At 25.2% G+C, this 230,686-nt stretch carries 194 protein-coding genes, 3 pseudogenes and 1 CRISPR repeat array (1 of these 198 only partly in view); of the genes and pseudogenes, 51 read left to right on the top strand and 146 right to left on the bottom strand.

Annotation, left to right across the window (positions count from 1 at the left end; translation table 4 throughout):
* From AAHM97_RS03115 to AAHM97_RS03005, 23 genes are all read left to right on the top strand, one after another.
* A protein-coding gene (locus AAHM97_RS03115) for a MurR/RpiR family transcriptional regulator (RefSeq protein WP_342268483.1) crosses the window boundary here: on the top strand, positions 1–134 show its 3' end. The gene continues 676 nt to the left of window position 1, outside the view; only the last 134 of its 810 coding nucleotides appear in the window; its start codon lies off the left edge, out of view; it ends in the stop codon at positions 132–134.
* A gap of 313 nt (positions 135–447) precedes the next feature.
* Positions 448–744 carry a PTS sugar transporter subunit IIB gene (locus tag AAHM97_RS03110; RefSeq protein ID WP_342268482.1) on the top strand — a complete coding sequence of 99 codons (297 nt, stop codon included), beginning with the start codon at positions 448–450 and terminating at the stop codon, positions 742–744.
* The gene (locus AAHM97_RS03105; RefSeq protein ID WP_342268481.1) at positions 745–1,239 is read left to right on the top strand and encodes a DUF3284 domain-containing protein; all 495 of its coding nucleotides are present in this window, start codon (positions 745–747) and stop codon (positions 1,237–1,239) included.
* On the top strand, positions 1,217–2,569 hold the full coding sequence (locus AAHM97_RS03100; protein WP_342268480.1) for a hypothetical protein: 1,353 nt from the start codon (positions 1,217–1,219) through the stop codon (positions 2,567–2,569). Before AAHM97_RS03105 ends, AAHM97_RS03100 begins: the two co-directional genes overlap by 23 nt.
* On the top strand, positions 2,550–4,478 hold the full coding sequence (locus AAHM97_RS03095) for a PTS transporter subunit EIIC (RefSeq protein WP_342268479.1): 1,929 nt from the start codon (positions 2,550–2,552) through the stop codon (positions 4,476–4,478). Before AAHM97_RS03100 ends, AAHM97_RS03095 begins: the two co-directional genes overlap by 20 nt.
* A 1-nt stretch (position 4,479) precedes the next feature.
* Positions 4,480–5,439 carry a N(4)-(beta-N-acetylglucosaminyl)-L-asparaginase gene (locus AAHM97_RS03090; protein ID WP_342268478.1) on the top strand — a complete coding sequence of 320 codons (960 nt, stop codon included), beginning with the start codon at positions 4,480–4,482 and terminating at the stop codon, positions 5,437–5,439.
* Positions 5,439–5,786 carry a PTS lactose/cellobiose transporter subunit IIA gene (locus AAHM97_RS03085; RefSeq protein ID WP_342268477.1) on the top strand — a complete coding sequence of 116 codons (348 nt, stop codon included), beginning with the start codon at positions 5,439–5,441 and terminating at the stop codon, positions 5,784–5,786. The genes AAHM97_RS03090 and AAHM97_RS03085 overlap by 1 nt, the downstream gene beginning before the upstream one ends.
* A 302-nt stretch (positions 5,787–6,088) precedes the next feature.
* Positions 6,089–6,967: a hypothetical protein gene (locus AAHM97_RS03080; protein ID WP_342268476.1), complete on the top strand. Its 879-nt coding sequence runs from the start codon at positions 6,089–6,091 to the stop codon at positions 6,965–6,967.
* Positions 6,954–8,060 carry a DNA methyltransferase gene (locus AAHM97_RS03075; RefSeq protein WP_342268475.1) on the top strand — a complete coding sequence of 369 codons (1,107 nt, stop codon included), beginning with the start codon at positions 6,954–6,956 and terminating at the stop codon, positions 8,058–8,060. The genes AAHM97_RS03080 and AAHM97_RS03075 overlap by 14 nt, the downstream gene beginning before the upstream one ends.
* Positions 8,053–9,759: an ATP-binding protein gene (locus AAHM97_RS03070; RefSeq protein WP_342268474.1), complete on the top strand. Its 1,707-nt coding sequence runs from the start codon at positions 8,053–8,055 to the stop codon at positions 9,757–9,759. Before AAHM97_RS03075 ends, AAHM97_RS03070 begins: the two co-directional genes overlap by 8 nt.
* Positions 9,740–11,098, top strand: coding sequence for a Z1 domain-containing protein (locus tag AAHM97_RS03065; RefSeq protein ID WP_342268473.1), 1,359 nt, complete (start codon positions 9,740–9,742; stop codon positions 11,096–11,098). Before AAHM97_RS03070 ends, AAHM97_RS03065 begins: the two co-directional genes overlap by 20 nt.
* 4 nt (positions 11,099–11,102) lie before the next feature.
* Positions 11,103–11,870 carry a hypothetical protein gene (locus AAHM97_RS03060; protein WP_342268472.1) on the top strand — a complete coding sequence of 256 codons (768 nt, stop codon included), beginning with the start codon at positions 11,103–11,105 and terminating at the stop codon, positions 11,868–11,870.
* A gap of 455 nt (positions 11,871–12,325) precedes the next feature.
* Entirely contained in the window at positions 12,326–12,547 is a 222-nt protein-coding gene (locus tag AAHM97_RS03055) for a hypothetical protein (protein WP_342268471.1), read from the top strand.
* Positions 12,548–12,549: 2 nt separating this feature from the next.
* Positions 12,550–13,035, top strand: a complete 486-nt coding sequence (locus AAHM97_RS03050) for a hypothetical protein (protein WP_342268470.1) — start codon at positions 12,550–12,552, stop codon at positions 13,033–13,035.
* A gap of 125 nt (positions 13,036–13,160) precedes the next feature.
* Positions 13,161–16,409, top strand: coding sequence for a type II CRISPR RNA-guided endonuclease Cas9 (cas9, locus tag AAHM97_RS03045; protein WP_342268469.1), 3,249 nt, complete (start codon positions 13,161–13,163; stop codon positions 16,407–16,409).
* Positions 16,410–16,643: 234 nt separating this feature from the next.
* A complete protein-coding gene (cas1, locus tag AAHM97_RS03040) occupies positions 16,644–17,552 on the top strand; it encodes a type II CRISPR-associated endonuclease Cas1 (protein WP_342268468.1) in 909 nt (302 codons plus the stop codon).
* Positions 17,542–17,865: a CRISPR-associated endonuclease Cas2 gene (cas2, locus tag AAHM97_RS03035; RefSeq protein WP_342268467.1), complete on the top strand. Its 324-nt coding sequence runs from the start codon at positions 17,542–17,544 to the stop codon at positions 17,863–17,865. Before cas1 ends, cas2 begins: the two co-directional genes overlap by 11 nt.
* On the top strand, positions 17,865–18,818 hold the full coding sequence (locus tag AAHM97_RS03030) for a hypothetical protein (RefSeq protein ID WP_342268466.1): 954 nt from the start codon (positions 17,865–17,867) through the stop codon (positions 18,816–18,818). The genes cas2 and AAHM97_RS03030 overlap by 1 nt, the downstream gene beginning before the upstream one ends.
* Positions 18,819–18,849: 31 nt before the next feature.
* Positions 18,850–21,058: direct repeats of the CRISPR family, unit length 36 nt; unit sequence GTTATGGTACCTTGTAGAATTAAGTAGTAGTAGAAC.
* Positions 21,059–21,362: 304 nt separating this feature from the next.
* Positions 21,363–22,034, top strand: a complete 672-nt coding sequence (locus AAHM97_RS03025) for a hypothetical protein (RefSeq protein ID WP_342268465.1) — start codon at positions 21,363–21,365, stop codon at positions 22,032–22,034.
* A gap of 106 nt (positions 22,035–22,140) precedes the next feature.
* Positions 22,141–22,473, top strand: coding sequence for a hypothetical protein (locus tag AAHM97_RS03020; protein ID WP_342268464.1), 333 nt, complete (start codon positions 22,141–22,143; stop codon positions 22,471–22,473).
* Positions 22,474–23,240: 767 nt separating this feature from the next.
* Positions 23,241–26,279 carry an HsdR family type I site-specific deoxyribonuclease gene (locus tag AAHM97_RS03015; protein ID WP_342268463.1) on the top strand — a complete coding sequence of 1,013 codons (3,039 nt, stop codon included), beginning with the start codon at positions 23,241–23,243 and terminating at the stop codon, positions 26,277–26,279.
* A 1-nt stretch (position 26,280) separates the two neighbouring features.
* Positions 26,281–27,813 (top strand): class I SAM-dependent DNA methyltransferase, encoded by a 1,533-nt coding sequence (locus AAHM97_RS03010; protein WP_342268462.1) that lies wholly within the window; start codon positions 26,281–26,283, stop codon positions 27,811–27,813.
* Positions 27,813–28,817, top strand: a complete 1,005-nt coding sequence (locus AAHM97_RS03005) for a restriction endonuclease subunit S (RefSeq protein WP_342268461.1) — start codon at positions 27,813–27,815, stop codon at positions 28,815–28,817. Before AAHM97_RS03010 ends, AAHM97_RS03005 begins: the two co-directional genes overlap by 1 nt.
* Positions 28,818–29,118: 301 nt before the next feature.
* Here the strand turns inward: AAHM97_RS03005 and AAHM97_RS03000 are convergent, their stop codons facing one another.
* Positions 29,119–30,255, bottom strand: coding sequence for a restriction endonuclease subunit S (locus tag AAHM97_RS03000; protein WP_342268460.1), 1,137 nt, complete (start codon positions 30,253–30,255; stop codon positions 29,119–29,121).
* A gap of 65 nt (positions 30,256–30,320) precedes the next feature.
* Here AAHM97_RS03000 and AAHM97_RS02995 point away from each other — a divergent pair, with 65 nt between their 5' ends.
* The 11 genes from AAHM97_RS02995 (at position 30,321) to AAHM97_RS02945 (ending at position 45,789) form a co-directional block, all read left to right on the top strand.
* Positions 30,321–31,037 carry a site-specific integrase gene (locus AAHM97_RS02995; RefSeq protein WP_342268459.1) on the top strand — a complete coding sequence of 239 codons (717 nt, stop codon included), beginning with the start codon at positions 30,321–30,323 and terminating at the stop codon, positions 31,035–31,037.
* Between the two features lie 405 nt (positions 31,038–31,442).
* The gene (locus AAHM97_RS02990) at positions 31,443–33,146 is read left to right on the top strand and encodes a DpnII family type II restriction endonuclease (RefSeq protein ID WP_342268458.1); all 1,704 of its coding nucleotides are present in this window, start codon (positions 31,443–31,445) and stop codon (positions 33,144–33,146) included.
* A gap of 51 nt (positions 33,147–33,197) precedes the next feature.
* Complete coding sequence (locus AAHM97_RS02985; RefSeq protein WP_342268457.1) at positions 33,198–34,433, top strand: MAG4270 family putative restriction endonuclease; 1,236 nt, start codon at positions 33,198–33,200, stop codon at positions 34,431–34,433.
* Between the two features lie 276 nt (positions 34,434–34,709).
* Positions 34,710–37,367: a valine--tRNA ligase gene (locus tag AAHM97_RS02980; protein ID WP_425288826.1), complete on the top strand. Its 2,658-nt coding sequence runs from the start codon at positions 34,710–34,712 to the stop codon at positions 37,365–37,367.
* 140 nt (positions 37,368–37,507) lie between these two features.
* A complete protein-coding gene (locus AAHM97_RS02975; protein WP_342268455.1) occupies positions 37,508–38,725 on the top strand; it encodes a hypothetical protein in 1,218 nt (405 codons plus the stop codon).
* A 183-nt stretch (positions 38,726–38,908) separates the two neighbouring features.
* A complete protein-coding gene (locus AAHM97_RS02970; protein ID WP_342268454.1) occupies positions 38,909–39,592 on the top strand; it encodes a DnaJ domain-containing protein in 684 nt (227 codons plus the stop codon).
* 33 nt (positions 39,593–39,625) lie between these two features.
* Positions 39,626–41,425, top strand: coding sequence for a hypothetical protein (locus tag AAHM97_RS02965; RefSeq protein WP_342268453.1), 1,800 nt, complete (start codon positions 39,626–39,628; stop codon positions 41,423–41,425).
* Between the two features lie 7 nt (positions 41,426–41,432).
* Positions 41,433–41,651, top strand: a complete 219-nt coding sequence (locus AAHM97_RS02960) for a hypothetical protein (protein WP_342268452.1) — start codon at positions 41,433–41,435, stop codon at positions 41,649–41,651.
* Positions 41,652–41,658: 7 nt separating this feature from the next.
* Positions 41,659–43,662: a ferrous iron transport protein B gene (gene feoB, locus AAHM97_RS02955; RefSeq protein ID WP_342268451.1), complete on the top strand. Its 2,004-nt coding sequence runs from the start codon at positions 41,659–41,661 to the stop codon at positions 43,660–43,662.
* Positions 43,663–44,121: 459 nt separating this feature from the next.
* Positions 44,122–44,961, top strand: a complete 840-nt coding sequence (locus AAHM97_RS02950; RefSeq protein ID WP_342268450.1) for a DegV family protein — start codon at positions 44,122–44,124, stop codon at positions 44,959–44,961.
* A 12-nt stretch (positions 44,962–44,973) separates the two neighbouring features.
* Complete coding sequence (locus AAHM97_RS02945; protein WP_342268449.1) at positions 44,974–45,789, top strand: hypothetical protein; 816 nt, start codon at positions 44,974–44,976, stop codon at positions 45,787–45,789.
* A gap of 254 nt (positions 45,790–46,043) precedes the next feature.
* Here AAHM97_RS02945 and AAHM97_RS02940 read toward each other — a convergent pair whose 3' ends face one another.
* Genes AAHM97_RS02940 through AAHM97_RS02925 form a run of 4 tightly spaced genes read right to left on the bottom strand, consistent with a single transcriptional unit; the run spans position 46,044 to position 48,668 of the window.
* A complete protein-coding gene (locus AAHM97_RS02940; RefSeq protein ID WP_342268448.1) occupies positions 46,044–47,249 on the bottom strand; it encodes a serine hydrolase domain-containing protein in 1,206 nt (401 codons plus the stop codon).
* Positions 47,250–47,294: 45 nt separating this feature from the next.
* A complete protein-coding gene (locus tag AAHM97_RS02935; RefSeq protein WP_342268447.1) occupies positions 47,295–47,663 on the bottom strand; it encodes a PQ-loop domain-containing transporter in 369 nt (122 codons plus the stop codon).
* Positions 47,663–48,073 (bottom strand): PQ-loop domain-containing transporter, encoded by a 411-nt coding sequence (locus AAHM97_RS02930; RefSeq protein WP_342268446.1) that lies wholly within the window; start codon positions 48,071–48,073, stop codon positions 47,663–47,665. The genes AAHM97_RS02935 and AAHM97_RS02930 overlap by 1 nt, the downstream gene beginning before the upstream one ends.
* 22 nt (positions 48,074–48,095) lie before the next feature.
* The gene (locus tag AAHM97_RS02925) at positions 48,096–48,668 is read right to left on the bottom strand and encodes a DJ-1/PfpI family protein (RefSeq protein WP_342268445.1); all 573 of its coding nucleotides are present in this window, start codon (positions 48,666–48,668) and stop codon (positions 48,096–48,098) included.
* Between the two features lie 77 nt (positions 48,669–48,745).
* Here AAHM97_RS02925 and AAHM97_RS02920 point away from each other — a divergent pair, with 77 nt between their 5' ends.
* A complete protein-coding gene (locus AAHM97_RS02920; protein WP_342268444.1) occupies positions 48,746–49,174 on the top strand; it encodes a hypothetical protein in 429 nt (142 codons plus the stop codon).
* Here the strand turns inward: AAHM97_RS02920 and AAHM97_RS02915 are convergent.
* From AAHM97_RS02915 to AAHM97_RS02850, 15 genes are all read right to left on the bottom strand, one after another.
* Positions 49,167–49,652 carry a hypothetical protein gene (locus AAHM97_RS02915; protein WP_342268443.1) on the bottom strand — a complete coding sequence of 162 codons (486 nt, stop codon included), beginning with the start codon at positions 49,650–49,652 and terminating at the stop codon, positions 49,167–49,169. The two genes, AAHM97_RS02920 and AAHM97_RS02915, sit on opposite strands and share 8 nt — an antisense overlap.
* A 15-nt stretch (positions 49,653–49,667) precedes the next feature.
* Positions 49,668–50,471 carry a hypothetical protein gene (locus AAHM97_RS02910; protein ID WP_342268442.1) on the bottom strand — a complete coding sequence of 268 codons (804 nt, stop codon included), beginning with the start codon at positions 50,469–50,471 and terminating at the stop codon, positions 49,668–49,670.
* Positions 50,472–50,505: 34 nt separating this feature from the next.
* The gene (gene argS / locus AAHM97_RS02905) at positions 50,506–52,173 is read right to left on the bottom strand and encodes an arginine--tRNA ligase (RefSeq protein ID WP_342268441.1); all 1,668 of its coding nucleotides are present in this window, start codon (positions 52,171–52,173) and stop codon (positions 50,506–50,508) included.
* A 43-nt stretch (positions 52,174–52,216) separates the two neighbouring features.
* The gene (locus AAHM97_RS02900) at positions 52,217–53,179 is read right to left on the bottom strand and encodes an L-lactate dehydrogenase (RefSeq protein WP_425288833.1); all 963 of its coding nucleotides are present in this window, start codon (positions 53,177–53,179) and stop codon (positions 52,217–52,219) included.
* Positions 53,180–53,442: 263 nt separating this feature from the next.
* Complete coding sequence (locus tag AAHM97_RS02895; protein ID WP_342268439.1) at positions 53,443–54,399, bottom strand: Gfo/Idh/MocA family oxidoreductase; 957 nt, start codon at positions 54,397–54,399, stop codon at positions 53,443–53,445.
* A 2-nt stretch (positions 54,400–54,401) separates the two neighbouring features.
* Positions 54,402–54,950, bottom strand: a complete 549-nt coding sequence (locus AAHM97_RS02890; protein ID WP_342268438.1) for a hypothetical protein — start codon at positions 54,948–54,950, stop codon at positions 54,402–54,404.
* Positions 54,951–54,963: 13 nt separating this feature from the next.
* A complete protein-coding gene (gene scm1 / locus AAHM97_RS02885; protein ID WP_342268437.1) occupies positions 54,964–56,151 on the bottom strand; it encodes a motility-associated protein Scm1 in 1,188 nt (395 codons plus the stop codon).
* A gap of 189 nt (positions 56,152–56,340) precedes the next feature.
* The gene (locus AAHM97_RS02880) at positions 56,341–58,662 is read right to left on the bottom strand and encodes an ATP-dependent DNA helicase (protein WP_342268436.1); all 2,322 of its coding nucleotides are present in this window, start codon (positions 58,660–58,662) and stop codon (positions 56,341–56,343) included.
* Positions 58,652–60,172 (bottom strand): MATE family efflux transporter, encoded by a 1,521-nt coding sequence (locus AAHM97_RS02875; protein ID WP_342268435.1) that lies wholly within the window; start codon positions 60,170–60,172, stop codon positions 58,652–58,654. The genes AAHM97_RS02880 and AAHM97_RS02875 overlap by 11 nt, the downstream gene beginning before the upstream one ends.
* 344 nt (positions 60,173–60,516) lie before the next feature.
* Positions 60,517–60,843 carry a hypothetical protein gene (locus AAHM97_RS02870; protein WP_342268434.1) on the bottom strand — a complete coding sequence of 109 codons (327 nt, stop codon included), beginning with the start codon at positions 60,841–60,843 and terminating at the stop codon, positions 60,517–60,519.
* 204 nt (positions 60,844–61,047) lie between these two features.
* A complete protein-coding gene (locus tag AAHM97_RS02865) occupies positions 61,048–61,383 on the bottom strand; it encodes a hypothetical protein (RefSeq protein WP_342268433.1) in 336 nt (111 codons plus the stop codon).
* 12 nt (positions 61,384–61,395) lie between these two features.
* The gene (locus AAHM97_RS05355; RefSeq protein WP_425288832.1) at positions 61,396–61,479 is read right to left on the bottom strand and encodes a lipoprotein; all 84 of its coding nucleotides are present in this window, start codon (positions 61,477–61,479) and stop codon (positions 61,396–61,398) included.
* A 511-nt stretch (positions 61,480–61,990) separates the two neighbouring features.
* On the bottom strand, positions 61,991–64,453 hold the full coding sequence (gene parC / locus AAHM97_RS02860; protein WP_342268432.1) for a DNA topoisomerase IV subunit A: 2,463 nt from the start codon (positions 64,451–64,453) through the stop codon (positions 61,991–61,993).
* A 19-nt stretch (positions 64,454–64,472) separates the two neighbouring features.
* Complete coding sequence (gene parE / locus AAHM97_RS02855) at positions 64,473–66,461, bottom strand: DNA topoisomerase IV subunit B (RefSeq protein ID WP_342268431.1); 1,989 nt, start codon at positions 66,459–66,461, stop codon at positions 64,473–64,475.
* Positions 66,462–66,979: 518 nt separating this feature from the next.
* Complete coding sequence (locus AAHM97_RS02850) at positions 66,980–67,855, bottom strand: hypothetical protein (protein WP_342268430.1); 876 nt, start codon at positions 67,853–67,855, stop codon at positions 66,980–66,982.
* Positions 67,856–68,513: 658 nt separating this feature from the next.
* Between AAHM97_RS02850 and tyrS the strand changes: the two genes are divergently transcribed.
* Positions 68,514–69,758 carry a tyrosine--tRNA ligase gene (gene tyrS, locus AAHM97_RS02845; RefSeq protein ID WP_342268429.1) on the top strand — a complete coding sequence of 415 codons (1,245 nt, stop codon included), beginning with the start codon at positions 68,514–68,516 and terminating at the stop codon, positions 69,756–69,758.
* 72 nt (positions 69,759–69,830) lie between these two features.
* Here the strand turns inward: tyrS and lpdA are convergent, their stop codons facing one another.
* From lpdA to holA, 20 genes and pseudogenes are all read right to left on the bottom strand, one after another.
* Entirely contained in the window at positions 69,831–71,249 is a 1,419-nt protein-coding gene (lpdA, locus tag AAHM97_RS02840) for a dihydrolipoyl dehydrogenase (protein ID WP_425288831.1), read from the bottom strand.
* Between the two features lie 36 nt (positions 71,250–71,285).
* Positions 71,286–71,615, bottom strand: a pseudogene (locus AAHM97_RS05350) (biotin/lipoyl-containing protein); the annotation flags it as partial.
* Positions 71,616–71,624: 9 nt separating this feature from the next.
* On the bottom strand, positions 71,625–72,887 hold the full coding sequence (locus tag AAHM97_RS02835; RefSeq protein ID WP_342268427.1) for a dihydrolipoamide acetyltransferase family protein: 1,263 nt from the start codon (positions 72,885–72,887) through the stop codon (positions 71,625–71,627).
* 9 nt (positions 72,888–72,896) lie between these two features.
* Positions 72,897–73,886, bottom strand: a complete 990-nt coding sequence (locus AAHM97_RS02830) for an alpha-ketoacid dehydrogenase subunit beta (RefSeq protein ID WP_342268426.1) — start codon at positions 73,884–73,886, stop codon at positions 72,897–72,899.
* A 1-nt stretch (position 73,887) separates the two neighbouring features.
* The gene (locus AAHM97_RS02825; RefSeq protein ID WP_342268425.1) at positions 73,888–74,997 is read right to left on the bottom strand and encodes a thiamine pyrophosphate-dependent dehydrogenase E1 component subunit alpha; all 1,110 of its coding nucleotides are present in this window, start codon (positions 74,995–74,997) and stop codon (positions 73,888–73,890) included.
* Positions 74,998–75,006: 9 nt separating this feature from the next.
* A complete protein-coding gene (locus AAHM97_RS02820; protein ID WP_342268424.1) occupies positions 75,007–75,999 on the bottom strand; it encodes a lipoate--protein ligase in 993 nt (330 codons plus the stop codon).
* A 79-nt stretch (positions 76,000–76,078) separates the two neighbouring features.
* On the bottom strand, positions 76,079–77,368 hold the full coding sequence (locus AAHM97_RS02815; protein ID WP_342268423.1) for a DNA polymerase IV: 1,290 nt from the start codon (positions 77,366–77,368) through the stop codon (positions 76,079–76,081).
* Entirely contained in the window at positions 77,355–78,191 is an 837-nt protein-coding gene (locus AAHM97_RS02810; RefSeq protein ID WP_342268422.1) for a TlyA family RNA methyltransferase, read from the bottom strand. Before AAHM97_RS02810 ends, AAHM97_RS02815 begins: the two co-directional genes overlap by 14 nt.
* 23 nt (positions 78,192–78,214) lie before the next feature.
* Positions 78,215–79,258: a hypothetical protein gene (locus tag AAHM97_RS02805; protein WP_342268421.1), complete on the bottom strand. Its 1,044-nt coding sequence runs from the start codon at positions 79,256–79,258 to the stop codon at positions 78,215–78,217.
* 83 nt (positions 79,259–79,341) lie between these two features.
* Complete coding sequence (locus AAHM97_RS02800) at positions 79,342–79,617, bottom strand: hypothetical protein (protein ID WP_342268420.1); 276 nt, start codon at positions 79,615–79,617, stop codon at positions 79,342–79,344.
* A 184-nt stretch (positions 79,618–79,801) separates the two neighbouring features.
* Positions 79,802–80,014 carry an exodeoxyribonuclease VII small subunit gene (locus AAHM97_RS02795; protein ID WP_342268419.1) on the bottom strand — a complete coding sequence of 71 codons (213 nt, stop codon included), beginning with the start codon at positions 80,012–80,014 and terminating at the stop codon, positions 79,802–79,804.
* A 3-nt stretch (positions 80,015–80,017) separates the two neighbouring features.
* Entirely contained in the window at positions 80,018–81,229 is a 1,212-nt protein-coding gene (gene xseA, locus AAHM97_RS02790; RefSeq protein ID WP_342268418.1) for an exodeoxyribonuclease VII large subunit, read from the bottom strand.
* A 26-nt stretch (positions 81,230–81,255) separates the two neighbouring features.
* Positions 81,256–81,648, bottom strand: coding sequence for a transcription antitermination factor NusB (locus AAHM97_RS02785; RefSeq protein ID WP_342268417.1), 393 nt, complete (start codon positions 81,646–81,648; stop codon positions 81,256–81,258).
* A gap of 22 nt (positions 81,649–81,670) precedes the next feature.
* The gene (locus AAHM97_RS02780) at positions 81,671–82,534 is read right to left on the bottom strand and encodes a hypothetical protein (RefSeq protein ID WP_342268416.1); all 864 of its coding nucleotides are present in this window, start codon (positions 82,532–82,534) and stop codon (positions 81,671–81,673) included.
* A gap of 21 nt (positions 82,535–82,555) precedes the next feature.
* On the bottom strand, positions 82,556–83,356 hold the full coding sequence (locus AAHM97_RS02775) for an aldo/keto reductase (RefSeq protein ID WP_342268415.1): 801 nt from the start codon (positions 83,354–83,356) through the stop codon (positions 82,556–82,558).
* On the bottom strand, positions 83,356–83,988 hold the full coding sequence (locus AAHM97_RS02770; RefSeq protein WP_342268414.1) for a dephospho-CoA kinase: 633 nt from the start codon (positions 83,986–83,988) through the stop codon (positions 83,356–83,358). The genes AAHM97_RS02775 and AAHM97_RS02770 overlap by 1 nt, the downstream gene beginning before the upstream one ends.
* A gap of 27 nt (positions 83,989–84,015) precedes the next feature.
* Complete coding sequence (locus AAHM97_RS02765) at positions 84,016–100,974, bottom strand: hypothetical protein (RefSeq protein WP_342269434.1); 16,959 nt, start codon at positions 100,972–100,974, stop codon at positions 84,016–84,018.
* A 219-nt stretch (positions 100,975–101,193) separates the two neighbouring features.
* Positions 101,194–102,180, bottom strand: coding sequence for a hypothetical protein (locus AAHM97_RS02760; protein ID WP_342269433.1), 987 nt, complete (start codon positions 102,178–102,180; stop codon positions 101,194–101,196).
* Positions 102,181–102,323: 143 nt separating this feature from the next.
* A complete protein-coding gene (locus AAHM97_RS02755) occupies positions 102,324–102,596 on the bottom strand; it encodes a hypothetical protein (protein ID WP_342269432.1) in 273 nt (90 codons plus the stop codon).
* Positions 102,597–102,785: 189 nt separating this feature from the next.
* Complete coding sequence (gene holA, locus AAHM97_RS02750; RefSeq protein ID WP_342269431.1) at positions 102,786–103,748, bottom strand: DNA polymerase III subunit delta; 963 nt, start codon at positions 103,746–103,748, stop codon at positions 102,786–102,788.
* A gap of 149 nt (positions 103,749–103,897) precedes the next feature.
* Here holA and rpsT point away from each other — a divergent pair, with 149 nt between their 5' ends.
* Together rpsT and AAHM97_RS02740 are read left to right on the top strand one after the other, a co-directional pair.
* On the top strand, positions 103,898–104,140 hold the full coding sequence (rpsT, locus tag AAHM97_RS02745) for a 30S ribosomal protein S20 (RefSeq protein ID WP_342269430.1): 243 nt from the start codon (positions 103,898–103,900) through the stop codon (positions 104,138–104,140).
* Between the two features lie 78 nt (positions 104,141–104,218).
* Positions 104,219–104,464, top strand: coding sequence for a NifU family protein (locus AAHM97_RS02740; protein WP_342269429.1), 246 nt, complete (start codon positions 104,219–104,221; stop codon positions 104,462–104,464).
* A 47-nt stretch (positions 104,465–104,511) separates the two neighbouring features.
* Here AAHM97_RS02740 and pheT read toward each other — a convergent pair whose 3' ends face one another.
* Genes pheT through AAHM97_RS02715 form a run of 5 tightly spaced genes read right to left on the bottom strand, consistent with a single transcriptional unit; the run spans position 104,512 to position 109,983 of the window.
* Positions 104,512–106,917, bottom strand: a complete 2,406-nt coding sequence (gene pheT / locus AAHM97_RS02735; RefSeq protein ID WP_342269428.1) for a phenylalanine--tRNA ligase subunit beta — start codon at positions 106,915–106,917, stop codon at positions 104,512–104,514.
* A 1-nt stretch (position 106,918) separates the two neighbouring features.
* Complete coding sequence (gene pheS, locus AAHM97_RS02730; protein WP_342269427.1) at positions 106,919–107,962, bottom strand: phenylalanine--tRNA ligase subunit alpha; 1,044 nt, start codon at positions 107,960–107,962, stop codon at positions 106,919–106,921.
* A 9-nt stretch (positions 107,963–107,971) separates the two neighbouring features.
* Positions 107,972–108,844, bottom strand: coding sequence for a deoxyribonuclease IV (locus AAHM97_RS02725; protein ID WP_342269426.1), 873 nt, complete (start codon positions 108,842–108,844; stop codon positions 107,972–107,974).
* Positions 108,844–109,557 (bottom strand): riboflavin kinase, encoded by a 714-nt coding sequence (locus tag AAHM97_RS02720; protein WP_342269425.1) that lies wholly within the window; start codon positions 109,555–109,557, stop codon positions 108,844–108,846. Before AAHM97_RS02720 ends, AAHM97_RS02725 begins: the two co-directional genes overlap by 1 nt.
* Before the next feature lie 48 nt (positions 109,558–109,605).
* Positions 109,606–109,983 (bottom strand): hypothetical protein, encoded by a 378-nt coding sequence (locus AAHM97_RS02715; protein ID WP_342269424.1) that lies wholly within the window; start codon positions 109,981–109,983, stop codon positions 109,606–109,608.
* 122 nt (positions 109,984–110,105) lie between these two features.
* Between AAHM97_RS02715 and plsY the strand changes: the two genes are divergently transcribed.
* Positions 110,106–110,897 carry a glycerol-3-phosphate 1-O-acyltransferase PlsY gene (plsY, locus tag AAHM97_RS02710; protein ID WP_342269423.1) on the top strand — a complete coding sequence of 264 codons (792 nt, stop codon included), beginning with the start codon at positions 110,106–110,108 and terminating at the stop codon, positions 110,895–110,897.
* Between the two features lie 59 nt (positions 110,898–110,956).
* Here the strand turns inward: plsY and AAHM97_RS02705 are convergent, their stop codons facing one another.
* From AAHM97_RS02705 to AAHM97_RS02625, 17 genes are all read right to left on the bottom strand, one after another.
* Positions 110,957–111,640, bottom strand: a complete 684-nt coding sequence (locus AAHM97_RS02705; protein WP_342269422.1) for an MBL fold metallo-hydrolase — start codon at positions 111,638–111,640, stop codon at positions 110,957–110,959.
* A 199-nt stretch (positions 111,641–111,839) separates the two neighbouring features.
* Entirely contained in the window at positions 111,840–113,210 is a 1,371-nt protein-coding gene (locus AAHM97_RS02700) for a hypothetical protein (RefSeq protein WP_342269421.1), read from the bottom strand.
* A complete protein-coding gene (locus tag AAHM97_RS02695) occupies positions 113,203–113,565 on the bottom strand; it encodes an AAA family ATPase (RefSeq protein WP_342269439.1) in 363 nt (120 codons plus the stop codon). Before AAHM97_RS02695 ends, AAHM97_RS02700 begins: the two co-directional genes overlap by 8 nt.
* On the bottom strand, positions 113,562–113,921 hold the full coding sequence (locus tag AAHM97_RS02690; protein WP_342269420.1) for an ATP-binding cassette domain-containing protein: 360 nt from the start codon (positions 113,919–113,921) through the stop codon (positions 113,562–113,564). The genes AAHM97_RS02695 and AAHM97_RS02690 overlap by 4 nt, the downstream gene beginning before the upstream one ends.
* 12 nt (positions 113,922–113,933) lie before the next feature.
* Entirely contained in the window at positions 113,934–115,415 is a 1,482-nt protein-coding gene (locus AAHM97_RS02685; RefSeq protein ID WP_342269419.1) for a hypothetical protein, read from the bottom strand.
* Positions 115,416–115,757: 342 nt separating this feature from the next.
* Entirely contained in the window at positions 115,758–116,684 is a 927-nt protein-coding gene (locus AAHM97_RS02680; protein WP_342269418.1) for a hypothetical protein, read from the bottom strand.
* A 1-nt stretch (position 116,685) separates the two neighbouring features.
* Positions 116,686–117,390, bottom strand: a complete 705-nt coding sequence (locus AAHM97_RS02675) for an ATP-binding cassette domain-containing protein (protein ID WP_342269417.1) — start codon at positions 117,388–117,390, stop codon at positions 116,686–116,688.
* A gap of 154 nt (positions 117,391–117,544) precedes the next feature.
* Positions 117,545–117,763: a YneF family protein gene (locus AAHM97_RS02670; RefSeq protein ID WP_342269416.1), complete on the bottom strand. Its 219-nt coding sequence runs from the start codon at positions 117,761–117,763 to the stop codon at positions 117,545–117,547.
* Positions 117,764–117,819: 56 nt separating this feature from the next.
* On the bottom strand, positions 117,820–117,993 hold the full coding sequence (locus AAHM97_RS02665; protein ID WP_342269415.1) for a DUF896 domain-containing protein: 174 nt from the start codon (positions 117,991–117,993) through the stop codon (positions 117,820–117,822).
* A 27-nt stretch (positions 117,994–118,020) separates the two neighbouring features.
* Entirely contained in the window at positions 118,021–119,106 is a 1,086-nt protein-coding gene (gene rsgA / locus AAHM97_RS02660; RefSeq protein ID WP_342269414.1) for a GTPase RsgA, read from the bottom strand.
* On the bottom strand, positions 119,093–119,674 hold the full coding sequence (locus tag AAHM97_RS02655) for an HAD-IIIA family hydrolase (RefSeq protein WP_342269413.1): 582 nt from the start codon (positions 119,672–119,674) through the stop codon (positions 119,093–119,095). The genes rsgA and AAHM97_RS02655 overlap by 14 nt, the downstream gene beginning before the upstream one ends.
* 70 nt (positions 119,675–119,744) lie before the next feature.
* Positions 119,745–120,554, bottom strand: a complete 810-nt coding sequence (locus AAHM97_RS02650) for a hypothetical protein (RefSeq protein ID WP_342269412.1) — start codon at positions 120,552–120,554, stop codon at positions 119,745–119,747.
* Positions 120,555–120,556: 2 nt separating this feature from the next.
* Positions 120,557–121,870 (bottom strand): hypothetical protein, encoded by a 1,314-nt coding sequence (locus tag AAHM97_RS02645; RefSeq protein WP_342269411.1) that lies wholly within the window; start codon positions 121,868–121,870, stop codon positions 120,557–120,559.
* Positions 121,871–121,885: 15 nt separating this feature from the next.
* A complete protein-coding gene (locus AAHM97_RS02640) occupies positions 121,886–122,359 on the bottom strand; it encodes a hypothetical protein (RefSeq protein WP_342269410.1) in 474 nt (157 codons plus the stop codon).
* A gap of 67 nt (positions 122,360–122,426) precedes the next feature.
* Positions 122,427–123,356: a Holliday junction branch migration DNA helicase RuvB gene (gene ruvB, locus AAHM97_RS02635; RefSeq protein ID WP_342269409.1), complete on the bottom strand. Its 930-nt coding sequence runs from the start codon at positions 123,354–123,356 to the stop codon at positions 122,427–122,429.
* On the bottom strand, positions 123,350–123,898 hold the full coding sequence (locus tag AAHM97_RS02630; RefSeq protein WP_342269408.1) for a hypothetical protein: 549 nt from the start codon (positions 123,896–123,898) through the stop codon (positions 123,350–123,352). Before AAHM97_RS02630 ends, ruvB begins: the two co-directional genes overlap by 7 nt.
* 117 nt (positions 123,899–124,015) lie before the next feature.
* The gene (locus AAHM97_RS02625; RefSeq protein WP_342269407.1) at positions 124,016–124,351 is read right to left on the bottom strand and encodes a hypothetical protein; all 336 of its coding nucleotides are present in this window, start codon (positions 124,349–124,351) and stop codon (positions 124,016–124,018) included.
* Between the two features lie 217 nt (positions 124,352–124,568).
* Here AAHM97_RS02625 and AAHM97_RS02620 point away from each other — a divergent pair, with 217 nt between their 5' ends.
* Positions 124,569–125,951, top strand: coding sequence for a hypothetical protein (locus AAHM97_RS02620; RefSeq protein WP_342269406.1), 1,383 nt, complete (start codon positions 124,569–124,571; stop codon positions 125,949–125,951).
* Here AAHM97_RS02620 and AAHM97_RS02615 read toward each other — a convergent pair.
* The 22 genes from AAHM97_RS02615 to AAHM97_RS02510 all read right to left on the bottom strand — a co-directional run bounded on the left by AAHM97_RS02615 (position 125,925) and on the right by AAHM97_RS02510 (position 146,915).
* Positions 125,925–126,881, bottom strand: coding sequence for a hypothetical protein (locus tag AAHM97_RS02615; RefSeq protein WP_342269405.1), 957 nt, complete (start codon positions 126,879–126,881; stop codon positions 125,925–125,927). The two genes, AAHM97_RS02620 and AAHM97_RS02615, sit on opposite strands and share 27 nt — an antisense overlap.
* Before the next feature lie 2 nt (positions 126,882–126,883).
* Positions 126,884–127,039, bottom strand: coding sequence for a hypothetical protein (locus tag AAHM97_RS02610; protein WP_342269404.1), 156 nt, complete (start codon positions 127,037–127,039; stop codon positions 126,884–126,886).
* 47 nt (positions 127,040–127,086) lie between these two features.
* Positions 127,087–128,397, bottom strand: a complete 1,311-nt coding sequence (locus AAHM97_RS02605; RefSeq protein WP_342269403.1) for a hypothetical protein — start codon at positions 128,395–128,397, stop codon at positions 127,087–127,089.
* Positions 128,397–130,160 carry a hypothetical protein gene (locus tag AAHM97_RS02600; RefSeq protein ID WP_342269402.1) on the bottom strand — a complete coding sequence of 588 codons (1,764 nt, stop codon included), beginning with the start codon at positions 130,158–130,160 and terminating at the stop codon, positions 128,397–128,399. The genes AAHM97_RS02605 and AAHM97_RS02600 overlap by 1 nt, the downstream gene beginning before the upstream one ends.
* Positions 130,161–130,740: 580 nt before the next feature.
* Complete coding sequence (locus tag AAHM97_RS02595; RefSeq protein ID WP_342269401.1) at positions 130,741–131,250, bottom strand: ABC transporter ATP-binding protein; 510 nt, start codon at positions 131,248–131,250, stop codon at positions 130,741–130,743.
* Positions 131,251–131,261: 11 nt separating this feature from the next.
* The gene (locus AAHM97_RS02590) at positions 131,262–132,470 is read right to left on the bottom strand and encodes a hypothetical protein (RefSeq protein WP_342269400.1); all 1,209 of its coding nucleotides are present in this window, start codon (positions 132,468–132,470) and stop codon (positions 131,262–131,264) included.
* Positions 132,471–132,631: 161 nt separating this feature from the next.
* The gene (locus AAHM97_RS02585; protein WP_342269399.1) at positions 132,632–133,147 is read right to left on the bottom strand and encodes a hypothetical protein; all 516 of its coding nucleotides are present in this window, start codon (positions 133,145–133,147) and stop codon (positions 132,632–132,634) included.
* A 511-nt stretch (positions 133,148–133,658) separates the two neighbouring features.
* Complete coding sequence (locus AAHM97_RS02580) at positions 133,659–134,585, bottom strand: hypothetical protein (protein ID WP_342269398.1); 927 nt, start codon at positions 134,583–134,585, stop codon at positions 133,659–133,661.
* A gap of 904 nt (positions 134,586–135,489) precedes the next feature.
* Entirely contained in the window at positions 135,490–136,218 is a 729-nt protein-coding gene (locus tag AAHM97_RS02575; RefSeq protein ID WP_342269397.1) for an ABC transporter ATP-binding protein, read from the bottom strand.
* Between the two features lie 19 nt (positions 136,219–136,237).
* A complete protein-coding gene (locus AAHM97_RS02570; RefSeq protein ID WP_342269396.1) occupies positions 136,238–136,789 on the bottom strand; it encodes a hypothetical protein in 552 nt (183 codons plus the stop codon).
* A gap of 323 nt (positions 136,790–137,112) precedes the next feature.
* Complete coding sequence (locus AAHM97_RS02565; protein ID WP_342269395.1) at positions 137,113–137,832, bottom strand: hypothetical protein; 720 nt, start codon at positions 137,830–137,832, stop codon at positions 137,113–137,115.
* 79 nt (positions 137,833–137,911) lie between these two features.
* On the bottom strand, positions 137,912–138,241 hold the full coding sequence (locus AAHM97_RS02560) for a hypothetical protein (protein WP_342269394.1): 330 nt from the start codon (positions 138,239–138,241) through the stop codon (positions 137,912–137,914).
* 171 nt (positions 138,242–138,412) lie between these two features.
* A complete protein-coding gene (locus tag AAHM97_RS02555) occupies positions 138,413–139,321 on the bottom strand; it encodes a hypothetical protein (RefSeq protein ID WP_342269393.1) in 909 nt (302 codons plus the stop codon).
* Positions 139,314–140,048, bottom strand: coding sequence for an ABC transporter ATP-binding protein (locus AAHM97_RS02550; protein WP_342269392.1), 735 nt, complete (start codon positions 140,046–140,048; stop codon positions 139,314–139,316). Before AAHM97_RS02550 ends, AAHM97_RS02555 begins: the two co-directional genes overlap by 8 nt.
* Positions 140,049–140,062: 14 nt before the next feature.
* Entirely contained in the window at positions 140,063–140,626 is a 564-nt protein-coding gene (locus tag AAHM97_RS02545; RefSeq protein WP_342269391.1) for a hypothetical protein, read from the bottom strand.
* A gap of 202 nt (positions 140,627–140,828) precedes the next feature.
* Positions 140,829–141,674: a hypothetical protein gene (locus AAHM97_RS02540; protein WP_342269390.1), complete on the bottom strand. Its 846-nt coding sequence runs from the start codon at positions 141,672–141,674 to the stop codon at positions 140,829–140,831.
* Positions 141,675–141,743: 69 nt separating this feature from the next.
* Positions 141,744–142,283 carry a hypothetical protein gene (locus AAHM97_RS02535; protein ID WP_342269389.1) on the bottom strand — a complete coding sequence of 180 codons (540 nt, stop codon included), beginning with the start codon at positions 142,281–142,283 and terminating at the stop codon, positions 141,744–141,746.
* A gap of 297 nt (positions 142,284–142,580) precedes the next feature.
* Positions 142,581–142,985, bottom strand: a complete 405-nt coding sequence (locus AAHM97_RS02530; RefSeq protein ID WP_342269388.1) for a PQ-loop domain-containing transporter — start codon at positions 142,983–142,985, stop codon at positions 142,581–142,583.
* The gene (locus tag AAHM97_RS02525) at positions 142,978–143,400 is read right to left on the bottom strand and encodes a PQ-loop repeat-containing protein (protein ID WP_342269387.1); all 423 of its coding nucleotides are present in this window, start codon (positions 143,398–143,400) and stop codon (positions 142,978–142,980) included. Before AAHM97_RS02525 ends, AAHM97_RS02530 begins: the two co-directional genes overlap by 8 nt.
* Positions 143,401–143,455: 55 nt before the next feature.
* A complete protein-coding gene (locus tag AAHM97_RS02520) occupies positions 143,456–144,916 on the bottom strand; it encodes an AAA family ATPase (RefSeq protein WP_342269386.1) in 1,461 nt (486 codons plus the stop codon).
* Between the two features lie 94 nt (positions 144,917–145,010).
* Positions 145,011–146,378 carry a DEAD/DEAH box helicase gene (locus tag AAHM97_RS02515; protein ID WP_342269385.1) on the bottom strand — a complete coding sequence of 456 codons (1,368 nt, stop codon included), beginning with the start codon at positions 146,376–146,378 and terminating at the stop codon, positions 145,011–145,013.
* A gap of 21 nt (positions 146,379–146,399) precedes the next feature.
* Positions 146,400–146,915, bottom strand: coding sequence for a tRNA (cytidine(34)-2'-O)-methyltransferase (locus AAHM97_RS02510; RefSeq protein ID WP_342269384.1), 516 nt, complete (start codon positions 146,913–146,915; stop codon positions 146,400–146,402).
* Between the two features lie 184 nt (positions 146,916–147,099).
* Here AAHM97_RS02510 and AAHM97_RS02505 point away from each other — a divergent pair, with 184 nt between their 5' ends.
* Both AAHM97_RS02505 and AAHM97_RS02500 read left to right on the top strand, forming a co-directional pair.
* Positions 147,100–147,747, top strand: coding sequence for a hypothetical protein (locus tag AAHM97_RS02505; RefSeq protein ID WP_342269383.1), 648 nt, complete (start codon positions 147,100–147,102; stop codon positions 147,745–147,747).
* 3 nt (positions 147,748–147,750) lie between these two features.
* Positions 147,751–148,530: a phosphotransferase gene (locus AAHM97_RS02500; RefSeq protein ID WP_342269382.1), complete on the top strand. Its 780-nt coding sequence runs from the start codon at positions 147,751–147,753 to the stop codon at positions 148,528–148,530.
* 96 nt (positions 148,531–148,626) lie between these two features.
* Here AAHM97_RS02500 and AAHM97_RS02495 read toward each other — a convergent pair whose 3' ends face one another.
* From AAHM97_RS02495 to AAHM97_RS02475, 5 genes are all read right to left on the bottom strand, one after another.
* Positions 148,627–150,231, bottom strand: coding sequence for an amino acid permease (locus AAHM97_RS02495; protein WP_342269381.1), 1,605 nt, complete (start codon positions 150,229–150,231; stop codon positions 148,627–148,629).
* 18 nt (positions 150,232–150,249) lie between these two features.
* Entirely contained in the window at positions 150,250–151,227 is a 978-nt protein-coding gene (locus tag AAHM97_RS02490) for a hypothetical protein (RefSeq protein ID WP_342269380.1), read from the bottom strand.
* Between the two features lie 150 nt (positions 151,228–151,377).
* Positions 151,378–152,397, bottom strand: a complete 1,020-nt coding sequence (locus tag AAHM97_RS02485; RefSeq protein ID WP_342269379.1) for a hypothetical protein — start codon at positions 152,395–152,397, stop codon at positions 151,378–151,380.
* Between the two features lie 181 nt (positions 152,398–152,578).
* Positions 152,579–153,490 carry a hypothetical protein gene (locus AAHM97_RS02480; RefSeq protein WP_342269378.1) on the bottom strand — a complete coding sequence of 304 codons (912 nt, stop codon included), beginning with the start codon at positions 153,488–153,490 and terminating at the stop codon, positions 152,579–152,581.
* A gap of 38 nt (positions 153,491–153,528) precedes the next feature.
* Complete coding sequence (locus AAHM97_RS02475) at positions 153,529–153,975, bottom strand: hypothetical protein (protein ID WP_342269377.1); 447 nt, start codon at positions 153,973–153,975, stop codon at positions 153,529–153,531.
* Between the two features lie 67 nt (positions 153,976–154,042).
* On the opposite strand from AAHM97_RS02475, the gene AAHM97_RS02470 reads away from it, so the two are divergent.
* The gene (locus tag AAHM97_RS02470) at positions 154,043–154,423 is read left to right on the top strand and encodes a hypothetical protein (protein WP_342269376.1); all 381 of its coding nucleotides are present in this window, start codon (positions 154,043–154,045) and stop codon (positions 154,421–154,423) included.
* Positions 154,424–154,492: 69 nt separating this feature from the next.
* Here AAHM97_RS02470 and AAHM97_RS02465 read toward each other — a convergent pair whose 3' ends face one another.
* The 30 genes and pseudogenes from AAHM97_RS02465 to AAHM97_RS02325 form a co-directional block, all read right to left on the bottom strand.
* Positions 154,493–155,209 carry an ABC transporter ATP-binding protein gene (locus tag AAHM97_RS02465; RefSeq protein ID WP_342269375.1) on the bottom strand — a complete coding sequence of 239 codons (717 nt, stop codon included), beginning with the start codon at positions 155,207–155,209 and terminating at the stop codon, positions 154,493–154,495.
* A 345-nt stretch (positions 155,210–155,554) separates the two neighbouring features.
* Positions 155,555–156,286, bottom strand: a complete 732-nt coding sequence (locus AAHM97_RS02460) for an ABC transporter permease (RefSeq protein ID WP_342269374.1) — start codon at positions 156,284–156,286, stop codon at positions 155,555–155,557.
* Positions 156,279–156,485, bottom strand: coding sequence for a hypothetical protein (locus AAHM97_RS02455; protein WP_342269373.1), 207 nt, complete (start codon positions 156,483–156,485; stop codon positions 156,279–156,281). The genes AAHM97_RS02460 and AAHM97_RS02455 overlap by 8 nt, the downstream gene beginning before the upstream one ends.
* A gap of 36 nt (positions 156,486–156,521) precedes the next feature.
* Positions 156,522–156,626, bottom strand: a pseudogene (locus tag AAHM97_RS05345) (ABC transporter ATP-binding protein); the annotation flags it as partial.
* Positions 156,627–156,743: 117 nt separating this feature from the next.
* Positions 156,744–156,959, bottom strand: coding sequence for an ABC transporter ATP-binding protein (locus AAHM97_RS02450; protein WP_342269372.1), 216 nt, complete (start codon positions 156,957–156,959; stop codon positions 156,744–156,746).
* 1 nt (position 156,960) lies between these two features.
* Complete coding sequence (locus tag AAHM97_RS02445) at positions 156,961–157,281, bottom strand: hypothetical protein (RefSeq protein WP_342269371.1); 321 nt, start codon at positions 157,279–157,281, stop codon at positions 156,961–156,963.
* Positions 157,282–157,611: 330 nt separating this feature from the next.
* Positions 157,612–158,112: a hypothetical protein gene (locus AAHM97_RS02440; RefSeq protein WP_342269370.1), complete on the bottom strand. Its 501-nt coding sequence runs from the start codon at positions 158,110–158,112 to the stop codon at positions 157,612–157,614.
* A gap of 200 nt (positions 158,113–158,312) precedes the next feature.
* Positions 158,313–158,579, bottom strand: coding sequence for a 30S ribosomal protein S15 (rpsO, locus tag AAHM97_RS02435; protein ID WP_342269369.1), 267 nt, complete (start codon positions 158,577–158,579; stop codon positions 158,313–158,315).
* Between the two features lie 124 nt (positions 158,580–158,703).
* Entirely contained in the window at positions 158,704–159,432 is a 729-nt protein-coding gene (locus AAHM97_RS02430; protein ID WP_342269368.1) for a hypothetical protein, read from the bottom strand.
* A complete protein-coding gene (gene truB, locus AAHM97_RS02425) occupies positions 159,425–160,303 on the bottom strand; it encodes a tRNA pseudouridine(55) synthase TruB (RefSeq protein WP_342269367.1) in 879 nt (292 codons plus the stop codon). Before truB ends, AAHM97_RS02430 begins: the two co-directional genes overlap by 8 nt.
* An 82-nt stretch (positions 160,304–160,385) precedes the next feature.
* Complete coding sequence (gene miaA / locus AAHM97_RS02420) at positions 160,386–161,291, bottom strand: tRNA (adenosine(37)-N6)-dimethylallyltransferase MiaA (protein ID WP_342269366.1); 906 nt, start codon at positions 161,289–161,291, stop codon at positions 160,386–160,388.
* Between the two features lie 467 nt (positions 161,292–161,758).
* Positions 161,759–162,862, bottom strand: a complete 1,104-nt coding sequence (locus tag AAHM97_RS02415) for a hypothetical protein (RefSeq protein ID WP_342269365.1) — start codon at positions 162,860–162,862, stop codon at positions 161,759–161,761.
* A gap of 136 nt (positions 162,863–162,998) precedes the next feature.
* Positions 162,999–163,478, bottom strand: coding sequence for a nuclear transport factor 2 family protein (locus AAHM97_RS02410; RefSeq protein ID WP_342269364.1), 480 nt, complete (start codon positions 163,476–163,478; stop codon positions 162,999–163,001).
* A gap of 76 nt (positions 163,479–163,554) precedes the next feature.
* Positions 163,555–164,145 carry a hypothetical protein gene (locus tag AAHM97_RS02405; RefSeq protein ID WP_342269363.1) on the bottom strand — a complete coding sequence of 197 codons (591 nt, stop codon included), beginning with the start codon at positions 164,143–164,145 and terminating at the stop codon, positions 163,555–163,557.
* A gap of 158 nt (positions 164,146–164,303) precedes the next feature.
* On the bottom strand, positions 164,304–164,540 hold the full coding sequence (locus tag AAHM97_RS02400) for a hypothetical protein (RefSeq protein WP_342269362.1): 237 nt from the start codon (positions 164,538–164,540) through the stop codon (positions 164,304–164,306).
* Positions 164,541–164,665: 125 nt separating this feature from the next.
* On the bottom strand, positions 164,666–166,522 hold the full coding sequence (locus AAHM97_RS02395) for an AAA family ATPase (protein ID WP_342269361.1): 1,857 nt from the start codon (positions 166,520–166,522) through the stop codon (positions 164,666–164,668).
* 189 nt (positions 166,523–166,711) lie between these two features.
* Complete coding sequence (locus AAHM97_RS02390) at positions 166,712–167,059, bottom strand: hypothetical protein (protein WP_342269360.1); 348 nt, start codon at positions 167,057–167,059, stop codon at positions 166,712–166,714.
* Positions 167,060–168,408: 1,349 nt separating this feature from the next.
* Positions 168,409–169,419 carry a lipoprotein gene (locus AAHM97_RS02385; protein ID WP_342269359.1) on the bottom strand — a complete coding sequence of 337 codons (1,011 nt, stop codon included), beginning with the start codon at positions 169,417–169,419 and terminating at the stop codon, positions 168,409–168,411.
* Positions 169,420–170,021: 602 nt separating this feature from the next.
* Positions 170,022–172,820 (bottom strand): endo-beta-N-acetylglucosaminidase, encoded by a 2,799-nt coding sequence (locus tag AAHM97_RS02380; RefSeq protein ID WP_342269358.1) that lies wholly within the window; start codon positions 172,818–172,820, stop codon positions 170,022–170,024.
* Positions 172,821–172,831: 11 nt separating this feature from the next.
* On the bottom strand, positions 172,832–173,728 hold the full coding sequence (locus tag AAHM97_RS02375) for a hypothetical protein (RefSeq protein ID WP_342269357.1): 897 nt from the start codon (positions 173,726–173,728) through the stop codon (positions 172,832–172,834).
* Positions 173,729–174,625 carry a hypothetical protein gene (locus AAHM97_RS02370; RefSeq protein WP_342269356.1) on the bottom strand — a complete coding sequence of 299 codons (897 nt, stop codon included), beginning with the start codon at positions 174,623–174,625 and terminating at the stop codon, positions 173,729–173,731.
* Positions 174,615–175,430, bottom strand: coding sequence for an ABC transporter ATP-binding protein (locus tag AAHM97_RS02365; protein WP_342269355.1), 816 nt, complete (start codon positions 175,428–175,430; stop codon positions 174,615–174,617). Before AAHM97_RS02365 ends, AAHM97_RS02370 begins: the two co-directional genes overlap by 11 nt.
* Before the next feature lie 10 nt (positions 175,431–175,440).
* Positions 175,441–176,787 (bottom strand): hypothetical protein, encoded by a 1,347-nt coding sequence (locus AAHM97_RS02360; RefSeq protein WP_342269354.1) that lies wholly within the window; start codon positions 176,785–176,787, stop codon positions 175,441–175,443.
* Positions 176,788–177,053: 266 nt separating this feature from the next.
* Positions 177,054–177,647: a ribosome biogenesis GTP-binding protein YihA/YsxC gene (gene yihA / locus AAHM97_RS02355; protein WP_342269353.1), complete on the bottom strand. Its 594-nt coding sequence runs from the start codon at positions 177,645–177,647 to the stop codon at positions 177,054–177,056.
* Positions 177,637–178,032 (bottom strand): hypothetical protein, encoded by a 396-nt coding sequence (locus AAHM97_RS02350; RefSeq protein ID WP_342269352.1) that lies wholly within the window; start codon positions 178,030–178,032, stop codon positions 177,637–177,639. The genes yihA and AAHM97_RS02350 overlap by 11 nt, the downstream gene beginning before the upstream one ends.
* A gap of 44 nt (positions 178,033–178,076) precedes the next feature.
* Positions 178,077–178,529: a hypothetical protein gene (locus tag AAHM97_RS02345; protein ID WP_342269351.1), complete on the bottom strand. Its 453-nt coding sequence runs from the start codon at positions 178,527–178,529 to the stop codon at positions 178,077–178,079.
* Between the two features lie 98 nt (positions 178,530–178,627).
* Positions 178,628–180,370 (bottom strand): aspartate--tRNA ligase, encoded by a 1,743-nt coding sequence (gene aspS, locus AAHM97_RS02340; protein WP_342269350.1) that lies wholly within the window; start codon positions 180,368–180,370, stop codon positions 178,628–178,630.
* Between the two features lie 2 nt (positions 180,371–180,372).
* Positions 180,373–181,632, bottom strand: coding sequence for a histidine--tRNA ligase (gene hisS / locus AAHM97_RS02335; RefSeq protein ID WP_342269349.1), 1,260 nt, complete (start codon positions 181,630–181,632; stop codon positions 180,373–180,375).
* 21 nt (positions 181,633–181,653) lie between these two features.
* Entirely contained in the window at positions 181,654–182,844 is a 1,191-nt protein-coding gene (locus AAHM97_RS02330) for a hypothetical protein (protein ID WP_342269348.1), read from the bottom strand.
* 199 nt (positions 182,845–183,043) lie between these two features.
* Positions 183,044–184,918: an ABC transporter ATP-binding protein gene (locus AAHM97_RS02325; RefSeq protein ID WP_342269347.1), complete on the bottom strand. Its 1,875-nt coding sequence runs from the start codon at positions 184,916–184,918 to the stop codon at positions 183,044–183,046.
* Between the two features lie 134 nt (positions 184,919–185,052).
* On the opposite strand from AAHM97_RS02325, the gene AAHM97_RS02320 reads away from it, so the two are divergent.
* Positions 185,053–189,312: an ABC transporter permease gene (locus AAHM97_RS02320; RefSeq protein ID WP_342269346.1), complete on the top strand. Its 4,260-nt coding sequence runs from the start codon at positions 185,053–185,055 to the stop codon at positions 189,310–189,312.
* Between the two features lie 34 nt (positions 189,313–189,346).
* Here the strand turns inward: AAHM97_RS02320 and AAHM97_RS02315 are convergent, their stop codons facing one another.
* From AAHM97_RS02315 to AAHM97_RS02305, 3 genes are read right to left on the bottom strand one after another with little or no spacing between them, the layout of a single operon-like run.
* Entirely contained in the window at positions 189,347–191,899 is a 2,553-nt protein-coding gene (locus AAHM97_RS02315) for an endo-beta-N-acetylglucosaminidase (protein WP_342269345.1), read from the bottom strand.
* A complete protein-coding gene (locus tag AAHM97_RS02310; protein ID WP_342269344.1) occupies positions 191,900–193,009 on the bottom strand; it encodes a hypothetical protein in 1,110 nt (369 codons plus the stop codon).
* Positions 192,990–193,862 carry a hypothetical protein gene (locus tag AAHM97_RS02305; RefSeq protein WP_342269343.1) on the bottom strand — a complete coding sequence of 291 codons (873 nt, stop codon included), beginning with the start codon at positions 193,860–193,862 and terminating at the stop codon, positions 192,990–192,992. The genes AAHM97_RS02310 and AAHM97_RS02305 overlap by 20 nt, the downstream gene beginning before the upstream one ends.
* A gap of 521 nt (positions 193,863–194,383) precedes the next feature.
* Between AAHM97_RS02305 and AAHM97_RS02300 the strand changes: the two genes are divergently transcribed.
* On the top strand, positions 194,384–194,569 hold the full coding sequence (locus AAHM97_RS02300) for a hypothetical protein (RefSeq protein WP_342269342.1): 186 nt from the start codon (positions 194,384–194,386) through the stop codon (positions 194,567–194,569).
* A 147-nt stretch (positions 194,570–194,716) separates the two neighbouring features.
* Here the strand turns inward: AAHM97_RS02300 and AAHM97_RS02295 are convergent, their stop codons facing one another.
* From AAHM97_RS02295 to AAHM97_RS02275, 5 genes are all read right to left on the bottom strand, one after another.
* Positions 194,717–195,409 carry an ABC transporter ATP-binding protein gene (locus tag AAHM97_RS02295; RefSeq protein WP_342269341.1) on the bottom strand — a complete coding sequence of 231 codons (693 nt, stop codon included), beginning with the start codon at positions 195,407–195,409 and terminating at the stop codon, positions 194,717–194,719.
* A gap of 300 nt (positions 195,410–195,709) precedes the next feature.
* The gene (gene glpK, locus AAHM97_RS02290; RefSeq protein ID WP_342269340.1) at positions 195,710–197,218 is read right to left on the bottom strand and encodes a glycerol kinase GlpK; all 1,509 of its coding nucleotides are present in this window, start codon (positions 197,216–197,218) and stop codon (positions 195,710–195,712) included.
* A 13-nt stretch (positions 197,219–197,231) separates the two neighbouring features.
* Positions 197,232–198,389: a type 2 glycerol-3-phosphate oxidase gene (glpO, locus tag AAHM97_RS02285; RefSeq protein ID WP_342269339.1), complete on the bottom strand. Its 1,158-nt coding sequence runs from the start codon at positions 198,387–198,389 to the stop codon at positions 197,232–197,234.
* Between the two features lie 10 nt (positions 198,390–198,399).
* A complete protein-coding gene (locus tag AAHM97_RS02280; protein ID WP_342269338.1) occupies positions 198,400–199,155 on the bottom strand; it encodes an MIP/aquaporin family protein in 756 nt (251 codons plus the stop codon).
* 392 nt (positions 199,156–199,547) lie between these two features.
* Positions 199,548–200,282: a hypothetical protein gene (locus tag AAHM97_RS02275; protein WP_342269337.1), complete on the bottom strand. Its 735-nt coding sequence runs from the start codon at positions 200,280–200,282 to the stop codon at positions 199,548–199,550.
* Positions 200,283–200,371: 89 nt separating this feature from the next.
* Here AAHM97_RS02275 and AAHM97_RS02270 point away from each other — a divergent pair, with 89 nt between their 5' ends.
* The 5 genes from AAHM97_RS02270 to AAHM97_RS02250 all read left to right on the top strand — a co-directional run bounded on the left by AAHM97_RS02270 (position 200,372) and on the right by AAHM97_RS02250 (position 204,818).
* Positions 200,372–201,067, top strand: a complete 696-nt coding sequence (locus AAHM97_RS02270; protein ID WP_342269336.1) for a hypothetical protein — start codon at positions 200,372–200,374, stop codon at positions 201,065–201,067.
* 107 nt (positions 201,068–201,174) lie between these two features.
* Positions 201,175–202,089 carry a nicotinate (nicotinamide) nucleotide adenylyltransferase gene (gene nadD / locus AAHM97_RS02265; RefSeq protein WP_342269335.1) on the top strand — a complete coding sequence of 305 codons (915 nt, stop codon included), beginning with the start codon at positions 201,175–201,177 and terminating at the stop codon, positions 202,087–202,089.
* Between the two features lie 16 nt (positions 202,090–202,105).
* Complete coding sequence (gene nadE, locus AAHM97_RS02260) at positions 202,106–202,831, top strand: NAD(+) synthase (protein ID WP_342269334.1); 726 nt, start codon at positions 202,106–202,108, stop codon at positions 202,829–202,831.
* 1 nt (position 202,832) lies between these two features.
* Positions 202,833–203,861, top strand: coding sequence for a nicotinate phosphoribosyltransferase (locus tag AAHM97_RS02255; protein ID WP_342269333.1), 1,029 nt, complete (start codon positions 202,833–202,835; stop codon positions 203,859–203,861).
* 111 nt (positions 203,862–203,972) lie between these two features.
* Complete coding sequence (locus AAHM97_RS02250) at positions 203,973–204,818, top strand: hypothetical protein (protein ID WP_342269332.1); 846 nt, start codon at positions 203,973–203,975, stop codon at positions 204,816–204,818.
* A gap of 267 nt (positions 204,819–205,085) precedes the next feature.
* Here the strand turns inward: AAHM97_RS02250 and AAHM97_RS02245 are convergent, their stop codons facing one another.
* The 12 genes from AAHM97_RS02245 to AAHM97_RS02190 all read right to left on the bottom strand — a co-directional run bounded on the left by AAHM97_RS02245 (position 205,086) and on the right by AAHM97_RS02190 (position 223,486).
* The gene (locus AAHM97_RS02245) at positions 205,086–205,535 is read right to left on the bottom strand and encodes a hypothetical protein (protein ID WP_342269331.1); all 450 of its coding nucleotides are present in this window, start codon (positions 205,533–205,535) and stop codon (positions 205,086–205,088) included.
* Positions 205,536–205,550: 15 nt separating this feature from the next.
* Positions 205,551–208,286, bottom strand: coding sequence for a hypothetical protein (locus tag AAHM97_RS02240; RefSeq protein ID WP_342269330.1), 2,736 nt, complete (start codon positions 208,284–208,286; stop codon positions 205,551–205,553).
* A gap of 1 nt (position 208,287) precedes the next feature.
* Positions 208,288–210,153: an ATP-binding cassette domain-containing protein gene (locus tag AAHM97_RS02235; protein WP_342269329.1), complete on the bottom strand. Its 1,866-nt coding sequence runs from the start codon at positions 210,151–210,153 to the stop codon at positions 208,288–208,290.
* Between the two features lie 16 nt (positions 210,154–210,169).
* Positions 210,170–211,858: an oligopeptide/dipeptide ABC transporter ATP-binding protein gene (locus AAHM97_RS02230; RefSeq protein WP_342269328.1), complete on the bottom strand. Its 1,689-nt coding sequence runs from the start codon at positions 211,856–211,858 to the stop codon at positions 210,170–210,172.
* A 16-nt stretch (positions 211,859–211,874) separates the two neighbouring features.
* Positions 211,875–212,930 (bottom strand): oligopeptide ABC transporter permease OppC, encoded by a 1,056-nt coding sequence (oppC, locus tag AAHM97_RS02225; protein ID WP_342269327.1) that lies wholly within the window; start codon positions 212,928–212,930, stop codon positions 211,875–211,877.
* A 12-nt stretch (positions 212,931–212,942) separates the two neighbouring features.
* Positions 212,943–214,178, bottom strand: coding sequence for an oligopeptide ABC transporter permease OppB (oppB, locus tag AAHM97_RS02220; RefSeq protein ID WP_342269326.1), 1,236 nt, complete (start codon positions 214,176–214,178; stop codon positions 212,943–212,945).
* A 331-nt stretch (positions 214,179–214,509) separates the two neighbouring features.
* Complete coding sequence (locus AAHM97_RS02215) at positions 214,510–216,702, bottom strand: hypothetical protein (RefSeq protein ID WP_342269325.1); 2,193 nt, start codon at positions 216,700–216,702, stop codon at positions 214,510–214,512.
* 3 nt (positions 216,703–216,705) lie between these two features.
* Complete coding sequence (locus AAHM97_RS02210) at positions 216,706–219,174, bottom strand: hypothetical protein (RefSeq protein ID WP_342269324.1); 2,469 nt, start codon at positions 219,172–219,174, stop codon at positions 216,706–216,708.
* 125 nt (positions 219,175–219,299) lie between these two features.
* Entirely contained in the window at positions 219,300–220,223 is a 924-nt protein-coding gene (locus tag AAHM97_RS02205) for a hypothetical protein (RefSeq protein WP_342269323.1), read from the bottom strand.
* A gap of 28 nt (positions 220,224–220,251) precedes the next feature.
* Entirely contained in the window at positions 220,252–221,196 is a 945-nt protein-coding gene (locus AAHM97_RS02200) for a hypothetical protein (protein WP_342269322.1), read from the bottom strand.
* Complete coding sequence (locus AAHM97_RS02195) at positions 221,186–221,902, bottom strand: ABC transporter ATP-binding protein (protein ID WP_342269321.1); 717 nt, start codon at positions 221,900–221,902, stop codon at positions 221,186–221,188. Before AAHM97_RS02195 ends, AAHM97_RS02200 begins: the two co-directional genes overlap by 11 nt.
* Before the next feature lie 309 nt (positions 221,903–222,211).
* Positions 222,212–223,486, bottom strand: coding sequence for a hypothetical protein (locus tag AAHM97_RS02190; RefSeq protein WP_342269320.1), 1,275 nt, complete (start codon positions 223,484–223,486; stop codon positions 222,212–222,214).
* A gap of 218 nt (positions 223,487–223,704) precedes the next feature.
* On the opposite strand from AAHM97_RS02190, the gene AAHM97_RS02185 reads away from it, so the two are divergent.
* The gene (locus tag AAHM97_RS02185; protein ID WP_342269319.1) at positions 223,705–224,244 is read left to right on the top strand and encodes a hypothetical protein; all 540 of its coding nucleotides are present in this window, start codon (positions 223,705–223,707) and stop codon (positions 224,242–224,244) included.
* A 191-nt stretch (positions 224,245–224,435) separates the two neighbouring features.
* On the opposite strand, the gene rpmA is transcribed toward AAHM97_RS02185, so the two are convergent.
* From rpmA to AAHM97_RS02150, 7 genes and pseudogenes are all read right to left on the bottom strand, one after another.
* Complete coding sequence (rpmA, locus tag AAHM97_RS02180; protein WP_342269318.1) at positions 224,436–224,723, bottom strand: 50S ribosomal protein L27; 288 nt, start codon at positions 224,721–224,723, stop codon at positions 224,436–224,438.
* Between the two features lie 4 nt (positions 224,724–224,727).
* Positions 224,728–225,039, bottom strand: a complete 312-nt coding sequence (locus tag AAHM97_RS02175) for a ribosomal-processing cysteine protease Prp (RefSeq protein WP_342269317.1) — start codon at positions 225,037–225,039, stop codon at positions 224,728–224,730.
* Between the two features lie 253 nt (positions 225,040–225,292).
* Positions 225,293–225,583 (bottom strand): annotated as a pseudogene (rplU, locus tag AAHM97_RS05340) (50S ribosomal protein L21); the annotation flags it as partial.
* Between the two features lie 219 nt (positions 225,584–225,802).
* Positions 225,803–226,747 (bottom strand): 1-phosphofructokinase family hexose kinase, encoded by a 945-nt coding sequence (locus AAHM97_RS02165; protein WP_342269315.1) that lies wholly within the window; start codon positions 226,745–226,747, stop codon positions 225,803–225,805.
* Between the two features lie 27 nt (positions 226,748–226,774).
* Positions 226,775–228,898 carry a PTS transporter subunit EIIB gene (locus AAHM97_RS02160; protein WP_342269314.1) on the bottom strand — a complete coding sequence of 708 codons (2,124 nt, stop codon included), beginning with the start codon at positions 228,896–228,898 and terminating at the stop codon, positions 226,775–226,777.
* Between the two features lie 17 nt (positions 228,899–228,915).
* Complete coding sequence (locus AAHM97_RS02155; protein WP_342269313.1) at positions 228,916–229,659, bottom strand: DeoR/GlpR family DNA-binding transcription regulator; 744 nt, start codon at positions 229,657–229,659, stop codon at positions 228,916–228,918.
* 257 nt (positions 229,660–229,916) lie between these two features.
* Positions 229,917–230,459, bottom strand: coding sequence for a hypothetical protein (locus AAHM97_RS02150; protein WP_342269312.1), 543 nt, complete (start codon positions 230,457–230,459; stop codon positions 229,917–229,919).
* Positions 230,460–230,686: the final 227 nt, after the last annotated feature.

Here is a 230,686-nt window from a genome sequence, read left to right as displayed (position 1 = left end):
CATTAACAATTAATCTTTTAGACATTGAGAGTGAGTTTTGAAATTTATATTCAATTAGAGGAGGGGCACTTTTTAATCTTTATAATTTAGTTTTTTCTAACTATATTATTTTTCAAAAAAATGAAAAAAAATAATCTACAGCAATGTAGATTATTTTTATTTTTGCACTATAATATTAGTGTGTGTAATAGATATATTATCGCATTAAAATTATGACAATGATAATTAAAAAGACTAAGGCCAAGCAGTAACAAATTGCAAAAGAAAATATTAATACTTTTTTAAACCATATTTGGTAGCCTCTTGTTTTTCTAATCATTTTAATCCAACTTCATATTGCAAGTGGAACAATTAATAAGATTGATATAATAATTATTAATATACTTGTCATATTATTTACTCCTTAATATAAAAATTATACTATAAAAATAAGAAAGGAAATAAATTATGAAAAAAATTTTATTAGCGTGTGGAGCTGGATTGTCAACATCGATGATGGTTGAATCAATGAAGGTCGCTGCTAAGGAAATTAATTTAGAATTAGAAATATGGGCTGAGCCTGTTTCTACAGCAATATCAAAAGTCAATGATGTTGATTATATATTGCTTGGTCCTCAGGTAAGATATGAACTAAATCGTTTTTTACAATCATCAAATAATACACCAGTCGAGGTGATCGATATGAAAGACTATGGTATGATGGATGGTAAAAGTGTAATTATGAAATTGAAAGATAAACTTTAATTGCAAAAAATAAAAAATCATAAGGACCCTTTTTTTAAAAAAGATATTACAAAAAATAGTAACCTTAGTAAATCTGTAAAGTTTAAACTTCCATTTTCAATTGAGGAATGTTTTAATCAAATAATAAAAATTTCATTTCAAACTTTAAATGGAGTAAACTATCATAAATTAGATAAATATCGAGTTGGTGATATATTTAAAAGTAAAGACGGAAAGAAATATGAACTTACATCTTTCAACCCTCCAAATATTTATCAATTAACAACACGAATAGAAAATAAAGTATATAAAACAACATACTATCTTCAATATTTAAAACCTAAAAAAACACAAATAGAATTTAGTGAGGTAATAATGTTTGAAAAAAACCTAAAAGGATTTAGAGAAACAATTGGTCTTATTAATTTTAATAAAGAATTTGATAAAAGATCAAAACAAATAACACTACATATATATAAGGGGTTGGTAAGAGGTGCTAAAATTTCAAAAAATTAATTCAATTTTAAGTGAGATGTATATAATAAAGATTAAAGTATTAACAAGTGACGATACATATTTAACAGTTAATAAAAATCAAATTATTATAAATATAAATTTAGATTATAAATATAATGTTAGTCAATTAATAGAGCGACTAACAAAAATAAAATTGCCATCAATGGGAAATGTATGTATAGATTTAATTGATTATAAGGATAAATTTTTATTTCAAGTATTATTAGAAATATTATTTGCAAATTATGCAAAAAAATATAGTAAGAAAGGCAACAATAATAAACAAGATATAGTTATATATTTTCTGGGTGAAATTAATGAAGATAAAAATAGGCAAATTTCATTATTAAATAGTGTCTATTGAGCAAAATATATTGCAGATCTAGATTCTCTTGACGATGGTACCCCTGAAAGTATTTGTAAACTTGTCAAGAACCATTTTATTGTAGATAAAAAAGTTAAGGTAAATATTATTGATGAGATTAACTTAAAAAAAATGAATCTTAATTTATTATCTTCAGTTGGACAAGGATCTATAAATAAACCATATTTATTAGAATTATCATTTACTAATAATCCAAATTCAAATGAAACTATCGCTCTTATTGGTAAGGGTGTAACTTTTGATGCAGGTGGATATGCACTCAAGAATAGTGATTCGATTAGAACAATGAGACTTGATAAATGTGGTGGTGCTAGTGCAATTGCTATTTTTGATTATTTAGTTAAAAATAACTCAATCTTAAATATAGTTGTAGCTGTTCCATTATGTGAAAACACTATAACAGCTAACTCAATTTTACCATCACAAGTTATTAAATCATATTCGGGAAAAACAGTTCAGATTGACAATCCAGATGCAGAAGGAAGATTAATTTTAGCAGATACAATGAGTTATATTCAATCAAAATATAATATTCAAACATTAATCACATTAGCTACATTAACTGGTTCAATAACTATTACCCTTGGAAAGTACATGGCTGGTTTGTTCTCAAATGATAGAAAATTTGCTAAAAATTTTATGATACATAGCAATAAAGTTGGTGATGAAGTGTGAGAATTGCCAATTCATTGACAAAATACAAGATCAATATTATCATCAGAGTTGGGAGACATTACCAATGCCCCAATAAAAAAATATGGTGGTTCTTCACAAGCGGCTGCCTTTTTACAAGAATTTATTACAAATGAAACAAAATTTATTCACTTAGACATTGGAGGAACTGGTGTATCTGATAACCGAGCAACAGGGTCAATGGTTAAAGGAATTATTAATTTTTTAAATAATGGCAAAGAAGGGGGATATTATGATAAAAAAGGAAAGTAAGAAAAAAACAAAACTTACAGCAAAAGACTGAATTAATAATAAAATGATGCCAGCGATGACAAAATTTGCAAGTCAAAGACATCTAACCGCAATTAGAGATGCGTTTGGAATTTTAACACCAATTATCATTGGTGGTTCTATTTCTTTTTTATTGGGAATTATATTATTTGGCGCTGGAGATACCTTGGAAACTTCTCTACTAGGACTTTTAGCAAAAGCCACTGGTAAGGTAGATGACTCTAGTGGAACATGAGTTGTAACTGGTGGATGAAGTACAGCAAACAAGGTTGGAGAAAAAATATTTAGTACAATTTTTAATTTCACATTAGGAACATTTTCATTAATGATCGCTCTAATGTTGGCATATATTTATGCTGAAAAAATAAATCTTAAAAATCCAATGTTTGTCGGAGTTTTCAATTTAGTATTATTTATGATAACTGCTGCAACATTCAAATCTGATAGTTCAAAATTTAATTATTTTTATGATTCTAAAGGGATGTTAGCTGCAATTATTCAAACATTTCTTGTTGTAGAACTTTATAAAGTATTTGCAACTAATAATCGATTATTAATTAAAATGCCAAAGCAAGTTCCACCAATGGTTGCGACAGGATTTTCACTTTTATTTCCAGTTGCTATTGTATTTATAATTGTTTCAAGTTTTAATACTGGATGTTGAGCCATCGGAAATTATACAAATTGAAATATAAATGACAATAATAATAAACCAGTATTATTAGGTGGAGAATATGGATTTGTTGGGCTATTCTATAAACTAGTTTCTGCTCCTTTTAGTGTTTTAATCTCTGGTAATAATGTCGGATTGGGGTTTGGTGTCTTATACCAATTTCTAATTGGTTTCTTTTGATTCTTTGGTCTAAATGGTTCATCTGTTGTTAATGGTGCATTTTATCCATTTCTAATGCAAATGTTTGTTCAAAATGCAGATGCTGTTAGCAAATTTGGTTACAATATTTCAAATGCAAAAGGGATGTTAGATGTTGTTAATATTCAATTTTTAGAAAGCTATGCACAAACAACTGGTTGAGGACACACTGGTGCCTTGCTTTTGGCAATTTCTATATATGGTAAGGTTAAAGAACATAAAGAAGTTGCAAAAATTGCAGCTGTTCCTGGTATTTTCTCAATTAATGAACCTGTAACATTTGGAATCCCTGTAATGTTGCATCCAATCTATGGAATCGCTGCTATGTTTGCTATGCCAATTACAACCTTTGTTGCTTGATTGTTCGTTGGTCCATTTGGTATGGTTCACAAATCATATATACTTGTCCCTTGAACACTTCCTCCAGGGGTTGGAGCATTATTATCTTCTGGATTAGATTGAAAAGCATTTGTTCTTTCATGATTTTGCTTAGTCATTGCATTTGTTTGATATATTCCATTTGTACTAATTGCAAATAAATATCACTTTAACTTAAATGTAAAAACTTATATGGATAAAGGAATGACAAGAGATTCTGCTCTTGCACATGTTAAAAATGATGTTCTTGAGTATAAAGAAATGGTTGTTGAAAGAAAAAGATTAAAAAAAATAAAAACATTAGAAATTAAAAAACAAAAAGAAGAATTTAAAAAATTAGACCCAGAAATAAGAAAAGAAAAATTACATTTAATCAAATTAACAAAACAAGAACAAAAAAGTTTAGAAAAATTACAAAGTGTAAACTACAAATCAAGTAAATTAAATAATATCAAGTTACAAGTAGATGTTGTTGAATACGGGGGATATAAAATAAGAATTAATGGAAAAACAGTAGCAACAGCAATGTCAAAAGATAGTATGACAAATATTGTCGAAAAAATTTGCAATACTAATAAGATCGAAGAATATAATATTGTCGATAATGGAAACATTATAGAAAATATTAAGGTGACTAAGTAATATGAAATATGCATTTATAGGAACATGAAGAATGGCATATGAGGCAATTAAAGAAAACATTAATCTTTTAAAATCTGAAGATAAAAATGGTGAGGCTATAGTTAGAGCAATATCTATGATTGAAGACAATCAATACTTTAAGTCAGTTGGCTTTGGTGGATTACCTAATGAAAACTGTGAGGTTGAATTGGACGCTGGTTTTATGAATGGTCAAACATTACAAGTTGGTGCACTTGCTGGGGTTAGTGACATTTCAAACCCAATTAAGGTTGCAAGATCTTTAAGTAAAGAAAAATATAATTCTTTTTTAGTTGGTGATGGTGGCAAAGAGTATGCAAAAAATAATGGCTTTTTAATTAAAAATATGTTAAGTGATAGAGCGATATCTCATTACAATAAAAGAAAAAAAATGTTAAGTGATAACCCACATCTATCCCCATATGATGGGCACGATACTGTTGGAATGGTATCTCTTGATATAAAAGGAAATATATTTAGTGCAACTTCAACAAGTGGATTATTTATGAAAAAGAAAGGTAGAATTGGTGATTCTCCAATTGTTGGAAGTGGATTTTATTGTGAAACTGAAATTGGAGGAGCGACAGCTACTGGATTAGGGGAGGATATATTTAAGGGATGTTTGTCATTTGAAGTTGTAAGGCAAATTAAAGATGGAAAAAATATTAAAGAATTAGTTCAAGATATTGTTTGCAAATTTACAAATAAGTTAAAAACAAAATTAGGTTCTTGTGGTTCAATTTCAATTGTGGCAATTGATAAAAATGGAAACTGAGGAGTTGGAACAAATTGTGAGTTTTCATTTGTTGTTGGCAATTATCAAAATGATGTTAAAATATATATTGCCAAGCCAAGTAATGATTTAAAAAAATTAACTATTATTGAACCAAATAAAAAATGACTAGATGAATATGACAAATCTAGAAAGGGACCAATATTATAATGGAAAAAATATTATGAGATGAAATTAGTATGACAATTATCAGTAATGCTGGCGCTGCAAAGTCAAACTCTATAATGGCTATTTCTTGTATGGAAGAAAATAAATTTGAGGAAGCAGATAAGTTGTTAGCAGAAGCTGACAAATATATGATAATTGCAGAAAAAGCCCATATGGATATTATAGTTCAAGAAGCACAAGGAGTTAAACATGATTTTAAGGTTTTATTTATGCATGCGGAAGACCAAATGCTAACAACGCAAGTATTATTAATTATGGCACAAAAATTTTATAATTTGTACAAAATGATTGGTTCTAATAATATGGTTAATAAAAAAAGCAGTACTTAAATGTGAACAGTCTTACTTATTATTACTAATTATCATAATATATAGAAAATTTTCTTAAATTACAAATTATTTAATTAAATATATTATTAACATTTTACAGCAAAAAGAAAGCTAAGTGTACCAAATTACACCTAGCTTTCTTATGTTTCTATAATATAAGTAATAAAGATACATAATTTACTAAAACTAGAGTTATTATTTTTGAAATAGACCAATATTTACTATTTAATAATTTTATTTCTATGTTATTTATTGTGTGCATTTTTTAATACCATCTTAAAAAATAGATTATAATATATATAATGGATATAGATGCACAAAATTATTTGCCTAGATATAAAATTGAAAATATAAAAAAATTGGCTAATAACAATTATTTTTTAAATTGCAAAGCAACTAAAAAATCGGTAGATATGCATATTTATTTAAATGGTCTTGAATCTACAAAAAAGTGAGTATTATCCAGATGAAATATTAGCGAAGATTTGGAATATTTGTACTATATTAAATTTTTTGTTAAGATAAATATAAAGGAAATAGGCAATTGAGTATTGAATTACAAAGATTGAGATAACCTTTTAAATGATGAACTAATAATGTTATTAAAAATTAGATTTTACCTTACATGTTTTAATAAAGAATCCTTTAATCAACAAAAAAATGAAATATTATATCTTATATCTATTGCAGATAATCACAAGCTCAACTTTAAGAGAATATGTAATATAGTTAATGATATTTATAATGATGGAGATTTTAAGGGAAAATTGTATATGTTAATTAATAATTTAATAGATAAATATAAAGATGCAAATAAAGTTGCTAAGGAATTGGGATATAGTCCGATTTATATTAACGAATTTTTGTTGTCTCAAAAAGAAAAATATAATAAGCAAACAATAATAGATGATAACGATGAATTAATAAGGTTTATATTTAAATACTGAGAAGATGGCACAGAAATTGAAACATTATCTGAAAGACTTGCAGTTATTTTTAAAAGAAAATTAAAAATAGATGTTGTTGTTGATGACCTAATGTCTACTATTTTAAAAATTTTTCACCAATATTCAAATTTAAATAATGATGAAAAGCAAAGATTTTTTACAGTTAAGAAAGATTCTAATATAATATTTATTAATAAAAAAGTTGTATTAGAAAAAGGTTATGATTGTGATTAGGCTTTACAAAGGTGATAATCTAGATATTATCCCCACAATTAAAGAGAAACCAAATATAGTGTATCTTGACCCTCCATATAATACCAAAAACTCAAAATTAATATATCACGATGTTTTTAACAATCCTAACGAATGAAAAGAAGGTTTTGAAAAGAGGGTAATTGAAATAAAAAAAATTATTCAATATAAATCTGTTATTTATGTATCTATAGGTATTGAGGAACTGGGAAATGCAAAGGTTGTTATGGATAATGTTTTTGGAATAAATAGTTGTGTTGCTGTTATGCCAAGAAGGACATGTTCAACTGCGAAAACTACAAACAGAATATCAAAAATTAATGATTTTGTTTTAGTATATGTTACTGGGAATATTGCCTTTCAAAAAAAGGCAATTGATAAGTCGGTATATAAATTAAAAGATGAGCATTTCGAAAAGAGAGGCTTTTATCATTTGCGCAGGCTTGATTACAAGGATTTTTTGTATAGTGCATCAAGTGACTTTGGAATTGATTATAAAGGAGTTACATATTATCCATCTGGGGATATTCAGAGTTGAAGAGATAGAAAAGAAAGACATTTTTTAAAAGATTGATGTTGGCTATGGTCAGCAAATAAAATCAATTTTGCCATAGAAAATGACTTTATTGTATTTAAAAATAACCGAGTTTATAAAAAAACTTATACAAATTGTAAAATTGATAGTGAATGTAAATCTAATTATAAAATAGTATATGAAGATAGAAGTCAACCAATTTCAAGCATTGACTTATTAGATAAAAGATTTGTAGGTGAAAATTCAACTAAAACTGAAACAGATTCTCTTTTTGCTTATCGTAAAAGTAATAAATTAATTAAATTCTTATTTGAGTTACCAATTCTAGAACATAAGGTAGTTCTTGATCCCTATGCTGGTTCTGGTGTTTCTGCTATAATATCAAATGAATTGGGCATAGATTGTATTCTAATACAAAAATCTGAGAAAATCAAAGAAAATAAGGGCAGAAGTGAGAATTTTAATTACGAAGATATATTTGATATAACAAAAGCGATATTAAAAGAAAGACAAATAGAGGTTGATATAATAAATGAATAAAAATGATGAATTTAACATACATTATGACCCAAGAACATATAAGGATTACACTTCATTAAGAAATGTAAATACAAAACATTTTTTAATGTTAGCAGAATTAATTGACAATTCAATTTCCTCATTCGAAAATCATTATGGAGACGAGTGACCTGAAAAGCTTAAAATTGATATCGAAATTGATTTTAATGGCGATATAGAAACAATCCATGATTATAAAGTAGTTTCTAACGCATCTATAAAAGTAACCGATAACGCCTTTGGTATGAATGAATCTGAACTTATAGAAGCAATTAAACTAAATAGGGTAAATAACAAAAATATATCTCTAAAAAAATCTTTAATGAATGTTCATGGAAGAGGTCTAAAGCAATGTGCTTTCTTTTTTGGTTTAGATCTTACAGTTTCTACTTATAATGGAACAGATGAACCGCTTATTGTCAAAATTAAATCATCAGAACAAGAGACTTTGGAAAATCCAATTACAATTTATCCAAATCATAGTGGTTCATCTAAAAGAGGAACAACAATTCTTATTGAAAAAATTCATAATGATAAAATATTATCTCAACAAACTATTAAACAAATAATTGATACACTAAGTTTTCGCTATATAAAATATCTTATAGAAGAAAACATTGAGATTAATTTTAGATATTTGCATAATGAAAGTGAAATTTATAGAAAATTTGAGGTTCCAATCGAACCTAAACAGCACGTTGTAGGTATATTTAGTAAGTCAGAATTAAATAGGCAAAATTATGATAATTTTGTAAATGAAGCTAATGAAAATTTTAAAAAAAGAATTTTGAAAGAGGGAGATAAAATAAATTCTTCAACATCAAGGATAGTTTTTGATAAAATAAAAGATTTGTTGAAGAAATCTTTTGATGAAAATCAAATAGTTTTTGATTTTGGTATATCTGTAAATATTGATGGTAAGCCTCTTGATTTTAATTTTTGAATGTTACCCCAAAAAGATGCTCAATATAGAGGGATAAGATTGTTTGAGGGTAAAAGGGCGATTAATCATTGTGGTTATAAAGATTTAGAAACAAAACCATATATGGGGTGAAAAAATTCAGAAATGGAGACAGGTTCAACTGAAAATAGGTTTGCAGGAGAGTGCAATCTTGCCCAAATAGGGTTACTTACAAAAACAGATAAATCAACATTTACAATGTCTGATAATGTTAAAGCGGACTTGGATAAGGAGATATATTCTGTGTGAATTGCTTTTAATACTTTTATTATGAAAACTCGCGATTTTATAAAAACAAAAACACCAGAAATAAAAGATAAAGACCGTGATGACCTTATGATTGTATTTAAGCAAAAATTTCCAGACGATGATATTAAAATTTTAGGAATTGATAATGAAAATAAGAGAGTAAATATAAAATATTCAAAATATGGTGGATGAGATATTTATATAAAAGATGACAATTCATTAGTGCCTTTTGATATTTTTAATACCGAAAGGAGAAAGAGTGAGAAAATAATTGATATAACAGTTTATACATCACATCCCTTTTTTAAAAAAATAAATAATAGTAAAGAATGATATATAGAAGCATTAATTCCTATTACATTATTAGTTGCAATTCAATATATAGAATGAATTGAAAATCCAGAAACCGATCCCTTTAGTGGGGCAAATAAAGTAGGAGAATTATTTGAAAATGAAAATAATAAAGATTAAGGTATATGGAAAACAAGAAAAAGAAGAACCTATAGATTCTAGTGAACGTTTTAATAATATCTTGAAGGAAACTCTTGGTCTAAAAGATGAAAAAGAGATGAATGAAAGCTTATCATTGTTTAATGCTAATTGAGTTCATATTATAAATAACTATGATAAGTATAAAAATTTTTTAATTTATGGTGATGTGCAGTCTGGCAAAACATTAAACCTTATCTATGTTATAAATCATTTATTTGAAAATGATAAATTAGATATTGTTTTTTATCTGACTGGGTCAACAAATGATATCTTATTTCAAAATCAAGATAGGTTTACAGACACATTTAAAAAAATTAGTAATGATATTGCAACCTATATTAATTCAAATTTAAATTGTGATAATCTAATTTTAGATCTTCAAAGGAAAAAAAAGGTTATTATATCGTCAATTAAACAAAAAGTTAGGTCAATCTCTATTGTAGATATTATAAACGCACTGCCTCCTTCAACAAAAATACTTATAGTAGATGATGAGGCAGATGATTATACAATATCTAATGATATTATAAAAATATATAAATCTATTGAGACAAATAATCTTAAAAAAATAAGCATTACCGCTTCTCCATTTTACAATATTTATAAATTTGATGATTATGATTATTATAAAGTCCTAAAAAGTCCTAATAATTATTGTGGAATAAATAAATTTGATAATAAAAACTTTTATGTTATGAATGATCCCAATTGAGAAAAAATTGTATTTCGAGCCTTTTTATATTGAATTTGCATAACAGCTTCCCTAGGTCTAAAAGATTCTCAATTTCTCCTTAATATAGAACTCGAAAAAGAGGACCATTGACTTATAAAGAAATACATTAGAAAAACTCTAGATGATTTCAAAAAAACAAAAAATCTGCCAAAATTAATATTAGAATATTACCCCAGATTTCACAAAGATATTGATAAAATTTCAAATTTTATTTGTAATTTAAATTTTGATATAATTAAAACATTAAATAGTGATTCTGACGAAGAATTATCAAATAAAAATTTTGAAATATTAATTGGTGGAAAAAATCTTAGTAGGGGAATAACATTTAAAAACCTATTAGTAGAAGTTATGGTAAATATGGGAAAAAAAATAAGTGCTGGAACTTTAATCCAAAGGGCAAGATGATTTGGTTATAGAAATAAAATGTTAGAACATATGATGATATTTGTCAATGACAACGTAATTAATGCCTATAATGAGATTAAAGATTTAATTTTATGAACAAAAAAATATGATATATATGAAAGGAATTATCTTAATAAATTTAATGCTTGCAATTATGAGTATATTAAGATAAAATAACAATATGGATGAATTTGAACAATTACTATATATAAAAGAATTAGATGTGAATGAAGAAGTTCCCTTTTGCTATTTTTGCCATATCGTTGACCCACAAACAAATGAAAATAAGTTAATAATTTTTGAAGAAGAGGAAAACACGTATATCTCTTCTAAGTTTAACAAATTGTCATTCATAAAGTTTGAAACTAATTTATCAGATAAACCTAGACGTGGAATGATTGTAAAAGGAGAAGAGGAAATTATAAAAATATTATACAATCATATGATAAATATGCAAAGCTCAATTTGAGAAGCGCTAATATTTATGAATCATAATTTTTCCTGGTCTAAAAAGGAATATAAAAAATTTCTTGGAGATTTTGCTGAAGCATTATTTATACACAAAATTGGAGGCAAAAAATTATTCGAAACATCGACGGCAGATATAATATATAATGGCCAAATGATTGAGGTAAAATCTTACTCAAATCAGAAAAAAACAATAACAATATCTGATATTCAAATAAAAGAAAAAACAATTAAGTATATTGTACCGCTAGAATTATCAAACGATGGTTTAAATATTAAACAACTTGCTGAGAAAATCAAAAATATAGACCCAGAATTTTCATACTATTTATCAGAAAGATATAGCAATGATTCTTACAATTATTTGATATATAATATTCAAGAACCTATAAATATTACTAAATTTTTAAAATATAATATTGATTTGCCTAAAAATTTTTTATCGGCTAAGTATGAAATATCAATTGCTGAATTTATATAGTATTTATTAATTCATTTTAGAGGACCAAATTATCTTTTATTGTGTTAAAATGTACAAATTTAATAATGATTTTTTAAAAATCTAGATTTTTTAACCATTAAGTTAAAGACAATTATTATTCATTCAAGAGTAAATAATTTTAGTAATTAATATTTAAATTAGCTTCTATGCATTTTAATATATAACTGAGTATATCTAGTGTAAATAGACAAACAAAAATGTTTATAATTGAGTTTGAAAAAAACTTTAAAGTGTGAGAGTTATTAGATAGTAAATATACCAATATTGAAAAAATTAACCGCAAAATTTAATTACATAGTTATTTTTACAATAATAAGAGGATATTTTTATCAAAATGTAGTTACTCTATAAAATAAAATGAATAATTTATATTATTCAAATAAGTACATTTGCTTATTTTTGGTATAATAAATATATAAAAAAGATGGGCGATTATGACAAATAAAGAATGAATTCAAGAAAATCAAAAAAAATTATTAAAAGATTATAAACTACACCAATATATAGTTGTTAAGGATTGTAATGTTATTTGTGTAATTGAGACAATGAGTGAAGCAATAGATTATTTTTCTAAGAATAAGGATGATGATTACATAATACAAAGAATTAGTGATTTGGAACCACTTTTTAATATTTTAGATAATGGAGTTTGGTAATTATGGGCTTAATAATTAGTAAAATTGATGAAAAATTACAAATGAAAATTTTACTTTTTATTATAAAACCAGATAAACAAGACATATTACTTTTATCACAATCAGAAATTAGTAAAGCTGTGAGTCAAAAACCATATATTGCATTAATAGATACAGGTTGTAATAAATCGTTTATTGCTAAACATATAATTGATAATGAAAATATTGAGTATAATCAAACATTCTCTGAAACAAAATTCCAAACACCAAATGGTATTTTTATAGCAAAAAACTACTTACTTAATTTTATTATCCCTTCAAGTATTAAAATAGCCAATGTTAATGACACAAATAAAAATCTTCCACCAATTCAATATACACCAGTTAAATGATTATTTTCTGTAAATAATCATTTAAAAGATCAATGTATTGATTTTGTAATTGGAATGGATATTTTAAAGGAAATGAGTTTATCAATATTTGGGGGTTCTTTTTCTTTATCTTGATAGAAACAAGATTATATAAAAGGATGGGGGATAAAAATTCCATTAATATTATATATATACATTTACTTAAATAAATAAAGTATTTTTAAGAAAATGATATAATTAATTTATTATAAGGAGTAAATATTTTGGGAAAAAAAGTAAATATCGGATTAGATATAGGGATCGCATCTGTAGGTTGAGCAATCATTGATGTAGAAAATTTGAGTATTATTAAGGCTGGAAGTAGATTATTTGAGGAAGCAAATGCTGCAAAGGGTGATAATCAAACCGCTTCAACCCGTCGAGAACAAAGATCTAGACGTAGAATTTTGAGAAGAAAGATTACACGAAAGCATGATTTAATAGATTTATTTATAAAATATGAGTATATAAAAAGTGTTGATGATTTTTATGCATTAAATTTTGATTTTGATATGTTAGATAAGAGAAAGACTGCTCTTTTAGAAAAAATTGAATTAGAAGAACTATTAATGGTCTTATTTAATTATATTAAACACAGGGGAACGTTTAATTACAAAGAAGATTTATCAGAAAAATTAAAAAAAGATATTATAGATATTGAAGAAAAAGAGGATAGATTACCAGTAGATATTCAAATTGAAATGAGGCAAAAACACGGTGGCTATAGAGGTATAAATACTAACAATAGTTTAATTGCTCATGATTGATATTTAAAAGAATTGGAAATTCTTTTAAATACACAGGTAAAAAATAATGTAATTTCAAAAAAATTTAAGGAAGAATATATTGCATTATTTAATCGTAAAAGGGAATATTATGAAGGTCCCGGTCCTAAAGATGAAAATAAAAAAAATATCAATCCAAGTCCTTATTCTTGAAGTGGTGAGGAAGAATTTTTTGATCGATTAGCTGGTAGAGACACTTATAATAGCGCAGAACAAAGAGCGCCAAAAAAATCATTAACATCATACATTTTTAATATTCTAAACGACCTTAATAATTTAACAATTAGAAGAGAGGAAGGTCCTTTATCAAGAGTTGAAAAAGAACAGATTATAAACGATTGTATTGAGAGCAAACCAAAACATAAAAATATTACTTTAAATTCAATCGCAAAATATATCAATGTGGAACCCAATAAAATCACTGGTTATCGAGTAAAACCAGGAGATAGTTCAAAGGATAATTTTACAGAATTTGAAAGCATAAAAATGATAAAAAATATATTGATTAAAAAAGAAAAATCAATTGATTTTATTAATTTAGGAAATTTAATAAAAATTGATGAAATAACCAGCGTTTTAACCAAATATCAATCAGTGAAATCTAGATATGAAGAACTAAAAGAATTAGGTTATGATTTTTTAGATGATGAAACATGTGATATCCTTGCAACAATTTCTTTAACTGGAACTCATTCGCTTTCATATAAGACTATGCGAGCTCAATTAGAAGAATTGTGATCAACAAATAAAAACCAAATGGAAATTTTTCATGAAAACAAAATAAAACCAGATTATGGAATAAAAACAAACATTACAAAATTCAAGTCAATACCAATATTGAGAAAGAAAATAAGTGATCTTTTCATTTCTCCTGTTGTAAAAAGAGCATTGATTGAATCTATTAAAATAATTAAAGAAATAGACACATTGTTTGATTTTGATATTAATGATATTGTAATCGAAATGGCTAGAGAAAAAAACTCAAAAGAACTTAAAAAATATAAGGATAGAATCATAAAACAAAATAATGAAAAAAAGGAAAAAGTAAAAAAAGATTATTATGATGGTAATTTTAATGATAATAAAAATTCTTGATTAAAATTTTCTCTTCGAAATGAACAAGATGGAAAATGTGTTTACTCTGGTCAAGCGATAGATATCGAACGCTTAAAATCTGATCCAAATTATTGTGAAATTGACCATATTATTCCATTTTCAATAAGTCTTGATGATTCACAAACAAACAAGGTTCTTGTGCTCAGAAAAGAAAACCAAGATAAGGGCAAGAGAACTCCATTTCAATATTTTAGATCAATTGGCAGAGATTTCAATGACTTTAAAGAGCGAATGACTATACTGTATGGTAATAAAAAAGATAAATATTTTAAAGATAAATATAACAATCTTATCGATGAATCAGAACTCAATGATTGAAAATCAAGACAAAAATTTATATCTAGAAATTTAAATGATACACGATATGCAACAACAGAAGTTAAGAATTATTTAACGCATTTTATTGCCGAACTTAATAAAAAGTGGAAAATCAAAACTATCAATGGAAGATTTACTGCCTATATTAGAAATAAGGTCTTACATTTAGAAAAAAAAGACAGAAATTATTATTCTCATCATGCAAAAGATGCTGTTGTGATCGCTCTATCACCATTAATAAGGATTAATTCAAAATTAAGAGCTGGTAGCCTTTTTGATATCTTAGATAACAAGGTTGAAAGACTTGATGATTATGATTTTGACTCTATTCCAAAAGCAAATGAAAATATTGGAACAATTAAGGGTGATATATCTAATTTTGATTATGTTTTTACTTGAAAAGTAAGAAATAAAAATAATGGTCCATTATTTAATGAGACCTTGTATTCTGGAAAAATAATCGATGGCCAATTAATAAAAATTAAGAAGTTAGATTTATTCACAACCTCTGATACAAAAGAACTTGATAAGTTATTTACAACAGATTATAATAGGTTATTTATATATAAAAGTGATATTAATACATTTAATCTTTTAAAGAAAATTTACGATGAATATTCTGGTAAAAAAACAGATGATGACAAATTGATAAAAAATCCTTTTCTTTACTTTAGAGATGTTCTAAAAAATGACATTTTTAAAGTAACCGATAACGATAAGAAAGTTTTAGTCAAGAAACTTAAATATTATGATAAAGTTCAAACTATAAAATACTTTAATGTTTCACATAAATACAAAAAAATTGGAAGTGAAAAATTTGTATTTTTTGATAGTGGAAAACCAATTGGGTGAGAGGTATTTTATAACAAAAAACTAGATAAATATAAAATTTTTCCAATTGGAATACTCGGATTAACATATGGTAAGGATATTGATCGCAAATCACAAAAATATCAAGATTGAAAAAATAAAAAGAATTTAACTGATGATTGAATATTCAAGTATCATTTGTCAAAATATAGTGAGCTTAATTTTGATTATGATGGAATAAATATGTCATATGTTTTAACGGGGGTTGGACCTGAGGGTCAGATTGAAGTTAAGTATATAAATAAAAGATGTCTTGATTATAATTCCGATGATTTAAAAACTAAGAGAATTTTCATTTCCACAAATAAGATTGAAAATTTGAAAATAATTGTTTCAAATTTAACAAAAACAAGATATAAGGAAATTGATATTAAAAAAATATAATTATTTTAACTTTTTTAGGATTTTTTATTGAAATAAAAATAGTAGTATTGTATAATTATATTGTCATAGTTAACCTATGATATATATGATTTATTCATTTTTGAATATAGTCAAGTAAATCTACTACTACTTAATTCTACAAGACTATCATATATAAGGCTTTATGCCGTTTTTGTAAGCATTTATGCTTTCCCAAAACCCAGGTCGCAATGCGATCTGGGTTTTTGTTTAAATATGTCCTGAAAAGTTTTAGTAATTAAGGATGGACAAAAAGTTAGCTTATTTTTGGATAATTTAGTTGTTTCAACAGAATATCAAAATTATAAGGTTCCAATTGGGGATTTAAATGTTGTTTTTTTTGAGAATACAAAGGCAATAGTAACTACAAAAATAATTGTAAAACTAGCCCAAGCAAAAGTGCTTGTGATGTTTTGTGATAATGATTTTAACCCATGTTGCATGTTACAGCCTTTTAAAGGTAATTATATGCAATTGGAAATTTTAAATAAACAAATATCGTGATCAAAGGAGAACAAAATTAGGATATGAACAAAGATTGTGGAAAAGAAAATTAATGCACAAATTGATATCCTTAAATTAAATCTAAAAAGTATGGACAAAGTTGAAAAACTTTTTAATTACATCAAAGATATAAAACCGGGTGACCTATCTAATAGAGAAGGTCATGCTGCAAAGGTATATTTTAAAGAACTATTTGGCAATAACTTTACAAGAGATCTCGATAACCATATAAATGCTGGCCTTAATTTTGGTTATACAATCATTAGGAATTTTTTTAGTAGAGTAATTACTTCAAAAGGTCTAAATCCTACAATATCTATTTTTCACTCAAATAGGTATAACGCTTTTGCTCTTAGTGATGATTTAATGGAACCATTTAGACCAATTGTGGATAATTATGTGTATAATCATATTTTAAATGATGATTATTTTTCTAGAAATAATCGGATAGGTCTAATAAATTTATTAAATGCAAAGGTGATTTTTGATGGCAGGGAATTATTTCTATCTAACGCAATTGATGCATATGTTGATAATATTATTAAAGATCTAAATGATGAAAAAATTGACAAAAATATAGAAACACCAATGCCTTCATCAATAAGGTATTATGAGTTATAGATATATGAGGATTATGATATTTTATGATTTACCTTTTGGCACAAAAATAAATGTCCACGATTATAATAATTTTAGAAATGGTTTAATTAAGGAAGGCTTTTCTATGATTCAATATTCAATATATACAAAAATTTGTCCAAATGAACAAGCAGCGAGATTTATTGAAGATAGAGTTGAAAAAATTGTTCCAAAACATGGTAATATACGGATGATGACAGTTACCGAAAAACAGTATCAAAAAATTAAAGTTTTAAGAGGAAAAAAAACAGAACAAGAGTTGATAATTAATGATAGGAGGTATATTGAAATATAATGAAAATTATTAATACTTTAACAGATAAAACACTAGACTTCAATTTTAATGAAAAGAATATATTTTTATGTAAATCATTAGACTCGTTATATAATCTTAAAGATTTTCATGAGTCATTATTTAGCGCAAAGTCTTCTGGATCAAAATTTATTATAAATTATTCTAACCATGATTATATTATAGATAAATCAAATTTTAAACTCTTTAATGTTCCGTCATACCTTGACCTTTACAAAGATATTTGTGGGGGTAACAAGACAATACTAAAAGAATTGATCACAATTGTTATAAATTCTAATTTTTTTGAAGAGGAGGAACTTATTCTTATTAAGAACCTAATAGATACATTGCAGTTAAAGAAAATTAAACCAATTAGTTATCTTATAGAATTAATTAAGAGTTCAACAGATTATGATGCCGATTTTGTGATAAATGACAATATTGTTGATTATATTTCCACAAATGTTATAATGCATATTAGTAAAAATGATACTAACATAGATAATATAATCTCACAGTACGAACTTAAAAAAATATATCTCGAAATACTTTACATCATTTCACAGCAAAGCGATAAAAATTTCTATTATGTATTTATAAATCCCTTTATTGGCCTAAATTTTAATGAATTTAAAGATTTCTTCAACTCAATTAAGAGGTTTAATTTTTACTCTATTTTATGCAATAATATGTACTCAATAAACAATGAGGATTTATTAAATTTAAAGATTGAATTTTATAACTTTATTGATATATCATCAATCATAAATAAAAAAGATGAATATATCCTCTTTTGAGATGGGCAAGGAATTACCGAATTTGAAAAATTTATCTATGAAACAACCAATAAAATTATAGATTTGAATCTTTTTAATAACACAAATAATAATTTGAAATATTTTGACCAAAATGAGCTTAACTTTATTGAAATCCTTAAAAATTACTTAAAATAACCAAAAAAACCTCAAAAACACTTGATTTGAGGTTATGGTACCTTGTAGAATTAAGTAGTAGTAGAACCTTTGTTACATTATTTATAATTTTTATTTAGTTATGGTACCTTGTAGAATTAAGTAGTAGTAGAACAAATTGCTAATCTTGTTGTTTGTGAGAGCCGTTATGGTACCTTGTAGAATTAAGTAGTAGTAGAACTTTTTATAAAAGATAACTTCGCTACTGCATGTTATGGTACCTTGTAGAATTAAGTAGTAGTAGAACATGTTAATGTTAATGTTAATGTTTATGTTAGTTATGGTGCCTTGTAGAATTAAGTAGTAGTAGAACATTTAGAAAGTATTAACACCATAAAACTAAGTTATGGTACCTTGTAGAATTAAGTAGTAGTAGAACTTTAGAAAACTTAGGAAGGGATGTCTAACTGTTATGGTACCTTGTAGAATTAAGTAGTAGTAGAACTTAAATTTAAAACCTAAAAAAACTTTTATGGTTATGGTACCTTGTAGAATTAAGTAGTAGTAGAACAAATCGCCAATCTTGTTGTTTGTGAGAGCAGTTATGGTACCTTGTAGAATTAAGTAGTAGTAGAACAGTTTTGTTAACTTTTACCAAAAATTTTAAGTTATGGTACCTTGTAGAATTAAGTAGTAGTAGAACTAATAATAATAATAATAGTTTATATTTGTTATGGTACCTTGTAGAATTAAGTAGTAGTAGAACACACAAAACTATAATAACTGTTAACAGAGCAAGTTATGGTACCTTGTAGAATTAAGTAGTAGTAGAACGTTTTTTTAAGTTCATTTAAAATAAAGTGTGTTATGGTACCTTGTAGAATTAAGTAGTAGTAGAACATTTTTTGGTAGATCATATCCATAACCGTTGTTATGGTACCTTGTAGAATTAAGTAGTAGTAGAACGAGGTATATAACACTAATTATTTTTCTATTGTTATGGTACCTTGTAGAATTAAGTAGTAGTAGAACTTCGTTTAATATCATTTCATAAGGGCTATAGTTATGGTACCTTGTAGAATTAAGTAGTAGTAGAACTCTATTTTTTTTGTATGTTGAACTAGTACTGTTATGGTACCTTGTAGAATTAAGTAGTAGTAGAACTTGTTTTAATATCATTAAAGGCGTCAATAAGTTATGGTACCTTGTAGAATTAAGTAGTAGTAGAACGGTTTCGTTGTCTAAAACAAAGCCATATTCGTTATGGTACCTTGTAGAATTAAGTAGTAGTAGAACAAAAAGGTTCAAGAATTATTTACGATTATAGTTATGGTACCTTGTAGAATTAAGTAGTAGTAGAACTTTTTGGTTTGGAATGTTTTCATTTCAACTGTTATGGTACCTTGTAGAATTAAGTAGTAGTAGAACTTTTCTAAATAATCAATTACTAATTGTTTGTTATGGTACCTTGTAGAATTAAGTAGTAGTAGAACATGCCAAAATTAACAATGGGGAGGTTAGTTGTTATGGTACCTTGTAGAATTAAGTAGTAGTAGAACGTCACTAAGATTGTTATCATTTATTGAAGGTTATGGTACCTTGTAGAATTAAGTAGTAGTAGAACAGAATTTATTAATAAACAAACCACGGATTTGTTATGGTACCTTGTAGAATTAAGTAGTAGTATAACACCCAAAAAAATATTGAACAATTAACGAAGTTATGGTACCTTGTAGAATTAAGTAGTAGTAGAACGTCACTAAGATTGTTATCATTTATTGAAGGTTATGGTACCTTGTAGAATTAAGTAGTAGTAGAACATTTTAAAAGTTTTTCAGTAAAAAAAGATAGTTATGGTACCTTGTAGAATTAAGTAGTAGTAGAACATGATATTTGCATACATGATTTATACAAAGGTTATGGTACCTTGTAGAATTAAGTAGTAGTAGAACATAAAATTCATTTTAAATAGAACAATTCAAGTTATGGTACCTTGTAGAATTAAGTAGTAGTAGAACAACAAGGTAAATACCTACTCATTTCTCCAAGTTGTGATACCTTGTAGAATTAAGTAGTAGTAGAACATCCTATGATCTTACCTAATTTTTCGTCATGTTATGGTACCTTGTAGAATTAAGTAGTAGTAGAACTTGATTATAAAAAATATTTAAGCGATTTTTGTTATGGTACCTTGTAGAATTAAGTAGTAGTAGAACTTATTGTACGAATGCAAATTTTAAAGATATGTTATGGTACCTTGTAGAATTAAGTGGTAGTAGAACTGAATATTCATAAAGGTTATGATTTAGTGGGTTATTTAGGTTTTTTTTTCTTTAGTTTTTTGACAAAATTAGTTTAAATGCTTATTTTAATAAAAAGTCTTAAATTGGTCTTGATATATAAATAAAATAGTCAAATATTCAACTTTAAGGTAAGTTCATTTTTTTGTTAAAAATACCTATTTTTCCAAAGAGATTATCTAATAATTTTAATAGTTTTCTCTAAAGAAAATTTAAAATTTAATCTCCAAAACCTTTACTTTTTATATAGGTTCATTTATAATAATATTCATAAGGTAGGTTTAAGATGAAAGTAAGAATAAGAGAACTATATGAGTATTTTTATTATATTGACAGAAAAAATGACTTTAATAAATTTACCAAAGAAAAAGTAATTTACAGAGGATACTTGATTGATAGAGATTACAAATTAAAAAAAGATAAGTATTTCTCTGTCGCATACAAATTTTGATTTTCAAAGTTTATGTGACAATTATTTATATTTGCATATGTGCGAAAAATGAATAATGAATTAGATGTACCGATTGAAGCATTTTCAGGCTATACAAAAGGGGTTAGTTTTACCTACGGGTCCAATTTTATAGATGACCAATTTTATGAAGAAGTAAAAGAAAAATATGAAAATGATAAGTATAATGATGATTCTTTCAATATAAGTAAAGGTATTAAAATTCTTATTTTTGGAATAGGAAAATGGTGTAATACACTTTATACTTCTACAACAAAAGTTGGTGAATATCTTGAGGACTGAGTTGGAACAGATATGATTGCATCAGAATTATGAGGAGTTGGTTTGGCAAAATATATTGATAAAATTGATAATAATACAAATTTTGCTATTATTCCTGATGAAAAACCGTTTAGGCAAGAGGACTTTGAGAAATTATATCCATTTGAAGATATTAAACAAAGATATAATTGCTTGATATGATCAACAAGATACGGGCCACAATGCTAAAGTGTAATACTGTATATAAATTTCAATTAAAACACGAAATTTATGAGAAGATAAAAAAGAACCAACCAGATTTAGACCTAGCAAAACCAAGGCATATTATTACACAATGATAAATAATAACCCAGGCTTTTTAATTTTATTTTCAACATATAATAAAACTAATGCTGATTTTACATATAAAAAACTTAATTATGATGAGAATCAACCAATAAAGCACGAAAATCACTATCTTTTTATAAAAACAAACAAAATTTTACTTGCAGATTTATATAACACCTCTAATCAGAAGTTATCTGAAAAGTTTCTAAAAATGTGTAAATGTGAAGGTGAATGTAATATAACGTGTTTGTATAAGCCAAATAAAAATAAAAATGTTCCTTTAGATGTTAATTTATCAGATTTGCCAGAAACAGATATATTTCCCATTTACTTTGACTAGGGGGTTATCCTAAACTAGTGGTTTTTGAAAATGTTAATAATAGAAATTTTAAACTAGAACAAGATATTGTAACCAAAGAGAGACCTTATTTACAACGTGCTCTTGATGGATTATGTTCACATATAGAGTTTTAAAAAATATTATGTTATAATTCATTTTCTAGATTTAGGATTTTTAATGTTACCATTTAATTTTGTATATAAATTTAACTTAAAACCTGAAATAGTAAGTTATTATAGGTCTACTTAGAGTCATTTTTTCTAACCTCGTCTATATATTATGCAATAAATAAACGGACAATATAAAGAAAATTATGAAATTAATGTTTTGAGAATGCAAAAGATTTAAAATAACAATAATAATTATAATTTATCAGAATATTATTTTTTGAAAATGAATGCTTTTTCAGTTTTTTAAATTATACTAAAAAATTAACATTCAACACTGTAAAGAAATTTAATAAAATTCTTCAACATGATATATGAAATAGATAAATGTCACTAAAACCCATAAAATCTTTTGTATACAAATTAAAAAACTTATAATCCTTTCTTAAATAGCATTGAAAAATTCACAAAACATTGCAATTTTAGAAAGAAATAAATTATAATATAATTAGTATAAATAAAAAATGAAATGTAATTAAGTACATTTACACCACTAAGTCTTTATTATACACTACTAAAGTTCATATAATAATACATTTATTTATATTTTATCAATTATAAATAAATGTATTGGCCCGCTCAAAAAATAGGAGTTATAATATGAAGGAAAAAAATTTTGAAGATTACATACACCAGCAATTAGAAAAGTATGGTTGAACCTACAAGGAATCTATTTATCGCAGCGATGACCAAGATGTGTGAGACCTATGTATTTTAAAACAGAAAATTATAGAAATAAATAATATTGATGAGAGCGAAGCCAATAAAGCAATTTTTGAGATTCAGAAAATTAACTTTGACTATATAACAATGAATTATAAATGTTGAAAATTCTTATTAGAAGGAGTTAAAGTATGAGATAGTGTTACAAATCAAACAAAATCAATTAAATTAATATCGGATAATTACATGCTAAATGATTATATTTTCACTAGGCAATTTAGGGTATCAGATGGTTCTACTACAAGAATTCCAGATATTGTCATGTTTATCAATGGATTACCAATTGCTATTTTGGAATTAAAGAGTGAATTAGCATTTGAGAATATTGAAGATGCTTTTAATCAGAATGAGTCCTTAAAATTATTTTGCCCAAAATTATGGTCATTTAATATTTTTAATTTTATTTCAAACAGATTGGATACAAGATATGGCACAGTCACATCATCTTATCAAAAAATGATAAGAGCTAATAATATGAAAACAAGAGATGACAGAGATATTATAGAATTTCTTTTTGAAAGGAAAAATATAATAGATTATATAACAAAATATTCTTTTTTCTCAGATGAAAAAGGTTTTTTATCTAAATACATCGCAGCTCCCCACCAAGTTGAGGCGGTTATTAATTCGATGAATAATATTTTAGATGATAACGCAAAAGGTGGGCTTGTATGGCATACACAAGGATCTGGAAAGTCAGTTACAATGATTTTTTTAGCAAAAAGTATTATCATCGCAAAACCAAAAACAACAATTATAATGTTAACTGATAGAAAAACACTTGATTTACAATTATATCAACGTTTCACAAATGCAAGTTATTTTTTACGCAACAAACCTATTTTAGTAGAGTCTCGTAAAGATTTAATTGTAAAATTAGAAAACAAAAAATATTTTGGAATTTATTTTACAACAATTCAAAAATTCTTTTCTAATACTGGGATATTGTCTAATAGAAAAGATATATGTGTTTTGGTTGATGAGGCACATCGTACACAAAATAATATTGAGGATGAATATAAAATTTCAAAAGAAGTCAAAAAATTAATTTTAAAATCTGGATATGCAAAATTTATGAGATCTGCTCTACCAAATGCAAAATTTGTAGGTTTCACAGGAACACCACTAATTGGTTTCGAAAAAGATAGTAAGAAAATATTTGGAGAATATAATCATAAATATTTAATGAGTGATTCTACAGAGGATGGTACAACTGTTCCCATTCATTATGAAATGAGAAAATTGGAAATACCTCTTAATCAAGAATATTTGGATATTATGGATAAGCTTCAAGAAGAATATATTAGCACACTTGACCCTGACAAAATAACATCTCATCAAAACCTAAATAAATTGATGGAGTCAGCTAATATTAATGATATTTTAGAAAATAAAAATATTATTTTAGAAAAATCAAAAGATATTCTAAAGCATTATGATTCTAGAAATTCTATTCTAAATAATAAGGTTATGATAGTTGCAAATAGTAGAAATGCTGCTTATTTATATTATAAAACAATTACTGAATTAAGACCAGAAATTAAAAATGAAGTTATTTTAGTTATTACTGGGAATAATAAGGATTCTTTAGAAATGAAAAATTCAATAGTTCAAAAGAAAGAAATTAATAGTGTTGAGTCAGAGTTTAGAAAAGATACTTCAAAATATAAGATCGCTATTGTTGTAGACATGTGGTTGACAGGTTTTGATGTTCCAGATTTAGAGACACTATATATGGATAAGGTTATAAAATGACACAACCTTATTCAAGCTATTGCTAGAGTTAATAGAACATATGAAAATAATTTGACAAAAAAAATAAAATATAACGGCTTAATTGTTGATTATATCGGAATTTGAAATCACATAGCAGATGCATTATTACAATACTCAAATAATAAGAGAATTGGATTTGGTATTTCAATTGAAAATATTGAAGAGGCAAAAAAATATCTACTTGATACCATTAATATAATTAATGATAATTATATGAAAAATATAAATAATTTTAATAATCTTAATGATACTGAAAAGTATAATTATATAATTTTAAGCTATGAAAAATTGTTATCAATAAATGATAATAATAGTAGAAACGAATTTATTAAATTAGCAAGAAATATTGGCAAATATTTAAAAATGTCATTTTCAATTATCGAAGATGATATAAAACAACAAGCTAAAGGTATAGTTCAGGTAAGTAAACTATTAACAAGAAATATTGTAGTTGTTGCTGGTCAATTAGAAGAAACAATATATTCTATTAAAAATGCAATCAAGGATTGCATCGATTCATCTAAATCGGATATTGAAATAAAATCAAGTATTTTAACCAAAAATATTTATGATGTTGCACAAATATTGGAGCACGAGGTAAAAGAATTGCAAAATATATATCCACACGTAGCTCTTAAAATGTACAAAAGTGGTATTCAATTAATGATTGATGAATTAGATAAAACAAGACCTATAGCTGCCAAAAAAATGTCTGAAAAAATAAGAGATATATTGAGTGGGATGCAGGCAAACGATAACATTGAGAAGATTATAGAACTTATTCGAGAAATCGCCAAAGAGATAATAAACAAAATCGATGAGCCAGTAGAATTTGAAGATTCACAGCTGCAAGCTTTTTATGAAATTATTGCAGATGATCAATACCTAAGAGATAATAAAAATTCTGAAATTTTGAGAAGATTGGCTAAGGATATTTATCAAACAGTCGTTAAGGCTGGAACAGAGCAGTTTGAGACCAGTGGTAAGGTAAAATCACATATTAAAGTTGAGTTACATAAATTACTAAAAAATAAGTATAACTATCCGCCTGATAATTTAAAAGATATATCAGGATTATTGATTAATCAAATAACAAAATCTATTAGATTAAATAAAGACTACTTTAAAAGGGAGAGATAAAATGGCAAAAAATATAAGGCAATTAGAAGCTAAATTATGAAGTGCAGCAGAGTCGTTAAGAGGAAATTTATCAGCAGAGGAGTATATGCATATTGTGCTCGGTGTATTATCACTTAAATATATTTCAGATAAATATAATACTGCTATTAAAAAAATAAGAGAAGATAATTTAGATCCCGATATTATCGATAGTATAGATTTTTATAATGAATACGGTGCCTTTAAAGTTCCAAAGGAGTCATCTTGAGATTATATTATTAACTACGCTAATTCAGAAAAAATTGGCGAAGTTATGGATAAAGCATTTATTAAGCTAGAAAATGAAAATAAGATGTTAAAAAATGTATTTGACAAAAATTATAATAGAGAGTCAATAGATCAAAATAAATTGGGTGATGTTGTTAAAATATTTTCAGAGGAAGATTTTTCATCTGAAGAAGATGAAGATATTGTCGGAAGAATATATGAATATTTTTTAGGGCATTTCTTTAAGGATAGGGGACAAAAAGGTGGTGAATTCTATACCCCAACATCTATTGTTGAATTAATGATTAATATTTTAAAACCATTACGTGGAAAAATATATGACCCTGCTTGTGGAACAGGTGGGATTCTTGTGCAATCAAAGAGATACATAAATCAAAATAAGGGAAATTTTAATTTAATAACAGTTTATGGTCAAGAGTATAATAATATAACATGAAAATTAGCAAAATTAAATATTTTACTTCATGGTTTCTCATTATATGATGCAAATGATAGATCAACGCTTGGTGAAATGTCTGCAGATACTTTTACAAATGATTTACATAGTATGCAGAAATTTGATTATGTTTTAGCGAATCCTCCTTTTAATATGAAGAAATGGTCTCAAGAAGATCTAATTGATGACCCAAGATGGAAGTGGGGATTACCACCAAAAGGTAATGCAAATTATGCATGACTTTCTCATATTGTCGATAAAATGTCCTCAACGGGAAGAGGGGCAGTTATTCTTGCAAATGGTTCATTATCATCATCACAAAAACAAGAAATAGAGATTAGAAAGAAATTAATTGAGGATAACAAGGTAGATGCTATAATTCAACTTCCAGATAAATTATTCTATACAACAGGGATTCCTGCTTCTATTTGATTTTTTAATAATAAGAAGGTAAACAATAAAGTTTTAATGGTTTCAGGTTCGTCTCTTGATGGAAATATGATCTCTAAAAAATTACGTGAATTAAAAGATACTGAAATAAAAAACATTGTTAAAATTTTTGATATGCATGAAAAAGGTGAGGATATTGATTTTCCCGAACTTGCCAAGACTATAACAATTAATGAACTAAAGGAAAATGACTACTCTTTTGTTCCTGGGAGGTATATTAGTTCAAGTATAGATGAAATTGATATTGAGGCTACAAAAGATGAAATAAGGACGCTAGGAAAGGAATTGTCTGATTTACTATCTGAATTTTTAAATTTAACACCCAAAGTAGAAGAAGCAATTGAAAAGGCAATTAATTTTAAAAAGGATGATGTTCAATAATGGCTATTTACAAACTTGGGGAATTATGTTTTTTTACTAGAGGAAGTTCAGATATCGGGTATTCAGAAGTAAGAACTAAATTTTATAAATATCCAATAGTCAGTGCTGGAAAAAGTATAAAGGGATATTTTAATAAAAAAAATAGAGACATGTATATTGCATCAATTTCATCTTCTGGAGCAAACGCAGGATATATTACGATTCCGAATGAGGATTACTATGCGGCCGATTGTTTTTCAATTGAATCAAAAAATACTAATTTATTGAAACAAAAATATTTGAATTATTATTTACTTAAGAATCAAAATAATATCTATAAACTTAGTAGGGGTTCGGCTCAACCTCACGTATATGCTAAAGACTTATGTAAATTAGAATTGTATATACCATCCATTGAAAAACAACAAAAAATAATTGACATTATTGAACCTGTGGAAGAGGTAAAAAATTTATTAAATAAGTATCACCTAAAATTACTTGAATTTATTGCAAAATTGCCATTAAGTGGTAAAAATATAAAAATTAAGGAATTACTTAAATCAATTAAAAATGAAAAGAAAAATATTTCTCAAATTTCTGCAAAAGTTATTAATAAAAATACTGGCCAAATATTAAATTTAGAACGTGAAAACACATATCAAACAAATAGTTATTTTTGCGAGGCAAGAACATTTTTATTTTGTTCTATAAGAACATACCTAAAAAAATGAGCAATCACCCCTTTTGATGCAGATGTAAATGGTACATTATATCAATTTAAAATTTTACAAAATATTACTCAGCTTATAAAATACTTTATGTCTGAAAAATCTTGAAATAAATTTTCACAAATGTCAAAGGGAACAAAAATGCCCGTTATTGATAAAGATGTATTTTTGGATATTTTAATTCCAAAAACTATGGTTAATATTGATAAAATAGATATATTATTAGTTACAGTGAACAAACTATTAATCAAGCTAAATAATTTATTAAAAAAAATGGTACTGTTTTTTATAGTGTAAAATTAAGCTTTATATTACCCTTATTGGTAAATGAAAAAAATAAAGGTAAGCTCAATTAAGTTTTTACATATATTAACTTTGTAATAAAAAATGATAAGAATCTTATAATTTTACTAGATAAATTTTCTCAATCATTGAAAATTATTTTATATAATTATAATTAAATTAGTTGTAGAATATTAAATATGTTATTTGTGGCTATATTTATAATATTTGAAAATATTTTTATTTGTAAAAAAGTGTTTATTTTATACAATATATATTTGCTTAATATTAAATGTGTTTAGATTTTTTTTGTAAATTATAATAAAATTCCAATTAACAGTGTTCTTAAATTATCTATTTTTGAGCTTACAGTGCTAACCAAATATAGCATTTTGCTATATATATTACTATTTAATCAATTATCTTTGGTTATTAATTTAGAAAAAGTATCATTATTAATTGAAAGCATTGTAGTACCATTTGCTAAATTTGATTTTTGAATTAAATAATTATGGGATAAAATAAATGAACTAAAATCATCGGGTGATATCGATTCAATATTAAAAAAACCGGTTGAAAAAACATGATTCTCACTTACCTTATCAAAATAGTAAATTTTATTTTCACCAATTAATTTAGAAATTATAAACGTACCCTCTTTAGGAATAACATTCGCCCTTGATATTAATAAGTTTTTGATGTCTAATGACTTATCTATATTTAATGTAAATTCACCAATAGAAGAAGTGGGAAAATATAAATTTTGATTAACTCTCTTTTTATTTAAAAAATAATTGCGTTTTTTTATGCTAATTAGAGGTTTAGGGTTAATTTGATAAAATTTTATTAATAATAATTTTATTTTAGACATTAATATTAAAATTTTTCTTTGTAAATTATCCACAGGTTCAATAATGTCAATTATTTTTCTAATATCGTTTTTTGTATTCTCATAAGTGTCTAATCTAATACATTGTTTATACCTAAAAAATACCTCTTCCACAGGTTCAATAATGTCAATTATTTTTTGTTGTTCTTTCAAATTTGGAAGATTAATTTTTATATTTAAAGAAGTATTGGGGTTCATTTTTGGCATTGTAGAGCCAGTATTTGAATATTGATTTAAAGTTTTATTTCCCGGACCTTTGAATCAATAATAAACATATTTTGGTATGCACAAATTTTTATTTAACCTATATTTTATTAGGTACCCTGCATAAACTCATTCCTCATTTATTTCATGCAGATATGGTAATATTGTACCCGCCCTAGAGATAATAAAATCGTCTTTTTTTAAAACCTTTCCATCTGTATTATTAACAAATACCCTTGGAGATTTTAATATGATGTCTGATTGTGTTAAATATTTATATTTTCCACTTGCTAATCCTCTTTGATTTGACCCATAAATAGGTTTTCCTAATATCAATTCCCCAAGTTTGTAAATAGCCATTATTGAACCTTTTATTTTGATATACTTATAAAATAAAATGAGTGTAGCCCGCGAAAGGAAAACCAATGAATCAATATATACTATTTTTAAAAAAAAATCAATATTCAAGTAATACAATATTAACCTATAAAAGTGTACTAGGTATTTACAAAAATGAAATGTATGATATAAGAAATATAAAAAATAAGCTTATAACATACTATAAAAATCCAAATACAGTATGAACACATTACAATATTATTTGTTCCTATATGAGGTGAAGCAATGACGCTAGAATAAAACAATTAAAACAACTTAAGCTTCCAAAAATACCAAAAATATATATGTCAATTTTTGATAAAAAATTTCTAATGAAAAAGACTAAAGTTTTTCAACATGATTCTGCACAACTTAAAAATAAAAAATTACTTGTCAAATTTATGTTTGAAACAGGACTAAGGGCCGCTGAGGTTAATAAAATAATATCAATCAATAAGAATATCATCACATTAATTGGAAAAGGAAATAAAATTAGAGATGTTTTTCATAATAGTAAAACTACTTTTAAAATTAATTTTAAGGAGATAACAACAAAAACATTAAGATTATGAGTTAAAGAGGTGCTTGGAAAGAATTTTACACCACATTCAATAAGAAGATCTTTTGCAACACATATGTTATTAAAAGGTGCAAATCCTAAAATGGTAATGCTACAGTTGGGCCATGAAAAAGTAGAAACCACCTTTAGATATTTACAATTGTCTATGTATCAAAATAAAAAAATTTATGATGACTTTTTTTAACTTTATATTAAGAAATTATTTTTTAATAAAATATTGTATTATTTATTAACCATAATTATAGGTAATGTCCGTTATAAATTTAATTATAACAATAGATTAGCATATTTTCCTTGAAAGTAATTTTATTTAATGTATAATACTATTAATGGATATCAAATTAAAATTCTTGTTAATGACAACCAATGAGACACAACTGCAACAATGCCACTTTTGGTAGCATATGTATTTATTTAACAAAAATATATGATTGATAATATATTGATATAAATATTTTTTTAGAATTTACACTAATTTTTGTATAAAATAGTATTTAAAATTTGTATTCTTTTTTAATAAAAATAAGCCAATAAATTTCAAATAATACATTAATGATTGTATTATCATTTGCATATAAGGGGGTTTACAATGAGTGACAATAAATTACAACCATTTGTAAAATGAGTAGGTGGTAAAAGACAGTTGTTAGATATTTTAAGATTATTTATTCCTAAGGATATTAATAATTATTTTGAACCATTTATTGGTGGAGGGGCATTATTTCTTGATCTTGTTCCCCGAAGAGCATTTATTTCAGATGTAAATATAGAACTAATTACGACTTGAAATATTATTAAAAATAATCCAAAATCTTTAACATCATTATTAGATACTTATGTAAAAAATCACAATAAGCAAGGACGAGATTTTTATTATAATATAAGACATTTAGACCCAGCTAAGTTACAAGAAGTTGAGCTTGCTGCAAGATTTATATACTTGAATAAAACTTGCTTTAATGGAATTTACAGAGTTAACAGGGATAATATATTTAATACGCCATTTAATAATAAGGAAATAATAAAATCATCAACTTTATATAACCAAGAAAATATAATGAACATATCAAAATTTTTAAATGAAAATACAATTTATATTTCAAATAATGATTTTGAGGAAATATTAGATAGTGCAAATGAAGGAGATTTTATATTTCTAGATCCACCTTATGATTTTGATAATAAAGGTTTTGACTCATATACATCTGGTTCATTTGGGAAAAATGGTCAAGAAAGATTGCATGAATTCCTAATAAAGGCAGATAGAAAAGGGATTAAGTGAATTTTAACCAATCATAATACAGAATTAATTAATAAACTATATAAGAATTTTAATAATTATAAAGTACCTGTTAATCGATTTATAAATTCTAATGCAAATGATCGTCAAAACTCAACTTTTGAAACAATAATCTATAATTTCAACTTATCTAGAGAACAAGAATATAAATTAAATCAAGAATTATATTTTAAGGAATTAAAGGCAACATCTTATATTTTAAAAAAATATGTTTCTTGAGATAAGATTAATGAATTTTTAGAATTTAACAAAGATAAAATTAAAAATTTAAATAATTTACTTTCTCCAAATATCAAAGAGTTTAATGTTAATTTAAATAATTTATTCGACAAACATAGAGATTCATTGGAATTAATACCTATGCTTTTGGCAAACAATAAAATTGAACATAATAATACTGCTAAGTTTACTTATGTAAACAATAATAGGAAAGAAATAGAATATAACTATAATAATAAGGAACTTGTATTTGAATTTATAAACGAATCTGGTTTACTTACTAATTTATTTCTTAATCCAGAAATCTGTGATATAAAAACATATATATATGGTGTTAAATTGGGATTATCATCCCATGATAAGAAAAATAAATCTGGTCAGTTTATGAATGATCTAATTGATAAAATATTAACAGAAAAAGTGATTTATTTTGATAAAGAGGTAAAACAAAATAAAATTCTTGGTCAAGCATCATTGAAAGAGGATAAGAGATTTGATTTTGTTTTTAAAATTGGAGAAATAACATATTGTTTAGAATGCAATTTCTTTAATGGTTCAGGATCAAAATTAAATAGTGAGTTACCAAGATTTATTAGATTAGAAGAAAAATTAAAAGATTTTAAAAATTATGAGTTTATTTATGTTGCAGATGGACCTGGTTTAAGGAATAATAAGGAAATTGTCTTGAATGCAATGGATAAAATAAAAAATATGTTTAATATAACCAGGTTTGAAGAATTTCTAGATAAAATATCTAAAACTTGATGAAAATAATTTAGTATTTTTTATGTTTAGTATTTATTTAAAAACTAATAAGGAGAAAAAATGATTTTTTATAAATTAGATATTCCTTTTGCTTCACTTGCAAAATTACTAAAATCTTACCCTAAAAGAGGGCAACATAGATATATGTATTCTGGTGTGTATGAATTCTATTTAGATCAATTAGGAAATGTTGTATATTTTGATGTTACATTTGATACTGATTTATTAACTGTTAGATATAATGACAATGATAATATGAACATCAATTGAAAGGGTGTACTTGGAGAATTGTTTGATTTAAGATCGACAGTATTTAATCATATTGATAAAAGGAATTATAAAGTTCCGTATGGACTTTCAAGTGATGATATTGACAATTTAAATAATTTAATTAAGAATAGAAAAGTATTTAATAATGTATTAAAAATAGATATATTTATATCAGGCGCAAATACTTCTACAAAAATAAATTTACATAATACAAATCCGATATTTATTTATTACAGTGGAATAAATTCAAATAACCCTGGTAATTATAATTTTTGCCCATTTATTAATTTCTTTTATAAAATATCAACAAAAAATATGCATGATTACTATACGTATTTATTTAGTAAGCGAGAAAATCATAAAATAATACATATCAAAAATCTAGAAGATTATTTTTCATTATTTTCTGAAAAAAAGCAATTATTTGAAAAATTTAATAAATCTAATTTTCCAAACTTAATTGATGAAGATTCAAGTGAAGAAGTAATTAAATCCACAATGACTATAAGAGATGTAAAAGAAATTGATAATGTTTATAATGATTATTGTAATTCTTTGGGTCTTTATTCTAAAAACTTAAATACTAAAATTTATAGTAAGAATGACACATTAAATAAATATTTACGTTCAATATACAATAAGAGAATTAATAATTGAGATAATTTTTCCAATATGTCAGATAATATATTTAATATACCAGATTATATGATTGCAGATAATGCTCATATAGTTAGTTTTTCATACTTATGTAAAACTAAGGATTATAAAAGAGCAACAGATCCTGAGAATAGGTTGAAATTAGAGCCAAATATACATAGAGCCTTTGATGATAGTATTATATCTATTGATAATACTGGTAAAGTAATATTTAATGAAAACAGAAAAAATGAGGTCAAAATATTTAAGGGACGATATGGAGACGGTCTAAAGATAAAAAAGGAAATCTTTAATGAATTTAGTAATAAAACCAAAAATTATATTAATGAGAATTTTCTACATTTTAAGAAAAATAAAAAGAATTTATAGAAATTCATATTTTATAGTTGACAATATTTAAATTTAATTATTATTGTTAAAAATAGTTTATAATATAATTATTGGAGATAAGTTTGAAAATTGTTTTCCTATATATAATATTATTTATAACCTAATCTTATTAATATGAAATAATAAAAATATTAGATTTATATGTGTTATACCAAAAATTTAAACAATAACTAAATAATAACTAAATACCTGGGTTTTATTAAATAAAATATATTTTTCACTATTGAATAAAGCTTATTAAGAATTAAAATAGTCATGGATGATAAAATGGAAAAAAAATATAATTATAAACAAGTAGAAGCGGGTAAATATGATTTTTGAGTAGAAAATAACTTATTTACCAATAATACAACTTCAAAAAAAGAACCTTTTACAATCCTTTTACCTCCTCCAAACGTTACTGGAAAACTGCATATTGGTCATGCTTTAGACAATGCAATTCCAGATCTTTTAATTCGTTTTAAAAAGCTTAATGGATATGATATTAACTGAATTCCAGGGATGGATCATGCCGGAATTGCTACACAAGCAAAAGTAGAAGAAAGATTGTGAAAAGAGCATAAAAAAACACGTTATGATTATGGGCGTGAAGAATTTATTAAAAAAGTATGAGAATGAAAAGATGAATACTCAGATTCTATTCGCCAACAATGAAAAAAACTTGGATTAGCATTAAATTACAAAGATGAATATTTTACCTATTCTAAGGATTTAAATAATATGGTAAATCATATCTTTGTTAAAATGTACAATGAAGGTTTAATTTATAAAGACAATCGCATAATTCATTGGGATTGCCAATTTAAAACAGCGCTTTCAAACATTGAGGTAATTTATGAAGAAAAAGAGGGGTCAATGTACCACTTTAAGTATTTCTTTAAAGATAAAAAAACAGATTACTTAGAGGTTGCTACAACAAGGCCAGAAACAATTTTTGCAGATAGCTGTATAGTCGTAAATCCAAATGATAAACGTTATCAAAAATATATTGGAAAATATGTTATCAATCCTTTGAATGATAAAGAATTACTTGTAATTGGCGATGAATATGTAGATATTGATTTTGGAACTGGAGTTATGAAATGCTCTCCAGGTCACGATGTTAATGATTTTGAATTGGGAAAGAAATACAATTTAGAAATAATTAACATTTTTAATGATGATGCAACATTAAATGAAAATGTCACAAAAGAATTTATAGGTTTAAAAAGAGAGGATGCTCGAAAAAAAGTTATTGAATATACAAAAACTAATAACACATTTGTTTTAGAAAAGAAGATTATTCACAATGTGGGAATTAGTGAAAGAAGTAAAACAGTAGTTGAACCATTAATAAAAGACCAATGGTTTGTTAAAATGAAAAAATTAGCAGCAATGGTTTTAGATCTTCAAAAATCAGATGATAAGATTGAATTTTATCCTCCAAGACTAGAAGATACCCTAAAACATTGAATGGACAATATTCATGACTGAACAGTTTCTCGACAAATTTGATGAGGTCACCAGATTCCTGTTTGATACCACAAAGAAACTAAGGAAGTATATGTAAATACAATACCTCCAAAAGATATCAAAAACTGAGACCAAGAAAGTGATGTTTTAGATACATGATTTTCATCTGGACTTTTACCATTTTCATGTTTTTTAAATTGAGATTTTAAAAAAAATAAAAACATTTCAAATGAATTTAATAAATACTTTCCAACATCATTACTAGTAACCGGGTATGATTTAATCTTTTTTTGAGTTGCGAGAATGATTTTCTTTAATAAAATGTTTACCAATAAAAAACCATTTAGTCGTGTTTTATTTCATGGTCTTGTTCGCGATGAAATGGGAAGAAAAATGTCAAAATCTCTTGGTAATGGTGTTGACCCAATGCAAGTTATTGAAGACTTTGGGTGTGATAGTTTAAGATTAATGTTAACGACAAATTCTTCTCCAGGACAAGATATCCGTTTTTCTGAAGAAAAAATTAGATACGCTTGAAATTTTATCAATAAATTATGAAACGCTTCTAGATATATATTAATGAATAATGAAGAACAATTTAAATACAACTCTAATTTCTTTTTAGAAAAAAACACCAATTTAGAAAATGAAATTGATAAATGAATTTTAAACAAATTATCACTTGTCGAAAAAGAAGTAGCTAGAAATATTGACAAATATGAATTTGCTGTTGCTGGAAAATTATTAATAGACTTTGTTTGAGATGATTTTTGTAGTTGATATATTGAATTGAGCAAAGTAAATCTGCAATCAAAAGATTTGGGTATTAAAAATTATACATTAAACACAATGCAATATGTACTTAAAAATATCTTAATTATGCTTCATGGATTTATTCCTTTCGTAACTGAAGAAATATATCAAAAACTATCTCTCGAAAAATCAATTCTTTTAGACAAGTGGATAGAAAATAAGCATAATTTTGAAATTAACTATTTAGATTATTTAATCCCAATTATTAGCAATATTCGTGAATTTCGAACAAAAAACACTGTTTCTAACTCAAAACCATTAATCTTTAAAATAAACCTAACTAAATCAAAAAATAAGGCAAAAATTGATAGTTATCTAAAAACAATCAATAGTTATTTAGAAAAGATTGTTAATGTTAAAATTGAAAATAATCTACAATTTTCTTCTAATTTAACAACAACAATAGCTATTGACGATTTTTCATTGGAGGTTGAAAACTCATCGTTTATTGATAAAACAGCTTTAATTAACGATCTCAATAAACAAATTATTGATTTAGGAAAAGAAATTAAGCGAAGTGAATCAATTCTAGCTAATAAAAACTTTATTGAAAAAGCTTCAAAAGATAAAATAGATGCTGAAAAAGAAAAATATCATATGTACAAAAACCAATATATTACACTAAAAATTAAATTAAAAGATATATAATATAAGTAGGGGAGTTTTACAATAATAGGGGAGTTTTTACCGCTATTTATTATCCCTTTTACTTGAAAATAATTTTTAACCCTTGAAAATAATTTTCAGCCATTGAAAATAATTTTCAGAGAACTAAGTGAGGAAAAAACATGTCAAATACACAAAAAGAAATAAGGTCATTCTTTACATCAATACCAAGACTAATATTAGATGAAATAGATTCTAGAATGGATAACTTTATATCTCCATACACAATTAAGAAATATGTTCATCATTATAAAGAGTTAACAGAAAACGATCTAGAATTAATTTTAAAATATATTAGCTTGAGAGCGGAAGTAAATTTTGAATATTATGAAAGATATAAATCTTTCTTTGATAATCCAGAACCAACAAAAATTAACTTTAATGCTTCAAATAAAATCAATAAGCCATTAGAAGTAAAGTATCAAAAAGGAATAATTCATCGAGAATCTGAGATTGAAAAAGAAATGGTTAGGGATGAATCTAAAATGTATGTTAGACACTACAATACCCTTACAAACGTGACAAAATTTTTCTTAAGTGATAATCCTAAAAACGCAATAAGAAAAGATTTAAATCCTAAACCAAAGGAAAAAATAATTAAAGAAAAAGTAGATAAAGAAAAAGTAATTATTAGCAAACCAATTAAAGAAGAAAAAATAGTTAAAGATAGTGTTGTAATGAAAATTAACTCTATCAAGGCAAATGTTAATGCTAATAAAAAAAATCTAACCAATTATAAATCAAACAAACAAACAATAGATTATCAATGAAATAAGGTTCCCGATCTCTCAATTGAGAGAGAATATGACCAATCAGTACTTGAGAAAAAATCATCAACCTCATCAGTTGTTATTCCAAAAACTAAAAAAAGTATTATTGCCGATAAGAGACCAAACATAAAAATTGATGATTTTGAGGAAAAAGAAATTACTAATGTAAACTCAAAAACTTCTAAAAAAGCAATTAAAGCTAATAAAACTAACAAAAATAATATTGAAAATAATAATAAGACTATTAACATTAATGATAAGAAAACAAAACAAAATATAATTAAAGTTGAAAAAATTGATCAACAAAAAATTATAGAAGATATTTCAATTGCAATGCCAACAAAGGTGACAACAAATAATGCTAAAAGTTTTAAAAAACCAAAGTTCATTGAAAAGGAAATTAACAAAGAAAAAAACGGCCCTGTAAAACCGTTTGATAAAAGAAATATTATTTTGATTGAGAGAGAATATGACGAATCAATCCTAACTCAAAAACTTGAAATTAAAAAAACAAAAAATAAGCAAGAAATTTATAAGTGAGATAAAAAACCTGACTTAAAAAATTTGTAAAATAAATGCTGAATCTATTTTATCAATTATACAATATTTTTATAAAAACCCTTAATAAAGAACTTCATGTTCTTTTTTTTTGTAATTTAAATTTTAATTAACTGAAAAGTAATTTTGTTTATTAAAAAAGGTGTATAATAAAATTGATGAATTATATGGTAGCAACGAAGAAAGAAGACCCATATGGATGTAAGAACAGTAAGAGGGAGAAAATATTATTCACTAATCATATGATTATGAATTACATTATCTGTATATTCATACTTATTTATTGCAGGTATTTCTAGAAATTACAATGATAATGATGGTAAAATTATTATTACTATTTTATTTGTATTATATTTGCTTTACACTTGTGTTGGTATTGCTGGTTGTTGTATATATATTTCAAGGATTAAAATGCGCATAAAATTATTGGTTAATAATGGTCAAGATCTAAAACCATTTAATCTAGTAGAAATTATTATTTGAATTTTCCTATTTTTTATAATTGCACTTTGAATGTTGATGGTAAACAGTAATATTGAATTAGAAAAAAGTATGAAAGAAAATGGAACATTTGATGACCATATGCGAAATTCTCAAGCTCAATCTCAAAATATTAATAATTTCTTTAATCAATTTAGACAAAATTTTCAAGGTCAAAACCAAGATCCTGTAAATAAACCGATTAATAATTATGAACTAGCAAAAGCTTATGGTGTCTTGGGACTTAATGAAAAAGCTAGTGAAGATGAAATTAAACGCGCATATAAAGCACTTATAATGAAATGGCACCCAGATAAAAATGACAGTAAAAATGCAGCAATAAAAACAAGTGAAATAAATGCTGCTTATGATTTAATTCGTAAAAATAGGGGATTTTAATTTATTTAAAAGAATGGAGTATATCAACATAACATGAAAAAATTATTATTTTGTCTAACATCTATTATCAATTTTTTTACTTTCCACTTTTCATTTTTATTACAATCACAAATTACAAATACATTTAAAAATAAACAACAAACATATCAATTAAAAGCAGATAATATTTCTAATAACAATGACACAGAAAATAAAGAATTATCTGGAATGTGAGTTGGTAAAGCTTTACAATATTATTTACTAAAAAATTCAAATATTGAAAAAAATCTGACAGCATTAAAAATTGAAAAAAATCTAGAAACTAGTCATATTTTAGATTCAACTAATAAAGATTATTTTTATATGAGTTTAATTTCTAGTATCGTTGTTGTATCAACACAAGCGATGTCAAGTTATCAAGATTTCTTTGCCCAGTCATATTCAAAATGAGTATCTGCTCCAAAGGCAAGCAGAAATAAATCATGAGAATTATTAAATGATTTTTTCTTAAATACTTATCCAAAATTAATTAAACTCAAAATTGGTGGAATTTCTAAATATAATTTAAATACAAAAGATATTCTTCCATCAACAATAAAAGATCTTATCAACAAGCAAGCAAAACAATCTATTTTATCATATGATACATCATTAAAAAAAGTAAAAGATAATAGTCTCACTTTGACTGGTCTAGGTTATGGAGATTTTACATATACACCAAATGACAAAACAAAACAATCAACTATTTCACCAAAAGGATTTGGATATTCAAATAATATTGGTTATCTTGGCGAAAATATTCCAGACTTTTATAATAAAAACACATATTACACAAACTTTGGTATCTATAATGCTATCAAAATGGCAAAAACATGAGGCAATATTATTATAAATGTTGAAAATGGTGAAGATGATATTATTCAATTTTTAAAAACAACAAATTGTTATGATACTGATAAATATACTGCACAAGAAAATAAAGGATATTATCCAAACAAAAAATTATTTGACGAAATTAGTGAATGAATGAATGATTCATATACTATATCTTCAACTGCATCGAGTAGTCAATATAATTCATTACTAAATGATTTAAAAAAATCTCAATATAACTCACTTCAAAAAATTGATAAATCATTTGCTTCTTGTACATTAGATAACGGCGTAAATAAGACAAATAAATCACAATCTTCAGACATTTTTTTATTTGCAACTTTAAACGCAATTAAAAATAATAATAATCTAGACCAAGAACATACACAAAAATTATCAGATGATCTTATCAATATCTTTAATATATCAAAATATATATGTGGAGATTATTTTTGTAATTATCTAGATGCATTTATTATTTCTCCAGATAGTCCTTTAAAAGCATTGGGACAAACAAAAACATCATATACAAAAACATCATTTGAGTCAACATCAACAACAAAAGGTGGATATGTAATTATTTCAATTGATGCATTAACAATGTGAAATGATCCTAATAGTAATAGTGATTTTGAGCTTGAAAATGCAAATAGTTCACAAGATATATTTTCATCTGTTAGCCTTCAATTTGGTAACATTCTTGATGGTTATGGTGCTGCAGATTTTGGAAACTTACAATTACTGCAAAACAATTTTATTAAAAACAATGGCTTAAATTCAAAAACACCATTCTATGATGGCCAAATTTATGGAGTTGGAAGTTATTGAGATAATGGTGAAAATTCAAATCCAAAACCTGAATCAAATGTTTCATTTGGAGAAATTTTATTCTATACACTATTTTCTTTTTTAGTACTATTTATTATCATCTCAACATATTTGTTTATAAAAAGAAAAAAGAAAAAAAATCGGGGGAAATAACTTTTTTATGGAATACTTATTAAATAAAAAGTATAAAATATTAACAATCAAAGATAATGTAGATAGTGTTTTATTAGATAAATTAAAAGAAATAAATCTTAATCGAAATACTGAATTTATAATTATAGATATTAAGAAAAAATTCTTTGTAATCTTAGTGGAAAATATTGAATATGCATTGTCGAAAGAACTTATAAATAGTTTGAATTTAATAATCATAGAATAGGTTGATAATGGAAAGTTTAAATAAGGAGAAATTATCTAAAAAAGATAAAATTGATCAATATTTATTAATTGGAAATCCAAATGTTGGAAAATCAACAATTTTTAACCATACAACATCATCTGTTAATGATGTGGGAAATTTTAACCGAACAACAGTTTCTAAAAAAAGAGGAAAAATTAAAAATTGTCCAAATAAATATTTAATCGATTTACCTGGAGTTTATAATCTAAAATCAACCTTTGCTGATGAATGTATAGCTATTGATACTGTTTTGGCAAATAAATATAATGGAATTGTTAATGTTTTAAACTCAACAACTTTTAAACGTGATATGCATTTGACAATCCAACTTCTAGAAACTGGAAAGGATATTTTTATCAATTTAAATATGGTTGATGAATTAAACCAAAGAAAAATTGATAAACTACAGTTAAAAAAACAATTACGTTGCAATGTTAATCTTACAATTGCAAATAAAAACGTTGGAATCAAGAATATAAAAAATGAGTTAAACTGTCCAATTAAGGGATTTCGTCTAAATTATGGTCCAGAAATTGAAGCAGAAATTAGAACAATTATGGATAAGATTACGATTGATTGTTTTTCAAAAAGGTTTATTGCAATCCAACTATTAGAGGGTAATGATAACGTTTTAAAATATTTAAGAGAAAATGGACAAGATTTATTAGTATTTGATGACATACTAAAGGCAAAAGAAAAATACAGTCTTGGAATTATCGATCGAAGAAATCAGTTTATAAATAAGGTATATTTAAATTCTTTTATTTTTGAAGAAGGAATTATTTACAAGCAAAGCACACTGGCTAAAAAAATTGATTTTATTTTATTAAAGCAGTCATTTGGTATTCCAATCTTTATATTATCGCTCATGGGTGTGTATTATATTACATTTGGACCATACACTGGTGGTTATGTGCAATCAAAAATTGATTATTTTTTAAATGATTATTTAAGTGATGAAATTAAATCTTGATTTGCACCAATTGCAGATTCGCAAACGTGATGGTGAGTACCATCAATTATTTGTGATGGATTTATAGCAGGGGTGTTTGGTGTACTACCATTCTTTATCTATATTATAATTTTATTTTTCTTTGTTGGGTTATTTCAACAAAGTGGATTTATTGCTAGAATTAGTGTAATTTGTGATCGCTTATTATATAAGGTTGGGTTAAGTGGGAGAAGTATAATTGCTTTAATTAGTGGTATGGGTTGCAATGTACCAACAATTATGATGGCTCGTGGTTCTGCTAGTCGTCGTGAAAAATTAACTTCAATTTTTATTGCCCCATTTATATCTTGTAGTGCTCGAGCAACTGTATTTGCTTTTATCGCTAGTATGGTGATTACTAACAATACTTGAATAGTTATCTTTTCTTTGCAAATAATATCTGCAATAATAGCTTTGGCAATTGGTTTGATATTTTCACAAACTATGTTTCGAAAAAGCCCATATTTATTAGTTCAAGAAATACCAAAATGAAGAAGACCGGACCCAAAATCAATATCAAAATTAATGTGATTTGAGTGTAAAACCTTCTTTCACAGAGTTGTTATATTTATTGTTATTGGTTCAATATTTCTTTGATTCTTAGTCCATTTAGGACCAACTGGTCTTTTAAATGATGACCAAATTTCAACATCATTTATTGTTTATTTTTCAAAATATCTTTCCTATATTTTTATACCTTTAGGACTAAATGATTATCGAATTGTAACGTCGCTAATTCTAGCAATTCCAGCAAAGGAATTGGCAATTTCAAATATGCTAATCATCTTTAAAGACCAAGCGAGCATTCAAGAATATTTTACATTTGCAAGAGCACTTTCTTATTTAATCTTTTTTATGTTATATATTCCATGTATTTCAACATTGGCTATTTTTAAAAAAGAAACATCTTGAAAATTTACAATCGTAAATGTATCAGCATCATTATCTATCGCTTGAATATTATCAACAATAATTTACCAAACAACGATTCTTATTTAAATAAAATAATACTTATTTATAGATATTATAAATAAGTTTTTTTATGTATTTTGTATTTATATATGAGATAATTTAATTAGGTTTTTTATGAGCGAATTTTCAAAGATAAAAATTAATATTAAAAGAATAAATTTTATTTCAATATGTCTATGGGTTCTCTCAACGGTGATATTTGTTATTGTATTATTATGCTTTTTTTTAATAAAAGAAGGTAAACAAAGTACTTGATATAAAAAAAGTTTTTGGATTGTTATCATTCTTCTTTCTGCTATATTATGATGATTATTTGCTTTACCTAGTGTATTTGGAAGAATATTTATTTATAGAAATAGAGAAATCGATAATCCCCAAAAGGTTATAAATCTTGGTCTGTTAGATTATGGATTATTTTATTTTAAAATGAGTTCAAAAATCAACGCTTTGCTAACAAACGTTGAATAGAATAGATAAGGAAAATAAATGAAAGTAGTTATTTTAGCAGATTCTTCTGTTTCAAAAAAATTTATGATTGAAAATGAGATTGAATTATTGCCCCTAAATATAGTTAAATCAGATCTAACAGTTATTCAAGATGACAACTCATTAAGTGAGGATGATTTTTATACATTATTAGATAATGATAATTTAAAAACATCACAATCAATCATTGGAGATTTAATTGACAAATGAAATTATTTATTATTAGAAAATGACCATATTATTTGTTGTTTACTTTCAAAGGGTTTATCGGGTCAATTTAATACCGCTGTACGAATTGCAGATGAAGATGAATACAAAGGAAAAGTAACTGTAATTGACACTAATGGTGTTTCTGTTGTTAATTCAAGGATTATTTTAAAAATAAAAAAATTATTATCAGAAGGAAAAACTCCAGCAGAAATTAAAGATATTATCGAAGATATATCAAATAATAATAAATACAATAAGTTTGGATTTATAATTCCAAAAAATTTACAGCAACTTGTTAAAGGTGGGCGTGTTTCAAAATCAGTTGCTATTTTGGCAAAAATGGCAAAATTTGTTCCTATTCTTAAATATGACGGGACAATAGATAAGGAAACAAAAATAAGACTATTTAAGAATGCAATCTCATATGCTATGGAATGGTTTATTGATAATAGATTTACAACAATCGATATATCTTATAGCAAGTGTAGTTTACAAACGTTAGAATTAATTAAATCAGAAGCAATTGTATCTGGTCTTAAGATAGGTTTAGAAGAAGTTTTACCAAATACAATTATAACACATACAGGAAGAGAAACATTTGCATTAATTGCAGCAGATATATTTTTTTAAGAGGTGAATATAATGATTCCTAAATTTTGTCCAATCCACACTAAGATTCATGTTTGTGAAGAACAATCAATTAAAAGTCAAAATCAACGTATTGATAAGGAAATTGATTCTAAAGTAAGAAGACTTCATGGTACTCCCAATCAAGAAGACATAGAAAAAGCTGCAAAACATAGTAAACCTCAGAAGGGGACTTTACAATGAATTTTGGAAAATGCCAAAAAACATAATCAAAAAATAAAAGCACAAACTAAAGATTATGAAGATGATGATGGAAATATAAAAAAAGTAGATGATAAAGAATTAAATAGTAGGGTAGCTGCATTAAAAATGAGATTGTCTAGTAATGGGGGTAAGGTTGTAAATCAACCCCAAGAAAAAATTGATGTTTCAAAAATTGATAAAACTAAATTAACATTACAACAAATATTAATGATCGCCAAACAAAACAACCCTACTTCAAAAAAAGAGTATAAACCCCCCAAGAGATCTGATATTGCACCAAAGGTAGATATTCTAAAGTCTCGTGGTAAAAAAACTATCTATCAAGCAAATTCACTTAAAATACTTGAGGATGAAATTGAAAATGCAAAGAAGTCTACATTATCTAACAAACAAAAAAATGCTAAAGTTGCTCTAAAACAACCTAGAGAAAAAAAGGATAGACTATCGTCTACAAATGATCTCAAATATGCTTCTGATGCACCTAAAACTAACAAATCTGTTAGTTCTAAACCAAAGACTAAAGCAGACTCAAGTAGTTTAAAAAAATCACCAGAATCTATTAAAAGTACAAGTAAGAGTCCAACAAAAAATAAAATTAAAAAATAAGAGGGGGGTTTGAGTACAAATACTCAAATCCTTTTTTTTTGTAAAAACACCCCTACATATTTTATTTTTATTTTAACTTCATTTTTTTAATATCAAAATATTTATTATTTAATAATTTGAATAAATAATTTTATATTTTTTTAATCCTAAAATTCTTTAAAATATATTGTTTAATCGCTATATAAAGCTTTTGTATTTTATTATTCTGATTTGCTGCTATTTTCTTTATTGTTAATTATATTAATTTAATTACTCTAAGAATGATTAAAATACTGGTGTAAATCTTGATATAAACCTTTGATAAAAATTTTATCTGTAAGCTTATTTTTTGCTGGAAAGCCACTTAAAAAATTTATAGCAGTAACCTTATAGACCGGGTCAATAATAGAAAAGCAACCACCAATACCATTTCATCCAAACTCACCCAAATTTGTTAATGGTTCGTTTGTTAGAGAACTTCTCACACGAACTCCCAAACCGTAGTTATAATCTAGTGGTGATAATCCACTAATTTTCTTAAAAGATTTATTTTTTTTTGAAAACTCATATCAACATGAAGTTAATATTTTTAATGATTCTTCAGATAAAAAATCATTCCCCTCGTTATCCTTACCATCTATTAGAGTTGATAATAATTTCATAAAGTCTAAAGCAGTAGAAATTAAACTCCCCCCTGCTTGTACACAATCTCGCTTTTTAACAGCACCAATAAAAGAACTGTGATTATTAATTTTAAAGTTTAATGTATGAAGTAATCTATTTTTCGTTGCAACGAAATTGTAATTAAGATCTGTTGCTCTATCTTCATCTTTAAAATAATATGCAGTATCATTCATACAAAGTGGTTTAAATACTTCCTCATTTATGACATCAACAAATTTTTTGTTTGTGATAACCTCAACTATTCCAGACATAACTTCAAAATTCAATCCATATTTTCAATCAGTTCCTGGTTCAAAATATGTGTTTAATTTTGCTATTGTCTTTGATAAATTTAGACAAGAATTATTCTTCTCAGTAAAAAATTTTCTATTCCAATTTAGGTGAATTGGTGTTGCTTTTAGGCTAACAAAATCAACAGGTTCTCCATATGGGATTCCACTAGTCATATTTAATAGATTAATTATTTTAATTGGATTTTTTCTTTTTTTAATTCTTAACCCCTTAAAAATACTCCCATGTTTAAATTCTGGGATATATTTATCAACATCATCATCTCATGAAAAAAGTTTCTTTTCATACAATTTTAAAAAACAAGCAACAGCAGCTATTTTTGATAGTGAAAATACTCTAAATAAGTCATCAAATTCAGCTATTTTTTTATTTTTTTTAGAAGTTGTTCCAATAGCATTTTTAAATACTATTTGTTTATTTATGGCAACACACGTAACAATTGATGGTGTAACTCCTAAATTATAAATTTTGTTTATAGCGTTCTCTGTATTTTTAAAAGTAATCACATGACCCCCATTTTATACTATTAAATTATAGTAACAAACTTTATATTATATTTGGTCTTTCTCAACTAACATTGCAATTTTTATTTTCATCTCCAAAACACTAAGTGTCTGAGGAGTATCTACTATAATATTAGACTTTTTATTACTTTTTTTCAATATTAATATGTAAAATACTAAAAATAATGATATTGCGAGTGCAAATATATTTACTAGCAAGGTTGCCCATCCTAATGTATCAAAAAAAGCAATTGAATAAATTATTCACAACCCACAACCAACTATATAAAATAACTGAGAACTAATACTTAAATTTGATATTTGTTTCTTTGCAACTGTTACATAAATTTGAGGCAAAGTTCTTATAATTGTCAATCCAGCAGCACACCAGTAAATAATATTAATTCAAAGTGGCATTATTTTAACCTCCCTGACTCATTTAAGATTTCTGCTTCAATTAATAATAATTCATTTAGTGTGCATGTGTTTATATTTTTATCCTTATAAAAATACTTATTATTTTCTAAATTATAAACAATTTTTTTATCGCGATTATATTGATATCATTTGTAAACCAACATAGTTAATGTTGAAAAAGCAATTGACGAATTAGTTATTAAGATTTGAATAACGCTGTTATCTCCATTAACTAAATTATATATTGAAAATGTTATCCAACCAAATGAAGCTGTAGATAACATAATAATCATTAATAAACTAACATCACTTATTGACTTTTTTTTAAACATTAAATATAGTTGTGGAATTAAAAAAATAATAATTAAAAAGGCTCCAACATAACCACATATATTTCCAAGTAAAATCATAATTTAAAGTCCCTTTCCTATATTATTGTCTTATTAAAGATTCAAATAATAATTTATATTGAGACTTTTCTAAAAAATTATCTGCTATTAATAGTGCAAAATCAATTGCAGAAGATATTGATCGACCAGTTATAATATTTTCATCTTGTATAGCTTCTTTTTTACTAGATAATTTTGCTTTATCTAAATATTTGTTTGCCCCTGGATAATGAACAACTTCTTTATTATCTACTAGACCTAAATAACCTAAATATTGAGGAGCGGCACAAATAGCTGCAATTATTTTTTTATCCTTTGCCATTGATAATGTAATGTTAGATAATTTTTTATCTTCAAAATAATTAACATATCCTGGACCACCCGGAAATATTATTGCGCTATATTCTAAATCATTTAATTCATTAATATTGTAATCACATTTAATCTCAATATTATGTGCTCCAATAGCATTTAACCCTTGGGCTTTTAGTAAAAAAGTATCTACACTAACTATCTTATTATCAGAAAATCCCATTGCACGACGTAGAATATCAATTGTTCCAATAGCCTCTGTTTCTTCAAAACCATCTGCAATAATAATTGCAAGTTTTTTCATTATAATTACCTCAAAATCTATTTATATACTTATTTTATACTATATAATATAAATATACAAGAAATTGGACAAATAAAATGCCTAAAATACTCAATTTATTCAAATCAACAAATAAAATATTTAAAAGAGATAGAATAAGAAAAATAAGATCAAGTAACGATAAGTTCAAATTGCTTCATAATGATGAAGAGATTAACATAAGAGTGAGAAAGATCAAACAATTTTCACAAAAGCTAAATGGTTTATTATTCAAAAATGCAATTTTAAGTGAGCAATGATTTTGTATATATGGGTCAAAAGCGTTTAATTCTTTTGGTATATTTCAACCAGTCGATGTAATTTTTTGTGATATTAAAAGACGTGTTTTTGAAATATATCGCAATTTCCCACCAAATAAATTTTCAAAGTATCATAAAGAAACTTATAGTATATATGTTCTCGCTGGGAATGGGGCGAATATATATAAAATTGAAAAAGATGATATTTTAAGTACAAGAACTATTTAAAATATTTATCTCAGAAATTTAATGCAACAAACTCTTTAACATTTTTAAAAGAAATTATTAGATTACCAAATTCTAGATAATTTGCTGGACATTTTTCAATAACAAAATATGCAAGAACTAAATATAAAAATTCATTATGTTTTCTTAATAGTTCATAGCTAGTTAGGTTTTGGTCAATATCTTGTGTTGTGTATAATTTGTAAAATATTTCTTTGATAAAATCTAATTCTTTATCAGTGTAATTTTTTTCTAATAATTCATACAAGTCATTGACAACTGTGAGAATATTATTATTTTTAGCCTTCTTAACAAAATGTCTAAAAAACATAATTACATTTTTATTAAAATAAGCATCATCACTAATTCAACAAACATTAACATCATCTATATTGCTTCTTATTCTACAAAATAATTTTTCTTTTGTAAAATGTACAAAATCAAGATTATTATTTTTAATATTATATATTTTCTCATTCATAAAATACCTCTTTATCTATTTTAAAAAAATAGCGACTAACATAATTGTTAAAATTAATATTGGAATTATAAATCAAATACATCAAATTTTAGACCGCATTTTTGAAGCATATAATTCAGAAACTTCCTTTTTGGGTCGAGAATTTGGTTGCTTCACCATTTCCTTAATTGGAACCGTTTTTATTTCAACTTCCTTTTCATAATTTTCTGCTGGAGCTTTATTTCATAAAGGCGAATCCTCGTAATCAATTTCGTCAGGATTTTTTTCTTTGAAATTATGATCAAATTGCTCTTTAACTTTTTCTAATTCTTCATCAATTAATTGTTCTTTTTTATTTTCAGATATTAATGGGTCATCTGATTCTGGCAATTCCTCATAATCAATATCACTCACCCTATTTAAAAGTGTATCAATAAAATGTTTTGCAACAAGCTTATTTGGACATTCATAGGTTCTTAAATCTTGGTATCCTTGAATATCTAATGAGATATAATTCATTCCCTTTGTGGTTGAGGAAAATTGAGTTTGACATTTTGTTGAAGAAAAAATATTATATGGTGTATATTTTATCTTAACAGAATTTGTTGTATCATTTACATCTAAAACAAATGACCTTTCACTGGTTATAAATATAATTCCATTCTTTTTACCATCAGCATCTTCAAATGAACATCAAAGAGCAGAAAGAACTACTTCAGATTCGTTGAAATATTCTCCCATTCTAATTCATATTTTTTCATCAAGATTTTTGAAGTTCTGTGGTACTCAATTATATCCATTTGCTCCAAGCTCTGACATAATTTGTTCATATGCTTTCATTTGATTTTCTCCTTATTGTTATAGAGTAAAAAAATTACATTTTATTTTTCACTTCAACCCCAATTAAATTTAAGCAAATACTCATTACGTTGTAGACTAGTCTAACTAAATTAATTCTTTGTGCTGCTAATTCATTATCATCACAAATTATTGTTATTTCACCATAATAAGAGTGAAATCTTTTTGCAAGACCGTAAGCAAAATCACACAATACATTTGGAGCTCTTTGGTCTCTAGCATAATGAAGGGTATTTATAAATTGGTCAATATGTAAAATTAAATCAATTTCCTTTGGATGAACTAATTTTGAAAAATTATTTACTTTTGAAGAATTATTATTTCATTTTTCTAAAACCTGATTACATCTAGCAACGCAATATTGCACATAATAAACAGGATTAGATGCATCTTTTCTTAAAATAAGATCTAAATCAAAATCAAGATGTGATGATGGAGATTTTGAATTTAACATGTAACGAAGAGCATCAATCCCTATTTCTTCGATCACATCTTTCATTCAAACAGCTGTACCTTTTCTTTTTGAAATTTTTACCTCTTTATTGTCCCTAATTAATCTAACCATTTGAATAATATCAATTTCAAGCAATCCCTTTTTATAACCCATTAATGTTATACCGGCGATAAGTCTAGGAATATAACCGTGGTGGTCAGCACCTCAAAAGTTTATATAAATATCTGCATTTTCTCGTTTAAAACGTATTGAGTGTGATGCTAAATCTGGAACAATATATGTATATGTTCCATCTTTTTTGATCATAACTCTATCTTTATCATCACCCATTTTAGTTGTTTTTAATCATAATGCGCCATCTTTTTCATAAGACAAATTTTTACTTTTGCACAATTCTAATACCCTATCAATCTCATTACTATCATACATACTTTTTTCTGAAGAATAATGTTCAATTTTAATTCCAACTTCTGCAATTTGTTTTTTAATTTCTGTTAAAAAAATTCTTACAGCCTCTTCTCTAAAAAAGGTATTAACTTCATTATCGATAATTTTATTACCTTCATAGTCTATTTTGTTATTTACATATTTTTCTTTATATTTTTTGGCAAATTCTCCACCAAGTTCAACATACATATCCCCTCCATACATTTCTGTTGGGGGAGATATTTCTTTACCAAGAGCTTTCATATAATGGTAAAAAATTGTGATTGCACATATGTTTATTTGATTTCCAGCATCGTTTAAATAGTATTCAGCTTTAACTCTGTATCCTAAGTGTTTTAAAACTCTTATAAAACAATCTCCAACAATTCCATTACGAGCGTGACCAATATGCAATCATCCAGTTGGATTTGCACTAATTATTTCAATGTTAAAATAATAGTTAGAATTATCCTCTTTTCCAAAGTCGAGTCCCTTTAAAATTGCATCACTTAAAAACTTGCTAATAACTTCTTCTTTTAGCCAAAAATTAATAAATCCTGGTTTTGCTACTTCTATTTTGGAAAATATTTTATTATTCTCTAAAAGGTGTTTTACAATATCATCAGCAACATCGACAGGATTTTTGTTTTCATATTTTCCATAAATAAGGGCAAAATTAGTAGAAAAAAACCCCCTACTTATATCATCGTTTTTTGAAATAATGTAGTTGATTTTTTTGTCATAGTTTTTGATTTTTATAGTTTTTTTAAATTCTTTGTCGATTTGGTTGATTAAATAACTCATGTGTTTATACCTCCAAAAATATAATATAAAATCCCCTTAAATTTTATATTTTGTCTTTTACTTCATCTCAAGATTTTTTTAAAACTCTACATGAAGCATCAAATTTTGATATCTCATCTTCATTTAGATGTCATTCAATAATTCTTTCTCAACCATTTTTAGATATAATTGCTGGAACACCAGTTACAATGTCGTGTTGGTCATATTCTCCATTTAATAAACAACCAACCATTAAAATTTCATTAAAGTCATCCAAGACAGCTCTAGCAATCTGGGTTAAGTAAACACCAATCCCAAATGAAGTTGACCCTTTCTTGTTAATAATAGTATATGCCATTTGTTCTGCTTCTTTTACAATCGCATCCAATTCTTTTTTTGTAATTTTTCCTTCAGATATTATTGTGTCAAAGTTTTTTCCCATAATTGATGAAGAACTTCAAATTGCCACCGAAGAATCTCCGTGTTCTCCCATTAAATATGCATGTACACTTTTGGGACTAACATCAAATTTTTCTGCAATTAATCTTCGCAACCTTGAAGTATCTAGCGTTGTTCCAGATCCAATAACCTTGTGTTTGTCAAAATTTGTAACCTTTAAATAAACATTAGTTAAAATATCAACCGGGTTAGATGCAATGATTGTAACCCCATGAAAACCAGATTTCTTTATATTTTCGGCAATATTTTTCATTATCTTTGCGTTGTCAAGGACCATTTCTAATCTAGTTTCACCTTTTTTTTGTGGTCTTCCAGCTGTTATTACAATTATCTCTGCATCTTTACAATCATTAAAATCATCAGAAGCTTTGATAGTTGAAAATGGAATTGGTAAACCAGCTTGTGTATCTAAAAGATCTAAAGCATTTCCTTCTGCAATATCTTTAAAAAAATCCATTAATACATATTGATTTGATAATCCTTGGTTTATTGCAGAATATAGAAAACTATTTCCAACTTGTCCACATCCAATTAATACTATTTTTCCATTATTTCTCATTTTTTTAATTCCTTTCACGAATATATTTAATTTTATTATCGAATAATTTTATTTAGTTTACTCATATATTTAGTTTAAAACATTCTAATAAGTATAGCATTAATTTAACTAAAGACTTTATTTACATTTAAAATATTAACCTTTATTAGAATAAGAAACTTAAATTATTTTAGATAAATACTTTTTTATCTTCTTATATTTTTTTACTTAATTTATTTTTTTTTCTTAAATTCTTGTTAATAATATCTCAAATTTTATTTTTTCTCACGAAATTACTTGATCTCTGATTCAATTAAAGATAAACATCTAATTGTTTCAATTGAAATATTTAATAGGCTATTAAAGAACTTACGGTCATTATTTTTAATATTTTTTAAATAAGTCTTAAATGTTTCAATAATGTCATTATTTGTTTGAATGGTGAGAGTAAACTTCCTACTACTATATTTTATATTAAATTCCTCTAAAATATTATAATTTATGAGGTAAAATGGGTTATTTTCACAAATTATTAATGATTTGTTATTTGAGCAATATTGTTCTGAAACATCAAATGTTGAGATTATATTGTTCTGATGTTTAAAAATTGCATTAAAATCTAGAACTGAATGGTTAGAAAGCTTATGACCTATAGCTTTTATCTTGTCAACTTTACCAAATAAAAAGATTGCACTATAAACAATCCCATACCCATTTGCAAATAAAACTCCCCTACCAAGATTATAGTCATATTTATTATCAAAAACTCCCCTATTGGAAAGTAGTTCATCTCTTTTTTGACTGTTGTTATAAAAACTTGCTTTAAGAATTTTATTACTAATATTTAATTTTATTGCATCCTCAAATCAATTTGAATTAATAAAAAATGGACAATCTGATAGAAAAACATTATTACTAGTGGCGATTTCTTTTAGATTTAAAAGGTCAACAAAGTTAAAAGAAATTGGTGGAATTGCAAAAACATTGACCTTCTTTACTAAGAAAAATTTAATAATATCTACTTTTGTTGGCATGAGAGAATTTATTATAACACAATCAGAATTATTGGCAATATTTTCTAAATTGTTTGTTGCTTTTAAATTCATTTTATAATGTTTATTTTTAAATAACATAGCTTTTTCATAATTTGCATCAAAAATATATGATAGTTTAATGTTTCCTATTTTTAACAATATTTTAATAATATCCTCTGTATAATCACCAATTCCAATTAATGCTATTCTGATCACTTTTATTCTGTTTCCCTTATATTTTTTTTAATAACAATTTCTTCTTCATTAGTTTTCACACTATCATTACTTTTTGTTTTTTTAAATCTACTAGCAATAACATCATTTGTTATATACAATTTTGAAATATATTCATAGATAGAAGATATAATTGCAAATATAAAACCAAGACTATAAAATACTCAAAATATAATTATATTTTCCTTGTAATAAAATGATAGGATAGAGTCTAGACTGTAGAATAAAAAACATAACAATAAAGAAATTGAAAAAATTAATAGTGTAATAATTTCTTTTTTAACAAATTTGTGCTTTTGTTTTTTTACAATATTAAAACGCATTCAATAATATGATAAAAATAAGATAAATCCAATTGTAAGAATTATAAATATTATCTTTTCTATGTCATTATTTTTTAGACTTGCTAGTTTACCAGAATTGTGAACAAAAACAAAAAATGGTAATACAGCAATTAAAAATAAACCAATTGTAAGTGGTATTTTTATCATTGATATTTTAAGAGAATCTAATTTTAGTTCTTTTATTTCCATTAATTTTCCTTTATTATTTATCAGATCTTATAAATAACACAAATGTTGTTATTTGAATGGTATATATTAATATTATTTGGAATATAAATATTTGGAATGGAATTATTGTTGATCCACGAATTAATGTATATCCGAGAATTTGTACATAAATGGTAAATAATAAATGTAAATTCATCATTATAAACATGTATGTATTAAATGAGGTTGAAAACATGCATTTAGTTCTTATATAACATATTAAGAGAGGAATAAATGTAATTAAAAATGCAATTACTGTTATTGTACAAAGTGTTATCTCATAACCAGAGTAAGAACTACACAATAAGACCGGAGAAATCATTGCTACTAATGCAACAATTGATAGTACTCAAAAGTAAATGCTTTTAAAGAACATTCCTCTAAACTCTTTCATTGAATCAATTCTAACATTTCCCAGTCAATTTGAAAGCGATGATGTTACATTATCATTTCGTTTTGATAAAAAACATGCGATGAATATTGATAAAAAGAAGATTGAAACGAAAAACACAATTGGAATATAAAGACCAAAATAAGTGACAATAAAACTAAGGTCACTATACTGGATTGTTGTATGAAGACTGCTAAGTTCGTTTATAGTGTTTGATTTATTTGTATGAAATATGAAATCTGATATATTTGTGATATATAATAATACTGATGTATGTGAAACAAAATCACTATTAATATTTTTACTTTTAAAATTTGAAAATCAATCATTTGAGAATTGGTCACTAAAATCATATTTAGAAGAAATTATTATACCAAGACCAATTAACATTGATATTAAAAATATACCAATTGAAATAATAAAACCTCATTTACCAAATTGTCTTATAAAATTGTATTTATAATCCCTTCTAATTTTTGATGTTATATATATTCAGATGAAATTTAAAAGTAAATAAATTATAAATATTAATAATAATGGGAAAATAATGCAAGCATTTATTGCATATATAAATAAACTAAAACCGTGAACTGATAAAATATTTTTAAAACCTTCATATCCTGCGATGAAGAATAAATTTTTCATTTTAGAAGAACTATTAAATGTGTTAATAATCTTATTTTTTTGTTCATCATTACTTAAAAAAGAATTTGTTAATCTTGATAAATCTGAATCAAGATTATATGATGAAATAAATACTATTAAAATAATGAGTGAAATTATAAATTGCATAAGATATACACCATATAATATTGAAATTCTGCTATGATTTCTAAAGAACATTTATAAACCAACGACCTTCTCTACTCTAATAAAAATTAAAATATGTTTACATTAAGATATTTAAATCTTTAGTGACACTATTATTATATAGTTTATTGTCACAAATAACACAAAATATATATTAAACATTTCAAAATATTATTTATTATTTAAATATTTAGCTATTTTTTCTGCTAATTTAGTCATTCTTTTATCTGGTTTATTTCTACATATTTCTTTAAAAGATTCAATGTTTGTAAAGATATAAATCTTCTTTTTTGCTCTAGTTAATGCTGTATAGATCATTTTTTTATTTAAAAAATTATAGTTATTTTTAAAAGTATCATCAACAACTAATAACACATTGTCATATTCTGAACCTTGAACTTTATGAATAGTACAAGCATATCCCAATGTTAATTCATCGGTTGCAAATTTATCCAATTCCTTTTTTGAATCATTGTTAAATTCACAATATGTAGTTGATGTTTCTGGGTCATTAATAATTAGACCCATATCTCCATTTGATATTCCAAATTCCTTTTTATTAATTAAACACATGACCTTATCATATTCTCTATATTTATATTGAATTGATCTCCCTTTGCTAATATATGTTCCGTGGGGGTTTGAAATATTTTGAATTGATAAATTAAGTGTCTCAACACCGTATTGGTTTTTATTAACAGGAGAAATAACTTGTACTAATTTAATTTCCCTTTTCACTTTATCAATTGGAGATAATTTATGAAGTTTTTCACTTTCTAATATCTTTTTGTAAACATCTTTAATTGGTTCTAAGGGATCAAGTGTATTATAAAGTTCAATAAATTCAATTTGTTCAGAATTTTTAAAGTCAAATTCATCAATTTTATCATTATTTATTAATCTTGATAATTCAATTATTTTTTTAGCAGATCGATAATTATTTTTTAAAATAATAAAATTATCCTTAAAAGAATTACATAGATCTTCAAAAACATTTCCATAGTCAATACTTGGTAGTTGGTTAATATCTCCAATTAGGACAAGTTTTTTATCAGTATTAACTGTTGAAAATAGAAAACTAAATAATTTACTAGAGATCATTGAACATTCATCAACAATTAAAATATCACCACTAATTTTTTGTTTTAGGGTCATATCTATTTTTTCACCATCAAATCCTAAATAACTATGAATTGTTGTTGGATTAATATAATCTGCAAATTCTATATTTTTCTTCAAGATTTCGCCTATTCTAGAAGCAGCTCTTCCAGTTGGGGTTAAAATATTATTTGAAAATATGTCATCAATTATAATTTTATGCCAAATAAATAATAGCTCAATAATTGATGTTTTTCCAGTTCCTGGTTCTCCAGATATTATAACTAAATTACTATCATAATATAATTTAAGAATGTCTTTAACTTCTTTATTAATTATAAAATTGTTTTCCATAAATTTAACTTTTTCTAAAAAAATTTCCAATCCCTTATTGAAAGATATTTTTGTTTTTAAAGGTTTTGAATTATATAAATCAACAACAGTTTTTGCGATTGTTTGTTCTTCTGTAAAACTTTCATAAGAATATAATATTTTCTTACCAGTCTTTATACATATTTTTGGCACAATCAAATTATTTTCTAGTCCATAATTTATAGCGCCAGATATCAATGATTTAAAATTTACTCATAAAATATTGTTAAAATTGTAATTGTTAAATTCTGATTGCAACATTTTTAAAAATTCATTATAATATATAAATGTTGATTGGGATTTTATAATCATTTTATTGATGATATTTCAAATAATAAAAGCTATTCTTCTTTGAGAGAAAATATATTCCTCTAATTTATTATTTATTTCATTAATTTTATATTCTATACTTAGGATTTCAATAAATGATGGAGATAAATATTTATCTCTAGCAATTTCTAAAAATTTTTCTTCAAAAACACTATCAATATCTTCTAAATTTGATTTATATAATGTAATTACTTGTAATAATATTTTTTGGTCAAATCCGTGTTCGCGAAAAAATAAAGACCATTTATTTGTATACTTAATTCTTTTCATTCCATCATAAATAATTTCAATTTTTGGACCAATTAAGCCTTCTATGTTGCGTAGTTCTTCTTTATTTGCCAATATTTTTTCACAAATATTGTCTTTATAATAATCAACTATTAATGTTGCATTTTTTTTTGTAATTGATGGGAATTGAGTGGATGAAATTTGTGAAATCCAATATTCTCTTTCATCAATCTCTAGTGTTGCTAATGAAAACTTAATAATATTAAATGTTGGCTTGCTAGTCTTTGTCCAACTACCCTCAATTTGATATAAAAACCCTGGACTCATTGAAGAAATTTTACCACTTACATTTATATATTTTCGTTTTAAATCTTGTAATTTAAAACGAGCAATCATAAAATCTTTATTGACAAAAAATATTTTATCAATCATGCCAATTATTTTATCATCTTTTCTATTTATCATCTTTACTTTTACCTTTTAATTTTTCAATTTCCAATTCTTGTTCTTGACCAATACTATCTGGAATCGATAATTTTGTATCTATAGATTTAATATGTTTTTGTCAGGACAATTTAACTCATCGTGTCAAATAAATTATTGTTCTTGATAATGGGTCAAGGATCATAATTAATTGAATAATTATAAGTGCTCAAATACCATCCATATGTAAAGCGAAAATAATAATAAGTGGAGCACAAACATATGCAAGTCCCATCGTAATAAATGAAATAAAGATTGGTGTAAATAAATCCCCAACTGCTCATAATGAACGAAGAATTGTCATATTTGCAACATCAAATAATTGCCTTATACAAGTAATAAAAACAAATAAATAACCATATGAATTTATTAATTCATCACTTGTGTTAAATATTTTTAAAACCAATCAACTAGCACAAACAAGTACAACTGCTAGTGAAAAAAGAATATAATTTCCAATTTTTCAACAGTTAATTGCAGAGTCATATGCTCCTTGAGCATCCCCTTCACCAATTTTTCTAGCAACAAAAACACTAGATGTTGTTCCCAGGGCAGATGTAAATGCTCCTAGATATTGAACAATTGAATTTAAATTTCGATAAATTGTTATTGCAGTATCCTTACCATAAGCCGTTCCTATATCAATTCTAGCAACACAACTAGAAAGAACAAAAGTTGTGATAAAATATAACATCATTTCACAAGTAATTGGAGCACCAGTAATTAACATTTCTTTTGCATAATAAAAGTTTATTTGTTTTCCTTTATTAATTTTAAAATTTATAAACTTTTTATTTAGAATTGTTAAATAAACGATTTGAAATAAAACAGCAAGAGAGACACTACCAGCAACCCATAAGGGTGACCAATGAAAAACAAATAAAACTAGAAGTACAAAAGTAATATCAACAAAATTTGAAATAATTGCCCCAATTGAAACATGTTTTGATTTTTTTAATGCTTGTAATGGCGCTGCTAAAACCTGGAGAATAGCAGAAAATAATAATTGGATGTTTAAGATTCGATAAAAAGAAATAATTCATTTTTCATCCTCTTGAGATACCCTATCGCTCGGAGAAACAAATGCACACATTTGTTTGGCAAAAATATCCAATAGACTAACAAGAATTAATGTTATAAATACATTAACCATAATTCCAGAAATTACAACTTTAGATAATTCACATTTTTTTCCCTGGCCAATAAGTTTACCCGAAACTATTATTGTTCCAACAGCAACAAAAGCTGGAATAAATTGAAATGTAACATATGCAAGTGTTGCTCTCGATACTTGATCAGCATATGATTTATTATCATACCAGTTAATAATTATTAAATTTATTTGGGCTATTAAAACATTAAAAAGAAGTTGAATAAAAATAGGAATTGCCATTGAAAGAATTTCTTTAATATTCTTAACTTTTCAGATTGGATTTGAAAACCTTATTATTTTATAGTTTCTTATATTTTCAATTGAATCTTGTTGTAACATTTAGACCTCTCTAATATTAAGTATATTATATAATTTAATTTGTCTTATTTCTCTTATTACAGAGTAAAATATTGAATAGTTATTAAATATCATATAAAAAATTATAAGTAAAAGTTACAATAACTAAATATCAATGTCTAGAAAATTTATTATATTAATATCTAAACCCAATGAACATAAAATACTACTATTTAATTTTGTGAATATATACTTTTGGTATAAAAAGCCATTCTAGAATTAGAATGGCTTTCAAATATTTATAGTATATTCCTTAAAAAATTACTTTTTCTTATTTGATTATATTAAATAGTTATTAATAATAATTATTTATAAAATTATTTAAATTAGGTTACCTGATTTATAAAATTTTCATTTATTTCTAATTTATTTTTTGCTTTTTCAAATAATTTATTAATAATTGCAAAAAATATATTATTTGTGTTTCAAATAATAATTGATAATAAAAATATCATAATTAATGGTCGACTATTAATTTCAATTCCAAAAATCTGCGTATATATTACAACCGATACGTAAAACATAACAAATAAAGAAAACATACACTCGATAAAATTATATATATAATATGCAATTTCAAATCATTTATTAAATGATTTTATCTCTTTTCATCTTTTCAATCTCTCTTTTCCACCAAACTTTATAAAAATCATAAATACCCCCTTTTCGAATAATATTTTTAAATTCTTAATAACAAAGTTATTTATTTTAATTAGACAGATAGCAATATATATAATATGTGTCTATCTATAAATTAAAATTTTAATGACAAATACTCTTTTTAACTTATTTAGAGATGATAATTTACCATAGATAAGATTAATTTATATTTTACTAAAATTGTAGATAATAAATATCTATGTTATAACCGAGATATTATCTCCATTTACTTTTTTATTCTTAGTATTGTTATATACAATTGTATTTATGTAGCAAAAAGCTTGAATAAAAACATAGATACCTATTGGCATTCATATAGTATAGTTTATAAAACTAAATGTCATAAGACTATTATTTTTAGTTCCAGATATAATTATAGAGATAAAAACAATTGATAACAGATAAAGATATGATCAAAATATTACAATAGATATATGATAAACATAATAACAAAATTTAAATCATCTATTAATATCCTTTATTTCAAACCATTTTTTATCTCACGATTTTGGTGATGCTGTAAAAATTCTCATAAATACCCCCTTTTAAATATTTTTAGAGACTATAATTGAATTTGGTATTGTGCTTGATAGTGCAAGCGAACCAAAAATTGATAAAAGTTTTTTCATTTTAATACTCTCCATTTATATACCTATAGTTATACTATAAACCTACACATATATTTTAGTCTTTTATTTTTTTAAAAGCAAGTATTTAATCGAAAAAAAGTTAATAATTAATAATTAATTGTATTTTTTTATACAAAATTATATTAATAATTCTAAGCTTCCATAGCTCGTTTTCCATGTATAATTAAGGATTTTTTTAAATTAGATATACATTGATTAATTTTATACTTTAAATTTTAAAACTAAATTTTTAATTTTAAATAGTTAAGAATAAGTTATCTATATATACAATTTTAAAAAATCATCCAAGCTAATATCAATTTTTATTAATATTTATTTCAATATTTTTATGCACAATTTATCTATTTTAGAAAAAATAAAATGTCATTTCTAAGAAGAAATGACATTAAATTTATATAAAAAGATAAACTATATTTAATTGTATATTTGACAAATTAGATTTTATTGTTCTTATAAATATTGCTTATTTTCTCTTTTCATAATTTATTATTTACTTGGTGGGTAAATCAGTAGATTTTGAAGGAATTGGTATATCATTAGATTCAACAATATATTGTTTAATATCTTCAACATATCTTCCGCTAGCACCCTCAAGTTTAACATTTCTAGCTTCTAATTTTGAATCTGGGAGATTATCAATATTAACACTACTCATTTCTCCGTTGTCATCAAACAAGACAATTTCTTTATTATTTGGATCAACATTTAATAGATTAACACAATATTCTTCTATTTTATTGTTTTTTGGATATAACCTAATTCCCTTTTTAGGTCTAGATAGAGTTGGAATTAAATCAACACCAACTTTTTTACAATAACCTTTATCTGTAACAAGGATTAAATTCCCATCATCATAGCCAATTCCTGAAATAATTTCTTCATTTTTTGAAGATGTAGATTTTACACCCTTAGCAGAACTTGAAACTGATGGAATTTCATCAATATTATATTTTACAGCATAACCAGATCTTGTCAGCATGATTGCATATTTTGTTTTTGATGAAATCAATGTTGCTGAAACAACCTCATCACCTTGTTTTATATTCATTAATTTATATGATTTTGATGTTAATTTTACTTTAAGATTTTCAATTTTGGTACGTTTAATCATCCCTTGTTTTGTTGCTAACATAATTTCTTGTTTTGCATTATCAAAATCTTTTACTAAAAATGCAGAGATTATATTTTCAGCTCCAGACATTTGAACAATTTTATTCAAATGAATTCCAATTGTTTTTCATTTCGATTCTTCAATTTTATAAACTGGGATAACATAATATTTTCCAAGATTTGAAACTAGTAAAACTGTATCAACTGTATTTGCTTTAAATTTTGCAATGTATGTGTCACCGGGTTTACGTTTAAAGTCTTTCATATTTGATTTTTCGAAAGTATCAATATCAATGGCTTTTAAATAACCATCATGAGAAATTCAAAGGTGTAAATCTTTTTTCTCAATTGTTTTTTCAATTTCAATATCAATAGATTCAACTTCATCAACTATTACTGTTCTTCTATCAATTCCAAATTCATCTCTAACAGTAGATAAATCGGCAATAATTTCTTTATTCATTTCATTTTTGTCATTTAATATTGCATTTAACTTATTTACTAACAATTCTAAGTTTGCTTTTTCTTCTTGCAATTTGACAATATCTGTTGATGTTAATCTATATAATCTTAAGTCAACAATAGCTGTTGCTTGCACTTCTGTAAATTCAAAACTCTTAATTAAATTTTGGATTGCTTCGCTTCTATTTGCAGACTTTCTAATTGTACTAATAACTTGGTCAATGATTGATATTGCTTTAACAAGACCAGCAATAATTTCTAATCTTTTTTTTGCTTTTTCCAAATCATATTTTGTTCTTTTTAATAAAACATCAATATAGTGATTTAAGTAAGCTCTTAAAATTGGGACAATTCCCAATAGTTGTGGTCTTTTATCAACGATTACAACATTGTTGTAATTGTAAGATATTTGTAGCGATGTATTTTTAAATAAGAATTTTCTTACAGTATCATAATCTTCATTATTTTCCAATTCAATAACAATTCTCATTCCTGTTCTATCTGTTTCATCTCTAACTTCTTTTATTCGCAAGCTAGGATTCGCTTCAACAACATCACCAATTTTTCTTACCAAGTCTTGCTTAACAACTTCATAAGGAATTTCATCAATTACTAACATTCCATCTTCGTGATGAACTTTTGATTGAACAATGACTCTTCCTTTACCGGTGCGAAATGCAGATTCAATTCCTTCACGACCCATAGCTATTGAACCGGTTGGGAAATCTGGTCCCTTAACAATTTTAAAGATTTCAGAATCTTTGACGTCATCTTTTTTTATAATTAATATTAAAGCATCGATTATTTCTCTTAAATTGTGAGGTGGCATATTTGTTGCATAACCAGCAGCAATCCCAGTTGAACCATTAACTAAGATGTTTGGGAAATATGATGGTAAAACAATTGGCTCTGATTCAGAATCATCAAAGTTAGGGGCAAATTTTACTGTATTTTTTTCAAGATCATCTAATAATAAGCTAGATATTTTGCTCAAACGAGATTCAGTATAACGCATCGCAGCAGCAGAATCACCATCTATAGAACCGTTATTTCCATGCATATCTACAAGTGGCATATTTAGTTTTCAACTTTGACTCATTCTAACTAATGCTTCATAAACAGAAGTATCACCATGGGGGTGATACTTACCAATAACATCCCCAACAATACGTGCAGATTTTTTGTATGGTTTGTCATGAGTTAAGTTAATTTCGTTCATAGCATAAAGAACACGACGCTGAACAGGTTTTAAACCATCACGAACATCTGGTAACGCTCTTTCTTGAATAATGTATTTTGCATAACGACCAAAACGTTCACCAATAACATCTTCAAATGGTTGAACAAGAATTTGTTCGTTATCTAATATATTTTTAGCCATTTCTTTTATCCTCACTAATTTATCCTATATCAGGATTATTTTCCTTATCTTTAATTTTATCTTTATTTTTATCTACAAATATTAAGTTATCTTCTAAAGTAAATTTAACATTTTCTTCAATTCAATTTTTTCTTTTTTCAGCATCATCGCCCATTAATATTTGGATTGATGCATCACTTTTAATAATATCATCTGCTGTTACCTGGATAAGTTTTCTTTTATCTGGGTCCATTGTTGTTTCTCATAACTGAATTGCATTCATTTCTCCAAGACCTTTGTAACGCTGAATTTCAACTTTGTTTTTATTTGTTTTCATAAAATCTTTTAATTCATCTTCGGTTCAAAGATATTTAATTTCTTTATCACCGCTTGTTTTTTGAATTTTAAAGAGTGGAGGTAAAGCAATAAACATTCTACCCTCAGTGATTAGGTCTTTCATATATCTAAAGAAAAATGTTAATAGAAGTGTTTGAATATGAGCACCATCAGTATCTGCATCTGTCATAATAACAATTTTTCCATAATTTGAATCTTCTACATCAAATTCGGGACCTATCCCAGCTCCAATTGCATTAATAATTGTTGTAATTTCTTCATTCTTTAATAATTCTGCTAATTTATTTTTTTCAGCATTAATAACTTTACCACGAAGAGGGAGAATTGCCTGGAATTTTCTATCCCTTCCAGATTTAGCACTTCCACCAGCTGAATCTCCCTCAACTAAAAATAATTCATTTTTTGCCTTATCTTTTCCTTGTGCTTGAGTTAATTTACCAAGCATATTTTTATTGGTTAGTTTTGTTTTTTGATCTCTGACAGCTTGACGAGCTTTTCGAGCATCATCCCTTGCTCTTCTAGCTAATAATGCTTTTTCAATTAATTCACTAGAATATTGAGCATTTTCTTGTAATCAAAATGAAAAACTACTAAAGGCAATTTTTTCACAAGCAGATCTTGCTTGTGCTGTACCAAGTTTTCCTTTGGTTTGTCCTTCATATTGAATAAGGTTTTCTGGAACCTTAACACTAATAATAGCAATTAACCCTTCTTTTACATCGCTAGATTCTAAATTAGAATCTTTTTCTTTAAAGATACCACTATTTCTAGCATATTCATTTAGAGCTTTTAAAATCCCGGTTCTAAAACCAGAAATGTGAGTTCCCCCATCAACAGTTTTAACATTATTTGCAAAACCAACAACAGATTCAGAAAAGCCATTTGTATAAGCAACAGCAATTTCTGCTTCAATATAGTTTTCTTTACCCTTCATAATTATTGTTGGAAATAATAATTTTGAAGATCCTTTTAAGGATTTAACAAATTCTTCTAAACCTTTTTCATATAAAAATTCTACTTTTTTATCTGTTCTTTTATCTGTTAAATTTATTTTTAATCCAGAATTTAATAATGCAGACTCATTTAATCTTTCATAAATTGTTGAATAAGAAAATTCTGTTGTTGAAAACATTTCACCATCTGGTAAAAAATTAACAATTGTTCCAGTTTTTTCACTTTTTCCAACTTCTTTTAATGGTTCAATTAGTTTACCACCCTTAGCAAATTTTATTTCAGATATTTTACCATCACGGTGAATTAAAACATTAAATTTTGAACTTAGTGCGTTAACAACACTTGACCCAACTCCGTGTAATCCTCCAGCAGATTTATAACCATCGCCACCAAATTTACCACCAGCATGAAGAACAGAGAAAATTATTTCAGGAGTTGATTGTTCTGTATTTTTATATTTTCCAATTGGGATTCCTCTCCCATTATCCTTAACAGTTACACTTCCATTTTTTTCAATAATTACACTTATTTCAGTACAATATCCAGCAAGAACCTCATCAATTGAATTATCAACTATTTCTCAAACCAAATGGTGTAGACCTCTAGAGTCTGTTGAACCAATATACATTCCAGGACGTTTTCTAACTGCATCTAATCCTTCTAAAACCTGAATACTATCTTCTGTGTAACCGTGATTATTATTTTTATTTGTAGCCATTTATTCCTCTTATTTATTTCTATCAATTTTTAAATATAATTAATTTATTAAATTAACGCCAATATATATATTATACCAAAAAATCCCCTATCATTAAAGTATTTATTAATATATTATATTTTTTTATGAAGTTTATTCATTAATAAGGGGTTATTTTTAAGTTATTTTACAAAAATTACCTTGAAATTCAGTGTTTATGGTCATTTTTGGGTTTTAGTTGATAAAATAAAATAATTCATGAATTAATTTATATTTGATATATTTTATATTTTGAGTATTTTAATAAACTAATTTTCATGATTTGCATAATAAATTTTTTATTTATCATAGTGATTATAACTCCCATTTAAAGCTTATTGGTAAAATAAAATATGTAATTTTAAAATATACAATTAATTGCCTTAAAAATTTTCTTTTAATATCTTTGTCTATTAAATCAACATTACATGTTAATTATATTAAACGATGATAAGAAACTATTATTCTAGATTGGTAAACTAAATCAATATAATTATTACTTAAATATTTAGGTCCTTTTTAGAAAAATTATAGATTATTTGCCACATAAACAAGATAGAAAGAAACAAATTTATAAATATAGAGGCAATTGAAAATCCTAAATTATCAATTATTAATGTTCCAAAACTAATTTCTCCTTTTTTAGGTTTTAAATTTAAAGTAACATCATTAAATTTTAAAACCTTAGGACAAAGAGAAGTTGGTGATATATATTTAAAAAAGGAAGCTTGAAAAACCTTTTCATCAACAATGTAATCCATTGTTAGAATGTAAGCTAACAAAAGAATGTTTAATATCAATCCTAGATAGTTTACCTCAATTAAAATTTGACAGATAAATGTAAATATTAAAATTAGAAAAATCATAAATGTAATAAATGATAATTGATAGGTTATAAGTCTTCCTATATACAATTTATTATCACTTAAGTCAATGATCGAATATATAATCGTCATCGCAAAACTTGGGGAAAACATAATTAAAGATGTAAAAATAAGAAAAACTATTTTAGATAAGATTATTTTTATTCTACTGTTTGATGTAGCAATTAAAAGTAAAATATGCCCTTTCACAATTTCCTTAACTATAATTTTATTAATTAAAATTAAATTAAAGATTGAAAACAATATTACACTTGCACTAAAAATTTCAGAAAGATAATTACCATATCCCAAGACACTAGTCCATTGCAAATTATTTTTTTGATACTCTTGATTGTTGAAAAAAGATAATCCTTGCTTTCCTTTATTTAAGGTGTTAATAAAAATCACAACAATATTCATTATAAGAAAAATAATAGTAAAAAATATAATTAATCAAAGATTTTGTATTATATAATTCTTTATTATTTTATGATTTATAAATGCTTTTTTCATTACTCTCCTCTTTTATCGTTATTATTTACAACACTCTTATTAATTATTATTTTCACAAGTAAAATTAATTATATATAATAAAAATTTAAAAGAAAATGAAAAAAGTTAGTCTACTATTTACAAGATAATTTTTCATTTTACTAATTATATTATAATTTATTTCTTTTGTGAAATTTCAGTGTTTTATATGATATAGTACTTATTTGTATTAATGTTTAATTTGTTTAGTATCATAAGATTGCTTTTGGTCTCCTACCTAACTTCTTTTTTATCTGTTTTTTTATTATTGTATTGATAAAAGATTATACTAAACCTATATTAATTTATAACTCAAACAATATATTCTAGTCAATGTCTAATAAAAGTTTTAAACCAATTCTCGAACTGGAAGCTTAAATGTTTGTTTTAAACAAAAGTTTTTTGGATCATTTCTAGAACATTTAGAGATATGAAACATTTTTACAATTGTTTCTAAAAATTTATTAAAAATTGAAATGAATTAAGAAAGTAAATTATAATTTAAAAAGAGCGAAAGTAAAATAGTTATTAGATAACAAGTCTACTTAGAGTCATTTTTTCTGAGAATATTTTTTTCAAGTTTTTAATAAAATTGTATGTTATACTTAAAATATAATAATTTAAATACTATAGGAGTAGAATGAAAAGAAATATATTTGAAGAGTTTGAGATCCGTGGGATTGTCAAGGATTGTAGCAATAAAGATAAATTGCAACAAGCAGTTTTAGATAAATCATATATTTATATTGGTTTTGACCCAACAGCAGATTCAATGCATATTGGTCACCTAGTACAAATATTACTATTAAAAAGATTTAAGAGTTTTGGTCTTAAACCATTAATTGTATTGGGCGGAGGTACTGGAAGAATTGGAGATCCTAGTTTTAAAAAGGATGAAAGACCCCTACTTAATAATAATCAAATTGAAAAAAATGTTAATGGAATGAAAAAACAATTTGAAAGATTTTTACCTGATATTAAAATTGTCAATAATGGCGATTGATTAAACGATTTTTTAATGACAGATTTTTTAAGAGATGTTGGTAAAAGATTTACGTTAGCACCTTTAATAAAAAAAGATGCAATTGCATCAAGAATTGATAAAGGTCTAAGTATTACAGAATTCTTTTATACAATGTTACAAGCATACGATTTTTATCAATTATATACTAAATATGATTGTCGAATTCAATGTGGTGGTAGTGATCAATGAGGAAATATAATGTCTGGACTAGATCTTATAAGTTCTTATGTTGGAAATGATAATTCCAAAGCTGTGGGATTGACAACGAATTTAATTACTAAAAAAAATGGACAAAAATTTGGAAAAACAGAATCTGGTGCTATATGGCTTGATAGAGATAAAACAAGTGATTATGAATTTTATCAATTCTTTTTAAATCAAGATGATATTGATACTGCCAATCAATTAAGATGATTATCTTTTTTAGAATATGAAGAAATTAAAAATCTCGATAAAAAAGCCAATGATGTTCCACATGAAAAATTAATGCAAAAGCAATTAGCAGATGAAATTACAACTTTTGTTAGAGGCGATGAAGGATTAAAAAATGCCCAGCAAGTTAGTGAAGCATTATTTAAAAATGATATTAATAAATTAAATGAATTACAAATAAAGAATTTATCGGGAATAACAATAATTGAAATTGAATCTAAATTAGATATAATAACCTTTTTAACAAAAAGTGGAATTTGTTCTTCAAATCGTGAATCAAGATTAATGATAAAAGATAAATCAATATTAATAAATGGAAAACAAGTTGATAATGAAAATATTATCATTAACAATAAAATAGCATTGTTTGATAAGTATTTAATTATTAAAAAAGGAAAAAGAAATTTTTATAAGATAATTTTAAATTAGACAATAAAATTAGATTTTAAAAGAATAAAAAAGGATTTGTTAATTAACAAATCCTTTTTTAAATTTTCTAAATTAAATATTAATAGCTTTTCCATATTCTAATATTTCAGCAACTTCTCCAATTGCTTCACTCATTGTTGGGTGAGGATGAATACTTCTTGCTAGTTCTGAAATTGTTCCTTCACATTCAATTAGAGATGTTATTTCAGAAATCATATCTGTCGCTCTATTTCCAATAATATGTGCGCCTAATATTGTTTTGTATTTTGGATCACACATTATTTTTACGAACCCAGTTGTATCATCATCTGCCATTGCCTTACCAATTGCTGCAAATGGAAATTTTGCAACTTGGTATTCAATTTTATCTCTTTTTAATTCTTGTTCAGTTTTTCCAATTGAAGCTATTTCTGGATGAGTATAAATACATGATGGTATTCTATCTCAATCCATTACAATATCTTCTGCTTCTGTTTTTTGCATAGATCTTGCAATGCTATTTGCGCAAACTATCGCAGCATGTTGGGCAACATGGGCCAACATTGCTCTACCAGACACATCTCCTATTGCATAAACTCCTTCAACGTTAGTTTTACAATAATCATTAATTATTACAGATTTTCTTTGATCAAGATTAATCCCAATTTTTTCAAATCCTTCTAATGATATTCTTCTTCCAACAGATTCAAGGCAATATTCACCAAGAACAGATTGACTTTTTCCGCCCTCTGTAAAGAATAGTTTATTTCCAGCAAATTTATCAATTTTAACACCTTCAAATATTTTAATTTTATATTTTTCAATCATTTCTTTTTTGATCAGGTCTTTCACTTCTTTATCTAAAAGACCTAAGATAGTTGGTGCTGCTTCTACAATTGTAACCTTTGTTCCCAAGCTTGCAAATAGACAACCAAATTCTACACCAATAACTCCCCCACCAATAACTGTTAAGCTTTTAGGAACTGATGTAATTGACAATATTTTTGTTGAATCAATCATAACCCCTTTTTTTCTAGCATCATCAAAACCAGGAAGAGGTAGTGTATTTGGAACAGACCCAGTAGCAATGACAAGATTTTTTGTTCGATAATTTTTACCATTGACTTGGATAGTATTTTTATCTAATGCAACAGCCACACCAAATTCTTTTTTTACTTTGTTTTTATCTAAAAGAAATTTAACACCATTTGTTAATTTACTAACAATATCATTTTTTCGTTTAACTGCTTGTTTATAATTAATTTTAATATCTTTGGTATTTGGTATATCTATACCAAGAATTTTAGATTTAGAAATTATATCCTCATAAGCTTTTGTTGTTCTTAGTAATGATTTTGTTGGTATACATCCAACATTTAAACATACACCTCCATAATATTCTTTTTCAATATTAAGGGTTTTTAAACCTAGTTGAGCACATTTTATAGAACAAATATACCCACCTATACCAGCACCAACAACAATAACATCAAATTCATCTGCGATTTTCACATTAGCTGCTGAAGATGTTTGTGGTCCTCGTGAAGGAATCACATCATTTGAAACTGGTGTTGAACCAACAACAGATGCATTTTCTTCAACAACTTCTTCTTTTACTTGTTTTGAAGGAGATGGTCCAGCTCCACCATTGTCAATTTCAATAACAACTTCACCAACTTTTATTTCTTGGTCTGGTTTAATATTTATCTTAAAAATTTTTCCTCCAACAGGAGCATAAATATCTGAATTAACCTTATCAGTTTCAACAGCAAATAATTCTTGTCCTTCTTTGACAACATCACCAACTTTAACAAAAATTTCTACTACTTTACCTTCGGTAAGTCCCTCACCTATATCTGCAAATTTAACTTGAAACATATTTCACTCCTATAATAACAACAACAATGGGTCTGTTGCGTATTTTTCTATTTCTTGTAAGAATCTTCCAGCATCTGCCCCATCAATGATTCTATGGTCACATGTAATTGAAAATGGCATAATTCATGCTGGTTCTAAATTTTCACCATTATATTTTGGTTGTTTTGTCATTGCACCAAGACCAAGAATCGCGCTTTCTTGACCATTAATAATAGGAGTTGCAAATTCAATTCCAACAGAACCAAAATTAGTAATTGTAAATGTTCCATCAGACATATCAGCAGTAGCTAGTTTTCCGCTTCTTGCTTTATCTGCCATTTCTGTTATTTGTTGTGCTATTTCTAATATTGATAATTGGTCTGTATTTTTTATATTTGGAACAAATAACCCTTTTGGGGTATCAACAGCAATTCCAACATTAATATTATTTAACTGTAAAATAGCATTGTTTTGTTTATCTATTCTAACATTTACATTTGGATATTTACGTAGTGCTTTTGCAACAGCTTTAACTACAAAAGCTAAAAATGTTAATTTTATATCTTCATTATTTAATGATTGTTTTATTTTTTTTCTTAAATTATATATTTGGGTAAAATCAATATATTTAAAAGCAGAAAATGCTGCTTTTTCAGATGAAGAAGCTTCCATTGCTTTTACAGTTGCTTTTCTTATTCCGTTCATTGGAATAGATTCTCATGATAGACCATTGTATACAGTCTTTACAATGCTTCCTTGTGTTGGTATAAATGATTGAGAAGATTGTTTTAAAACTCCACTTGAATTTTTTTGGTCTAAATCTTTTAATAATATACGATTATTAGGTCCACTTGGTTTTATAGTAGAAAGATCAATATTTTTTTCAGCTGCCACTTTTCTTGCTAACGGTGTTGCTTTAAATAGACCACCATTTGATTGATTTGAAGTTGCAACGTTTCTAACAATCACATCATTTGAAACTGGTGTTGAACCAACAACAGATGCATTTTCTTCAACAACTTCTTCTTTTACTTGTTTTGAAGGAGATGGTCCAGCTCCACCATTGTCAATTTCAATAACAACTTCACCAACTTTTATTTCTTGGTCTGGTTTAATATTTATCTTAAGAATTTTTCCTCCAACGGGAGCATAAATATCTGAATTAACCTTATCAGTTTCAACAGCAAATAATTCTTGTCCTTCTTTGACAATATCACCAACTTTAACAAAAATTTCTACTACTTTACCTTCGGTAAGTCCCTCACCTATATCTGCAAATTTAACTTGAAACATGAAAACCTCCTAATATTCATATGCAATTATTTTTTCAATTGCTTCTAATACCTTATAAGGGTTTGGTTGATGATAAGTCTCACCACAATCATAAGGAATAATAACATCATAACCAGTACATCTTGATAATGGTGCTCTTAAGTATTCAAAACAGTCTTCATTCACTGTTGTAATAATTTCAGCAGACACTGAGAATGAACGAACAGCTTCATGAACTACAAGTAATCTTCCAGTTTTTTTAACAGAATTAATTACCATTTTCTTATCTCAAGGTTGAATACTTCGAAGATCTATTAATTCAATTGAAGCATTTGGATTTTTTTGATTGTATAAATCAATTGCTTTTTGACAATCCACTGTTTGAGCTCCGTATGTTACTATTGTTAAATCATTTCCAGGGTTAATAATAAATCCTTTTCCAATTTCAACTGTGTAGAAACCATCTGGAACTTCTTGTTTAAATGCTCGATAAAGTTTTGATGGTTCTAAAAATAGAACAGGATCTGGTGATTCAACGGCTGCACATAATAACCCTTTAGTATCATATGGGGTTGATGGCATTACAGTTTTAATCCCTGGAATATGCGCATATATTGCTTCTAATGCTTCAGAGTGATGTTCTAGGGCACGTATCCCTCCACCAACTGGCATTCTTATAACTAAAGGGGCTGTGTATTTTCCTCTACTTCTATTTCTCATTCTTGAAATATTAGAAATGATATTTTGTAAAGAAGGTAATCCTAACCCTTGGAATTGTAATTCAACAATTGGCAATAGACCGTTCATAGCCATTCCTAATGCAGCTCCAACAAATAGCGCTTCAGAAATTGGTGCATTAAAACATCTATCTGGCCCATATTTTTGTTGTAAACCTTGGGTAGCTCTAAAAACTCCCCCTTCAAATCCAACATCTTCTCCATAAATAACAACATTTTTATATTTATCCATACAAGCATCAATTGCATCTGTAACCGCTTTAATATTATTTATAACTGCCATACTAGTGTCCCCTTTTCAATGTTTCTGGATATTTTTTAAAGAATTCGCTTGCTTCTTTTTGTTGTTCTTTTAAATTATCTGTCAGCTCAGAATATTGATATTTAAATATATCTTCTAATGGATAATTTTTATTAGTTTCTGCTCATGTAAATTGTTTTGCCACAAATTCTAATTGTTCATTATCTAATTTTTCTTGTTGTTTATCAGATCACACTTTTTTAGTAATTAAATATTTTTTCAATCTAACTAATGGGTCAAAAGCTTGCATTTTTTCAAATTCACCTTTTGGACGATAAATATCTGGAGAGTCAGAAGATGAATGAGCTCCTAAACGATAAGTATCATATTCAATAAATGCAGGACCATTTCCAGCTCTAACTCAGTCAACAATCTCTTTTGTAACAAGATAACTTGCCACAAAATCATTCCCATCAACTTTTATTGATGGAATAGCAGAAGCAACAGCTTTAACAGCTATATTAACTGTTTTTGTTTGTTCTGCTGTTGGGGTTGATATTGCTCATTTATTATTTTCACAAACAAATACACATGGAACATTATGAAGCTTTGCAAAGTTCATAGACTCATAGGTTTCACCCTCACTCATTCCACCATCACCAGTTGTTGTTAGGACAACACCTTTTCTTTTAAGGAATTTTTCTGCAAATGCCATACCTGCTGCTTGAGAATATTGTGTACCAATAACAATGTTTGGTGGTAAACAATTTACACCATCTGGAGTTCTACCTCCCATTTCATTTCCCATTCAATATAACATTATATTTTTTACTTCTTGTCCGCAAGCAAGTCAAGCAGCATTATTTCTATACCCTGATAGAAAGTGGTCTGTTTTCATATTCAACGCTTTTATGTAAGCAACCTCACATGCTTCTTGACCTGTCGAACTTAAGAAAGATAATATTCGACCTTGTCTTTGAACTTTATTTTGATATATATCTTGTGTTCTAGAAAGGTTCATAAGTTTATAAGATTCTAATATAAATTTATCATCAATTCCTGTAAATAGTTTTTGGTCAACTATTACACCATCTTTGTCCATTATTTCAACTCTTTGATTTTTTAATGGATCATAATTATTTAAAAATTTCATTTTTCACCCCTAATTGAAGCATAATGATAATAAATCATTTGCTTCAAAATTTTCCCCAAATATTTTTTTTAGATCAAATCTTAAAAATATATCTTTAAGATTGTCATACTCATACTTTTTATTTTTTAAAGATTGTTCTAATTCTTCTGTTCCTTTATATCCCAGAAAATCACCATAGAATTTTATCATCTCTACAATTCCATTATATATTTTAATATTAACTTCAACCATACCTTTATTTTCAAGATATTTTTTTGAAGTATAATCAAAATCAGAATTTTTTTGGAAAACTCAATCTTTAGAATTATATTTTTTCTCCAATTCCTGGACAATATTTTTGTCATAATCAATTTTATTTATTTCTTCACTAATAGTATAACTTTTGATTACCTCATCAATAAATTGTTTAATATCAATTTTTATTCCAATATCATCGAGTAATTTTTTAATATTTGCAACACGTGCAATATTAGACTTTACCTTTTGATGCTTAATTTTTTCTTTATCGATGTTTAAATACTTTTGGATTTTTGATAAATCAACATCAAATAAAAGTGTACCATGCTGGAGAACTTTTAATTTGTTTTGTAATTGGGCATTACCAGAAACTTTATATCCATCAATTTCAATGTCATTTCTACCATGAAAGTTTGCATTTAATCCTTTTTGTTTAAGATAATTAATTATTGGCTTTAATAATAATTCAAAATTAGTTGAGTAATTTTTATCATTATTAACTATTAAAGAAAAACAGACATTCCCTAGATCTTGAAAAACTGTTCCTCCACCTGTGTTACGTCTTACTATTTTAACATCATCATTTAACGCAGCCTGAACATTGATTTCTGCATAAGTATTTTGGTTTCTACCAACAACAATTGTATTTTCATTTTGTCAAATAAAAAGTATTGGGTCTTTTGTAATAAATTTAGACGTTAAAAATTCTTCGATAGCAAGATTTTTTGCTGGATCATAAGAATCTGAAACTATTAAATTAATCATTAAAAAACCTCCTATAATATTTTACTCTTAAATTAAATTATTGTGCATTTTTTTGTCATTAAATTAAAAAAATTGATATTTACTTTTTAGATTTTTTAATTTGTTTGTTAGAAAGATGAGTTTCTTCATTAAATATATATTTTGTTTGTTTGAAACTCTCCCTTGGCATATTATCTCCAAAATATAAAACATCTTTTTTATAAAAAAGATTGATATTTTTCTTTAAAGATTCTAATTCTTGATTATGATTTTTTGAAACTTGATTAATACTATCTAATGTTGATTGATAGGTATAATTTTTTTTTGAAATTAGATCCTTTACACCAATTCCAATTTTATATATGCTCTGATTATCAAAAAATTCTTCAAAGATGTTATATGCTTGATTTAGAAGAGTATTAAATTGGTCACTATAGTCATTTAATGTTCTTTGCATTGATTTATTAACAATACTCTTAGAACGAATAAACTCCCCATTCCTATTTCTTGTTGCCAATAAAACAGAGACATTTTTAAACATTAAAAAACGTCTTTCTAAACGATTATGTACTCTCTTGCAAAGAAAGTAAATATAATTTTTTAATTCTTCAAATTGATTTGATTCAACATCTAATGTAAATTCATTACTAATACTTTTATTTTGTGAAGATTCTGCTAAGACTACATCAGAACTAATTCCATTTGCACAATTGTATAGATTTCTTCCCCGTACACCTAAAACCTTTTCAAGATCTTTAACATTACTACACGCAAGATCTCCTATTGTTTTTATATTTATTTCTCGCAATTTTACAGCAGTTGATGGACCAATCATAAACATTTTCTCAATATCTAATTGTCAAATTTCTTTTTTATAATCATCACCCTTTATAATCTTAACCCCATTTGGTTTATTAAAACTAACCGCCATTTTTGCAAAAAATCTAGTGTATGATGCTCCAATTGAACATGTGAGCTTAAATTCTTTATAGATTTTTCTTTGAATATCTAAACATAGTTTTTTAATTGAACCATATTTATGTCAAATATTTGTTGCGTCAATATAACACTCATCAATTGAGGCAACCTCAACTTTTGGTGTATATTCATCAATTAGTAATTCAAATATTTTTGATGAAAAATTAGAATATAATTGATAATCAGGAGTGGCAATATTAAGGTTGTTACTAAGTTTTTTTGCTTTAAAGTATGGCATCCCAGATTTAATTCCAATACTTCTTGCTTTATAATTTGATGTTGTTATAATTGCGCGACTATTTGGAGAACAAACAACCAATGGTTTTTCTTTTAATTTTGGGTCAATCGCTTCGTGACATGAGGCAAAAAAAGCATCCATATCCATTAAAAGTATAACTTTATATTCTTTCATAATCATTGTCCTTAAAAAAATCTCAAGCACTATTTACACAATTTATTATACTATTTATATCTTTATTTGTCTCTTTCTTTTTGTCCTGTCTTTTTTTAACAACAGTAATATACTCAATATTTTTTTTCTTATTACCCAAAATTGGAGAAAAATCAATTTCAATAACATCAAAGTAATTTATATTCAAATAATTAAATACGCTCTCAATAACTTCAATATGGACATTTTTACTATTGATTTTTCCCGCTTTTACATTTTCTCGTGAAGATTCAAATTGGGGTTTTATTAATAAAACTCCAAATGTATTTACTTTAACAATATCTTTTAATGGTGGCAAAATGTGTTTTAATGAAATAAAACTAACATCACAACAAAAGAAATTAATTTCTTTTTCAAACATATCAATTTTAACATCTCTAAAATTTAGTTTCTCCATTGAAACTATTTTTGGATTTGTTCTAAGGCGATAGTCTAATTGATTTGTTCCAACATCAACAGCATAGACTAAACTAGCTCCCATTTGTAAGCAACAATCACTAAAGCCACCTGTTGAAGAACCAATATCTAAACATACAAGACCATCTAAATTTAGCCCATATTTTATAATTGCTTTGTATAATTTGCTTCCAGCTCTAGAAACAAATCTTTCTTGATTTTGATTTATTAACTGAATATTTAGTTTTTCTGGATTAAATAGTGTTCCTGGTTTTGTGATTTTTTCATTGTTAACAATCACATTACCAACAATAATATTTGATTTTGATTTAGACCTATTCTCAAAGTGATTTAAGTCTACTAATATTTCATCTAATCTTTTTTTCATATATAAAACCCAACAATTTAATTCTATTTATTTTCTTCATTATTATTTTGATATATTTTAAGATCGCTTTTAATTGATTCTGCAATTTTCTCAAACATTACAGAACCATATGTATTAATAACTTTTTCTTGTTTTCTAGATATTTCATTTAAAAGTTCTTTATATCTAAGTCCAGTTATTCTTCTTACATATTTATTGTTTGGATCATTTTCCCCCAACGTATCTTTTAGTTCTGATAATAATCTAATTTTTTCTTCTTCACTATCAACATAAACTTTTTTAATTTTAACGATTTTTGGCTTTAATAGATATTTTTCTGAAAATTTATCACCCTTAAGATTATTTCTTAAATCTTCAATAATAAATGGGTCAATAACACTTTGATTTTTTGTTGAATATTCATCAATTTCAAATTCTTGTTTAATTAAAAAGCTTTGAGGGATTTTATAATATTTTCGAATCGATTCTGGAGTATGACGGTCATAGTTAAGTTTTCATCCATGTTTATATGTGATTCCATCACTTCCAAAGTTAATGTTATTTTCAACATCCTCAAAGTTAAACCCATCATCGTATTGTTCATCTTCAAATTCAAATCCTGAAATAAGTTTATCTAAATAATTTTTATATAAGCTTGGGTCATAATCTTCTGGTTTGGTTTGTGACTGATTATTTTCCACAATCTTAATCGCAATTTTTTTATTGTAAAAATAACCATCTTTTTTATCAAAAGCTTCAAAATCTAAATTTGCATTTCCAAGTGATACCCCATAGAGAATTATCACACCATTTTTTACATCAAAATAGCAATCAACAACTGAAATATTATCTGATTTAATTTGATAATTTAAGTTTTCTGGGTCATAATTTATTACTTTCAAAAAATACTTTTCTTTAATTGGAAAATTAATAATATTGTCCATATTGTCTAGTAATATATGTGAATCATATTTAGAATCTTCAACTTTTATTTTCATATTTTCCTTATAAGATTTGTCAATATTTGATTTGTAATAATAGTTGGCAATATCAACAAGATTTTTATTATCTTCATGTGAAAAATACATTTTTTGAGAATCTTCTAATTTAATTAATTGACTAAGTCTTTTAAAAAAATCACTACGATTGTTTTGATCATATTTAATACTGTTTACTTTTTTTTTAATATATCACGATTAAATTCGTGATTAAAATCACTTAGTTCTTTGACTATTTTTTTCTCTTCAGTTTCTTTAATATCAATAAAATTCGAAACCTGGTTAACTATATCTTCATCAACTTTATTTTTTAAATGGAGCATATTGTAGATATCTTCAATATTATTGTAAAATTCATTAACTTTTTCTGGGGTAGTTGATTCTAGATATTCTCTAACCATGCTATCGTTTAATAATTTATTTAAAATTTGTTTTTTATTATCATTCATAGCCTTCTCCTTTACAGTCTTTTTATTATTATATCATTTTTTAATAACGAAATTATAAATGAATGAAAATTATGTGCTTTAAAACCTCTAAAAAGAAAAAAACTCCCCTATTGAGGGGGGTTTGTAGGGATTAAGATTAAAATATGTAGTAATATTTAAAAATATATTTAATCTCAACTAAATATTATGATAATTTAGATAGTTCCCCATTTTCACTAACTGTCATAACTTCTCCTTCAGCAGTTTTAATTTTTTCTCCAAATTCATCAAAAAGCGCCTTAGATTGTTTATACAATTCAATTGCATCTTCTAATGAAGTATTTGGATCATTAATTTTATCACTTTTTTCTTTAAGTTCTAACATGATATCATTAATCATTCTTTTTGTTATTGGCATAATTTATTTCCCCTTTCTTATCACATTTACTATTGAATCTTTAAATTCAATCTTATAAATATTACCTTCAATAATATCATCTCCATTTTTAATAAGTTTATTAGTGTTTTTATCCCTCACAATTGCAAAGCCCTTATCAAGTGGTCTCATTGGATTTATAAGCTCGATTCTTTCTTGAATATTTAAGTACTCTCTTTTCAGTGTTTCAAATTTTCAATTAATGTTCTTTTCAATTAAATCTTTATATTGAAAAAATTGTTGAGCAACTGCCTTTATTTTGTTATTTAAAACATTTTTTATGTTTTTTCTCTGTTCGACAATATTATTATACTCTCCCTTATATGCATCTAATTTTGATTCTATAATATTTTTATTTTGTTGCAACATTGAAGATACAATCTGCAATGTTACTTGCTTATCTTCAATAGCTTTTGTTGCTGCATCTGTGGGTGTGAGTCCACGAAGATCGGCAACTAAATCTGCAATTGTAACATCTGGGTCATGTCCAATTCCTGTAATAACGCTAATTTCTGAATTATAGATAGCCTCTGCAATTTTAAGATCATTGAAACACCAAAGATCGTCAATTTTTCCCCCACCTCTAATTAACAAAAGTGTATCTATTTTTGGGATTTTTGTTCCACTCAATTTATTGACTAATTTTATTGCTTTTAAAATTGAACCAATTGCAGAATCACCTTGAACAAGACTTGAGAAAATAAAGAGATTAACATTAGCATTTCTAGATTTAATTGTTGTAAGAGCATCTTGTAAACCAAATGCGCCCAAACCAGATATAATGGCTATATTTCTTGGTAGCTTTACAATTTTTCTTTTTCGATCGGTTCAACCTTTTTTTGTAACCTCAATCACTCGTTGGTTATATAATTCTTCGATCTCACCAATACCATCAATTTGTATCTTTTTAACAGTAAAATTTACTTTATTTGCCTTACCATAATATGTGACATCTCCAGTCACTCATAAACTAACACCATTTTTTAATAGTTCTCGACTAATATTTGGTGTTGACTTTCATAAAACAGCACTAATAGATGATGAGGGGTCTTTGAGGTTAAAATATGAATGACCATTTACAGTTGAAAAATCAGAAATTTCTCCATAAATTTCTACGTTATTTAAGTTTTCGTTTAATCTAATCGCATCACTAATAACATCTGCTAGTTGTTGAATTGAACTATATTTCGTTGACATTAAACTCCCCTATTAATCTACAAATTTTATAATTTATCTAAAATTGCATTAATATATTTATTATCCTGACTAGGAAGATATAAAAATGATAATTTTAACATTTCATTTATTACAATTGCTTTCTCTCTTTTTTCATCTGTTATCTCAAAATATCCATTAACCAAAACTGCTTGGTGAATATGTGGTAACCGTTCCCATGATCATTTAGTAGAAACATTAGATGATATAAATTCAACTGCCTCATCAATAATATATACCCATCTTTTTAGTATTTCTTTGTCTGATTTTTCTAAATTTATTTGAAAATTTGCTTCAATTTCATTAATAATTGACTGAATTGTTTTATCTAGACAAAAATATCGATATATAAGTTGAATAAATTTTCTTCGTCTTTCAATTAATTTTCTAATATCTTCCATTTATCAACTGCTCTCTATTATTTTATATATATTTAATTTTAAAAGTTATCTCATTTTCTGGTGTACTTGGGTCTGTGAGAGTAATTGATGGGTCACCTGATTTATCGAATTTAATATTGTAACTATTAAAAATAGTTGCAATTCTGCTTTTAAGTGATACTTGTTCTCCATTTTTATAAAATGAAAGAATATAATTGCTTAAGTCTAAATGATTATTGTTACCACCACTATTCATTCCAATAATATCATTAATAAAATTTGAAAGAAAAAGTTGATGATAATATGAATAATCTTCTCCTATATTTTGCACCTTTGATTGGTATGCAGAGGTTGAATTGTAAAAAGAAGATGAAAATCAACTATTTTTAAATTCTTCAACTTGCAAATTAATTGTCTTATTGTAATTAAAATAAAAATTAAATGGTAGAGAAACATTATCATGATTATCTGAAATGTTAACATAAGCTTTTATAATATTTTTATTTTGGCCAAATTTAGTTAAAATTTTTGATATAAACTTTTCAGGAGTTAATTGACTTTCTCCCTCATAAATGATTTTAACCTCAATTTTTGCTTTATTATATCAATCTATAAAAAAACTTTTATTTGTAAATTTTGAGGCAAGAATATTTTCAATATCTTCTTTAAAAGCTTCTGTAGCGGAAGCAATATAATCATTATCATTGGTTTTTAATTTATCTGGAGTAGGATCTTTTTCTACAACAATAGAAGATAATGCATTATTTGTTCAACTATTAGAAATTTCGGCTGGTCAATCATCTTTTGAAAATATAAAACTATCTCCAGGTTTACTACAAGAAACAACTTGAGTTAGAGCTGGGGCTGTGAAAGAGAATATAGACAATAATTTTAACAGTTTTTTCATTTTAGACCCTTTCTATTTATATTATACATTTTTTTTATAATTTAGTGTGTCAATTTCTTTTAAATCTTTTTCTGACAATTTAAAATAATTGATCCCAATATTTTCTAATAAACTAATTAATGAAAATACCTGAGGGCTAGCAATAATATTTCTTTGTAAAGCTCAGCGCATAACAATTTGATATTCGGTTGATTCATATTTCATTGCTAAAAGTTGAATAGCTCTAACCCTTTCCACATTCCCTTTCATCATTAAATGCATTGCTTGAATTTTAATATTATTTTTCTTACAAAAATCAATAAGTGGTGAATTATATTTTCCAGGTGAAAGTTTAATAAATAAAACTTCTGGGTAATTTTTAAATTCTTTATGTAAATCTATTAATTGTTCTAAACTAAAATCTTTAACTCCAATTGATCGGATTTTCTTTTGTTTTTGCAATTCTAATAAAACTTTATAAGTAATTCTTCAATTACCTTTAGATGGGTCAATAATTAAAAGATCTAAGTATGACATTTTGAGATCATTTAAAATTCTTTCAAACTCTATGTTTACTTCATTAACATTAACACTTTGTGAATCAATAGCAGATGTTAGGTAAAATTCTTCTCGTTTACGATTTGATCTTAATATTGCATTTGCAACAAGTGATTCTTTTTTATAGTAATATGACAAATCAAAACGTCTATAACCAAGATAAAAAGCAGCCAATATTACTTCAACAAGAAAATTTTCATCATCTATTCTTTGTAGACCGACTCCAATAATGTTAATGTTTTCTCCATTTCTTAATTTCACTTTTTTATTAACAACAGCTTCCATTAATTATCCTCATTTTTCTCAACTAATACAGTGTTCATAATTTTATCATAATCAAGGTTTAATTCCTTGAAAAACAATTTCAATTCATATGAAAATGAAGTTGATGATGAATTGTCTATAATATAGTCAAATCTTATTTGTTCTGGTTTATATATTCTATGTTGAAAATCTAATATTCTTAATATATTTTTAATGTTATCTGGGTCTCTCTTTGTTAAACTTTGTTTGTAAAATTCTGGTTCAACCATTTGCACTCATATTATTTTATCATATTTTATACTTAAAAATGTTATTAGAGCAGCTTCAATAAATATATATTTATAATGCTTTGAAATATCTTCAATATTTTTATTAACAAGATTAGATATTAAGTCCCAAGAAAGCTGACAAAATTCCATATTTATCTTATCATTAAAAAGCACTTTTTCTAGAATAATTTTTGTATTTATTCCAAATTCTGAAATAGCACTTGGACAATTTTTTCGAATAAATTCAAGAAATTTTTTATCATAATAAATTTCTCTCGCTACTCGATCAACAGATATTATTAATGAATTTTCAATTTTTTTAAATATATTGTTACATATGTAAGATTTTCCACTACAAATATAACCACCTACCCCTATTACCATGTTATCTCTCCTTTAATCATAATTATATTAAACATTTCACATCTCAGAAATTAAACGATTTAATCCCTTACGATAAGTACTTATATCATTTTTAGACTCTGCTAGATCTAGTAAATTAACAAGTTCAGAAATAGAATTATAAGATATATTATTTTTTTCTATTTTTTCTTTTATTAGTTTTCCAGCTCTTAATGCTAAAGTATCACTTCTTAAGGACTCTTTATATATTTGTGAAATTATTTTTTCCGCTGATGCAAAATCTCTTTCCTTATATGCCCTCTTATATGAGGAAGCCAAGCTATTTACTCTATTTAAATTTGGAATAATTTTATTAGCTCGATTAATATCGAGCCTATTAATTTGCCCTATCATATTGATAAGCTTAATATCTGGTCTTGTTATATCTTTCATTTTACCAATTACTTCTTGATAAGAGTTTTTGATAGTATTACTATCAGAACCGTTTTTTAGATTTGATATATATTTATTTGTTAGTCTATATGCTTCTCCACTTTTTTGAGATGGTGTTGTAAAAGCAGATCTTATATTTTTTATAAGCGCTGAATATTGTCGTGTATTGACTTGATTACTATTTCTATTAGTACCAAGATTATTCATAGGAGCATCTATTCTTCTACCAGCTGCATCAATTCCTTTTGGAGTTACTGAACCAATTAAAGCATTATCATCATCAATATTTCCAAATGAAAGATTTCTAATTCTTTGTTCTTTTGAACCTAAATTTGGTTTAACATTTGATGCTCTTTTTTTAGATATTGCATTTTTTTTATCAAAAGATGGAATTGCTCATGCGTCATTATACACTTCTTCTTTTGGTACTGGGGGTTTATTATTTGTACTGATATTTTCATTTTCATTTAATCTGCTAGCTTTATTTTTTTGTTCTCTATTTATAGATTGTTCATTATTTTTATAGTCATCAAAAACAGAATGATCATTATTAAAAATATTAGCTGGCGGTTCATAATAACCAGGGTTGCTATTTTCTGCAAATTTAGGTTGTAAATCTTGTTCTCTACTAAATTGTTCTTCAGCTTGTTTTAATTGAGTTAATGTGTCTGAATTTGTTACATCATTTAAATCAGTTCATGGGCTATTTTTTAGATTTTGTTGTTGTTGAGGTTGAACTGGTCTTTGTGAATCTGAATATTTTGGTTGAGGTTGAAATTGATCTACAGTTTCTTTGTCTCAAACACTATCCTCGATTGAAGGATTTACTCTTTGTTGTTGAGGTTGAACTGGTCTTTGTGAATCTGAATATTTAGGTTGAGGTTGGAATTGTTCTACAGCTTCTTTATCTCAAATGCTATCATCGATTAAAGGATTTACTCTTTGTTGTTGAGGCTGAACTGGTCTTTGTGAATCTGAATATTTTGGTTGAGGTTGAAATTGTTCTACATTTTCTTTATCTCAAACGCTATCTTCGATTGAAGGATTTACTCTTTGTTGTTGAGGTTGAACTGGTCTTTGTGAATCTGAATATTTTGGTTGAGGTTGAAATTGATCTACAGTTTCTTTGTCTCAAACACTATCCTCGATTGAAGGATTTACTCTTTGTTGTTGAGGTTGAAATTGATCTACAGTTTCTTTGTCTCAAACACTGTCTTCGATTGCTACATTTAACTGTTGAGGAATTGAAGATGTTGTTTCATCATCATCTAAAAATTCTGAATTATTAAAACGATCAGTTTCATTATTTACAATATTACTACTATTATCGGTTATATTTTTTCTAAATAAATTATCATTGTTATTATCTGTTGTTGTTATATTGATGGAATCATTTAGAGTTTTTATATTATTAGAAACTTCATTTTTTTCTAAATTAGCTGCTTGACTTTTTTGTTCTTGACCATTAAATTGATTAAAATTATCACTATCACCTAATGGGGTTGAATTTTCGAAAATTATATCCATGTTGTTTGGTTCTAATTGTGTTGATAAAATATTTTTATCATGAACGACAACTTCATCATTGACAAATTTAACTTCAGCATCAGGGTTTATTTTTCTAGTTTCTTTTTTAATTTTATCTATTACACTAGTATTGTCTTTTATAGCGCTGTTAATTTGTTTTTCTGTGCTACCAATTTGTTTTTCAATTTGTGAAATATTTTTATTTTCTTGGTCTAATTGAGATTGAATTTGTTTTCTTTCTTTTTTATCAAGATCTTTGTTTTTTAATTGATCTTTTAATTTGTTTACTTCATTCTCTTTAGTTTCTAAATTATCATTTAGTTCTCTTAGTGAATTTTGTTTTTCTTCAATAGGAATAATTTGTTTTTTTAATGTGTCTATTTTTGGAGATGTAATTTGATTTTGAGTTGGGGTTTCAAAAACTATTTCATCATTTTCTTTTTGTTGAGTAAATTGTGCATCATTAAATAGACCATCGACTCTATCGTTGGTTGATAATGGAATGTTGTCGATAATATTTGTTGGTTCTGTTGGTTTTGTTTGTTCAAATTGTGTTGATAAATTATTTTTATCATGAACAACAACCTCATCATTGACAAATTTAACTTCAGCATCAGGGTTTATTTTTCTAGTTTCTTTTTTAATTTTATCTATTACACTAGTATTGTCTTTTATAGCACTGTTAATTTGTTTTTCTGTGCTACCAATTTGTTTTTCAATTTGTGAAATATTTTTATTTTCTTGGTCTAATTGAGATTGAATTTGTTTTTTTTCTTTTTTATCAAGATCTTTGTTTTTTAATTGATCTTTTAATTTGTTTACTTCATTTTCTTTGGTTTCTAAATTATCATTTAGTTCTCTTAGTGAATTTTGTTTTTCTTCAATAGGAATAATTTGTTTTTTTAATGTGTCTATTTTTGGAGATGTAATTTGATTTTGAGTTGGTATATTTTCAGTTGGGGTTTCAAAAACTATTTCATCATTTTCTTTTTGTTGAGTAAATTGTGTATCATTAAATAGACCATCGAGTCTATCGTTGGTTGATAATGGGCTGTCAAATACACTATGTATTCCATCTATATTTTGTTTATTTTCAGAAGATATATTTTTATTATAAACAATTACTTGGTCATCAAGAAATGCAACCTCAGCATTTGGATCTAAATTTATAGATTCATCTTTTATCTTATCAATTATTGCTATATTATTATCACTGGCAACATTAATTTTATCTTGTGTTTCTTTAATGTTATCTTGAATAGTTAAAAGCTCATTTTTTGCTTCTTCAATTTGATTTTGAATTTGATTTTTTTCAGATTCGTTTATATCCTCATTTTCTAATATATTATTTAAATCAGAAATTTTGTTATTTGTATTTCTCATATTTGAATTCATTTTTTCCAAATTAATTATATTTTCTTGCACTGGGATAATTTGTTTTTTTAATGTATCTATGGGTAGTGAAGATATTTCTTGTTCAGTAGAAATATTTCTGACTCTATTTAATAACTCTTCATTCTGATCTTGAGCACTCAGTGTATCATTAAATAGACCATCGAGTCTATCGTTGGTTGATAATGGAATGTTTTCGATAATATTTGTAGTTTCTGTGGCTTCTGTTTGTTCAAATTGTGTTGATAAATTATTTTTATCATGAACAACAACCTCATCATTGACAAATTTAGTTTCAGTATCCTGGTTTATTTTTATAGTTTCATTTTTAATTTTATCTTCTGTAAAATTAGAAATATTTTCTTCATTATTAATTTGGCTTTTATTTTTATTGATTTTATCTTGAATTAACGATACTTCACTTTTAGTTTCTTCAATTTGCGCCTGAATTTGATTTCTCTCAGACTCATTTATATCTTCGTTTTCTAATATATTATTCAAATCAGAAATCTTTTTATTTTTAATTGTAATTTCTGGAATTAATTTATCTAACTCATTTTTATTTTCATCATTTTCAATACCTTTTGATTCAATATCGGGTGAAACTACTTGTTGTTCAATTGAGTTAACATTAATGGCATCTAAAATACCTTCATTAGTTAATGATTTTTCTGAATTGATATTATCGGATGAAAAATTAACATCATTGGGTGTTATTACATTCTTTTGAGAAACATCTAAAAGAGAATCAATTTGTACTGATTCTTCTATTGTTTGATTTTTATCATGAACAACAACCTCATCATTGACAAATTTAACTTCAGCATCAGGGTTTATTTTTCTAGTTTCTTTTTTAATTTTATCTATTACACTAGTATTGTCTTTTATAGCACTGTTAATTTGTTTTTCTGTGCTACCAATTTGTTTTTCAATTTGTGAAATATTTTTATTTTCTTGGTCTAATTGAGATTGAATTTGTTTTCTTTCTTTTTTATCAAGATCTTTGTTTTTTAATTGATCTTTTAATTTGTTTACTTCATTCTCTTTGGTTTCTAAATTATCATTTAGTTCTCTTAGTGAATTTTGTTTTTCTTCAATAGGAATAATTTGTTTTTTTAATGTATCTATTTTTGGAGATGTAATTTGATTTTCAGTTGGTATATTTTCAGTTGGGGTTTCAAAAACTATTTCATCATTTTCTTTTTGTTGAGTAAATTGTGTATCATTAAATAGACCATCGACTCTATCGTTGGTTGATAATGGAATGTTGTCGATAATATTTGTTGGTTCTGTTGGTTTTGTTTGTTCAAATTGTGTTGATAAATTATTTTTATCATGAACAACAACCTCATCATTGACAAATTTAACTTCAGCATCAGGGTTTATTTTTCTAGTTTCTTTTTTAATTTTATCTATTACACTAGTATTGTCTTTTATAGCACTGTTAATTTGTTTTTCTGTGCTACCAATTTGTTTTTCAATTTGTGAAATATTTTTATTTTCTTGGTCTAATTGAGATTGAATTTGTTTTTTTTCTTTTTTATCAAGATCTTTGTTTTTTAATTGATCTTTTAATTTGTTTACTTCATTTTCTTTGGTTTCTAAATTATCATTTAGTTCTCTTAGTGAATTTTGTTTTTCTTCAATAGGAATAATTTGTTTTTTTAATGTGTCTATTTTTGGAGATGTAATTTGATTTTGAGTTGGTATATTTTCAGTTACATTTAAGGATGGAACATCCTTAATTAATTCTGTATCATTGGTATTTAATATATCACCTAAACCTAAATTTCGATCTTTACTTTGCAAGGTATTATTTACTAAATTAACTTTTTCTTTTTCAAGTTTTTTAATTTCTACAACAATTTCATCAACTTGTAATAATAAACTTTCTCTTTCATCTAAACTCAATTCTGTATTGGTTAATCTTTCTCTAATTTCATTTAAATCAGTTTGATTATCATTAATTTTCTTGTCTATTTCAGAAAGATCTATTTTTGTTTGAGTGATTTTATTTGCCACAATATCATCCTCTGACAATATATCTTTATTTAAAATATGTGCTTGCTCATTGTTATCAAATTTATTAAAATTATTTCTATCATAATTAATAAAATCATCTGAGTTAACTTGTAGGTTTATATCTTCATTAATATTTTCTTTATATAAACTATTATTAGAAATTAAATACTCTAAGTCTATATTTTCTTTATTTGCAGTTTTTCTTAATAATTTTTTAGATTTTATTAGTTCCTTGTTATCATTTTCTAATTTTTTTATATTGTTATAAATTTGCTTACGTTCGTTTTTAGATAATGATGTATCTTTAGCTTTATCTTTAAGATCATTTATTTTTAAAACATTTGAATCTATATTTTTTATTAAATTTTTGTATTCAGATACTAATTTTCCTTCCAAAATACTTTCTTTAACCATTGTTAAGTTCATAGTTTCAGATCCAACTTCTAAATTAGATTTTTGATCTATGTCAGTAAATACATCATCAATATTTTTACTATCAACATTTTCTTCTATTGATGGTAATGAGTTTGTTTGATTAATTGCACTATCTTCAATAAAACTTGATGAATTTATACTATCCCCTATTTTTGATGTCTCAATATTATCAAGCAATTCATTTTGGTCTTCTTTTTCTAAAAGAGAAGGCATGATATATTCATCATCATTTCTAGATTCAGATGAAAATTCTTTTTGTTCGAAAACATCATCAATATAATTATCCTCGCTAGATGTATTTTTATTAACATCCACTTGGTTTTCTGTCAACTCAGAATATAAATTTTCATCATCACTTATATCTGTAGTTAGTTCTTCTTTAATATTATTTTCCTGGAACTGATTGTTGTCTTTTTCTTTATTTTCATATGATTGATTTGATAAATCATTAGATAGATCATTATTAAAAATTGATTTTTTATCCTTGATTTCTTGTAAATCATTTTCATTGTTATTGAATTTAGAAAAACCATCACCTTCATCTATGATGGGTGTTTGATATTCACCATTTTCATTGTTTGAATAAAGACTCTGTAATTTTTCTTCGTCATTAATAGTTTTGTCTCCAAATTTTGTAAAATCAGAGTCATTTAAATGATTGTTTAAATCTTTTTGAGAAATATTATCAACTTGTTCATCTTGTATACTAAAAATTGATGAAGAATCTTTTAGAGTATAATTTTCATTCTCTAAATCATCACCTATAGATCTATTTATATTTTTGTTAATGTCATCTAAATTTCCTAAATCTTTTTCTCCATTAGGATTTTTCATTTCAGTATTAAAATCAATATATTTCTGATTATTAGCGTTATCATCTATATTACTATTTATTTTATTAATTAATGACTGTTCTTCATTTGATTCATTAGCTAATGCAGTATCATTATACAATTCTATAATAGATTTTCTTTTTTTGCCCGCTCTTCTAACTCCATCAATAGATTTTTTATAACCATCACTCGCCAAATATAGACCTAACTCAGTGTCATCTTGACTTTGTGGAAAAATAGCACTTTGATTTCTAATAGCAGATTTGTTATTTTTATATTTGTTTTTTGTAGAATTAATAATATCAAAATTATTTAGATCATCGTTTTCTTGGCTAACACTTAAATCTTCTTCATATGATTCTCTATAATTACCATCATCAATAATTTCTTCAATTTCTGGTCGTTTTTTTGTAACATTTTTAGTTATTACAATTTCTTCATTACTATTATCTGAGATATTTTCAAAAGTTTCAGTTTGACTAGTTTGTTTTTTACTGTCTGCTAGAGAATTTATTGCATTAATAATTCCTTTTGAATCAAATTCTAAATCTTTTGGCCAGTCAATATTATTTTCAATATTTTGATATAATGATTGCGGTTGGTTTGAATGTGGTGGTTGATAATCAGGATTGTATTTTTGTATAAACGGTTCTTGTGAATAAACACTATTGACTTGATTATTAATACCTTCACCAAAACTTGATTTACTTAATGGTTCACTAATAGATTGTTCAACTGTTGGTTGAGGTTGAATTACTTGTTGGGGTTGATATACTTGTTGGGGTTGATATACTTGTTGGGGTTGGATTATTGGTTGGGGTTGATATACTTGTTGGGGTTGATATACTTGTTGGGGTTGGATTATTGGTTGGGGTTGATATACTGGTTGGGGTTGAATTACTTCCTGAGCTTGAAAAGGAAAGTGTGATTCTACTGTTCTACTTTCTGGAACTATTGATGAATTAACAGGAACATATCTAACATCTTCTCTTTTTTGCGTAGATATATTAGAAATTATATCATTGATTGCCCTAGTTTGTTGATTTATAATATCTGGGTTTATTAGATAGTTAGACCCCCCACCATATCCAATTGGCACATCAAAAACATCTTCAAATTTATTTTTTTCACTTTTATCTCTAAATATTTCTTTTTCATTTAATTTATCATCATCTGTAAAAAGTAATAGTTCTTTTTCTTCAATTTTTTCTGCATTTTTATATTCAATAAAATCTACATCTTTAAAGAAAACTTTAACTAATTTATTTAATCTATTTTTAATATACAATTTGTCTTCTGATGGTGTTACTAATACCCCTTTACTATTTTTGAATTGATTATTTTCATCAAGTGCAACAGGATTTCCATCTATATCAATAGTATATAATCTACGACCAGTAGCTATTATTTCAATTCCCTCAATATTTTTATAAAATGGCATCTTGAATTTTTTCTTAGATTTCCAATCAACAGAAGCATATTCTCCGTCACTATTTTTAACAAAAATATTTGTAGGGCTTGCTAACGCTTCATTCCCATCTCTATCAACATATTTTAATGCATAATTAACTTTATGATAATTTCCATGACTATCAAGTGTATATAATAATTTATCTTTAACTCATTTTGCTATTTGGTCACTATCAATGAACCATGGAGATGCATCTTTAAAAATTTTCTCATAATCCATATATTCTAATTCATCTAAATCAATTTCTCTTAAAACTAATGGTATGTGATTTCCATCTTCATCAATAATGAATTGTTCATTATCTAGGGCAGATTTTATTTCTCCATTATAATCTACATATAAATTATTTTTATCGACAGGAACATATTCACCTTTACCATTTTTTGTAAATATTTGTGCATTCTCAACAATTATTTCTTCATTGTTTTTATTTATATAAAATGGTTTTGATTTAATATTACTTTCTCTTCAGATAACATGTTTATATAATCCAACACTGTTTTTGATATAAAGAATTTGGTCCAATGCGGAAATAATTTTTCCACTTTGGTCTTCATACTCAAAATCACTATTAAGGGGAATATAATCTCCATTAATTAGCGCATATACTGTTTTATTTCCTATAGGTTTAAATTTACCACTTTTTGTAACATAATATGGTTTATAATTTGGTGTGATGCTTAAAGATATTTTAATGTAGTTTTCATTATCTACTCATTTAACATTTTTATATGAACCATCTTCATCGATAATATATATTTCATTAATATCTGCTTTTATAATATTTGTATCATTATCTAAATATTGAAGTTTAGAATCTAAGATAAAATATTTTCCCATTTTACTTTTTGCCAATAAAGATTTATTCTGAAAGAGTTTGATTTTTCCTTCATCATCAAGGATATATGGTCTATATTCTTCATTAATAACCTCTACATAATTATCAAGATCGTCGACAACATAAAGGGTGTTTCCTTCTGCTTTTATTGTCTTACCTTCCTTATTAATATATTCAAAATCCTCATTAACGCTAATATAGTTATCATTATCATCTTTTATATAAAATGATTCATGATCACAAAATACCTTATTATTTTCTTTATCAAGATAATATTGCTTAGTTATTGTATCAATAAGTTTCTCACTGTCTTGATTGTCTATTTCTCAACTTAGTGGCACATACTTATTATCGGCCAATCTTATAAAAAGTTCTTTTTCTTGTGCACTATATCTTTTTTTATCAGCATCTCGATATCAAAAAGATTTATCAACTAATGAATATTGATTGTTTTTATTCAATACATATAATAAATCACTTTTATCTATAAATACTTTATTCCCCTTATTATCTAAATAATAAGGGATTGAAACTTTTGTCACTAATGGAATGTATTTATTATTTTCCTTATAAAAAATCTCACGATCTTTTGCATTTTTAACTTCTCCATTTGCATCAATATAATGAAAATCATTATCAATAACAACAAAATTGCCATAGTCATCTATAGTATATGTCTTAATTTTATCAATTGATATTTGTTTTCCATTTTTATCAATAATAAATGGTCTTGAATATAGAAGTTCTTTATCATTTTCATATTTAATCCCAGTGATATCATTATAAATAACAGGAACATATTCACCTAAATGGTCAATAATAAACATTTCCATATTATCTGCATTGAGAATATGGCCTTCATTATCAACATATTTTTTAAATTTATTAATCGGAACAAATAGACCATTTTTAAGTAGGACAAAAAATATCTTATCATGGGCTGGGACAAGATTGCCAACATAGTTATAATAAGATGGTACACTTTGTTCTCATATTACATCAATATATTCTCCATTTTCATTTTTAATAAAACATTTAATATTTGAAATAAGTGCAGTATCTATATTATTTTCGAATGATTTGATTTTTTCAAATTTACCTTCATCATTTTGACGGTATAAAGGCATATTTTTTGCAGGAATTTTATTTTTATTTTGATCAAGATAGTAAGGGATTTTATTTGCATTATTCTCTATAAAGTTAATGTCCAATTCACTATATTTTATTCATTTAACTAACTTATAAAATCCATCATTATCAATAGCAAAAAGATCTGAATTTCTAGCATTTTTTTGAAATCCATCAGTATCAATATAAAAGAAATTACTGTCAATTTGTGTGTAATTGTCTTTAGAATTTAGAACAAATAATTGTTTCATACTTACATCAAGATATTCACCATTAGCCTCTAAAGTATATGGTCTTTTTACTTCAACAATAATTGGTATCATTTTTTCAGAAGTATTTTTTATAAATTTTTCTCTTGCTAAGTACAAATAATTTATATCATTATTTGATGGTAAATATTCATTAAATTTTCCAAATTCATCAACAACATAAAGTGGCAAATCACGAGGCAAATCATAAATTTGTCCATACTCATCTATTACATAAGATGTTACAATTTTAAAATGATTTGTATTTAATGAATCATCTTCATAACTTCATGACACCAATTGATACTGTAAATTTTTATCTAAAAAATAGATATTTTTTTCTTGGGCATATTTTAATTGACCATCTTTTCCAATATATTCTAAGTTATTGTTTAATGCTAAATACGCTCCGTTAATATCTTTTGTGAACAATTTTTTATTTAAAAGATTAATATAGCGCCCAATCTCATCAACATAATATGGGGTTTTATAAGGAACAGTATAGCGATATGATAATTTAACATAATCCCCATTTTTATTTTTTGTGTATGCATTTTCATCATCTGCTTTTTTAAATATATTCTCTTCATATTCAAATAAATTATTTTTATCAATAGGAGTATACTCTCCAATTTTATTTTTTGCATAACGGTTATTCATATCAACAATAACTTCATCAAGATTATCATCAATATAATATGCAACTCTTGAATCATCTGTATATTTATTTATTATTGGAATATATTTTCCGTCATTATTTTTTATAAATTTTTCTTTTAAACCAACATCAGCAACTTCATTTTGATTTTTATAATATGTTCCATCATCCAAAACAGGGACAAAAACTCCAACATCATTCAATGTATAAAGTTTTTCGTTTGGACCAACTTCAATAAGATCATCACCATTTTTGTAATAATTCTTTTTCTCAATATATTTTTTTGAATAATACTCAGAGTTTATGATTTGGTCTTTTGATAATTTTGTCACATCAAAATAAGGAGAAACACAAATAATTAATTCATCTGTAATTTGAATAACTTTATTTTGTTCATCAACATATGTAAGGTCATCGTTATATTTATAAAAATTACCATTAGCTACAATAATGTTTATATTATCATCGCTTACAATAACCTCATCACCATCAGAAAATTTTATTACCGGATATTTTTCTTCATTAATATATTTAATATCTTCAAATGTTTCATCATCTTTTTGTTCAAATAATAAATATTCAACTGGGTCGAACTCGACAATGTCACCATTAAAATTTATAAATGTATTATTATCTCTTAATTTATAAACTTCCCCATCTTTGGCAAGAACAAAAATTCTAGATATATCAATTTGTTTAATATTATTATCTTTATCTCTAACAGTGAAATTGTTTACATATCGATTTATAGGATGAACCCCTTCAATGACAGGATCTGTTCTATCTGGAAGTTCAAAATCATAAATTGCTTGATCTAATTGAATTAAATCTTTTTCTACATATGATGTATCTTCAATTATTTGTTCTGCTGATTTTGATTCAATTGATTGTTCTACTTGTTCAAAAATTTTAGGAGCAACTTTATAATCAAATTCTGTTGTTTCTTGTTTTTCTAATAAAATCTTAGCATTGTCAAAACTTGGTGCTCAAATTATTTTTTTATATTTTTTGTTAATAATTACATATATATTTTTTTTATCAGCAAGAAGATCTTCTTCCCCTGTTAATGAATTATATCTTAAATTTTCATCAAGAATAGCATATGATTCAGGTTCAACCATTGTGTAAATTCTTTTACTTTTTGACTTGCGAATATTTTTATCATTAGCAACAACATATGTTTTATTTACAATACTGTCATAAGTGTTTTTTTCTATAGACGTTATTGTTGTTCTAATTCTCATTCACTCTAAAGGAATTCGATCACTATCAACTAACATCACTATTGGTAATCCATAAGCATTTATACGGGCCTTATTTTTTTGTCGGATAAATAAATCATCAGATATTCTAATCAGATTATCGTTTCTTGAAACAACAAAAACATTTTCCAAGGAATTAATTTTTTTCTTACTTTTACCATCATTTAAACAAACTGCTTTTGATTCGCTTAAAGTAATAAGGTTTTTGAAATTATAGTCATTGTATTGGAAAAACTTATAATGAACTTTTACATATTTTTTACGGCTAGTTAGTAGCTTTGTATAAATATTGTCAATATCTGCTTTTATTTTGTTTTCATTATCATAATAATTTAAATCACTATCTAAAAGATAGTAGATACCATTTATACATGTATATAAATTATTATCTGGGCCAAGAGGATATTCATCTCCATATGCATTATATATGAAAGGTGTATCTTCTGTATTTTTTATTTTATTTTCTATCTCTGCTAAACTTAATATACATATTTTTCATTTAACACGTTTTCCTTTTATATATCCTTGTGAAGAAAAGCATTTAAGATTTGATAAATGTAATGGGATATTTATTGGCGAAGGGACATACTCAACACCATTATTTGCAATTGCAGTCCCTTTTTCACTAGTATATTCTATTTGTTTAGAACTAATCATTATTTCTTCACCATCATTATTATTAACATATGGTTTTAAAACAACGATATTTGTCATATTCAAAACAAAATCAGTTTGTTCAAATCTAGTTTTATAAAATTTTACTTCATATGATTTTTTATTAATTCTTGTTGTACATTGATAATATGCACCATGTAAGATTTTTCCATCAAGTGTAAATTTATATTTATCATCTAATGTGTGTGAGGCGTTACTATCCTTAATATGTGCAATTATTTTATTTCCACGAGGAATAAAATCTATTTGTCCTTTTTCATTAATATAATAAGGTATTAATTCTTCTACATAAAAATCATAAGCTTGACCATTAATTTTAAAATAAGCATCAATAAAAGTCAGTTTCGCTGGCTTTCCAGATATATTCATTGTAAAAACTCGCTTATTAAAAGCGTATTTATATTTTCTGTCAACATCAATATAACCATAGTTTTTATCTAGAGGTACTTTATCTCCTTTTTCCTTAAATCAAATATTATCAAGATTTGCAACTATTCTTTTTCCATTTTCAAAATAAATTCCCAATTTTTTTATTTCTTCATCAATAATCTCTTCTTTAATTTCTGAATCAAGATAAACTCTTGATTTAAAAACAGCAGTTGCTTTTTCTAGAAGTTGATTAAACATTCTAACACTAGTTCCTAGGTTTGCCATAATTTCGGCTTTATCTAAACGAGCTAATTTTCCACGATTATTTATAAAACGAATAATTTGGTTGATCGCTAAATTTTCTTTATTGAAAAAGTCAACTCTTCGATGTAAAATATTCATATTGATAGGTATTTGTTTGAACTCTTTAAAATGAAGTTTACATTTATTTTCTTGATAGACCCCTCAAAGGTTAATTCTTTCTGCAATTTTCTTTTTACCTTTAGTATCTAGATAGTGCATATCTTCATCTACTTCTGCCATTTTATCATTTGTAATTGCGTTATATATTTTTCCAGAAGTATATTGTACAAACTCAAAATCATCTGTTATATAAAACAAATGTTTTTTAAATTCTTTGATTTCACTTTTGCTTGTTCAATAAGGTACAAAATCCTCAAAATTTATTTTTACTATTTCACCATTATAATCTCTTGAAAATAGTGGTTCATTTTCAACAAACTTTTCATTGTTATTTTTATCTTTATAATCAAAATTTAGGCCAATTTTTATAGCCTCTCCCGTATTTGTTATTAAAAAAATTCTATTGTAATCGACTAAATATTTTTTACCTTGTGGTTTGAGATAAAATGGAACAACTTTTTTTTGTGTTTTTGGGTCAATTAAAGCATTTTGTTCTTCTGCAAATTTAATCCCAGTGAATATGTATGTTATTTTTTGAAACTCACCATCATCATCGATAATATATCTATTTTTAATATCACAATGAACCTTTTTATCTCGATAATTAAAATATTCATTGTTAGAATTTAATGGCTTAAATGAACCATTTACATCTTTCCCATATAAAATTAAATTGTCAATATGAGATAGTTGTTTGTTACTATTAATATAACATTTAGCATAAAAAAGATCATCCCCAACCTCAAATACATATTTTCCTTTATCATTTCCATAACTTAGTAAATCAAATTCTCCACCTTTTAATAAAATCTGTTGAGCATTTTCTAGGACATATGAATTTCCTTCAAAAAATTTTGGGATTTTAACTTCAGTTGGAATAAGCATATTATCTTTTTCATACTCATATAATTTTCTTGCTTCTTCAATAACATTTTCATTTACAAAATTTTTACTATTGTCTATATTAAAAAGTTCTACCTCACAAAGATAGATATTATCAGAAAAAAGGATTTTTTCTTCAGTTACAATTGAAGAAAAGTATTTTTCTTTATTTTTTCATAATCCTTCAAAATTAAAATTGAGTTCTTTAAACTTTTTCTTATATAATTTTTTTATTCTTTTGTCTGCGCTTGCAGATATCTTATGTATTTGATCATTTTCAACATCAATAATAAATTCAGTATTATCTAATGAAGATGCAACTGTCTCAACAGCGTGTGGTGGGACCACTTCTATATGTTGAGTCTTTAATATATCATCATCTGAAAGCTCATAATATTCCTCTTCATCTGGAACACCAATCATTCTCATCTTAGTAGCATAATCTAATTTGCTAACATCATCAAGAATATTTGTTGGGTCTTGATTTTTATTTTCAACATCATCTTGTTGAAAATCAATTGCATTAGTTTGATCTTCTTCTAAATTATTATTTATGTTATCTAGAATTTCTTGATCAGGATTATTTTGTTGATAATGTGGTTGTTGATAATTATCATAATAGATGACATTGCCATATTCATCATATTGATATGGAGCATTAGGGTCATATTGATTATTAGGACCATACTGAGCTTCTTGAGGATATTGATTATTAGGGTCATAATAATTATCGTCTAAATTATATTCTCTATTATCAAAATATTCAGGTTCTTTATTTTGAGAAAATTTTTCAGTAGCACGATCTTCATCTTCATCATCGGTACTTAAAATATCATTATTAATTTCCAAATTGGGGTTAAAGACAAGATCTTGACTATCGCTAATTATTCTCGATTTATCCCCATCAATACTTTCAATTTTATTTCCATTAATATCAAAATTAGTTACATTTTCTTCTTCAATTGACTCGTTAATATGGCCTTTATTTATTTGTTTTATAGTCTCTTGTTTTTTATCTTTAATAAATGTATTGTTATTAACAATAAGGTTTGGAATTGAAATTTCTTGTTCAAAGCCATTTAAATCATAAGGTAAATAATCATTATTTTTTTCATCAAGAATATTTTTATTAATTAGTTTTTCTAGGTTTGATTCTAAATTATAAATTTGACTTAAAAGTTGAACATGATTACCATATTTTTCTGTATTATCAAAAGTTTCAGTTTCATCATAAATAGTAGCTGTTTTTCTGAGGTTTTCTTGAAAATAGGGTTCATTTATATTAGTGTTAAAAGTTTGGGGCTTTATATCATTATTTATTTTTTCCCCGTTTAGATCAAGGTCTTCTAAATATTGTGTTGCATCCATACCCAAAATATCATCATATTTATTGCCACTATGAGGTTTTGCTGAAAATTTGCTTCCTTTTTTTATAAGGTATATCCCACGCTCTTTCTTATTTTTGCTTTTATCTAATAATTCATTTTTTTCATTCTTAGCATATTCTTCTGTAACAGATTTTTCATACATTGTATTATTAAGAAGGTTTTGCAATGCTGCGGGTTTTTTCTTATTAAGATTAATTATTTCAGAAGTTATTCTTAATTTATTTGGATTAACATATTCTTTTACAACCTCCTTACTAAATTGAGGATTTAATCTTGTAAAATTTCCATCAAAAATTAATTTATTAATTTTATTTGATAATTCATTAATATTGCTTAAACCACCAATAATAGTATATATTCCCAATCCCAATGATATAAGAATAGGTAGTAGATTTAGAAAATAAAAAAATCCAAATATTGATGAATTTAATGTATAAACATTTAATTTAAATCAATTTCAAAAATCCAATCAAAATATCATATTGTTATTAGAGCTGTCATAGCCCCTGATACTATTGGTATTTAATTGCATTATTGAAAATTTCTCTTGGTCATAAATACAAGAAAAAGAACCAAAAACAAATGGAGAAATTGCCACTCTTTGAAATAAAAGAGCTAAAATATCAAAGACAAAAAAAGTCCAAATAAAATTTTTTATACGTAAATAATCATTTACTATTTTTACAATTTCAACCCCTTTATAACTTATAATATTTTTACTAGATTGATTTGTTTTAATTAAATAAATAAGATAGCCGATTGTTGTCACACCAAATATAATTGGTATAAAATAAATTAGAAATAATGATGGGGTTAGAAAAAAAACTTTTTTTTCTGAATTATATGAAAATAAAAGATTAACAACAAAACCATTTGATCTTAGGGAATTAATTAATTGTAAAGTATTAATACCAGGAGAAATAGAATAAAAAAAACCACTCAATGCTAGAAGCGCGCCAATTGTTCCGATAACTCAATACATTTGTATTGTTTTTTTGGTATTTTCTAATAATTTTAAATGCATTTTATTCCCCTAAAAATTAATAAAATTATAAAAATTAAATTTTATATGATATTTCATAAAAAATTTGTTATTATTTTATATAAACACTCTCTATTATTATAACTTTGAATAGGAGTTAATACAATAAAATTAGTATTTTTTATCCTTTATTTACTTTAAAAAAGCCCATAAATAAAGGGTTTTTTAGCTTTTTTACAATTTTTAATAAAAATCTATATTCTATTTTAATCAATTAAATAATGAATCATTTATAAATTTTAACTGTTTATCATCAATAAAATACCCTTTAAACTGTATTTCTTGGTCATCTGATAAGTAGACACCATTCATAAAAATATTATGATCTGCATTCATAATATCTTTTAAGATAGTAATATTTACTTTATTATCTTTAATTACATCAAAAATTGGTCTAACTTCTCCCCTTCCTGGCCCTAAATGAACCACTGCCATACAAAGACTTGGCGAAACTACAAAAAAAGATAATGTTGTGATATCAAATCTTTTATCAATAAATTTTGCTGCTGAAAAAGCGGTTGCAATAAATGTTTTTCCAAATGTTTTCTTAGTATCTGGCATAACAAATTTTAAAAATGTATTATTGACAATATTATGAAAATGAAAATCAATAAATCTAAAATCTCCATCATTTTCTAAATTATCTGGAAAATTTATAATATTTCTAAATTGTGTTTTTCCAAAAAATTCTGAATTATCTGCAACATATCCATCAAGACCCTTAAATATTTTTTCAGTAAATAATACATCAAAAAAATCATAAAGAATATAGTTTATTGTCAACAATACATACATTCTTTCTCTAGAGTTAATATCTAAAAATTCAATATCTTTTGCATAAAAAGATTTTTCATTAAACTTAAATTCATATGTGTTATTTAAAATACTTATTAAAAAATAGTAATATTTAATAAATAATGTTTCTTGTCCCGATAATAATATATCTTCATTTTTTTCAATATTACTATCAAAAATTTTTTTAGCAACTGTTGAAATATGAATAAATTGGTTATATAATTTATTAATATCAAAGGCGCTGTGGTTTGCAAACATTCGAAACAAAATATACTCATTTTTAAGTAAATCTTCTTTTACATTTTCATTTAGAGCGTAATTTTTAATATGTAATTTATCATCTAGTTTTCATGAATCTAAAAATATTTCTGGTAAAATAAAGTTATTTCTCATTAGAGAAAAATTCTCCTTTTTATAAAGATTAATAATCTTCTTATTTATTTATTTTATCACAATAATCAATAAATAACATAAAATCCTACTATATTCGTTTCTCAAATAATCATAAGGATTTTTTAAAAAAATAATCTTATAAGCTACTTTGTTAATAGATTTAACATCTTTGTGTGTGAAATTGGAGTCGCGGTAATAATGGCATTTGTTAATTTATCAATCACAAAAAAGATATTGGTATTTTTATATCTAATATACAAGTGATTAGAACTTTCAAAGTTGTATACAGAACTTTCAATTAAACCAATTACCTCATCTTTTAATGCAAATTCTTCTTTATTTGTCAAATTAATTCTTTGGCGAATTCTATTTAAAGAATGTGCTGTAAAAACATAATTATGTTTATAGTAATACATATTATTATTATACAACAAATCTTACCTAAAAAAAGTAAAATAAATTATATCCCACTTCATGTTAAAATCATTTGAATTTGTAAATTCTTACATAAAACATATAAACTTCTCATTAATTTATCTTATTTTAATATTAATTTTCGTGTAAATAAAATAAATCATAAATACTCTTTTAAAATTTAATAAAGACTAATTTATCATTAACTTTAATAATTCAATTTTAGGAATTATTTTAGTATCATATACACTATTTAAAACATTCCAAGTAAGATCGTTTATCTTGATATGTACATCGATAATATCCTTATTATAGAATTTATTTTTCTCTTGTAATAACTTAATTCGATAAGGATTTTGCTTTAATAATTTAGAAATTTCTGGGTTTGACAACCCCTCTTCCTTAAGAAAATATATATTTCGAACTAAACATAAGTTTTTAGATAATGAATATAAAAGACCTAACACACTATCATTGACCAAAATATAATCATCATATATTCTAGAAAATTTATTAATATTTTTTTGTAAAAAAGATTCTTGCATTGTAAAAAAATCAAAAATTAAGTATTTTGAGATAAGAGTATCAATTAATTTAATAGTTATTTTTTCCTTTGATGTTGTTAACCTTTTTATTTCGTTATTATATATACTCATATCATTTTCAGGTATTTTAATAAAAAAATAATCTATAGCATCTAAATCATAGTCAACATTATTTTTTTGTAATTTAGAAATTAATTTTTCTTTTTTTTCATCTGTTGTTGGTGACATTATGTTTAAATATTTACACTCTTTTTTTATTTCGCCTATAATTGTTGATTTTGTATCTTCTTTTTTTCCTATACAAGTAAAAATTAAGTAATCACTACCTTGATAATCTATAAGTTCTTTAACAGAATCAATTGAAAAATCACTATTATATTTTGTGGTTTCTTTAATAATAAAATTGGCATCATTTATAATAAATATTCTTTTTTCTGTAAATAATGAAATAGTAAAGACATTACTTAAAATATCTTTACATTTATTTTCAATAAAAGAAAACTCAATAATTTCAAAATTATCTGTTTGTTCGGTTAAATTATCACATATTTTTTTAACTTGTTTTTTGGCTAATAGTCAATCATCACTGAATATAAAATATTTATTCATATTTACCATTTTCTAATATAATTATATTATTATTAAGAAATAAATGTAAATAGATTATTAAATATTTGTTATTTTTAACAAAAAAAGGTTGATTTCTTGTTAAATAACATCTATAATAAAGAATGTATTTACTTGAAAAAAGGAGAAGAATGGCAAATATAAAGTCACAAGAAAAAAGAATATTAACAAATGAAAAGGCAAGAATTAGAAATAAATCATTCCGATCACAAGTTAAGACTTCTATTAAAAAAGCATTGGCTGCAAAAGAGGCTAACGATAAAGACAAAGATACATTAATTAATTATTCTGTGAGCTTAATTGATAAAAGTGTTACTAAAGGTGTTTATAAGCCAAATAAAGCAGCACGTGAAAAATCACGTTTAATGTCATAGATTCTAATAATTATATTATTAAATAAAAATCAATCTATTTGTATAAGATTGATTTTTTTATAGAAAGTGTTAAACAACATGGATAATAAAGAAAAAGATATAGAAAATAAAATAATTGAAATATTAGACCAATTAAAACCATTTGTAAATGCTGATGGCGGCGACATGGAATTTGTTTCTTTTAAGGACCGCATAGTTTATATTCGCCTTTTGGGAAATTGTGTTGGATGTGGATTGATTGACACAACGTACAAGGACGGGATAGAAAATATCTTATTTTCAGAATTACCAGATTATGTTGATGGAGTTGAACTTGTAATGTAGGTGTACATTTAAAGCTTAATTAATTATTAAATTCATAATATATATAATTATTCTCGAATTATCACATTATATTTTGTGATAATTTCTTTTTTTATTTTTTCATATTTTATGTTTACTTCTTCATCATTTAATGTTCTGTTTGCATCCTGGAATTCAAACCTAAGAGCAACAGATTTTTCATTTTCATTTTCATCCTTTTTATAAACATCAAAAATGTATATATTTTGTAAATTTGAAATTGCTAATGATTTTATGTATTTTATGATATTTTTAATATTTAAGTTATCCTTAATTGTAAAGGAAATATCTCTAGTAACTTTTGGGAATATACTAATGTCCTTACTAATTGTTTGTCCACTTCTATATAATTCATAAATTTTTTTAAGATCTAACTCACAAACATAAGTTTGATTTTTTATTTTATATATATCTTTTTTTAGAGGGTGAAGTTCTCCTAAATAACCAATTAAATCATTATTATAATATATTAGAGCCGATTTTCCAAAATGAAGATCACTGTTTTCTTCAATATTTTTATATTCTATCATGTCGCTATCAAATTTACTTAAATTGAATATACCATCTACAATTCCTTTTAAAGCGTAAAAATTATAATTATTTGCTTTATATAATTCTGAATGATGAATTAAACCATCACTAGCTATTCCTAAAACAATCTCTTCTCTATTATCAAAATAAACTTTTGATATTTCAAAAATATTAACATTTTTAACTTGCTTGTTGTTATTATAAATAACAGTTTCTAAGAGACCGGGTGTTAAACTAGAGCGCATAGTACTTCTATTGGTACTAATCTCATTTGCCAATTGCCAGTATTTTTGCGGTTTATATAGAATATTAAACTCTTTGGCTTTATGTTCTGTTGTTAGTGAGTAATTAATAGTTTCAAAAAAACCGTGATTTACCAAATAAGAGCGTAAATGTCTTAAGAATTTATAAAAGTAATTAAATGGTTTATCATTGTTAATAGAAATTAATGGGGCTATTGATTTTACTCTTTCATATCCCACATATCTGACTATTTCTTCGACAATATCTTGTTTTGTTAAAATATCTTTTCTAAAAACTGGAGAAATTATTTTTAAAACATTATTATTTTTTTCAACATTAAACCATAAAGCTTTTAAAATCTTTTCAACTTCATTAATTGTTAATTTATCAATCGAACTATATTCTTTAAGATATTCAAAATCAACATTAATAGGAGTAAGTTTGGTTTCTAATTTATTTGATTTTTTAGTAACAATATATGAGTATTTAGCATTTTTTTGTTCATTACTTAAAAAATTAAAAAATAATTGATGTGTAAATTCATATTCTAAAGAATTAACACCTCGTGAATACCTCAATGATGAATCTGTTGAAAAACCTAGTTTTTTTTGTTCTTCTCTAATTTTTTTAAAACTAAAATTTGCAACTTCTAAAACAATATTTTTAGTATTTGTATCAACTGTTGAATCTACAGTTCCCATTATCCCAGCGATTGCAACAATACCTTTATTAATAACACACAAATTATTATTCAATTTATATTCTCTGTTATTTAGTAAATTGATATTAGTATCACTAACTTCTTTAATTTCAAAAGTTGTTGAGTTTAATTTATCATAATCATAAATATTAACTGGTTGGTTTAGTATGATTGCGATAAGATTTCCATAATCAACAATATTATTAACAGCATTAATATCATTTTTTCATAAAATAGCTCTAAGCCATAATGGAGACATAGAAATTTTTATATCTTGAATTTTTGACAAAGAAAAAAGTTCACAATTTTTACTAGTTACTTTTATTTGTAAATCGTTTTCTATAGATGCTGGGATTATTTTTTTTATAAATGGTTCTGTTCTTAATTTAATGTTAAATAAGCTAGAAAATTCTTTTGCAAAATTATAATAATTATAAACATCAATTCTATTTGGAAGAATTGAAACATCTAAAATAGAAAGTCCCCATCCAAGATATTTTACCCCATCTTCTCCAATCGGAGCTTTTTTATCCAATTCATATATAGAATTGATTTCCTCTTCTGATAAATATGAATTTGGTATTCCCAATTCAGATAAGCCAATTAACATACCTTCACTATCATGATTGTATAATTTTGATTTTACAATTTTTTTATTAATTGATCGAAGTTCTGTACCATCAAGAGCAACCAATACTCTCATCCCTTTATAAACATTTGTAGCTGTTGTTAAAATTTTAATTACCTTATTTCCAACGTTAACATTACAAATATTAACTTTTTCATAGGTTTTATCTTTTTGAACATCAACTATTTCCCCTATTGTTAATTTATCACAATCAATGAATGGTTCAATAGACTCAATTTCAAATCCTGAATCTGTTAATCTATTCACAATATCTTTTAATTGTAAATTTGATAAATCAACAAACTTATTTAATAGATTAAGATTTAGCTTCATATTATATATTTTCTCCTATAAATAAATTAAATAATTCAAGGTCATTATTGTATAAGTGTCTAATGTCTCTTATGTTATATTTTAACATCGCAACTCTCTCAACACCAATACCGAATGCAAATCCAGACACTTTTTCAGGATCATATCCCCCATTTTTTAAGACTTCTGGATGTATCATCCCTGCACCAAGAATTTCAATTCAACCTTCATTTTTACAAGCACTACAACCATTTAAATTACATATCCCACAACTAACATCAACCTCAACACTTGGCTCTGTAAATGGAAAATAACTAGTTCTTAAACGTGTTTTTCTATCTTTACCATAGAAAAATTTTATAAATAAATCTAAAATTGATTTTAAATTACCCAAATTAATTTTTTCTCCAATTAACATCCCCTCAATTTGGGTAAATTGGTGTGAATGTGTTGCATCATCTGTATCTCGACGATATACTTTACCGGGAGAAATTATTGCTAATTGTTTAAATTTATCTTTATTAATTTCCATTTCTCGGACTTGATTAGAAGAGGTGTGAGTTCTCAATAAAATACTTTCATCAAAATAAAAAGTATCTTGCATATCTCTAGCAATATGATCTTTTGGGATGTTTACTTGTTCAAAACAATAATAGTCAGATTCTACTTCAGGACCATCAATTATTTTAAATCCATTTTGAATAAAAAATTCAAGGATTTCATCGATTGTTTTTGTAATAATATGATAAGCAGCGGTTGAATAATTAACACCATCAATTGAAATATCTAGCTTTTCATTTTTTATTTTTTTATTAATAGAAGCTAATTTTATTTTTTCTAAATTATTATTAATAAAATTAGTGATTTTATCCTTTAGAAGATTAGCGTTTCTACCAAATACTTTCTTTTCTTCTGGTGAGAAATTTTTAATATTTTTTAATTGGCTATTAATAATCCCATCTTTTCCTAATAGTTTATTCTTTAATTGTTCTAATTCTTGTTCACTAGTTGGACTAACTTCTTCAAGTTCCTTATTAACTATTTCTTCTAAACTTTTACTATCCATTTTAAACTCCTATCTTAAAAAGTCAACAAACTTTTTATTTTTAATATTTTCAATTTCTTCTTTATAGACACAGCGATCTCCAATAAATGGTGTCTCTAATATTTTTAAAATACTTTTTGTCTTTTCATGATAAACAACATTTAAAAGATTTTCAAACCCAATTTCTCCATAGCCAATGTTTTCATGTCGATCTTTATGTGCTCCAATTATATTTTTACTATCATTTAGATGAATAACTTGTAAATATTCAATACCAACAACCTGGTCAAATTGATTAATAACTGCATCAAAATTTGATAAATCATATCCAGCATCGTGAAGATGACACGTATCAAAACAAACACCAATTCTACTTTTGTCAATAACTTTTTCAATTACGTAGGCTAGTTGTTCAAAATTTTTTCCGATCTCATTGCCCTTTCCAGCCATTGTTTCCAAACATATTATTGATTTACTATTTTTAGTCTTTGCAATTATTTTATTTAACGAATCTGCTAAACTATCAAGGGATAAGTTTAAATCTCCATCTAATTTAGAACCAGGATGAAGAACAAGTTTCTTAATCCCGATTTTATCAGCTGTTAAAATTTCACTGATTATAAATTCTATTGAAAAATTTATAACTTCTTGTTTTCGATAATTACCCATATTTACAATGTAAGGTAAATGTACAACAACATCATCAATACTTATGTCATCTGTTTTTAGTTTTTCACAAAACTCATTATAAAACATTTTTTCAAAGTCAGCTCTTCTTGTATTATGCGGTGCTCCTAAAAATATCATAAAACAATTAGCTCCATAACCCTTTGCTTCATCTAGTGCTCCAAGTAAATATTTATTTGCAGCACTATATTTAACATGGCAGCCAATCTTAAGCACTATAATAATCCTCGCTTTCTTATATTTTCAACATCACTTCCAATAAGTTCTTTTAATTTTTCAATAGAATCAACTGAGATATTATTTCTAATTTTATCTTTGAAATTGATTGTTAAAATTTTATCATATAAATTATCATTAAAATCTAATATATATGTTTCTATAAGCAATTTATGATTTAGTCATCTTACACATGTTGCACCTCAATATTCAGTTTTATTATAAGATGTTATTGTAGAATAAACACCTTCAGGAATTGTTAGTTCATTTTGAGCAACAAGGTTTGCTGTTGGAAATCCAATTTGTCTACCAAGTTGGTTCCCATGTGCAACTTTTGAACTTAGATAGTAATCAACATTTTCTAAGTCTTTAATTTTTGTAAAATCACCATTTTCAAAAAAATTCTTAATTTTATTATTACAAAAATCAATCGGCAACTCCTTTTGGAAAATAACATTATCATAATTTTTATAAATTTCATTTATTTCTTCTGGTGATAAGCAAGATTCAATGATTTCATATTTTGATTCTTTCCAACAAAAAAAATCTGTCTCATTACAATAATTAATATTTTTAGAAATTATTATCTTAGTCAAATTGATGTCATATTTTTTTTCAAAAAGAACTCTATTAACCAAAAGAAAATTTGTTATAAAAATAAATTTAATCTTTTGAAAGTTATTTATATATGTTTTTAAAGTCGATATGTCCATATAGTCTTCTTCTATTCTTTTTTAATGTTGTTGTTATTTGTAAAAGTCTTATTTATTTTTTTGTTTATTTATTTTGACAGGTTTATTAGAAGTATCAATTTTGGCATCTATAACCTCGTTAGCCTCGTTATTTTCAATATTTTTTAATAATTTTTTAATATACAATGTATTTAACTCGCAATATATTAATTTTTCTTTAATTTGCAGCAATGAATCTCTAATTTCGGGGATTTCTCCACGTCTTTTATATGCTACTTGGTAAAAAAATAATCCAAAAACTGGAATTAAAAATAAGAGTCAAAGATTATGGTTCTTAAGTTTAACTAAGGCTTTTTCTTGTTTTTTAAAAGTTAAATATTGATCTGTTATTTTTTGATTCTCAATATCTAATTCTTGCTTTGATAAACCATCATATTTTTTAAACATACACATTTATTCCCTATTATAATTATATATAATTTTTTATATAATTATTGCTTGATAATGCCAAAAAAAGAAAGATTATACTTAATCTTCATTTTTTGGCTTAATTTTGTTATAATTAATATATGTTAAGAGAAAATGTTGGAACAATAATAACATGTATTATTAGTTACTTGATCGGGTCGATTAATTTTGGTGTCATCATTTGTAAATTTAAACATATTGATATAAAAAAAATAGGTTCTGGTAACCCTGGGGCTACAAATGTTTCTAGATATTTGGGAAAGAAAATTGGTGCCCTTGTTGCGGTTTTGGATGGTTTAAAGCCAATATTAGCAACTTTTGTGGCAATGATATTTTTAGCTATTAAAATAAACGAATTCAGGCAAACAAGTATGGTAATTTCTGCATTTTTTGCGTTAATTGGTCACTGCTGACCAATATATCATAAATTTAAGGGAGGAAAGGCAGTAAGCACATTTACAGGAATGTTATTAATTGCAAATGTTCTTATTTGTCTAATGTTTATCGGTATTTGATTTATTATATTAAAAATATCAAAAAAAGTGAGTGTATCTAGTTTGCTATCTGCAATTATTGTTACAATTTTATTATGAATTCCGATATTTTCTGGAAACATAACTTATATTAAAAATGGATTAGATTTTTATCAAAAAGCATATGACAACAATTTATATTTTAATTTCTATAACACACATTATATGGCTATAAAAAGCTCATTTTGTGATAGTTATTTTACAATATGCATTATAATCACCTTGTCTTGTATTATCCTTGTAATTCGCCATTGGTCTAATATTAAAAAAATACTTAGAGGAGAAGAATTAAATTATAATGATAGTAAAAAAATTGCAGAAGTTGAATTAGAAAAAATTACCAAGGAAAATAAAAAATAAATTTAATTTTATATGTACAAACATATAAAAGAAATTTATTTCTTATGATTTGTAAAATTTTATTTCTTATTTTTTAGAATTTCTTTAACATATGGATTTTTCTTAGATATTTGTTTAAGAGTTACCCCATATTCGTGATGTCCTGGCATAACAATATATTTTTTTGGAAATGCTTTAAATACTCAACGTAAAGTATCATCCCAAGCATCTGTCAATTCTTCATCATAAATTGTTGTTCTTTGTGAACAAAATAATGCATCTCCTGTAAATATCATTTTTAATTCTTCAATTTCATAAACTATAGAACCTGTTGTATGTGATGTTCTAATAAAAGCTTTAATAGTCAATCCATTAATTTTATATACAGAATCTTTTAAAATTGCTTTAATATTACTAACTTTATCTGAAATTGCAAATTTTTCAGTATCATATATTGCAGATTGATTTAATTCTGCATCATACAAATTTGGTAAATCATCAGCTCCTATGTATACACATGGATCATTATTTTTTATATAAATTTTTTCCAATCCATTAATATGTTCATAATGTCCGTGACCTAAAAAAATATGTGATAATTTTACATTATTTTCTTCAAGATATTTATTTATCCCTTCAACAGACCCTTTTCAACAATCGAATAAAATTCCATTTTTTTCTTTATCGATAACTAGAAATGAATTAACATTTTTAAAGTCCCTATCAACAAAATTTATAACATCATAGTTATTTTTATAATTCATTTGTTTTTCTCCTTTTTCGTCATTTATAGACCCAAGAAATATTATATAATAAATATAATTTTTTTTCCACAAAAAGATTATAAAATTGATTTTTTTTTATTTTTTTACATAAATATTATTGATTTTTATTAAAAAAGCCCTATTTTTCTAGTCTTTTTTGATAAATATCTAAAAAAATTAGTTTTTTATTATTAATAGTCTATTTTTTAGCTCGCCTTTTAAAAATTGGATAGAATGAAATTATTAAAGGATTACAAATTAGAAAATACAGAATTGGAGAAACTATGTAACCTGTATAGTTGACCTTAATATCATAAGACTGTAATATATTGCCAGAAAAATTATAGATAATATTAATATCTTGATTACATACAGGTGTCCCCCCCACATTGATAAAACTATTTAAAATTGGTTCAGATGGAGAAATACCATAAAGCAGTAAACTTAAATTGTTAAATAAATTCAACTTTATATTTAATTTTTCTTTATTATATAAATTAATTATATTTTTAAGATCTGATTCTTTTAACTCTTCAATTCTTAGAGAACTATTTTTTAGAAGATTGAATATAAAATAATTGAAATATTCATAATTTTTAGCTTGTATATTTGACTTAGCATCCTCAAATAAAACCGAATTACTAAATGGCAATTTATATCCGCAATCTGTGAACTGATCCACATAGCGTAAAATATATAATGGTGTAGACATTCATTTTATATTTAAGGGTTCAATAGCTTTATAAATACCTCTATAATCATTAGGGTCTATATTTACAATTGCATTGTCAATATTTGAAACATCTATAGGTTTGTTTTCATCAAATTCCTTATAATCATCACTTTTTGCTAATGCTTTTTTCATATCAGTATTATCTTTTAAGGAATTATAAACTTTTCAATCATAATAATTACTTATAAAACTTATTTGAGCATCAATATTACTAATATCTCCATCTTTATATTTTATTAGAGAGCTAAAAAAAACGCTACCGAAGAGGATAAAAATAAGAAATAAACTTGAAAATATAGAGGAAATCTTTTCACCAGAAATAATAGATAGAAAAGAACAAACAAAAAACATTATATTAACTGCAACGAAGGTATATATTAATGTGCCAATTGTAAATTTATAAACTAAGAAATTTTCCTTATTATAATTAATAAAGTAAAATAATAGCTGAATAAAAACATGGAAGATGAACAAAAGATATGTTAATAATCCTTGTGTTATTATTCTCTGCATAAAAGAGGCAAAAGGAGTTTGGCCATTTCTATATTCTATGAGAATTTCTTTTTCCTCAATATCTGTAAAAAAATATTTTATTGAATTCATTATTGTGAATAAAAAAATTACAATAGTTATAATCATTATAACTATTAATGAATATGCTGTATATTGTAAAGTGCCACCTCTTCCTGCTATGTATTTATGAAAATTACTTTTTGCCAAAATTGATGTTATAATTCCCCAAAATATTGATATACAACATACAAAAAATAAAAATATTAAATATTTTTTTTGTAAAAAATCTTTTTTAAATTTATAAAATAAGACTTTACTAAACATTCAATATTTTTCTCCCACGCATATTAACATTCTCTGAAAATATCTTACGAATGTCTTTATTTTTAGTTTCACCTTCAAAAACTACATATCCATCATCAATGATTATTGAATAATCAACATAGTTCTGAATTTCTTCAACTAAGTGGGTTATCATGACAATAATACGATCTTCACTTGCCATCTTCATAATAAACTCTATAATTGAGTCCTTATTTGCTATATCTAAATTTGCAGTAGGTTCATCAAAAAAGATAATTTTTGGGTCTGATAAAAGACAGGCAATTAAACTAACACATTTCTTTTGTCCACTTGATAGTGAACTAATTTTTTGTTTTTTAAAGTTTACATCTTCTAATATATATATTTATGTTTTGCTAAATTTTCACTAAAACCCTTAGTTGTTTTATAACAATAAAAATAATTTTTTTCTAAAAAAGAATAAATTTTCATATCTTTGGGTAAATCATCATTTTCAGAAAAATAATGAAAAATACTATAATCTTCTTTTTTTATTTTCTCTCCATTTAATAAAATCTCACCTTCATCTAGAAAAATTTCATTAAATATAGATTTTATTGTTGTTGTTTTTCCAACACCATTTAACCCTAGCAACGCATAAATCTTGCCAGACTTAAATTCAATATTTATCCCCCTTAAAACTTCTTTTCCTTTAAAGGATTTTTTTAGACCATTTAAAAATAATGTATTCATATATTGACCTCCCTAACTAATAATTCTTTTTTTATTTCTTTTATAATATGCAAAACTAAGTCCTGTGAATAGTAAAATATAAAAAATTGAACATACAATCCTTAAATATGATTTACTTTTAATTGTCATAAATTTAACTCTGACATTTCTATTATCAGTATTAGTTTCTCCTGTACTATTTGAAACACTAAAATTTCTTGCAGACCAGGCAACTGAAAAAACAGGACAATTAGGACCAATTGTGGCATTATTATTTAAGAATGTATCAAGTTTTGGTTCAATAAGATTACATCCAGCATACATTTGGCAAATTTGATAAAATGGATTTCAAATAAATGCATTATTTATATCATTAGATACTTTAGCTCCAGAATCTCAAAACATATTACTAGGATAATCTAAATTCTTTTGATTTGTAAAAATAGCATAAGAATTTTCTATAACATTATAAAAGATAAATTTTAATTGGTCAACTTTGACATGGCTTTTTATAAATCCTTCATTAATATTTCAAATATTATTATCATCTCTATTAAAAAGTGTAATAAATTTTAAATACTCTCCTACAGATTTTATTAGCTTATCATTTGATTCTAATAAAAAATTATAGTAATCAGTTTTTGAATCATCTGATATTGTATAATCAGTTGAGCCGTGTAATTGATCTTTATCAAGATTCTTAGTATAATAATTAAAATAAATATTGTATGCTATACTATTATCTTTAAAATATTTATTATCAATATTCCAATCTCCATTAAAATAATCAGATAGTTTATTTCCAGGTTTTTGTTTATCTGATGCACTTTGGGTATTATCTAAAACAGAATACAGATAAATCCCCTCTCCAGTTGCAGAAAAATAATCTGGTACAAAACCAGACATTAATGTTGCCATAAAAGAGACAAATAATATAATTAATGTTATTATGGTACTCAAACTATTTGCTAGCCCAACTTTTAAAAAGCTATGCATTGTTAAACTAATAAATAAACCAATCAAATCAATTACTAAAATAAATAATAATGGTGTTAAGAATACTCTAGAAGTTATAGCGGTCATCTTATATGGAGAAATCGCTCAAAAGAATACACCAAACAGAGAGTAAATAAATACAAAAAATAAAATAAATGTAAATAATACTGCTATTCTTGTTAAATAAATTGTTTTATATGAAATACCGTGTCGCAATTCTATAGATGTTTGCTTATCTTTAAAATCAGTTCCAAACAAACTACCAACAAGATAAATTATAAAAACTATTGTTAAAATATATTCAACAATAGAAAATAATGTTTGAAGGAGAAAAATAAGATTTGATTTTTTATATCCTCCAGCTGATTGATTAATAATAATTTCTAAAACAATATTAAAGGTTATACAAAAAAACACAAGAAAAGATAATGAGATAATTGAGAATTTTGTCTTTAAATTACTATTTAGTTTGTACATATAAATTAATACAAAATCTGATTTTATGATGATATTTTTCATTTATACCTCACCTAAAATTGACTATATCTAATGGTAAAAGTATTCTTTCTAATATTAAGGAAATGTTATTCCCTACCTTAAGGTTACTTTTCCTATATTTACTTATATATAAGAGTGTGTGTGTAACTTTTCTTTTTATTCCATAATTATTATATCATAATAAAAAAATATTTACTTTTTATTATGATTTATCATCTATAATTAGATCTTTATTTAAAAATAACTTCAAAAGTAATAATCATTCTGATAAATATGACTATATATCTCAGATATGGCAATTAATTATATTAGTTTATGCACAGCTTTAATAGTGATTATATCAAAATCTCCTCTATGTTTTGATTATAAATCCATTTTATCAAAAATATTTACTGTCATTTTAATACAAAGAATTATAATTACAACTTGAAAAAAATCACTTATACACATGGCAAGAAGTTCTCAATTATTAAAACGGTTTTTATATGGAGAAACAAATCTTCCTATGCGTGTTTTGTCTATGTCAACTATAGATGGGTCAATAGAGGATGGATTTAAAGTTGGGACAAATAATGATTGTATAGAAATGTATCTAAAATATTTAGCTCATTCATAATTTGAACCTGAATCTCAGGGAAGCAAATTAATTATAAATGTTAAAAAAATATAGAACAGCATTAATGAAACTATAATATTTAAAATAACACCTTTTTCAGAAAAAAGTAAGCCTAAAATAAAATAAATTATAATTAAAAATGTCATAAATAGCGCAAAATTAAATCCATCAACAATAAGTAATCCAATATACTTATTTGCATCTTTACATATAGAACCATAAATTAAGACCATTAAAAAAACTGGTAAATATGTAATAAGAAAACAAATAAAATTAAATAATAATTTTTGTGTAATAATTTTTTTTCTAGAAAAAGATAATGTTATTCAAAAAGATATTTCATCATTTGAAATTTCCTTAATCAGTGTCTTATTAATAAAATATAAACTAACTATACTATAGTAAATAATTGAGGGCGCTGACAAGATAATTCAAGATAATGACGTACATACACCCCCATTAACATCAGTAGAACCACCATTACCACGAAAAACCTGGATAACATTTTTTCAAATATATAACTCTGGGGATATTGCAACCCACAAAATTAAAATTGTAAATAACATACAAACAAATCAAAATGTTGAGAAAAAAATAATCATTCTCTTATTAATTTGGAAATTAATAGACAACATTTTGTTAGAGCTTATGAATTTAGTTTTTATATCATTCATATTAAATAGTGATTTCCTTATTAAATATATTAATAAAATCATTTTTTATAATATCAATATTATCTTTTTCTAGATTATACTCTTTAAATATTTTACCACTCTTTAATAGGCATACTCGATCACATAATGCAGATATTTCATCATAACTATGGGAACATATTATTATTGTACTTTCCCATCCTTCTTTTACTTCCAATATTAATTTATTAAATCTATTTTGCATAACAGGATCAAGGCCAGATGTAGGTTCATCCATAATTATAATTTTTGGTTTATTCATAAGAGCAGTTATAATTGATAATTTTTGCTTCATTCCTTTAGACATTTTTTTCATTTTCTTATTAACATCTAATTCAAAATATTCTATTAATTTAAGCGTTCATTCTCAATCAACATTGTACTTTATTTTTTTATTATACTCAAGAATTTTTATACCTTTAATATTGTTAAATAAGGAGTTCTCTCCCGAAATATAACCAGTATCTCTCATAATAAAACAATTATCAATAATTGGGCGGTAATTATTGATAAATATTTCTCCTTCACTTGGGGTAATAAGTCCCAATATTTGCTTAACTAATGTTGTTTTACCAGCGCCATTAGGTCCAACAACTCCATATATTTGTCCTTTATCTATATTTATATTTATAGAAAAATTGCCACAATTTTCATTGTATATTTTTGATAGGTTATTTATTCTTATCATTTAATTTACCTCAACGTCAATGATAATAAACCCATCAAAATTGGGTTATTTTCCTTTTTTAGGTTATTTAAATTTAGTATATTATTATTTTATTTAAAATATTTATTATAAAAAATAAATAGAATTAAATGTGATTTTAAGCATTTAAAATATTTTATACACCACGTTTAAAAGCGTTCATTGTCTTTTTAATATCTGATTCTGATGGTTTTCTTCCCATACTCATATACATAGCTCTTATTTGTTTTTCTGTAATTGGAGGATTATCCTTAAGTTGTTTTTTAATCATTTTTCTAGTAATTACAAAACCAAGAATACCCCCACCTATTAGTGAAAAAATCACAGATATTAATAGTATTCATCATTCAATCATAATTTACTCCTACTTATATAATTATAATATTTTTTATTTTAAAAAAAGCAATAAATCTATTTTTTATCAACAAATTTAACATTATCTAAAACTGATTTAAAATTGTTTCTAAACTTTTCAATAAATAACTTTCTTAATGTTGATTGTTCATATTTTTCTTCCTCAGTTAATTGTCTTTCTTTAGAAATTGAACTTAATTCATTAATTCGATTAATTATTTTTTCATCCATTATATATTCTCCTTTTTAAAACTTATTTTAGTTATTATTAGTTTTATATATATAAACCTCATTATCCTCTAAATAAGGAGTGTTGATAGCGATTTTAAGGCCTACATGGGTCTTAAATGATATTCATCCAATCCCAGATACTACTATATTTATATCATTATTATCTTTAAAATAAAATACTTTTTTAATGAATTTAGAAGAAATTGTTTTTATTAATTTTTCATCATTATTATCAAGATACTTTTGTACATTTTTACTGTTTGTCCGATGCAAAATATTGTGTTTATTGGTTCAAAAATGAAATGATATAACCTCACGATTAGATTCTAGTAATTCTAATCACATAATTTTTTCACAAATTATACTATTATTTATTTTTAGCTGATAGGTAAATTGCTTTAATTCATCATTATAAGCAAAATGTTTTCAATTTTTCTTATCAATTGCATTTAGAATAGATTTAGATATTTGCAAACCAGGGGTATCATAAACCTTATTGTTAAGGCCTAAATTTATATTTATAATATCTAATGTTGTATTTGTGTGATATGAAGTGATTATATCTTGAGATTTATTTTGTTGTTTTAGACATGAATTTAATAATGAAGACTTTCCAGTATTTGACACGCCTATAAAATAGTTATCACATTCTTTAGAATTTATTATTTTGATTAAATTATCAATAGTATTTAATTGTTTAGAAGAAAGTAATATAATATTTTTATTAATAATTGGTGTATCTTCTAATTGATTTATTACATAGTCATAAATTTTATCATTATCAATAACATTTGGAAATATATCAATTTTATTAATACAAAAAATAACATCTTCATTTTTTAATAAATTTTCAATTGATGGTAAACGACTCCCTTTTACATCGATAACATCAATAACGTAAAAGTATCTATTTTTGGTTGCTTTATCTGCTATTACTGATTCAATTTTTTTATATACACTATTTAGATCAAATTCTATATCAACTAATTGATTGTAATTTTTTAGTTTGAAACATCGAAGACAATAATCTTGATTTATAAGATCAACAATATATCCTTTTTCATTAGTATTTATATTTTGTAATAAAATACCACACCCTTTACAGTATTTCATATCCATCTTCATATTCACTCTCATTATAAAAACCTTCATGAAGAAGATTCTTCCGATTCATGGTCTTAAATATAAATTTCTCAATAAATCGCACAATTTTATTATCACCAATAATTGTTTTTGATAGTGGTTCAACAAGTATACTTTTAATATTTGCCCGATTTGCAACAAAAACATCAGTTATTAACTGATCACCAATTAGTATTATTTCATTATTTTTATATCTAAATAATTTTTTAACCACTTTTAATTTTCCTAAAAATGGTTTTTTACAGTTTCAAAAGTAATTTTTAACACCAGCTTTTTGTGCACACTTAGTTACTCGAGATTTAATATTATTAGAAAAAATAACAAATTCAAAACCCATTTCATTTACTTTTCGTACAAAATTAATTACGTCTATTGATGGAATTCTTTCATCAAATCTTATCAATGTATTGTCCATATCACACAAGATTAATTTAATCCCACTATTTTTTAAAGCCTCTAAATTAACCTTCTTATAGCTTTCAAGATACATTGTTGGTCTAAAATAATTAAATAGTAAGAAATTTTGATCTCTCTCCACAGCTATATCTCCCTTTGTTTATTATAAATAATTTATAATAATAAAACATAATTTACCAATAATATTGTGATTATTTATTTAGATAATAAATAACTCCATTTAACGAAAAGCTAAAACTATCGATTTCTTTATAATTAAGCTCTTTTGAACCAAAGTGATAAGATGTATCTGGATTATTATCCAACATAGACTTAAAGGTAGAAATGTTTTTTATGTTATCATTTACTATGTTAAATGATTCTGATTTTGTTATTGAATCAATAACTGGAATAATTTTGGTTTTTGGTTGGTAAGATTCTATTATTGTATTAATGAATTTTAATGAATCATAATTTGAATAAAAATTATCATCGGTGATAATATTTAAAATCGCTTTTGAAACAGATTGCCACCCAATTGAAAACGTTACAATTGCTGTTGCATTAACAGTTACACCCTTATTATTATTGTTTAAAATTCCGTCAATAGAAACACTATTAATAAAAATATTTTCAATATTAAAAGTAAGTCCTGACATATTAATATATTCTCCGTCCTTAACTTTTCCATGACAATACTTTTTAATATCATCAATAAAACTCTTATCAGATTTTGTTAATTTATTGTAATCTTTATTTGTTAATATTTGATTTGTTATTTTTAATGTATCTAAAATATTTGTGTATCCTGTATGTGTTCATGAATTTTTTGAATAATTCAAATATTTAAAATAAACTGGAATTTGTTGGGAATATATTTGTTTTGTAAATAAATCATCTAAAATTTTTGGAGAAATTGTATTTGAAAAAAATTCTTGTTTTGTATTTTCACATGATAAAACATCACCACACACTTGTGGAGTAAATGAAAAACACGATACAATTGCCAATATTTTCTTCATATTTAAAATCCCTTATATTTTTTAACCGCTGGATATTTAATTGTTATATAATCTATTGGTTTTTCTACGCCATCTTTTTCATTGCCCTCTTTCATCAAAATAGGCTCACTTAATTTTACTGTATCTACTTTATAATCTTCTGGTTTTTCATCTAAATTATTATTTATCTTAAAATTATTATCCGCTTTAAATTCTTCCTTAAGAATAGCAGATTCATTAAATAAATAATTAAGATCTTTGATCACCTGCTTTTCTTTATCAGCATAATTTGTGTTATCTGTATCACTTGTTTTAAAATTAGTACTTGGTACTATATCTTTTTTTAACTCAAACAAAAGTGTATTCTCAGTATTTTCATCACTATTAATATTATTATCGCTTTTAGAATATTTGACAATTGTTGGAGGATTTTTAATTAAATCTAAACTATTAGGTATTATCCCTTTATAATTAATATTTTCATCTAATAAATAAGAATCATTTGCACTCATAAAATCATTGGTTGTTAATTCGTTATCTGATTGAATATCTATTTTTTGTGTATAACTATTTTTATTTGCAAAATTATATAGTGTATTTTCTTGTTGAAGGTAATAGTATAATGGTCTAGGAGGAGTTTTTTGATTAATATATTCTACATTGTTATTATGTGAAAAGTTTAGGTAGTAAAAATTTTTGGAAATATCTGTACTTAGTGCAACTGTACTAAAATCATAAATATCGTCTAAATCTTCAACATTTGTATATTTATTTTTTGAATTATCAAAACTATTTTCTTGATATGTATTTAAGGATAGTTTTCTAGCAATTAAATCAACATTGTTTTGAAAAGTTAACATTTTATTATAATTATCATCAGAATTAATATTATTTTGTATTTTATTATATATAGTATTATAGTTAAAAGTTGATATTTTATCACCCTGAGCTAAAATTCCATATATATACGGATTTTTTACATCTCCAATATTTAGACTATAACCATGTATATTAATTAAATTATGAGCCTGCTTAAAATAATTGTAACTCTCTTTTTTATCATTTTTTTTATTTTTATTATGCATCGGCATATTTTTATCAATTACCCCTGGAAAGAAGTTATAATTATTCATATTTTTTAAATCATATTTTTTAAGATCCTGTGGGTTTATATTTGGATTATCAATAGCTAAAATTTTAGAAAATAATTTTTGATACAATAATAAGGATGAATTTTCATATGAATAATAAGAGATTATTGATTGACATGAAATAACTTTTAAAGGGAAGATTGATATAACTCCCGCCAGCGATAATCCTTTCAATAAGTTTTTCATAAATATCCCCTTTTTCTAAGAAATGGTATTGTCTAAAACCAATCCTACTAAACTTCTAATATCTTTTACAATAAATTTAAGATTATATGTCTTTAAATTATAAATTCCACTACAATATGATGCAATATAGTTAAAAAATAATAAAAAGGACAGGTTATTAGTATTTTTTAAAAAATCATCGAGAGATATTTTATTTTTACCAAAAAACTCCTTAGTTAATGCCTCGATAGATATTTTGTTAGCCAAATCTAATTTATTGGAAAATATAACATTATACATTTCATCTAATACACTACTATCATTTTCTAATTCTCTTAAAATTAATTTATTTTTAATTATAAAAACGTCAAATTCTTCGATATCATCAAAGATAATTTTTTCTTCTTTAATTTTATTGTTTAATTCATATGAAATATAAAAAAAGACACTTTCATTATCAAAGAATATTTTGCTCAAGTTTTTAGAACTTATCCGATAGTTTTCTTTCATATAATACTCCTTAGTATAATTATTTTGCATAATTATTAACTTAGAATTATTATATCATAATTAATTACTAACAATTGGCAATATATTCAATACCAGCAGAGGTTATTTTCCTTCCGATTGTTGATTTTTCAATAAAATTTAGTTTTATTAAAATTGGTTCAACATTGATTTCTAGTGTTTTAGTGGGAATATTCAATATTTGAGATATTGTATTAATAGAAATGCTTTTTTTATTTTCAAGAATTTTTAAATAATCTAATTCAATTGTTGAAAGACCGTATTTAAATATACCAAGCTCATAAAGAATATTATTAATATCCTTTTTTGCAATTATATTTAAATCTTTCATAATATAAAAGTCATAAACTCTTTGAATGAGATTATTTGCTATTCGAGGATTTTGTTTACAATATGTAGATATTTTTAAGATTGCTTCATCTTCTATATTCATTGCTATTTTTTTACAAGAATTTTTCACTATTTTTTCTATCTCGTCGTTTGTGTAATTGGTAAGATAAAAAATTATTGGAAATCTATTTAAAAATGGCTCTGGGATTTTATTGATTTCAGTCGTTGCACCAATTAATGTAAATTTTGGTATTTTTATATTAATTGCTTTTGAATTGTAATCCTTGCCAATTATTATACTCAAAAAATTATCCTCTAAAACTGGGTATAGAGTTTCAATAACATCCCTATTTATAGCATGAATTTCATCAATAAAAATTATTTCATTTTCTTTAATTTTTGTCAATGGACTAATAATATCTGAAGGTTTTTGCAATGATGTTCCATTTAGATAAAATAATTTTTTATTTAATTGTTTCCCAACAATATGGGCAAGACTTGTCTTACCAAGTCCAGATGGTCCATGAATCATAATATGGTCTAATGCTTTTTTTTGTTTAATTGATGATTTTATAAAAATATCTAGGTTCTTTTTTGTTTGTTCTTGTCCAATAAATTCAGAAAAATTTGTAGGTCTTAAATTTAACATATTTTTCCCAATTCTAAAATAGATACTTTTAACAAAGAATTATAGCTTTGTGAGAAATCAAGATTGTCAATAATTTTTAAAATATTTGTTGATTTATAACCAAGTTTTTTTAAAGAATCAATAAGAACAGTTTTTTTAGAATTTTTATTATTTTTAAACAATTTAACATTCATTTCATTAATAATTTTTTTAGACATATCAATAGAAATATTTTTAATTTTTGCAAGTCTTTCACAATCTCTTGATTTAAAAATAAGTTCTAACTCATCAATACTAATTTCTAAAAATATATCTCGAATTGTTTTTATACCAATATTTTTAATTGCAAGTAAACTCTTTGCATATTTAAAATATTCTCGATCTGAAAAGAAAATATCTTCAATACTATACATATTACTATATATTAAATGATAAAAAAGATAAGTATCTCCTATTTTAAGATTATCATTGCCAATATATTTGCCACTATAGCCAATACAATCTGCTTCAAAAATAATTTCATCTTTTATTATTTCTTTTAATTTGCCCTTAATATAAAACACCTTTTTTCACCTCTAAAAATATATACAACCAATTTACAAAAAAAGTGTAAAAAAAAACTTTTAGAATTATCTAAAAAGTCTTTTTTCCTCTTCATTATAATAGTTAAATTCTTTTATTTAACCTGAATATTTATGATTTTTTCTATTTTCATCAAAAATAGATTTTCTTTGTTCTCTTAATTCTACAGCTCTTTTTCTGTCTAATGCTTTACCATCAATAGTGTGTCTTGCTCTCATTGAAGTAATTGAATTATCAGTTTGACCTTTATTTAAGATTGTAGCAATATTCTTTTTAATTGCAATTGAATTTTTAACACCTTGTGGTAAATTTTCAAAGTTATCATCAACATGTTCCAATGATAATGGATGTGTCCCTCTCACTAAAGCAGCTTCTGTTCTTGAATATCCTAGTCTCTTTAAGAATTCAGGGTCAAGTTTATTATTTTTAGCCATTTTCCTTCTCCTTTATTGTAATTATTATACATTAATTAATCATTTTTTGCACATTTAGTTAACATTTTCAAGATATATTATCATTTCTTTAAAAACATATTAAAGAAAAACATATTCCCCAATAGCAATCTATAATTAATTTATAAACATCATTAGTAATAAATGATATAATAATTAATAAAAACAAATTACAATAAAAATAGATAACAGGAATATGATGAAAAATAATCTTTTTGATGAGTCTTTTTACAATAATTTAGGCAAAAAATCTTATATATATAAATTATATTTTAAAGGTTTAAGTGATTATTTTTACCTTGGAATATCACATCAAAATAAACATCTTTTAAAAAAAATTCGCAAAGAACTATGGGTTTCTTATTGTGGACTAACATTTAATGAAGGCAATTCAAACGACATGTATGTTCCGATCGAAAAATATATTAAAATGTCAATTCAAGAAAAAGAAAGATTTGACAATCTAATATTTGCAAATCGTCAAAGAATGTTTGAAGGGTTTGCAAAAAATTATTTTGACCCTAAACAAACCAAATATATTAAAATCTTACATTTTATGCAAATTAATAGCCTATCAATTACAGATCTACGTTTTGAGATTGTTTTTAACAATAGTAATCTTCCCCTATTTAAATTAAAAAAAATATACTACAATATGATTGCAGATAATAAATTATGATCTAAGGGATTTAACACTTTTTCAATAATTGAAAAAGTGTTTTATGACCAAGAAATTAATGGCCAATTCTCAAGAAAATTCTTTGAAAAATTTGAAGAAATTTTGAATTGAAAAATAGAAGAAAAAAATGTATATCAATCTTGAAATATTTTTTGAAACTACTTTCAAGTATTTCTTTACTCTTTTAAAGGACAAACAATAAACTGGCTCATTTATTGAGATGTAATATCAATAGAAAAGATAGAAGAATATAATAAACAAATTACAGATTTAATATTTTCTAAATATTTATCTTACAATTTTTCTTATAAACCATTACTTATTCGACAATTAACATTTGTTAATAATTTGGTAAATAAAAAAAATGAAGATGAAGATGAAGAATTTAATAATAAATACTTTAAATTTTTAACAAATTACAAGCTTAAGAAAATATCTCATAAGAATCAAAAATTAAAAGCAAAAATTACAACTTTGAATTTTAACACTGATGTAAGCAAGCAAGATTTTCAGGATAATCAATTAAAATGAATTATAAGTAATTATAAAAATTGAGAAGCAAAATATAGCAATATTTCAAAATTATTGAATGATTATAAGAATATGGTTAATTTATTTAATTCTAATCCATTTGTTAATACACTTTATATTACAGAAATATTAAAAGAGGTTGAAAAATATCAATATCATTTCATAAAAAAATATGATTATAATTTTGAAGAAAAAGTAGACACTTTCTTAGTTGATTTATATCTCAATAAGGAATTAGAAGACAAAAAATATGACCTTATTTATAATTTATATCTTAGAGATATACATAATATATATCTACTATTATTATCATTTATATGTCATCCAAAGTTTAAAGATTTTGTTCTAATTGGAAAATTTTTCAATATCTAAAGTATTAGAAGAAGAAAGCGCAGATATTAAAATCATAAAAACTAGGTTATTTGTTATATATGATATAAAGTCAAAACTTATAATAGAAAAGTCAAGATTAAATGAATTCGATCTATGTTCTAAGAGATTGCGAATTTCAGATATTAATTTTATTGAAGGAAATAAATTTGCATATTTTTTAAATATATTATCAAATGCAGCCACCTCTAATAAATTAGATTTATTTGGTTCTAATGTTTGATATTGAAAAATGGTAGTATTTCTATCACAAAAATTTAAACTAAAATCTAACAATATTTCATTTTTTAATATTGGATAATTTTTTTTAAGTTCATTGAACTTAATATTATTTTTATAAGAATTAAATTCAATTGTTAACTGTTCTAAACATGAAAATAAATATTTAAATAGCTGTCAAAAATCATTTGTAAATGTAATTCCTTGATTATTATTTTGTTGTTGACTATTTGTTTTACTAGATAAATTGGATATACTTTCACCATAAAGATCTGAATATCACTCTAGACAATATTTAAAATCTATTTTTGTTTTTGGTAATTTTGAAAAATTTATTGTTAAAAATTCATTATATAGTTCCACATTGTCTTTAATGAGGTTAAATACATTGATTATATTACTATCAAGATTTTCAACAGTCTCAGAAACAGATTCTGTTGTAAATGAACTAAATACTTCCTCGGATTGGTTAAACACATCAGCCAATTCATCTGCAATAGATTCTGCAACACCATTTATAATCTTCTTAGTAACAAAATATCTACGCAATTTTTTCTCAGCAATAAGGATATCATATATTGATTGATTTAATAGTTTTCATTTATCTTGAATTTTTAGGTTATTTTCTATGTACAAAGTTATAGAGTCGATAACAACTTTAGTAAATTCGTTAACATCTTTAACTTTTGCCATAATTATTTTTCCTTTTTATTCTTTATATTTTGGTATATTTGTTTACTATCATCTTGTTGTCCGTCAGTATCAAAATCTAAAATAGAAATTGTTTCATCAATTTCATTTTCAATATTATTAATTTCCTCTACTGTATTATTTATTTTATCTTTTTTCATTTGACCAACCATACATATATATTACCATAAAAACTAATCTAATGTATTTAATAACTAAAGAAATTGTTACCTTTACCAAAGTTAGACAGCATCTTAATTGTTAAAAGATCTTTTCCATCCTTTGGGCTATCAAAACGAATTTTATTAAACATTGAAATAACGACTTTATCATTAATATCTAATTTATTAAACCATTCTTCTTTAACTAAAATATTGTCACTAACAATTAGGGAAATATTTGTAATAAAACATTCTGTTTCCTTTGTATAATTTTTTAATAAATTTTTTCAATAAGAAAAATAATTCTTTAACATTACATCATTTCTATCAATACACATAATTGCTAAAAATTCATCTTTGATTTTAAAGATATTAATAACACCCATTCTTGACTTGATAAAAAGATTATTGTTTGCATTAATTGTTTCAAAAGTTTCTGGGATAACTTGGGGCATAAAAGTATCCTTAATTGTAAAATTATCTTCCCCTTTGACTCTAAATTCAAAAATTGATAGTTTATTATTTTCTTTTGATTTTAAAACTTCCTTAAATGTTTCTTGTAATTCACATATATAAATATATTCATTTAATACCTTTTTAATATGATAAGTCATTAAGTTTTTATATCCATCAAGTTTGATTGAATTATAATATTGAAGATATTCTTTTGTTAATATAAAATGCTTAAATCCTAAGAAATATTTTTTAAATAATACCGTTCTATATAAAACAGAAATTTTTTCAAGATCTGATAATTTATCAATATTTTTTTCTAATGTTGTGATTTTTTTATCACATTCTGTGCATAAACCAGAAAAAATAAAAGCTTCTGGTTCAACTTGTTTAAAAAATACTGAACCCATGATTGACATAATATCTAAAAAATTTTCCTTAACTGAGGATAAATATATTCCCAAATCGAGATTTTGATAAAGATTTACATTTTTAGCATTATTGTTACAATCTATAAATTGACATTTTATATTTTGATCGAACTCTTCTCTTGATTGTAAAATGAAATTTTTAGACCAATGTAAATATTGTTCCCATAGTTTATTATCTTTAAGTGCTTCATAACTACATATATATTTATCATCTATAATATTAGATACTTGTGACAAATGACAATTTTCAAAATTCTTATTACTCATACAAAAGCATTTAGAACCGATAAATGTAAAAAAATTGATATTATTTTCAATTAAAAAATTTATACTATCTGAATCTAGATATCAATTAGTTTTTATTTCATTTAAAAATTTTGATTTATCTTCATCTTTTATTTTAGTATCTCTTAACTCTTTAAAGAGATCTATTTCACTGAAAAAATCTTCTAATTCGTCATCTTTTTTTGGCATTACTTATACTTTCTATTTTTAGTTATATCATTTACCTTTTCTGGTAATATTCAATCTTCACCTTTTTCTGGAAGTTTATACATATTATTTATTTCAGATTTAGTGTTAAAATTATTATCCTCACGATCTGAAATTTTTTGTTTATTTACACTTGTTTTTGCACTAGTATTTTTAGGTTTTGATACAGTTTGTGTTCTTGGTTTTGTATTAGTGGGTTTTGTTTTTACAATTTTACTTGTTTTTTCAACAACAACAATATCTTCTAAGTTGATTATTGGTCGTTTTGATGCATCATATACCATTTTGGCTGGACTAACTCTTTTTGGTTGATTAATTGGAATAACTTTTTTAGAAACAACACTTTTCTTAATAATTGGTTTGCTATTTTTTTTAATAATTGAAGAATTAAACTTTTGGCTAGTTGCTGGTCGACGAGATATTGTTTTTTGAGCAATTATTTTCGCTTTACTTGAATTTTTATTTATAATATTTGATTTTTTAGCTACAATGTTGGCTTTTTTATTCAATATTTTTTTTGATGGTTTATTGGCGGTTTTATTTTCAATTTTTTTAGGCTTAGAAAGTTTACGTGACTCATTTTCTTGGTCTAAAGATTCTGGTTCCATTCTACGTAATATTGTTAAAGGGACTATTTTTCTTCTTTTTCTTTCTTCTTCTATTCTAAATTGTTGTAAAATATCATCCTCATCTTCAATTGGAAAGAAAGGCTTAACATTATTTATTTTCTTATCAATTATGTCTAACTCACTAATCAATAATTTTTTTGTTTTTACACCATCTCTACTTCCAATGTTTTTTGTCCCAACATTTAAAAATAAAAAGTCAATTAATTCTTTCGAATTAACCCCTCTTTCACAATAATTTTTTTGAAGAATTCTTGCCAATTCTAAAATATCAACCGATGATTTTGTTCCAAACATAAACCCTAGGTCATAGAAATAATGTTTTCACATTATATCAATAAAATCATTTCTTAATTTTTCATTGGCTGCTAAATCTGTATTTTCTTGCAAAAGATCAATAACATCTTGTGAGTTGGCAAAATATTGTTTTTCACTCCCAAAATGTGCAACATCACCCTCAGGAAAGGAAATTGTTAACTTTGCGAGTTTTTTTATAAAAATATCTTCATGTCTTAATATTGATAAAAGTAATTTTTGTAATTTTAATTTGTGTTGTTTTTCTTCACCTGAGATAATTTTATCTTTAGATGTTTCATTTAATAAGTCTCCAATTGCAAAATACTCTTCTCTTAAAGCTCCAATTGTTGATATTATTTTTGTAATAATGATTTCTCTTTTTGAGTAAAAATCTTTAAAAAATTTTTCATAATGTCCACCGATAGGAATTATATCATCTTTTTTATAATCCGCTGGAATCAGTGTTACAATTGGAAAAATGTACGGATAAATGCACTTAATTGAATAATATCAAATTTTAGATTTTTGTCTCTTAAAATTAAAATTAGAAATTAAATCGTTCATTTCTTTTAGTTCATCATCAGACAAAACTATTAGAGCATCGATATTTAGGTCCATATTATCAGTTCTTTTAACAAACTTTGGATATCATCTTGCAAAAGATAATTTATCATTTCTTCATTCACCATTAAATAGGTCAATAATATCTACAAGATGTTCTAATGAATAATAAGTCCCATCAATTAGATTGTTATTATCATATTCAAAAACCTGTTCTCCTGGATAAATAAAATTATTTGCAATTATTTTTCTTAGCAACATATAACCTTCCCCATATACTCATTTAATTATACCATAAAAACCCCCTTTTTATTATCATTCTCTAAATAAATATTTATATTTTTAAAAAAAGTAATACACAATATTTATCCATTATCACCTAAGTGTTATTTTTGGTCAATAAAAGGTTAAATGCAAAGATTTTTATTATATTGGGTATATTTTTTGTATATTTTAAACATAGATAAATAACATATATCACCCCTATTTTTGATAGATAATTACCAAGAATTATAAAATAAAAAAAAATAGAACTCAAAAAGTTCGATAATTTAAACTACTATCTTGATTATAGAATTGAGTTTTTCATAATATTTATCTATATTTAACAGTGGGTTTGTATATGTATAGGATAATTAATATTTAAATTCCTCAAATTTATCTTCTTCAATTCCAGCTTTTTCAATATATATTTTTGCAATATCATCTTTGTCATTAATCATTGTTTCATATACTATATGACCATTTTTAATAATATAAAGTTTTTCAATAAAACCATTTAACTCATCTAGAATGTGAGATGTTATAAAAATAGATGTTTTTGTTGATTTTGCAACTTGTTTTAAAATTTTAATAAACTCAATTCTTGTTTGTAGACCAAATTAGCGGTTGGTTCATCTAAAAATATGATTTTAGCTTTTATTATTAGAGCACAAGCCAATAAAGCTTTTTTTTGCATTCCAGCAGATAAAGATTGGAATGTTTTATTAGCATATTCTGTTAATTTGAAATAATTAAGTAAATATTCTGCTCCAGATTTTGCTGAATTTTTATCTATTTTATTTAGAGCAGCATAATACAATAAATAATCTTTTACTTTAACCCCAACCGGTGGGCTGTCTGGTAAATATGAAAAATAATTTACACTTTGAGTATCAATATTTTGACCATTAAAAAATATTTCTCCTTCATTTTTATTGATTTCATTAAAAATAGTTTTTATAAGCGTTGTTTTACCAGCACCATTTTTTCCAATTAAACCAACAATTTGTCCCTCTTCAATATTAATATTAACACCACTTATACCAGCACCATTTTTATATAGTTTTTTTAAATTTTTTATTTCTAACATAAAAATTTCTCCTATCATCTTTTTATATATAAGATTAAATTAATACTCATTGTAAATACTATTATGGATATAATACCATAAACAGAATATTCTTTATCGATATTAACATTATAGAATCAATAACCACTTCGATTAAATTTTGATAATGTAATATTGTCAATTGGATATTGAAAAATAATGTTATGTTCATATGTTTTAAATTTATAATAATCAAGAGGTTGATTAGCATTTGCGCTAAGAAGATTTTTTGTAAATAACCAATTTATATTTAAAGCATTTATTACTTTCGACCACCACGGAATATAAAAAGATTTAATTTTATCATCTAATTCATCTAATTTAATAGAACCAATAAGATTATTAAGTATATCAATTGGTTTTTCTCGATCTGTAAAATATTTTAAATAATTATCTCAAGTATTATTAAAAGTTTGTAAGATATTATTTCATTCTTCTTGAGATATTTTAATATTGTTTTTTTGTATATTATTATCTTCACCATCTAAGAAAATAGATGGATAATTATTTTCAAATGCGCTTATCATTTGTTTTCAACTTCATTCATTATTAGAATTTTTATAAAAATTGTTTACAAGTAGCCCATTTCCTCTAGTAATATCTCAAGAAGATAAAAAATCCATTTCGTTTTTAAAAGCGCTGTCCTTTTTTGTTTTTTTATTTAATTGATCAATAGAATAATAATAGTCTAGACTATTATAATCTTGAGAATTTTTACCAGATAGCATTGTAATTGGTGTAGATATTGATTGGGTAAATGGAAATAAAATGTTCAATCCACCGCAAATAGAAAGACACACCAAAGAAAATATAGAGTTTTTTGATAATACAAAAGCTAGAAAAACTAATAATAATAAAAATTCATACAAAAAAATAAAAAATGTATATGGTAAAATAGATAAATTTACATCATAATAACTAGTTTTTTTTGGATTAACTACAGAAAAAAATATAAATGATAATGTTATAATTAATAGATAAGACCATAAAACCGTTTTTTGCGCAAGGACCCGGGATCAAAATATCTGCTGTTTTTTTACCTTACTTCTCTTTTCTAATAAAATAATTTGCTTTTGATAATCACTAATAAACATACTATATGTTGAAAATAAACCATAAAATGTAATAAATAAAACACAACTATATAATCAGCAATAAAAGCCAGCCCAAAAACTAATTGTCATTGTTAATATTAAAATCATTAATAATTGTAAAAAAACACATGATAAAAAATAGATTAAAATCTTCTTAGTTAGAAAAATATTTTTTATAACATATTAATGCGCGCATTAATTAAATCTGGCATAATATCTAAAACAGAATATTTTTCACCTATATTTGCACCAATGTTGATTATATTACTCTATTCTAAGTAATATTCATCTTCATGTAGTAATGCTAATATTTTATTTCTATAGTTATCCTCATTTCCGTTAAACTTTAATGGACTATTTTGTTTATTTACTAGATTAGCATCAAATAAATCATGCAAGTCTGATATTTGTTCATTTGTTAATGAATTATTAACAAAATCACTAAAAACCGACCCATTTACATTCCCATCTTCTTGATTAACTTTAGCAGCTATTATCATATTAATTAATGGGAAAAAACACAAGAATATTGTAAAAATCATTGGAAATATAATCGAACCTTTTTTATATAAAGCACACGACAATAAAGTACATAATGAACCAAAGAAAAGATCATATATTATTAAATAAAATAAACCCGTTCCATAATCATTAACATAAATATATGAATCTCAATAATTAGTTTTAGAGGTTGCAATTATAAAATATAAGCCTATTAGTATCAATAGGTAAAAAATTGTCATTGTTTTAATTGCTAAAAGTCTAGCAAAAAAAGAATTAATCAATTTGACCTTGCTCCTTTGTTCTAATATTAATAAACCATTAATTTTATGCTTTATAAAAAAAATATTTGAATAAATAATATTAATTATTGAAATAAACAATATGTTAATAATTAAAAATATGATAATCCAAACTTGCATATTTGAACCTAAAAACGCCATCAAAATTGATAAAAGAGAGATCAAAAAAGTAAGACTTCATGCTATTATATAACGAAGTCTTACAAATGCAGTTTTTAATGTATGTAAATATATTACTTTAAGCATATTTATATTTTCTATGAGAAATAAATTTGGCTAATTTTTAATCAACCTTTTCCTTTTGCTCAATAAGCATTTATAGCATGATATGGTCAATTTATAATAAATAAAATTTTTGAATAAAATTATTATAATAGATTTTGCAAACCAATAATATTATAGCACATTTAATAAGGTTTTGTTAAATCTGATTATTAGTTGGTTGTCTAATATTATATTATCTTAATTTTCACCACGGTTATATAAATTTTTTTTAAGCATATATATGTTTATTTTTGAAATTTTTCAATGCAAGAAATACACACCCACATGCAAGCGATAAATTTGTAAACACTACAAGAATAACAATTCAAGCACTAGTTATTACTTCTTTATAAGAATAGTATTCACCAGGTTCTGAATTATACGCAACATATTTTATATAAACTAATTGGTCTTCAATTGGTTTGTCAAAATTTAAAACAAATTGCGATAAACCAGAAAAAGATATATATTTAAAGACCCAAAATATGTCGTGAAATAAAGTAGAAACATGTACTAACAATTCTAAAACATATGTTATTACAAAATATATTACAAATAATGAATAAATTGCATCAAATAAATTTTTTCGATTAGCAAGAACAACTCCCATTAAAAAAAATAGTGATAAAAACAATATAATTGCTGCTAAAAAATTGAACTCTGACCAAAATACATATCAAAAATATATCTTCACATCATATGCTAGCAAAGCCATTATTGTTGAAAAAATAAAGATTGGTAAATATAACATTAGGACAACAAGTAACATGAATAAATATTTACTAAACAACACTTTATTTCTAGAATTTTCTGTGGTTAATCAATATGAAATACGGTTACTTTTTATTTCCCCAATTATAAATTTATTAATTAGGAAAATAAAAACTATAGAAAAGTAAATTAATGATGGCGTTGAAAACACAAAATACCTTAAAATATCGTACAATTCAGCATGAGTACCACCTAATCTGCCAGCATGGTAACGATAGGCTCCCAAACATATTCCAAAAGGGTAATCTAAATCAATTGTCCAGATTGGGAAAAGATATACTGGTATCAATACAATAATTCAAAAAACAAAAAAGAATATTAAATATCTTTTTGCCAATTTAATATGTTGTCAAATAATTTTTCTTGAAATAAAATAATTTTTCATGTTTTACCTTTCATTATATTAAATATAAAATTCTAAATTAATAAATTTTTTAACAGATAAAATTAATGATAGTATTAAACATAATATTTGAATAAATAACAATATTAAATAAATTATTACATTATTTTCCTCTAATTTAAATTGGTATAAGACTAAATCCCTAATATATATTTTACTATCTACATATTCCATACCAAAATGAAGACAATTATAATAAAAAGTTTCTATTGATAGATAACTTATAGCGATCATTGTTTTATTATTACTTTCTCTAGGTTTATAGATAGTATCAAATAGAAATAAGGAAAGAACTAAAAATAAAAATATAATTAGGATAGAATTGTATAAAAAAACTTTTTTATGTCATAGAACTCCCATTAAGATATATAAGTTAGTAAAAGAGAAAAGCATAAACATATAAGTAAAAAGACTTTTAAACAGATTTTGAATATAAATATCTTTATCGAGTGATTTTAAACCAAGAAAAGTCAATACAATTGTGATCGGTAATAATAATATTAATAAAAAACAATTAATAAAGACTATTTTTCAAATAATTATATTTTTTCTAGACTTAGTTGATGTCAATCAATAAAATATTGTCTTGTTATTTAACTCAAATACTAAATACTTATTAATTATAAAAATCATAATTAAAGATATAATAATAAAAGACGGTGCAGATAATAAACATATATTACACATTTTTGAAATTGTAAATATTTGTGGGGCACCTTCCATACTATAATTTGCAATCAGACATGGATTTGGTAAATATTCTAGATTTAACAATAAAAACAATCCAATCGTTACTGAAAATATTAAAATAACTAATGTAAATGATATCAAATACCACTTAGACATTTGAAGATGTTGGGAAAATATTTTATATGATTTAAAAAAATTATTCATCTTTCTCTTTTGGAAGCTCTATTTCAACAAGCTCTGGATATGTTTTATTAAATAAATCATTAAGTTTGTTTTCCGAAATACCTTTTATATTAACATTTGAAACAACTTCCCCTTTTTTTAGAAGGATGACATTATCACATAGTTCTCTAATTTCTGGTAATGTGTGAGAACTAATTAATACAGTTGTCATATATTTTTTACTAAATTCTCTCAACATATTTACAAATTTTTTTTGCATAAATGGGTCAAGTCCAGATGTTGGTTCATCTAAAATTAAAATTTTAGGTTTAACACAAAGAGCTGCGATAATTGCAACCTTCTGCTTGTTACCTTTTGATAAATTCTTTATATTTTTATTAAGATCTAATTCAAAATAATCAATCAAATAGTTTAGAAAATCAAAATCTGTAAAATTTCTTAAAGACAAATAATTTTTCAGATATATATTGGGCCTTAAATTATCAAAAAATACAGTTTCTCCCAATATATATCCAACATTACTAAATATCTTATGTTGATTATTTCAAGGATTAATTTGGTCAATAACAATATCTCCTTCATCCGATTTAATAAACCCAGTTATCTGTCTAAACAATGTTGTTTTCCCAGACCCATTTGGTCCTAATATACCAGTTATTTGTCCTTTTGCAACACTAAAAGAAATGTCTTTATTTGCATAGTGTTCATTAAAAATTTTAGAAACCTTGTTTATTTTTATCATATTAATCCCTATCTATAACTTATGATGCGTATGTTAAGAAATATCTAAAATCTATATTTATTTCAGCAGAACCATATCCTCTATCGCTAAAAGAATAAAGTCCTGTTTCTCGATTATAGTTATCTTTATATTTTCATCCCCATTCATATGAAGGACAAGCGTGACTCCACGATCATGAATATTCTTCGTGGCCACTTAATTTTAAGTACTCATATTTTGATGCATCTATAACTCTATTTTGTGCATAAATTTCAGCAGGGTCCATTATTTTTTCAAAATTATCAAAATTTGTATATGAACTACTACCACTTTTTATTTGAATAGAACCGGTTGTAATATTTTGTTTATTCTCTTCAATTAATTTATTTATTTCTCCATAAATAGAATCTATAAGAGAAGAATCGTCAAAATCCCTGCTTGATGACCCAGATTTATAAACATAATTACTTTTAATTGTGTACTCATCTGTTGTTTGAGTTAGAGGGGTATTTTTTTCTTTAAAAGACATAACTTGTAAAGGTGTTATTGAAAATATTGATGTTATTCCTAGTAATGATATTATTTTTTTCATAATTTCTCCTTTTTTAATAAAAATTTATTAATCTTTTTATAATATAGCCGATAGGAAGAAAAGTAATTTATAGTTGATAACCAATTAACTATATTACAATATTATTATACCACTATATTTTGTTTGTGTAAAAAAGGGGGGAAAAGGGGGAAAAAATAATCTTTTAATTTCTATAAAGTGATATTGATAAATTTAATTTATTTTTCAATAAATTAGCAAAAAACTACTAAATAATTAAAAATAAAATAAAATAATGCTTTACTTATTTAGTATTATATTTAGGATTTTATATTATATTTTAACTATTCTTAGTATGGTTTTAGCTAATTGTCAAGGAATTTGATGTTATTAATATTACTTAAATAGTTGTAAAAAATACCAAATGCGGCTGGGACAATTATTTGCAGAATCATTATTGGTAGTCATTTATAAATAGGATTATCTCACATATTTGTTTGAGCATATGGGTTAGAATTAAATATGTAGTCATTTTCTCTTCCATAATTGTGAATCATAAGAGATCTTGTTACATAAAATATAATATATATACCTGGAATAATTGCTAAATATCAAGACTTATATTTAATATAATCTATTGTACTATATTTTTTATCATTTTTTCATATGAAAAAATAATAAAAAATAAATAATAATGGTGTTATTCCATGTTCAACAATTGACTTTATTATTTTATATGGGGTACTAAAACCTTGAATTGATTTAGGTGAGAAAACAAGCCCCAATCAATAAACAAGAAATATAACTGAATTAAAACTTATAATTGTTGTCATCATTACATTAAAATTTGAAATTTTTTCATATTCACCTTTACAATATCAAATTATTAAATATATACCCACAACAGATGTTGTTATTGAGACTCAAACAGAAAAATATACTATTTGATTAATAAGTGAAAAATCAAAATAATACGTACTATCAGTTTTTGGCGGGTTTGTAACAGAAAATATTAAATCAGAAATAACAGATAATAATGGTATAACTGCAAAATATATGAAAAATGGTAAATGTTTTTTATTCATATTACTAATATACACAATATATATATTTTAGTCAAGTAATTTTTGTTATTTATAAATAATATATAAAATTTTAAAAAAATTAATTAGCTTTAATTGCGTTATTAATATCAAAATGGTCCATCTGGTCTAATATATAAAACCCATCTTTTGGTGTTACAGTCACAATAACGGATGTTATTATTTGATTATTAACCTCAGCGGTCATTTTTTCAACCCCAGTAACAACGATTGTTTTCAATATTGCATTAACTTCTTCAATATTGTTCTTTTTATTTATCTTCTTCATTTCATCTAAACTAGATATATTAGCAACATTAATCGCAATATAATGTTGCCCACAAGATGTAACAGTAGTACATATTGTTGAACCAATAGTTAAAGAGGCAAATAACTTTAATATATTTTTCATTTTAATATTCCTTTTTATAATTTATTAATATTATACTTATTATATATAAATTTTAAAATTATTTTAAAAAAATGGTTGATTATTAACCAAAAATGTTAAAATATTTTTTCTTTTCAACCAATGTTTAAATTAAAAATTAATAATTTGGTGAATAATAATAGAAATTTATAATTATAGTGAGAGTATTTTATTTTTAAAATATAAGAGTGTAATAATTATAGAACCAAAGATAACAGAATATATTAAATTCAGATATTTTTCAATATCTGATGTGGCGTAACTTGTCATTGATGTTGTAATTAATGGTAAATATTTTAAAATATTTAAAAAAGAAACAGGACATTTAGTGTGTCAAATTATTAATATGTTCCCAGAATATTTGTTTTGAGCATAATAGTTGAGGTATAAAATGAGATAATCTGCACGTATAATTGCCATTAATAATATATAAATGAAAGCGAAAATAGTAAACAATATCATATATAATGTTTGTGATCTGTTTCAAATATAATATCCAATTAGTATAAAAAATAATGAAAAAATAAATATATTTAAATAAATATTAAATATTTCCCAGCAAGCGATAAACTTAGATTCATAGATTGGTAAATTAATAATTGCAACAAGAAACAAGACTATGGTTGCATTTATAAGTAGATAAAACACTAATGCAAAAATTAAAATAAAAAAAACCTCACCTCTAGTTAAACCACTGTATAAGGCAAATCTGTAACGTTTATTCTTTAATTGATGAAAAAAAAGAAAATATGAAAATAGGATTGTTGAAATAAAAACAAAAAAATAAAAGATTCCAAAGAAAAGAACAGCAAACATTTGTTGCATTCCATAAAATTGGGATAATCAATTAGTTATCACATTCCCTTTTGCGGGTGGATTTCATTTTATATTATCATCAATAAATGACTTTGAAAGATAGCAAAAACTAAATACAATCACCAGTAAGATTGGCATTATAATTGAACATATAAATCATCATTTATTTAAAAATACAATTGAAGAAAATAAGCCATAATATTTTTTAAAATTTTTTTCATATAAAATCTCAACATTATTATTCATTAGCATCTCCATTCAAAACATCTTTAATATTTTGATTCTTGGCATAAAAATCATAATATATTTCAGTTTGCTTATTTATAATATTATCTCAATTAGAAACATCTTCATTTATAAAGATTTCATTATTTTTAATAATTATAACCTTATTGCAAAGGTGGGCAACCTCTTCTAAAATATGCGATGCATAAATAATAATTTTATCATTTGCAATTTCTTTTAAGTACTCTGCTAATAGTTTAGCAGCCACAGGGTCTAGACCAATTGTTGGTTCATCTAATAAATAAATATCTCGATCATATCCTAGAGTTATACATATTTTTAATTTTTGATACATTCCCGTTGAAAGATCTTTTATTTTCTTTTTAGAATCTAATTTAAAGTTTAATAATTTTGCCAATGTATTAATTCTACTCTTTTTTTCACTATTCATATATTTATAAATTTTTATAAATTTTCTAACAGATAAAGATTTTGGAATATCATCTTCACTTGACACATAGCCTATTTTATTGAGTCTAAAATGTCTCTCGCTTGTTGAAATATCGTTAACATCAACACTTCCCGAATTGGGAATAATAAGACCAGTTAACAACCGTAAAAAAGTTGTTTTTCCAGCTCCATTAACACCAAGCAACCCAATGATACCTTTATCAATTTTAATGTTAATATCATTTAACCCAGATTCTTCATCAAACATTTTGTTTACATCTTCAAAACTAATTTGCATATTTATCCCCTTTTTTATTTATATTCACTATAATCTAATTTAAAATCAATATCAGCAATTTGCGATTTTTGGTTTTTTTCTTCATCATATGTTTTTATACTTATTTTAGATTCTGTTAATTTGCTATCAATATTAATGAAAGCTACATTTAATGTAAATCAGTAAATAGTATATGAGTATGGATGAATATCTAAATCATCATAATTTAAATAGTTTTGAAAGCCTGAATGAGATTTACTAGGTTGTAGTTCAAATTTCTTTCCATCTTTATATGAAGGAGGAATTGTATTCGGATGTTCTAAATCATAAGTATAAACAGGGTCATTATCAACATCAATTTCTATTTTATTAAAATTTGTTGGTGAAATTTCACCAGGAAATGAAGTGGGAAAATGATATGTATATGGAGAAATGGTCAAACTTTTATTATTATCAACCATAGAGTTCTTAATATAAAAGGTACTATTTTCTTTACATGGATTTATTATATATAAAGAATTAATTCCACAAGAAGTTGTTAAATTACTTGCAAATGGTGCAAATGATAATAAAGATGTTATCAATAATCTCTTTTTCACAATTATACCCCTCGCATTGATTATATAACATCCTAAGATTAAAAATTAATAAATTAAATTAATTTGTCTTGATTGTCTTTTAATCTAGATATTTTTATTAAAAATAATTTTTTAATTTATTTTTAGACTACTTATAAAATAACTCTTTTATTTAAAACTAAAAGTGTATATATAAGCACTGGTGTAAATATTGTAAAATAAACTAGATTAATATATTTATAAATATTATTTGTAGCCAGACTTGTCATTGACGAGAAAACAAATGGAATATATTTAATAACACTCAATGCCGATTCTGAAGGATTTGTTTTATAAAAACTACAACATCTTTCCCATATCATTTTCAACAATAATATTTTATATATAGGATCAAATAATCTATTCTACTAATAGTTGCAACTATTATTAATAAAATTGAAAAAATAGCAATTATAGCTAAATACAATGTATTTGGTTTATTTCACAATAAATACCCCCCAATAATTATTAATAGAATAAATAAAAATACATTTATATAAATATTAAATATTTCCCAACAAGCTGTTAGCCTATTCTCATATATTGGAAAACCAATTGCACTAACAATTCCAAGAACAACAATTGCATTTATAATTAGTAAAAATGATAAAGAAAACAAAAGCACATAAAGAACACAATTACGACTTAAGCCGCTATAAAATGCATATCGATAATATTTTGATTTTAACTGCTTAAAGAATAGAATATACCCAAAAATAAATGATGGAATAAAAATAACAATATAAAAAATACCAAAAAAAACAGTAGCATAAATTTCATAAACTGAATAAATTTGTTCGATTCATTTATCGATGTTTATATTTTCTGGATGATTAAAACTTGCCTGATAAGGCATAAATAATTTATTGATAAAATTAAAATTAAAAACCAAAACTAAAGAAACCGGTAGTAGTAGAGATAAAATATATCATTTTTTATTTAGAGAAATAACGGTAATGAAAAAAGCTAATGATTTTTTAAATCTATTTTTGAATCTTAAAAAATTTTTATCATTATTTATTTGAGCCAAAATTTTCTCCCTTAACAACTATGGTTAATAAAATAATTATTTATATTCAATTATTATTTTTTTAAAATATTAACTATTAAATTTAGAATAATTTAATTTAAAACCTTTCTCAAAAGTTTTATTATTATTGTCTGTAATTTGAATACTAATATTTGACTGATTTGTAAGCTTTGATACATTATCAAATAATATATTTAATGAAAATCAATAACATATATACGATGTCTTGTCAATATCTTTATTTACTTTATTTATAAAATCTTTGTCAGAATCATTAACAATCTTTATTGGGATAGGATTTTTGCTTACTAGTAAAATACTTGGTGGCTTAATCTTTCTTTCTCAAACAAATATGGGTTTTGTACCATCGTTTAAATATACATAAGCTCTTTCATAAGTAGTATAAGATTGTTCATTTCAACCACTTTGATCAACTCAATATTGGGATATTGTCATTTGATTATTAACTAACTCTGATTTTTTTACATAATAAACGCTATAATCATCACAAGGATTCTTAATATATACACCATTTACGCCACAAGATGTAACCAAAGCACTAATAAATGGTAAAAATGAGAAAAGTATAAAAATAGATATTTTTTTCATCTAAACCCCTTTTAAATTATTTTTATAAATAAATTTTTAATAAATTATTGTAATATAAGGACAAGGTTATGATATAAATTCCAGTGAGTCAATAATTATTTGACCATTTGCTCTTGCATAGAATGCATTATACCATTCTATGAATATAAATTTTTTATCTATAATTTATAAATGCTAAAAATTTTATTTATATTCTATAATTAGTTTATCATATATTAAATAATTATTTCAAAAATACAAGATAAAAAAAACAGGTAATATTAAATAAAAAAACAAATCTTTAATTTAAACTGCATTCTATTCTTCGTATGTTAAAGACTCTTGTTCGACTAAATTTTGAAAAGTAATATCTTCTTTTGTTTCTAATTTAAGAAGTAAAGAAATACACTCTTGTTCTCAGTGATGACGCTCATTAAATATCTTTCTTTTTGTATATATCCTTATAAAAACTATTGTCACAATTGAAAAAAAAGCAATAATAATATTTGTTAACATTAAAGGAAGGTCGCCAATAAAAACTCCACAAATAAAAAATATTATTCCATAAGTCACAGCCATTAATGATGAATGTATGGAAAGATCATTACATTCTTTATAAAAAATAAGTTTAACAATTTGTGGTAGTTGTTTTGTTATTGATAAAAAAGAAGCTGAAAAACCAATAATATTTAAAAAGATAAAGGCAACTGAATTATTATCCATGTTCAACCTCAACTCCTAGTTCTTGTTCTAATTCATGAATTTTGTCTAGTAATTCCTTGTTGGTCATTTTTTTAACTATTGATTTAACTCTGTAAAGATCCTTATTTTTCTTAAGCCAATTTATTTGATAAATTAAAATCATTGTATCAATAATACATATTCCCCAATCAGAAATTGAAGAAATAATTAAAATGATTTTTTCAAAGCGATCATTCTCAAAGTATAGCGCTTTTCATGTTAAATATACTACCCAACATATTCCACAAATTAATGCTAAAATATTTGCAAATAAGCTCAAATCTGATGCAGATTTATTTTTAACTATTTTAATAAATTGTGGTAAGAGAAATAATGAACAACAAAAAGAGCCAATAATGGTTAAAGTTAAAATTAAAACATTATATGGATGATTCATTTATACCTCTAAATATAAAATATAATTTTATTTATAAAAATAATTAATAATATAATTATTCATCGTTATCAAAAGCTTCGGCTATAGTATCTTCATAGATAGTTTGAAAGAAAATACATGATTTTTGGGTATATTCTTTATACATTTTATACATCTTAGTAGAAACCTCTTTTACACCTTTTTCAAGATCTGTAACCTTATCTTTTAAGGCGTTCATTTCTTGGTTATATTGTTCTGGGTTATCATTTTCAATAAGATATTTTTTGTTAGTTTCTACAAACAAAATTTGATCTGATTTATATGCGCGTACCTTGATAGTTTGTTTACCAGTAAGTTTATTAACATTTGGGCCAAATAATAGGTCAACTTCGATTTCTTCATTTGGTAATGAAACAAGTCGATTTCACTGTGATGCTTCAATTAAACAAAAACGACTATTCTCTGGACCATCATTCATAAAAATATGATAATATATCCCTGGGGGAATTTTACCTTTAAATGGATTTGTATATACTGTTAATCTTAAAAATTGTGCCTCAATTTGACCAATCTCAGCATTAACATCATCTAATTGATTTAAAAGATTGTTTTTCTCATGACGTCATTCTAGACCAAATTGTTCTAAAAATGCATCAATAAAATATTTATTATATTTTTCGGCTTGCTCTTCATTATCTCATATACAATGAGGGATTACAAATAAATCTGGCAAATCAACAACATTACGGTCATTAAAAAAAGCAGATGTCTTCATCAAACCAGCTATTTTCTTTCAACGGCGGTCAGAAATATATGCTTCGCCGTTTGTTTCTCTTTCTAATTTTTGCCTAAAAAATTGAATAAAATCAAAACATGTTCTTGATATAGATATTTTCTTAGCTTTCTTTTTTCAAGCTTCTAATTCTTCAATTGTAATTTGTAACTCTGGGTCTACATCTACATTAAGATCTGATTCTCCATCCAACAGTTGTTCAAAATTATCCTGGTTTTTTAAACCTTGACCAATATATCTAATAATAAAACGGTCATACAAAGCCTCTAAACCTTCACCTTCAGCTGGAAGCTCGTTAGATGCAGAAATTAACAATTTCAAGGGAACATGAATATCCTTTCCCCCATTTCTGTATAATTTTTCATTAATAATTGTTAGTAGTGTATTCTGAATACTTGGACCAGCTTTTCAAATTTCATCTAAAAACCCAACATGCGCACTTGGTAAATATCCACTAACATTTCTTACATATCTTCCTTCTCGTAGTTCTCGAAGATCAATTGGTCCATAAATTTCTTCTGGGGTAGAAAATCTTGACATTAAATATTCAAAATTAATACCACCACGGATTGCAAATTTTAAACGACGAGAAACAAGAGATTTGGCTATACCAGGTCTACCAAGTAAAAAAATAGATTCTTCTGCTAACATTGCCAACATCGCTAAGAAGAATATTTCATCCTTTTCATAAACTTGATAGGAAATTGCCTTTGTTAAGTCTTTAATTCTTTGTGATAAACTCATCTATATGTCCTTTATTTTATTATATAAATTAATGTAATTACTATTCATATTTAATTATACACATATTTAAAGATTAATTATATCATTTTTTGGTTTATTTTTCAAAAATATCTTCACGACGCTTTTTATAGCGATCTTTTTTAATTTTATCAATAGACTCTTTAATATGTTGACGTCTTTTTTTAAGCTTGTATTCTTCAATTTCTTTATTAATCTTTGTTTTGTAACCTGGTTTGACCTTTTGTTTTTTATATTTATTTTGAATTCTAGAAATCTCATTGTCCTTTGGTTTAAAAACTTTATTTTTAGAATGTCTTATTTTTTTAGTATCAACTGGAACTAATTGAGAATCAACAAAACGATAATTGGTAAAAGTAATGCCTTGTTTTTTTAACTCCTCTACTTGTGCTTGGTTTTTTGAATTTTGAAGAACGTAACTTATTCCTGTATTGTTTGCTCTGCCCGTTCTTCCACATCTGTGGATATAATATGATAAATCATTGGGAAGGTCAATTGAGATGACATGGCTAACTGCTTCAATATCAACCCCCCTACTTGCTAAATCTGTACAAATTACATATTTAAATTCTAAATTTTTTATTTTTTTAAATATTACTAATCGCTTATTAGCTTCAATATCTCCAGAAATAATCGCTGCACGGAGACCAATTTCTTGGAGCCAATTGTTAACAGTGTTAATATTTTTTTTATGATTTACAAATATTAAACAAATATATGGGTTTAAAGTTTTTAATAGTGCTTGAATTACTTCTTTATTTTCACGATTTTTAGTTCAAATTAAAATATTTTCTATATTGGTATTATTTATTGATTTTTCTTTTACTTCAAGATAAAGACAATTGGTAAAATATTTTTCTAAAAAAATTCGACACTCCTCTGAAATAGTGGCAGAAAATACTAATTTTTTAGCATCATCTTTTATTTTTGAAACAATTAAATCAATATCATCAATAAATCCAAGCTCAAAAATCATATCACACTCATCAATAACAAGATAATCGCTCGTTGTTATCTTTAAAGTATTTTCATTGTACAAAGTAGACATTCTTGAGGGTGTACAAATACAAATCATTGGTTGTTCGATTAAAAGTTTTCTTCTTTGGTCTTCGATTGAATCACCACCTGTGAATAGTTTTGCATTTATTCTTGGTTCATATTTAGTAAATTTTTTACAAACCTGATAAATCTGATATGCAAGTTCTCTAGTAGGTGCAATAATTGTTGCCTGGATTTGGTTTTTTTTATCATAATCTATATTATTTAAAATTGGTAAAAGAAAAGCAAACGTCTTTCCAGTGCCTGTATTTGATTTTCCAATAATACTGTGATTTTTTTTAAATAAAGGAATTACTTTTTCTTGTATTGGGGTTGGAGTTGTAATATTTTCAGATTGTAAACAATCATTAATAAACTTTTTAAATCCAAAATCATTAAATTTCATAATGTTACTTCCAATCTCTTTTTATTTTTTTAAATAGTCTTTACCTTTTTGAGTTTCAAATTTACACAAATCTAAATAGTCATATTGTCTTAAACCCTCATAAACAACAATAGCTACACAGTTAGAAATATTTAAACTTCTTCCCTCTGTTACCATTGGAATTCTAAAACAATTATCAATATTATCAATTAAAATGTCTTTCGGAATACCGGTTGATTCTCTACCAAAGATAAAGAATATATCTTCTTTGACTTCTTTTAAATCAAAATCAGATATTGGCTTATTACCATATCTGGTTAAATAAAAAAACTTTCCATTTTCATTCTTTTGACAAAATGATTGCCAATCATCGTAAAGTTCATATTCACAATGTTTGTGTGTGTTTGCACTACTTCTAGCTAAAAAGCGGTGATCAAAAATAAAACCCGTTGGTTCAATAATATGTAACTTACTATTTGTTAAAAAACATGTTCTCATTGTTGAACCAACATTTTCAGCAATTTCTGGTTCATATAAAACTATATTTATTTTACTCATTACTACTATTATAATTTATATTATAGAAAATTAATTAAAAAATAGATTAAATTTGCATATTTTAAAAATACTTAATATTGTCGTTAATAAAAATACATTCTAATAAAATATCTAAAAAATCATTTTTTATTAATTTTAATCTAAAAACAATAAAAAATGATTTTTTTTGTGTAGAATAAAAAGTATGGATACTAAGAATTTCTCAGATAAGTACATAAAAATAAACAGCTCTATGATTAATTTATTTTTTACTAATGTAATGGATAAAGATAATTATGATTTTGAATCAGTTTTTCATTCAGATAAAACAATTATATCAAAACTAGAACTTTCACTGATTAGTTTAATCGAAGGGTTTGAAAATTTATTCGAAAATTCAATGTTAGCAAATGCATCATTAACTATCGATTTTACTGAGGTTTATGAATTTGGATTTATAGAAGATTCATTACCATTTAAGAATCATTCTGAACAACTGTTAAAAAATGTTACAACTTTTTACAATGTTTGATTATCTGAGAAAAATATTGCGAGTATAACAAATTTAACCCCAACATCATATGTTAATAATTGTATAGAGTCTAAATGTACTGAATATGTCTTTCTATTATTCTTAATCTTATTTCAATCTTGTTTAATGCAAATTGGTTGTTATTTTACATTTAAAATTGAAAATAAAATTAAAAAATTATATACTGAAATTATAAAATTTAAGTCATTAGTTACTAAAGGAAAAAAAAGCTTTGAATTAGATTTAGAAGAATTTAGAAATAAGCAAATAAAACTTTTCTCAAAATCAATTACAATTGTTAATAGTAACTTCAATTGGTAGTTTATGCATTATACAAATAATATTTTTAAATTAGATAAATCAATAATTAAAGTAAGTAACCCAGTTCACGACCAATATCTTGATCGAAAAAATGAGAATATAATTTTGAAATATTTACAAAAAAATGATTTTTCATTTTTAGCAAAAACTGAGAATGTATATTTTACATCAAATATTTTAGTCTCAAGATTTAAAAGAATAGAAGATTTTTCACATTTTAATCATAATAATACTTCATTTTACCAGTCGCTGATAAGAATAATTCAAGCATTCCATAAAATAAATATAAAAGATGTTAAAACATTTAATTATCATGATTTTTTTTACAATCTATACAATAAAATTTTAGATAAAAATATACCAATAAATCTTGTCTATCTTGATAAAATTATAAAAAAACTATCCAAAGTAAAAAATAAAGTTTTTTCTCATAATGATTTAGTTCCAAACAACATCCTTGTCTCCAATAAAGATAAAAAAATATATATTATAGATTATGATTATGCCATGAATAATAATTATCTTTTTGATTATGCAAGTTTTTTATGTGAATCTATAGAAAATCAAATAGATGTAAACAATTATATTAGCTCATTAAAAAAGCTAAATATTATAAATTCTAAAAATATGGATAACTTTATTGATGAAATATATTACCAAGATAGACTTTGAATTGTTTGAGCTAAATTCTGTTATGAACTTACAAATGATAATATTTTTTTAGATATTTACACCAATAAAGTTAAAAAAATGACAAGTAGAAATATAAATGTAAATGATTAGAATTTTTTTCTTTTATTATTTAAGAAAATTAGCATAAAAAAAATAACATTTATATTTTATCAATATAATTAGTTATTTTTTTAGTTAATAATTATTTTAGGTATTGGCAAATATTTTTCTAAACATGTTTTTCCGTAGACGTCATTCATTATAAAAAAATCCTGTTAATCAAATTGTTATTTGTAAAAACGTAAACGCTGCAACTATCCCTTTTGAAAGACTCGACATATCATCAATACTGGTTGATATTTGGATAATAAACCGGATGTTGGAAAAATTATCATATAGCAAATAAAAACATGCAGATCACAATACTGGAACCAAAATAATTCCAAAAATACCAATACCAATAATTTTATTGACATCTCTTTTTTTTGTAAACCGATTTATTACCAGCGCAAATATTAGGTTTGTATAAAAAAGAAATGAGAAAGTTGCAACTACAATTGAAAACTGAAGCGGAATTTGTGAAACAGCATCACCTGTTAAAAAACTCTTCGTAACAACATTTTGATCATATGAAATAAACTTTTTAAAAAATGGATATGAGCAAAAGAAAATAAAGACTAGAAAGATCATATAAAAGAACAATTGTCTTCACGCTGCTTTCTCATAGCTATATTGTCAACCAGACTTTGTTGCAAGGATTTGTCCCCCTTCAACATTAGGGTCTGTTGCTGTGTAATAGTTATTTGACCCAAAACTACCAAAACCAATAATTGAACCAAGAACACAAAAACTAATCAACATCCCAATTGTATATGTTGCCCATTGGGGAAATACCCTACCATATAATGTAATTAAGTTTGCATCAGTTGTCACTCCCAAAAGCATAGAAGCTACACAAATATTGATAATTATCATTAAAATAACAGCCAATATCGATGATTTTGTCACTATTTTTGAATACTCTTTATCATTTGAAACACTAACCCCATGTAAGAATCCATCATAAGATAACATAACAATTGGTAACGCTAGGACCATATATTTTAAAGACCAAATATCTGTTCCAATACCACTTGTAGAAAAAATCATTGTAAACACGTTGTTGTTATTATATTCCTCATTGTGATATGTTCCATCATATGTGTTTGATGTGAAAAATGCAATTCCACAAACAACAAAAATTGAAACTATGGGAATTATTTTAAATGAATTTAAAATAATAATTACAAACTCCTTATATTTTGAACTATAGGCATTAAAGATAATTAAAGTAATTATAGAAATTGCTGCTAATATAAAAATTAAAGCCGCTTTTCAATCATCTGGCATTCAATTATCCCTTAACATAATCGCATCAATAACATTGAAGAATAATCCCCAACTCATTAATGCTAGGGTTGAAATAATTGCTGGCATATAAATAAATGAATAAAATATCGCCGAAATCGAACCCATTCTTCTTCCATAAAAATTACGCAATCAATGTGGAATTGTATTAAATTTATTTTCAGTTGATGACATTAATTCAATACACACCAATAATAATGATAGACATGTAATTCCAATAAAAGCATAGGCAATAATCAAAACAAGAGGATTTCTACAAGCTAATAATGCTTCTCGATTCTCAGTGAAGATGGCAATACCAACAGAATTTCCAAAAACAACAGAAAAAATTGTTAAAAAATAAAACTTATTAGTTCTACTTTTATTAGCTTCTTGCTTTTTGGTGATTAGGAGAATATCTTTCACAACAAATTCCTTCTATTTTTATGTTATGTTTAATATAAGTTTTGTATAATTTCTTAATGTATAATTGTCAATATTTGATATTTTATTTTCAAATAAACGTGTTTTTTTAATAGCATCTTGATTAGATTCTGCTGCTATAAAATATTTTCCGGCAGCTAATGGTGGATGGGTGATAAAATTGTGATTATCATCCTTTTTACTAACAATATTTTGCAATTGATCCTCTTCAGTACTCCAATAATAAGTAAATAATTGACTAACTATTGGTTCTTGATATTCCTTAACTTGTAACAATGAATTTGTTAATTGTCCCAATAATCTAATACTTTGATTTGTTTGTTTTATTGCGAGACTACTTTTAATTATCTCAGCCATCATTAGTTGAAATAGTTTAGAAACCTCTCGTTTGACAACATTTGGGTCAGATATGTCTTTTGGTAAACTATAATTGATATCGCTTTCAGAAGCGATCTCTGATAGGTCTACATTTATTGACCCTGTTTGATTTATTGCATTAACATTTAATACAAATGTATAATAGTTTAAATTCTGATCCATAACTTCAATATATTCTCCATCAATTGTATTCTGAGTTATGGGAATCAATAAATATTGGTAGGAGTTTGTTGAAAAATCGTTTGCATTTGGCATCAAAAAATCTCATTTACTATAATCAATAATATCATTAGCTACAAAAGCTAAAGAATTCATATCTTTATGTGACCAAAAAACCTTCATTCTTTCGGTAAGTTTAACAACAACAATTTCTTCTTGGGTTCCATTTGTTACTAAAGAAGTACAATCTGTTTCTGTTGAATCAGATTTGACAATGACATTTTTGTCTCTTTTAATATCTTCACCCGAATATGTAACAACATCAATTCCAGTTATAAAACCATAGTTCTCACCTAGATTGCCGTTATTACAAGCAACTGTTTGATTTGCAAATGAAAGTAAGATAGATATAGATGATAATATCGATAAGAATTTTTTCACTTTTTACACCATTTAATATATTATATCATATTTTTAATAAAATTACTCTATAAAACACGATTATACTATAGCAATGGTTTCTTTTAACATAAAAAAAACCATATTAAGGTTTTTTTTATGTTAATCTCTCTTTATTTATAAAAACACAAACTAAGCTCTATCTGGTTTTATAATATAATTTTTTTCAACATCTTTAAATATTTTAGATAATTTTTGTTTTCATTGTTTTATCTTAGTAATATTTCATTTAATTGGGTCTCCATCAGTTAACTCTAAATTATTAGTTTTGTTAAGTTGATATAATTTTGATGTTCCACCTTTTTTATTTGTTTTTAACAAGTTTAAAAGTCTATTTTCATTATCATTTGATCAAATATTTTTAAATTCATACAATATTTTTTCTTTTTCTTTTAACATAAAGTAAATTTCATCAACTTGCTCATCATCATACTCTGGATTACAACCAATAAAAGCATATTTATCCCCCATAACCAAATATGCCTCATAAATTCTTTGTCTTCTTTCATGACTTAAAGCTTTAGATAATAAAGCTTTAATGTCTTCGCTTTGTAAACCATGTTCTAAACACTCAAAGAAAAACTCAATTTCTTCGATTGAATATGATGGGTCACAATATACTGTTAAATCATACCCGTATTTAAAATATTTAGCAAAATTCATCATTTTATTTGCATCATATTTTGGATTTGCAATATTTTTAAACACATTATTTGTTACCATACTATTTTTACATATTAATCTAAGAGTTTTCATTTGTTCTCAAGAAAATTCTGGGTTCATAATAATACGCATATCATTTAAAGATATTCTTTCTTTATAACATTCACGTATTTCTTTCATTTGTTCTCAAGTATATTTAGTTGTTGCAATTGAACGAACTTCAACAGGGTCTAGATTATCCTCTAAACTCAATCTTAATTCTCTCATTTGACCCTCATTATATTTCTTATCACTATAAATAAGTGTTGAGATTCCGTTTTGAAGACCCAATCTTATTTCATGCATTTGACCAGCAGAATAAATAGGGTCTGCAAAAACAATTATTTCTACACCCTCTTTAAGACCTTCCATAATTTCTGATAGTTGATCACCATTAAATTCACCAGTTTCAACGTATTTTTGAAACTTTAGCGATATTTCATCTCACATATTATATAACCTCCTATGTTATTACAATAGACAAGATTATTATACATTATTTTTTATATTATTACTACTTTTTTAATATAATTTAGATTGATTTAAGGATAAAAAATCACCTTAACGTCATTTTATCACTAAATATCTTTAATATTTTAATAAAAAAATATCTATTTAAAACATAATTTTTTTAAATATTGAAATTTAAATTATTAAATTTGTATATACAAAAACCAAATAATCCAAGACCTAAGCCAAAAAATATGGAAGATGATAATCAGAATTTTAAATAATCTATCCTCATAAAGGCAAACAAAATATAGTTATTTTGTTTTTTTGCATGTTCAATTGTAAAATCACATTTTGCTGGCAAAAACATATAACCATCAAGATCAATTTTTTGTAAAAAATCAAGCTTATTATTCTCAATATTTAGAATTATTACTATTTCATTAAGTATATAAATAAAGAAGATGGTTAAAAATATTGAAGTTCCAAAAATTATAATATTTAATTTTTTTGAATTTATAAAATAAATTCCCAACAACAACATATTTACAAAAATAACAATGAATAACATATTTAAAGAAGATAGGAATATTCTATAAATATTTCTTGCAAGAAAATTATCAGAAGCAATCTTTAAAACTACTACTACTAAAATAAATTGAAAAATCATAATAATTATGTTAATAATAATTATTGTAAAAACTTTTGCCATAATTATAGTTCTTCTAGACATTTTTAAGGATAAGAAATAATTTATTCTCCCCGTTTCAATATCCAAGATAACAATTAAAAATAACAAAGTAAAAGATATCAATCCATAAAAAACTAATCCCGGTGTGTTATAAATAATATTATTCAAATAATAACTAGAACCAATAAAACCTTTTTTATTTGAATTAGATTTTGACATAAAATTAAACCAATTATACCAATATGTCTTTTGTTCTGCTGGAAATCCAATTTCGGAAATATTTCTAAGCAATAATATGAAAATAACTAAAATAAATCATGATCCTGTAAAAAAATATATTATCTTTTGACAAGACAAAAACGAATGTTTACAAATAAAGAAAATGTTTCTAATATTTTTCAAATACATCACTCCTTTTTTTGATTATAATATAGAAAAATCTAAATATTAAAATCACGAGTATTAAATCGTCTAAAACTATAATAAAATAGACAAGAGCTTAAACTATTTACCAAAAAGAATGAAATTGCTAAATTTAGCATGTTTGTTTTTTTAAAATAGTATGCCCAAATAGTACTTTTTTTAGAAAAATCAGATTGCACAACTTCTTTGGAATATGGATTTTGTTGAAATAAATCAAATACCAAGCTTGAAAAATCAATTTTTTCTAAAATATTTCCAATCTTTACACCAAAAGAGTCATTATTTGTATCATTATTGTTAATTTGCCCACCATCATAATTTGTAAGATGCAAGATGTGAAAAATATAGATAAGAAAGTAAAAAACAATAAAAGTTGCAAATAAGCAATTAACAGTTGTTTTATTTTCTTTAAGAAAAAATAATGCAGTAAAAATAGTCATAACAAAAAAAACAACTCAAAGCATATTTAATTCTTGAAAAAATATTTTAAATAGATAAATATAATTAAATTTTTTTGAAAAAGGAAGAAAAATGCAACAAATAATAGATAATATAAACAAGTATAAAAGATCAATAATAATAACACTTAAAAACTTAATAATAAATATTTTACTTCTTGATAAATTGGAAGAAAATCATATTGTTATTCTATTATTTTTAATTTCTGAATATAAAATTTTATTAAGTAGCGAAAAAGAAAATATTGAAAAAATAATAATTCCAAAACCATACAACAAAATTCTACCAATAGTATTGCTAAGAGAAAAAGGTGATAATGTGGAAATATTTCCACTAGAATTACTCACTTCAAGTCCTGTAACATTAAATACAAAAATACCTATATCATTTGTTTGAACAAGAATAACTATTGTAAATATAAGAATAATTATAATCGCTCATAAAAGTCCATAAAATATTATTAAATTTTTATTAAGCTTAAATGTCTTGCATATCCCATATCAAATGCTAAATCCGCTATTGTTATGCTTCACGATGAACACCGATCTTTCCAACTGAATAAAGAGATTTAAACATTTCTTCTAATTGTTCAGAATTTAATCCTTGAATATTTTCCTCTTTAATAATTTTTCCGTTTTTTAGAAATGCAATTTTATTGCAAATTTTTGCAATTTCACTAATAATATGTGTACAATAAATAATTATTGTTTCTTCTGTTTTTGCTTCATTAACTGCGTTATAAAATTTTTCTTGCATAATCGGGTCAAGACCAGAAGTTGGTTCATCGAGAATAATATATTTTGGTTTTGTCATTAAAGTTGTAATAATAGCAACTTTTTGCTTGTTTCCTTTTGAAAGATCTTTTATTTTTTTAGATGTATCTAATTCAAAATAATCAACTAAATCTGATAAATATGATAAATCTATTAATTTATTTGCTTTTGTAAAAAAATCAAAATGGTCAGATACTTTTAGATGATCATAAAAATATGTTTCACCTTGAAGATAAGCTGTTGTTTGTAAAATTTTATGAGTATTTCTTCAAGAGTCAATTCCATCAATAACAATATTACCAGAATCTGGTTTGACTAACCCCATTAATTGACGAATTAACGTTGTTTTTCCAGCACCATTTGGTCCAACTATTGCCAAAAAATCACCCGGTTCGAGATTTAAATTTATTCCAGAGTTTACATTTTTTCTATCATAAATTTTTGTTATTTTTTTAATTTCAATCATATCTTTTCTCTCTATAATTAAAAAATCTAACTTGAATATATAAATATTGTCACTAATAAAATCTCTACAAAAAATTATATAAGGTATTTAATTAATTAAAGTAAAAATTATTATTATTTTAAATTAATATTAAGCAATTTATTTCCAGACTAAAACTTGCACATCAATAGTTGATAATAAAATTGATATTATTTTTATAATATTATCTCATTTACACTATAATTATATCTATTGCAGAATGAAATTATAATAAATTTATTCATAAATTGAATTTTTTTATAAGATTACTTATAAAGTTTTTTTAAATATATGTAAAATTACAACATTAACAAGATTGATTAGGATCTAAATTTGTGCATAAAGTTTTTTAACAAACAATACTGTAAATACACTTATATATAAAAGTTGGATTGAAATATATAAAATATCAAAGTAGTTTGCAGAATTTGTTAAAAGATCGTACGATACTTTAGCACATCCCCCAATTGGGATAATAATTTGAATATATTTTCACCAATCTGGAAAAACAAAAATAGGAATTGTAACACCACTTATAAGCATAATGACATACAAAACGAGCATTGACATTGACATAGTACCTTTAATTGTTTTAGAGAAATTGGGAATAACCATTGCTATTGAAAAGCAACAACAAAATGATATAAAAGGAACAATAAAAATATCTAAAATTGATAAAAATGTAATATTTAATTTAAAAAATATAAGCGATATTATAAATAAAATAAATCCTTCACTGAAAAATAATATTAGGTTAAATGCAAACAACAATAATATGTATTTTTTGATTCCCAATCTAGAAATACATATTAACTTAAATTCTTTGTATAATCTCCCAACAATTCAGGGCATAGGAATTGTGGTAAGAACAAATATAATTGATAAGATAATCATAAACATTGGCAAATAGTAGTCAGCAATATTATAATCTTTCACATATTTTTGTGTCAGAGAATTCATTAGGACCAGAAGCAAAATAGGCATTATTATACTAAAAATAATATTTATTGGTTGCTTAAAAAACCTAATCATTTCAAACTTTAAAACAGCCTTAATCATTTTCAAGATACCCCTTTATCATTTCCTCAAAATCATTCTCAGAATATATTTTCGGTTGGTACAGAATTTTGCTAATAGTACCGTGTTTAAATATCAAAACTTTATTACAAACCTCTCTTAGTTCTTTTGGGCTATGTGAAACAAATATACACAGTTTTTCTTTATTAAAATAATTTTCTAAATAACTTAAAACTTCCATTGATGTTAAATAATCTAAAGATGTTGTAATTTCATCAACAAATACTAAATCTGGATTATTTAAAAAACAAATTAATATTTTTAACTTTTGACGTTCTCCAGCAGATAGCTGATAAAATTTTTTATTCCTTTTATCACTTAACTTAAATTCAATTCATAACTTATCAAGTTCATCTTTTGAAAGTTTTGTTTTATTTAAAATTGAATTATAAAGATTAACAATTAGGTCAACCTTAATTGAATAATCAAAACCACTTTCTTAAAAAATACAACCCTTTATATAATTTCTAGTAAATAGAAAATTATCTTTTGTTTTATTTTTATGAAATCCTAAAATTAAATCAATAAACGTTGATTTACCTGCACCATTATTACCAATAATCCCATAAACATTTCCATCCTCAAACACAAAATTATCAATTTTTATTTTTAAATTTGTGTTAACATCATAATTCAAATCTTTAATTTTTATCATTTTAGGCTAATGGGTGAACAAAACTACTTAATATTTTTTTATTAAAATTGTTATATTTTTGAACATATGAAGGAATAAAAACTATTTTATTATTGTTAATATTTGTTATTGATATTTTATTGTTAACCTTGGAATAAATTTTATCAAAAGTGTTAGAATTATTATTAATATTGCCACCCTGTAATATTGTATTTATAGTTGATGGACAATAAGCAGAGCAAAACCCATAAAAACAACATCCACAAAAAGAAAATGATGAATCCATTAAATCAACTTTGTTATTAATAACCTTTGTAAAGGATGTATCACTTATTTCAAACATATTATTTCTCCTGTCTTTTTGTAAAAATAATAACTATAACGAGTAATTTTATAACCATTTATGAACTGTCTTTTTTGTCATTGATGTTTACTCAACCTTAACTCAGAAAAAATGTATATCTACACTAGTATATAGATTATAAAATAAACAAAATAATATTAATATATTGAATTATTTATTTATTTTTTAATGGGTGTTTTAAAATTAAACAACTCATATCCAATTACATAAATATTATAGCATAATTATCTATTGCCAACTAAAATTCATATTATCTTTTATAAAATTAAAAAAAGGAGTTAACTCCTTTTCTGTGATTGATTAAATAAATTATTTAGGGTCTTTTCTAATAAATGTATTAATTTTTTTAGGATAAACACGAGACGATTGGAACAAAACAGTTTTTCTTAGTTTTGATAACTGATCACCAGGAACACGAGATTCCTTTAAATAGTTATACATCTCTTTAGCATTAGTGCTACCAGTTACTGTTGCTATTCATGGCTGATTGTGTTTACGTAAAACTTCTGCATTTTTTCAATGCATTGCACAAACATTATTTACATCATTGTTTGGACCTTCGGGGTCAATTAAAGTAAATTGTCAACCAAATTCAGATTTTAATCCTTGTTCTGAGTTTTTGATTATTGCACCAGCAACATCCTTTCTTCAAATTGTTTGATTTGCAGATGAAATTGGTTCCGCTTTATCTCAAAGAAATTTTTCTTGGGTTGAAGAAATGTTTACTAACATTCCTCCATCAATTTTATCTGGTTTTTCTGTTCCATTTGGATTTTTTTTAACCTTTGTATTTTGAACTTTTTGAGCCATTTTTATTACTCTCCTTTGTTTTTTGAGCTTTATATATTTATACACCATAAAATGCTTAATATGCAATTTTTGTCAATAATATATATTTGAAAAGTATATACAGCTTATCCAGCTTTTTGATATGCTTTCTTATTACAATTATAGATTATTTTTATAAAAATTACAATAATAATGCTTTATTTATCCTATTATAATAAAATTTATTTTCTTAGATTTAATTCTGCAATTATTTTCTTATATCTCTCAACATCATTCTTTAATAAGAATGATAGTAAATGTCTTCTTTTAGAAACCTTCATTAAAAGGCTACGACGACAAATGATATCTTTCTTATGAATCGCTAAGTGTGCAGTTAAATTATTAATATCTTCAGTTATAATCGCAATTTGGACTTCGGCTTTACCGCTATCTGTTTTGCTTTTACCAAACTTGGAAATTAATTCAATTTTTCTTTCCTTATTAACCACTTTTTCCCTCTCTCTATATATAAAATCTTTAATAATTAGATTATTAAAGATATCAATGCAATGTAAAAAATTGGGACTAATTTAAACAAAGCAAAAATTTTATACATTCTTATAATATCATAAATTAATATTTTTTATGTAAATATATTATATTTTTGTTGGATATTTTTTCAGTTATGATGTAGTTATCGACCAAATTAATCTCAATTTTCTCATCATCATCATCATTAAAAGATACTAAATAAAACCCATTTCTTAGAAGGAAATTTGTCTTTATTTTTAATTTATTATTTTCTAGCAAGAGAGGAAAAGCTATATTTTTTTCAAGTGACTTATTAACAGTGTCAATTTTTCCCTCAAAAAGTAGTTTTTTAATTGATGTTGTTGATAATTCATTGATTCGATCAACAATTAAGACATATTTAAAATTTTCAACCAAATCAGATACTTTGCCTTGATTTTCATAGCCAAATTTAAAATCACTCCCACAAACTACACCTTCAACATTATATCTTTTTTTTAAAATATCTATGAATTGAACAGCGGTGGTTTTGATAAAATCTGGTGAACATTTAAATAAAACTACCTCATCAAAATCAAATTCTTTTTTAATAAAAGCAACTTTAAATTCTCCATCTCAACAATTATTATATTCTTTTTTAATATAGTCAATTGGTTTTAAATCAAAAGTAAAACATATTGATTTTTTATTGTTTTTTTTAGCTAAATTTATTGTTTCTGTAAATATCTTTTCATGACTTTTATGGACTAAATCAAAAAAACCAATACAAACAATGGCACCATTTTTAGAAATAGTATCATTGTTAAAGTGGGGTATTTTTTTATTAATCATTAATAAAACCCCTTTTACATTCATAAGTATCTCGAACAACTCGTTCATAAATTGCCAAAACATCGTGGTTTTTATTAATAATAAAGACTAGATCTTCTTTAATGTTAATTAATTTAATTCTTTTCCCATGAATAATATCTCTTTCATTTGCATACTGTAAAAGTGCATAATTATTCATCTCAATCGTAGAATAGAGACTAATAAGGTCAGTTTCTTTTACATCTGCAATGGTTTTAGCATCATTTATTGAAAATACACCAGATTTTATTCTTCTTAATTGACTAACTGTTGCAATTGTCCCTAAATCAAAAGCAATATCTCGGCAAAGAGATCTAACATAAGCCCCTTTTGAACATAAAACTCTAAGTTCTATTTCATTTGTTTTTTTATAATACTTAATTAATTCTAATTTATCAATTTCAACAGTTCTTTTTTTTATTTCAATTGTTTCAATTGTGTTATCTAAAACATGATTTAACAACTTTTTACCTTTAACTTTAATTGCACTAAAAACAGGTGGTTCTTGTTCATATATATAGCCATTAAATTTTTCAATTACAGAAGCAACATTTTTTTTAGATAATTTATATGGTACTTCTTCTTTTAGTATTTTCCCACTAATATCTAAAGAATCTGTTTCAAGGAAAAATTTCATTTTAAATATGTATTCTTTTTGTTCGTTTAAAAGAAAATCAGAAATTTTAGTTGCTTGATTTATAAGCACAACTAATAAGCCGGTTGCAATTGGGTCCAAAGTCCCTGCATGCCCTATTTTCTTTAAATTAAATTTTTTTTTCAATTTTACAAGTACATCGTGACTTGTTAAACCCATTTCTTTATCAATTAATAATACACCAGAATTACTTATCACAAGATTAACTCCCACTTTTATTATTATACCATTTATTCACTTATCAGATAATAGAAAATGAAAAAATTGATTAAGAGGTAGACTAATCTAATGAATCAATATAAGAGAAAATATCTGCATATACCCTATCAATATCTAAAAATTGGTGATTGAATCATTTTATTTTATCTTGGAATTTATTTTTAAAATATGTTATTTGTCTCTTTGCATAATTTCGATTATTTTTTTGCATCGCAGTGATAGCATCTTCATAACTTAGTTGATTATTCAAATAAGCAATAATTTCTTTTCCCCCAATACATTTTAATGCTTGAGCATCTTTATTTTTATCATTATCAAGATATGCTTTTTTTATTTCGTCAAATAGACCAATTTTTACTAGTTCTAAAACCCTATCATTTATTCTTTGATAAAGTTTTTCTCTATCTGGATTTAAACCAATGATAACAAGGTTTTTATAAATGTACTCTTCTTCTTGTTGAAAGTTAATTTTTGACATATCTACTTCTTGTTTTAGTTGGTATTTTCGCAAGATTCTTTTATTATCAGTTCCTTTTATTAAAAGATCTTCGAAAAGAAGTTCGTTAACTTCTTTTTGGTTTAACTTTGAAAATTGTTTTGAAATATCTTCTTTTCTTTTACAACCAAAAAATGTGTAGTTTTTAACTACACCCAAAAGATAATATCCGGTTCCACCAACAAGTATTGGGGATATTTTTTTATTTAAAAGTTTATTAATTATTTCTCTTGTTATGTTGCGATATTCAACCACGTCAATTGTTTGATTAACTTTTTTAACAGATAGCATGTGGTGGACTATGCCATCTTTTTCGCTATCGGTTATTTTGTTAGTTGCAATATCTGTTCCAGAAAATAATTGTGTGGAATCAAAATTAACACATTGACCGTTATACCTTTTTGCAATTTCAATTGATAACTTTGTTTTACCACTAGCCGTTGGACCTACAATTGCAATAATTTTTGTCATAATTCGCTTCTTTTTATCCTTTAAATAAAAAAATATTCCCACCCGCTATGAATTGCATGAGATCGGAAATATTAATTTATAAAGCGGGTTTTAAACACTCATGCAAACAAAAGATTAAACAATTAATCAAATATCCCTAAGGACAATATTATTATATCATATTTTAATTATGAATACTGGTCAATATTAAAATTTTTATATAAATGTAATTTTTTTGAGGTAATTATTTCAATATCTACCACATTATAAATAAATTTAGCACAATTTATTCTTTAACATCATAAAATCTAATCATTTGATTATTTACTCTAAAAAAATACTATAAATAATAAATTTTGGGTTAAAATTTTAACAACATTTTACTTATTTTTTAATAACCCAGATTTTTTTAAATCTAATTAAATTTGGCTTTTTATCTAAAATAAAATATTCTTTATTAGACTTTATAAATATATTAAAAATAATATTTATCCCAATGGGACATAGTTAAATGTAGATGAAGGTAGTTGATATTGAATTTTTGCTGATTTTTTATTATAAGTAACTGAAAGGTTGATAATATTGGTTATATTAGTTCTTCAATAAATTGCTTTGCTTTCAAAGTCTGATTTATCAGTAACATCCCCTTTTATATCTAGATTTTTTAAACCAATACTATTTGACCAAATTGATGAGTTACCATCCTCAAAAATAAAATTAAATTCTGAATCACCACTAATATTAACATCGTGTAATGTTATTGTAGAATTTGGTGCATATAAAGAGTTTTTGTCTCATATTATCGATGATCTTTGTGCTTTAGAACCATAAATTATACTTGTTTTTCCATCTATATCAATATTACCAAAACTTTCTGTACCATTTTTAGTGTCATTATTGTCACCAATAACAACACCAGCAGCAACTATAACATGATTTAGATCATTGACATTGATTGTTAAGTCACCTTTAACCTCAACATCGCCAATATATGAATTTCTGCCCATTGCCAATAGACCAATTGGTTTTGATGAGGTATAATCTTGTTTTGCTGTTATATTGCCATTTTTATCAAAAATAACTTTATTTAAAGGTGTAACTGCTGAATAGTTTTTTTCATTATATTCAGAGGAAATATTGTTAATAACCGCACATCCAGTATTTTTGCTAGAAGAGAGTGGTTTAAAGTTAACATTTCCTTTAAATTCAACAGTCCCATTATACAAAATACCGCTTTCAAATTTAATTATCGATTGACAAGAAGCGTCTAAATCTCCATCAAATGTAATGTTTGTTTTAAAAACAGTATTCTGATTTTTAAACTCTATTAAATTAGACCCAGTAAAACTATATCCATCACCAAATTCCAAATTTTCAAGTAAAGAATTTCAATCATTACCTACTTGGATAGCACGATTAGATGCATTTTTACTTATAAAAGCATCACATGGACCAATATCCTCTGGAAGTATATTACCATTACTAGCATCACCACCGAAAAATGAGTTATAATAAAATGTATATTTTTGATTGTTAATAGTATTTATTATATCAACGGTTGAATCAGGTATATCTTTTTTTCTATTTATCATTTAAAAACCCAGCAATTTGCTCAATTTTTACAAATATTTAAAACTTTATTACGAATATATTTTATAAACAAAAAAAGGAAAAATTACCTGTTTATCTCCCTTTTAAAAAGTTAACCAAATTTTTCTCCTTTTAAGGTTACTTATGGTCTTTATTAGATATATAATTCATTAAATTTTTATTTGCAACACTGCAAATTTTATTGTGAAAAAATTTTCTTTTGCCAAATAAAATTGATGCAATTCCAATTGCTTGTTTAGATCATTTATAAAAATCAAAGACATCTGTATGAAGAGCTATTTTTTTATCTTTAATAACCATTTCGCTTTTAACAATATTTGAAACTTTTCTACGTTTAGGTCCAAATAGATAATGTGCACTTCACATAACATAATATTCATCATTATGATCAAGTAATACTTCATATTCAATTGAAAATTTTGATTCTTCTTTTTTAGATAAAAGCATCTCTCACATTGATGTTACTTGAAGATAATCTAAATCTTTAAAGATACTATCATTAAAGATAATATCTTCTCCATAAAGACTATTCATTTTTTGATAATCTCCTTTTTTAAAAGCAGAATAAAATTCATTTATTATTTGTTTAGTTGACATTTAAAAACTCCTTAAAATAATTGCACCTATTTTATTATAGTATAAATTTATTTTAAATATTAAAATTTTATCTCTTTTAAAGAAAAGGTGTAAGATTACAATTTAATTTTTTATATGAGTTTTTATCTTCTAAGAAAATCTTCATGTTTGTTCCATCAACACCAATTACATTTGGTGTTTTATAATTTGTTTTTACTAAATCATCATTAACAAATTTGTTATGTTTTTTTGATAAATTATGTTTCTTTCTTTTTCTTAATGCAGTTTTAAAAACATTTGGGTTTTCATTGGCAATTTTTCTAATCATTTTAATAGAAACATTTTCTTGTTTATAAACCTTAATTCAATTAGAAATACCACTATAACTAATACAAAAATCCTTATATTTTCTAATAAATTCGTTAAAATAAATCTTTGCTCGTAAATATTTCTTACTAAAATATAATGGTAATGCTGGAATTGGAAGATTATTCTTAAATATATCTAAAGGGGAAAGAAGATTAAATTTTGATTTAAATCTGTAGTATGTTGTTCTACTAATATTGAAGTATTTAATTAAATAATTTGTGTTTAAATTAAAATTTGCTACATATAAATATATTTGTGAACATGAGTAATGTTTATAAATTTTTGATTTTTGTATGTTAATTTTATCCTTCTTACTCATCCTCATCAAATTCATCATCACTGTGGTTGTGCAAGAAGGCATGGACTTTTCCAATACTTCATATTTCCCTTTTAATAATAAGTTATCTAGTCACGCTTTGTCTGCTTGTTTTTTTAGTCTTTCATTTTCCTTTTTTAATTCTTTTATTTCTTTATTCTTTATTCTTTATTCTTTAATTTTAATTGTTTTTGATCAAGAACATCTTTTAATTTTTTTGCCATAATTTTATTCTCCTTACAATTTACCTTATCTTTAGGATAACAAAATTTTTCCTTCTTTGCTCAAATATATACCAGCTGAGGACCAGAATATATATTTAGTTCATCTGCTAACATTTTTGCACTTTCACCATTTTTAAATCTTTCTACCACAATTTTTTTTAATATTTTTATCATAATGCTTATTTTTCATTATTTTCTCCTTTATAAAAAACTGGAGGTTTTATCCTCCAGTACACTTAGCTTCCCTTATGCTGTCACTCATTCTATATTTTAAAATTTATTAAAAATAATAAGAAAAATTATTTATTAAAAATAACAATGGGAAGAAAATTCTCTTTTGATTTCTTTATAGAGTTAATAAAGCTTATATGTTTAATAAATTCTTCAATTTCTATAATGATATATTCTTCTTTTTTATAAACTTTAAGTATATCATCCTTTTTTTTAAAAGTTCTGATATGATATTCATCACAATATTTATCTATATTTTCTTTTATAATATCCATATATGTCTTTTTATGATCATAGTCAGAATTCTGTTTATTTGCAATTTCCTCATCAATTAAAATTAATTTTTCTTGATAATAAGCACTATTCCTACATGCATCATCAATACTTAATATTTCATTTTTACTATAATTATTAATAACGCCACAAGCCTCTAATAATGTTAAAATTTTCTTAGATATTAAATAATTATTATCACTAAAATTTTCTTTAGGAATTGGGTCAACAACTAGTGAACCTGAGGATTTTCCTGCATCAATTGCTGAACATGTAAATACCAATGAATTATAAGGGTCGATAAAGTATGGTGAATGTGTTGCATATAGAAAATATATATTTGGGATTTCTTTTATATTATCTAAAATAAATTTTCTCAATTGAATTTGAAGTTTTATATGTAAATTTTTTTCAGGTTCATCCGCCAATAATAAATATAATAAATACTTCTTATTATTGTGCTCTGCTTTCTGAAGTATACTTTTAATTCTTAACATAATTTCAAAAAAAGCTTTGTACCCAGAACTGTTTAATTCAGTTTTTGTGACACCGATATTGAAATCATGCTTATTTTTTACAGATATAAGTAACTGATTGTTTATATAGTCAAAATCAGGCTTCATTGATATATCAAATTTATCAAACAATTTTGATATGGCTTCCTGTGTATCTTTGGACAGTTTATCAACTATAGTCTTTATGGTTCCCATGGAATTATCATCGGTGCCACTTTTGTCTGCTATCTCTAACTCATCTAAATAACCTGAAAAGTTAAAAAAACCATTCAAAAAATATGATATATTAGAATTCTTTAGCCTCCCAATAGAATATTTATAAGCTGTATTATTTTCATTACTTGCATTTACCACATAATCAATGGCGATCAAGTTATTAATATTAAATATTAATTCTACATCACCTATTAACTTTTTAACGCGCATCAATTCAGTGTATTTAATTTCTTCATATGGCTTTTTTGGTTTAGTTTTCAATTCAACATTAATGTTTTCATTTTCTCTTACTTTGTTATTATACAATTCAACAGCCTTAACATTAGAAATATAATTTTCATAATCATCAATTTTATTATTTAATGTAACATATAATCCATCTGTATCCTTATTAAAAAAATCATTCAATGAGATACCGGCCTTATTGTGATTTTCAACAAATTCAGATATTATTTTGTCAATACAATATCTTAATATATTTTTATTTTCAATATTATTTTTATCTTTGAAGTTTTTATTATAATATAATCCACTTGATGATTTGGAACTTCTTTCAATTATAATTTTATAATCCATTAAGTGATCATTACTTAATTTAAATTTAATACTGCATTCTTTATTTGAATCTATAACATTATTTATATCTTTTATCATATCATTATTAATATCAGATACAAATGTAACATATGTTCGATCGTTTTCACCAAGAATATTTAAAGTATTATCAATGCTTTTTGTTGTTACATTTTCATAAATTTTATCCTTATGATTTATTTCCTCCACAAATCAATCAATCGCTTCTAATATATTTGTCTTACCAATTCCATTTGGGCCAATAAATACCAATGAATTTTCTTCTTCCATATCTATTTCTATTTCCTCAAATATATTTCTAAAATTGCCTATATAAAATTTTTTCATATTTTTTACCTACCTAAACTTTCTCTCGTACTTTTGCCATTTTATTTGCAATAACAAATTTCTTATTTTTAGCATCATTGATATTATTTATAAAATCTAATTTTCTTTCATTTTGTTCTCATTATAATTGTCAAGTCAATATTGCTCATCTTGCAATTTCTTAGCTCATTTTCTTTTTTATACAACTAACTACTGTTCAACCTCTTTTAAAATCCCAGGTTGTCATTCCTTGACTTCTTCATTCAATATTCTTACTCATTGATCATATTCAAATTGTTTCTTGATTAAGTCTCTTTTATAGATTGTATTTTTAAATCAATGATCATAATCAAATTCCTTTTTTGCAAATTCTCAATCAACTTGATATGTATCTTTTCATTCTTGGCCATTATTAACAAAATCTTCTTTTGTTTTCATTTTCATTATAAAGTCATAGAAATGGTTATCTCCAAACATATCTAGATAATCTTTTTCAAAACAAATAAAGGCATAATCAATATAATTATTTTTAGCTCTTATTCGAAGAAGTAAATACATAAGATAATCTTCTTCTGTTAAATATTGATTTTTGGCATACAAATTTGTTTATTGATTAAATATTCAAAAGTTTTTTGTACCTTTTCAGAGCTTTATTCAAATTTATTAATTAATTCTGTTGATTTATCAAATTTAAGTTTATCGCCCTTTTACAAACTTAGCGCTTTTGTTTCTAATACAACGATTAGTATATTGTAAGCTCTTAATCCTAAACCCAATTTTTATCAAAAAAATCTGTATAAAGCGTAATTGCAATTATCTTATCCAATTATTCAAATCAAACATTTAAAATGTTTGACTTAAAGTTAATTCCATAAATTTTTTACTTCTTTATATTTAAAAATTTATTTTCACAATTTCTTTTGTTTTTGTTTTCATTCATAAAGTTCAAGTGAAATTATCGTATTATAAACTAATTTTTATTTGCTAGACCTTCTTATTACAACTTTATTTCAGTTAATGTTTTTTAAAGATTAAATTTACTAATCACCCAGACATAGCCTAAATACCTCTTCTTCTTTCTTCTTATTACTATTTTTTGTATAAATTAACTTAATTCTTGTTAATAAGATGTTTAGAATGAAGTTTGATTGGGACATTTTTTCAAGAAGTTTAGTGAGGTTATAAGAAGTTACTCAAACTATGTCTAATTAGATAATACCTCTTTAAATCAAAAAAAGATTAAATTTTGGAAATTTAACAAAAAAAAAAAAAAAATCTTACTAAAAAATTTCTAGATAGTGGTTAATATGTTTTTTAGAAAAATTTAGACTTTTTTTATTATTGTATCAGCAACAGCAATTAACGACATCTATTGTGCATTGATATAAAGTTTTGTAATTATTATTATTGATTGTGTTTTTTTTAATATTGAATGAAAAATTGCAATTACAACATTATTTTACAACTAATATAGCAACTTTGTGATGGATTAAATGTATTTATTACACAAATTTTGATATTTTTGTGGAATATATTACGCGATGATCAGAGTGTGTGACAATTTTGCTTTGATCATTTTTTATTTATTTAGTCTTTTTACCATAAGTTTCAATTTTGAAAATTACCAATTGCTTGTATTTTTTTTACTAATTCTAAAATTAATAATTTCGTTTGTTCCAGCATCAATAACAGTTGACATATACAGTTTTTCTACTCAAAACTAAATATGTTGCATCGGTATATAATATTATTAGTGGCTATTTAATTATAGAATATTTGTAATTAACTAGAATTACTATATCTTTTATTAATAATAAAAAACCATTCAAAATATGAATGGTTTTTAAAAATTTGAGTTATTCTTTTAAAAAAAGAAAACTTAATTAATAATAAATATTGTTAAATACTTAACCTACTTTTACTGTATATGTAACAGCAACTGTTCCAGTGAAATTATTACCTTTTGCAGTAATAGTAGCACCTGTTGCAGATTGTGCAGGAGTTTTAGCTATATCAAAGTCATCTTTTGTTATTCCAAGACCAGAATTTTTTGCATTAAGAGCTGTTGCTAAATGTTCAGCAGATGGTAATGTAGTTGCTGATTCTTCTGTAATTTCACCAAGTGCTTTTGTTGCAACCACTTTAGATAAATCTTTTTTAGCTGATGGTGTACTACCAGCTTTTACTGTATAAGTAACAGCAACTGTTCCAGTGAAATTATTACCTTTTGCAGTAATAGTAGCAGTTGTGGTAGATTGTGCAGGATCTGTCGCTATATCAAAGTCATCTTTTGTTATTCCAAGACCAGAATTTTTTTCATTAAGAGCTGTTGCTAAATGTTCAGCAGATGGTAATGTAGTTGCTGATTCTTCTGTAATTTCACCAAGTGCTTTTGTTGCAACCACTTTAGATAAATCTTTTTTAGCTGATGGTGTACCAGCTTTTGCAACTGTTAAAGTTACAGTGCTTTCTTTAAATCCGTCAACTGTAAATGCGATAACAACAACATTTTTTTCTGCTATCCCTGAAACTTCAGCTGTGATTACTGGTCCTTTATTAGTATCTACTGGAGATGCAACATTTGCAGTAAGTTTAGAAGCATCAACTTTTGTATCTGAAGCTGTTGATTGGTGCACGATTGTTTTATCAGCATCAACTGTTACATTTTTATCTTTATTATCTGTCATTCCAGAAAAATCAAGAGTAATTTTTGTTGCATCTGCTGTGATTGATCCAGTAAAATTTGAATCGTTATCTGCATCTTTTGCAAGTGTAGCACCTGTTGTATCTTTATCTGTTGTTAGTTTAACAGCAGAAAGATCAATTGCTTTATCATCTGATTTTCCACAAGAAACAACAACTGAGCTACTTGAAGCCACTAACCCTAGGGCTCCTAATAATCCTAATAGTTTTCTCATATATTTTCTCCTTTTTGTAGGATATACTTGAGCATATCCCTATAAATATTATACATAATAATCTATAAAAATACATGTTTTTTTTACATATTTTTACATATTTTTAATAAATAAAATGCTTTTTTTAATGAAAATATTAAAAAAGGTCAATATGATACTTTTTTTAGGTCTCCTAAATTTTTTTCAGTAATTATAAGAATTTTTAGCTCTTAATAAGAAATGAAAGCATTAGTTTGAATAAATATAAATTAAAACTATTATTGCTTTTATTTAGTATAGATATAATCTTTATAGGAAATCACTTTTTTAAATAACATTATAATGATATTTGCCACTAACTAAAAAGTATTGATAAAGGCCTCCTTATACCCAATATTTAAGGTATTATTTTATAATATTTGTTAAATGTAAGAAAATTAGTTTTATTTTTGTTGATATAAATATCTAAGAAAAACTGTAGGTATTTTTTTATTGATAATAAATAAATTAAAAGACTAGGTTGATTTTACACAATATTGACTAGTAGCTATTTTTTTTCTATAATCTGCTTGAAAAGTATTCATATCCCTATATTTATTGGGTTATTTATATTAATATTAAAACTATGAATATTTTGTATTAAAATTAAATGTATTTATCTTGCTTTCCGTTCCATTTTTATACTTAATCTTAATTCCCATACGAAGATTATTTGGACTATTCTCTTTTAGTTCGTGAACATAATAAAGTTTTTGACTAGTTTCACCAATACGGTATCATTTATTATCATAGTATGTATATATTGTATAATAATCAATATTAATATCATTGACAACATCTCATCCCAAACGTATATTTAAATTATAATCCCCTTTTCTTCTCTTAACTATATATTTATTTTGAACACTAGTTATTGTTGATTGAGGTTGGAAAATAAGGGGTTGAGCTTTGTTTATTGCAAATTTTCCAACATTAAAGATAAAATTATCTTGATTTTGAGGATCAATTTTAAGCCCTAATTTAGCAATTCGATTGCTATTATTTGCATTGGTTGATTTTAGGTTATATGTTAACCTATATCATCCATCTTCTAATTGTACTGCACTTTTAATTGGAATATTATTTGGAATATTAGAATTTGACATTGTTACTGATAAATTAGTTGCATTAACAATTTTGTTCATTTTTGTTTCATCTTTAGTTGATTCTTTTGGTTGGTCTTCTTTTGTTGCTTTAACAACAAAAGAAACATCATAATTACTATTTTGGAGATTAGTTCCCATAAGATTAAAATAATATGGTCCTTTACCTCATTTACCAGGTGTTAATTTTCCTTGATTATCAAAATCATAACTATTTGCAATTGCAATTGAATTTCCTTTTTCGTAAGGGTCATAATAATCAAAATAACCAGATAATTGACCATCTGATGTGATTTTACTACGATATTTATCTAGATTACCTTCTGATTTTAAAATATTACCTTCTTCTTTTTGACTGTCTCAAAAATCTCATTGATATGTTGGCATTACATCCTCAAGACGAATATTTGTTCACGGATAGTAGTCTTCTTCTTCAATTTTGCTTTTGTTTATATCGCGATTTATATACATTATCCCACTACCAGTTGAAAAACATGTAGACATTGTTGGGTCATTTTTTATTTCTTTTTCCTTACTACTTGACAAAGGGGTATCATTAGGAATTGTTGAATCTGTTATTGTTGTTTGTGGTAAAAAAATATCTCCAATACCAAAACTAGAAGGATAGTAACCATTACTATTATAAGTATAACGGGGTAAGAAATTTGGTTTTTCGTCTTTAAATTTATTAAGTAATTTAGATTTTATTCTTGGATTGTTAGCAACCAATTGTTGAATTGATGCACCTAGGTCTACTTCTGATGTAATCCCTTTGTCATCCGAACTTATATAACCATTAAGACCAGAGTATTGGTAGGCACTATATAAATTTGTTGTCTCTTGGGCTTGTAATCATGAAATTGCTTTATCTTTTTCAGATGGGTTTTTACCCAACAAGTTTTTCTCAATTCCAGAACCAAATTTAGAACTTCCATCATTTTCAAAAAATGATAAGCCATTCATTATATTACTTGGGTTATAACTGTCTAAATCAAGGCTAGATCTAGAGTTATTATTTTTATAAATATAACTACGAAAATCTTGATTACCAATAGAATTAATTTTTTGACCAAACTCATAGAAATTAAATAAATTTTGCTTTCATTTATCACCATATCTTTTTATAAATGTAGCTTGAGAATTAGCATTTTCAGATAAACCAAAATTTAACTGAATTTCCCCAGCTTTTTTTGACATTTCTATTGTTTCGGGAGAATACCAAGAACCATTTGCATTACAAACAACATTTGCTCCATTACGATATCATATGATTTTATAGTTCTTATGATGAGAAGCCACAATATCTTTAAATTGTTGCATAAGTTCTCCGATATCTTTATAATCTACAATTGCACCATTTGGTCTAGACCCATTTCCTTCGTTATTAATAAAAAAACCATCAAAACCACATTTTTCACACATATCATATAGAATTTTTGAGACCATAAAATTTCCACTAGCATCTTTTTCTAAAAATTTATCCATCATTTTTTTAGTTAAATTTTGTCAACCATCTAAAAAAATCATTCCATATGCTGGAATTCCATTCTTATGATTTGCATCAACAAAATCCATTGATGGAAGCTCAAGAATTCCTTCATTAGTCATACCTTGTCAATCTATATATTCATTAACATAAGAGAAACTAGAGATATTGTTTGAAAAAGGATTTTTAAGTCCCACACAATTATTATTGTATGTTCCTTGGTGAACACCATGTTCTCGATATTGATTAAAAAATGATTCTCCCTCTTGGAAATTTGTTGATGGAATTTGAGCAACAAAATTTCTTTTTGCTAGCTTTTGAGATGAAGTGTTGTAAGCTATATCTTCGTCTCCAATTTTATCTCAATCATTAACAAGATTTTTTCTCGTAAATGTTTGAGCGAGAGATTTGACCCCAAAGTCACTAGCAGAATTTCCATCCGGACTATATGCTTTTGATGTTGGAACACCTGTTGTTCCTTGTTTATTTAAGTAGTCACGCATTTGAAAACCAGTATTATAATTATCATAGTCTCAAATATCATCTACATGACCATTTAAAACTTTATTACTAATATCAGTTTCATCGGTGTTACCTTCTGATAATGGTGTACTATCTTTTTCATCATATTTTCAATTAAACATATCTCCATATTTTTCATCAGCTCAATTGAAATTATTCATACTTTCAAAATATGGTCGACACGTTATGTTACCGATTGAACATGAAAAAACTGGCATTGTTAAAATTGATGCCATGAAAACTAATAATGATGTTTGTATAACTTTTTTCATATTTTACCCCTCTATAATTTTTTTATGTCTAGTTTCACAGAAATAACTGCAAAGATAGATATCCATAACCCCGAAATTGTTAAACATAATGGAATCTCATATGTAAGATCTTGATACTTATCTTGAATTGAATATGGTATAGTTGAAAATAGACTGTCTGATATGTATACAATATTTGAAGAATCGTTTATAATTCTTCCACAAGAAAATAAATATAATCATTGTGATGAATCGATTGGGTTAATATAAAATATTGCTTGTGAAATAATTGAATTATTAAATGAATCTGTAAAATTTGTACGATTAATTAATACGCCTCCAAAAAATAACATGTACAAGCAAAATATAAGATTTAAAACTTGAATTCTAAATGGTGAATTAATAAAAAATGAAAAAATATATGTTATTGAAAAAATAATAATTTGCATTATTGATATTGTAAAAAATATTCCCACATATTGGTCAAAATATATTAATTGTTGAATTCCAAATGTAAAATTTTTATTAACAAGAAACAAATCAATTATCAAACCGCAAATTATATTTACTACTGTTGATATATAAGTTATTACTAATGATAAAATTAAAAATGATATAAATAGATGAATTTTTTTAATTCTTAATATTTTAATCTTGGAAATAAAATTAGATTCACGCCAGTTAATAATAATATTTGATATTGTAAATAAACTACAAATGCAAGATATTGGTAAAAGAGATCAAGCTTGGCTATAGAGTGTTTCTCAATTTTCATTTCCAAAGGAAGACTTTAATAAATAAAAAAGACAAAAGAAAAGAATTGGTAAAAAAATTGAATATAAATATGTTTTTGGTGTTTTAAAATATGTCTTAAAAGCATAAGTGAGTATTTGTTTTTCAATAAATTTGATATTTGTAATTTTGTTCATCTATTCATTCCCCTTTCACTTAAACATTTTAATTGATAGAAAATTAAGAGCTGCTATTGAAATAATTGAAACTCCAATACATAAGTATATACTATAGGTAAAAATATAAGTTCTAGTGTAAGTATTGTCTAAGATGATTTGCTGAATTCCGTTTTTATCCATAAATGTATATGAACTTGTTAATAAAATCAAATAAACGCAATACTTTGTTAATATCAAATAACCAGCATATGTTAAAAATTTACTTCTCGATGAGCTAAAAGATCATATTAAAATATCAGAAAACAACACTAAGACAATAAATAGTACAATAATTATTATTATATTAATTGCTTGCGAATAAGAAAAGCTACTTAATACAATTTCTAATAAAAAGACTAAGGTAATTATTAGCAAGTTTGCAAAAATATATCAAAATCATATATAATATTTTATATTTACCAAATTAGTAAATACATTATAAATTTTGCTAAAAGATAGTGCCTCTATTCATATAAAAAAATATTGGATCGCTATTGAAATAAAGGAGAAAAAAAATGAAACAAAGATAAAACTAATAATAATATCATTTTTTTTCACATCAACAAATTTCATTCTTTTTAAAAGATGGGAATTTCTTCACTCTAAAAGTGATATTGAAAAAAATGTTGGAACAAAAAAAGACGTAAATGATACAAAGGCTAATATTTGAGGAGGGAGAACTGAAAATATTTGAGAATAGTTTACATAAGCATAAATTGAAAGTAATGAAAATGAAAGTGGAATAAGGATATTAAATACTCAAGCTTTATCAAATTTAAGAAAATAATAAAAAACAAAATCTAATGTTCTTTTAAATGTGCTGCTTCTTGATCTTAAATAGAACTTCCATTTTTGATTTAAAATACTATTTCTCATAGTTTTCACTCTCACTAGCATAAAATTGTGTTAATAATTCACGGACACTTTTGTATTTACTCTTAATATTATCAACAGAATCATCTAAATATATTCTTCCTTCTCTAAGCAAAATTATTCGTTCAGATAATGCTTCAACTTCTTCTGGCACATGAGAAACTATTATTAATGTTATATTTTCAGATTTCTTTAATTCTTTAAAAAAATTAATAAGTTTTATTTGCATCTTCAAATCCAAGCCAGTGATCAATTCATCTAAAATAAGAATTTTAGGTTTGTTTATTATTGACAATAGACAATTAAATCTCTGTTGTTCCCCACCAGAACACTTATTTAATCGTTTTTTAATAATTTCATTTACCTCAAATACATCAATTAACATATTAATATATTCATTACTTTTTCAATTTTTTGTTCCAAAAAAATTTAATAGGTCAATACCTCTTGTATTAAATGGCCATTTACCATTTTGAAATTGAAAACCAACATTTTTTTCCAAATCCTCTTTTAGTAACCACTCTTTGTTTTTAAGCTTTTTATTACTTTGTTTGTTCTTTATGTTGACTTCTTCTAATTCACTTAAATTTTTATTTATTTTACTATCGTTCTCACTATCAACAAAATATACTCTGCCATCCTCAGGGGTCAAAACCCCAGCAATTATTTCTAATAATGTTGTCTTCCCAGCACCGTTCCCCCCAAGGATAGCAACAGATTCTCCATCATTTATTTGGAAAGAAATATTATCTAGAACTATTTTCTTACCCCGATTAAATGTTTTTTTAACTTGATCTATTTTAATCATAATCTATCCTCTACTTACCATCAGGCTTTGACCAATCTGTATTTATTTTGTCTTCATATTTTACAAGTGTATTCCATACATCTTTTGTAAAATCTAATAATTGATTATTTAATGATATATATGGACTATAATCCAATTCACAAATATTAAATTTATTATACTTAGTATTTACAAGATTATCATTAACTGATAATTGATTTTTAATTGGCATATTTTGATTAGCATCCATACTAATATCTCCAGCATAATGCGTATTTTCTGTCCACAAATTTTGAAAAACACCATATTTATACAAAAAATATAACTCCGCCGCTTCATAACCGTTATCACCCGATAAGTTACCATTAACAACATCCTGCAAACCATTAATAAGATATATTGGATAATTAGAAGGCTTATCTTTCTGATAACTATTAGAACTAAGATAATCAATATAGCCAATACCTATACTTAGATAAAAATTTATAAGTTGTGTGCCAATATAACAATATAAATTGTTTGAATCTGAATATTCATATTTTAATCAATCATTTAAACGATATTGGACAAAATCAAAATTTGCAAGATATGAATTATTATATTCATAATAATCCAAACTAGTTGAAACATTGATCGGGATTCCACCATCCCAATCCCCAGTTAAATAATGATCACCATTATTTTTATCAACTGCTATAAGGTCAATTGTTTGCCCCTTAGCAGAAGATATATTATCCTTTGTAATAAGGTCTGAACTCTTAAAATATATACACCCTGTATCATATGCATCTGTTAAAGCAAAATAAACCTTGTTTTCTTTGTTTTTATTAATATATTCTTTGCTCTTATCTAAATTTGTTATAACAATTTCACTTTTTGATGTATCTTCATTATTTCAGTCACTAATATTTGCATAAATTGTATAACCTATTGATTTAAGATGTTCAAAATTTGCAATTTCAATTCTATTTAACTCATGCAGTTGACTACACCTTGGATAACCATAACCAAAATCTTCTTGACCCTCACAAATTTTATTTTCAATATTTGATTTTAAGATATTTGGGGTTTTTTGTTTAACATCAACATCAAGCTGATTCAAAATTTTTTTATCTCCAGAGTATGCAGTAGGAAGATTTTTATAATATCAACCGTATTCTTCTGAAATATCATCGTTCATTCGGTTTTGGAACTTTGAAATACTATCACTATTTTGCTTTTGAAGTCTTTTTAAATATGGTAGATTTTTCTTATTAAAATCAACTTCTCTAATTTTAATAACGCTATCAAGATCATTTAAGCCCGAACAAGATATAACAGAACCTAAAGAAGAGGAAATTATTGATATTACAGAAGATATAGATAATAACTTTTTCATAAAAATCCCCTTTCTTTAAAAACATAAGTTTAATTGAGTACACCAATCTCCAATATTTATATAAAATATTAAAAACTGATAAACATATCATAAATTTTCATATAGGCAATACTATTATTTTATCAAATAAAATAATAATTTAAAGAAAATAGCGAGTTTTTTTGTACTATAGTAAATAACATATTAATATTATCTTATATAATTGTCAAGATTTAATTCTATAATTAAATACTAAAAATTATCAATAAAAAAAATATATATAATTTTTAGCAAGTGGCTAAAAAATTTAATATATACTCTTGAACCTTGATTATATTTAACTTATTTAACGATGAAGTGATGATGAATTTATCATCTTCATTAAAACCAATTGCTGATTTAATAATTTTTGTTTGTTTTATAATATCATTTCTTTTTAACTTATCTTCTTTTGTGCCAATAATTAAAACTGATTTTTTATAATATTTTAAAAAGTTATATAAATCAATATCTCCTTGATTTGGTGTTCGGCGCATATCTAATAATAAACAGCAAAGTTTTAGATTAGAACTTTCTTTAAGATAATCATCCATAAGCTTTAAAAAGCTATCTTTCAAACTAACTGCTATCTTTGCATAACCATAACCAGGACTATCAACTAGTCTAAATAAATTATTGTTAATTGAGAATAAATTTAATAATCTTGTTTTACCGGGGGTTTGAGATATTTTTGCTAATTTGTTTTGGTTACAAAAACTATTAATAAAAGATGATTTTCCAACATTACTTCTTCCTAAAAAAATAACCTCTTTAACATCATCTTTTGGTAAATCATCAAAAGAAGCACACGATTTAATAAAGACTGAATTTTTAATAAACATAAACTAAGTCGATTTTATTCTTTTTAAATATTTCATGAATCTTACTATGTCTTTTATATCACTTGATAGCTCTTAAAATATTTTGGTGTATTTTCTTATCAACATATAAATCAGTTTTTTCATTATTTTCAAAGATTAATTTATCCTTTGAATCAACATTATAAATTGCTTTTAGTTTTTCAACTAAAGCATCATTAATAAGCAATTCTTTTTCAATTGCTGTTTGTTGGATTTTTGCATTATTGGCAAATTGTCTTAAACTATCACCATAAATAATTTGCATAGAAACATAAAGGGGCAAATTGTCTTTTTTAAATTTCTTATTTGCAAATACTTTTTTATGGTTTTTATATTCATATTTGGTTAAAAAAGTTTTAATATACATAACAAGGTCTCCTTTTTATTAATAGGCTTTTTTATTTGTAAAAATTAATCTTCAAAGCCTTCAATTTTTTTAATCAAGTGTCTGTTTTCATCAATTACCTGTTTTAATATTTTTTCGTTAAATTGGTCATTTTTAAAGGTGAAATACTTGTTAATAATGATATTGAATTTATAATCATTATTAAAAACACCTACCTTTTTGATGTTAATCCCTTCAAATGTATTTGGTAATCTAAATTCATTACCACAAATAATAAGATTATTTTCTGTTAGACCATCTAAATTAGCACCACGAACAGCAAAACCTTTATTAATAAGTTGTCTTTCTAAAACTTCTAATCTTGCTTTATTTTGATCATCAAAGATTAATTCAATAATTTCTAACATTACATGCATTCGTTTATTTTTCTCAATTACTAACGCCTTTTTATAAGAAATACCATTTTCCAAATCATAGTTTTGAAAAATAACAAGATCTTTTGTCTCAAATAATTTCATTTTTGGTTATCACACGCCTTTTACTAAATATATTTATTTATTTTTAAAATATAGTAATATTATATCAAAAATATTGATTTTTGAACCAAATTATTATCTTATTTGAAGATAATATTATTATTTTTTGGCAATGAAGGAAATGTATCTTTAAATTCTTGGTCATCAATTTCACTTGGAGCGTTTGTCATTGCGCATATTCCTTTTGAATTTTTAGGAAAAGAGATAATTTCTCTAATTGAATCTGATTTTGTCATTACCATAATTAATCGGTCAATTCCAATTCCCATTCCAGCATGATATGGAGCCCCATATTTATAAGCATTAATAAACCATCCAAAATTGTTTTCGATTTCTTCATTATCCATATCTATTGCTTTAAACATTCTTTTTTGAATTTCTTGGTCTGTAATTCTTTCAGCCCCTGACCCCATTTCATAGCCATTGATAACCAAGTCATAACTAGCAGCCATCGCTTCTGGTTTATTATTTTCAAAATTGTCAATATATTTTTGAGAAGGCATTGTAAAGGGGTTATGAGCAGAAACATATCTGTTTTCTTCTTCTGAAAATTCAAATAAAGGAAAATCTACAATAAAACAAGGCTTGAATGAATTTTCATCATATAATTTATAATCTTTAGCTAGTTTTGTTCTTATTCCAGACAAAGCTGCACTTACTTTTAAGTATTCATCGTGAGCAATGATAATAGTCCCATTATCCTTAACTTTAAATTTATTTATTAAAGATGCTTTTTCTTTATCACTCAATTTAGATGCAAGTGGACCACTTCATTCTTTATTTGTAATTTTTACAAATGAAAAGAATTGACAATGATTTTGCTTTGAAATTTCTTCACAGGCTTCAATTTCTTTTTTTGATAAAAGATATTTCACAGCGATTGATCTAATTGATTTATTAGTATCTTTAAAAATTGGAAATTGAGAATCTTTGAAAATATCATTTAGTGTATGTAAATATAAATCATAACGAATATCTGGTTTATCACAACCATATTTTTCAATACTATCTGAAAAACTAATATGAGGAATATTTTCAATTTTATAATTAAGAGCTTTTAGAAAAAGTTCTTTTATATATGTGTCAATAATAAAAATAACATCTTCTTGCTTTGCAAAAGACATTTCTAAATCTAATTGGTCAAATTCTAATTGTCTATCATTTCTTAGATCTTCATCTCTAAATGTTCTAGCAATTTGAAAATAACGATCAAACCCAGAAACCATAAATAATTGTTTGTACAACTGAGGGGATTGAGGTAAAGCATATCATTTACCTTTATTTAATCGACTAGGGACAACAAAGTCTCTAGCCCCTTCAGGTGTTGCTTTTCCTAAAATCGGTGTTGGTATTTCTATAAATTCATTCTCATAAAAAAAATTTCTTGTTATTTTATAGATTTGTGATTTAAAAATAAAGTTTTTTTGAATTAAAGGTCTTCTTAAATCTAAATATCGATATTTCATTCTGGTTTCTTCACTAGCATCAAGATCATCTTTTATTTCAAAAGGTGTTAAGATTGATTTACTAATTATTTGCAACTTTTTGCATTTTACTTCAACTTCCCCAGTAACTAAACCAGGATTTGCACTAAGTCTTTTTAAAACTACACCATCAACTTGAACAACATATTCATTTTTTAACAACATTGCCTCGTCAACTAAATCATCCTCAAAAAGTATTTGTGTAATTCCATACATATCACGAAGATCAACAAATATTTTTTTACCTAGTTTTCTAATTTTATCAATATATCCTTGTAAAATTACTTTTTTATTAAGGTCTTTTAATGTTAATTGGTTATTATTATGTGTTCTGATCATGGTTAATTCCCTTTCTTATTATCAATAAAATATTTTACAAGTTCCTCAAAACCAACAATTGTTTTTTCTTTTTTAGTTTTTTGATTTTTTACTTTAAAAGTGTTTGATTTTACCTCATCATCACCAATGACAACAATATTTTTTGCATCTATTTGTTCACAATATTTGAAACTTGACTTTAAAGAACGTTCGTCGTGGTTAATTTCGCAACTAACTCCCCCCATTCTTAAAGCGTTTGCTATAAGACTTGTAAAAATTCTTGATTGGTCTGTTAATCCCACAAAATAAACCTCAACTGGGTTTTCATGGAGTAGTTCAATATTTCTATCTTCAATATATAAAAATAGTCTTTCTAATCCGAGTCCAAAACCAACAGATTCTAATGCTGGTCCAGATAATTTTTCAATTAAACCATCATATCTTCCACCACCAGCAATTGTTAAATATGTGCCATCTTTGAATTTTAAATCAACTTCAAATATTAAACCCGTATAATAATCCAATCCTCTAACCAAATTATCATCTTTAGTGGTTTGGATATTTGATATTTTTAGCACTTTTATAATTTTATCAAAATTTTCTTTATCTTTTATTGATGAATAATCAACCATTTTAGGTGCTTTTTTAAGAATATCAACATCAATTTTGCAATCCAATACTCTTAGTGGGTTTTTTTCAATTCTTGTTGTACAATCTTCACATAATTTTGTGTTTTTTAAGTATTTTTTAAGTTCAGTGATGTATTTTTCACGTTCACTACCAGTTAAAAGATAGTTTACTCTTATTTTATACTCTTCAATCGTTAAAATTGTTAAAAAATTAACTATAATTTGAATTGCTTCAACCTCTGCTAGTTGTGATTTTACACCAATAATTTCAACACCAAACTGTCAAAATTCACGTTGGCGACCTTTTTGTGGACGTTCATAACGAAAACATTTATCAAAGTAAAACAATTTTAATGGCAATGGGTTAGTATATAATTTATTTTCAATTACACTACGTACAACCGGGGCTGTAAACTCTGGTCTTAAGACCATCGAGCGAGATTTTCGATCAAGAAAACTAAACATTTCCTTACCAACTATATCTGTTTCTTGCCCAATTCCATTTGTAAATAATTGTTCATTTTCAAAAACTGGGGTAATGATCTCTTCAAAATGGTAATTATTCATCAAAAGACATACCAATTCCTTCATTGTGGTATACATTCTAGCTTTTTTGCCATATAAATCGACTGTTCCTCTTGGTTTTGTAATCATTTTTTTCTCTAATTCCTTCTATTAATGTTTAAGATCTGAAGGTGGTGGGTCACCACCAAAATCTTCGTGCTTATTATCTTTTTTTGATTTTTTAATTTTTTTCTTATGACTTTTTGAAGCTTTTTTTAAAATTTTTTCAATATCAATATCTGCTTGTGATTTTTCTTTTTTCTTATTCTTTTCAGCAGTTTTTGCTTGTTTTTTAGCTAATTTTTCATTTCTTCTTTGAATATTTTCTAAATCCTTTTTAGCTTTACGTTTTGCTTTTTCTTCTTCTTTGTTAATGTATGGTTCTTGTGTTTGATAACCACCCATACCATTTCGCACCATGTATGCTCTTTGAATTCTTGCCAATAAAATTGGAATTAATATAAATAGAGCAGTTACTAACGCAATTGCCCCAAAAACATCAGATGCATAAGCTTCACAATAATAAACAACCTCAAAAGAAACTAAAATCATTAGAAGATAGACGGCTAAAATATATAAATATCGATAAATATCATATTTTTTGGTAAATAAGAATGATGGAAAGAGCAAAAGACCAACATATTCGACAATATTGCACACAAATGAAGAAGATTGACGTGCAGTAATTCCCGAATAAGATCTTGTATTAATTAAAAATGGGTATGAAAAATTGTTTAAATTTTGAGCATCACGACCAAAAATACACCTTGACAGTCAGCCAAATAAAAGTACTGCCATATAGAAAAATGTTGCTGCATTCATTTGTGGGGATAGTGATTGAATGAAATATGGATTTGCATAACGTCTGTGAAAGGCCAAAATAAATGAATATACAAATAGTGTTACAACGATCAATGTTGTGATAATTCAAAGTAATAATTTAAAAACTAAAGAACCTTCTACAAAAACATAATAAGTGTCAATATAACGTCAAACAGCGAGTATAGTTACCCCAACTGCGATTATCATTCCAACAATCATAACATTTTGTCGGTATTTATAAAAATAAATTGTAACATAAAAGTTTATTAATAGTGAATATATTAAATAAGCATCAATATAAAGGACTAATTTTGCAAGATATATACTAAAAAAATAACCCTCAGATTCTAATGATTGTTTATCTGCAAAATAAGTGTAAATTGTTTTATCATAAATACCCAAAACAATAAAAATTGCAATTGTAGAAAGCAACATTACATACTTTAAGCTTAAAATTTTTTTTGCAGAACTTAATTTCATTCATTAACCAACCTATTATTTTAAAAATTTAATTTATTTTTTTCTTTATTAAATGTTATTTAATCTGATATATTATACAAAATAATAAAATATCTTTATTTAATTTATAAATATATTATCTTTATAATTATACCAAGATAAATACCCTTAATCACAAATATAGGTAAATTATAGGCGTTATAAGTAACTAGCTTCGTTTTTAAGAGATTCCAGCTTCATAAAGATTTTTAAAATGCCCTGGTTGTTTTTTTAGTTCATTAAATTTACCAACTTGTACAATACCAATTCCAGGAGCTAAAACGATAATTTTATCACAATTTTTAATTGTTGATAAACGGTGCGCTATTGATATTGTTGTTCTCCCTTTCATCAAATCTTCTAATTTTGCTTGAATCTCTTTTTCAACAACATTATCTAAAGCACTAGTTGCTTCATCTAAAATTAATAATTTTGGGTCTTTTAGGAACATTCTAGCAATTACAAGTCGCTGTTTTTGTCCACCAGACAATAACATCCCTCTTTCTCCTAAAATTGTATTATAACCGTCTTTTCAGGTTTTAATAAGTTCATGAAGTTCTGCTTTTTTACAAGCTTCTTCAACTTCATCATTAGATGCGTCAAATCTTCCATAACGAACATTATCATAAACATTTCCAAACATAATTTGGGGGTCTTGTTCTACATATCCTACACTATTTAAATATGAAGATAATTGAACATCTTTTAAATTTACGTTACCATTTTGAATTAAGACATCTCCAGAATAGGGATCATAGAATCTTAATAGTATTTTTGCAATTGTTGATTTTCCACTACCAGTTTCACCAACAAAAGCATAACTTTTTCCCTCTTCAAAGGTAAAATTAAACTTAGGTAAAATTAATTGGTCTGGTTTTTCTGGATATCTAAACTCAACATCTTTTAAGATAATATCTCCAAAAATTTCATCAATTATAACACCATCATTATAGTGGAAGTTAAAAATTGGTTTTGAGGAAATAACCTCACTTACTCTTCTTCCAGCAACAGTTGCGGTTGTAATCCCAACAGTTGCCATAATCACTTGGAATAGTGGTGATGTCATCACCCCTTGAGCTAATGTATATGCTGCAAAAGTTGTTTGAAAAAACATTGCAGAATCTGAGGAGTTTCCATGGATTACCATTGCAGCTCCAATTGTAATGAATTGTAAAATTGTTAGTCCTCCGAAAATAATAACAATCATAAATGCTTGAATTTTTGCTAGTTTTTTATTAACTCGATAATAATTTTCATGTTCTTCTTTAATTTTTTGTGTCTCATAAATTTCAGTTCCACTAGATTTTATCAATCTCACAGTATTTATTTTATCAGTAACAACCCCATTTGCCTCTGTAATTACAGTTCTTACCTTTACAATTCTTCTTCGAACAGCTTTCATAGATGAAAATAAAACAACCAACATTATAACAAAGAAACTCAATGCTATCGCTGTCATTTTAACATCAAAAATAAACATCATTGTCACACCAGCAGAAACCTGTAAAAGTGCTGTTATTAGTTGAACTGGGACTTGTGATGATTGTTCACCAATAATTTGTGTATCTGATATTATTTTTGTAATAATTTCTCCAATTTTTTTATCAGAATAGTAAGAAATATCTTGTTTTATCAATGATTCTAAGGCTATATTTCTCAAATGAATCTCGATTTTTTTTCCTAACTTAATTTGTAAAAATTGACTCATATACAAAGCAATCATATCAAAACAAACAATCCCCAAACCAATGTATAAAAGTGTTTGTCAATGAATTCCTCAATATGGAATTGATAATTTACTTTCAAACACATCAACACTAATAGAAGAATATGGGCTTTTTTTAAGATTTGAAATTGAAATATCAGTAGTCATTTCATACGTCAACAATGGGATAGCAATAGCACAACAAACAATTAAAACAACAAAAATAAGGATGAAGATTGCCATTTGCCAATATTTTTTATAATACACAAAAATTGTATTCATAAAGTTTCCACTTTTACTTACAATTCTTGGTTTTTCAATTTTATTTTCAGATATATTTTCTTTTTCCATTATCTATTAAACCTCAATTTTATTCATAATATTATTATAACATATCTAAAATTAAGTAAGTAATTTAGTGATATTTAAAAGGAAATAAGTATAGATTCTTAAAAAATGTTAAAATAGAAATAGGTTTTAAAAAAATGAACAAAATCTTTAAAAATTATCTCAAGAACTTTATAAAGAACTGAGTGGAAACATTTGGGTTCTTAATTTTTATTATCTCATTATTTTGTGCTCTTTTTGGTGTAATATCTTCACCTTTACAGAACTATATAGAAACAAAAAAAATAAGTCGCGAAACAACAACATATGACAGATATTTTAACCAATATAACACAAATGGACGTTTAAATAGTGATTTTGTTTATGAATATATCTTTTTGGGAGATAATTCGCAATTAAACTATGTAAATACACAAGAAAAAAATGAAAAAACTTCATGATTAACAGATGAATATCGAGAATTTATATTTGTCCAAACTTATGCTACAGTATATTTAGAAAAAGACTTATCAGAGGAAAAAAATAGTGATTATTTAGACTACTTGGTGTATTTATATGATACAAACAATAATGATGTTAATGGAAATAAGGATTTTATAAATATGATAAATTTTTATAATATAAATAAAGATCTTACACCACCAAATGAAGCTATTAAAATTGGCAGTAAAATTGATGATAGTACAATAATTGATAAATTTAAAAAGACAATCGCTACACATTGTCAAAATATATTATCTTACTATGAGGATGGGAATAGTCAAAATTTATCACTGTATCAAAAATATAAAGAAGATGATAAAAAAGTAAATAAAGAAAATATAAAAAAAGTAAATAAAAAAGATGTTACTGATGGTGGCAAGGCTATTGCTAAAACAGAACTTAAAGATTATGATTATGATTATATTAAATACATTTTTACAAATTTATTTGCAAAATATGGTGACTTGTATGGAAAAGATGCTTTTAACTTTAACTATGAACAAGTTTTAAGATTTCAAGATTATGACACAACTAATGGTGCTAACTATTGAAAATTAAATATCTCAAATTCAGACCATAACTTTGGACAAAATTCATTTATTAATAAAATTCAAGCAAGAGGTTCAAATGAAACATCACAACTTGTTGTAACAAAAGGTTCAAAACCAAACTATAATAAAAAAGAACAAGAAATTGTAATATCTGATGCATTTGCAAAATCAAACAATTTAAATATTGGCCAAACAATAAAATTAAACTTTAAAGGTCACGATAATAATGATTTCAAAATTGTTGGAATTGGAAATAAGCTAGATTTTATCTACCCTATTGCATATGATATGACTAAAGATAAATATGAAAACTATGGAAATGTTTTTATGCCAGCAGAACTATTGAGCCAAATTATAAGCGAGAGTGTAAGTAGAAGCTCCTCAAAACAAACAACTCAAGCAACAAATGCGGTAGATTATTATTATTTAACATTGACTGCAAATAAAAAATCTGATTTTAAATCATTATTTTTATTAAAAAATAAACAAAATATAATTGATGCAAAAGACTATGATTCACTCATTTTAGAAAAAAGTGATTTAGTAAACTACACAAACCTGAAGCTGCAAACAATACAAATTATCGTTTACTTTATTTTATCAATCGTTGTTATTGGTTTGGCAATAATATTTATAAATTTTATAATTAAAAAAGAACTAAATCAAACAAGAAAACAAATTGGAATCTTTAAGGCTAGTGGTTATGGAATTAGAGAGCTTGCTTGGATATTTACAATTAAAGTCTATATAACAATTATCACTGGGATTATTATTGGTTATTTAATAAGTATTCCCCTACAAATTTATGCTCAGTCATCTTGGCAAAAACAAACAACTATATATATTCAACCCATATGTTATAAATGAGAATTCTTATTAATAATTTTTGGAGCAGTACCATTAATAATATCTGCAATTGCATTTTGTCTAAATTACCACTACTTAAAAGAAAATATAATTAGTCTAATCAATAATACAAAAAGAATAAGACAAAGACATTACAATCTAAAAAAAGAAAATAAAGTTTCTTTGAAAAGAAAAGCATCAAACATGAAATTTTTTGGGTGAAAACTTATGAACAGATTTACTCAACAATCATGAGCTAAATTTCTGGTTGTAAACATTTTAATGTTGTTTACAAGCTTAATTACTTTTTTAGAAATATCTGCACTTGATGTGCTTAATGAAACTATTAATGCAAACTACACCCAGTACAATGATAAGTTTTCTTCATTTAACTCAATGCCAACAAGTTATGTTCCAGATTATAATTGAAATCTTTCTACAGATTCTAAACTTCAATTAAAAAAAGATAATTCTAAGAAAATGGATAGCATTAAGTTTCTTGACTATAGTTCTAAACAAAAGAATCAATCTTTAGAGTCTTATATAATTAATAATAATTTATCTAGTAATGTTTATGCAAAAAATATCCGCGAATTACTTTCAATAATCAGTGACCACATTAAAAGTAATCCTGAATCATTGTATGTTCCAACAAACCTAAATCAATCAGACCCAATTTCGATTATAACAACAATTTCCAAATTCAAACCTGTTATTTTTACTCTTTTATTGGCCCCAATAAAAAACATTGACGATTATTTTCAACAAAAAGACCCTTATGCCTCGCTTTGAAATTATTCTATTCAAAAATTTAAGGATCTAATAAGTGCTGGAACTAAAAATGAAAAATTAGACTTAGATAATACACTATTGGGAGCAAAATTAGACGATAGTTATTTTTATTTAAAAGATATATCAAGATTATCAACACTAATGTTATATGACATTGATGTCCAAAATTATATATCCAATAGCAAATTGCAAGGCGATGATGAAATAATTAGTAATCTTAGAAATAAATACCAAAATAAAATCGATATTTCTAATCCAGAAAATTGGTCACTAAATTCGGATATATCTAAGGGAATATTTAAGGCTAATGAGGATAATAATAATAAGAATAATGGCGAAACAACATCCGAATCATTTTCAAAGTTAACATCCCAATTAGGAAAGACATTATCATCATTGTTGACCATATCTGAGATGGTCAACCAAGATAATAAATATAATCCCATACTTACAATTGGACAATATTATTATGACTCTAAAACAGAGGTCTTATCAGATGAAATAAGTGTTGAAAATGATGACTTTCCGACAAATACAAAAATGGGTTTATATGATTTTAGTTCTTATTATTCTAATAATAATTCTAGATTTAAATTGGGAAATCCAAATAGTATTTATAATTTTTATGGTGTTAATAGCAAACAATTTAAAAAAATGGGCGATGTTAATAGTGATGGTAGTTACAACAGTATTGTTTCATTGTTAGTTGCAAAATATGCAAACTTATCTGTTGGAGACGAATGTAACATAAAAACAATAAACAATCTTCCTATAAAAATTAAGGTAGTTGGGATATCAAAAAAAATGAATTTTCTTAAGTCAATTTTTGTTGATTATAAAACATTTCTTGCACATAGCGGGTCAAATATAATAAATTATGACTCACAATCAAAAACATATCTGCCAGTTAACAATACTAATAAAGATAATAATGACTTTTTCAACAACCTACCATTTACAACAATATATTCACAAAAACAAACATATACTGGAAAAATAGATATTACAAACATTGCAGAATCGATATCTAAATTAAAATATGTCTATGAAAACATGTCAATAGGAATTAATAAAAACTCATCTCTATTCTATTCAATGTTAATGCCAATTCTTGAAAATATAAAAATACCAGATGGTGACAATAATGTTCTTTTAACAGATATCATAGAAGATAAAACTAATTTGGTTGGCGATAAAACTGTGACTCTCGTTAATGATAATTCATTATTAAATCAGAAAAAAAATTACTACCAACTATTAAAAGGTGGTTTAAGGAGCACATATTCTTTATCTATTGAAAAATCTGTCATAAATGATATTTCATCTAAGGCTACAATTATTATTTATTTATTTATAGCCTTAACAATGTTTTTAGTAATCATAATTCTTGTAGTTGTTTTAAACATAATAATAGATGAATCTATTCAAGTTATTTTAACACTAAAAGCTATGGGGTATCGAAAAAGGAATATTAACCTTATTGTTTTAGGAAATTATATAGTATCTGGGATTATCTTCTTTATAATGAGTTGGTTTTGCAATTTTATTATTTGAAAAATTGTAATTGCATACCTATGAAATCATGAACAATTATTACTATCATTACCAATTACTTTCTCACCAGCTTTAATAAACTTTTTCCTAACGTCTACGATTCTAATTATTGGTTACTTTGCTTGTGATTTTAAAAATAGAAAATATTCAATAACAAGAATAACAGAATAATATATATCATTATTTTAAATATGTAAACAAAAAATTATACATTTATTTCGAATGTATAAATTTTTTTATTGTTTATTTTTTCTCCGATTGGAATTATTCCTAATTTTATTTTTGAATTAGCGTCTTTTGAAAGTTTAGGTAAAAAATAACAATTTAGGCTTGTATCACCAACCTCATAAACCTCATTGTTTTTATATCAAACAATTTTATAATATGAAGCATTATCATCTATTTGTCAATTAAATCTTATATTTATATTATTAGGACCACGGTTTACAACATATTCAGAATTAAATGAAGCATTATCTAAATATAATTTTGTCTCATTATTTATATTTAATTTTTTTGTAAATGTCATTTTCCCTAGATTAAATGTACAATCACAATCTTTTCTTGGGTTTAATTGAATACCAATTTTTGCTAATGATGAATAACTTTGATTAATATTTGATAAATCAAAACTTAGTTTATTTCAACCATCATATGATTTTGTTATCTTCGGAGTGAAAGATTCGACCCCTTGTTTTTGACCATTATTTGCAAAAGTTAATAATATTGATGGGTTAATATCATTAATTAATGATTTACTATCTCCCGCCTTAACTCACAAATTTAAAATATAATCCTTATATTTATTTACATTTGTTCCCATGATATTTCAATTGTATTTACTATTAGCTTTTCAAGATGCATTACTTATAGAACCATCTAACTCTATCTTATTTCCCAAGCAAATAGAATTACCTTTTTCATAAGGTCTATAATAATCATAATATCCATAAATATTATCCACCTTTTTATCACTACCATCTTTTAAATCTCAAGTGTATGTTGGCAATACATCACTCAATCTCCTATTTGTCCATGGATAATCTTTAATATTTGATAATTCTTCGCCTTCATTATCTCTTGATATAAATTTTGTTCCATTACCAGTAGAAAAAGATGTTTCTACTGAGGGGTCATTACCATCCAAATCATTAATAATAGTATTTTCGTGAATCAAGTTACCAACACCATAACTTGCGATCTTATTATTAGATTGTTTAGCGTTTTTTGTATTAGTGTCAATTCTATCATCATTATTAATGATATCTGAAATACTATCGGTTCTAATTGAATCAGATCCAGTATCGTTTTCGCTCATAAATCCATTTAATCCAGAAAACATTAAATTTTCATAGTAGTTGGTTATTTGTTGGGCAAATAATCAAGCTGTCATTTTATCCTTTCCCGAATCTATTGCTTTTTTATATGCAACATCTCCAAAATTTCCAGAACCCCCACCTGAAAATGATGTAAACGATTGATAAAATCCATCAGTTTTAAATTTATTATCTTGTTTTTCATAAACTTCATTTTTTCAATCATAATTTCCAATAAATGTTGGTGTTGCAGATAACTCTGTTAATGAATAATTCTTGCTTGTATCATAATTTGGATTATTCTTAAAATATGTTTTATTGGCATTTGGAGATATCCTAAAATTATTTTGCATCATATCAGCGTATTTTGATACTTCAACTGAGTTTACATCAACAGGGTCCCCACTTGGAAGTGTTTCGAAAGTTTCTAAATAATAATAATAAACTATTTTAAGTTTTCTAACTTCAGGGTCACTACTTGCAGAGACTTTATCATGAAATTGTTTGACAATGTCTAATGAAAAATTCTTTGGAACTATGGTACCATCTGGCATTCCACCATTTGCCTCATCGTTAAAGAATCAACCATCAAAACCAATTTCTTTACACATTTGGATCATTATATCAACTATTCTGTATGTACCATCATTATTTTTTTCTGCATAAATTTTTGTGTCCTTTTTAGTTAAACCACCAAATTGTGATAAAAATATTAAACCAAAAATAGGCGTACCGTTTTGGTGGGCAAGATCGATCATATCTCCACTAGGAGGAGATATATTTCCGTGCTGTCCTCAGTCATAAAGGTAATCTCGATATGCTAAATTACTTATTGTTTTTTCATAAGGGTTTCTAGTTCCTAAATTTGAAGATGTAGCAGAACCGTTAACTCTTGCATGATCTCTAATTTCTGCAAATTTAATTCTATCATCTTGTGATGAAACAGATTTAAGTGCTGTTTTTGTTGTCTTTCTAAGTTTTTTTGTAGCTTTTGAATACTTAATATCAATATTATTATCATCTCACTGATAAATAGAATTTGCTTTAGTAAAAGCTTTTGCTCTGCTTGTTATACCAAAATCACTCCAATCATTGCCAGCAGAAAAAATAGAATTAATTGGAGAACCAGTTGCGACTTGTTTAGGAATAGCATTAGATTCCTTAAAATTAGTACTAGCATCAGCATAATCAAAATATTTTTTTTCTATATTAGGGTTTATAGTTCCCTTGTTAATTTCTGATAGATTTGAAGAATCTATTTTAGCCCCTTTATTTTCATAAGAATAATCCAAATCATCAGCTGCACCAGAAGACCAATCATAATCCCCTATTTTGGTTAATAAGTTGTTTTCCTTAACTTTTTCTACAAAAGAAAGTGAAAATATTACAACTAAAAAACTAGTTAAAATAAATCCAGCATATGTAAATAAATTCTTTTTCATTTATTTAGTCTCCTTTATACTGACATCATCTAAAACCTTAATTGTATTTAATGCAAAATCTCTTATTTTAGAACTGATTTGAATCAATGGTGTATGAGTTTGGATGCCACTTCAATCTTTATTGTCTTCTAAATAAGGATTATCATAATAATCACAAGATATTGGAAAGAAATAACCTTTTAGAGGACTATTACCGCTTGGCCAAAACTCTGTATACCCTATAAGACCAGAATTATATGCCATAAATTTCAATGTTTGATAATCATTTTCAGATATAATATAAATTCTTTGTTTTTTTTCTCCATTATATAATGAAGATTTGTACATTATTTCACTATATAATTGCACTGCTGTGTGAGCTGCCATTTCTTGATAAATACTACTATCATGAAATTCATATTTTACATATTGATACGCTCTTCATATTAAATATGAATTATCAGATGGTTTTACTACATCAATCTTTAAATTGACCATATCTAATTTATCATCACCTTTAGTTGCAGTTATACTAATATTTGCATATGTATCTGGAATAATGCCATTATTATTACAATAGTATATATCACCATTACTATTTGGGGTTTCAACAACAACAGAAGATGAGTCAGACGTAACAGAAACTTTTCATCCATCATTTATTAAGTCTTGATAATTATATACTTGAAAAAATTCTCTCTCATGTAATATAGAACACGATAAGTTTATCCCATAGTTATTTAAATGTTGTGATGTTTTAGATTCATCCATCTCCATATCTAATAAAATATGCTTTGTAAAATATGGGTCACTGTGTTTAACTGTTTTAAATGGTTTGTAATCTTTAAAATGATTAGCTGGTTTGCTAATATCAATTGGCAAGTAATAGGCTAAATTATTTAAGCATTTTGAAACTTCTGAACCAGATTTATCTGCCATGTCTTTTCATTGTTTTTTGTAGATAGAGCCACTTTTAGCTTTAGAAATATCTAAAATTTGATCAATTTTACTTTCTGAAAAATTAAAAAATGTATTTACATTTGCTAGTGCAAAGAATACAAATGACAACGATGATATTGTAAATATAACAACAGCAACTAAAGCTTTAAATTTAATTTTTATTTTTTTCATAAAAAACGTTTTTCCTTTCAATAAAAATGCAAGATGTAATTAATAAACTAATGTATGTAAATATTAATATAAATGGAACATAATTATTAGTAAATAGTAATATATCATAATAATTTTCAAGAGTAAGATATATAAGTTCCCTATTTACAAAAGAACCATAGTATATCGACCCCAACAATCACGTTATCGCCCTTTGTGGCAAGAGATAAGCTACAACTTTAAAAAAAGCATTATTGTTAATCGTAAAATTTATCATTCCACTCATAAAAATATATGAGATAAAAAATAAACTTGGAAAGACTCTTATTGATCAATGAGTTGAGAATATTTTTTCATTCAAAATTATAACTAATAATATAAATATGTAATTTAAAATAAATAATAGTAATATAATGAAAAATCTACATATTTGGTTAAATCAAGAAAAAGATATATCATACTCAGTTTTCATATGGTTAAAACTAATCATATTAATCATTGATTTATTTTTAAAGAATAAATCAATGATAATAATTAAAACAATAAATATTACCTGGAATATAATTTCAAATAAAAGAAAACTAATAAAAAACCCAAGATCTTTTTTATTAGATTTAAAAATTTTACAATAACTATTTGCTATTGACTTATTTCAATCAATAATAAAACCATTTAAAAATAATATTGAAAATATACTAGGAAGTAAAAATAAGCACAATGCATAATGTGGCGCTATTTTTATATTATCGAATTTATTTTCAAACATATAAATAATTAAATAAGATAAAAGCGGCAATATTGTCATATAAAAATATGTTAAAGGTGTCTTAAGGACTTTCAATATAAAGAATAGTATATAATTATAAGTTTTCATTTCTAAACCTTTTTCTTTTATATATAAAATCTATAACTGCAAATGTAAGAACTTGATAAATTACAATTACAATAATTGGGGTATAAATATTTTTAAATGATACATATATAGTGCTGTTTTGACTTAAAAATTGATAAATACCAAAATTATTTTGAAATGCATATGATGTTGTATATAAGATTACCCACGAACAATACTTCGTTGGAACAAAATAACTAAATACACAAAATATGAAATTATTACTTGTATAGTAGGGCAAAATTATAATATCTCCCATAAATAGAAGGATTAAAGTTGTAGCAATTAACAAAAAATAATTTACCCATATATTTTTTGTAAATGATGTGATTAGAAAAAAAGTTAAAATACAAGTTACACACATAATTGCTAATTCAATAAAATAAAAAACCCAAATGATAAAATCTACATTATAAAGAACATCAACATCAATATATAATAATAAAAGCTTGTAAAAGACAACTCTAAATAAAAACATTGAGAATATAAATGATAAAAAAGAAATGGCCAAACAAGCAACTGTTATTCCTCAGAAAAAATCAGCGAATTTAAATGACATTAATTTTAAAGAGTTAATAATAGATGTATTTTTTAATTCACAAAAAGTAGTCACAGAATATAAACTTCCAAAAATAAAAATTGGCGAAAAGAATATTAATAATTGTGGGGGTGATAAAATAGAATTATAAAATATATCGAATGTACTTATTAATATAAGTGTTGCAATTGGAGAAAGTGCAAAAATATATGCATAACTTCTTTTTTCTTTAAAAAAACATTTAAAAAGATATAAAACAAAATATCATCAATTATTAATTTTGCTTTCATAGATTTTTTTATTCATCATAATTTTTAAAATGTTCTTCAAGAAACCTTTCTACATTGGAATACTTTTCTATAACTTCAGTTTTTTTATAAATTTTCTTTACCTTCCCAGAATCTAATAATAATATTTCATCACAAAGAAGTTCAATTTCCTTAGAATTATGCGATACCATAATAAGTAATAATTCCTTATTATCTTTTAATGCTTTAAAATAATTTAATATCTTGATTTGGATTCTGATATCAAGACCATTAATAAGTTCATCAACAATTAAAAGTTTTGGTTTATTAATCAAAGCGATAAATGTATTAAATCTCTGTTTTTGACCACCTGAGATATTGCTTATACTTTTCCTTAATATTTCATCAATTTCAAAAATTTCAAAAATTTTTGAAACATATTCATCTTTCCGTCAGTTAAGACCTTTGAATAGGATAATTAAATCTATTGGCGTTGAATTTTTTGGTCAATTTCCTTCCTGAAATTGAAATCCAATTTGCTTATCAATATTATTGAAATATGTAACAACACCATTAGTTGGATTCGTTAAACCAGCAATTATTTGAACTAATGTTGTTTTTCCCGACCCATTTGCACCAATTATAGCTAATGATTTATTATCACTAATTTCAAGATCAACCCCTTTAAGGACTAAATTATTATTATATTTTTTAGTTATATTTTCTATTTTAATTAGACTCATTTAATAAAATTGGAATAAGTAGTATATAATAATTACTGTTCTTCCTTTTCTCCTTATCCATTATTTTATTATATACAAATATATCAAAGAAGACAACATATTTATAGAAAATTGAGTAATAATCCAATTATGATTATATAAATATTATAAAAAATATCACGCTAAAAATAAAATATCATTGCTTTATTGCAATGACATTTTATTTTATAAAAATTATATTTTAAATTTAATAATACATAAAATAAATATTATACATTATTCTATTAATAAAAACGATATTCTCTTAGTGAATAAAAGCGCCTACTCAGTCTCAATTGTCCATGAAAATGTTCTAGAAACTGCGGATTTTCAACCTTTAATTTTTTTATTAGCAACCTCTAAAGGCATTTTATTTTTGAAAATTTTATCATTTTTAATGTTTTTTTCAATTTCTTCTTCGCTTGTTCAATATTTTGTATGCAAACCAGCAATATAAGCAGCACCCATTGCTGTAGTTTCTGTGTTTGCTGGTCTATTTACTGTTGTTTGGGAAATATCTGCTTGGAATTGCATTAAATGATTATTACGCGATGCTCCACCATCTACTTTTATAATTTTTAATTTAGTATTTAAGTCCTTTTGCATAGCATCAATGACATCATTTGCTTGATAGGCAATAGATTCAATTGCAGCTCTTACAATATGTTCTCTTTTTGTTCCACGATCAAGACCAAATATTGCTCCACGAGATGTGTTATCTCAATATGGAGAACCAAGACCTTGGAATGATGGGACAAAATAAACAGGACGATCGTCTTCAACTTGTTCTGAATACCACTCTGTTTCTAATGAGTTGTAAATTACACGTAAATTGTCTCGTAACCATTGTGTAACAGCTCCAGCAATCATAACACTACCTTCCAAAGCATATGTTATTTTACCATCTTTAGCAAGAGCAATTGTTGTTAAAATTCCATGTTTGGAAAATACCTTTTTGTTCCCAGTGTTCATTAAAATAAAACAACCAGTCCCATATGTTGATTTAACTTCCCCTTCTTTTATACACATTTGACCAAAAAGTGCAGACTGTTGGTCACCAATCGAACTACGGATTTTTATTCTTGAAGGATCTGTTTTTGAAAACAAGTTTGCAAATGTTTCTCCAAAATCACTACCACAATCTCTAATTTCTGGAAGCATAGAACGAGGAATATTAAATAATTTTAACAATTCATCATCCCAAGTATTTGTATTGATATTGTATAATAGTGTTCTTTGGGCATTTGTATGGTCTGTTAGAAATTCTTTTCCTCCGGTTAGACGATATATTAATCATGTATTAATTGTTCCAAATGCAAGTTTTCCTTCTTCTGCACTTTTTCTAGCCCCTTTGATATTGTCAAGAATTCAAGCAACTTTAGACGCTGAAAAGTATGGATTTACCATTAATCCAGTTTTTTCTCTAATAGAGTCTATTTGTTCTTGTGTAAAATTTTCTACATAATTATCTTTACGTTTATCTTGTCAAACAATAGCGTTGTAAATAGGTGTTCCAGATTCTCTATCTCAAACAACAGCAGTTTCTCTTTGATTTGTGATTCCAATACTGTCAATTTGGTCAATTTTTACACCCAATTTGTTAACAGCATTTATTAAAGTTGTTCTTTGTGTGTTTCATATTTCAACTGGGTCATGTTCAACTCATCCAGGTTGAGGAAAATATTGTGTGAATTCCTTTTGGTCAATTGAAACAATTTCAGATTTTTTATTAACAATAACAGTACGAGCACTTGTTGTACCTTCATCTAATGTTATAACATATTTTTCCATAACTACCTCATTTCTATATTAATGGGCTTATAAGTTTTTGCACACCTTTAAAATTATCTTTTACTTTTAAATTAAGGTCACAATTTTCTTTAACCATTTCTATTACATAATCTGCAATAGCAGGAGCAGAAGCAATAGCGGGAGACTTCATTCCAGCAACATTAATAAAATTCTTTTCCTTATTAGCTGGTTTAATATAGAAATCATCACTTTTTGGTTCAATTGGTCTTGACCCTGAATAAATCATACAAGTTTTATCCATATTAATTGATGGAAATAGTTTTTTTCCAATTTGACCAATATAATCGTATTTTTCTCTTGTTACTAATCTAGTTTCATCTTTATCAACATTTTCCTCAGTTGTTGGTCCTACCATAACATGACCAGATAACATTGGACTTACAATTATACCTTTACCATGAATTGTGGGAACCATAAAAACAACAGAGTTAACAATCCCTGCTTGTGTTTTTTCTAAGATTCGATATTCTCCCCTTCTTGTTGTTTGAGTAAAATCGTGATATCCAGCTATTTCTGCTATTTTATCGGCATAATGACCAGCAACATTAATAATAACAGTAGCGTGATATGAATTTTTGGAAGATTTAATTAAAAAATCATCTTTTTCTTTCATAATTCTAATAACGCGTTCTCTCAAAAACAATTCCACACCATTTTCAATTGCATTTGTTTCTAAAACTTTTGTCAAAATAACCGGATCAACAGCAATTGAAGAATTACATACTAATGCAGATTTTACAAATGGTGATATATGCGGTTCTTTTTTTGTCAATTGTGCGTAATTTATTATTTTCATTTCACTTGGATCAAGACCATTAACAATTCCTCTATCATATAACATTTGTAAATGATCTAGTTCTTCTTCTGTAAATGCAACTATTGTTGAATCAATCCTTAAAAAAGGAAAACTTAATTCTTTTATTCAATCCTCGTATCTTATTTTACCCAAAACATTTAATTTTGCATTTAATTTATGTGGTGTTGGGTCAAAACCACCATGAACAAGACCAGAGTTTCCGCTTGTTGTTTCCATTCCAACACGATTATTTGCTTCTAAATGTAAAATACTTAAATTATATTTTGATAATTCTCTAGCAATTGAAGCACCAATGATTCCTGCTCCTATTATGCATACATCATATTTTTTCATAAAACTCCTTTTAGATTAACATCAAACAACCAATTACTACACCAGCAGCCATCGGTCCCATAACTGGAACTCATGCATATTTTCAATCAGAACCACCTTCTTTACGATAAAATATTGTGTGAACAATTCTTGGCATTAAATCTCTCGCAGGATTAATTGCAAAACCAGTTAATCCACCTAGACAAATACCAATTGCAGATACTAAGGCTCCAGCAAAAAATGGGTTCACAAATGGTGCAATCGCAAATGTTTTTGCCAATGCTAAGGCAACAATTCCAAGAATTAATGCAGATGTTGCTACAAATTCACATAAGAAATTTGAAAAATAAGATCTAATTGCGGGTCCAGTAGAATGTAATCCCAAGACCGCTGCTTGTGCAGCTTTTTTTTCTTCTTCTCCTTGCGCTGATGTTAAATGAACTTTTATATGATTTACATATAGTAGGTCAACAATTATTTGACCAATAAATGCTCCTATAAGTTCTGCACCCAAATAAATTGCCAAAAGATTAACTTTTAGTAACCCATCTATACAAAGTGCAACAGTTAATGCTGGGTTAAATGAAGCAACAGCATCACTTTTTAAAGCAATACATATTAATGCTGCCATTGTTACTGCCAACCCTCAGCCAACAGTAATCAACAACCATCCCCCTTCATATCCCTTATTTTTTTTAAGGACAACATTACCAACAACACCGTTACCAAGAACAATTAGGATCATAGTTCCTAAACCTTCAACTAGAAAATGCTGTAAAAAATTCATATATTACCTCCATTATTTTCAAAAAATTATTTTTGATGTAGACTATTATATCTACACAAATTAATTATACTCCCCTTTTAAAATAATATATTATATTGTAATAAAAAGTAATAATTTTGTAGTAATGCAAAAAGGGAATAAAAAAATAAAAAAGTACTTTAATAAAAAAATCTTATTAAAGTTAAAAAGAGATCAATGTTGTATTGAACTACTAACTGTATCAATTTAAACTCTTCTCTTGTTGGGATAAAAAAATATTATTACTTAAAATGGAAATTTACTGTTATTAATGATTGTTGTTTGTAAAAATAGATTTATATTGGAGATTAATTTATTTAATTTTTAACATTATTAAAAAACTATTTGTATTAATCTAAAAAAGATACTAACAATTAATTGTTAAGAATTTTAAGTTCTTTAATACAAATAGCATAAATATTTATTGCCAAAATTTTATTCACATATTCTTGATAAACTGTATGTTTAGGGTCTGTTAGGTCATTAATTGCCTCTCCAATTAAATTATAATCACAATAAGCATTCTCACCATCACAATTTTCCAATATAGCATCTGTTATATTAATAATTTCTTCGATGTTTAATCCACTATCATCTAATGACTGGATATAAAACAAATCATCACCTTTAAAGATTTTATCTTTCTTATTCGAGATTATTATTTCATTTTTTGTAGTTTTAATAAATAATTTAAAAATATCAATTATATCTTTATATGAGAGAATGTTTTCTTGATTTAAAACATTCTCTCAGCTTTGATTTAAGGCAAATAAGATTATATTTTTAATTGCACTAGCTTGAACTAAGAGATAATAATTTGCAAAAAAATCAACAATAACATCTTTTTCTTTAATTTCTGAAAATAAAAAATATTTTATTTTTTCTAATAAATGATTAAATTTTTCTGAAATTATTTCAAATTCATCTAAAAACTCAATTTCTTCAATATTAGTAATAATTTTGTCAATATCGGGAATAAATTTTTGTAGCCTTTTTTCTAAGTGTTTTTTAGACTCAATTAGACAATCTTGAAAAAGAAAAACTAAAATACGGTAATATTTTAATATTTCATTTGTTTGTTTTTCAGTAAAATCAATTTTTTCTAACATTATCTTCCTTTAATTTTTAATTTATATATTCAAGATATATTTATATTATAATATAATTATATGTTAGGTTTAAGGAGATAGTGTGATAAATGATTGAAAACTTTACAAAAATTAATTTAGCTGGAAAAGATATTAAATATCTACATAGGGTAAATGGTTATTGAATTAAATCTATTAACAAATCACTATCATTTCTAAATAAAACTAAGAATTATTTTGGGAATCAAGATCGCATATTGTTGTCAGTGCAGGGTGATGATATTGACTACCAAAAAATGATATCTGAATTTAACCATTTTAAAGAATTTTTTGATAAAAAATATAAAATAATCTCCCCTGAGAGAAAAGTATATAATAAATTTCGAAAATTTATAAAGAGCTTTATCCTACTATCGGGATACTACAGTTTTTTACTCATTGTTATTAAATACTTTAAAACATTAGAAGAAGAACATATTGAAAAGAAAGTTAATTTTGTCATCGGTGAGATAAATACAATTTTGAATGCAAAATTTGATGCAATAGTTATCTTAATTAACAAGATTATCCCAAAAGATAAGTATATAGAATATATTTTAGATTCACAAGTATATGCAACAAACCAAATCTTTAATCCAGAACTAATAATTAGAAAAATAACATCGTACTTAAGCAAAATGGCAAGAAAAAAGAAACTAACAGAAGAAAATTCTTTTACAATTACAAGAAATTTTTTTGAATTTATAATTTTTAGAAATTCAATTAATCAGATTGCGTTTGGTTTTTTAGATTCTCTAAATAGCTAAGAAAAATATAATCATAATTAATAATACTTATATGAATTAATCCTTGAGACAGATTTTTTGTCAACAAAAAGCTAAATAATGATAAAATATACTTATTGGAGTAACAGATGAAAATAGCAATTTTTGGTGGTAGTTTTGACCCTTTTCATAAAAGCCATCTAGAAATTATTAATTGATGTAAAGATATCTTAAATTTTGATGAAGTCTGAATTGTTTTAGCATATCAAAATCCTTTTAAGACAAATGTCTTTTCAACCCCAGAACAAAGATTGGATATCATCACAATGGTTAGTGATAACCTAAATTTTGTAAAAATTATTAATTTTGAACTAAAGAGAGCAAAACCAACTCCTACTTATTTGACTGTTAAATATTTAAAGAAAAAATATAAGGAACACGACTTTACATTTATTGTCGGTATGGATATTCTAAAAGATATTGAGAAGTGAAATAATTTTAATAAATTAATAAAAATGGTTAAATTTCTTATATTCAAACGTGAAAATTATAACTATGAAGAAATTGCAAATAAATACAATTTTGAAATTATTAATTTTTCAAATTCACAATTAAGTTCAACAGATCTTCGAAACCAAAAAAGAATTGAATCACAGTTGGAGATTGTTAATAATTATGTAAAAAATAATTTTTTATATTATCAAAACAAACTAGATAATTTATTAACACCAACTTCCTATCAAGTTCTCCTACAAGCAATCCAATACTTTGAATTATTATTTTCACCATTTTCCCATGATTATCTAATCTATAAAAATGTGCTTTTAACTTCTTATGTTTGTTTTAATTTTGATACAAACATTAAAAATAAAAACCCCTACTTATATCTAAAAAAAAGTTATCAGCATGTAGAACGGGAAATATCTGTTAAAAATGATTTTAATCAAAAGATTTTATTAAATCTTAAGAAACTATCTGAGAATAAAAACACTTCTTTTGAACTAAAAAAACTCTTATTAGTCCTTTCTTATGCCAATACCTTTGCTAAAAAATATATAATATAATATATGGGGTGATTAAATGCTAGAAAAGTATATAAATTATTTAGTAGAATGGATTAGAGAAAAAGTAAGTAAAGCTGGTGCGAGCGGAGTTGTTTTTGGTATAAGTGGAGGAATAGACTCTGCTGTTGTCGCTAATTTAGCAAAACTTGCTTTTCCAAATGATCATTTAGGAATTTATATGCCTTGTCAATCATCACAATTAGATCAGAAGTGTTTTGCAGAATTGATCGAAAAAAATAAAATTAAAAACACAATTATTGATATTGAAGAAATTTATAACCTATTTTTAGAACAAAATGCTGGTTTTGATTTATCAAAATTAGCAAAAGGAAACACAAAAGCAAGACTAAGAATGACAGTTTTATATGGTGTTGGACAAACAAGAAAATATCTTGTTTTAGGAACAGATAATGCACCAGAATGGTATTTGGGATATTTTACTAAGTTTGGTGATGGTGGCGTTGACCTTTTACCACTAGTTAACCTATTAAAAAGACAGGTAAAAGAAATTGCAACTATTTTAAATGTACCAGAAATAATTATCAACCGTCAACCAACTGCTGGATTATACGAAGGCCAAACAGATGAAAATGAATTGGGTTTTTCATATAATGAAATTGATAACTATTTAGAAGGAAAAGAAGTTAATCCCGAGGTTGTTAAGAAAATAAAAGATCTTCATCAAAAATCTGCACACAAACGACAACCAGCTCCAAGTCCAAAAAAAATTGATGAGGTTTAAAATGTTTAAATTTAAATTTGAAAAAAACCTTTTAGATCTTGATTATTGTGCTGATTATTTTATAAAATCTAAGGTGATAATCGAAGAAAACATGCCAAATAATTCCGTGACAATGCAGTGATTTCAACGCGAAGATAATATTATATTATGTGGGATTGAATATATTTTACAATTTTTAAAATATCAAAAAATATCATTAAAAATTGAATATTTAGAAGATGGAGAAACTATTAATAGTAATGAACCAGTCCTAAAAATAACTGGGAAATACCAAGATTTTTGTCATTTTGAAGGTTTATTTGACGGGATTTTGGCAAGATGTTCATCAATTGCAACAAATACTCGTCAAGTAAGTGTGGCTGCTAATCATAAATTAGTCTTAAACATGGCTGATAGAGCTGATATTTTCCACCCCTTTTTAATGGATGGTTATGCATCTTATGTTGGTGGTGTTGATAAATTAGTAACAAAAGCACATTATGCTTCTTTTGATGAAAATATCGCATTATCAGGAACAATGCCCCATTCCTTAATCGCCTCTTTTGGTGGAGATGTTGTCCAAGCTGCAGATGCTTATCTAAATATGTACCCTAAAAATGAATTAATTTGCCTTGTTGATTATAATAATGACTGCATAACAGATTCACTATTATTGGCAAAAAACTTTAAAAATAAATTAAAAGCTGTTAGAATTGATACATCTAAAGCATTAATAGATAAAAGCCTACAAAATAGTAAAAAAAAGAACATAAATGGAGTAAGTATTGAACTTGTTAAAAATTTACGTCAAAGTTTAGACCAAAATGGCTTTGAATACGTGAAAATAATTGTTTCTAGTGGTTTTGATGCCAAAACAATTGCAGAATTTGAGGCTAATAATGCCCCAGTTGATACATATGGTGTTGGTGAATGATTATTAAGAAAAAGAACAAGCTTTACTGGAGATTTAGTTAATCTAAATGGTAAAAAAACTGCAAAATTTGGAAGACAAGAATTATTTTCAAATAGGTTAAAAACAGTACAAATTTAGAAAATAAGACCTTAAATAAGTTAAAATATATAGTGTTATATTATTTTGTGTTAACATTAATATAACTTTTATATTTTTCAAAAAAATATAAGAAAAAGGACAAAAATTTATATGGATTATAGAAACTTTTTAAGATATAGAAAAGTTATTATTTTAGAAGTTCTCAGCTTTATGTTTGGAGTTGTAGGATTTTTTATTGGAGCATTGAGTGTTATTGTCTTGTTTTTATCAACAGCATACAATACTCAGATGAGTAATATATTAACTTATGAGTGAATATTGGTAGATGGTGTTTCAATCTTCTTTGGATGTTATGCTGTTATATATTCCTATCGCACAAGATCCAAGGATATTGATGAGAATTATAAAGTTAAAAAAGCAGCTAAGAAGGCTTCTTATTTTGATATAGCATCAATTGTTAATGGACTTGTCGGTGAAGCATTTGCAACTATATCTGTTATATATATGTGAGATTTAAATATAAATATAGCAGCTTCAATTTTAACACTAGTATTTGACTTTTTATCTGTAATGTTTGTTGTATTTTCTTTCGACTACTTATTAACAGAATTATGAAATAGCTTTAATTTTATTCTTAAAAAAACAAAGACTATTGAAATTCAAAAAGCGAGAAAAATTTTGACAAAAAAAATTCGTCAACAAGTTGAGGAGGAAGTAAAACAAAATATTGAAGGTGAAATTGAAGGAAAACTAGAAGATGATTTTGATTCAAAAAAAAGAAGACAAATAGAAAAAGAATTGAAGAAAAACTTAGAAAGACAATTGAGAATTAAATTAACCTATGATCTTACACATGAGATTGAAGCAAGGTTGAGACCAAAAATAACCAAGGAATTAGAAGAAAAATATAAAGGTGAAGCTATTAATAAAAAAATAAAAAAAACAAAGCCAGTTAAAACTAAATCTAAAAAAATACATAGTAAAATTGATTTTTAATTTATAATAAAATCTTTTAGCCTTAAAAAAAATAAAAACAACATTCTTTTTTATTTTTTAAGTACATATAAAAGATTTTTTTTATTGTTTGATGTATTAAAATAAAAAAAAAAAAAAAGAAATACATTATTTTTTTATCAATGTACTATTCTTTACCAACAATAAATAAAATAATTTTTATCCAGCAAAAATACATATAAAAAAATACCACTTGTTAAAAAGTGGTATTTATTTATTAAAAATGCTTTATTTTTTATTTAGAATAAATTATTTTTTTGGATTATAATCTGATGAATAAATACTTGATTGTAAAATATTTGTTGAACCAGTAACGGTTTTACTTGTTTTAGTAGCGCTAACACTATAATAGATATAAGATTGAGCGTCATTAATTTTAATTTTATTGCCCTTAAAAGGACTATCAGATAATGTATTCCCTTTTTCATCAAAGTATTCAAACACTAAATCTGTTTTACTAACAACAATTTTATTTACATTAGTATTTAAATTTACAATAAGTTCACTCTCAAAAATATCTTGTGTTAGTTCTTTTACTGGATCTATATTTAAAATTGGGTTATAAAAGAACTCCTTCAAATGATATAAATCAAGGATTTTAGTGTCTTCATCACTATTTGCGCGACAAGCAACAACTGCTGATAAAGTTGGCAAACTTATCATAGATAACGAGGATAGTAATGTTAAAAATTTTTTCATATTAAATTCTCTCCTCTATCAATCTCTATATATTCTGAATGCAGAATAATCAATTCCTGCTATTTTTGCTTTATTATTATAATCGTTTTTAATTAAATTAAATTCACTTCTTTTAATCAATGTGCTAGATATATCAATATTAGTATGTCTTAAAAATGATGTTCCACATAATGCTATTGATCCTTGATATGGATAAATATAGCTCAACGATGGTACATATTTTGAATATCTATATAAAGGTAATCATAAGAAATCTTGCATTATTGCATTTGATTCTGAAACCGCATATCCACTAAATCTTTTATTAACAAAGTTGCCACCATTTTCATCACTAGAAACAGTGTAATCACCAAATGGATTTACACCCTCTGTTCCTTGTTCATTAACAGCTCTTACACTATTAGAATATTCGGTGTTATCAATTATAAATTTTTTTCAGTAAGGAGAACTTTGTAAGTACCCAAACTGCTTTGCGTCAAATCCCAATGCTTTTGTAATACTACTTATATCTTTATCTTTATATGTATTACTATCAACTGTTTTTTCATTTTTTTTATTATATATAATATCACTCGCTTTTTTACCATTAGACAATTGTACAGCATCTAAAGCAAATTTTGCACTTGATGTTGTTGAAGTATTTGTAAAGATTGATTGTAAACCTAAATAAGATGTCATATCTCCACCAAGTGAAAATGTATTTAGGTATGTTGATGGGTCACTATAATCGGGTCCTCATCCTCACAATTCAAATGATGTTCCACCATTTTGTAATGTTGCATTATAAATATCTGTGTCTGCTGTTCCATCTAAGACAATTTCTAAAGGATTTCCTTTGATGTCATTAAAATCAGAAACCATTGCCACTAAATATTTGAAAGTTCTTAAATTTGATTGAGCTAATCAATCAAACTGAACTTTTCCATTAACGAGTTTAATATCACCTTTTTTTGCTTCATAACTTATATAATCTTGCACAGCCTTAAGCAATTGAGCTTGTGTTTTTATTTGATCCCCATTCATGTCAGCGATATTTCCTAAAAGAGCATCATTATTTAAATATGCATCACTACCTTTGACAGCTTTAGAGTTACCAGCTAAAGTTGCTTCATCACTTGCTTTATTAGTTGGCGCATCAGAACGATACCCCCCACCATTCGCTATATTTTCATATTCTTTTTGAACATATGTAGCATAATCTGTATTGTTTTTATCATATGAAAGCCCATCTCCGGTTAGTGTGTTAGTTTCTCAAGAAGAACCATTTGTTATTTTTTTACCGCTGGCCCCCGATTTATCATATAGGTTACTAAATGCCTTATCATATGTAGATCTGTTTAAATTTGTTTGTATAAATGCTCTCACAATATTTGAGATTAAAGCTACATTTGAACTTTTTCCATCTATCTTTTTGCCAATTGGAGAAGCTGCATTTTGAGAATTAAAATTATAATTATAATATAGTCCTCAAGAATATGGATAATTGGGATCATACATTTCAGTTATTGCAGATGAATTTGATTTTGCATAATCATCTCCAATATATTTTTTTCATGCATTTACATTTGTAGAATATATGTTAAACTGTGAAGTTATTCCAGATTCAAAGTAGTTCTGGTCTGTAGAAGATGTTAATGTTGTTGTTATTATTCATTTTAGATTTTTTATTTTAGTATTTTCAGCTTCAAAATAATTATCATTTTTTTGTAGATTAATATATGAAGAAACCTTATACCCTGTTACGCGATAGGCACCACTATATCATAATTTTTTTGAAAATAAATCACTATTTATAGAAGTGCCTCTAATAATATTTCCTAACATATGAGAAGAAGTTGGTGCAAAAGCTGCATAGCTTAAAATTGACTCAAAATAATCACATTTAGATTCCATTGAAATATTTAAAGTTCTAGCTTCCATTTTTTTACCAGCATCTGTTGTTACTTCTTTATTTTCATCATTATATGTGACACCCAAATAATTTCATATACTGCTATTTATTCAACTATTGTTAGTATCTTTTGTTATATCATAACTTTTAATAATTTCTTTTGGCTCTGAACTTACTCCAGCAGCATTTATTTGTGCTGCATCTAATTGAGTTAAAGAAATTAAATATGGACAACCATTTTCTGGAGTGTTTGTATACGTGTAGACATATGCATCACTTCCACCAGAAAAATATGCATATATTTTATCTGCATTTTTAATGAACTTTGTGTACAGAGAAGATGTTGGTGAACCTGTGCCTTTATAAATAACAGCTTTACAAACATTCATAAAGTCTGAAGGATTTAGTTCTGCTTGTTTAACCCCGTCAGCATTACTTCAGCTTAAATTTTCTCTAAAATGATATTGTCAATAAGAAAATTCCTTATTATGATCTCCAACATATCTAGATTTTGAAAATGCTTGTTTAACATCGTTGTCATCATCAAGTTGATTTGTTTTAGAATTAATCAATTGACCTGTACGTTTTGCCAAATCTCCTTGAATTCTTCCAAAATTGTCAAATGATGTTATTGTTGCAAAACAATCTGAAAATATATAAAAATCACTTGATGATTGACTAAGAAATGGTGACGGTGCTTTTAAGTTAGTTTTTAAATAATAAGCATAAGTATTTGGATCATTCTTTCTTACATCAATATCGTGAATTGATTGTTGACAACTAACAACACTACTAGAACACATTGTTAAAAATCCGAAGGTAGAAAATATTGCTAGTTTATTTTTAAATCTATATTTCATATTATTTTTTCTCCTTTCTAGAGTTTTTTCATTGATTATATTCACGTTCGTTAAAATAGACAAAATGATCTTTTTCAACTTCATAAACTCTGGGTAAATCTAATAAATAATCATAATGTTCTTTTTTAGCATCATAGTCTTCAATATCCCTATCAATGATACTATCATCTGGGTTTGGTAATGGTACAGATTTTAATAGTGCTTTTGTATAAGGGTGAACTGGGTTTTTAAATAATAATTCAGAATTACCAGATTCAACAATATCCCCTTTATAAATAACCAAAACTCTATCTGCTACAAATTTCATTAGCGAAAGGTCATGGGCAATAAAAATATATGTTAAATTGTGTTCTTCTCTAAATTTTTTCATTAAATTTAAAACTTGGGCTCGAATAGAAACATCAAGCGCTGAAATGGGTTCATCTGCAATAATTAATTCTGGTTTCATAATTAAGCTTCTTGCAATTCCAATTCTTTGTCTTTGTCCTCCAGAAAACTCATGGGGATATCTAGATAGATGTTCGGGAAGAAGGTTTACTCTATCCATCATTTTATCAACTAGAAAATCTAATGCATCTGCTGGTTTAATGTCTTCGATTGTTCATTTGTTTTCATCGTCATTTAGTAATTCGTTGTGAGCAGAAATCGTTGCATTATAGACTCCCTCGTTTTTATATAATTCTGGAAAGTTTGAAATTCCCTCAACTAAAATATCTCGAATTGACATTCTCTCATTTAACGAACTCCCAGGGTCTTGATATATCATCTGAATTAATTTATGAATATTTTTATCTTTTGTTGATTTAATTTCATTATGAACTATGTTTTCATACTCGTCTTTTAAAACTTTAATTTCTTCATCTGATAGGTTTTTTGAGGCTATTTTATTTTCTAATTCTTGCTTTTTATTTTTAACAAAATCTTTTTTTTCTAAAATAGCATTAGCAATAACATCTCATATATTTGTTATCTCTAAATCAAATTTATCAATTAAATCAATTGCTAATTTATATTTTTCAGCTTTTGCATTATCAATAGTTGCATTTTTTATAAACTTGTCTTTAAGTTTTTTACGTTGTTCATCTGTTTCAAATAATCATTGCATTGAAAAAAAGACCCCAAACATTTCTGCTTTTTGTTTATCAAAAGCATTAATTGTATTTCTAATAACAAGTAATTTTTTTGCAATAAAATTTAAAGCGTTATCATTTTGTTTTTCTTTTACAATTGTATATATTTCTTTTGTTGCAATATACATATCATTGATTATTAATTTACCTTTTGCAATTGACCCAATCAAGAAATCAATTTTATTTACATAATAGGTCATTTCTTTTTCATTAAGGCGCATTTTAAATTCATTTATTGCAATAACGTATTTTTTTAAACTGTCTAACATCTCATAGAGATTATTAATTAGATTAATTATATCTGTTGCTATTGAAAATAAATAATTTACTCTTCTTTTAATTAATGAAAATATTTTTAGAGCATCTGTTGTTGATGTATTATCAACATTTATTATTGTTCTAGTTACTTTCACTAAGTATTTTTGCAACATCTTAATATTTGTTCATATTTCATCTAACTGTTTTAAGTTTTTGTTATATAATCTTCTTAAATTTGGTTCACGGCCAGCAATTAAAGAAGCATTTAAATAAACTTGTCCACTACTTGCTTTATTAATTCCCACAATTGTTCTTCCAATTGTTGTTTTTCCACTTCCAGATTCACCAACTATTCCCAAGGTTTCACCTTTGTAAACAACAAAGTTAGCATTCTTAACTGCTCTAAAGGCTTTTCCTCTAGAGTAATATATCACTTCTAAATCTCTAACTGTAAGAACTATTTTCTTATTTGTTTTCATTATATAAAACCTTTCATTATTTACTCATTTTTTTCTTTAGTAATTCTATTTTTTTTGGAACGTTGATTTTTGGAGCTCTTTTATCAAGAAGCCAAGTTCTTGCTCAATGAGAAGAACTAACATTGAATTTTGGTGGTGAATGAACAAAATCGATATCTAATGCAAACTCATTACGTGGAGCAAATGCATCACCAATAATTTTGTTTTTTAAACTTGGTGGGTTACCATAAATTGTATAAAGGTCTTCACCTTTTTCTCCCAATTGGGGCAAACTAGATAATAGAGCTCAAGTATATGGATGTTGTGGATTATAGTAAACTTCTTTTGTTTTTCCACATTCAATAATTTGGCCAGCATACATAACAGCAACACGATCTGCAATATTTGCAACAACTCCCAAGTCATGAGTAATAAATATTGTTGTAAAATTGTGTTTCATTTGTAATGATTTTATTAATTTTAAGATTGTAGATTGAACAGTTACATCTAAAGCTGTCGTTGGTTCGTCACAAATTAATATTCTAGGCATACAAGCTAGAGCGATTGCAATTACAACTCTTTGGCGCATCCCTCCAGAATAATCTCCAGGAATATCCTTGTACCTTTTTTTAGCATTAGCAATACCAACTTCTTCTAAAAGTTCAATCGCTCTTAATCTCGCTTGCTTTTTGGACATATTAGAATGTTTTCTTAAAACCTCACATATTTGTCAGCCAACAGATAGTAATGGGTTAAGACTTGTCATTGGGTCTTGGGGAATAACAGCAACCGTTGCTCCTCTTAATTTTTGAATTTCTTTCTTACCTTTTCGAATATTTTTATGTTTTTTATTTCCAAGGTAACCATATTTATTGATTATAATATATAATTCATCAATATCAACTTTTTTATTTTTAATTTCATCATTATATTTTATTATTTCTTTTTCTCAATTAAATAAAAAATCTTGTGATTGAATTTGTTTTGACAAATCATCTAAAGATTCTACATCATATTCATTAGATGAAATATATTTTTGATAAATACTTGCAGCTGTTTTTAAGATTTCTTTCTTTTCATTTGAAAAAGGTAGATAGTATATAATTTCTTTTTTTAATTTTTCAATTGTTAGATTTAATTCTAGAATAGTTTTTTCTTTAAATTCTTCATCTATTGTAATTTTATTTAAAAATACAAATCTTGAAATTTTTTCTCTAATTGATTCCATTTTTTTATATATTGAATCTGATTTTTTAGAATTAAGATTATGTCTTTTTATATACATATCAAGTTTTTCCTTAAAAACTGCTAATCTAGTTTCGATTAATTCTTTATTTAAGTTTGATATAATTTTAATTTCTTTTTGTAAATATTTTATTTGTTTACTTATAATTTTTACAAAATTTAATTTTGTTTGTCTAGAAACAACAGCCTTGTGAAGATCAATGAAATCAATCGGTTCTCTAAATCCTGTTTCAACATCATCTCTTGCCTCTTGTGTTGGATAATATTTTACACTACCAGATTTTACATAACCATTGTTATCAATCATACTTGTAATAACTTTTGTCAATACTGATTTTCCACTACCAGATTCTCCAACTATTGCCACTAGTTCTTTATCATAAATATCAAAATCTATATTTCTTATTGTATTTAATATTTGTCCTCTAACTTGAAACTGAGTTTCAATTCCATTAAATGACAATATTTTTTTTGAATTCATTATTTTAAATCTCCTTCTAATTATGATTTTTAGGGTCTAGTGAATCGGCAAATACTTTTCCCATTATAAAGAATAATGAAGAAATACCAGTAATAAATATAGCTGGGAAAATTAATAAGTGTGGATATTGCTTTCAAAAGTCATCTTGAAATACTTGTTGAAGAATTGATCCAAGACTAGCATTCTTTAATGAAACCTGAGAAACAAAACCAAATCCATAGTATGATAGTGTTGCATCGATTGATATTGCCATTGGAACAGCATAACATGCTGTTTGTGTTACAACTGGTAAAATTTTTGGTAAAATATTTCTTTTAATAATTTTTGGTCCACTTGAACCTAATGTATGGCTGGCAATATTATATTCACTATTTTTAATTAAAATAATTTGGGTTCTAATAACATTTGCTAAATCAATTCAACTAGTAATCGACACAGCAAAGACAATAACAGCAATTGAATAAGAATTAAAAACAAATATAATAACCAATCATAATATTATTGTTGGAATAATATTTAACAATCTAGTAAACTCTATAAACATAACATCAATTTTTCGATAATAACCTCAAATACTTCCCAAAAAAATTCCTAGAAAAATTTGAATTGAGGCAACAAACAATGTAAATAATAACGTTGTTCTAGTTCCATATCACATTTGAATTCAATAATCATCCCCATAAACTCCTAATCCAAAAATATGTTTACTTGATGGAGCTTCAGGATTTAAATCACCGTCTGGTTTTGCAGATAAAGAGTCAGCCCCAGCTGGTTTACCTCATGGAATGATAATTGCTAGTGAAATGGTTAATATTAATAATAGTAAACAAACAATAAAGGATTTTGACTTCATAACAGATTTAAAAACAGCTTTTCAATAATTATATCTTGTGCCACTTATTTTTTCAGAATCTTTTTTTTCAAAGTTTCTAACCTTGAACAAAACATCATACTTTTTATCAAATTTACTTCCTTCTTCAACTTTATCAATTTGTTTTTCTTTATATAAATCATAATCATTATATTGAGAAGATAATTCTTCTCATATATTTTTTTCCAATATTTTCTTCATTATCTTCACCTTCTATTTTATTAAACTAACTCTCGGGTCTAATCAAGCAGTTAAAAGATCTGCAAATAGTGATGTTATAATACCAAAGATTGCAGAAATAGTAATATAGCCCAAACAAATATATAGATCTCTATAAGTAACACCCAATAATATTAATCTACTCATACCATGAACATTTCAATATGTTTCTGTTAAAATACTTGATCCAAATAAACTCAATATTAATGCAGTTGGGACTATTCTTAAAACTCTAACACCAGCAACTCTAAAGACATGGACAACAAATATATATCCGCTACCTAAACCTTTTGATTTTGCAAAATTTGTATATTCTGCTGTCATTTCATCAACAACATAACGTCTAACATCAATTACAATTTGTGGGAGAACAAGTATAAACATCGTAATAAATGCATATATTTTTGTAGAAAACCCACCTGTTTCATAAGTAGCACTAGCATTTCATTCAGACACAGCTAAAACAAAGACAATTGAAACAACAATTATTGCGGGAACAGATTGAAGAAAGATTGAAATAGTATTTATTACTTTATCTGGTGATTTATTTTTATATCTTGCACATAATATTCCTAAGGGAATACCAATTGTAAATGCACTTAAAAATCCTAAAAAACCTATCTTAAATGATATTGGCATAGATTCACGTAAAGTATCTCAAACACTTGAACCCTCAGTTGATATGTTTGTAGACAATACTGTTCCTAAATAGAATCATTGGTGAACATAATGACCATTAACATAGCTAAATGGTATTATAAATGATATGTTTAACCACCAGTTTAAGACTTGTTGGAATAATGGTAAATCAAGACCCATTGCATTTTTTTTACCGTTAAGTATTTCCATATACTTAGGGCCACCAACACCACCCTCCTGTGAATACTCTTTAAGGTCAACATTTTGCATGATAGTTGAGTTTGAAACAACACTACTTATCATAATATAAACAATTGCGATCGCTAAATAAAATGTTATCATCGCAAAAATAAGTCTTTTTATTGAATACCCAAGCAATGGTTTTCTTAAAAAATAATCTTGTCTTTTTTGATTCAAAAGATGAAATTTAAAACCAATTTTTGCTAAGTATGTTCCAATACCCTTGCTTCTTCGACTAACAATATCCCCTTCTCTTGAGATTAGATTTTGTAACTGCGAAATTACAGTATTGTCCAAACCCTCCATGGTTATATTTTCTTCATCTACTTGTTTTTTTTCTTCTACTTCCATGTATTTTCCTTTCTATAATAAAATTTTTTATATTTATTATTTGTATGTGTGATTCAAATAAAAAATAATAAAAAATGATTAATATGATAATTGTTAGAACAATAATTATGCACAAAAACCTCTTTTAAATATTTACTGAAATATTAAATGATAAAATATTTGAAAGCTAACATAATTGCTAGCAATAATAAAACACACTTTTATTATAAAACATTTTCCAAACAAAAACACAAATTTTGCAAAAAAGTAGTTATTTTTTTAAATTTAAGTAATAAATAATGAAAAAATGGTGTTTGTTTGATATTTGGCAAATAAAAGATTGAAAATAATATTATTTAACAAATACTGTAATTGGAATATATGTTATTCCATAAATTGGATTATTAGTTGTTAGATTATTATTTACACTAACTCCAATATAAATCTCGTCTCCCGAAGATCGAGTATTTTTTGCATCTTCTTCTGTTGTTTTTGTTACAATATTTAAGTTTTTTAATCCATATCCATATTGAAGGTCAAATTGGTCATCAATATCTTCTGGCTTATTAGAATTGTGATTTTTTAAAAATAATCCGTCAATTAACAAGTCCTTTTGGGTTAGATTTATCCCTGCTTGAGTAAAGAATTTGGTGTAAACTTTTTGTACACTATCAAATATTTGATTTTTATATCCTACAATTCCATTATTTATTTTCAATTTGCTTTTCATTTCTTCTATTGTTTTTGAATTAGATTCAATGTCAAACATAGATAATAACTGATTATTATTAAAGTCACCAATTAAGGAATTATAATATTTTATTGAATCATCAACAATAGTTGAGAATGGGTTGCTATATTCAATTTGTAATGAGTAAACATTAGATATATTTATTTCATCTCCACTTTTATACATTAGATTGTATTTTGCTTTCAAATTATTTGAATTATCGAAAGCTGTTGTATAAGATGTTTGTTCTCCTGTTCTAATATATGGCAATATTTCAACATTATCATCATCAATTCTTGTGTAATCAATATCTTCATTTCCTGGCAAAATAGTTTTATCAATTTCTTGAGATTTTGCTTTAGCAATAACAGCATCGGTTAAATAAGTAGAAAGAACATTACGATCTGTTTTATTAGATTTTGATTTATCTCATGTTATTGTATCTGATGGTAAATCGCTATTAACAGAACTATTGTCACTTTTATAACTTGTCTCAATTTTTGTGACAATTACTTTTGATATTTTTTTAACAGAATCATCTTTTAGTTGTGAAACAATAGAATCTACTAAATTGGTTTTTGTTTCTGTTGCTTTATTTATCATAGCCCCAGATATTCAATTAGTATCGATTGTTGCTTTAATATCGTGTTGTTCTCGATTTTTTGTAAATGTTGTTGAAATGTTGTATGTTGACGACACCTTAATTGTTGTATCTCCTGAGAATTTTTGGTCTTTTAAAATATCAAGATTATATGGATTGTTTGTTTTAACAGTATCAACTAACATATTATATGTTCCCTTAAATTCGTTTTTAAAATTTAATGAGATATAAAAATATCCATAATCACTACCAACATCTTTATAATTATCATCTCGATTGGTTATTTCTTCTCCTAATTTATATGTGCCATCATTATTTTTAATTGCTTTATGGAATTTTAGTGACATATCACTCGCCTCTTGAAGTTGTGAAATATCTGCTTGTGTTGTTTTTAAAACTGCACTACTTATTTCCACTCATACATCAGGATTTTTTCTAAAATATGAATCTACATTTTTTCATGAATATGTATAGCCATCATCGGTTAAATGCACTTGACTAGTATAAGATGTATCTGTGTGTTCAATTGAGGGAATAATATTTCCATAGAAACTAATACTTGTTGTTAATTTAAATGTTGAAATTTCATCTAATGAAGGTGATGCTAATTGTTTAAAATTGAAAAAATCATAGGTATTAAAACCACGTAAAATATGAGCATTTAGCGTGTTTGTTCCAGATTTAGTATCTCCATCTCAAGTTATATAACTAGTTGCATAAAAAAGGTCAGCATCCCCTTTAAATTGCTTTAAAATAAAATTAAATTTTGTAGTTGATTTAAACTTTTCGGTTGGTTCCTTTTTATTTATAAATTTATCCATTTCTCCTCAAAGTTTTGGTCCAATTTCTTTATCGGGAATATCGTTAGTATTTTCTGATTCTTTTACCATATTATCTTTATAGTAAAGTTTTGCACCAACAGATGAAATTCCTAGATTTGAAATAGAGGAATTAGTTTCTTTATCTTTGATTGTATCTACTAAATTTTTTAATTGCTGTCCTCAATAATCAACACCATCTTCATTTACAGTTATTGGATTATCTTTATTAGTTGGGTCATATGAAAATTTATAGTCAACATCAATTGTTCCAATTGTTTCTTTTTTTGCATTAGAAGGTGGAGTTTCATTATGAGTAAAGGAAAAAGCAACAGCTCCAGTTGCAACTGTTAGTGATAATGCACAAATGCTAATTAATAGTTTTTTCCCAATCATAAACTACACCCCTTTTTTTGGATTAACAAACGACCAATATGGGTTTGTTCCATCACTAACTTCATTATATAATGAAGTTACAAAATTACTATTGTCAGATATTCCTGCTTTAAATGTTAAGAATGGATTGGCAATTTTTTGTTTCTCATCTATTACATAATTATATCATTGTTTAGCAGATTCTAAGACGTCACCATAACTATTTGATTGTCCAAAAATAAAGGAACTATCATTAGCAGAACTTAAACTTTTTGTTAATTCATCTATATTTTTTACACTAGATAGTCCTATTAAACCATTATAAGATTTTCCATCAGAACCTGCGAACGCTTTAACTTCAAAAAGATCCTTCTTAAACATTGAGGCAAAAGCCTGATCAGAATAAGGGGTGGGCAATTGGCTAAAACCTCCACCTGGATTTGACCATTCTTTAAGTGGTCGATTTGAAGAATAATTTTTAATTTTTGCCGAGCTATTTTTTGAGTCAAAAATGTCATTAAAGAAGTTACTATTAATTTCATTAGTTGCAACTCCAAAAACATCCTCAGGGCTTATAGTTTCGCCATCTTTAAGTTTGCTTTTAAAATATGTTCATGCATTATCGGTGTTAAGATTAGAAGAAAAGTAGGTTTGATTTTTATTATATGATAATATATTTGGTAAAAGAGTTGATATTCTTGTATATGCAAAAATATTTCTAAATATTTGAGTTGTTATTGAACTTTTATCTCCAGAGGACCCTCAATTTTTATCTGGGTCATAGTATAATAATTGTTTTTCTGCAACACCTCCAGCAATTGAACCTGAGGGATTGTATCCTGTTGTATAATAATAAAATACAAATTTTAAATCATAAGATAATCCTAGTGGGGTAAAATTATCCATATAACTTCCTGGATTCTGTGAAATATCTTTTAAGTTTAATGAAGCAGAATCTGACATATAAGTATCATTCATTGATGAAGTTAATTGATGATTCTCACCATTAAAATCTATTTCTGTTTTTTGTTGATTTTGTAAGTCAGGAAGAACATATTCTCGAATAGTCTTATCTCCAATTACAGCAGAAACTAACGACATAATTGATGCAATTTGATTTGTTGATAGATTTTCTCCTTCAGATAGTGAATAAAATCGGTCAGCATTATCTATAAAATACTTTACAGTAAAATCACTCCCATCATCATCTTTAAGTTGATCAGTTGCTTTTTTTGTAAGATCTTTATTGCCATCTTTTGTTAATTGTTCTAAAATATCTTCATCGTATTTATAAATTCTATCTCCAGCATCTCTTGTTTGTGCTTGTTTTAAACCATATTTAATATTATTAAATATTTTTGATAAAGATGTTAAACATTCTTTATAAAGTGAGTCATTATTTTTATATAAAATGCTTCGATTTAAAACTGTATAGTCCAATTCTAGGTTAACTTGGTTGATAAGACGCTGTTGCATCTGAGAAATCATAAAACTCTTTGTTCCAATTTTACTAAATGTATTATACAAAGTTTTTGTACCATCATAATCATCTTCTGTTAAATAAATATTATGGGCTTCAAACCATTTTGTTAATCTATCCTCAATTGCCTTTTGACGATCTTCTAAGACAGTATTTAAGTTAGCTTGTGAAAGATTATTTACCCAGTCAAAAGCTGTAATTGATAGGTCGACAACATTTGTTGGAAAAATTGTATTAGAATCATCAACAGATTCATATATACTAGAGACATCAATTAAACCAGAACTATAATATAATCCTTGATATATATCCCCGTTATCAGAAGGTATGGCTTCAAATGCTCTATTTGTATTATCAACAGATTTATGAGTTGCTCCAGGGTTAGAATTTAAAGGGTCTAATATTCCATTTTCATCAAAAGAAGCCTTTTTATTAATGTTTATTCTAGCATATTCTGGATAATCACTTTTACTATTTGATAAAGATGGTTTTCATCCTTTTTTATCAGAAGTTAAAAATGTTACAGATAACGACCAATCTTCAGTACTCTTCATTCATCCAGATACTATATTATAAAAATCTTTATGAGAGTTTGAAGAACTAATGAAATCTGTGAGACCAAAAGAACTTGTTTGTCAACGTAATTTTTGATTAATTCAGCCATAGGCAGGAATTTTTGATGATATATCAAATAAAAACTGATTTGCCATATCAATTGTTGCGATATTATCAACGACTTTTTGAAGCACTGTTGTTGAGTCACCATTTTGAGGAAATAAGTTTTGAATACCTAAATAATTCAAAAAATCATTATAAGAAACCTCAGAAAAATTTCTTTTAAGTTTTATTCCAGCAGATTTTAATGTTTTTAAATTAATTGAATTAATACTAGCTATTTTTTCTGCTAATGTATGCGATGTAGATGCTTCACCAGATTTACACGCAAAAACATCTGCTGTGTTGGCAACAGGAATTGTTAATGATAACATAAGAATTTTTTTCTTTATACCCATAAAATACCTATCATAATTATACCATAAAACTCACCGTCAAAATTATAATTTAAAAAGAAAGAATGGAGAAGGTTATTAGATTAACCAATCCACTTAGAGTAATTTTTTCTATTTGCATTATTTTCTTAAATAGAAAAATCACGGTTATTAAATTTATAAACAACAAACATAAATAAGAAAACATCGAGAATGGAAAAAATTAAAACAGAGAGAGAAAATTTTAAATACTCAAAGTCTTTAAACGGAAAGATTCAACCAATCTTATAAGCAATTGCATTTTCTGATGTAAAATCAGATATCGCTGGTATGGCCATATATCCTCTTAAATCAATTTTTGTTAAGAAATTCACTAATTTACTATTAGCGTTGAAAAGTAATAAAATTTCTGTAGTTAAGAAGATAAGAAATAGGATTGAAAAAATTGTTATTGTCACAGCGATCATATTTAAATTTTTAAAGTTTAGAAAAGAAACCGCTAATATTAATAAAACAAAGAAAATGTTAATAACAAACATATTAATTGCAGATAAGAACACTCTTTTAATTTCTTCTGAACCAAAATTGTTATATAATACCTTAACCACACCAATGGTTAATAAAAATTGTAGGACCATCATCGTTAGGATAAGAAATATTATTGTAAATATTTTTGTGGTAATTATAGTTTTTCGAGAAATTGGCAGAAAAAAAACAATAGATATTCTACCACTCCGAATATCTGACATAACTAAAAGTTGAATTAAAGTAAATGATATTGCCCCATAAATAACTAAATCAGGAGTACAGTAAAGAAAATAGGTTAAATAATAACTAACTCCCTTTTCTATTTTAAAACTCGTGTTATTCAATGTCTTATTAAAAGCAAATGAATTATATATAAATATTCGTTCATCATGATTTGGATAAGTTAATACTACACAATATGGAATTATTAGTATAAGGATAGTTACTAAAAATAAAATAAAAGTCATAAGAAAAATTATTTTTTTGTTAGCAAAAATTGAATTTTTAAATATGAAGAAGATATTTTTAAAGTTATTGGTTGTCATTTTTTCTCCTATTTTTTAAAACTTACTTTTAAATATTATAATCACGATTAGCAAATATTTTAATATTCAAATAAAACATTAATGAACTTAAACCATTAACACTAAAAAATAATAAAATATAATGTAACGCATTAACCTTCTTCAAACCAAAAATATATGTTTTATTAGCATTATCTGTTGATATTAGTTGTTTTTGATCATCATTTTTTTGAAATAAATCAACAATTAAATTTGAGATATCAATTTTTTGAGCAAATTGTCCAATATTATTAAAGGATGAATTGTTATTATCGCTATATTGAGCTGCTATTAAACGGATAAAATAAAGAATAATTACAACTACAATAAAAATAGAAAATAATGAATTTAGTAATGATCTACTTTCCTTATAAAAAAATATTAATGTAAATAATAACATTACAAAAGCAACAACTCATAATAAGTTTAATTCCTGAAAAATTATTTTGAAAAAATAAATGGACTGCACATCTTTACAACACAATAAAATAATAAATAAAGGAATTAATTCACTCACAGCCGCTGTTACATTCATAATAAATACACTAGAAAATTTAACAATAAATATTTTATATCTTGACAAATTTGTTGAAAGCCAAATTGTAATTTTGTTATTTTTTATTTCTGAAAATAATATTTTATTAAGCATAGCAATGGAAAAGATTGAAAAGACCAAAAGACCAAGCGTACTACAGATAAGATAACCAACCGCGGTTGATGGGGCAATAATATTTTCAGAACCAAGTCTATTACCAGGAGTTATAACATAAGATAGTCCAAATGCTGTTACATTTTGTGATGAAGCACCAATAATTAAAGAAAAACCCGCAAAAAATGTGACAATAAATACTCAAAAAATATTAAAGAAAATTATCAAACCTTTATTTAATTTTAATGTTTGTTTGATTCCATACCAAATCAATGGACTATTATTAATATTGTTTTTAGTCTTCATTATGGACACCAGCTTTTTTAATCTTATATAAATCCTTAAACATTTCTTCTAATTGTTCAACATTTAGGCCAACAATGTTTTCTTCCTTAATAATTTTTCCTTTTCTTAAAAAAGCGACTTTATTACAGACTTTTGCAATTTCACTAATAATATGTGTGCAATAAATAATTATTGTTTCTGGAGCCTTTAATTCATTTAATGATGTATAAAATTGTTCTTGCATAATTGGGTCTAACCCAGATGTTGGTTCATCTAAAATCAAATATTTTGGTTTTGTCATTAAAGCTACAATAATTGCTACTTTTTGTTTATTCCCTTTGGAAAGATCCATTATTTTTTTTGTATTATCAAGTTCAAAAAATTCTATTAAATCATTTAAATAACCCAAATCAATTAACTTATTTGCTTTTGTAAAAAAATCAAAATATTCTTGTACTTTCATATGATCATAAAAATATGTTTCGCCTTGAATATATGAAACAGTTTGTAAAAGTTTGTGTGTGTTTTTTCATGTCTCCATATCATCAATAGTAACAGTTCCTGAATCTGGTTTAATAAGACCCATAACTTGGCGAATAAGGGTAGTTTTACCCGCACCATTTGGACCAATAATTGCTAAAAAATCCCCATGATTTAATTCTAGATTTATACTTGAATTGGCAACCTTACCACTATACGTTTTTGTTAAATTTTGTATTTTAATCACATTTTTCTCATTTCTATAGCCCTTGCACCTTTATATTATTTTATTCCTAAATTAAATGTATTAGCAAATATTGTGAATATAAACTTTATTTGTCTTAAATGTAACAAAAGATATCACAAAATTAGACTTATTAAGTTTATAATTACACACCTATATTAGAAATTAAGATGAAGTTGCCTTTTATTTATAATATAATCAAAGAAAATTTATTATCTGAGCTTACTATTTTTTTCAATATTTTCTATTATTTACTAATAATTAAATATTTTTATGGTTTTATATGTAAGAAAATATCCATTATAATATGCACTATTTAAGAGAAATGGAAAGATTACTAATGTCAACATTAAATTCTGTATGAGAATAGCTACCACCATACCCAGTGACATGCATAGTACATGACCATGCATAATAAAAATCATTGTTTGCATCCACTTTTATTCTTATTATTAATGTACCTGAACCGTGGTCGTTACCATGATAGGCATCATCATCAATTGATATTTCTGAAAATATCTGATTATATTGTATATCAGTCATATCAAAATAAACATTACTTGCCTGTGTTTTATATGCGTGCACATTTGTAAACTCGCCTGAAATAGAAAATTTAATATTGTTATATGTATTAGCAAATGCCTTAGTAACACCATTATTATTATTTACTATATCTTGTTTTGTTACATACTGTCTTAAATTTAATTGCGCATTGTGCATTACTTCATTATCCTGGTCGCTTCAAGGATCTGTTGTAGACCAGTTAGAACCAATTCTCTCATGAAAACCTTTAAAAATATCTCTTTTAATTTCTTTAAATCTTGTTATTAATCTTACATTAATTTTACATGATGTTCCCAATGTAAAATCATTGCTATTTTTTGTTACCCCTATAGTTATACTATAAAATTTTTCAGATAAACTTGTGTCATTATCTTTTTCTTGGTCAAATGAAAATGATAGACTCTCACTATTTTGTAAAAGTAAATTATTATTCTCAACTCATCTAGGGTCTGGTTGACCAACTCTCGGATTTAACATGTACTTGTCTACCTCTTCTAAAACCTTGTTCTTATTAGGTGTCGACACTGACTCTTGTGTCTCAACAATATTATTTGTATTTATATATGTTGAATTGTCACCATTTGTGGTTATATTTGAAATCGAATTTAAATCTATTTTTTTTTCATCTAATGAAAGTGAAATAAACAATTGAATATTACCAATAAAACTTTGATTGCTTTGAGTAGCAAATATATCAACTGTATAATTTTCAATTTTTCCGCTTTCTGGAATAGCAAAATCATCACCAACAACCATAAAGTTATTTCCATTATCCTGCGCTAACATTAAGAAAAAATTAGAGTAATTTGGATTTTTGATCGCCATTTTTAGATATACCGATTTTTTGATATTTTTTTCATTTTTGTCAACATATAATACGCTATTAGAAATTTTAAACGTAGAAATATCATCTTTATTTAAAATTAATACACTAGTATCTGCGGGAGAAATGCACGCTAGCGAACTAGGTGCACAAAAACCACCAAAAGAAAATGCTGATGATAATATTGATAATAGTTTCACAAACTACCTCCTATAATAATTACAAATATATAATACACTTTTATTAGATGGATATGTAACTTTTCATAAAAAATGTTGATTAATATAAAAAAAGAACAGCGATACTTCAAAATGTAAAAGTTTAAATAAATAACTATAATTGTTATATACCTACATTCTTTCATAGTTATAGTAAAAATATCTACTTTTGAAATGATTTTAATATAAAATAAAATCATATGAATAGTAAAATTAAAAAAATTGGTGATATTATAATTCTAATTGGTTCAATAATTGTAATCATTGATACATTATTGTTAATGATTTTTTCAACATTAGCAGTATCTGGAGCTATAAGTTTTGAAAAGTATTATAATACGGATATTCAAATACCATTAATCAGTTTTCAGTTAGAAATTGGAAAGTGACTTAAATCATTTTCAGGAGATCAGATTAATAAGATAAAAACTACGGGAGAAGAAATTTTTGCAGTTGCTTGTGTTCTTTTTTGTGGAATTATAATTCTTTTGATTTTGACAAATATTAATTATATGATAATTAATGTTATTTCCTATTGATTAATGTTCTTTATAAGCTTAGCATTCTCTATTTGGAGTATTTCATTGTATATTAAAATTCAAGATTACACAATGAGTCAGTTAGTATTTTTTCTAATGCTATATATTATTATCGCCCCGTGTTTAATGATATGTTCAGGGTCGCTATTGATAGTATTGTGATTAATATTCAACAAAAAGAAAAAATTGAAAAAAGATTAAATTGTATTTCTAGGTCTAATTTGGCATTTATTTGAAAAATATTTTAACATTGTTATTGCCCACTAAAAAATTATCTTGCTATACAAAGATAATTAAATATATGTTGAAAATAAAAGCAAACTTTTACTATCAAGGAAATATGATCAAAAAAAATGTAGACAAGGATTTTCTTGTCTACATTCGAGTTTTAACTACGCTTCTACTGGAATAACAACAGCTCTAGTTTTTTTATGCCCAAATTTTTGGAATTTTACAGTTCCAGAAACTAAGGCAAATAGCGTGTCATCTCCACCTCTACCAACATTTTTACCAGGGTGAATTTTAGTACCTCTTTGTCTAAAAATAATTGACCCAGCATTTGCGAATTGTCCATCTGCCTTTTTTGCCCCTAATCTTTTTGATTCAGAGTCACGTCCATTTCTTGTAGACCCAACCCCTTTTTTAGAAGCAAAGAATTGTAAATTTAATATAAATTTCATACAGCTACACCCCCTTTATTTCTATATGTTTTGGATAACTGTCTCTAATAGTTTTTAATTGAATATTTAAAAAATTAAACAATAAATCACTACTATCATTTGGCTTATTTATATATATTTCTATTTCATTATCTTTATTGTTAATATTTATTTTCGCATCTTTTATTAAGATATCAAATGCATTTAGCCCTCCAAAAATTATTGAAGATATACCAGCGCATACAATATCTTTGCCATGTTCATCAAATAAGGCATGGCCATTAATTTTAAGTTCTTGATAATAATTATTTTTCTTTATAAATTCAATTTTTATCATTTTAAACCTTTACCAACTCTGATAACTAATTATTATCATTTGTTTCTGGTTTATTTTGTGTATTAATTTGTTTTTCAGCTGTAGTTGTTTCTTTGATAGCTTTTATTTTTTCATCACTTGGTGGTGAAATTTTCTTATCAACTACAGTTTTTGAAACTGATACTTTCTCATTAGTATCCTTATCGTTAATTGTGGCAATAGCTTTTTTAGAAGCTTTTTTAATTACACCATCTTTAGTAACACCAGTCTCAACAATTTCAGTTACCTCTACTAATGTATAGGGTTGTCTATGACCATATACTTTATTAACATTTTTCTTTGGATGGTATCTAACAACTTTTAACTTTTTATCTTTTCCGTTTTTAATAACTGTTGCCTTAACTCCAGCACCACTTAATAATGGTGTGCCGATTTTACCATCAATCATTAAAACCTCTGAAAAAACATAAGTATCACCATCTTCTGCGTCGATTTTTTCAATATATAATCGATCACCAATAGATGCTTTTAGTTGTTTACCACCTGTTTTAAATATAGCAAACATTTTTTCTCCTTCAGAATATTACTCGCCTTATATGTGGTTTTTTTATTTAAAAAAACACTTAGTTACATATACAAGTGCGGTTGAAACTTTAAAGTCAACCCATATAATTATATATCAATTTGAAGTTTAGTTTGGTAAAATATGGTAAAAATGTATTAAAAATTTAACATTTAATAGCAATAAAAACATTAAAATATGTGGTTAGTTGATGGAGGTTTCCTATCAATTTAAAGATTCAACATTAATTGTTTTTTCATATTTTAGAATTTCATTAATCATTTCAATATCGGCTATTCTATTGGAAAAAGCGGTTGCACAACCAGTTATGATTGAAAATTTTAATGATTCTAAGGGGTTATTTGTTTCTAAATATTTATAAATAAAGCCAGCAACCATGCTATCTCCAGCACCAGCAGCATTTACAAGTTCAAGTCCAACAGTAGGAATTGAACATTTATAGATCCTTTCTTTTGTAAATAGTGCAGCTCCGTCCTTTCCCATAGACACTAGGACATTTTCTACACCAGTGCAAATAATCTTTAAAATTAAGTCTCTTAAATCATTAAAATTGCCTAATTTTTTATTATATGTGAGAGATAACTCTTCGATATTTGGTTTGATTAAAAATGGTTTTTGGTCAATCGCCTTTAAAAGTGGTACCCCAAAACTATCAACAACAGATAAACACTGTTTTTTAGTTACAAGTTCCACTAATTCTCCATAAATAGTTTCACTTGTATTTTTTGGAATACTTCCAGAAAATACAACAATATCTCCTTCTACTAATTCCTTACCAAAATATTCCTTCATCAAATTTAACTGTCTTGGCTTAATTTGTGAAGTTTGAGCACTAAACTCTGTTTGATCTTTGTCGATTAATTTTACGTTTATTCTAATATTAGAAACTGCCTCAAATTTTTTATAGTTTACATTAATTTTTTTTAATCCAGAATAAAAGAAATTTTCAAACTCTCCTGATGAAAATATTATAGCTTTATTTTTTATACCTAGGTTGTTTAACATCATAGAAACGTGAATACCTTTACCGGCTGGATAAATATCTGTCTCAAAAGGTCTATTTGTCTTTCCTTTAACTAAGTTATCAACTTTAATTATATAATCAATTGCAGGGCTTAGTGAAACTGTATATACTTTCTTACTCATTCTTGTGATTCCTATCTTAAATAACTATTATTTTGCATTTACTAATCTTTCCTCGATTTCAAAATTATGTACACTGTTATATATTTTATTTCTTAATATTGGCAATTCTGTGTTTTTTATTTTTTCAATTTTTATGATTTTATCATTTATAATATTATACCACTTATTAGTTTTAAGATTTAACTCATTTTTTAGTGTCGAAATCTTTTCATCATAACTATGATATTTTTTTAAAAGTAAATTTAATTTTGCAAGTTTACTTTCATTTTTAATATTAATATCATTACTTATTAATGTCTCAATACTATAAATGTTTAAACTATTATTAATTAGTGGTTCTGTTTTTTTTAACCTGTAGGCAAGATTATCTTTTTTAATACTATATTTTCGATAATTATTTATTTCATTGTTAATAACCTTAGTTTCTTTAATTGTGTTTTTTATTTCTTTGTACAAGTTATTTAAATCTGTTTGTCTTTGAGTTTGGTGATTTTTTAATTCTTTTTTAACCTTGTTAAATAATATCATATTATAATTACCATTTTTGATATTTTGTATTACTTGCAATATTGATTTTTCTAAGCTAGTATCAATATTTAAATCCTCACTTAATAATAATAAAATTTCTGCTTTTGATATATCATCTATTTTTTTGTCTTTATAAACATTAATAAATTCTAAAGATTTATAATCAGTTTTTTTATTTAAATATTCTGTTTTAGTGGCTCATTTTATTGTTTTATTTAAAATGCTATCAATTTTTTTAATATCAGATCAAATAATAAATGTAATAGCTATACCCAAACCAAAAGATATACTATCGATAATTATTGCTTTTAATAGGTCATCATTGTAAGCTAGAAATCCAACAATTCCCCCTAACCCAGCAAGATTGTTTAATCCGACATTAAATATTCCAATTGATCAACCACCAATACCTCCAGCTAATGTTCCTGTAATAAAAGGAGTAAATCTTGGTAGGTTAACTCCATAAATACAAGATTCAGTTGGTCCGGAAATAATTCCGGGTAAGGCAGCAGAAAACGCTACTGATTTATCAACCCATCTTTTGCTTTTTAGACCAACAGCAATTGAAGCTCCCATTTGTGCTCATGCAGCTGCAAATGCAGCTGCTAAAAATAATGATTTGTGTAATGTTGTAGTTAAATCAGTGACCGCTGCAAAGAATAATATATTATGGACTCCTAAAACAACTAATGGTTGTCATGTTAAACCAACGATTAATTCACCAATTCCAAATGGTAATGTCATAAATTTATTAAAAAGATTTAACATTCCGTTTTCAGCAATATTCATTAAAGGACCAATAATAAAAAACGCTAATATTCCTCCAATAAATAATGATAGAAATGGATTTAGAATGAAATTTGCAACAGGATTAAAATATTTTTCCATTAATTTTTGACCATAAGCTAATAAAATTCCCATTGCAATAAAGGCTAAAATTGTTGAATAAAATGGTTTAATCATAATATCTCAAGACTCTATAGTAAGAAGTTTAACTCCGTCTGGAATAAGAATTGGGGATATCATTAGTAATCCAAGGGCGATTGCTATTTCTTGTTTTCCACCTAAATATCTAACTGTAGACCAAATAGCAATTACACCCATCATTTTAAATCCTGTTGTTGCTATAACATTTAAGATCTCATCAAATATATTATAGTCTCTTCCCAATACATACCCATCCTTTGTTGGGTCGTGGGCAATATTTGTTCTTATTAATATTTGTTGTAATGCCATAATAAGTCCAACACCAATAAGAAATGGTAATAGTGGGCCAAATATTGCCGAAATTGCTTTTATTACTCTTTTACTATAATTAACATTTTTTTGTTCAATAATATTTATAGTTTTAAAATCAGTTAATTTATGTGATACTTTTTCCTTAAACATAGCTGTTACTTTAGAGACTTTTGGACCAATGATAACCTGCAATTCACCACTAGACCATAGTGCTCCTTGAACACCATCAATTTCTTTTAATTGGATTAAATTTACTATGCTATTGTCAATTAGTGTTATTCTCATTCTTGTTGCACAATGGTAAACATCTTTGACATTATTTTTACCACCTATTTTTATGAGAATATTATTTATTAATTGTTCAATTTTATTATCCTTATTCATTTTCCACCTCTCAGATATTATTTGTTACAAATTATTACTTCTCCTTTAAAATTATGGGGGGTTTTATCAGAGATTAATGTAACTTTTTTTTGAATATCAACTTTTATTTTATTTTTAGAGTTAAATTTAGAAGAGTCAGCCAGAATAAAAGCTTTATTAGAGTTTTTAATTACTCTTTCTTTAATTAATGCTTCTTGAATATTTGTTGTATAGTAACTATTTTCATCTATATTGTTCATTCCAATAAATACTTTATCAAAATAAAAATGGTCAATAAATTTTAATGATAGTTCACCAACTGTTGCATGTGTTGATGGGAGAATTGTTCCCCCAATTATACAAACGTCAATATCTTGTTCCATTAGTTCAAGAGCTATTGAATATCCATTTGTAACAACATTTACATTTCTATTTGAAAGATAACTAATCATCTTTTTTGTTGTTGTTCCTGTATCTATAAATATCAAGTCACCTTCATTTATAATATTTGTTGCTTTTTTTCCTATTAAGTTCTTTGCTTCAATATTTATTTTAGCTTTTTCCTCATCAAATGATTCTTTTAATTGATAGTGATTGATTGCATTTATTGATTTTGCCCCTCCATAAACTTTAATAACAGAGCCTTCATCGCTTAATTCTCTTACATCTGCAATAATTGTTTGAATTGTAGAATTTGTGATTTCTGCTAGTTTTCGATTGTCAACAAAACCATTTTTATTTACAATTGATATAATAATTTCTCTTCTCTCTTCTTTTAACATATTTTCCCCCTTAATGTTATTTTACTATGTTTTAAAGTTTTTTCAACTATTTTATTATTTATTTTAAAGTTTTTTAAAGTTTTATATTTTTATTGTAAATCATAAATCTTTATAATAAATAAGCTGCAATTTAAATAATAATAAAAATTTAACAATCATGGGAGCAATAATTACTATAATTTTTGAAATGATAAATAGTTAAAAAATAACAAAAAAAGATTGCCAAATTTAAATAGCAATCTTTTTTGATATTTACATTAATCTTCTGGTTCTTTGTTTCTATCTTGATTGTCATATATATATGTTGGGTCACCCCTTAATTGTTGGTCTTTAACAATTTTTCGAAGATCTGCATGTGATTTATTAATTCTAGCCTTAACTAAAGAATTAGACGCTTTAACATAAGTTAAATAGTAAATATGAAAATTTCTTAATATTTTAATTTGGTCTCTAGGGTATAATTGAAAGCTTAACTCCTCGGCTTCTGATTGAGTGTAGTCAATAAATTTTTGTGGGTCTATTTCTTGTTTGTGATGTTCTAAAATTACTGCTTCATATTTGATTGCCAATTCTACAACCATATTCTCTAAATATCTCAATGATCTATTTATAGTTTCATAGATTCGATTATCAACTTCATTAGATTTTATACCATAGCGTGTGTGTGCTGCTACTTGAAAAATATCATGAATTAAAATCCCCAAAGGGTCATTACTATTAATATATGTTTCATTTTTTGTAAAAATTTTAATTTCGTTTTTAATTTCGTTAAGGAAAACATTTTTTAATGGATAAATCATACTTAAGATCCCCTATTTATCATTATATATATTATATCATATTTTATGATTTTTTTCTATATTATTTTTCTTCTCAGTTAAATAAAAAATATATAGTTTTACATTTTATCATTGTTAAGAACATAAATGAATATAATAAATTACAAAATAATACTTTCTTATTATTATAATAACACAATAATTTGAGTTTTGTTAAGGAACATTAAAAACAAAACAAATTTGCTTTT

The organism is Spiroplasma endosymbiont of Aspidapion aeneum (assembly GCF_964031045.1).
Classification (GTDB): domain Bacteria; phylum Bacillota_I; class Bacilli_A; order Mycoplasmatales; family Mycoplasmataceae.
Note: the sequence above shows the minus strand (reverse complement) of the source record. Positions and strands in the feature narration are given on the sequence as shown.